This is a genomic window from Marinobacter oulmenensis, from assembly GCF_014201735.1.
Taxonomy (GTDB): domain Bacteria; phylum Pseudomonadota; class Gammaproteobacteria; order Pseudomonadales; family Oleiphilaceae; genus Marinobacter; species Marinobacter oulmenensis.
The window spans coordinates 55,413-286,098 of the sequence record NZ_JACHFE010000002.1 but is presented as its reverse complement, the minus strand read 5'-3'; the positions used below and the strand labels follow the sequence as shown (position 1 = coordinate 286,098).

Sequence of the window (230,686 nt, the reverse complement as noted above, 5' to 3'; positions counted from 1 at the left end):
GTGGACCCGGCGATGTATGGCTTCATCGGTAGAAACATCAAAGTATTACAGGCCGAACTTCACGCTTTCGAAGGGGTGAAGTTCAGGGACTTTAGTTCTGCCAGCTACTTTAACTCATGGTCTTGTGGCGAGCCGGGCATTTACTTCAATGATGAGCCTCTGGCTGACGAGACTCTGTGCCGGATCAGGATGAAAGGCTTTGTCAGTGGTAACTATGACAGCCCAAGATTTTTAGATCCTGGTGACAAGGCAATGACTACATAAGTGGAGTGACCCTAAGTAGCCCGTAAATCAGATTATGAAAATAGAGAGCAGCGTGAGCATGAAAAGAGCAAACAATATTGGATTCAAAATGACTTACCAGGAACGCGAAGAATTGAAACGCTTCGCGGCTTACGGACAGTGTTTGCATGAGACGGTCACTATGATTGCCCACTGGATGAGGCAGGATAAGCCCGTACCTTTCAGTGACTATGCCTCAAACTGGGCAGCTGCAGAACAGCGTAAAGACGTTAGTGCAATGCGTGAACAGTGGCCTCTCAAGGGGCCAAGGAGAATCGCCGACAACTGCTCTGACTGGGATAGTTTCAATGACCCAGGCTACATTCGGCGATAAGGGGGGCAGGCAATGTCCGATAATAAAGGCGGCCACCTGGCCAGATCCGCAGCCATGCTCTGCCAAAACCCAGAGTTCCGGCGCTACCTCGACAGGGCCCAAAGCCACAAGGGCGGCGTGCACATCCCCGATGGCACCCACTCCGAGGAAGACGCGCGGGATCTGATCGTAACGGCCTGCAACATAGCAAGCCGGGCGGAACTGGACCACAACGTGCAGGCCGCCACCAAGTTCCGGCAGATCAAAGCCCACTTCAACCGCTGGAAAGCCCGGCAAGACCGGCGGGAGGAAGCCACACAGTGAGACCGGTCTCCATCCAGACCTTCATCCAGGTGGTGTACTGCGACGACAACGAACCGCCCTCGCCTGCCACCATCCGCAGACGCTGCCCGGAAATCCCGGGCGCGTTCCGCGACGGCCGGCGCTGGCGTATTGACCTGGACACCTATTTCGAAACAATGGAACGCCGCATCCGAGGCTTGCCGGAAAACCCGCAGGAGCTAGGATTACTTCAGGACCTCGCAGAACAGTTGCAGTAGCCATGGCACCACCACGCAGAAAGCCCGGCCAGGAGTGGCTTAACCGCTACCCTGGCCTTTACATCAATTCCCGCGATGGCGTATTCCACGTGCGCCATCCTATTACCCGTAAGCAAGGCAGCCTGAAAACCCGGGACCGGCAAACGGCCATCCGCCGCTGGGCCATCCTGCAGCAAATGTGGGAACAGGAAACGCCAGACTTCGACGCCCAGCTGATGGCCGGCAACATGGCCGCAGCCCGCCCCGCTGGCGCAGGCAGCCGCACCACCTTGCGCGACTACCTCAAACACTGGCGAACCGATGTACTCGGCCACCGGCCCACCAAAAACGGCGTTACCTGGGCCGAATGCCACGTGCTGTCAGAACGCGGCCGGAACAGGGGCAAGCCCATTGCCATACCCACCCGGCGAGACTACGCGAACGACGCGCGCCAGCTGGAAGAAAGCAAGGATTCCGCATTCACACTCACAGACCCGCGGATTTTGCGAAAGGTCCGGCGGCTACTATCGCCCTGGATCACCAAGCCCGTACACTACAACGGCCTCCGGAACACCCTTTCCCGCGTGTTTGCCCACGCCGTCCAGGACGGCCTGATCGACGCCAACCCGATACCAGACATCAAGAAGGTAGCGGAGCCGAAGCGGGATGTGCTGATACCCGACGACGCCTACGCCGAAATCACCGCCCACCTGTGCCTGCACAAGCTCAACAAACGCGAGCACGACGGCACCTGGCGCGCCAAGATCTGCGACATGATCTACATGATGAGCCAGCAGCCCATCGATGTTTTCGGCCTACGGGAAGACCAGATCCATGACCAGGAAGGCGAACACGGGGAGATCCACTTCGCCAGGCACAAAACCGCCGTGGGCATCGTCCTGGAAATGAACCAGGAACTGCGCGACCTGGTGGACTGGTTCCGCAACTTCAAGCGCCAACAGGGCATCATCAGCCCGTACCTGATGGTCTACCCCAACTACTTCGACAAACGCAGCCGCACCAAACCGGTGAAGCACCGCTTCATGCAGCTGTCCTGGGCGCAGGCCTGTGAAGATGCCGGCTACAAAGGCCAGTACCACCTGTCCGACTTACGGAAGAAAGGCCTTACCGATGAATTCCTGTCCCAGGGCGAGAACGACAAGGGCGGCCACGAAACCGAAGCCATGCGCAAACACTACCGCCTGGTGCGGCCACCGAAACGCAGCAAATCAACGCTGAAGTACATCAAGAAAAAGCAGGCATGAACCGGGGAAAACAGCAAAAGGATGTCGACCTGTTGTCGACATGATGTCGACATTCAAACGGCCGAGCGTTGCTACCGCTGCAAAGTACTGGATTTAAAAGGGAAAAAATGGAGGCGCGGGTCGGAATCGAACCGGCGTACACGGAGTTGCAGTCCGCTGCATAACCACTCTGCCACCGCGCCGGGGAAGTCAGGAACTGACTTTTGCTCTCAGGGGGCTTGAGAGACTGGATTGTGATTTCCACCCGGCAAACCGGAGAGAAATTGGAGCGGGAAACGAGATTCGAACTCGCGACCCCAACCTTGGCAAGGTTGTGCTCTACCAACTGAGCTATTCCCGCTTGCTTGAGGCGGTGCCTCATCAACGGCTGCGTATTCTACGGATTCCGTCCCGGCCGTCAACACTTTTTTTCAAGTTTCTGTTTTAACGGCGAATCTGGCCGAAAACTGACCAGCTTCACGAGCGTCGATCAAGCTGTGTTAAACTCCTCCCACACTCAACGGGGTGCCCTTTGCGGGCTGAGACCATACCCGCGGAACCTGATACGGTTTGTACCGGCGCAGGGATTGAGTGGCCATCCCAGTGGTTGCCGCGGTCTGGTCCCCCATTCAGACTCAGGTATCAGAACCATGCGTTTCCCAGCTTTTGCCGGTTTTCTTCTGGCCGCCCTGCCCGCTGTCGGTGCCGCTCAGCCATCGGCTGTGCTGAACGTCTATACCCATCCGTCGTTTGCCGCAGAATGGGGCCCCGGGCCTGCGGTAAAGCAGGCCTTCGAAGACCAGTGCGACTGCATCGTCAACTACACCGTGCTGGAAAGCGGCGGCGATATTCTTCAGCGCCTGCGCCTTGAGGGCGAAGGCACCGGGGCCGACGTCGTTCTCGGACTGGACACCGGCACCATGGAGACCGCCCGGCAGACCGGCCTGCTAGGCCAACACGAACGGAATCTGGATAATCTCAATCTGCCGATTGAATGGACCGATGAGGTGTTCGTGCCCTATGACTGGGGCTACTTTGCCTTCGTCTACGACACCGAACAGCTGCCAGAACCCCCGACCAGTTTCGAAGCCCTGCTCAATGCCCCGGATGATCTGAAAATCATCATCCAGGACCCCAGGACCTCCACGCCGGGCCTGGGGCTGCTGCTCTGGATGCACTCGGTTTATGGCGATCAGGCGGGGGCAAAATGGCGCCAGCTTGAAGACCACATTCTGGCGACGACGCAAAGCTGGAGTGACGGCTACTATTCACTGTTCATGAACGGCGAAGCGCCGATGATACTGTCCTACAGCACCTCTCCGGCGTACCACATGGCCATCGATAAAACCGATCGGTACCAGGCCGTCGCTTTCGAGGAAGGCCACTATCTGCAGGTGGAAGTCGCGGCCCTGGTAAAAACCTCCGACAAACCGGAGCTGGCACGCCGGTTTCTGGACTTCATGCTGACGCCGGCGTTCCAGCAACACATTCCCCTGAAGAATGTCATGTACCCGGCCATTGATCTTGGAGACAACCTGCCGCCGGTGTTCGAACGGCTCATCACGCCGGAAAAGGTCCTGTACATGGACCCTGCAGAGGTCGCTGCCAAGCGCAGGAGCCTGGTGGATGAATGGCTGAATGCCCTCACCCGGTAAGCCAATGACGGAGACGGTTTCAGCCGCAGTCTTCAGCCACCCGCGCTGGCGCTTCTGGCCGGGAATGCTGATTGCCCTGTCGTTTCTTGTACTGGTCCTGGCGGGCCTTGTCAGTCTGTTGCAGGCCGCCGGCTCGCTGGACCCGTCCAACGTGCTGGGCAATCGTTACCTGCGTGGCGTCGTAACCTTCACGGTCTGGCAGGCGCTGCTGTCCGTGCTTATGAGCCTTGGGCTGGCCCTGCCGATCGCACTCGCCCTTGCGCGCCACTCTCGCTTCCCCGGTCGGTCAGCCCTGCTGCGGCTGATGGAATTGAGCCTGGTGCTGCCGACCATCGTGGCCGTCTCGGGCATCATTGTGGTCTACGGTCGTCAGGGCTGGTTCACCAGCGCCGTCTCCGCCTGGCTACCCGACCATGGCTGGAACCTCTACGGGCTCAATGGCATCCTGCTGGCCCACGTGTTCTTCAATGCGCCCCTGGCAGCCCGGATACTGCTCCAGGCGCTGGAGTCCGTTCCCGAGCCACGCCTGCGGATAGCAGCACAGCTTGGTCTACAGAGCGTCTGGCTTTGGCGCGCGGTACAGTGGCCAGCTCTGAAACCCGTCCTGCCCGGGGTGATCGCCCTGGTTTTCACCCTGTGTTTCACCAGTTTCGCCATTATCATGACACTCGGTGGCGGACCCTCGGCCACCACGCTGGAAGTGGCCATCTACCAGTCTCTCCGCTTCGAGATGGATTTCTCCCAGGCTGCCATTCTGGCACTTATCCAGTTGGCCATCTGCGCCAGCCTGTGGTGGCTGGCGTTCCGGTGCAGGGCCGATACCGGTCTGCTACCCACCTCAGCCCGCACGCCCCATCTTCAAGTGCCAGGCTGGCCGGGACAGACGCTGATCAACGGCGCCCTTGTGGGCCTGTTTTCGGCATTCCTCCTGGCCCCCCTGGTTGCGACCACTGCCCGCGGTCTCCCGGCCCTTTTTTCCCCAGAGGGGCTGGCGGCCATCCAGAACCAGTTACTACCCGCCACCGGGCGCAGCCTGCTTATTGCCGTGCCGGCGGGTCTGGGCTCAGTCGTGATTGCGCTGCTGACGCTGGCGGCAGCCCGGCAAAGCGAGGGCCGGTGGCATTCCGGACTGCCGGTCGTTACCGGTTATCTCCCGCTGATTATTCCGCCCCTGGTGCTTGGGACCGGGCTTTTTATCCTGCTGCGGCCGAGCCCGGGCACGCCCTCCGAAGGCTGGGTTCTGGTGTCACTGATCAATAGCCTGATGGCGGTGCCGTTTGTCCTGCAGGTCCTGCGGGGTCCGTTCCTGTCAGTTGACGCCCATACGCTGCGCCAGGCCGATCAACTGGGCATTCTGGGCTGGCACCGCTGGCGCTGGATTTTCTGGCCATTGCTTCGCCGCCCGATGGCCCTGGGGCTAGCTTACGGCATCACGCTGTCCATGGGGGATTTTGGTGTCATCGCGATTTTCGGCTCACCCGGCCAGCCAACCCTTCCGGTTCTGCTGTATCAGCAGTTGGGCAGCTATCGTGTTGAGTCTGCTGCCGGCACGGCGCTGTGGCTGCTGGCGCTGCTGCTGATCATCTTTGCAGGGCTGTCGGGGCTGACACGCCCGAAAGGCGTTTTCCGGACAATCCAAAGGAGGAGCCCGTATGCTTGAAATCCGCCAGCTCAGCTTTTGCTATCCCGGTCAGTCCTCTGGCTGGACGTTCGGATTCTCCGTCGCACCCGGGGAATGCCTGGCGATCCAGGGCCCGAGCGGTTCCGGTAAATCCACGCTGCTGGGACTGATCGCAGGCTTCCTGGCGCCGGATCGCGGCGAAATCCTCTGGCAGGGGCAGGCGATACACAATCTGTCACCCTGGCAGCGACCGGTCACCAGCGTGTTTCAGGATCATAATCTGTTTGAACACCTGGATGTATTCACCAACATTGGGCTTGGCCTGCATCCGGGCATGAAGCTGAACCCGGAACAGGCGTCCGCCATCAACCAGGGGCTGACCCGCGTCGGCCTTGAAGGTTTCGGTCAACGACGGCCCGGGGAATTGTCCGGCGGCCAACGCCAGCGTGTTGCCTTGCTGCGCTCGATCCTCAGGCGCCAGCTGGTGCTGCTTCTGGATGAGCCACTGACGGGCCTGGACACGCAAACACGATCCACCCTGTACCGGATGCTGACCGAAGAAAAAGCCCGGGGCGTTGCCCTTGTGCTCGCCAGTCACGATGAGGAAGATCGTCGTGTACTGGCAGACCGGCACTGGAATCTTTAAGCTGGCAGTTAACTTTCAGAAGGATCTGCTCGACCCCGTGGCAAAACACCCAGGCACTGCCCCAACCGCTGATTCGGCCCGGCCAGGCATCATCGAGGACCTTGGCGACGCACTCGCCCTCAAAGGTGACTGGACACTGCCGCATTATTCCGCGCTCAAGCGCCGGACCCTGGCTTCCCGGGATCTGGCCAGTGAAAAATCCCTGGATCTCGACCAGATCGGGCGACTGGACACCGCAGGTGCCTCGCTGATCGTCAGGCTCGCGGGTCCGGAAACCGTGCTCGAAGCCCTCGCCCGCACCAGCCTGCCGGAAGCTCAGAGAGCACTGCTACGCCTGGTGGCGGAGTCAGACGTCAAACCAGCCGGCGACAATGAGCCCCGCCAGGGGCTGATCCACATGCTGGCCCTGATCGGTGAGCGGATGTCCCGACTTGGCCGGCAACACTGGCTGCTCGCTGGGTTCATGGGTCAGACGCTGGCCACCCTGTTTGCGATATTCCCGCGCCCCGGGCGCTGGCGCGTGACGTCGTTTGTGGCCGCCGTACACGATACCGGCCTGAATGCCCTGCCCATTGTGGCTCTCCTGACCTTCCTGGTGGGGGCGGTCGTCGCCTTCCTGGGCGCCACGGTACTGGAAAACTTCGGGGCGACCATCTATACCGTCAACCTGGTGGCCTTCTCGTTCCTGCGCGAATTCGGTGTGCTTCTGGCAGCCATCCTGCTGGCCGGGCGCACCGCCAGCTCGTTTACCGCTCACATTGGTGCCATGAAGGTCAATGAAGAGCTGGACGCCATTCGCACCCTCGGGCTCAGCCCCGTCGAGCTGCTGGTGGTCCCCAGGGTTCTTGCCCTGATGGTCAGCCTGCCTATCCTGACGTTTGTCGGCATGATGTCAGGCATTGTCGGCGGAGGCCTGGTCTGCGTCCTGACCCTGGACATCCCGCTGACACAGTTCGTGGCCATTATTCACAGGGACATCGCGCTTCAGCATTTTGTCACCGGCATGTCGAAGGCGCCGGTTTTCGCCTTTCTGATTGCAGTGATCGGCTGTCTCGAAGGCTTCAAGGTCAGCGGCAGTGCCCGCTCGGTGGGCGAACACACAACATCGAGCGTGGTACAGTCCATTTTCATGGTGATTCTTCTGGACTCCATTGCGGCACTGTTCTTCATGGAAATGGGCTGGTAAACGATGCATTCGGAACCGGACAGACAGTCGGCTCAACCCGTTATCCAGGTGCGGGGGCTGATTAACCGTTTTGGTGATCTGGTGGTTCACGACCAACTGGATCTGGACCTGTACCAGGGAGAGATTCTCGGTGTGGTCGGCGGATCGGGCACCGGCAAGTCGGTCCTGCTGCGAAGCATTGTCGGTCTTCAGCACCCATCGGCTGGCACCATCCGGGTGCTCGGCGAAGACCTCATGGCATTGGCACCAGACGAGCGCTCCCGACTGGAGCAGCGTTTTGGGGTCCTGTACCAGGGCGGCGCCCTGTTCACATCACTGAACCTGGCCGAAAACATTGCCCTGCCCCTGATCGAGCACGCCGGCCTCAGCCGCCCGGAGGCGGAGGAACTGGCATTAATGAAGCTGGCACTGACCGGACTGCCGCCCGAGGCGGCGAAGAACCATCCGTCCGAGTTGTCGGGCGGCATGGTCAAAAGGGCTTCCCTGGCCCGCGCCCTGGCGTTGGATCCGGAAATCCTGTTTCTCGACGAGCCGACCGCCGGGCTTGATCCGATTGGCGCAGCGGCCTTCGACGAATTGATAGTCACCCTGAGAGACGCCCTGGGGCTGACCGTATTCCTGGTGACCCACGACCTGGACACCCTGTACAGCACCTGTGACCGGGTAGCGGTACTGTCCCGGCAAAAAGTGCTGGTGGCGGACACTCTGGATGCTGTGGCTGACACCCGGGATGAGTGGGTGCAGGCCTATTTCCACGGCCCGCGGGGGCGGGCCGCCATGACCGCCCATGAGCGGCAGAACAACACGGAGCCCGGTTAATGGAACCCAGAGCACATCACGTTGTCATCGGCTTTTTTACCCTGGCCGCCGTTGCTGCCGCGCTACTGTTTGCCCTCTGGCTGGGGAAATCTTCCGGCGACACGGAGTGGGCCTGGTACCGAGTAGGTTTTGACCATCCGGTTGGCGGGCTTGCCGAAGGCAATCCAGTGCTCTACAGCGGGGTCAACATCGGCACCGTTGAGGACCTGACCCTGGCGCCAGAGAATCCCGCCCATGTTCGCGCGTTGGTGCGCGTCGACAAAAGCGTGCCCATCCGAAAGAACACCAAAGCCGGACTGGTCATGGCCAACATTACCGGCAGCATGAGCATCCAGTTTACCGGCGGCTCACCGGATAGCCCGATTATACCCGGTGACCGGAGCAATCCGCCGTTGATTCAGGCCCAGCCGTCCACCATCAGCAACCTGCTCTCGAACAGCGAAACCCTGCTAACCAAGGCCGACCAGTTACTGGCCAGCGCCAATAACCTGCTCTCGGAGGACAACCTGGACAATGTCGCGGGCATTCTGGAGAACACCCGGATTGCCAGTGAAGCCCTGGTAGCCAGCCGGGATGATCTGCTGGCGCTGATGGCGCAATTCGATTCCGCCGGCGTGCGCACCGAAGAAGCCGCGATCAAAGTGTCGGCTGCCGCTGACCGGGCCAGCGCGGTACTCGATGACGGCGTCGAGCCGGTGCTGATCAGCCTGAATACCGCCATACAGACATTGCAGCCCACCCTGGACCGGCTGAATCAGCTTAGTGCTGACAATGGCCAGGCACTGGATCAGGGCCTGCAGGGCATTGGCGAGCTGGGTCCGACGCTACGCGAACTGCGTGGCACCCTGCGCAATCTTAATTCCTTCACCCGCAAGCTTGAGCAGGACACCTTTGGCACCCTGCTGGGCGAGGACAGCATCAAGGAGTACAGGGAATGATCAAGCCTGCAAGAAAGCTCGCTATGGCTCTGGCTATTGCCAGCCTGAGCGCCTGCACATTGCTGCCGAAATCCGATCCGCCCCGGGTGGTTGATCTGACCTCCGATGCTGCCTTCCCGGCGCCCGAGCCCCAGCGTGGTGACACCGTGCGCGTGGAAACACCGCTGGCGTCGTCGCCCCTCAGCGGAACGCTGGTTCTGATCAAACCGGAAAGCTACGAATATCAGGCCATTCCGGGGGTTCGCTGGAGGGACAGCCTGCCGACGGTGGTTGAAGACTTCCTGGTTCAACGGTTTCGCGCCAGCCGGGGATTTGCCAATGTCATCTCGGCAACCAGTCCCGCCACAGCAACAATCAGCCTGGTCAGTGAACTGGACAGCTTTCATGCACAAAGAATCGGCCCAGCGCCCACCGTCGTTGTCGCCATGCACAGCGAACTGATGGACAACCGTACGCGCGAGACCCTATGTGTTACCGATCAGACCATCGAAATTCCGGCAAGCTCAACCGCCGTGCAGAGTCTGATGCCGGCCTTCAGCGAAGGCGCCGAACGACTGGCGCGACACACCCTGGAATGGGCCCATGCCTGCCTGGCGGAGCGCTAGGGAGTCAGGCCTTGCTGTCGGGGAACAGATCCGCCCAGGCGGCCTTGAGATAGAGAAACATGGACCACAAGGTCAGCGCGGCAGCCAGATAAAGCAGGCCAATCGCGACATAGGCCCAGAACTGGCCGGGAGGGAACGCCAACAGGCCGACAATGGCCGCCATTTGGGCCGTTGTCTTGATCTTGCCAATGTAGGACACCGCCACGCTGGCGCGGCTGCCGATCTCCGCCATCCATTCCCGCAGCGCTGAAATGACGATTTCACGGCCAATGATGACGGTCGCCGGAATAGTCAGCAGAACCGTGGAATACTCTTCAATCAGCACAGCCAGTGCCACGGCGACCATCAGCTTGTCAGCCACCGGGTCAAGAAAGGCGCCGAAGGGCGTGCTCTGGTCCAGTTTGCGTGCGAGGTAACCATCCAGCCAGTCCGTCAGCCCCGCCAGGGCAAAAATGATCGCGCTACCCATGAAGCTCCACGGTACCGGCAGGTAGAACACCACCACGAAGACCGGAATCATCAGGATGCGGGACAGCGTCAGTATGTTAGGCAGATTCATGGCCTTCCTATTCGTTGTGCAGTGCTGCGTAGATGGTTTCTGCCAGCGCCTTACTGATGCCCTGTACCTTGGTCATCTCATCAACACTGGCCTTGCGGATTCCCTGCAGGCCACCGAAATAACGGATCAGTTCCCGACGGCGCTTGGGCCCCACGCCTTCAATACCTTCGAGCGTGGACTGCCGTCGTTTTTTGTCCCGACGGGCCCGGTGTCCGGTGATCGCAAACCGGTGCGATTCGTCCCGGATATGCTGGATCAGATGCAGCGCCGGCGAATCCGCCGGCACCCGGAAGACATCCCCGGTCATGGCATCGATCAACTGCTCCATGCCAGCCCGGCGCGTCACGCCCTTCGCCACACCAATCAGCGGGATATCAGAAACCTGAAGTTCGTCAAAGACTTCCCGGGCAATGTTCAACTGCCCTTTACCACCGTCAATGAACACCAGATCCGGACGCTTGCCTTCGCCATTGACCATGCGACGATAGCGCCGGGTCAACACCTGACGCATGGCGGCGTAATCATCCCCGGCCTTCACATCTTCAATGTTATACAATCGGTAATCGCTTTTCAGTGGGCCATTCTCGTCGAAAACCACACAGGATGCGACCGTATTCTCGCCCTGGCTGTGACTGATGTCGAAGCACTCCATGCGCCCGGGCGTTTCCGGGAGGTCCAGCAGATCCCGCAATGCCAGCAGCCGACGGTATACAGTCTCTTTGCTGGCCAGATGCGTGAGCAGTGTCTGACGGGCGTTGGTCATGGCCAGTTCCAGCCAGCGCCGGCGCTCCCCACGCACGTTACCGCGAATGCGGGTTTCCCGGTTGGCGGCATCGCTCAGCGCCTGGGACAATAGCGCCTGGCCCTCCACGTCTACCGGAACAAGAATATCCCTGGGTATTTCCCGGCGGGCATCGCCACCAAAATAATACTGGCCGAGAAACGCTGCCAGCAGTTCGCCCTCCGACTGTTCCAGGGAAAATTTCGGGAAGTAATCCTTGGTCCCCAGCACCCGGCCGCCGCGAACAATGATGACCACCACGCAGACGACTCCCGCCTCCTGGGCAATGGCAATAACATCGGCATCTCCGCCCTCACCTTCAACCGACTGCTGTTCCTGGACATGACGCAGGTGGCTGATCTGGTCGCGATAGGCAGCAGCCTTCTCGAACTGCAGTTCGCGGGAGGCCTCCTCCATGGCGTTCATCAGGTCATGGATGATCGCCGGGTTCTTGCCTTCCAGGAACATGGTGGCGTGCCGGATATCCTCCTGGTAGTCCTCGGGGCTGATAAAGCCCACACAGGGGGCGGTACACCGGTTGATCTGGTACTGGAGACAGGGGCGGGTCCGATTCCTGAAATAGCTTTCACTACAGGACCTTATACGGAAAATCTTTTGTAGAACATTAAGACTTTCCTTGACAGCTCCGGAGCTTGGGAAGGGGCCAAACCAGGTGCCGCCGCCTTTTTTCGTACGCCCCCGCCGGAAGGTCAACGACGGATAATCATCGTGGGATGACAGGTAGATGTAGGGGTAGGATTTGTCATCCCTGAGCAGGATGTTGTAAGGCGGCCGGAGCGATTTGATCAGGTTCTGCTCCAGCAGCAGAGCCTCGGTTTCGCTGCCGGTGATGGTCACTTCAATGGACTGGATGCGGGCGACCAGGGCTTCGGTCTTCGGAGCCAGGCCGCTCTTTCGGAAATAGCTGCTGACCCGGTTCTTCAGGTTCCGGGCCTTGCCCACGTATAGCACGTTCCCTCCGGCGTCATACATACGGTAGACGCCGGGGCGTTCGGTCAACTGTTTCAGGAAGTTTTTACTGTCGAACTCCCCGGAGGCTTGCTGCGGCGAATCAGACCTTGTCGGCATCAAGCAACCCGAGTCTTACAGCCATGAGGGCCAGTTCCACGTCGCTGGAGATTTCCAGCTTTTCGAATATCCGGTAGCGGTAGGTATTGACGGTTTTCGGGCTCAGGCACAGTTTGTCGGAAATGTCCTGCACTTTCTGGCAGTCCACCACCATCATGGCGATCTGCATTTCACGCTCTGAAAGCCGTTCAAACAGGGACAGCTCGCTTTCCTCACCGTCACCGGACAACTGTTTGAGCGCCATCTTCTGGGCAATTTCGGGGGATATGTAGCGCTGGCCTGTGTGTACTCTGCGGATGGCGCGCAGCATTTCCTGGATATCCGCACCCTTGGTGATATAGGCGCGGGCGCCACACTGCATAACGCGGGCGGGATAGGGGTCGTCCGCGCAGGCGGTTACCACGATAATCCGGATGGAATCATCGATCCTGAGAATACGGCGGGAGGCTTCCAGGCCACCGATACCGGGCATGCGGATATCCATCAACACAATATCCGGGCGGACACTGCGAACAGAGTCCACAGCCTCTTCACCGGACGCCGCCTGACCGACCACCTCAATATCGGGGTTGTCCGCCAGCATGCGGGTAATACCGGAGCGCACCAGTTCATGATCATCAACAACCAGCACCCTGATCAAAGCTCACCTCGCACTCGGGTTACAAAACAGTGTGATTGTATCGCTTAGCGCACTAACGGGATAGGAGGTCATTACTATACGTTTGGCGGGGTACCCAGACCGGCGGAGTTTTCCACCGGGTCAAACCAGACCACCAGTTCCCCCCGGCGCACGGCGGCCAGCACCCCTTCCCGTTCGGCCAGGGGCGATTCCGTATCGTTCAGTCCGTGGTAACGGGTGCAGTATTCCTCGGCCAGCCCTTCGAGCTGGTCGTCAGTCAGGAGACTGGCGTCCACTACAAACTTTTCCTGGCGGGGATCGGCTTCCGGTTGCTGCTGGGTCTCGTCGGTCATGGCGCCTCCTGATCAAAGGCGCCATGTTACGACTTTCTATCGGGTCTTGAAACCGGCGGTCAGACGGCGCATGGAAATGGACTCCTGGCGCAGGGCATCGCTGACGGCGCGGGCACTGCGTACCTGCTCTGCCAGGGTTTCAGCGCTGGCTGACAGAGCATCGGAGCGCCGGCCCACCCGGCCAATTTCGTCACGCTGAAGGCCCACCGACGAGCGAATGGTTTCGCTTTGCTGCTGCAGTTCATCAAACTGACTGGCCAGTTGCTCCAGGTGGCTCTTCAGAGCCAGCAGATTGGTGCGGTTCTGCTCACCGGCATCACTCATATCCGCCAGCAACCCATCCACCTCGCCAACCCCGGAAACGAGATCCTGTACCCATTGGCGAATGTTTCCGGTGGATTCGGAGGTCCTTCGGGACAGGGTCCTCACCTCATCGGCCACCACGGCAAACCCCCTGCCATGTTCACCGGCACGGGCGGCTTCAATGGCGGCGTTCAGTGCCAGCAGATTGGTCTGCTCAGCAATGTCCGCGATGACATCGATCACCTGTTCGATTTTGCCCGTGGATTCGTTCAGGCTGTGAATGGACGACGACACCCGCCCAATGACCTCAATGGCATGCTCGGCGCCCTGTTCACTCTGTTTCAGGCCCTCCCCCACTTCAGCGTTGGCTTCAACTGCCTGACGAACGGTGGTCGCGGATTGATCCGTTGCCGATTCAATGTGAGAAGCCTGATCCGCGATAGCAGCCATCGACGTGGTAACATCCCCCACCTGTTTTCGCGTGGCTTCGGAAGCAGTCTGCAATGCCTCGGCGCTTTCATCGAGCCGGCCCGAACGCTCATCAAGCCCGCCGGCTGCCAGCCGCACGTCCCGGATGAAATTTTCAAACCGGCTCACCAGTCCTTCCAGGGCGCCCGCCACGCCGGCCACTTCATCCCGGCCCCGGAGTTTGGGAGTCAGTGTCAGGTCCGCGTTTTCCTCCATGCGGATCAACTGGCGCTCAACCACCTGCAGGCGGAGGATGACCGACCGGCGCAACCACAGGGTCATTGCCACCACCACTACCAGAAACCCGAGCGACCCGGCCAACAGGTAGCGCTGCTGGTTATCAAGAAACCCCAGTAGTTCCCGGGACCCGGCCGTGACTTCTTCGCGGCTGATCTGCTGCCGTTGGCTGATCGCTTCCAGCATGGGGCCCAGCGCCGGGAACAGCTCGAAGTCCACTACCTGGCCGACACGGTAATAGCTCTTCTCATCGATCCCGGACTTCATTTTGGTCATTAGCCCCTGTACGGCCTCGAAAGTAGCTTCATGTTCGTCCGTCCAGGGCTTCAGACTCGGGGTCTGCTCAACGGCCAGCCAGTGATCGGCCAGGGCCTCATCAAGCCGGGCGTATTCCGCTTCGATCTCGTCCCACAGCATGAGTTGGGCCTTGATCTTGAAAGCCAGTTCCTGCAACTGCCTGTGGTCCTGCTCGAGATCCACCAGCATCCAGGATTCCTGCAGATTGTGGCGTATCAGGCTGTCCGACGTGCTTTCAGCTTTCACGATAATCAGCCAGGACATCGCCGCCAGACCCGCGACGGCAGCCAGAGAAAGAAAAGCGAAGAACAGGATTCGGGCACGTACGGTCTTGAGCATGCTATCTCCGAGAAGGGCATATTCTCCGGAGGGTATGCCAGTTTTATGACACTTTTGTGTAAGCTGTCGCGTCAATTAACGTGTCTGTAGATGGGCAATGGCTGTTACCGCCTTTCAAAAACGGAAGGGTTTCAATATCATTCCGGCCCCGGCCACCGTTTGAAAGCTAATGAATAACACCGCATTTCGTCTGACACTGCCTATTCTCTTTGGCTATCTGCCGCTTGGTACGGCTTTTGGCGTGCTGTTCACCACGCAACTGGACCACGCCTGGTGGATAGCTCCGTTCATGGGGCTGGTGATCTATGCCGGTGCCGGACAGATTCTGGCGGTCAGTCTGCTAGCAGCTAACGCCGGACTGCTGGAGGTGGCGGTCGCCATGTTTGTGCTGAATGCCCGGCACCTGTTCTATGGACTATCACTTCTCGGGCAATTCCGGGGAGCAGGCTGGCGCAAGGCTTACCTTATCTTTGGCCTGACCGATGAGACCTACTCTCTGCTCACCAGTCGGCCCAGGGGCAGAGACCGGGTTCATGAACAGCATGTGGACTTCAGGATCACGGCATTCAACCAGCTCTACTGGTTGATTGGCTGTACCGCCGGCGCCCTGCTGGGACGAATGGTCGCCTTCAACAGCGCGGGTATCGAGTTTGCCCTGGTGGCCCTGTTTATTGTCCTGACCATCGAGCAGTACAAGTCTCTGGGTGACAGTTTCCCCCTCTGGGCGGGAGCCGCAGCAGCCGGCCTGGCGATACTCGCTGTTCCCCAGCCCCATCAGTTGATCGCAGCCATTGCGGTCGTGACGGCTGTACTGCTGATCCACTACCTCTGGCATCGCTCCAGGACCAAACCGGAGGCCTCATCCAATGACGGATAGCCACTATCTGGCCGCATTCATCGCAGTATCCGCACTGGCAACCTTTGCCACACGGGTGGTGCCTTTTCTGTTCTTCCAGCGACACACCGATCACCCGTTGGTCATTCATTTGGGGCGTTTTCTGCCGGCCGCTGTCATGGCCTTGCTGGCCACCGTCTTCCTGCAACGGTCCGCAGACTGGCAGATGCCTCTGCCGGGAGCCGACGCGATGGTATCGGGCCTCCTTGTGGTGTGCATTCATCTGTGGCGACGAAACGCCCTTCTGTCCATTGCTGTCGGTACAGCAACCTACATGGCATTCCAGCAGATGTGACTCTAAGATTTGATTAATTGATCACGGTCAAGTGACAATACCCTTTCCCATTGCGCGGGAATAACGTTATTACAAAACACAAAAATGCGCTAAAGAGAGGAACAGACCGTGAAAAATTTCATACCCGCAGTGGCCCTGCTCGGGCTGTCCGCTGCTGTCGGTGACGTGCAAGCGGCATCAGGGAATCCTGAGAAAGGGGCCGAAACGGCCGCCATGTGTGTTGCCTGCCACCAGTCGGATGGGGGCGGCAAGCATGTCGAAGGCGGTGAATCCTGGCCCAGGCTTGCCGGACTGAACGCCACCTACATCGCCAAACAGCTTCACAGTTTCAAGGAAGGCTCCCGTCAGAACCCATCGATGATGCCATTCGCCAACACGCTGGGTGATCAACAGATTGCCGACGTGGCCGCCTACTATGCCCAACTGGAGCCCACCCAGGGACAAGGCGGCGAAGAAACCCCACAGGCCGTGCTGGACCGGGGTCAGCAGATTGCAGAACGAGGGGATTGGTCCCGGTACATCGTTTCCTGCAAAAGCTGCCATGGTCCGGGTAGCCGGGGCGCCGGTGACACCTTCCCGGGCATCGCCGGTCAGCATGCAGGCTATATAAAAGCCCAGCTCAAAGCCTGGCAGGCGGGCACCCGCTCCAATGACCCGCAGAATCTCATGGGTGCCATCGCCAAACGCATGACCGATGAGGATATCGAAGCCGTTGCCGCATGGCTGGCAACCCGGACACCTGAGGCTGAATAAGGGAGCTGACTGACATGATTCGCACACTTTTACAGACCGCACTGTCGGGCGCCCTTCTCACCTGGGCCTGTATTCCGGCCCACGCCCAGCCGAACGACGCCGCCGCTCAGGACTACATCAAGACATTGACCGACATGGGGTTTCCCGCACCGAAAGAGAATCAACTGGTTCATATCCCCCCCACCATGGAGGACCTCGAGGACGCCGATATTCACCCGGAGCTGAAACGGGTCATCCGGCGGGGCTACGACCTGTTTACCAATACCCAGCAACTGCGCGGCGAAAACGTGTTCAACAACATGAACTGCTCCAGCTGCCACCTGGGCGAAGGGCGCATGCCTTTCAGCGCGCCAATCTGGCCGGCGGCGGTCACCCTGCCCGATTACCGGGGCAAGAACGGTCACGTCAACAGTCTGGAGGAGCGTATTGCCGGTTGTTTTGCCTATTCGATGAACGGAAAGCCGCCAGCCTATGGCAGTGACAATATGATCGCACTGTCCGCCTATCACTCCTGGCTGGCCACGGGCGTCGAAATGTATCCCAAACAAGCCATTTACGGCCGGGGGTTCCCTGCGCCTGAGCGGCCGGAAGAGCTGAGTTACAGCCGGGGCAAGGAACTCTACGCCGAGAACTGTGCGGTATGCCACCAGGAGGACGGTTCCGGGATGCGGGTGGATGACCAGACCGCCTATCCGGCACTGTGGGGCGATGGCTCCAACAACTGGGGCGCCGGCATGGTCCGGATCTTCACCGCTGCGGGCTTTATCAAGAACAACATGCCTCTGGGCCAGCCGCGGTCCCTGTCTGACCAGGAGGCCTGGGACATTGCCTACTTCATGGTCAGCCAGGAGCGCCCTCAGGATCCACGCTACACCGGCGATGTGAAAGCCACTGCCGAGAAACACAGCAACTTTCACAAGCATTCCATGTACGGCAAGGTGCGGGACAGTGATGGCAGGTTGCTCGGGGACCACGATAATACCGGCAGCAAGCCTTTTCTGAAGCCGGACAACATCCAGCCCCGCAGCTTCAAATAGCTTTCCGCGTTATAATGCACCCGCAAGGCCTCCTTCACGGAGGCCTTTTTGATGATGCCGAATTCAACAGCTGTCAAGGAGACGTCCATGACCCACCAACGCTGGCACCTTCTGGTATCCGGCAAGGTACAGGGGGTGTACTACCGTGCTTCGACTGAACACAAAGCCCGCGAACTGGGCCTGACCGGTTATGTTCGCAACCTGCCCGACGGTCGTGTGGAAATCATTGCCGAAGGCACGACGGAGGCTCTGCAGGCCCTCAAAGACTGGTGTCATCAAGGCCCGGAGCGCGCCGACGTCACTGAGATTGATGCCCGGAACCATACCGCCACCGGAGAATTCACGGACTTCGGGGCGCGTCATTGATTTCACTTCTGGACACTTTCCTTAAAACCCTGGAAACCACCCTGCCCGTCTTCGCCATGGTCTTTCTCGGCATCGGTCTGAGGCGAGTTGGCTGGATTGACCAGGCATTCGTCAGCACAGCCTCAGCACTGGTGTTCAAGGCGACACTGCCAACCCTGGTGTTCCTCAGCATTACCCGCGCGGAGCTGGACACCACCTTTAATCCCCACATGCTCGGATATTATCTGGCTGCCACCCTCGCCAGCTTTGCCCTGGCCTGGCTCTGGGCCCTGCCAAGAGTGACCCCTGAAGACCGGGGCGTCTATGTCCAGGGGGCTTTCCGGGGCAACTGCGGCATCGTCGGCCTGGCCCTCGCTGCCAGCCTTTACGGCGATTACGGGCTATCCGCTGGCGGGCTACTGCTGGGACTTGTGATCATCAGCTACAACACTCTCTCAGTGGTGGTGCTGCTGGCCTACCATCCCGGCCGCTCCATGAACCTTCCAGGCACTGCTCGAGATATAGTACGTAACCCACTGATAATCTCTGTAATGATCGCCATTCCATTTGCCGCGTTTGAGATTTCGCTACCTGACTGGCTGACGACCACCGGCGATTACTTTGCCTCTCTGACCATGCCTCTGGCCCTGCTCTGCATAGGTGCGACCATCTCCCTGAAGAGCATTCGCAACGATAGCGCCACGGCGCTTGGCGCCTCTGCCTGGAAAATGGTGATTCTGCCGGTCATTTGCACACTCGGAGCATGGATCGCCGGTTTTGAGGGACGGGAACTGGGACTGATGTTCCTGTTTTTTGCCAGCCCGACAGCCGCCGCCAGCTTTGTCATGGTCAAAGCCCTCGGTGGTAACCACCGGCTGGCGGCCAACATTGTGGCCCTGACAACTCTGCTGGCGAGTATCACTGTGACCGCCGGTGTATTTGTGCTCCAGTCGACCGGTGCTGCCTAACCGTGACTTACTTCACCATCCATATGATGCCCTCTACCTTTCCGGATAACCGAATGTTATATTTGGTTACATTGTGTTAATGCCTTGCTGGCCTTATGGATGCCAACCATTCAGGCTGCCGGAGATCTGCGTGGATACAGCAAGTTCCGGGAAGTACGGGCTTAAAACCCCGAGGAATCGCGCACCGTGAAGACACTGAATATCACCCTGGTTGAGGATGAGCCGGGCGACGCCAGCCTGATTCAATACAGCCTCAGGTTCAGCGGTTATGACCACAACCTTGAGTGGGTTCAGAGCCTGGCGGAGCTCTCGGCGCATCAGCGACAGACCAACGCCGCCGCCGACATTGTTCTTCTCGACCTCAATCTCCCTGATTCCACCGGCATCGACACCGTTACCCGTTGCAAATCCCTCGTTCCTGACACCCCAATTGTGGTCCTGACCGGCCATGACAATATGGACTTTTCCCTGAAGGTTCTTGAAGCCGGAGCCCAGGACTATCTGGTTAAAAGTGGTCTGGAGGGAGATGCCCTGATCCGGGCCATGCGCTACGCCATTGAAAGGCACCAGATGGAGTGTCGGCTGCAGCGCTCGGAAGAACTGATGACGGCAGCGATTGAAGGCGGCAACCTGGGAGTGTGGGACTGGAACCTGAAATCCGGTGAGTGTGACAAGAGCGATCTGCTGTTGGCCACCCTTGGCTTCACCCGGGGAGATTCAGAACTGGAGCCGGATTCAGAACCATTGATCAAGCGCATTCACGAGGACGACGCCCCCGGCTTTCATGGGGCGCTGCAGGCTTATCTCGCGGGGGAAAGTCCACGCTTTCAGTGCGAGTTCCGTCTTCAGCATAAGGATGGACATTGGCCCTGGCATTTCATTTCAGGCCATGTGGTCAGTTGGGATGGCGACGAGCCGGAACGGCTGGTTGGCATTCAGCAGGATATTACCGCCCGCAAAGCCATGGAGACCCGGCTGCGGGACCTGGCCATGCACGATGAGCTGACCGGGCTTCTTAATCGCCGCAGTTTCATTCAGGAAATGGACCGGGAGTACGGTCGGGTCATGCGCAGGCCGGATTATCCGGTCGGCCTCCTGATGCTGGATATCGACCATTTCAAGCGGGTAAATGACAGCTATGGTCACGCCGTAGGGGATGTGGTCCTAAAGGCGTTTGCTGACTGCATCGACCGACAGCTCAGAGAGAACGACGTCTTCGGTCGTCTGAGCGGAGAGGAATTCGCCGTCCTGTTGCCGGAGACCGATAGAGACGGTGTCGCCCGGGTTGCTGAAAAACTGCGCTCGGCCATTGAAGGGCTGGAGACCCGAACCGGTAATGCCGGTATCCATATCACCACCAGCATTGGCGCAGCTGGCCTCCATCGGGATGACGAACGCCCGGATGAGGCCCTCGTGCTGGCTGATCAGGCCCTTTACCAGGCCAAGCATATGGGCCGAAACAGAGTCGTGATCTATTCGGACACACAAGTCCCCGGGCAACCCGATCCATCCTTTCCGGAATCGGAGAATGCCCTTTGATCAAAAGCTTGCCGGGTTTATTTGTTCGGTTGGCCCTGGCATTCGCGTTGCTGTCTGCTGTCGTCCCCTGCCAGGCCCAGACCACGACCCTGGGCGTTTATGCCTACCGCGACCAAGCCCAGGTACGCCAGCAGTTCGAGCCGGTCGCACAGGTTATACAGAACGCGCTGCCGGAGTCGGATGTCCGGCTGCTGGTCCTGGATACCCAGGAGCTTGACAGCGCCCTTGCTTCCTCGAAAATCGACTTCGTACTGACCAACCCTTTGCATTTTATGGTGATCCGCCGATCCTTCCAGGTCAGTGGCCCTTTGGCAACACTGCAGAAAACTCAGGGCCGCTACACGCTGAGCACCACAGCCGGCGTGATCCTGACCCGAGCCGATAGCAACCTGAAGACTCTGGACCAGTTAAAAGGAAGCCTGATCGGCATTCCGGGTAAACGGTGCCTGAACGGATACCTTGCCCAGGCTTATGAAATCCGGCAGCAGGGGTTCGACCCGAAGCAATTCGCGCGCTATGCAGCTCTCGGCTCTCATGATGCTGTCATGCGGGCGTTACTTGATGGCAGGGTTAAGGCAGGGTTTGTACGAACAGGCATGCTTGAGGATTGAATGGGGTCCGGCCTTACCTCGCCAGGAGAGCTCAGGGTGCTGCGGGCCCGAGCGAACATTTTCTATCCTCTCGCCCATTCCACAGACCGTTATCCGGAATGGGCCCTGGCTGCCATGTCCCACGTCCCTATGGAGCAAATTCGGCGCGTCAGCAATGCGCTCCTGAGTCAGGACAGCCCCCTGCACAGCCAGGAAAGCCCGGTGCGCTTTGCGCCACCGCAGAACTACCTGAGCGTTGAGGCAGCTGCCCGAGCGCTCAATCTGCCACCATTCGATGATGACTCCCTGTGGCAACAGATCCACGACCGTTTCGGGCCCTATCTATGGCTAATCGTGGTGCTTACCCTTGCGCTGTTTGCGACCATTGCCACACTGCTGATTCTTTATCTAAAGAAAAATCGTCTTTTTCACCATTTTAACGCCCTCTTCTGCTTCTCCCCCAGCGCAAAGCTCCTGCTCCAGGTCAGCGCCGGAGGGCTGCCGGTCATTTCAGAAGCCAACCATACCGCGACCTCACTGTTTGGATTCGGGGAGCCCAAGGATCTGGTTGGGACGGACCTGTTTGCGCTGTCGCCCTTACACCAGCCCGATGGTGAAACTTCGACGACCAAGGCCGCCCGGCTACTGGCTTCGACTGGCGAGACCCCGCGAAAGTTTTTCTGGGAGCATCGGAGCGTCACGGGCAGGACCCTGCTCACACAGGTCACCCTGCTCAGACTGAGCGGCGACCGATTTGTCGATACCCTGACCGAACAGCCGCTCTATCTGGCAGCCATTGAAGACGTCACCCAACAGACTCTGGACCACCAGGCCCTCGAAGATGAGCGCAATACGCTGCAAAACATACTGTGGGGCACGGCTGCCGGCACCTGGGAATGGAATGTACAGACCGGGGAAACACGTCTTAACGACCGCTGGGCAGACATGGTCGGTTACCTGCTCGAAGAGCTCCAGCCAACCACCATCGACACCTGGCGAACCCTGTGTCATCCGGAGGACCTGGAGCACTCAAAGTCGGTACTCGACAGCCATTTCCGAGGCGAACTTGAAAGCTACGACGTCGAGATACGCCTGCGGCACAAGAGTGGCCACTGGGTCTGGGTCCGTGACCGCGGCCGCGTGGTTTCCCGTAGCGAGTCGGGCGAACCTCTGCTTATGGCCGGCACCCATTCTGACATCACCCAACGCAAGGAGGCCGAAACCCGCGTCAACGAACTGGTCAGTCAGTTGCGCAAACACGCGGCGCTGCTTCCAGGCGCACTTTATCAGTATTGCCAGCAGCCGGATGGAAGAACGAGCTTCCCCTACGCGAGCCAGGGTATTTATTCCATTTACGGCGTGCACCCGGAACAGGTGAAAAATGACGCCAGCCCGGTATTCAAGGTTATTGATCAGCGGGACTTCGGAGCCGTGGTGAAGACTATCCAGGATTCCCTGGAAAACCTCACCACCTGGCGGGCAACCTACCGGATCAACCACCCGGATGGCCACCTGTTGTGGGTCTCTGGCATTGCCTCGCCCGAACGTCTTGCTGACGGTAGCACCATCTGGCACGGCTATCTGCACGATGTCACCGAAGAGCACGCCATTCAGGAGCAACTGGATCAGTATCGGGAGTCCCTGGAACAGTCGAACCGGGAGCTGGAGCATTTTGCCTACGCCACCTCCCACGACCTGCGCCAGCCCCTGCGCATGGTCACCAGTTACGCCCAGTTGCTCGAGCGCCACCTCGGCGGCACGCTGGATAAAGATGGGGCCACTATGCTGCACTACCTGATCGACGGTGCCCAGCGAATTGATGGCATGCTGCTGTCACTGCTGGCCTATTCCCGTGTAGGCCGAAAAGGCCAGCCGATGCAGTGGATGCCACTAAAGAACGCGCTGGATGAGGCCCTTCATTTCCTCAATCCGGACATTGAAGCTTCAGGGGCCGATATCCGGGTTTCCGGTGATTGGCCGGAAGTGATGGCAAGTCCTGATGAAATGACCCGACTGCTCCAGAACCTGATACACAACGCCAAAAAATACCGGCGCCCCAATTGTAAGCCGGTTATCGAAATATTGGCGCGAGCCACACCCGATGAAAAATACCGGGAAATCCGGGTCTGTGACAACGGCATCGGTATTGCGCCTGAGCAGGCAGACCGGCTGTTTCATATATTCCAGCGCCTGCACACCCGCTCCGACTATGAAGGCCATGGTGTGGGACTGGCTATTTGCAGAAAGATCGTGGAACGCCACGGAGGAAAGATACGGGTCGAGTCCCCAGGCGACGATCGCGGCTGCTGCTTCATTTTCACCCTTCCAGCCACCCCGCCCGCAGAGGATGACAGCTTATGAAACAGTCTGCTATCCACATTCTGGCTGTACTGTTCCTGACCCTGTCGGCAAATACCCACGCAGACCTGGCCTTTGAAACGTTTTTCAGCAAACACTCGATGCCGATGATGATCATCGCTGTCGAAGATGGCCAAATTCTTCGGGCCAATCCTGCCGCCCGCGCTTTCTATGGCTTTTCGGAAGTTGCGGGAATGAATATCAACCAGATCAATATGCTCACTCCGGATCAGGTCGAACAGGAAATGCACCGGGCGGCCACACTGGAACGTAATCACCTGTTCTTCAGGCACCGGCTCGCCGATGGCCAGGTCCGTGTTATGGGTGTCTACAGTGAGCCGTTCGAATACCGTGGACAGGACACGCTCATTTCTGCCGTTTACGATACCAGTGATTTTGATCCGGCTGCTGAGCGACACTATATCGCCCGGGTCGAAGAGCAGGTCGATCTGCAAACCGAGCAACTGCAGCAGGCTAAGACTCTCCAGTTCTGGCTGGCAGTGGCCGGCGCCCTCACCCAGACCGTCATCATCGCCGTTCTCATCGTTGTCATCCTGCGTCTGCGAAGAGCCTACCGCAAGAACGATGAGCTGCTGGGGGAGTTATCCTTCCGGAACGGTGAACTGGAACGGCTTGGCGACGTAATGGCCCATCATTTTCAGGAACCGAGCCGCCGCCTGGTCAGCCTTTCACAACAGCTTGTCCGATGGGACGCGGCGCCGGACCGGCTACAGGATCAGGCTGTGGTGGTTGGTTTCATCCAGGAGCAGGCCCGACGGCTAAGCGAGCTTGTCAGCGATGTCCAGCGTTATCTGGGGCTGGACCGGGCCAGGCCGGTGATGACAGTCCTGGACACCGGATCCGTGCTTGAGCAGGCCTATGAACAGACCAACACCCTCGCCGACATGCGTCAGCAGGCCCGACTGGAAACGCCGGCGCCCTTGCCAGCGGTCTACTTCGACCATCGCCGCCTGGTATTGATTTTCCGGATATTACTTCACAATGCCTGGGTCTACCGGCACGCAGATCGACCACTTGTGGTGAGGATAACTGCCGGTTCCCGGCATGACCGAATTGAACTCCGAATCGCGGATAATGGCTCCGGCATTGCGCCGGAGTACCGACTTCAGGCTCTGGAACTGTTCACCAGGCTGGTTCCGACTGCGTCTGAAGGCACTGGCATGGGCCTGGCCCTGGTGGCCAAGGCACTACGCCCCGTCGGCGGACACATACGCATAGAGGATGGCATGGACGGCGGTACGGCCATCATTTTTGACCTCCCAGCGGCCAGGTAGACAGCAACGATGACAAACAAACCATTTGTGGTGTTAGTGGTAGAAGATGAGCCCGCCGACGTCTACCTTACACGGATGGCACTAAATGCCTGCAGCGTTTCCCTCAGCATTTACGATGTCGGGGACGGCGTGGAGGCCCTCGCCTTTGTGCAACGCCAAGGTTGCTACTCCGACATGCCCACACCGGACCTGATCCTTCTGGACCTGAATATGCCGCGGATGGGCGGCAAGGCGTTTCTAGACCACTTCCGGAAGCTGTACACGCTCCGCCAGATCCCGGTGGTCATCCTGACCACCTCGGAGGCGGAAGCGGACATTGTCGAGTCCTACGACCTCGGAGCTTCCGGTTTTGTCGTCAAACCCATGGATATCGGTGAGTTCGCCCAGTCGATCCAGTCGCTCCTGGATTACTGGTCCGAATCCGGGGCCGGCCAGATTCCAGCCCCTTGACGCACATCCGGTCAAACCGTGAAACGGTTGATCTGTTTCTGCAGCTCCGCAGACAATGACTGCAATTGATCACCGCTGCTGGCAACCGTGTTGGCCGCTGCCACGGTATTTTCCGAACCCTGCGTAATCCGTACCAGATTGGCACTCATTTCCTCGGACACCTGACTCTGCTCTTCAGCAGCCGCAGCGACCTGAATGCCCATGTCCTTGATGCGGGCCATCTGGCCGACGATTCGTTCGAGTTCCTGCCCCGCATGGTGGGCGGAATCAACGCTTTCATCCGCCCGGTCCCGGGAGCGTTCCATAACCTGAACCGCCTTGCGTGCAGCACTCTGCAGCCGCTCATTCATGTTACGGATCTCTTCCGTTGAACCCTGGGTTCGTTGCGCCAGTTGCCGGACTTCGTCGGCAACAACGGCAAATCCCCGTCCAGACTCACCGGCCCTGGCGGCTTCAATGGCAGCGTTCAGTGCCAGCAGGTTGGTCTGCTCGGAAATCGCCTGGATTTCACTGAGAACCTGGCTGATCTGCTCGGTATCACCCTCCAGCGCCTCAATAACCTCTGAGGCCTCCTTGACTTCACGAGCCAGAGCCTGAATACGCTCGACAGTTTCCTCAACGTCATGATTACCTTCGTCAGCCTCGTGGTCCGCATTGTCGATCGCGGAGGACGTCTCCCCGGCACTCCGGGCCACCTCCTGGACGCTCGCAGCCATCTCGTTCATGGCCGTGGACAACTGTTCGGCTTCCTGAGCCTGCTCATCCAGCGTTTTGCTGGTTTCGTCCGCACTGCGAGCCAGATCGCGGGCACTGTCAGAGACTTCGGAAGCGGAACGGCCAATCTGCTGCACCAGATCATGGAAAACCGACAGGGTCTCATCAATCCGGCTGCCCACAGCAGCCAACTCATCTTTCCCCTCAAGCTGGGTCCGGACCTTGAGATTACCGTCAGCTACCTGAACCATAACGCCACGGATCGTATCCAGCGGCCGGATAATGCTGCGCCCTACAAACAGCGACAACGCCGTCAGGACCAACAGGGCCGCCAGCAAGACCATCGCCATGCCGATGACATCCTCCATGAATGCACTATTGAGGTCGTCCATGTAGACCCCGGTTCCCACAACCCAGCCCCAGGGCTCGAAGGGCTTGGCGACAGTGAGTTTTGGCTGGGGTTTGTCGCTGCCGGCTTTGGGCCACAGGTAGCTGAACTCACCGCGGGCGCGCTTGCTATCCAGCAGAGCCGCCATATCACGGAACAGGAACTGGCCGTCTTCGGTCTGGAAATCCCGAAGATTCCTGCCCACCTGCTCAGGGTCCCCGCCATGGGCCGCCAGAATTGAGGCTGAGTTGAGGACGAAAAAATAGTCGTCATTACCAAAGGTCATCGACTCCAGCAAGGTTTTCGCTTCCGCCCGGGCTTCATCCATCGTGAGCTCCCCCGCACGCACCCGGCCGTTCAGTGTTTCCAGCAGATCGATTTTGGTATCCAGCAGAGCGTCTAACTGGGCAGTGCGTTCGTCCGTCAGGGACTGGCGCATATCCAGAAGGGCATAAGAGGTAATGGCAACCATCATCAGAGCCGCCATGCCTACCAGGAGGCCAAGTTTTACCCTAACCTTGATGTTTTGCATCAGCATGAAAGTGTCCTATGATATGTAATTGTTATCGTTACATTTAGCTTTTGGGGCAAGCTTAGCACAGGAAAAAAGGATGGAAATGCGCCGGATCAAAACCGAGATGAGAACAGGTTAACAGACTTGATCTGAATGCAGTGTTAATGGCCCAAAATAGATTGAATCGATAGGCCTGTTGCCACCCTGACGATCACCCAATAAAAAACCCCGGCGTTGCCGGGGTTTCGTATTGGCGGAGAGGGAGGGATTATTCGGGCCTTCGGCCCTCACCCTTCGGGCCGCCGTCGCTCTGCTCCGGCGTTCCTCAGCCTGCGGCGCAGGCTTCGGTCGAACCCGCGAGGGTTCTTTCTACCCTGCCAATCAGCCAATAAAAAACCCCGGCGTTGCCGGGGTTTCGTATTGGCGGAGAGGGAGGGATTCGAACCCTCGATACGCTATTAACGTATACACACTTTCCAGGCGTGCGCCTTCAGCCACTCGGCCACCTCTCCAATAAACTGTTTCAAATCAGCGATGTTACCGCTCATTTGAGGTCGCATACTGTAATGTCTTTATCGGCATTTGGCAACTCCACAGCCAGAATTCTTTGAAAAAAATTCAGGGCTGGCCCGAATCGCGTATGCTGTCCGAAGAAACCGCCACCAGGGAGGCAAAACAATGCTAATAAAATCCGATCAGTCCCTTCTCGTTCTCATAGACGTTCAGGACCGCCTGATGCCCGCGATCAGCCACGGACAGGCGGTCACCCGGCGATGTATACAGCTCGCCCAAATTGCCCAGCTTCTTGACGTACCGGTTATTGCCACCGAACAACTACCGGAAAAACTTGGTCACAATTCCGAGCAGATAAGGGAACTGGCGGATGTAACCGTTTCAAAATACCACTTTGATGCCTGTCCTGACGGCCTGGTTGAAGAGATGCCGGAGGGGCGTCAGCATATCGTGATTGCCGGCTGCGAAACTCACGTATGCATGATGCAGACGGCACTCAGTCTGCTGGATGCCGGCTACAAGGTATGGGTGGTGGCTGATGCGACCGGTTCCCGGGACGATGGTGACCGGGATGCCGCCCTGGAGAGGCTGAAACAGAGCGGGGCCCGGGCGGTTACGGTTGAAATGGTGGCCTTTGAGTGGATGGTCCACTGCCGCCATCCCCGGTTCCGGGAGGTTCAGGCGCTAATCAAGTGAACAGGCAAAAAAAGGGGCCCCTAATGGGGCCCAGACACACAGTGAGACGTCTTCAAGAACACTCCAGGACAGGTCAACACTCTCCTCAGAATACAAACCGTGCAGCGCGCCAACCGGACTGATCCAGTATGGGGTTATCTGCCTGCCCGTGACCCTCGGTCATGGCGTGCAATTCAGCTTCAGGCACTTCAAACACGTGATAGGCCTCCGGACCAAATGGGTCAAGAGCAGTATCAACATAGCCGTAGCTATCAGGTACCGGCTCACCGGACATGGCGACGCGGAAGTGCCGCTCAACCGTCGGGGTTGTCACATTCAGGGGTTGCTGGACCCAGAGGAAAACGGATTTCTCGGGCACCAGATATTCACACCGAACCACCTGAAACCCTTCACGCAGGGTCAGACTGGTCGGCTCCTTACCTGCTTCAAGACGGAACTTGTGAATCGTTTTCATGGCTTCCCTCCTCCGGGTTCGCATCGAACACAGGGTCAGGATGAAGGAAAATAGAGTTCGACAAAATAAGCTTTCTTGATCTTTATGCATCGTATTTTTCGATGCTTATCCGCGCTTATCCACGTTTCCCGCCACGCAGATGGCACGAACACCCTCATGGGCGGGGCTGCGGTTACGAGTCACGGCAAACAACTGATCGGTCACCTCATCCAAAGAGGCCACCCGCTCCACCTCATACTGACGGCAGACTTCATCCTGGATCAGCGTCGGCGCCGCAAATACACCGAACCCCTCGCGTCCAAACACCTTGATCAATGCACTGTCGTCCACTCGGGCAACCAGGTTCATCCTGACATTGTTCAGGGTCAGCCAGTTCATCAGCTTGCTGAAATAGGGTGTGTCTGTGGCATTGGCAAGCAGAGGACGGCCATTGAGGGATTCCGGAAACCCTGCCCTCAAAGCTTCAGCGAGCGCCGGAGCGGCGAACAGACTGATCGTCGAACTGGACAAAGGGTGCACAGCAAACCGGTCCACACCTTCCAGTGTTGGCATTCGGTCAGTTAACACCACATCAAGTTCCCGGCGCTTGAGGCTATGAAGCAGATCTTCGGTCCGACCGGTTCGACAGTCCAGATGAATAGTACGATCCAAATGCATGGCGGGCTGCAGCAGATAATAGGCAATCAGCTTGTGAATGGTCGCCGACACACCGGCAGACAGATGGAGTGGGCGATCAGAAGGCGCGAGGCGCAAAGTTTCATGCAACTCGCCCGTCAGCGCAAAAATATCGTCGGCATAGCCCTGAACCATCTCCCCGAGATCGGTCAGCACCAGCCGACGACGTTCCCGGCGGAACAGGCGCCCGCCAACCTGAGCTTCAAACGTTGACAGCTGTCCGCTAAGCGTCTGGGGCGCCAGGTCGAGAACCTCGCTGGCTCGGGCAATGGAACCTTCCCGGCTAATCATCCAGAAATAATAGAGATGCCTGAGATTAAGCTGATCCATACACCTCCCCTGAACTTATCCGGTTCCGCGGTTTGTCCGCCCTGTTAGCCAGACCGCCATGAGAATGCTGTGGAACGCCAGCAGGGGAACCGTAAAAATAACCAGCAGCATCCACCCGAAATTCGCCAGAACCGCGCCAGCACTCAGGGCCGCCAAAGCCTGGGTGCCAAACACCAGCATGTCATTAACACCCTGAACCCGAAAGCGCTCCTGGTCGGTATAGCCCTGCGGTAGCAGCGTCGTTCCACCGACAAACAGAAAGTTCCAGCCAACACCGAGAAGCAGCAGAGCGGACAGATAATGGTGAAAACTGATGCCATTGGCCGCCAGAACCACACAGCCGGTATAGGCCGCCAACCCCACGACCATCATCAACGGGATACCCATTACCCGTGTCAACCAGCCGGATATCAGTGAAGGCAGGTACATGGCCATGATGTGTAACTGGATAACCCGTTTGGCATCATCCATTGGATGGCCCGCCATCTCAGTCATGCTCAGCGGCGTGGCCGTCATGATAAAACTCATCACCGCGTAGCCGATGGCGGCACCACTAATGGCAGTCCAGACCAGAGGATTGGCGAGAATCTCGCTCAGAGGGCGACCACCGGACGGGGCCCGGTGTGATGTATATTCCCCGGCAGCCCGGTATCCGAGAAAGAGAATCGCAAAGGCACAGGCCTGAACGGCAATCAGCCCTGCCCAACTGTAGAGAAATGGATAACTGTCACCCTCATGACCACCCAGGGCGGCGACTTCAGGCCCCAGCCAGGCAGCGCCCAGGCCGCCGAGAAGAACCCGGGAAGCCGCAGAACCCGCCAGGGTCGGCTTGACTGACTCCATGGCGGCAAAACGGTACTGGTGGACAACCGCCAACCCGCTGCCACCCATCAGTGCGGCAAGGCACATTAGAAGGAAACTCGACTGCCAGGATGCCAGCAGACCGACCATGCCGGCGGCCATTCCGGCCACGGTACCCAACAGCATGACAGGCTTGCGTCCGAGCCGCGCCATCAGCCAGGTTGCCGGCTTGATGGAGAGCACCGTGCCCACCACAACCAACCCGACCGGGAGCGTTGCGTACTCCGGGGCCGGCGCCAACAGCCGCCCCTGGATACTGCCAATAAAGACAATAAAGGGTGCCGTGCACATAGCCAGGGCCTGGGCGACCACCAGCACCCATACATTCAAGGGCACGGGCTATTTTTTCCTATAGATGATGCCTGGGTGACACTGCACCATTTCGTACAGATGAGACAGGCCATTAAGAGACTCAGAGGCTCCAAGAATCAGGTAACCATCGGGATTCAGCGAAGCATGCAGACGGGTCAGGATGTCTTTCTTGAGATCTGCGGAAAAATAAATCAGAACATTCCGGCAAAGAATGACATCGAACTTGCCCAACAGATAGCGCTCGAGCAGATTCAGTTCCTTGAACTCCACCATGGATTTGATCTGCGGCTTGATCTGCCAACCGCCATTGGCGGATGACGCGAAGAACTGCTTTTGCCGTTCCGGCGACAGACCGCGGCCGATGGCAAGCATCTCATACTCGCCCCGGCGGGCCACTTCCAGAACGCTTTTGGAGATGTCGGTTGCGACGATCTTCACATCCCGCAACCTTCCCGGCCGGTTTCGACGGAACTCTTCGGTCACCATCGCCACGGAATAGGGTTCCTGGCCGGTGGAACAGGCCGCCGACCATATCCGCAACGGCTGATTGTTCTTGCGCTCGGCAAACTCGGGAAGCAGTTTCTCCTGGAGGATCCGGAAAGGATGATTGTCACGGAACCAGAGCGTCTCATTGGTGGTCATTGCATCGATCACCACCTCCTTGAGGTTACTCCTGCCCGGGCGTTTGAGTCGCTCCAGCAACTCGCCCAGTGAATTCAGGCTGTTCTCCTCAAGAATCCGGCGCAGACGACTCTTCACCAGATACTGCTTATTGTCTCCAAGCAGGATGCCACATGCATCCTGCAGGAACGTTTTGAACGCTTCGTATTCCTGGGGCGTTATTTCCGCTTTCATTGAATCTCTGCTGTGGGAGTGAACACGTCCGGACGAGCTCATGTCCTGTCGAGGATCTCCATGACCCGCTCCGCCAGCTCATCGGCGCTGAATTTGGCCATGAAGTCGTCAGCGCCGACCTTTTGTACCATGGCTTTGTTGAACACACCACTCAGGGAGGTATGCAACATGACATAAATATCGTGCAATGCCGGACTTTCCTTGACCCGGGTAACCAGGGTGTAGCCATCCATCTCGGGCATCTCCACATCCGAGATCACCATCGCGAAATGATCGGTTGCCTTGGAGCCATCCTGGGTAACTTCCCTGAGGTGCTCCAGCGCCTGCTTGCCGTCATTGCGGGTCACCACCTCGAGACCTATCGCTGTCAGACAGCGCTGGATCTGGCGCCGGGCTACGGATGAATCATCCACCACCAGTACAGGCAGGTTCGCAGGCTCGCGAGTCGTGCTTCGAGCGACCAGCTCTTCGGTGACATCTTCACGCAGCGGAGAAACTTCTGCAAGAATCTTTTCTACATCGATGACTTCAATGAGTTTTTCATCAACCTTGGTAACCGCAGTCAGGTATACGTCCTTGCCCGCCCCTTTGGGTGGAGGAAGAATATTTTCCCAGTTCATGTTCATGATCCGCTCAACGCCGGCCACCAGGAAACCCTGAGTCTTGCGATTGTACTCGGTGATGATAACAAAACTGGTCGACAGCTTTTCCTGCGGAATGCCCGGCAGGCCAATGGCCATGCTCAGATCGATAATGGGGATGGTCTCGCCCCGTACGTGGGAAACGCCCCGAACCACACTTCGGCTATTGGGAATTGACGACAGCTTGGGGCAAGGCAGCACTTCCCTCACCTTGAACACGTTAATGCCGTATACCTGTTGGCCCACAAGCCGGAACAGCAGAAGCTCGAGCCGGTTCTGCCCGACCATTTGAGTGCGTTGGTTAACGCTGTCCAAAACACCTGCCATGATTTTTCACTCCTGGCGTGCCGAAGCCGGCATTGAATTTGCTTTATACCGTCCTATACGGACGTTTCCCGGATATGGGTCAAAACGTTGACGCGTTTCCCCGCAACCATACAGGTTTTATCGGCGGGGAGCGCTCGTTCATTAAGGTTAATTTTATTTATCCTTTTGGTGACAGCATAGGACAATCCGGTGCAGAAGCGAACCATCTTTTTGGCTACCCTCGGGCTATTGCTGAGCCTCCAGGGAACAAGGGCAGCAGCGGCAACTGAAGCCGATGACATCCGGGAGGCGACCCGCCTTTTCCTGCAGCAGTGGGCGGACGAGCAATCTTCCCGGAATATCCGGATTGAGTTCGAGGTCGGGCACATTGACAGCCGGGTTTCACTGGCGGACTGCCCCGGGGAGCTGGAAACCAGCTTCAGCACGGACCCCATGCGCTCAACCCGACCTTCGGTTCTGGTAGCCTGCAGCGGCAACCGCCCCTGGCGAATGTACGTCACCGCCGATCTGGATATCTTCGGCCCGGGACTGGTTGCAGCACGGCCGCTGGCAAGAGGGGAGCTTCTCCAGGACAGCCTGCTGAAAGTCTCGGAGGTTCAGCTCAACTCCAGCTATAAAGGCGTGCTGACCGACAGGGAACAGATTACCGGCATGATCCTGCGCCGTCCGGTCAAGGCCGGCACATTGATCACGCCAGACCTCCTGGAGGCACCGGATGCCATTGAGCGTGGCGACCATGTTATTATCGTGGCTCGAAGCGAGTCGTTTTCGGTTCAGTCCCGAGGCAAGGCCCTGGCAAACGCCAGTGTCGGCGATCAGGTACTGATTGAAAATCTGAGCTCGGCACGAACAGTCAGGGCCAGGGTAATCGCGCCAGGAAGGGTGGAAATCCCTATGTAAGAGGCCCGCCTTCCGGGGCGGCAATTTTTTTCCGGTTTTATTCTAAAGTATGGCGATCCGTTGCCGTTAAGTAGCTATAAACCAGAATTCGCCACAGCCATCGCTGTGGCCCAAGGCAAGCAGGTACTCTTATGTCAGTTGACTTGAATGGAATTGGCCCGGGCCAGGTCAACAACCCCAGAACCACGGCCGACAAATCTTCCGGTAGCCAGAACTCACAGGCACCGGCCGGCGAGCAGAGCAAGGCTCAGGGAGCAGCAGCGCGCGGTGATAACGTAAGCCTCAGCAGTCAGGCCAAAAACCTGAAGCAGCTGGAGCAGAAACTCGGAGAGGCTCCAGAAATGGATGATGACCGTATAGCCGAGATTCGCTCGGCCCTTGAAGACGGAACCTACAAGGTGGATGCGGAAAAACTGGCCCAGAAAATGCTTGAGATGGATAAAAGCATTTTCGGGTGAGTAAATCATGGCCGCAATTGATGATCTGAAACAACTCCTCCAGGAGGACATCCGTCAACTGGACAATCTGACGGATGTCCTGTCCCGGGAAAAAACGACACTCTCGTCCTCTGACATTTCAGAGCTCCAGGGCATCACTTCGGAAAAAAACGCGATTCTCGAAGCTATCCGGGAACGCGCCAAGCGCAAGATTCACCTGCTCGTCAGCATGGGCTACAAGCCCACTGCCGGCGCCCCTTCCCGCTTCATCCGCGCAGCCGGCATGGACGACCTCTACCAGCTCTGGCAACAGGCCGATGAAAAACTTCGCGCCTGCCAATCCCTGAACCAGAACAATGGCCGCGTTGTCGGCCATCTGCAGAAACGCCTGGGAAGACTGACAGACATTTTCCGCGGCGCTTCCAGCCAACAGAAACTCTACGGCGCCAAGGGCGAACAGACCAGGGTCTCCAGTAGCACCGTACTGGCCAGCGCCTGAGAGCGTTTTGCTTTTGATCATGATTCATCGGGCCGGAGTCTGCTAATATCCGGCCCGGTTCCCATTTGCCGGCATCCGGGCCGATGGTTAATGTTCAATAGCGTCGAGTGGTCCTGACATGAAACACGCTTCCCCTGCCCTCAATTTTGTCTCAGCTTTTCTGGTGGCGTTGCTGGCCCTGGGCGGCCCGGCCCATGCTGCTGAACCGCTGCCCAGTGTCCGCTTTGTCACATCTGAAGGCGCCTTCGTGGTCAGACTTCGGCCCGACGTGGCCCCGGAGACGGTCGAAAACTTTCTCTCGTACGTAGACGAAGGGTTCTACGCCGATACGCTGTTCCACCGGGTGATTTCCGGCTTCATGATCCAGGGGGGCGGCTTTGACAAGGCCATGTCGCGCAAGACTACCGACGCTCCCATCACCAATGAAGCCTCTGAGACCCTGCCCAATCTGAGGGGCACCATTGCCATGGCCCGGACCAGTAACCCGAACTCCGCTACCTCGCAGTTTTTCATCAATGTCGCCGACAATGGTTTCCTGAACGCCGGTGTGCGCGGGCCTGGCTATGCGGTCTTCGGCAAAGTGACCGAAGGCATGGGGGTGATCGACCGTATCGCCAGGGTCGAGACCGGCCGGGTTGGCGGCATGTCCGATGTGCCGAGAGAGCCCGTTGTCATCCAGAGCGTCAAACGACTGAACCCGGACGACTGAGCGGATGGCAGATCAGCCCGTATCCCCCGCCCTTGAACCGGCAGAGCTTCGGTGGTCAGACGGCGTCCCGGAATCCGTGCAGTTCGGGGATGTCTATTTTAGCCGCGATGACGGGCTGGCTGAAACCCGTCATGTTTTTCTGGACGGTAACAACCTGCCTCAACGTTTCCGTGCGCTGCCGGCCGGCAGCCATTTTGTGATCGCAGAGACGGGTTTTGGCACCGGCCTGAACTTTCTGAGTGCCTGGAAGGAATGGCTTGACCAGCGCCCCGGAGAGGACAAAGGCATCCTGCACTTCGTATCGGTAGAGCGTTACCCGCTCACCCGGGAAGATCTTGCCCGCGCTCTGGAACTCTGGCCTGCGCTTTCCGATCAGGCTGACGAACTGATCCGACACTATCCCCCCTTACTCAAAGGCACCCACCGTTTGGTCCTGGCTGGAGGCAGAGTCCGTCTAACGCTGTACTTCGGGGATGTCCTCGACGCCTGGCAGGCCCTTGATTTCCAGGCAGACGCCTGGTTCCTCGACGGGTTTGCACCGGCGAAAAACCCGGATATGTGGCTGGAACAGGCCATCAAACTGATACGCCAGCACAGCCGACCCGGCAGCACCCTGGCAACCTTCACGGCCGTCGGGCGGATAAGGCGCGCCCTGGCCGGGGCGGGCTTTGCGATGGCGAAAGTTCCGGGCTTCGGCCGCAAAAGGGACATGCTGACCGGTCACCTGGACGGTCCGGCTCCGGCTTCTGTAACCGGCGATGAGCCGATTGTTATCGTTGGCGCCGGTATCGCCGGGACCACCCTCGCCCGAAATCTCGCTGACCGAGGTCTTCAGGTCATTCTGCTTGACCGTGCCCGGGAGCCGGGCGAAGAAGCATCAGGCAATCCCCAGGGGGCGCTGTACGTCAAGCTGGGCATTGAGTACAACGCCCAGACCGAACTTTCTGCCACCGCCCTGGCGTTCAGTCAGCGATTCTATCAACCCTGGCAGGGGCAGTTCTGGCATCCGACGGGACTGCTGCAACTGGCAACCACGGAACAAGAGGCGGACCGGCAACGCCGTTTTCTGGCCCGTAACCGGTATCCGGAACAGCTGTTGAAGCCCGTTAACCCCGAGCAGGCCTCGGAACTGGCCGGCCTGCCCGTGGAATCCGACGGGCTGTGGTTTCCCGGTTCTGGCTGGCTGGAGCCAGCCAGAGCCTGTCGCACCCTGGCCCAGCACGACAACATTGAGCGCCGGTTTGGCCACCAGGTCAGCCACATTGAAAGACAGGGCGAACACTGGCTGGTCCATCATGATCAGGGCGAGCCCATCAGAACTCTCCGACTGGTGGTGGCTGGCGGCCATCAAAGTGCATCGTTGCTGCCCGAAGGCGACCGGCTCAGGCTCAAGAATATCCGGGGCCAGATATCCAGCCTGCCGGCCGCCCGCTTCAATCTTCCTGACATTGTCATTTCCGGGACCAAGTACCTGAACCCCGCCCATGGCGACCACGCAGTCACCGGAGCAACCTTTGATCTACACGACGACAACCCGTCGGAAACGCCGGAAAGCCACCGCCATAACCTGCAGGAACTCCGGCAAATGCTGCCTGCAGTCGTCGGCGATGACACAGTGCAGCCAGACACATTGACCGGTCGGGTCTCCTTCCGCTGCACAACCCACGACTACCAGCCTGCCGCCGGTCCCCTGAGCGGCGCAGGAGGGTCTGGCCCGCCGGGTCTTTATCTGCTCGGAGGGTTTGGCAGCAAAGGGCTTGCCTGGGCTCCCCTGCTGGCAGAGCACCTTGCTGACTGCCTGACCGGTCAGCCATCCTGCCTTCCCGCGCACCTGTGCAGGCGGGTGCAACCGAATCGACTCTACCCAAAGTAACTTGCCGCCTGCCACCAACTAGGGTATGAAGGAAATCGGAGCCTTGCCGTTAATAAGAAAGAGGCCCGGCAGGATTTCCAGGCCATGATCCATAGAGGTGTGCAATGTCGATCCATGTCAGTGAGCCGGGCCGACCGGTCGGCACGCGATTGCCGGAAGTATTTCGCAATCGCCGTGTGGGGGATGTAACCGAATTGACCGAGGCCGGCCCCATTTCCGCCAGCCACAGTGAAGCAACCGACGCGGAGTTCCAGCAGGCCGCTCATAGCGGCAGCCGTCAGAAAGCATTGCAGGAATATGGTGCCGCCGCCGGGGAACGACCCGAGGAGCGAGTCTATCTACCGGTATCGGAGATCAGTTCTCCGGCCATTTACACAGCCCCGGCCACCGCCACGGTCGGTGAAGCACTGGGATTGATGGAGGACAGTGGTGTCCATCACCTGGTGATTCTGGCGGAGAACAACGTCGCGGGGCTGCTGGACCTTCGCTGGCTGCTCAGTTGGCTGCATGAGAACACCTCCGCCAGCATGAACCAATCCCTCGTGCACATCGAGCTGCCCGCCTTTCTTACCGCGTCACCGGAAACCGATGCCCACCAACTGGCCCGGCTGATGCTGGCCCACCAGCTGAACGCCGCACTGGTGGTTGATACCACCGGCAAACCGACCGGCATTGTCACCAGCACGGATTATCTGAAACTCTACGCCAACGTCAGCCGGCAGGAAGGCGCGGTCTGACTCAGTCCAGGCCGTGATTCTTCAGAAATTCGCCCAGAGCTGACTCATCCATAACCTGCACACCCAGCTTTTCTGCCTTGGCGAGCTTGGAGCCTGCCGCTTCTCCGGCGACCACGCAGGCCGTCTTGCCGGACACACTGCCCGCCACCTTGGCACCCAGTGATTCCAGTTTTTCCCGGGCCTGATCCCGGGTCATTGAAGACAGCGTGCCTGTCAGAACCCAGGTTTCCCCGGCCAGGGGTTTCGCCTGGCCAGCGGTGACCGTTTCCTCCTGCCACTGAACACCCGCCTCTTTCAGCGCCTCCAGTATTTCCCGGTTGTGGGACTGCTCGAAAAAACTGCGGATATGGCCGGCCACGATGGGCCCGACATCCGCCACTTCCGTCAGCTGATCTTCATCCGCCTCGGCGATGGCTTCGAGTGTGCCAAAGTGGGAGGCGAGCGACTTTGCGGTGCTTTCCCCCACTTCCCGGATACCCAGGGCATAGAGGAAACGCCAGAGAAGCGGTTTGCGGGAGCCATCGATGGCAGCAATCAGGTTCTCCGCGGATTTCTCCCCCATGCGATCAAGAGACGCGACCTGCCCGGCCTCAAGGCGATACAGGTCCGCCACGGTGCTGACCAGGCCCTTTTCCACCAGAACATCAATCAGCTTGTCGCCAAGGCCCTCAATGTCCAGTGCCTTGCGGGACGCGTAATGGCGAATGGCCTCCTTGCGCTGGGCCGGGCAATACAACCCGCCGGAACAGCGGGCAACCACCTCACCCTCAATCTGGATAATATCGGAATCACAGACGGGACACTGGGTGGGCATCACCACCGGCCGGGCATCCGCCGGACGTTTTTCCCGGACCACCTTGACGACCTTGGGGATCACATCCCCGGCCCGGCGAATGAACACCGTGTCGCCGATATGGACGTCAAGCCGCTGGATTTCGTCCATGTTGTGGAGCGTCGCGTTGGAGACGGTGACCCCGCCCACAAAGACCGGCTTCAGCCTGGCGACCGGCGTTACCGCACCGGTCCGGCCAACCTGAAACTCGACGCCTTCAACGACCGTGAGTTCCTCCTGGGCCGGAAATTTCTGGGCAATGGCCCAACGCGGGGCACGGGAAACAAACCCCAGTTGCTGCTGCAGTGACAACCGGTCCACCTTGAACACGATCCCGTCAATTTCGTAAGGCAGGGTATCGCGCTTTTCCATCAGTTCGTTGTAGGCGTCCAGACAGGCATCGACACCTTCGGCCCGGCGCATCTCCGGGTTGATCCGGAAGCCCCAGCCTTTGACCATCTGGAGGCTGTCCCACTGGGTGTCCGGCAGACGACTTTCATCAGTGACCGCCAGGCTGTAAGCACAGAATTCCAGAGGCCGGCGGGCGGTCACGGTCGACTTCTTCTGCCTGAGGCTGCCTGCGGCGGCGTTGCGCGGATTGACGAAGGTCTTCTCGCCCTTGTCAGCCAGCCGTCGGTTAAGCTTCTCGAAACCCGCCTTGGGCATATAGACTTCACCGCGCACTTCCACCAGATCCGGGAAATCCTCACCTCTGAGTTTCAATGGCACCGAGGGGATGGTCCGAATATTGGCGGTGATGTCCTCACCGGCATAGCCATCGCCCCGAGTGGCGGCCAGCGTCAGGGCGCCCCGCTCGTAGTGCAGGCTGACGGCCAGACCATCAAGCTTCGGCTCACAAACGTAAACGATGTCATCAGCACTACCCAGGCGATCATGAACCCTTCGGTCAAAATCGCGCAGTTCCTCCTCGCTGAAGGCATTATCCAGTGACAGCATCGGCAGACGGTGGACGACCTCATCAAAACTCGTCTCCGCGGCACTGCCTACCCTGCGGGTCGGTGAATCCTCTGTTGCCAGTTCAGGATGGCTGCGCTCGAGTTCCTGCAGTTCGCGGAACAACCGGTCGTATTCGGAATCCGGAATTCTGGGGTCATCCAGAACATAATACTGGTAGTTGTGGTCTTCGATGGCGGCGCGCAGCTCCTGCACGCGCCGTTGAACAGATTCAGTGGCAGAGGTCATCCGGGTGCTTTTCCTGACGGGATGTTAGGGACGCTGTGAACGCTGCTTTCGTTCAAACTCGCGGATTTGCTGACGGCAGTGTTCGATGGTCTGGGGGGTCATGACACTGCGACGTTCATCCTTGAGTTCGCCCCCGAGGTTGCGAACCACGCACTGGGCCGTTTCTAGCATGAAGTCAAAAGCCTGCATAGCATTCGTGGGCCCCGGAAGACTCATGAAGAAACTGATCCCGGGGGTTTTCAGGCCAGGCATGTCGGAGGGCCGAAAGGTTCCCGGTTCGACCGCACTGGCAACACTGAACTGAACGGGGGTGTGGGTATCCGTTCCTTCGTGCCGGTGATAGATATCCATGTCGCCGTGTTCCAGCCCACAGGCTTCAAACAGTTTTTTCAGGGCACTGCCTTCAAACTGTTCATCCGGACGCGCCAGTACGTTGATCACCACCACTTCCCGGGCCTCCGGACGATTGGCACCGGCCAGTGGCTGATTGCCCGGCTTCTCAGCCCTGTCACGACGGGCGGTATCCTGCTCCACCTCCGTGGTAATGACAGGCGGTTCCTGCGCCTCCCTAATGGAGTTCGCTGCATGCTGGTCGCCGGATGGCTCAACCGGCTCCGGATGGGGCTCAGACTGTACCGGTCCGGATTCCGGCTCCTCAGGGTCGTCTGCCGCACCCCATCCGGTTTCCGGCGTAACGTCCTCATCGGCACTGGAAAACGCTTCAGGAGACGGCTCCGGTTGCACCGAGGTGCCGGCCTCCGGTGTCACGTAGCCCCGCTCTTCCAGGGTGCCCCGGGAAATGGTGCGGGCGCCGCCATTGGGCAATTCGGGATTGTAATCGTCATCCAGTGGCGATTCCGACAGATCATCCGCGCCCATACTCGAGGATATGGCCATGGACTCCTTCCGGGCCCGGCGCATACGCCGGATTCCATCAATCACAATACCAAGGATAACCAGGGCACCGATGGCGATTAACCATTCCCTAAGCGACATATAACGACGGTCCTGTTTACAGTGTTAAACGGTGATACTCTAAGAAATGCTCCGGGGGAATACAACGCGCCCGGGCGGAGATGGCTTTTTTGTCATGCGGCATCCTCCGGGTCATGCCTCAGCCAGCGCCGCAGCTTCATCGACATCCACGGAAACCAGCCGGGAGCAACCGGGCTCGTGCATGGTCACACCCATCAACTGATCCGCCATTTCCATGGCGATCTTGTTGTGGGTAATGTAGATGAACTGCACCTGTTTCGACATCTCGCGGACCATGTTGGCATACCGGCCCACATTGGCGTCGTCCAGAGGCGCATCCACCTCATCAAGCATACAGAAAGGCGCGGGATTGAGCTGGAAAATCGAGAACACGAGCGCGATTGCCGTCAACGCTTTCTCACCACCAGACAGCAAATGGATGGTGCTGTTCTTTTTGCCCGGTGGACGGGCCATGATCGCCACGCCGGTTTCAAGCAGATCTTCGCCTGTCAGTTCCAGGTTGGCATTGCCCCCGCCAAACACCTTGGGAAACAGTGCCTGCAACCCACCATTGACCTGATCAAACGTTTCCTTGAAACGCTGACGGGTTTCGCGATCAATCTTGCGGATGGCGTTCTCGAGGGTCTCCAGAGCCTCAACCAGGTCATCGTACTGCTCATCCAGATAGGTCTTGCGCTCTTTCTGGACCTGGAATTCGTCAATGGCAGCGAGGTTGATGGCTCCGAGACGCTGAATCCGATTGCCGATCTTTTCGACTTCCCTCGCCCAGGTTTCTTCATCCGCGTCTTCCGGCAGCGTTTCGAGCACCGCTTTCAGACTGGTTTCCAGGCCTTCAAGCTGCTCCAGATGGTTTGTTGACCGGATTTCAAGCGCCTGGGACTCCATCTTGAGCTTTTCGAGGCGGGAGCGAACCTCCTGCAGTGTGTGATCAACCCTGCTGCGGCCCTGTTCACGATCCCTGACGTCATGATCGATTTCCTCCAATGCATCCCGGGCCGATCCGAGTTTTTCTTCTTCGGCCAGGCGACGATCAAGAAGCCCCTCGAGCTGCATCTGCAGGTCCTCGATGGGCTCTTCCGCGCTTTCGCGAGCTTCACGGAGGATGTCCAGACGCTCATCCAGACGCTCCTTCTGAAGCCGGCTGCGTTCCAGGGTCTGGTTCAGGGCGTCCCTCTGGCTCTGCAGGGTCTGCATCTGCAGCTGGAGCTGATGCGCGTGATCACGCTCGTGGCGGGCTTCCTGGCGGACGTTATCAAGATCCTCGCGACGTCGGTCGCGTTCTTCGAGCAACCGCTCTCTTTCTTCCTCGTGGTCCTCACTGGATGCCAGGGCGATGTCCCACTCTTCCCGGACTTCCTGCAGTGTTTCCTTCTGCTCGACGAGTTCGCCGGCAACATCATCGATGTCCTCGCGGATCCGCCCGAGGCGGGCTTCGATCTGCTCGGCCCTTGCCTTCAGGCCACTGACCCTCGAAGCCAGAGAAGCCAGTTCCCTTTCGACACCGGCCTTCTGCCCCTGAACATCCTCCCGGGCAGCTTCAGCCCGCTCATAGGCCTCCTGACCCTGCTCCTGGTGTCTGGTCGCCGTCTCCAGTTCGGCTTCCGCCTGTTCAAGTTCCGACTCCAGCGCCCGAACTTTTTTCTGCCGTTCGATCACCCCGGTATGACTGGCATCAGCATCCGGCATCAGTATCCAGTCCCGCGATACCCAGATGCCTTCCGGAGTGATCAGACTGTCCTGGGGGGCCAGGGAAGCCCGGCGCTCCAGCGCCTCCGACAGACTGTTCGCGGTGTCGACCCCGTTGAGCAAAGACTGCAGCGCTGGAACACCGGCCACCTTGGCGGCCAGACCTTTAGCGCTGCTGTCCCCTCCGGACTGTCCCTGAACCAGCGCAAGCCCACGCGGCGCCTGCTCCAGAGCCTCCTCCAGCCCGTCCATTCCCGGCAATGAGAGACCCTGAGTGAAACGTCCGATCACCTGTTCGACGGCAAACTCCCAGCCATCCTCAATACTCAGGGACGCCGCGATTCTCGGCATATCCGCCAGTCCCTGCTGCTCCAGCCAGGACTGAAGTCCGGAATTCTGCGCACCCAGCTGCTCTTCGAGCATGGATTGCTGGGATTCAAGCGACGCTCTCAGGCTGTGGACCCGTTGCTGGGACTCTGACACGGCCTGTTCAGCTTCTTTCATCCGGTGGCGCTGATCCGCGACATCGTCCTGCAGTGAGGCAATCTGTTCATCCGCCTCATCACGCTGAAGCTCCAGGGTTGCCTGTTCCTCCAGCAGCTCATCGAGTTCTTCCCGGTCCAGCTGGCTCTCCAGTTGTTCCCGTTCTTCCCGGAGTTTGCGCTCACGGGTATTGAGTTGCTCAATGGCATCTTCCAGTGACCGGATACGCGACTGGGCCAGTTCCGCCTGCCGCCGTGCCTCTGATGACTGGGCGCTGAACTGGTCCCAGCGCTGTTGCCAGTCAGCCATGGCCTCTTCCGCCTGTTGCAGGCGTTCACCGGATTCCTCGGACCGGATAGCCAGGGCTTCCTGCTCCGGCCCGACCATGGCCAGCTCTTCCTCAAGCGCGGCAAGCTTGTCCTCGTCCTGCTCCAGTTCACGGCTCAGTTCACGCTGATTGGCCAGCCCCTGGTCCAACTCCGCGGCGGTCTGCCGGCTGCGCTCCCGCTGATGTTCGAGGCTCTGTTCGATCCGGGCAATATCCGCACCCGCTTCGTAATAGCGGGCCTGGGCACGATTGAAATGTTCGGTGCGCTCGTGGTGATCGTCCCGCAGACGCTCGAGGGCGGTTTCAAGGCTGACCCTTTCGGTCAGTAACCGCTCAAGTTCCAGCTCCGTTTCCCGAATGGTTTCACGCCGCTGCTGCAGGTCGCGGTCCAGCCCCTGCCAACGGAGCACGGTCAACTCGGCTTTCTTGAGCCTTTCTTCCTGTTTGTAGTTGCGATACTTCTCGGCAGCCGCCGCCTGACGTTCCAGATGCTCAAGTTGCCGGCCCAGTTCATCACGGAGATCGGTCAGGCGATCCAGGTTTTCCTGGGTGCGCCGTATGCGGTTTTCGGTTTCCCGGCGGCGCTCCTTGTACTTGGAGATCCCGGCCGCCTCCTCGATGTAGACCCGCAGCTCTTCGGGCTTCGCTTCGATCAGTCGGGAAATCATCCCCTGCTCGATAATGGCGTAACTGCGCGGGCCGAGCCCGGTGCCCAGAAAGAGATCGGTGATATCCCGGCGACGGCATTTCGCGCCATTCATGAAGTAGTCCGATTGCCCTTCCCGGGAAACGCGGCGTTTGACGGAAATTTCGTTGAAGCGGGCGAACTCACCGGGCGCTGAGCCATCGCTGTTGTCAAACACCAGTTCGATGGATGCCTGACCGACCGGTTTGCGGGCACTGGAGCCGTTGAAAATAACGTCAGTCATGGATTCACCGCGCAGATATTTGGCGGAGCTTTCGCCCATTACCCAGCGCACGGCATCGATGATATTGGATTTGCCACAGCCATTGGGACCGACTACGGCGGTCATGTTGGATGGAAAAGGCACGGTGGTGGGGTCAACAAAGGATTTGAATCCGGCCAGTTTGATCGACTTAAGCCGCATGTCAGGCGCTTCCCTCAAATTGCATTGTCTTTCGCATTCCCTTTATTGACCACTTCGGTAGGACCGCAGGAGTTTACCACAGCCACCATTCGGACCCACCCCTCTGACAGGAATTTGCCATGGAAGGGTGCCTGTCCGGCAACCGGCTGCCGGAAAAATGACGCACACCCGTTTTCAAGCGGTAAAACTTTAAGCATAACTGGAATTGCCACATATAACCCTTTGTAAATCAGGGTTAATTTAGTCCTGGCATTTTTGGTGCATATACAAACCATACACATACCCGAGCAACAGAGTGACCCCGTGGTAAAAAACCTGACTTCCATTCAGTCCGCAGCTTCCCGCCCGGCCCGCCTGGCCGCCCTGAAGCAATCCTTCCAGGATTGGAATAGCAGCCCCGACCTGCTGACGCGGCTGGCCAGGCGGTTATCCACCACCCTGTCACTGGAGACGCAACTGGGTATTCTGGTTGAGGAAATTCAAGGGGTCATTCCTTTTGACGCCATGAACTACCGGCATCGCATTGCCCGTCAGGATTTCGTCTTCTCCACCGGGATGGGCGGACCACACCGCTGTGAATACGCCCTGAACCTGGACGGACACTACTACGGCACCCTGACTTTTCACCGCCGCCAGAAGTTCAGTGACGAAGAGCTAAGCGGTTTTGAAATGGTCATTGCGGCAGCCATCTGCCCCATTCGCAATTCCTGCCAGTTCATTGCCATAGAACAGGCGGCCCTGACTGACTCCCTGACTGCCATTGGCAACAAGCGCGCCATGGATGAGGATCTGGTGCGGGCCGCTGCCCTGTCCGGCCGGCACGGCACCGAGTGGAGCCTGGTCCTGTGCGACCTTGATCACTTCAAGCAGATCAACGATAGCCACGGACACGTGGTCGGTGATCACATTCTTGCCCGTACAGCCGAGCAGCTTGAGCGATCCATCCGGACATCCGACACCGTCTACCGCTTTGGTGGGGAAGAGTTTGCCATACTGCTGCCGCACACCAGCCTTGAGGAAGCCAGGGAAGTGGCGGATCGTGCACGGGATGCCATTAGCCGCATCAGGGTGGACGGTGGAGACGAGCCCGTAGGGGTCACCGCCAGCTGCGGAGTTGCCGTCCACCTGTCGGATGAAAATCCGGAGCAGTGGCTGATCCGGGCTGACGAGGCCCTTTATAGGGCAAAGGCACAGGGCAGAAACTGCACCCGCACCTTTGCGATGATCTCTTGAAACAGGAGCGTGACGGGATCAGCCGCGCCGTTTCAAGGGGGAGCGCTTCGGCCCTTTCCCGGCCTGGCTTTTCGATGGCGCAGAATCACTGACCTGCCAACTCCGGCGTGAGGAGGGTTTAACGCCTTTTTTACGCCGCTTTCGCTCATGGGCCGCTTTCTCGTCAGGCGTCTTGCCAGGGATTGCCACCGGGGTAAGTCCCACTTCCCGGCTCAGCGCATCCACAGACTTCTGATCAAGCTCTTCCCATTTGCCCTGAGTCAGCCGGCTGGGCAGCAGGATTGGGCCATAACGGACTCGCTTCAGGCGGCTCACCCTCACCCCCTGGGATTCCCAGAGACGACGTACCTCACGATTCCGTCCCTCCATCAGGGTGACATGGAACCAGCGATTCATACCGCTGCCCCCGGCGGGGCTGAGATCCGAGAAGCGTGCGGTGCCGTCTTCCAGCAACACGCCTTCCTGCAGACGTTCGAGCATGGCGTCGTCCACTTCCCCGAAAATCCGGACCGCATATTCCCGGTCGATCTCGCCGGACGGGTGCATCAGGCGGTTGGCCAGTTCGCCATCGGTGGTAAAGAGCACCAGACCGGTGGTATTGATATCCAGACGCCCGATGGCAATCCAGCGTTGATCCTTCAGCCGAGGCAGCCGGTCGAACACCGTGGGCCGTCCTTCCGGATCCTTGCGACTGGTGACTTCGCCTTCCGGTTTGTTGTAGATCAGAACCCTGCGGACCACCTCAGCTGCGGGGCCGGCGTCCAGGACACGGCCATCGAGCTCAAACCGGTCCGAGGTGGTGGCTTTCTGGCCGGGCTGTGCTGGCTGACCATTGACCAGCAGGCGTCCAGCCTCCATCCAGCCCTCGATTTCCCTACGGGACCCAACGCCGGCCCGGGCCAGAAGCTTCTGAATGCGCTCCGGTCCGGATGAATCACCGGTTGTCCGGGTTTTGTCGGGTCTGGGTGACGCCATGGTTAAATCCTTGCTGAAGCCTGATGAATAAAATCAGTGAATGGTGTTGTCGTCGGATGACTCGAATTCGATATCACCCTGCATGTCTTTTTCGATCTCACGGCCAATTTCCTCGAGATCCCGGATCTCCTGCAGAGGCGGCAGCTCATCCAGCCCCTTGAGGTTGAAATAGTCCAGAAACTGGCGGGTGGTTGCGTACATCGCGGGCCGCCCCGGCACGTCCCGGTGGCCGACGACGCGCACCCACTCTCGCTCAACCAGCGTGCGAATGATATTGCTGCTTACCGTGACACCCCGGATTTCCTCAATTTCCCCACGGGTAATGGGTTGGCGATAAGCGATCAGCGCGAGCGTTTCCAACAGCGCGCGGGAGTACCGTTGTGGCCGGTCCTCAAAGAGCCGCCCAACCCAGGGTGCGAAGGCCTGCCGGACCTGGAGACGGTAACCACTGGCCACCTTACGCAGTTCAAAACCCCTGCCCTCGCAGGCCTCGTCCAGCATGACAAGAACATCCTCCATGATCTGGCGTGGCGGGCGCTCCTCCTCGCTAAACAGTTCCCGGAGCTGATCCACCGACAGCGGTCTGGCGGCAGCCAGAAGCGCCGCCTCCACGATGGCTCTCAGGTTTTTCAGTTGGTCGTCATTCATATCCAATTCCTAGCCTGTGGCCCTAGCCCGAACATGAATAGGGCCGAGAACCTCCGCCTGGACGATTTCAATCAGTTGTTCCTTGATCAGTTCCAGTGTGGCGATAAAGGTAACCACCACACCAAGACGTCCTTCTTCCGGTGTGAACAGACTTTCAAAGCCGACAAACTGATCTCCCTCCAGTGCAGCCAGAATCTGGGACATGCGTTCACGGGTAGACAACTTCTCCCGCTCCACATGATGACTGGTAAAGAGGTCCGCCCGCTGAAGCACGCCCTGAAGCGCCTGCAGCAGCTCTTTCATTTCAACATCAGGATGAGGCTGGGACGATGGCAGCTCCGGCAGGGCGGCCGAACCACCGAAGGTGTCCCTTTCCTGGCGCGGCAGTGCGTCGATATCCTCGGCCGCCTTCTTGAACCGTTCGTATTGCTGCAGACGACGGATCAACTCGGCCCGGGGGTCCACTTCCTCGTCATCGTCGGATTCCTGACGGGGCAGCAGCATGCGGGATTTGATTTCAGCCAGGGTTGCCGCCATCACCAGATACTCAGCGGCCAGCTCGAACCGCATCGCCTCGACCGCGGCAATGTAATCCATGTACTGGCGTGTGATCTCACTGACGTCGATATCCAGGATATCCATGTTCTGGCGACGGATCAGATACAGGAGCAGATCGAGCGGCCCTTCAAACGCCTCCAGAAAGACCGCCAGGGCGTCGGGCGGGATGTACAGATCCTTGGGCATGTCCACCAGCGGCTTGCCTTCGACCAGCGCCAGTGGCTGCTGCTCGCCAAAGCCTTCCACTGGCGTTTCCGGGGCTTCCGTGGTGTCTTCCGTCATGTCGATCCCGACCCTGCCCGTCATTGACTGGCGCGCTTACCAGTAGCCCAGCCCCATGGCGGCGCGAACTTCCTCCAGGGTATCACGCGCAGCATCACGGGCCTGCTCACGTCCTTCCTGCAATATCGAATGCACCAGGTCCGGATTGTTTTCATATTCCCGGGCCCGTTCGTGCAGAGGCCGCTGCTCCTCAATGATGGCGTCCATCAACGGCTTCTTGCAGTCCAGACAGCCGATGCCTGCGGTACGACAGCCACTCTGCACCCAGTCACAGGTCTGCTCATCGGAATACACCTGATGCATGCCCCAGACCGGGCATTTTTCCGGGTCACCGGCATCGGTACGCCGTACCCGCTGGGGATCGGTCTGCATGGTCCGGATTTTCTGGACAACACTGTCCGGTTCCTCACGCAGACCAATGTAGTTGTGATAGGACTTGGACATTTTCTGTCCGTCCAGGCCGGGCATCTTGGATTCCGGTGTCAGCAACGGCTGAGGTTCCGGCAGAATCACCTTGCCGCCGCCTTCGATATAGCCATACAGGCGTTCGCGATCCCCCAGGGAAATGTTCTGCTGCTCCTTGAGCAGAGCCCGGGCGGTTTCCAGCGCTTCGGCGTCACCCTCTTCCTGGTAACGCTTGCGCAGGTTGCGGTAAAGCTTGGCGTTCTTCTTGCCCATTTTGACAACCGCCGCTTCCGCCTGCTCTTCAAAGCCGGGCTCACGACCATAGATATGGTTAAAACGGCGCGCAATTTCCCGGGTGATCTCCACGTGGGATACCTGATCCGCCCCCACAGGCACCTTGCCGGCCCGGTACATCAGGATGTCCGCCGTCTGCAGCAACGGGTAGCCCAGGAAACCATAGGTCGCCAGATCTTTCTCCCGAAGCTTTTCCTGCTGATCCTTGTAGGTGGGAATACGCTCGAGCCAGCCCAGCGGCGTGATCATCGACAATAACAGGTGAAGCTCCGCGTGTTCCGGCACCTGAGACTGGATGAACAGCGTCGAGGAGCCCGGGTTCACACCGGCTGCCAGCCAGTCGATCACCATGTCCCAGACACTCTGTTCAATCCCCGAAGGATCGTCATACTGCGTGGTCAACGCATGCCAGTCCGCAACGAAGAAGAAGCACTCGTATTCGTGCTGGAGTTTCACCCAGTTCTTCAGCACACCGTGGTAGTGGCCGAGGTGAAGCTTGCCGGTCGGACGCATACCGGACAAAACCCGTTGCTGGGAATCGACAGAACTCAAAGCACAAACTCCTTCTTTCTGTGAACAGAATACCGGATCGCCCTGCCCTTGCTGGCATACGGGAAATCTGGCTGACCGGGCATTATAGTCTGAACACCGGCCCGCGTTAAGAAAAGGACCGAAAAAGCTGGCCCAGAAACACAAAACCCCCGGAGCCCTGAGGACTCCGGGGGTTTTGAGGCGTGCGAACGGCTTACCAGCCAGTCGCTTCCTTCAGTGCCTTGCCGATCTCGGCCAGGCTGCGAACGGTGGTGACGCCCGCGTCGTTCAGGGCCGCGAACTTCTCGTCTGCAGTCCCCTTACCACCGGAAATGATGGCGCCGGCATGGCCCATACGCTTGCCCGGAGGTGCGGTAACACCGGCGATGTAGGAAACCACCGGCTTGGTCACGTTTTCCTTGATGAAGGCCGCAGCCTCTTCCTCGGCGGTACCACCAATCTCACCGATCATGACGATCGCTTCGGTTTCGGGATCTTCCTGAAGCATCTTCAGGATGTCGATGAAGTTGGAGCCCGGGATCGGGTCACCGCCGATACCGACACAGGTGGACTGACCGTAACCGAAGTCTGTGGTCTGCTTGACCGCTTCGTAGGTCAGGGTGCCGGAGCGGGATACGATGCCAACCTTACCCTTCTTGTGGATATGGCCCGGCATGATACCGATCTTGCACTCGTCCGGAGTAATCAGGCCCGGGCAGTTGGGGCCGATCATGGTCACGCCCTTGCGATCGACATACTCTTTTGCGTACAGCATATCGATGGTCGGGATGCCTTCGGTGATGCAGACGATCAGTTGAATACCGGCATCCGCCGCTTCAATGATGGCATCCTTACAGAAAGGCGCAGGAACGTAGATAACGGTGGCTTCAGCACCGGTTTTTTCAACGGCGTCACGGACGGTGTTGAATACCGGCAGGCCCAGATGCTCGGTGCCGCCCTTACCGGGGCTCACGCCACCCACCATCTTGGTGCCGTAGGCAATAGCCTGCTCAGAGTGGAAGGTGCCCTGCGCGCCGGTAAAGCCCTGGCAGATTACCTTGGTGTCTTTGTTAATCAGGATGCTCATTATTTACCCCCCGCGGCTTTAACGACCTGTTCTGCAGCATTGGACAGGCTGGTTGCGGCGATGATATTCAGACCGCTTTCTTCCAGAACCTTGGTACCCAGTTCGGCATTGTTGCCTTCCAGGCGAACCACCACAGGAACCTTGACGCCCACTTCCTTGACCGCACCGATGATGCCTTCGGCAATCATGTCGCAACGAACGATACCGCCAAAGATGTTGACCAGTACGGCCTGAACGTTGTCGTCAGACAGGATGATCTTGAACGCCTCGGAAACACGTTCCTTGGTGGCACCGCCACCGACGTCCAGGAAGTTCGCCGGCTGGCCGCCGGAGAGCTTGATGATGTCCATGGTACCCATGGCCAGGCCGGCACCATTGACCATGCAGCCGATGTTGCCTTCCAGAGCCACGTAGTTCAGTTCCCACTTGGCCGCTTCGGCTTCCCGGGAATCTTCCTGGGAGGGATCGTGCATCTCGTGGATTTTCTTCTGGCGATACAGGGCGTTGCCGTCCACACCAACTTTGGCGTCCAGGCAGTGCAGGTCGCCAGCCGGCGTGATCACCAGCGGGTTGATCTCAACCAGCGCCAGGTCACATTCTTCAAACAGCTTGGCCAGACCCAGGAAGATCTTGGTGAACTGTCCGATCTGCTTGCCTTCCAGACCCAGTTTAAATGCCAGCTCGCGGCCCTGGTACGGCTGCGCGCCGACCAGCGGATCCACTTCCGCCTTCAGGATCTTTTCAGGTGTTTCTTCCGCTACCTTCTCGATCTCGACACCGCCTTCGGTGGAGGCCATGAAGACAATCCGACGGGTACCACGGTCTACAACCGCGCCCAGGTAGAGTTCTTCGGCGATGTCGGTCAGGGATTCAACCAGGATCTTGCTGACCGGCTGGCCATTCTCATCAGTCTGGTAGGTCACCAGGTTCTGACCCAGCCACTTCTCTGCGAAGTCACGGATATCGTCTTTGCTCTTGACCAGCTTGACACCGCCGGCCTTACCACGGCCACCGGCATGCACCTGGGCCTTGACCACCCAGCCGTCACCACCGATTTCATCTGCCGCCGCTACGGCTTCTTTGGGTGTATCGCAGGCAATGCCTTTGGATACGGGCAGGCCGTATTCAGCGAACAGCTGCTTGCCCTGATATTCGTGCAAATTCATAGTTAATTTCCCGTCAATTGATGGAGGATAACCACATACGGAACAGAACCCGCCTGACACCGCTGGCGGTGACAATTCGCGAATTCAGACAGTCAGGCCGTTAAACAATCGGCCTTTCTTGTGACGCATCCGGAAAACCGCTGCCCCAGATGGCAGAGGGGCGCCAAGCCTGGCGCCCCACTTCCTTCCGTGCGTTACTTCTTCTTGCGACGGTTGGCGATATGAATCGCGCCGCCGGCAACACCCAGAGCCGCCTCGTGCACGGACTCGGACAGAGTCGGGTGCGCGAAACAGGTCAGTGCGAGATCTTCCGCGCTGGAACCGAATTCCATCGCGATCACACCCTGGGCCACAATCTCCGACGCCTGGGGACCGGCCACATGGAACCCGAGGATCCGGTCGGTCTTGGCGTCAGCGATGATTTTCACCATGCCACCGGTGGAGTTGGCGGCCATGGCACGGCCGTTGGCCGCAAACGGGAAGGTGCCCACGTTATATTCAACACCATCCGCTTTCACTTCTTCCTCGGTCTTGCCTACCCAGGCCACTTCCGGCGTGGTGTAGATGACGTTCGGAATGCAGTCGTAGTTGACCTGAGGCTTATGACCGGCAATGCGCTCAGCGACCATGACACCTTCTTCGGAGGCTTTGTGGGCCAGCATCGGGCCGCGTACCACGTCACCGATGGCCCATACGCCCGGCGCTTCGGTCTTGCAGGTATCGTCAACAAAGATAAAGCCACGCTCGTCCATCTTGACGCCGGAATCCTCTGCCAGCGCACCGTCGGTGTAAGGACGGCGACCAACGGCCACGATCAGTTTGTCGAACTTGGCTTCCTGCTTGCCCTTGGAATCCTCATAGCTGACATTAACCAGCTTGCGCTTCACTTCGGCGCCGGTCATGCGGGCACCCAGAACAATGTTCAGGCCCTGCTTCTGGAACTGCTTGAGGGTGTCCTTGGCCAGTTGCTGGTCAACAGCCGGCAGGAAGCTTTCCTGTGCTTCCAGAACCGTCACCTCTGAACCCAGACGGGCCCAGACACTGCCCAGTTCCAGACCGATAACACCGGCACCGATGATGCCAAGGCGCTTGGGCACTTCGTCAAATTCCAGCGCACCCTCGGAGTCCACGATGTGGTCCCCGTCGAAGGGCGCCGGCGGAATTTCGATCGGCTTGGAGCCAGTAGCGATGATGACGTTATCGGCTTCGTAGGTCGCTGTTTTGCCGTCTTTGTCGGTCACTTCGACCTTGCGGCCAGCCAGCAGTTTGCCGTGGCCGTGGATGGAGGTAACGCCGTTGGCCTTGAACAGACCGCCAATACCACCGGTCAGTTGTTTAACGATGCCAGCCTTGCGCTCCATCATCTTGGCGACGTCAATCTTGACGTCCTTGGTCTGGATACCAAAGCCCTCGAAGTCGTGGCTGGCCTCTTCGAACTTGTGGGTCACCTCCAGCAGTGCCTTGGAGGGGATACAGCCCACGTTCAGGCAGGTGCCGCCCAGTACCTGGCTCTTGCCGTCCTCGGACGTCCAGGATTCAACACACGCGGTTTTCAGACCGAGCTGCGCAGCCTTGATGGCGGCCACGTATCCCCCGGGGCCGGCACCAATGACAATGACATCGTACTTGTCAGACATAATTTATCCCGTTCTGTGATTCGTTAAAGGTCGGTTCACACGTCCAGCAGGATACGTGCCGGGTCTTCCAGCATTTCCTTGATAGCCACCAGGAACTGAACCGCTTCCTTGCCATCGATCATACGATGATCATATGACAGCGCCAGGTACATCATCGGCAGGATCTCGACCTGTCCGTTCACCGCCATCGGGCGCTCCTGGATCTTGTGCATACCCAGGATGGCCGTCTGCGGCGGGTTCAGGATCGGCGTGGAGATCAGCGAACCAAAGATACCACCATTGGTAATGGTGAAGGTACCGCCGGTCATCTCTTCAATGCCCAGTTTGCCCTGTTTGGCTTTGGTTCCGTAGTCGATGATGCCCTTCTCGATGTCGGCCAGGCCCATGGAATCGGTGTCACGCAGAACCGGCACAACCAGACCACGGTCGGTGGAAACGGCCACGCCAATGTCCTGGTAACCATGGTAAACCATGTCATTGCCATCAATGGAGGCGTTCACGGCCGGGAAACGCTTGAGCGCTTCGGTTGCCGCTTTGGCGAAGAACGACATGAAGCCCAGCTTGACGCCGTGGCGCTTCTCGAAGCTCTCTTTGTACTGCTTGCGCAGCTCCATGATCGGCTTCATGTTGACTTCGTTGAAGGTGGTCAGCATGGCGGCGTCCTGCTGAGCGTTCACCAGACGCTTGGCAATGCTGGCACGCAGGCGGGTCATCGGTACCCGCTTCTCCGGGCGTTCACCCTGCTCTACATTGACTTCAGGCATGGGCGCGCTCGGCTTGGCAGCGCCGGAAGACTGGCTGCCATCGGCGTGTTTCTGCACGTCTTCCTTGGTGACGCGGCCATCTTTGCCGGTCCCCTTGACGGCATTCGGGTCGATGCCCTTTTCCTCAGCCAGCTTGCGAGCGGCCGGGCTCAGAATCGCTTCACCGGAGCCACCCTCAGACTTGGCTTCTTCCTTGGGTTCTTCGGACTTCTTTTCCGCCTCACCCTCGGACTTGGATTCCGCGGGCTTGGATTCGCCAGCCGCGCCTTCCTTGAAGGTACCAACCACTTCGCCGCTTTCGACGGTATCGCCTTCGTTCTTGACGATTTCCTCGATGACGCCGTCAGCGGGTGCAACCACTTCAAGAACGACTTTGTCGGTTTCAATGTCCACGATCAGTTCATCACGTGAACAGGCTTCCCCCGGCTGCTTGTGCCAGGTTGCGACGGTGCCTTCGGCAACCGACTCCGGAAATACTGGGGCTTTAATCTCTGTTGACATTATAAATCCTTAGTTCGGTAGCTCGTCAGATTTCGAACGCATCGTTAACCAGTTTCTTTTGTTCCTGCACGTGCACGGACATATGGCCGCAGGCGGGTGCAGCAGAAGCGTCGCGACCCGCGTACACAAGGTTAAGCCTGGAATTCAGGCGCTGCAGGGCATGACGCATGTGATGCTGACTGCAGTACCAGGCGCCCTGGTTCATCGGCTCTTCCTGACACCAGACAACGTCCTTGAGCTTGGTGTACTGAGCAAGCAGCTCGTCCAGGTCATCAGCCGGGAACGGGTACAGCTGCTCAATCCGGACAATCGCCACATCGTCCCTTTCATCCGCCTTCTTCTTCTCCAGCAGATCATAGTAGACCTTACCGCTGCAAAGGATCAGGCGGGTGACTTTCTTGGGATCTGACGGTTCTTTCTCAGGCAATACCGTTTTGAAGGTACCGGTGGTCAGGTCGTCCAGGCCGGAAATCGCCTCCTTGTGGCGAAGCAGACTCTTCGGCGTAATCGCAATCAGCGGCTTACGCAGCGGCCGTTTCACCTGACGACGCAGCATATGGAAGACCTGCGACGGCGTGGTCGGCACGCATACCTGTATGTTGTGCTGGGCGCTCAACTGCAAAAACCGTTCAAGACGGGCAGAGCTGTGTTCCGGCCCCTGGCCTTCGTAGCCATGAGGCAGCAGCAGCGTCAGGCCACACAGACGCCCCCATTTGTGCTCACCGCTGGTCAGGAACTGGTCAATCACCACCTGGGCGCCATTGGCGAAGTCACCAAACTGCGCCTCCCAGACAATCAGCGACTTGGGCTGCGTGGTCGCATAACCGTATTCGAACGCCATGACCGCTTCTTCGGAAAGGAAAGAGTCATAGATATCGAAGTTCGGCTGGTCATCCGACAACTCCTGCAGCGAGATGTGCGTGGCCCCGTCTTTCTGGTTGTGCAGCACCGCGTGACGGTGGGAGAAGGTACCACGTCCCACGTCCTGACCGGTGATCCGGACCGGATGGCCTTCGTTCAGCAGTGTGGCGTAAGCCATCATCTCGCCATAGCCCCAGTTCAGTGCCAGCGCCCCGGCCGTCATCTTCTCACGGTCGTTGACGATCTTGGAAACCTGACGCTGGATGCTGAAGCCTTCGGGTACGTGGGTCAGCTTCTTACCCAGCGCCTGAATGGTCTTTAGCGCCACACTGGTTTTGCACTTGGCAGTCCACTCGTGCCCCAGGTATGGGGTCCAGTCCACATAGAGGTCGGTGTTCGGTTCCTTGACCAACGACTTGACCACGTGCTCACCCTTGTCGAGCGCATCGCGGTACTCGTTCTCCATGTGTTTGGCTTCTTCGTCGGTCATGACGCCGGCAGAAACGAGCTGCTCCGCATACAGGCCACGGGTGGTCTTGAGCTTGCGGATTTTATCGTACATCTGCGGTTGGGTGGCTGCCGGCTCGTCGGCCTCGTTATGGCCACGACGACGGTAGCAGACCAGATCGATCACCACGTCCCGCTTGAACTCGTTGCGGTAATCCATGGCCATCTGGGTGACGAACATGACCGCTTCCGGGTCATCCGCATTAACGTGCAGGATCGGCGCCTGGACCATCTTCGCGATGTCGGTGCAGTACTCGGTGGAGCGCGCATCTTCCTGCTTGCTGGTGGTGAAACCGACCTGGTTGTTGATCACGATGTGAACGGTACCGCCGACACCGTAGCCACGGGTCTGGGAGGCCTGGAAGGTTTCCATGACCACGCCCTGACCGGCAAAGGCCGCATCGCCGTGCATCACGATCGGCAGCACCTGGGTACCGTCGCTGTCGCCACGGCGATCCTGGCGGGCTCGCACAGAGCCTTCCACAACCGGCGATACGATCTCCAGATGCGACGGGTTGAACGCCATGGCCAGGTGGACTTCGCCGCCCGGGGTCATGACGTTGGAAGAAAAGCCCTGGTGATATTTAACGTCACCGGAACCGGAATCGGCGAGCTTCTTGCCTTCAAACTCGTCGAACAGTTCCTTCGGGTTTTTACCCAGCGTATTCACCAGAACGTTCAGGCGGCCACGGTGGGCCATACCCAGAACAATCTCTTTGGCGCCATAGGATCCTGCTCGCTGGATCAGTTCGTCCAGACACGGGATCAGGGTTTCGCCGCCCTCAAGACCAAAACGCTTGACGCCGGGGTAGCGGGAACCCAGGTATTTCTCCAGCCCTTCCGCAGCGGTCAGGCGTTCAAGCAGATGTTTGCGGGTGGTGGGTTCGTATTCCGGGCGCGAGCGTACCGGCTCCATGCGACGCTGGAACCAGCGCTTGATGCGGGTATCCACCACGTGCATGTATTCGGCGCCAACGCTGGAGCAATACGTTTGACGAAGCCCGTCGACAATGTCGCGCAGCTTCATGGTCTCGGAGCCGAAGTTCAGGGAACCGGTCTGGAATTCCAGATCGAGATCGGAATCGGTCAGTTCATGGAAGGACGGATCCAGATCTTCGACTGGCTGACGCTGCCAGACGCCCAGCGGATCAAGCCCCGCTTCCTGATGACCACGGAAGCGAAAGGCGTTGATCAGGCTCATTACGCGAATCTGTTTCTTGTCAGCACCGGAGGTGGCTGCGGCCGGAACGCCGGATCCGTAATGACGCTGATTTCGGGAGATATGCTCGAACTGTTCGCGAATGGCCGAGTGATCAACGTCGGGGCCGGCACGGCCATCAACGCCGGGGAGCTTGTCGAAATAGCTCCGCCACTCTTCAGGAATTGCATTGGGGTCTGTTAGGTAGGTCTCAAAAAGCTGTTCAACGTAGGCAAGATTTCCACCCTGTAGGTGGGACGTCTGCCACAACTGCTCCATGATGCTTTCGTGCATTTTGAATAGCTCACCTTGGGCTGGTGCGGGGGAGCCGGTATGGTCGACTGCAGGGCCATTCATCGTCAATACGAACTATTACGATCTGAATTTGACCAATGCACCGACGAGGATGCCTTCCGTCCCCAGTGATTTTTTTATACTCGGCAGCACTGCCCCGGTAACTCAGAAAGCCCCGACACAGCGGCCTAGATTCTGCACTCCATTAAGACTTTTGCCTATAAGCCTTTGGTTGAAGGCCCCGCGCGTGGCGGGGCCTTCCAAGGCTAAGGGTGCCAGTGTCCGTTACCGGCACAGGCCAGTGACCACAGATTGATCAGGTTGCGCGCTGCAGCAGCAGGTTGCGGATATGACCGATCGCACGGGTCGGGTTCAGCCCTTTCGGGCAGACGCTGACGCAGTTCATGATGCCACGGCAGCGGAACACACTGAACGGGTCGTCCAAGCTGGCCAGACGCTCGGCCTGCGCGGTATCCCGGCTGTCCGCCAGGAACCGGTAGGCCTGAAGCAGGCCAGCGGGCCCGATAAACTTGTCCGGATTCCACCAGAAAGACGGGCAGGCCGTTGAACAGCAGGCACAGAGAATACACTCGTACAGGCCGTCCAGCTTTTCCCGGTCTTCCGGAGACTGCAGGCGTTCAATGGCCGGCTCCGGGTTGTTGTTGATCAGGTGTGGCGTGACCTTCTCGTACTGACGATAGAACATATTCATGTCCACCACCAGATCACGGATCACCGGCAGGCCCGGCAGCGGGCGCAGAACAATCTTGTTGTCCTTGGCCACGTCCGACACCGGTGTGATACAGGCCAGACCGTTCTTGCCGTTCATGTTCATGCCATCAGAGCCACAAACACCTTCACGACAGGAGCGACGATAGGCCACCGAGGGATCCTTTTCCTTGATGAGATTCAACACATCAAGAACCATCAAATCCTTGCCTTCCGGAATCTCGACCTCTACGTCCTGCATGTAAGGGGCTTTATCGGTTTCCGGGTTATAGCGGTACAGGCTTACCAACATCTTCTCTATCCCCCTTAGTAAGTCCGGACTTTAGGCTCGAACGTCGGAACCGTTTTCGGTGCGAAGTTCACGTCACGCTTACCAACACGTTTTTCCAGCGGGAAGTACATAGAGTGCTTCAGCCAGTTCTCGTCGTCACGCTCGGTAAAGTCGTTACGGGCGTGAGCACCACGGCTTTCCTTCCGCTCAGCGGCGGACACGGCAGTCGCCATCGCCACTTCGTAGAGATTCTCAAGCTCGAGCGCTTCGATACGGGCGGTGTTGAAGGCATTGCTGGTGTCAGCCAGTTTGGTGTTACGAACACGCTCGCCAATGGCTTCCAGCTTCTGCAGACCCTCTTCCATGCTCTTGCCGTCCCGGAATACACCGAAGTACAGCTGCATGCAGGCCTGCAGATCCTTGCGGACTTCTGCCACGCTTTCACCCTCGGTTGCACTGTTGAGGCGATCCAGACGGGCCATGGCGCGCTTGATATCTTCCTCGGACGCTTCGTCCACCTCAAAACCGCCACGCAGCTGCTCTTCAATGTGCAGACCAGCGGCACGACCGAAGACCACCAGATCCAGCAGGGAGTTGCCGCCCAGGCGGTTAGCACCATGCACAGATACGCAGGCCGCCTCACCGCAGGCGAACAGACCCGGAATCGGCTTGTCGTTTCCGTTCTCGTCCTGAGTCAGAGCCTGACCACCAACATTGGTCGGCAGACCGCCCATCATGTAGTGACAGGTCGGAACTACGGGGATCGGCTCTTTGACCGGATCCACGTGCGCGAAGGTGCGGGACAGTTCACAGATGCCTGGCAGACGCAGGTTCAGGGTTTCTTCACCCAGGTGGTCCAGCTTCAGCAGCACGTGATCCTTGTCGGGGCCACAGCCACGACCTTCCAGAATCTCGATAACCATGGAACGGGCAACAACGTCACGGCCGGCCAGATCTTTGGCGTTCGGCGCGTAACGCTCCATAAAGCGCTCGCCCTCGGCGTTGATCAGATAACCGCCCTCACCCCGACAGCCTTCGGTAACCAGGGTACCCGCACCGTGAATACCGGTCGGGTGGAACTGCCACATTTCCATATCCTGAACCGGGAAGCCGGCGCGCAGCGCCATGCCGATGCCGTCACCGGTGTTGATCAGGGCATTGGTGGTGGAGGCGTAGATACGACCGGCACCGCCAGTGGCCAGTACCGTGGCCTTGGCCTTGACGTAGCAGACATCGCCGGTTTCGATTTCGATAGCGACAACACCAACCACTTCGCCCTTGCCGTTCTTGACCAGATCGACTGCGTACCACTCGTTGAGGAACGAGGTGCCGCCCTTCAGGTTGGCCTGATACAGGGTGTGCAGCAGGGCATGACCGGTACGGTCAGCGGCGGCACAGGTACGAGCGGCCTGAGTGGGATTGTCCGGACCTTTGGACTGACCACCAAACGGACGCTGATAGATACGGCCCTGCTCGGTACGGGAAAAAGGCAGGCCCATGTGTTCCAGCTCGAAAACAGCCTGGGGGCCAACAGAACACATATACTCGATAGCGTCCTGGTCACCGATGTAATCAGAGCCCTTGACGGTATCGTACATGTGCCAGCGCCAGTCATCGTCAGGATCGGCGCTTGCGATCGCACAGGTGATACCGCCCTGGGCGGAAACGGTGTGCGACCGGGTCGGAAATACTTTGGTAATACACGCGGTATTGAGACCGGATTCGGTCAGCTGGAGCGCGGCCCGCATGCCGGCACCACCACCACCGATAACAATCGCGTCGTAAGACATGGTTTTGATGTTAGCCATCGATTAAAGCCCCCAAAAAATCTGAATGCCCCAGACCAGATAAACAAACATGGCCAGACCGCAGGCCGCCTGGACCAGGAAACGCGGCGCCATCGGCTTGATATAGTCGGTCGTAACCGTCCACAGCCCAACCCAGGCATGCGCCCCGAGCGAGATCAGCGCCAGCAGGCTGAAGATGCGGAACCAGGTCTGTTGAAAGAGGCCGCTCCAGGTCTCGTAGTTAACGTCAGTGGTCAACATGAACCCCAGAAGAAAGATTGTGTAGAGGGCCAGCACATAGGCGGTGACTCGCTGAATGAGCCAATCGAACACACCGCTGCGGCCGAGGTTTGTAACGCTGCTTACCATACCCAGACTCCTGCCAGAAGGATGAGAACAATGGAAACCGCAATGGTGATTTTCGCGGCGAGGCGGCCACTCTGGAGATCTTCACCAATGCCCATATCCATGAACAGGTGCTTGATACCTGCAACCAGGTGATAAAGCAGAGCAGACAGGATGCCCCAGATGATCAGCTTGGCAAGGAAGCTGTCCAGCAGTTCACTTACCCGATTGAAGCCATCTTCTCCGGAAAGGGAGAGATCCAGGCCGTACAACAGAAAAGCAACACCAACAAAAATGATGATGCCACTGATGCGATGCAGGATCGACGTAATGGCTGGCAGCGGGAAATGGAACTTGCCGAGATCGAGATTTACTGGTCGTTTGCTATTCACAGCGCTCTCACACTCTCTCTTGGTTCCGCGGGACCGTCAGGACGGTGGCGGATGGTTGGTATGTTTGCTTCGGAGAATCGGTACGATACCGACAACCGATTGGTTCAGGAGGGTGGATGACACCTCAGTTGGCGCGCTGAATCCAAGCCCGCACAGACGTGCATCCCCGATTCCGGGCTAAGGATTATAAGGAGTGGCCCTTATAATTACAAACGGGCAAGTTGCCCGCCAAGCGTTGCCGCACCAGCTCTCTCACCCTCTTTATGGCGTATTGACAAACGCGATTACGCTCTATAACGGCCAACATTCGGGATATCCCTGATTTACAGATAATGCTAGACTCGCTCTTTTCACCCCCTTTGCATTGACAAAAAAAGCTGACGCCCTATATTTTGCCGCCGGATTTGCAATAATACGCCCTTTCCGGCGCATTGATACATCATGTCGAAAAGCTGATACAGCTAATCAAACAGGAGAGCACCATGACCGACAGGAAAGCCACGCTCTCGGTGGGAGATAAGTCCATTGAGCTACCGGTTTATTCCGGCACCGTCGGCCCTGACGTTATTGACGTACGCGGCCTGGTACAGGAAGGCGTTTTCACTTATGACCCGGGATTCGTTTCCACAGCGGCGTGCGAGTCTGCCATCACCTACATCGATGGCGCAAAGGGCGTGCTGTTGCACCGGGGCTACCCGATTGACCAACTCGCCGAGAATTCCGATTTCCTCGAAGTCTGCTACCTGCTCCTGAAGGGCGAACTGCCGAGCAAAGAAGAGAACAAGCAGTTCCACGACACCATTAAAAACCACACCATGCTGCACGACCAGATGCGCAATTTCTTCAACGGTTTCCGCCGTGACGCGCATCCGATGGCCATCATGTGTGGCGTTGTTGGCGCCCTGTCCGCGTTCTATCACGACCAGATGAACGTCAACGACCCGACCCAGCGTGAAATCACCGGCCATCGGCTGATCGCCAAGATGCCAACGATTGCCGCCTGGTGCTATAAGTATTCCGTCGGTCAGCCGTTCGTTTACCCGCGCAACGATCTGTCCTACGCCGAAAACTTCCTGCAGATGATGTTTGGCGTGCCTTGCGAGGAGTACAAGCCGAACCCGATCCTGGCCAAGGCCATGGACAAGATCTTCATCCTGCACGCGGACCACGAGCAGAACGCCTCCACCTCCACGGTTCGCCTGGCTGGCTCCACCGGCGCTAACCCCTACGCCTGTATCGCTTCCGGCATCGCGGCGCTCTGGGGCCCCGCTCACGGCGGCGCCAACGAAGCGGTACTGGACATGCTGGCTGAGATCGGTGATGAGGCCAACATCGAGCAATTCATCGCCAAGGCCAAAGACAAGGACGATCCGTTCCGTCTGATGGGATTTGGCCACCGGGTCTACAAGAATTTCGACCCGCGCGCTAAAGTCATGAGCGAAACCGCCCATGAGGTTCTTCAGGAACTGGGCCTGGAAAACGATCCGCTGCTGAAGATCGCCCAGCGCCTCGAGAAAATCGCCCTGGAAGACGAGTACTTCGTGGAGCGCAAACTCTACCCGAACGTGGACTTCTACTCTGGCATTATTCTCAAGGCCATCGGCATTCCGACCTCCATGTTCACAGTGATTTTCGCCATGTCCCGGACCATTGGCTGGTTCTCTCACTGGAACGAAATGGTCAGTGGCAATTACCGGATCGGCCGCCCACGGCAGCTGTACACCGGTTCTCCGCAGCGGGATTACCCGGGCGACGAGTAATCGCCCTGCTCTTTCCCTGCACCCCGAAAAAAGCCGCTGAAATCAGCGGCTTTTTTCGTATCATGGAAAACGCAATACAATGACAACAACCAAGACACCGAATACAGGGAGCACACGATGGCAAACATTGCATTCATAGGACTAGGCGTCATGGGCTATCCCATGGCCGGTCATCTTGCTGGCGCCAGCCATAACGTCACGGTCTGGAACCGCACCACCCAAAAGGCGACAGACTGGGCCAAGAAGCACAACGGCGAGGCCTGCAACACCATTGCCGATGCAGTGAAAGACGCGGATTTCGTAATGACGTGCGTCGGCGCGGACCGCGACCTGGATGCCGTTTTCGCGGCCGAAGACGGCATCATCGCCAACGCCCCGCCCACAGCGATCCTGATCGACCATACCACCGCTTCAGCTGGTGTCGCGGAGCGACTGGCTGCCCTGGCCGGTGAACGCGGGCAGGGCTTTATTGACGCGCCCATTTCCGGTGGTCAGCAGGGGGCTGAAAACGGCGCCCTCACCATCATGTGCGGCGGCAATGACGCCGATTTCGACAAGGCACGGCCGGTCATGGACTGCTATGGCCGGGCCGTGACACTGATGGGGCCTGCCGGTAGCGGGCAGAAAACCAAGATGGTCAATCAGATTGCCATTGCGGGATTGGTCCAGGGACTGTCAGAAGCCCTGCATTTCGCCGAGCAGGCGGACCTTGATGTAAGCCGGGTGGTCGACGTGATTTCCAAGGGCGCCGCCCAGTCATGGCAGATGGAAAACCGCTCCGGCACCATGATTGCCGGCGAGTTTGACCACGGTTTTGCCGTCGACTGGATGCGCAAGGATCTGGGCATTTGCCTGGATGAGGCCCGGCGAAACGGCGCCAAGCTACCGGTGGCCGCTCTGGTGGACCAGTTCTATGGCGACGTCCAGGACATGGGCGGGCGCCGTTGGGACACCTCATCACTGATCCAGCGCCTTCGCAAGAAATAAGGCACCCATAAAAAAAGGGCGCGGCCTGCGCCGCACCCTTTTTCGCTCCTTACCGACAGACTACTTGCTGCCCTTCTCCTTCGGCACCCAGCGACCGTCCTGATACCAGGCCGACCAGCCCGTCGCCTTGCCGTTTTTCTCCGACATGACGTACTGTTCCTTGGTCTTTCGACTGTACCGGATGACCGTCGGATTCCCCTCCGGATCCCGCTCCGGCGCGTCCATCAGGTAGTCGTACTTGGGATCAATTTCCTTGCGGTGCGGTTTGATTTCCAGCACCAGCGGCGGACGGGTCTCCCGGTTCTTGGGAAACTTGCTCGCCGCGAGGAACAGCCCGGAAGCCCCATCCCGCAGAACGTAGGTGTCATCCACTTTCTGACACTGCAGTTCCGGCATGGGCACCGGGTCCATCTTGGGCGGCGCCGGTTCGCCATTGCGCAAAAGCTTACGGGTATTCTTGCACTCAGTGTTGGTACAACCGAAATACTTGCCGAAACGGCCGGTTTTCAGCTGCATTTCCGAGCCGCACTTGTCACACTCCAGTGTCGGGCCATCATAGCCCTTGATCCGGAAAGTGCCCTGCTCCACCTCATAGCCGGAGCAGTCCGGGTTGTTACCACACACGTGCAGCTTGCGCTTCTCGTCAATCAGGTAGCTGTCCATGGCGGTGCCACATTTGGGACAACGCCGCTTCTTGCGCAGCAGCCGGGTTTCGCCCTCGCCTTCAACGTCTTCTTCGGCGCTGACCACTTCGTCACCCGGAGTCAGGTTGATCGTGGTCTTGCAACGCTCCTTGGGCGGCAGCGAGTAGCCCGAGCACCCCAGAAAAACACCGGTACTGGCCACACGGATCTGCATGTTCCGCCCGCAGGACGGACAGGGTATATCGGTCTCCGTCGGCGTGTTCGCGCGCATGCCGTCTTCGGCCTTTTCAGCGCTATCCAACTGGTTGCGGAAGCGCTCGTAGAAATCGTTCAGGACCTTCTTCCAGTCGATATCCCCTTCGGCGATATCATCCAGTTCGTCCTCCAGCCGCGCGGTAAAGTCGTAATCCATCAGGTTCGGGAAGGACTCCGCGAGACGCTCGGTGACGATTTCCCCCATCTTTTCGGCATAGAACCGGCGGTTCTGGAGTTTGACGTAACCACGATCCTGGATGGTGGAGATGATGGACGCGTAGGTGGAGGGACGACCAATCCCCTGCTTCTCCAGCTCCTTGACCAGGCTTGCCTCAGTGTAGCGAGGCGCCGGCTTGGTGAAATGCTGGCTCGGGTCGAGCTTTTTGAGGTCGAGGGCATCACCGACCTGAATGTCGGGCAGCGCGACATCCTCGTCTTTCTTGGACGAGGAAGGAGCGGCCTTGAGGAAACCTTCGAACTTGATGATCCGTCCGCGGGTGCGCAGCTCATAGTCACCGTTGGCGACGGTAATGGACGTACTCAAAAACTCCGCATCCGCCATCTGGCAGGCGATAAACTGACGCCAGATCAGGTCGTAGAGCTTCTCAGCGTCTTTTTCGAGGCCACTGATGTCCGTTGGACGACGACCGACATCGGTCGGGCGAATGGCTTCGTGAGCTTCCTGGGCCCCTTCACGACTACCGTAAACCCTGGGTTTTTCCGGCAGGTAGCGCTCACCAAACTGCTTCTGGACAAAGTCACGGCAACTGGCGATGGCGTCCTGGCTCAGGTTCGTCGAGTCGGTACGCATGTAGGTGATAAAGCCAGCTTCGTACAGACGTTGGGCCAGCATCATGGTTTTCTTGACACTGAAGCCCATGCGGTTACTCGCCGCCTGCTGCAGTGTCGAGGTAATGAAAGGTGCCGAGGGCCGCGACCGGGTAGGCTTGTCTTCACGCTTGGCGACCTCAAAGGCACCTTCACGCAGACGCGCCAGATGCTCATTGCTCTGGGACTCGCTGGTGGGCCGGTAAGCCTGGCCATTATAGCGGGCAACCTCAAACCGGACCGCATCATCGGCCTTCGCAGGTGCCAGGTCTGCGTGCATCTGCCAGAACTCTTCGGGCACAAATGCCCGGATCTCCCGCTCACGCTCAACAATCAGGCGAACGGCAACCGACTGAACCCGACCGGCGGAAAGGCCCCGGGCGATCTTGGACCACAACAGCGGTGACACCATGTAACCCACAACACGGTCCAGAAAGCGTCGGGCCTGCTGGGCGTTGACGCGGTTGCCATCCAGTTGTCCCGGGTCCTTGAAGGCTTCCTGAATGGCCCGCTTGGTAATCTCGTTAAAGACAACCCGACGGTATTTGTCGGGCTCTCCGCCAATGGTTTCCTGCAGGTGCCAGGCGATTGCCTCCCCTTCGCGGTCCAAATCCGTCGCCAGATAGATATGGTCAGCCGACTTCGCCAGACGTTTGAGCTCACTGACCACCTTTTCCTTGCCGGGCAGCACCTCGTAGTTCGCCTGCCAGTCAAGCTCCGGGTCCACGCCCATCCGGGCCACCAGTTGCTCTTTTGCCTTGCGCTTTTTGTGCTCCGCCTTTTCTTCAGGGCTCATTTTGCGGGTGACAGCGGCCTGTCGTGCCCGTTCCTTGGGATCGGATTTGGAGCCACTGCCACTGACCGGAAGATCGCGAATATGGCCAACACTCGACTTCACGATGTAGTCGGAACCGAGATACTTGTTAATGGTTTTGGCTTTCGCTGGTGACTCGACGATAACGAGACTTTTACCCATAACGGAGTTCTATATCCTTGTTGACCAATCGTTCACTCGTTGGACAAAACGTAAACTGGCATAAAAATCAGGCAACTGGAAAACCGGAGGTTGCCATTACATACAGGCTCACTGTTTTACAGGGTCAGCTTTGGCAACACAACCCATTCTTTGGTTCCACCCGGCATTTTTCAACGTGCCCGACCCACAGCCACGCCCTTTCCCGATTCCCGAAACGACAGAGCCCGGCATGGTGCCGGGCTCTGTGATTCACTTCATCCGTTCAGGACGAAGGTGTCTCAGACACGCTCCCAGACTGTGGCGATCCCCTGCCCCAGACCGATACACATGGTGGAGACACCGAGATTGCCGCCACGGGACTGCATGACGTTCAGCAGTGTGGTGGAAATCCGTGCACCGGAACAACCCAGCGGGTGACCAAGTGCAATGGCGCCACCGTTCAGGTTCACTTTCTCGTCCATCACGCCCAGCAGCTTGAGGTCCTTCAGCACAGGCAGGGACTGCCCGGCAAAGGCTTCGTTCAGCTCCCAGAAGTCAATGTCCTCGACTTTCAGGCCAGCACGCTTGAGGGCTTTCTTAGTGGCCGGAACCGGGCCATAACCCATGATCGCGGGATCACAGCCGGCCACTGCCATGCTGCGGATCTTGGCAATCGGGGTCAGCCCCAGTGCCTGGGCACGTTCAGCCGACATAACCACCAGCGCGGAAGCGCCGTCGGTCAACTGCGACGAGGTGCCCGCGGTTACCGTACCGTTCTTCGGATCGAACGCCGGCTTGAGCTGACCAAGTGACTCGGCCGTGGTTTCCGGACGAATGGTTTCGTCCTGCTCAATCAGCTTCACAAAGCCATTCTCGTCATGACCCTGGATCGGGACGATTTCGTCCTTGAAGCGTCCTTCAACAGTCGCTTCATGGGCCAGGCGGTGAGACCGGGCGCCGAACTCGTCCTGCTGCTCACGGGTAATTCCGTGCATCTTGGACAGCATTTCAGCGGTCAGGCCCATCATGTTGGAGGCCTTGGCGGAATATTTGGAAGCCGCCGGGTTGTGATCAAACCCTTCGGTCATGGGCACGTGCCCCATGTGCTCAACACCACCGACCATGAACACATCACCGTTACCGGTCATGATGGCCTGAGCGGCAGTGTGGATGGCGGTCATCGCAGAACCACACAGACGGTTGACGGTCTGGGCGGCGGATTCGTGGGGAATCCGGGTCAGCAGGGAGATCTGACGGGCTACGTTAAAGCCCTGCTCCTTGGTCTGGTTGACACAGCCCCAGATCACATCTTCCACTTCTTTCGGGTCAAGCTTCGGGTTGCGCTCGAAGAGCGCTTCAATCAGCGCAGCGGACAGGTTCTCTGCGCGAACGTTGCGGAAGCAGCCGTTCTTGGCACGACCCATCGGAGTCCGTACGCAATCGACGACGACAACGTCTCTCGGATTAAGGCTCATAGATCTTTCTCCGTTCGGAAATCTCGTTCAGGGTTAGCCGAAGAATTTTTCGCCATTCTTGGCCATTTCACGCAGCTTCTCGGTCGGGTGATAAAGCGGACCCAGATCTGCATACTTGTCTGCAAGTTCGACGAACTTGTCGACGCCCATATCGTCGATGTAGCGCAGGGCACCACCACGGAACGGCGGGAAACCGATGCCGTAGATCAGGCCCATGTCCGCATCGGCCGGAGCCTCAACGATGTTGTCTTCCAGACACCGGACGGTTTCCAGACACAGAGGGATCATCATGCGGGCGATGATGTCTTCCTCTTCGAAGTCTTTCTGGTCTGCCACAACCGGTTTGATCAGCTCGTAGGTCTGCTCATCAACGACCTTCTTCGGCTTGCCCTTACGGTCTTCCTCGTAACGGTAGAAGCCCTTGTCGTTCTTCTGGCCGTAACGCTCGTTCTCGAACATCACATCGATGGCGGATTTGAAATCAGCCTTCATGCGCTCAGGGAAACCTTCAGCCATTACTTCATTGGCGTGCTTGGCGGTATCCATGCCGACCACATCCAGCAGGTAGGCCGGGCCCATGGGCCAACCGAATTTCTCCATGACCTTGTCGATCTTCTGGAAATCGGCGCCGTCACGCAGCAGGGCCGCAAAGCCGCCAAAGTACGGGAACAGGACCCGGTTCACCAGGAAGCCCGGACAGTCGTTGACCACAATCGGGGTCTTGCCCATCGCCTTGGCGTAGGCGACCGTCGTAGCAATTGCACGATCAGAGGTCTTTTCACCCCGGATCACCTCGACCAGCGGCATCATGTGTACCGGGTTGAAGAAGTGCATGCCACAGAAGTTTTCCGGACGCTTGAGGTTCTCGGCCAGCTTGTTGATAGAGATGGTCGAGGTGTTGGACGTCAGGATGGTGTCTTCACGTACCGTATCCTCAGTTTCGCGAAGCACCGCATCTTTGACTTTCGGGTTTTCAACAACTGCTTCAACAACCAGGTCTACGTTCTTGAAATCACCGTAGTTAAGGGTCGGGGTAATGTTGTTGAGGACATCGCCCATCTTGTCGGCGTCCATCTTGCCCTTGGAGATGCGCTTGGACAGCAGCTTCTTGGCTTCGTTCAGGCCCAGCTTGATACCATCCTGGTTAATGTCTTTCATCAGGATGGGTGTGCCTTTGAGGGCCGACTGGAAAGCAACACCGCCGCCCATGATACCTGCGCCCAGAACCGCGGCCAGATTGACATCAGCCGCCTCTTTCTCCCAGGCACTGGCTTTCTTCTTGAGCGCCTGGTCGTTCAGGAACAGGCCAACGAGACAGGCAGCCACGTTGGTCTTGGCCATCTTGGCAAAACCTTTGGCTTCCACTTCCACCGCCTTGTCACGGGTCAGGCCAGCGTGTTTCTGCATGACCTTGATGGCCTCAACGGGCGCCGGATAGTTCTTGCCCGCTTTGCCGGCGACAAAGGCCTTGGAAATCTCGAATGCCATCATGCTTTCCATGGCATTGAGCTTGATCTTGCCTTTCTTCTCTTCGCGCCGGGCCTTGTAATCCAGCTTGCCGGCGTTGCATTCATTGATCAGCGCAACCGCAGCTTCAACCAGTTTGTCGGCTTCGATAATGGAATCAACAGCACCGACTTTCAGGGCCGCGTCCGCACGGTTTTCTGTACCGCCACAGATCCACTCAACGGCGTAGTCAACACCGACCAGTCGGGACAGACGAACGGTCCCGCCGAAGCCCGGGAAGATCCCCAGTTTGACTTCCGGCAGCCCAATCTTGGCCTTGGGAGCCATCAGGCGGTAGTCGGTAGCCAGACACATTTCCAGCCCCCCACCGAGCGCGATGCCATTAATGGCACTGACGGTCGGGAACGGCAGATCTTCAATAGCATTGAAAATGGCGTTGGCATTCAGGCTATTGGCAATCAGCTCATCCTCGGGACCCGCGAACAGTTTGGTAAACTCGGTGATGTCCGCACCGACAATGAAGCTGTCCTTGGAACTGGTAAACACCAGCCCTTTGAGGTCCTCGCGGGCTCCCAGCTTTTCCGTTGCCGCGCCCAGCTCTTCGAGGGTGAGACGGTTGAACTTGTTTACCGACTCGCCCTGCAAGTCAAAGTTCAACTGAGCGATCCCGCCTTCGATCTCTTTAACCGTGATGGCTTTACCTTCGTAAATCATCAACTGATCTCCAGTCTGTGTTTGGAACTGCTGACAGTGGCCGGCCGGATACAAGGCCGGCGAAGTCGCTGCAGCGAGATTTCGGTCACTGCCCGATCATCCGATCCAAAAAATTCATACAGTCGTTTGAATCGAGAGGTGACACGATGAAAAAAAATCGGTCGTTTGTCAATTTATTTCTGAGTCACAGCATAGTGGTGCAGCAAAGACGAGTAAAAGGATTTCCCCCGTGCATCTTCCCTTTGGGGTTGACCCCCGTCAGAATGTGACGGGACTTTTCCCGATACCGTGTCAGTACTATCCTAGGAATATTCCGAAAGCACAAAGGAGCTAACCCCATGCCCACCTATGACAAAATGCTGGTCGCCATCGACCTGACCGAGGAAGCCCCCCAGGTTCTTGAAAAGGCTAAATCCCTTGCCGAGGCATTCAAATCCGAATTGCTGCTGGTACACGTGGTGGAGCCGGTCGGTTACGCGTATGGCGGTGATATTCCGATGGATCTGACCGAACTGCAGGACCAGTTGGACAAAGCTGCGCGTGAGCAACTGGCCAAGTATGGTGAGAAGTACAACGTCTCCAGCGCCAATCAGGTGGTCACCGTTGGCCGGCCGGAATCCGAGATACATCGCCTGGTGAAAGAGCACAAGGTGGATCTGGTCATCGTCGGCAGCCACGGCCGCAAAGGCTTCCAGCTGCTGTTGGGATCCACCGCCAACGGCGTGCTTCATGGTACCGAGTGTGACGTGATGGCGGTGCGCATCCACTGACCGCCAACTCAAACTGATCGGGGGAGCCCTCCTCCCCCGATCTCCCTATTCCGACAGCACGCTACTCTGCAGCTTTCGCAACTGGCTCTCCAGCGAGATCGACACACTCGATGCCATCGAGAAAAAGCTCAGCAGAACCTTGAGGTTACTGTCTCCCCGGCACTCTGCGTGTATGCGCTGCCAAAGCGCCTGATTAACCAGCTGCAACTGCTGATTGCGCTCCACCAGTCCCTTCAGGTCCCAGTCGGGCGTTCTGCCCTCCCGCCGGGCAAACAGCTGCTCCAGCAGATAGGATTCCACACTGCGCATAATGAATTCGTCCGTGCTGGCGAACGGCAGGTGGTGTTTTGCCATGGGTTTGAGCTGCGACAGCAGAGGGCAGCCACTGGTTGCCAGCTTCAGGCCAAGCAGCGAACGCAGCGACTCTTCCAGCGTGGTGTTCTTGTGGTAGGACCGGCGCTCATCGGTAACGGTCACGTCCACCTTCTGGTAGGCATCTTCCGCCTGAAACGCCTGAATCACCGGCACGATGGCAACAGCAGCCGGGCAGTGCACATGCTCCGAGGTGTTCAGGGGACAGTTCGAGCACTGGCAGTAGTCCAGATTCACCCATGTCGGAATAGCCTGTCCCTGGGGCAGTTTTGCTGGGGCATCTGTAACCCGGAAATCAACCTCCCGGCCATCCTCGTAACGGAAATTGTACTGGACGCTCATTGCCCTGCCTGCTCCTCCAATTCCATCCATCGCTCAATTGTTTCTTCAAGCCGGGCTTCTGCGGCCTGGAGCTGCTCCAGAGTCCGGGCAACCTCATCCTGAGGACCGGCATAAAAGTCCGGTGCCGAAATCCGCTCCTGCAACTGCTCGACTTCCTGCTCAAGCGCCTCGATCTGACCCGGCAACTGCTCAAGCTCTCTTTTGAGCTTGTAGCTGAGCTTCACCGGCTTGCCGGCTCCTTTTGCGGCTTTCCGGTCCGAGGTCTCCGTGCCAGGTTTCTGTTCTTTCTGCTCTTTGCGGCTTGCAGACTCGCGATCCTGGCGATCCGGGCGGGCGCCGGTCACTTCGGATGGGAACCGCCCACCCTGCCGGCGCCAGTCGGAATAGCCACCGACGAACTCCCTGACTTTGCCTGAACCGTCAAGGAAAATGGTGTCGGTTACCACATTATCGAGAAATTCCCGGTCGTGACTGATCAGGATCACCGTTCCCCGAAATTCCGAAAGCTGCTCTTCGAGCAGTTCCAGCGTTTCGACATCCAGATCGTTGGTTGGCTCATCCAGCACCAGGATGTTGGCCGGCTTGCTGAACAGTTTTGCCAGCAGGAGCCGGGCGCGCTCACCGCCTGAAAAGACCGTCACCGGAGAGCGTGCACGCTCCGGCGTGAACAGAAATTCCTGCAGATACCCCAGGACATGGCGACTCTGACCGTTGATATCGATAAATTCACGGCCCTCGGCGAGGTTGTCCACGGCGTTCCGGTCCAGATCCAGCTCCCCCCGAAGCTGATCAAAATAGGCAACCTGGAGGTTGGTGCCAAGCCGGATATTGCCATCTGTGGGTGCCAGGTCCCCCAACAGAAGGCGCACAAGGGTGGTTTTGCCGGTGCCGTTCTCACCCACCAGCCCAATCTTGTCACCGCGCAGGACTGTCAGGTTCATGTCCTTGATGATGGGCTGACCATCCGGATAACGGAAACCAGCGTCGGTGGCCTCTGCCACCAGCTTGCCGGACCTGTCAGCTTCTTCCACCGCAAAACTGGCGGTGCCACCGCGCACCCGCCGCTGACGATGCTCCTCACGCATGGCCTTCAGGGCACGGACACGCCCCATATTCCGGGTTCGACGGGCTTTGATCCCCTGCCGGATCCAGGCCTCTTCCTGTTTGAGCTTTTTGTCGAACAGGGCATTCTGGCGCTCTTCTTCCTCCAGGGCCTTCTCTTTCAGCTCCAGGTATTTATCGTAACTGGCGGCAAAGCTGACCAGTTGGCCACGATCCAGCTCAACCACGCGGGTGGCCATCCGGCGAATGAACGCCCGATCGTGACTGACAAACAGCATGGCACCACGAAACTGGCCCAGCGCTTCCTCCAGCCAGGCGATGGCCGGCACATCCAGGTGGTTCGTCGGCTCGTCGAGAAGAAGAATGTCCGGATCCACAACCAGAGCACGGGCCAGCAGGACCCGGCGCTGCCAACCGCCGGAAAGCCTGTTCAATGGTGTATCAGGGTCAATGCCGTATTGCTCAAGAACGGTATTGACGCGCTGATCCAGTAACCAGCCATCCAGTGCCTCGAGCCGCTCCTGAACCTTCATCATGCGATCCAGGCTGGCTTCGTCCGCCTGCTGCGACAGCCGGTGAAATTCCGCCAGCAGTTCGCCGGTCTCCGGGAAGGCAGAGGAAACCACATCGTAGGCCGTGCGTGTATCGTCGGAGGGAAGGGTCTGGGGCAAAACCGAGAGCGTCGCGCCCTCGTCCAGGCGGACCAGGCCACCGTCGGGCGTGACATCGCCGCTGACAATTTTCAGAAGCGTGGATTTGCCCTCCCCGTTCCGACCGAGCAGACACACGCGCTCGCCGGGCTCCAGGTTAAGGGACGCCTCATCCAGAAGTGGATGCATACCGAAGGCCAGGGACAACCTGTCCAGAGTTAACAATGGCACCTTGATCAGGACTCCTCTTGCAGAACGGAAACCATATCCCCTACCGAGACCTGACCAGGCCCATCATGCACGGCATTCTGTCCAAAAATGACGCCGTCCTTGGTCTTGCGGTAGGAAGCCAGCATTTTCAGGGGCTGAGTACCCGAATCCTTGACGCCCGTCTCCGGATCTACGGTGGTCATCACGCACCGGGAACAGGGCTTTGCCAGATCGAACCGTCTGTCGCCGATCCTGAGCGACCGCCACTCATCCTCATCCCACGGGGCAGCCCCTTTAACCACGATGTTGGGACGAAACCGGCGTATATCGACCGGCGATTCCAGTCGTGTGTTCAGCTCATCCAGGGAGGCTTCATTGACCACCAGAAAAGGAAAGCCATCAGCAAAGCCAACCCGACGCTTCTCAGGGACCCTCTCAGGGTCGACGCGCCGGAAACTGTCGTCGGGCATGTACACCAGGCGCAGGGGCATGTCACAGAAACGGGACAGCGCTGAGGCGGCGTCTTCGCCCCCTGCCAGCGCCGTCACCTGATCCCGCCATACCTGCACTTCCAGGCGCTTGGTGCCCGGCTGCAGGGAGAACTCGCCTTCGCCTGGGATGTTGATGGCCACCTGTCCGTCTGAATACGCCGTCGAAACCCGCGCCAATGCTGGCAGGCGGCGTTGGGTCACAAACCGGTTCTGGTCGTCGATGATCATCCACCGACGATCTCCGGTGGGGCCGAACTCATCAAGCTCAAGCGTGTCCACACGGATCCCGCCCAGGGATTTAACCGGATAGAAAAAAAGAGAGAGCACCTGCATGCAGCACCTGTCCTTTGAAAAGTATCGACGGATCGGATGCCGAGTATAACTGACCGACCGAGCTGCGTCGGCGGCTTACCGGAGACAGACATAAAAAAACCCGGCACATGGCCGGGTTTTCGAAATCTGGAGCGGGAAACGAGATTCGAACTCGCGACCCCAACCTTGGCAAGGTTGTGCTCTACCAACTGAGCTATTCCCGCTTGTCGTTTAAGAGGGCGTTCCCTCTCAACGGCTGCGTATTCTACTGATAACTTTGCGGTCGTCAATAACCCGGTGGAAATTTTTCTGAAACCCTTACTGACCGAAACGCGCCCCATTCTCCAGATAACTTTTTTCTTCTACGGTTGATGGCCGGCCCAGCGCCCTGTTGCGATGGGGAAACCGCCCGAAACGGACAATGATGTCCCGGTGATCCTTCGCTGACTGCAAAAAGCTCCCCAGAAAGTCGCCCAGCAACCCGTCGTGGCTGGCTGCCAGTTGCTCGTAGCACTCAACTGCCAGGTCCTGGTCTTCCAGCCTTTCCGAGTGTTGCAGAGGCATGTAAAGAAACGCCCGCTGCACTGCCGGCAGCGCCAGATCCTGTCCCTGGGCCATGGCTGACCTCACCCGTTGCCGCGCCAGGGTGTCGCTGGCAAACGCCAGTGCCCCGCCCCGGTATATATTGCGGGTAAACTGATCCAGAAGAAGGATCTCTGCCAGGGCACCGCCCGGCTCTTTACGCCAGTGATCCAGCCCCTCTTCTGAGGCAAACATGACCAGCGACAGGAACCGACGCCGGATCTCCTGATCAAACCGGCGATCCGACCGGAACCATCGGTCGCGATGTTCTTTATCCGGCAGCCCCCGTTCATCCAGCGGGCCAAACCAGAAATCCAGAAGCTCTTTCCAATCGAACATCTATAGGCTCCCTGATACATTGGTGAGTGCATTATCGTACATAGTTCAGTGACAACAACCAGGCTAACCCAGAGACAGGATTTACCATGAACCAACCTCACCGGATCATTCTGCTGGCCCACGGTAGCAGCGACCAACGCTGGTGCGACACCTTTGAACAACTTGCCGCGCCAACCCTCGAATCCGTTGAAGGCTCCGCCATTGCCTATATGGAGCTGGCATCCCCAACACTTGAGGACGTTGTAGGCACCGGCAAGCAGAACGGCATTGAACAGTTCACCGTGGTTCCGCTGTTCCTGGCCGCCGGGCGGCACCTGCGCAAGGACGTGCCCGGCATGATTGCCGATCTTGAGGCCAGGTTCGGCGTTGTCATCCGCCTGGCGGACCCGATCGGCAAGAACCCGAGGCTCGGGTACGCGATACGGGATGTTGTCACGGAAGAGCTGGAAACCGGCACCGAAAACGCGAGCGGTTAGAGAAAGGAGCAAGCGATGGCACAGCAAATCCTGATCACCGGCGGCACTGGCTTCATCGGCAGGGATCTGTGCCGGGCACTCCTGTCCCGGGACAGCACCCTGACGATTCTAAGCCGCCAGTCTCCCGATGCCGTCCGCGCGGTCTGCGGACGGGTAGCGGTCGTTAATGACCTTAACGAACTCAAGAACCATGGAGGTTTTGACGCGGTCATCAACCTGGCAGGGGAAGGCATTGCGGAAAAGCGCTGGACTGAAGCCCGTAAACGGGCACTGACTGAAAGCCGGACCGGAACAACCGGGCAACTGGTCAACGTCATGAAAACCTGGGGCAGAGCCCCTTCGGTGCTGGTCTCCGGCTCAGCGGTTGGTTATTACGGGGATCAGGGGGACCAGACGGTCACTGAATCAACCTCACCGGTTCCGGAATTCACCCACCAGCTGTGCCGGGACTGGGAGAACGCAGCACTGGATGCGGAACCACTGGGTGTCCGCGTGTGTATCAGCCGGACCGGTCTGGTTGTTGGCCGTAATGGCGGCTTTTTACAGCAAATGATACCGCCCTTCCGGTTTGGTCTGGGCGGCCGCCTCGGCTCCGGGCGCCAATACATGCCCTGGGTCCATCGTAGCGACGTGGTCGCCGCCCTGCTCTGGATGATCAACACGGAATCCGCTAAAGGCGCCTACAATATGGTCAGCCCGGCGCCGGTCACCAATCAGGAGTTCACACAGACCCTGGCCAAAGTTCTTCATCGGCCGGCATTCTTGCCTGCACCGTCAATGGCTCTGAAGTTGGCACTTGGGGAGATGGCCAGGCTTCTGCTGACCGGGCAGAGGGCCGTGCCTGCACGCCTGGAAGAGGAAGGATTCAGGTTCCAGTACCGGACTCTGGAGCCCGCACTGAGAGAAGCACTGAATTATTGAATTTTTTTGAATGGAACCGTTGACAGGGGCGGAGCCCGTACTTAATATACGCGCCACCTCGACGAGGCAAGCGATGCGTCCCCTTCGTCTAGTGGCCTAGGACTCCGCCCTTTCACGGCGGCAACAGGGGTTCGAACCCCCTAGGGGACGCCATTTTTGCCTTGAGAAACGACCACGCTAGTGGCCGTTACCTCCGTGGTTGTTTTTGGTGTTTTTACCACCATGGGTTTTCTGGTCTTTCATCACAAAGATGCCCACGCCCACAAAGAAAGCAACCATCAGCAGCACTGTTAGAATCCCGGCTATCACAACCGCGTCCATATACATGGCGTATTCTCCTGTCTCTCATCAAATTTGACTGAACTCAGATTACGCCGTCACCTGAAGCCCGTTATTGATCTACATCAAGCACATTACTGGCTTGCAATAATTGAAAATTTCAACGTAAAGTCCTGTCTTGACGGTTAGTTATATGGAGCGGGACACTCCCCCTCATCTACTGCTATAGTTCAAAAAAAGACGCCCGAGCCAAACTCGCTGCCTTCAACCTTTTCCGTTTCGGTCCACGCATGACATGCCAGACTTTACCTCCCGCCTGAAACAGTTTCGCAAGGCCTCCCCCCTGTCTTTCAGGCTCCTGGCGTGGATTCTGCTCTTCAGCTCGGCATTCACCCTGTTGGCATCCGGCATCCAGATTTATTCGGACTATCGCACCGATCTTGATCAGATTGAGGAACGCATGCAGGTTATCGAGTCCGGGTACGGCTCCAGCCTGACCCGCAGCCTCTGGGCCCTGGACCAGCAGTCGCTGCAGACCCAGATGGAGGGCATCCTCAGCATGCCGGATATCGACCATTTGCGCTTAAAGATCGAACCGGACTCGGAACTGGTGATGGGGGAGCGGCCCCGGCACTCTGACACGCTGGTACATAGTTTCAAGCTAACCCACAACGGAGATCGCCCTATTCCCCTCGGCGAGTTAACCATCACCGCTGATCTGGAGCGGGTCTACAGCGATTTGCACCGGCGTCTGGGGTTTATCGTGGGCACTCAATTCTTCACCGTTTTTATTGTCGCTGTCCTGATTCTCTGGATCTTCCGGCATCTGATCACCCGCCACCTGACAGCGATGGCTGATTACACCCGGGATCTGACCCTGACCAACCTGTCCCGGCCACTGCGTCTCGACCGGCCGGACACGCCATCCAACCGCCACGATGAACTGGGCATGGTCACGGAAGCCATCAACGGCATGCGCGAGCGCCTGAACGAGGACATGGAACGACGGGAAAAGGATGCGGATGAAATCCTGAAGTTCTCCAAGGCCATTGACCAGAGCCCATCCTCGGTCCTGATCTGTGACCGCCACTGGAAAGTGGAATATGCCAACCGCAAGTTCAGCCAGTTAACAGGGTATGCACCGAAAGACATCATCGGGCGTCACACATCCAGCATCATTGAACAGGGACTGGAGAATCGCCAGGCCCAGCAACTCTGGCAGTCAGTCAGACTCCAGGTTCAGCGGGTTGGAGTCTGGCAGGGTGAAGTCAATAATGTCCGGCGCAACGGTGAGCGCTACTGGGAACAACTGGTGGTCACGCCAATCAAGGACGTAAACGGAGACATTACCGGTTACCTCATTCTCGGTGAAGATATCAGCATCCGGAAACGCTACGAGCAGCAACTCCTGCGTCAGGCCAACTATGACATCCTGACCGGTCTGCCCAACCGCATGCTGGCCATGGACCGGCTCAAGCTGGCACTGGCCCAGGCCCGCCGCGAGGAGAATCAGGTCGGCGTCATGTTCCTGGACCTGGACAACTTCAAACACATAAATGACACCCTGGGACACGATGCCGGCGACACCCTGCTGGTGGAAGCGGCCCGCCGGGTATCCAGTTGCTTACGGGGCACCAGTACTGTTGCCCGCCTGGGTGGCGATGAGTTTCTGGTCATCCTGCCCGGAATGACCGGCCCAGAGGCCCCTGGCCAGGTTGCAGACCGCATTCTCGAGACCTTCGCCAGCCCCTTCCTGCTCAGCGGCCAGGAAGTCTTCGTCACCACCAGCATTGGCATCGCCACCTTCCCTACCGACTCGGACGACAGCGGCACACTGCTGCAGCATGCCGACGCTGCCATGTACGAAGCCAAACGCAATGGCAAAAGCGCCTACGCCAGATTCACCCCCGAAATGGGAGAAATCTCCCATGAACGGCTCCAGATGGAATCGCTGATGCGCAAAGCGCTTGAACTCGGTGAGTTTGAGCTTTATTTCCAGCCTATTGTGGATACGGCCTCTGGTCAGGCGGTTACAGCCGAAGCCCTGATTCGCTGGAACAACCCGACCCTTGGCCTGGTCATGCCCGATCGATTCATTCCCCTGGCAGAGGAAACCGGGATGATTACCAGCATCGGTGAGTGGGTCATCGGCGAAGCCTGTCGGGCGGCCAGCCGGTGGCGGGAGCTGGGCGGGTTCGACGTGGGAGTCGCTGTCAACGTATCGCCCCGGCAGTTCCGGGACCCCGGGTTCACCAATACCGTCAAGCGGGCACTTGAGATCACCGGGCTCAATGCAAGCCTGCTGGAGCTGGAAATTACCGAAAGGCTGATTCTGGACAACACCATTGAAACCGCCGAGATCCTCCGTCAACTGGACCACTATGGCGTGCGACTGTCGGTGGATGATTTCGGTACCGGGTATTCCGCTTTGAGTTACCTCAAGAGCTATCCCTTTGACACCCTTAAAATCGACAAATCGTTTATTCAGGACGTTCTCACCGAAACCGATGACAGCTCCCTGGTGCGAGCCATTATCAATATGGCCCACAGCCTTGGACTGAATGTGGTGGCGGAAGGCGTCGAGGAAGAGGCCCAGACCTACTTCCTCCAGACCGAACAATGTGACTTTTCCCAGGGTTACTACTACAGCCGCCCCTTGCCGGAGAGCGCATTCATGGACTGGCTGAGAACCGGCAAACGCTGAGCCCGATCACCCAAAAGGCAGAACCTCATATCCATGACAGATACCATACTGGTCGTAAACTGTGGCAGTTCCTCACTCAAACTGGCCCTGTTTGACCAACAGTTCAAAAAAATCGCCTCCGCACTGGCTGAGCGACTGAATAACCCCGACGCCTTTGCCCATATTGCCGGCCAGGAAGCCCCGGTGCCGTTGCCCACGGGCGCCGATCACGGCCAGGCTCTGGCCTCACTGGTCAAGGCGTTCAATGAATCCGGTTACATGTCGCAGCCCCCGAAGGCCATCGGTCATCGGGTGGTCCATGGTGGAGAAACCTTCCGGGAATCCACCCTGGTTTCCGACGACACCATGACGGCCATTGAAGCCTGTGCCGAGCTGGCTCCGCTGCATAATCCCGTTAACCTGGAAGGCATCCGGGCCATGCGGGAGCTATTCCCGGATATTCCCCACGTGGTGGTTTTTGACACGGCATTTCATCTGACCCTGCCGCCCAGAGCCTATCGCTATGCGCTTCCGGAACAGTGCTACACCGACTGGAGCATTCGCCGTTATGGGTTCCACGGCACCAGCCACAGTTTCATGGTTCAGGAAGCTGCAAACCGGCTCAATCAAACGCCGGCAACAACCTCCATCATATCCGCCCACCTGGGTAACGGCTGCAGCATCACAGCCATCCGCGATGGTCTGAGTGTCGATACCAGCATGGGGCTCACCCCGCTCGAAGGCCTGGTTATGGGCACCCGAAGCGGCGACGTAGACCCGGGACTGTTCGATTTCCTGGCTGCCCGAGGCATCAGCGCCGCTGACGCCCACCACATGCTGAATTACGATAGTGGCCTTCTCGGCCTTTCGGGGCAGACCAATGACATGAGAACACTCTGCGAACTTGCCGATCACGGGCATGAGCCCTCCCGCCTGGCAATCGATGTTTTCTGTTTCCGCCTGGCCCGCTACATTGGCGCCATGACCTCCTCCCTCGACCGCCTGGACGCGCTGGTATTCACCGGCGGTATCGGCGAAAACAGCGCCCGCGTGCGCAGCCAGACTGCGTCCCACCTGAAGCTTCTGGGAGTGCGGCTGGATGAAGAGCTTAACCATCATCATGGCCGGATCAGTGACGGGCGAATCGAAAGCCCCGAGTCAAACTATCCCGTGCTGGTCATCCCGACCAACGAAGAGCTGGTCATCGCCCGCGAGGCGAACCTTCGCGCCCACAACTGACGACTGCCACCCAGAGGAATAACCGGACCCTATGGCCAAAAGTCTTTTTATCGCCCCTACTTCCCTCGACTCAGGACTGACCTCGGTCTGCTTGGGCTTGCTTCGTGCACTGGAACGCGAGGGCGTCAGTGTCGGATTCTACAAACCGTTCAGTCAGGCGGTCCATCAGGGAGAGGCCCTGCACAATCATGGGCAGGACGCCTCTGTGGCCTTTGTCCGCGCCCGCAGCCACCTGGAACCTCCAGAGCCCATCCCCCTCAAGAAGGCCCAGCAACTGCTCAATCGGGGTAAAGCCGATCTGCTCATGGAGAACGTCGTTGGCGAATACCAGAAGGTGGCCCGGGATGTTGATGTCGTTATCATTGAAGGACTGGTGCTCGACCAGAGCGAAGCCTATATCGCCCGCCTCAACATTGAAGTGGCACGTAACCTGGGTTCGGAGGTGATTCTGGTGAGCACCCCCCGGGCCTGCGCTGCCAGTGAGCTGGATGACGAACTGGATTTCTCCGCCCGCCTGTTTGCCGCGCCCTCTGATCCGGACGTCATTGGCGTCATCCTGAACAAGGTCGGCGAGCCCGAACGCACCGGCCTGGCGCTGGACCACTGGCATGATAACAACGACTGTACGGTCGAGTACCACCGGGACTGCCGGGTGTTCACTTCCGGCCGCTTCCATCTGCTGGCCCAGATTCCCTGGCAGCCGGGACTGCTCGCCCCCAGGGTGTCGGATGTGGCCCGGGAGCTGGACGTGCCGGTACTGCACGAGGGGGATATGCAGACCCGCAGAGTACAGCGGGTATCGGTGTGCGCCCGCAGCATCCGCAACATGACCGATACCCTGCGCCCCGGCACTCTGATGGTGACACCGGGTGACCGCGAAGACATCGTCGTTACCACCGCGCTGGCCGCTCTCAATGGCGTGCCTCTGGCCGGACTGATGCTGACCGGAAACCTGATGCCCGATCCGCGCGTCGTGAAACTCTGTCGCCGGGCCCTGGATACCGGGCTGCCGGTGTTGACCTCCGATACCAACACCTATGAGACGGCCCATCTGCTCGCCAACCTGTCAGCCGGCATTCCCATCGACGATCCGGAACGGATCGAACAGACCATGGAGTGGATCGCCCGGCGCATTGATACCGGCTGGCTCCAGGAACATCTTAAGGTCCAGCGCCAGAGCCGCCTGTCCCCACCGGCCTTCCGCTATCAACTGTCCCAGCGGGCAAGGGCTGCGAACAAACGCATTGTTCTGCCTGAAGGCAATGAACCGCGCACCATCCAGGCGGCGCTTATCTGCCATGAGCGCAAACTCGCCCGTTGTGTGCTGATCGGCGATCCGCACGAAATCCGGTCTGTGGCGACATCAATTGGTTCGTCGGTCCCGGAGGATATGGAAATCATTATCCCGTCCGACGTTCGTCAGCGTTATGTTGAAGCCATGGTTTCACTGCGTAGCCACAAGGGGCTGACACCCCAGATGGCGGAGGCCCAGCTAGAAGACAATGTGGTACTGGGCACGATGATGGTCGCCATGGATGAAGCCGACGGGCTGGTGTCCGGCGCCATTCACACCACCGCCAATACCGTCCGCCCTGCCCTCCAGTTGATCAAGACCCGCGATGGCGCAAAAGTGGTGTCATCGGTGTTCTTTATGCTGATGCCCCAGCAGGTGCTGGTCTATGGCGACTGCGCCATTAATCCAGACCCCAATGCCCAGGAACTGGCGGACATTGCCATCCAGAGCGCGGAGTCGGCGGAGGCCTTTGGCATCGAACCCATCGTGGCGATGATCAGTTACAGTACCGGAGAATCCGGCAGCGGAAGGGAAGTTGAGAAAGTCCGGGAAGCCACCCGGATCGCCCGGGAGCGCCGTCCGGACCTGCTGATTGATGGCCCCCTGCAATACGATGCGGCGGCGATTGAGAGTGTCGGCAAATCCAAGGCCCCCGGCAGCAAGGTTGCAGGCCGGGCCACCGTCTTCGTTTTTCCGGACCTGAACACCGGCAACACCACCTACAAGGCGGTGCAGCGCAGCGCCAATGTGGTCAGCGTCGGGCCAATGCTTCAGGGTCTGAGAAAACCCGTTAACGACCTGTCCCGCGGCGCGCTGGTCGAAGACATAGTCTTCACCATCGCCCTCACCGCAGTTCAGGCCAGTAACGTTAGCGCTTGACGCTTTTCTGGCGGGTCTTGCGGATACGACGGCCTTTCTTCAGGTCGTTGTCCCGCTTGACCTTTTGTCGGGGGGTAAGCCGCTCAGTCTTGCCCGCGTAGGGGTTTTCACTGGCACGGAATTCAAACCGGATCGGTGAGCCCACCACCTGCAGCACTTTCCTGAAGGTGTTTTCCAGGTACCGTTTGTAGGCGCCAGGCAAAGAGTCCACCTGGTTGCCATGCACTACGATCACCGGCGGTTTGGAACCACCCTGGTGGGCATAACGCAGCTTGATCCGACGGCCCTGCACCATGGGCGGCTGATGCTGGGCAACGGCATCCTGCAGGATAGCCGTCAGCCGGTTGGTCGGCCACTTGGCCATGGCGGACTGGTAACAGGCCTGAACCGATTCGTACATGGAGCCTACGCCGGTGCCATGCAGTGCCGAGATGAAGTATTTGTCGGCGTAATCAAGAAAGTCCAGCCGCCGCGCCACCTGCTCCTTCACGCGGGCGCGATCCTCTGGATCCATGCCGTCCCACTTGTTGATCGCAATCACCAGCGAACGACCGGCGTCCAGAACAAAGCCAATCAGGTGCAGATCCTGATCCACCAGCCCGTCCCGGGCATCGATCACCAGAATCACCACGTGGGCATCGTCAATGGCCTGCAGGGTCTTGATGATCGAGAACTTCTCAACGGCTTCGTGGACATTTTTCCGTCGACGAACCCCGGCGGTATCAATCAGAGTGTATTCGTGGCCGTGGCGCTCGTAGGGAATGTAGACGCTGTCACGGGTGGTGCCAGGCATGTCGTACACCACCACCCGGTCCTCACCGAGCATGCGGTTAACCAGCGTAGACTTGCCAACGTTGGGACGACCGACGATGCCGATCCGGATTCCCGGATAGCGCTCTGCCCGGTCTTCCTCATCCGGATTCTCCGGTTCCGGCAGCAAGGCCTCAAGCAGTGACCGGATACCACGATTGTGGGCTGCAGCCACCAGGAAGGTGGATTCAAACCCCAGACTATAGAAGTCCGCCGCGGCCACGTCGGGATCCTGGCCATCGGTCTTGTTGACCACCAGGTGTGCACGCTTACCGGAACGGCGAAGGTGATCCGCGATCATTTCGTCCCCGGGGGTCAGCCCTGCCCGGCCATCCACCAGGAAAAGAACAATATCGGCCTCTTCCACCGCCTGCATGGACTGATGGGCCATCTCTGCATCAATACCGGCCTCGTCACCGGTCAGGCCGCCAGTATCAATGACGATGAACTTCTGCCCTTCGTAGTGACCTTCGCCGTATTTCCGGTCCCTGGTGAGGCCCGGAAAATCGGCCACCAGGGCATCGCGGCTCCGGGTCATCTGGTTGAACAGGGTGGATTTACCCACATTGGGTCGTCCGACGAGGGCAATAACTGGGGTCATAGTGGTCTGCTACGCAAATAAACGGAAACCCGGCCTTTCAGGGCCGGGTCATCATCAGAATTTAAGGAGGCTGGCGCTTAGTCGTCCGGTTGCAATTCCAGAACCGCCAGATCACCGCTGTTGCCATAAACCAGCAGTTTATCACCTTCGATCACTCGTATCGGTGCGCGAATACCGTCACTGTCAAACTGCCACTGCCCGACCAGAGTACCGTCCTCAGCAGACAGGACATGCAAGTAGCCCTCATAATCACCGACCACCAGGTAATCACCAACCACTGCGGGTCCGGTCAACCGGCGCCAGGAGAGGCTGTCCTGAACCCACAGCTCACGACGGTCACTGCCCCGGAGCGCCAGAACGTCACCATTGGCGGCGGAAAGGAAGATGCGGCCGTCGCCCACTGCCGGAGAATACAGACTGGAGGCGGGACGGCTCCAGATTTCCTGGCCGGAACGGATTTCAATCAGCGCAAGCTTGCCCTGATAGCCTACCACCATTAGCGCCCGGTCCAGGACCAGAGGCTGGCCGCCGATGTCGACCAGGCGTTCCAGTTCGGTACGACCGCTGGGCTGACCAACCTGATACTGCCACAGGGGCTGGCCGTCGGAGGCCGACAGCGCCATGACCCGCCCATTGGCAAAAGATCCAATGACTACATCGCCACCCACCAGAGGCGTGGCACTGGACCGCATGGTCAGAACCGGCACCTGCGCCTCGTATTGCCACAGTTGATCACCATTGCTGGCGTCAAACGCCAGCATGCGGCCATCAATCGTCTGCACGGCAACGAGATTGCCGTTGGACTGGGGTGAAGCCAGGGCCTCAGTGGGCAGCTCAATGCGCCACAGTTCGGTACCGTCGGTGTTCGACAGAGCGATCAACTCGGCTTCGCGGGTGACCACATAAAGATGCTCACCATCGACACCGGGGCCGGCGAACAGACGAGTATCGAGGTCCTTTTCCCAGACCATGTCGCCATCCTCGGAGCGCACCGAGGCCACCACGCCATCGGCAGACACCGCATAAATGGTATCGCCAGCGTATACCGGAGAAAGTTGCAGAAGCTCGCCATCGAGACCATCCCCGATCGACGTCGTCCAGACATCATCGATATCTACATTACCACGGATATCCGGAACCGGAGCCGGCTGTTCGAAGGGCTCGGTCGAGCTACAACCGGCCAGGGCCAGCATGCCCGCCGCCAACAACGCTCCACGGGCAATACAACCTGTACGTTTTGCCAGCCTCATGCGTCACCCCCAACGCCCAGGTCTGCCAGCTTGATTTCCAGAACGCCGTTGCGTCCCTGCCGGGTCTGATCACGGGCGGCGAGATAAGCCTCCCGGGCACCGTCACGATTTCCCATTGCCAGCAGGATATCACCGCGCAGTTCCGAGTAGATGGCATCGAACGCGTCTGAATCGCCAGCACCGTCCAGGGTCGCCAGAGCCGCCTCGTTATCCCCCGCTGCAAACTGGGCACGAGCCAGACGGTTACGGATAACACGGGTCAGCGCCGGATAGTCTGCGGCTTTTTCCAGCGCCCAGGACAGAGAGTCAGCAGCCGCCTGCGGGTCATCACCTGTCATCATCTGCTGACGGGCCAGTACGACATTGCCATAGATGGCATAGGCGCTGTCTGCATGTTGGTTCCGCAGTTCCTCGGCGACAAACGCAACCGTTTCCTGATCGTCTCCGGCCGAGTAGGCATTCATGAGGTTGGCGAACTGGTTGGCGGCTTCTGCCCGTTCCTGGGCCTGATAGTTCTGCCAGGCCTGCCAACCGAAAACGATTGCCAGGGCGGCACCGATACCAATGAGCAGCGAGCTGCCATTCTTCTTCCACCAATCCTTGATCGCCTGGACCTGTTCTTCTTCGGTGCGCAACTCAGCCATGAACACTCCTGTTAATAATGAATGGTAACAACGACTTGAGGTCGTATATTACAGCTTGTTCGCAAGTACCGATGCCAGTTCATCCTGGCCGACTTCCTGCTGCGGCTCATCGTCCCGCAGCGGCTTCAAACCAACGGTACCGTCTGCTATTTCCTGTTCGCCAACGATGAGAGCATAACGGGCCCCACTTCGGTCGGCTTTTTTCATCTGACTCTTGAAACTGCCGCCACCACAATGGCTGACAACCACCGCCTTCGGCAACGCAGCCCGCAGTTTTTCGGCGATCGCCAGCGCTGGCGCAACCGCCTGGTCACCCATCGCCGTTACGTATACGTCTGCGGCATTATTCACATCCGCCGGGATCAGCTCAAGCGTCTCCAGCAGGAGAATCAGTCGCTCCAGGCCCATAGCGAAACCAACGGCATCGGTTGGCTTGCCACCCAGTTGTTCAACCAGACCATCGTAACGACCACCCGCGCAGATGGTGCCCTGGGCACCAAGACTGTCCGTGATCCACTCGAACACGGTCTTGCCGTAGTAATCGAGCCCGCGCACCAGGGCCGGGTTGATGGTGTAGTCAATCCCGGCCGCATCCAGCAGTGCTTTGAGCTGTTCGAAGTGAGTCCGGGATTCCTCATCCAGATAGTCATCCAGCACCGGCGCGTCGCTGAGGACCTGGCGGGTTTCCGGATCCTTGCTGTCGAGAATCCGCAGCGGATTGGTGCTCAGGCGCCGCTTGCTGTCTTCGTCGAGACGATCACGGTACTGCTCCAGGTAGACAACCAGGGCCTCACGGTAGACCCTACGTGATTCACTGGTACCAATGGAGTTGATTTCCAGTCGGGCATGGCCTTCCAGGCCAAGGGCTTTCCAGAGCCTGGCGGTCAGGATCAGCAGTTCGGCATCGATGTCGGGTCCGGACATGCCGAAACACTCAACGCCCACCTGGTGGAACTGGCGGTAACGGCCTTTCTGGGGGCGCTCATGCCGGAACATGGGGCCGGTGTACCAGAGGCGGCGGGTCTGATTGAATAGCAGACCATGCTCTTCCGCAGCGCGCACGCAGCAGGCAGTGCCCTCCGGGCGGAGAGTCAGGCTGTCACCATTACGGTCGTCAAAGGTGTACATTTCCTTTTCGACGATGTCGGTCACTTCGCCAATCGAGCGTTTGAACAGCTCGGTATGCTCGACAATCGGCATACGGATTTCCTGGTAACCATACTGGCCCAGTACATTTCTTACCCTGGATTCCACATACTGCCAGACGGCTGTCTGGTCCGGGAGGATATCGTTCATCCCCCGGATTGCCTTGATCTTAGCCAAATTAGGCCCCTGATTTACTGTCTGAAAGGTTCTTGAAAACTCAATCGGCAGAGCGGGCGATGACAGCCTCTTCCTGCTTTTTGCGTTTTTCGATTTCTTCCCGGATAAGCCGCTCCAGATCGTCCGTTAGCGACGCATTGTCCAGCTTCTGATTCGGTTTGCCATCCATGTACAGCAGGTTTTTCGGGCTGCCGCCAGTGAGCCCGAGGTCCGCTTCTTTGGCTTCACCGGGACCGTTGACAATGCACCCGATGATGGCCACATCCATGGACGTGTTGACATCGTCCAGACGGGCTTCCAGATCATTCATGGTCTGGATGACATCAAAGTTCTGCCGGGAACAACTCGGACAGGCAATGAAGTTGATACCCCGACTGCGCAACCGCAGGCTCTTGAGGATATCGAACCCCACCTTGATTTCCTGCACCGGGTCCGCCGCCAGGGAAACCCGGATGGTGTCACCGATGCCCTCCATCAGCAGCATGCCCAGCCCGACGGACGATTTGACGGTGCCGGACCGGAAGCCGCCGGCCTCGGTTATCCCAAGGTGCAGCGGCTGCTCAATCTGGGAGGCGATCTGGCGATACGCCGCCACGGTCATAAAAACATCGGAGGCTTTGAGGCTCACCTTGAAATCCTGGAAATCGTGGCGATCCAGGATATCGATATGGCGCATGGCCGACTCGACCAGTGCTTCCGGTGTTGGCTCACCGTACTTACGCTGGAGACTCTTCTCCAAAGAACCGGCATTCACGCCGATCCGAATCGGAATATCGCGATCACGGGCCGCACTGATCACCGCACTGACGCGGTCGTCCCGGCCGATGTTGCCCGGATTGATTCGCAGGCAGTCCACGCCCAGTTCAGCCACACGCAGGGCAATCTTGTAATCAAAATGGATATCGGAAACCAGCGGCACGGAGACCCGTTCCCGGATTCGGCCGAAGGCTTCCGCCGCATCCATGCTGGGTACCGAGACACGTACGATATCAGCGCCGGCAGCCTGCAGGGCCTGAATCTGCCCCACAGTGGCCTCGACATCGCAGGTATCGGTATTGGTCATGCTCTGGACGGCTATCGGCGCGCCGCCACCAACGGGAACATTACCCACCATGATCCGGCGGGATTCACGTCTCTTTATCGGAGATTCATGCTTCATGGAAAGGAACCAACAATTCTATCCGGCACTCATTATCAGGGCTCGAGGGTGAACTCGGCCCTGTCATTTACAACACGGAAACCACCAAGATCGACCGGCTGCCCCCGGAACTCCAGGGTATCCACAGCGCTCATTGCACCGACCACAAGACTGAAGGGCGCAGGCCCGGATACATTCAGCTCATCGCCAGGCCCCCGCAGGGCGCTCACCAGCCGGTTGCCCTCAGCATCGCTTATCTGGACCCAACAGTTGGCACTGAAGGTCATGGTAAGACTGGCCTCGCCAGCGGCACTGGCAGCTTCGGTTGTTTCCGCAATGTCGTTGTCCACAACGGCTGAAAACGACTCACTCTCCGGCTGCGCCGGCACTTCAGGGTCAGTCTGCGCAACGGCTGAAGAGTCACCCAGCAGCGCATCGGGCTCAGGGCTAGGAGCTGGCTCTTCTGGAGGTACCGGGCCCGACGCATCCGCCTGTGTCTGCGCGCCATCGGCAGCGGTGGTTTCGTCGTCCACGGTGGCGAATGATGCGCCGTCATCCGGCGTTCCGGCCGGTGTCGCAGTCAAAGATTCCGGCTGCACATCTTGACTCCGGGTAGCCGACTCTCCAGCGTCCCCGTCTTCCGGTCCCGGACTTCCATCGCCGTCGTTCGTAGGCGCTTCACTGTTTTCCAGTGTCGGAGCCGATGCGCCCCGCCCCTCTGTTTCCAGATAGTTGAACGCCAGCGCACCGGCGACGCCAAGCAGAATCGCCACAATGACCGCTTTGGCAATCTGGCGCTTGCGCCGCTTGCGTCGTTCGATATCGATCAGCGGATCGGCCTGATGCTCCCGTTCACGCTCCTCACGGATCGGTTCCAGTTCAGCATCAAGATCCCGGATAACCGCATCCGCATCCAGGCCGACCTGAACCGCATAGGAGCGGACATACCCTTTGAGAAACAGTTCCGTATCAACCTTGGTGTAATCCCCGGCCTCAATGGCCTGGATAATCGAGGAGCGAAGGTGCTGATGGTCGGCAATCGCCTCCACACTCAGACCGAGTTGCTCCCTGGCCTGTCTTAGCTGACGCCCAACGGGTTTCGCCGGGGCTGATCTGGACTGTTCCTCATCGGTCATTGTCAATCAACACCTTGTATTGTTGATACTCAACGGATTCCGGAAACTGGTTTTTAAGCATCAGTGCCATACTGGCAGCCTGATCCCGGTCGCCGAAATGCCGGGCAATCCGCAAACCGGTGTAAAGGCTTTCGGAAGAATGACTGAAATTCGGACTGCGCTGTATCAGGTTCTGCAGTCGGCTGTAATAGCGGGAGGCGCGGGAATACTTCTCCTGCTCGACAAGCACCGTGGAAAGTGCCAACAGGGCCCGGGCATCGCCCCGGGTGATCTCGACTGCGCGCTGATAGGCCTGCTCAGCCGCTTCCGGGTTACCAAGTCGCTCCTCGGTCATGCCCAGATTGAAGAAGACACCCCCACGGTCGTCATAATCAGTATCGCGGGCCGCCGCCCGGAACTGGTCCCGGGCTTCCTCGAAGCGCCGTTTCGAGTACAGAAATGCGCCGTAGTACACGTGGGCTCTGGTGTAACCGCTGTCCACCGAAACCGCCCGGCGATAGCTGCGCTCAGCCAGCTCGTCCTCACCTTCGACATTAAAAATGAGCCCCTGAACAGCCAGAGCCGGAGCACTGTCATCGTTAATTTCCAAAGCACGGTCGAGATGATGGCGGGCCCGTTCGAGGTTCCCCTGACCCACGTAGGCTGTCGCCAGTTTGACGTATTTCTGCTGCGCCTTCTCAGGATCCACATCCCGGGTAAACCGGCCATCCGTTGTTGTCACGCAACCGGACAACACCATGCCAATCAGGAGCATGGCAACCGCAGCCAGTTTCATGGATTGTTCCTTTACCATCAAAACACCTTGTTTAGTAACGAGGCCGGAGCTCAGGGTGCGACCTGCTGTACCGAGATGTAGCGCTGACTCCTGCGGGTCCGGTCCTCGACCCGACCCACCAGTTGACCGCAGGCGGCATCGATGTCGTCGCCGCGGGTGGTCCGGATCGTTGTAACATAGCCTGCTTCGTTGAGCACGTTCTGGAACCGGCGGGTGGCATTCATACTCGGTCGACGGAAATCACTTTCCGGGAACGGATTGAACGGAATCAGGTTGATCTTGCAGGGCAGATTCCTGAGCAGAACGGCCAGTTCCCTTGCGTGTTCCGGCTGGTCGTTGACGCCCTCAATGACGGTGTACTCAATCGTCGCCTTACGCTTGTCAGGCAGGCGCCCCATGTAGCGCTGGGTTGCTGCAAGCAATTCGGCAATCGGGTATTTCCGGTTCAACGGTACCAGATCATTACGCAACTCATCATTCGGGGCGTGCAGGGAAATGGCCAGTGAAACATCGGTAACTTCTGCCAAACGGTCCAGCGCCGGAACCACACCGGACGTACTTACCGTCACCCGACGCTTGGAAATGCCATAGGCAAGATCCTCCATCATCAGGTTCATGGCATCCACGACATTATCAAAATTCAGTAGCGGTTCGCCCATCCCCATCATCACCACGTTGGTAATCGGGCGGTCAGCATTGGGCTCATAGGGCATGAACGCCTTGCGAGCGACCCAGACCTGACCAATGATTTCCGCGGCGGTCAGGTTACGGTTGAAGCCCCGCTTGCCGGTTGAGCAGAACGTACAGTCGAGACTGCAGCCGATCTGGGAGGAAACGCACAGGGTGCCACGCTCGCCATCCGGGATCAGCACCGTCTCCACGCTGTTCCCGTTGTCCATTCGCATGACCCATTTGCGGGTGCCGTCCTTCGAGGTTTCATCGAAGATAACCTCCGGCCCGCGAATCTCCGCAACACGCTTGAGTTTCTCACGCAGCGCCTTGCTCATATTGGTCATTTGATCGAAGTCGTCAACGCCCCACTGATGCACCCACTGGAGCACCTGCTGTGCGCGGAAACGCTTCTCTCCCATCGCCTCAAAGAACGCCTCCAGCTTGGACTTGGGCATTCCCAGGAGATTGGTTTTTGTATCAGCGTCTGTCATGTAACAACCTCGATCAGATAACCAATGCGGAGGCGTTTAACCGCCCCCGCGCCAGCGCTATCAGTTGCGCGGGCAGATTTCGTCGTCATTAAAGAAGTAGGCCACTTCCCGCTCAGCGGAAGCCGCTGAATCGGAACCGTGAACGGCGTTGGCATCAATGGTGGAAGCAAAGTCTGCACGGATGGTGCCGGCTTCCGCCTCTTTCGGGTTGGTCGCACCCATCAGGTCACGGTTCTTGCCAATGGCGCCTTCGCCCTCGAGCACCTGAACGACAACCGGACCGGAAGTCATGAAGGCGACCAGATCGTTGAAGAACGGACGTTCCTTGTGCTCGGCATAGAAACCTTCCGCCTGCTCCTGGGTCAGATGCATCATCTTGGCGGCAACGATTTTCAGGTCGGCCTTTTCGAAGCGGCTGTAGATTTCGCCGATAACATTCTTGGCCACAGCGTCGGGCTTGATAATGGAGAGCGTGCGCTCAGTTGCCATGTTGTTTTCTCCAATTGTTTGGTGTTGGTAAACTCAGGGCTGACAATTATACGCAGTCAGGCGATCACTGCCTACCGCAGGGCACGAAGTCGCGTCACGGCCTCGCTAATCTGCTGGCAGGCGAAATCGATTTCCTCTTCCGTGGTATAGCGGCCAAACGAGAACCGGAGGGACCGATGAGCCAACTCATCATCCAGGCCTATGCCCTTGAGCACATAGGACGGATCCATGGTTGCCGAGGCACAGGCTGACCCCGACGACACGGCAAGATTGCGCAACCCCAGCATCAACGACTCGGCCTCAACACCCTCAAACGCGAGGTTGAGAATGCCCGGAACCCGCTGATCCCGGCTCCCGTTGAAATGGACCCCGGATAACGCATCCAGGCCTGCCAGAAAGCGCTTGCGAAGGGATTCGAGACGTTCGACTTCGGCATCGAGCTGTTCTCCGGCCAGGGCAAACGCCTGGCCCATGCCGACGATCTGGTGCGTCGGCAAGGTACCGGAGCGCATGCCTCGCTCATGCCCGCCGCCATGCATCTGGGCTTCGAGCCGCACTTCCGGGGACCGCCGAACATACAGCGCGCCGACACCCTTGGGACCGTAGACCTTGTGGCCCGACAACGACAGCAGGTCCACGTTCATGGCTGCAACGTCCATCGGCAGCTTACCGGCCCCCTGGGCGGCATCCACATGCAGCAACACCCCACGCTCGCGCAACAGGGCACCGATGGCAGCAATATCGTTGATACAGCCCAGTTCATTGTTCACCAGCATCAGGCTGACCAGCACGGTGTTTTCGCGCAGCGCATCCGCCACCGACACCAGGGAGACCCGGCCTTCGGCATCCGGCTTGAGCCAGGTCACCTCAACGCCCTGGCGCTCAAGCCAGACACAGGTGTCGATCACCGCCTTGTGCTCGACCTCCGACGTGATGATGTGAGGCTGCCTGTGCATGGCCGCCACACCCTTGATCGCCAGATTGTCGGATTCCGTGGCTCCTGACGTCCAGACGATCTCCCTGGGGTCAGCGCCAATAAGATCCGCGACCTGCCGCCGGGCACCTTCAACAGCCGCTTCGGCCTGCCAGCCAAAACCATGGGAGCGGGATGCGGGATTACCAAACACCCCGTCACCGGTCAGATATCGGCTCATTTCCTGAGCGACAACCGGGTCCACGGGCGTGGTGGCCGCATAATCCAGATATACGGGCTTGTTCATCATTACCTGATCTAGGAGCTGTGGGTTATCAGGCCGTAGCCTGGTCTTCTGTCAGACGGCGGGTGTTGATCGCCTCGGAATCCACGTCTGACTGCTTGCTGTTCTGACGGTCAGCCACCTGACGGATCTCATGCTTGCGCATCAGGTCGCCGAGACTGATTTCGCTGAGGAACTGATGGATCCGGTCACTGAGATCGGACCACAGGTGATGGGTCAGGCATTTTTCGCCATTCTGACAGTCACCTTTATTGCCACACCGGGTGGTGTCCAGCGATTCACTGACTGCATCCACCACCTCGGCCACAAACAGTTCATCGGCGCCACGACTCAGACGGTAACCACCACCTGGCCCGCGCACGCTGACCACCAGCTTGTGGCGCCTTAACCGGGAGAACAGCTGTTCCAGATAGGAAAGGGAGATTTCCTGCCGGGCTGAAATGTCAGCAAGACTGACCGGACCCTCGGTCGCATGCAGCGCCAGGTCCAGCATTGCTGTGACGGCATATCGGCCTTTGGTCGTCAGTTTCATGGCTTCAGCCCCGACGGAGGGATTGGATTGAAAATAGCAGGGCCAGTATGAATTGACCCACTAAAACAGTCAAGTATTCACCCCTTCTGGCGATCTTCGCCCTCTTCTTCCTCCCTGACGCACTCAAAATCCTCATCATGCAGTGGCGGAAGCTCGCCGTTCTGATAGTCGCTGTTCACCTTCTTCAGCGCCTTGCACATGTTTTCGATGCGATCGTCGACCGCGTGCATGTGATCCAGCAGGGAACGCATGGCCCGGGCCACCGGATCCGGCATTTCCTCGGTGACGCCGTAGGCATCGAAGCCCATGCGTTCTTCCATTTCCTTGCGACGAACCTCGTCTTCCTGGCGGCGTTTGACAATGACCCGCCCCGGAATGCCGACAACCGTTGCACCGGCCGGCACCGCTTTGGTAACCACCGAGTTGGACCCGATCTTGGCGCCCTCACCAACCTCGAAAGGCCCGAGAATCTTGGCGCCAGCTCCCACGACCACACCGTCACCAATGGTTGGATGACGCTTGCCTTTGTTCCAGCTGGTACCACCCAGGGTCACGCCCTGGTAGAGCGTCACGTCGTCTCCGATAATGGTGGTTTCGCCGATAACAACGCCCATGCCGTGATCAATAAAAAAGCGACGGCCAATGGTCGCCCCCGGGTGAATCTCGATGCCGGTAAACCAGCGGGCCAGTGTTGAGAGCGTGCGGGCAAGCCACTTCAAGCCCATATTCCAGATGCGATGCGACAGGCGATGAAACAGGAGCGCGTGCAGCCCCGGGTAATTGGTCAGCACCTCAAAGGTATTTCGTGCCGCCGGATCACGGTGGAATACGCTGCTAATGTCTTCCTTCAAACGTTCAAACATGATCTTTGTCCTGCCCCTCATCCGCGGCATCGGCCGCAGTGGCTTTATCCGGCCCGACCCCGTCACGGGCCTCGACCGCTTTCTCTACAGATGTCAGAACCCCGCGCAGGATATTGATTTCCATCTGATCCATGTGCGCACGCTGAAACAGGCGGCGCAACCGGGGCATCAGCTGTCGCGGGTTACTGCGCCGATGGAACTCCACCGCCTCGAGCACTGACTCCAGATGCCCGAAGAAGCCCTCCACATCACCCACACTCGCCGGAGGGACATCCCAGCCCGGGTCGCCGGGTCTGACCATGGAGCCAAGGTGAGGACGGGACTCCCCTTCTTCAAGGCTGCGCAGGTAATGCATCCGCAATTCATAACAGATGACCTGCACCGCCATCGCCAGGTTCAGGGAGCTGTATTCCGGGTTCGACGGCACGTGAATGTGATAATGGCAACGCTGCAGTTCGTCATTGGACAGCCCGTTGCTTTCCCGGCCGAACACCATGGCCACCCGCCCCTGATGGGCATACTGAGCCGCCCTGGCCGCCGCTTCCGGTGGCGCGGTGACCGGCCAGGGGACTTTTCGACCACGGGCGCTGGTTCCCATAACCAGCACACAATCCGCCAGGGCCTCGTCCAGTGACGACACCACCTGTGCCCGATCCAGAACATCGGAAGCCCCTGCTGAACGGGCGTAGGATGCCTCATCAGGAAACGAGGCCGGATTGACCAGCCACAGGTTGCCCAGCCCCATGTTCTTCATGGCCCGGGCAACCGCGCCGATATTACCGGAATGCGAAGTCTCCACCAGCACAATACGGATCTGGTCCTGGTAGGTATCGGTTTCCTCCACCGGGAGAGCGGGCTTATGCATGACAATTGGGCCTGTGGGTCAACGATTGGGGAATAAGGACGCAATGATAGCAGAAACAACCGCTTCGGGGCTCTGCGGAAATCCCCTAAAACCGGGCCTGTCCGTGCTTTTCCTGAGCCGAAAAACGTACAAGGGCGATCATCTTTTGTTATGATGGCCGGCCTTAACACACCCGGATAATGAACACTCAGATGCAACCAGCAATCAAGATGGCCCTGCGCGTTGCCCGCCAGGGAGCAGACTACCTAAAGGCACATTTTGAGCGTCAGGACGCCAACACCAGGGATGACGCGGAGCGCCACCAGCAACTCGAGCGCGTGGAAAAGTCGATCTACGACAATTTCACCGAGCAGCTTGAAAAGGCCTACAAGGACCACACCATCGTGCCGATGGGCCAGGCGAATGCCGACAGCATCGAGAAAACCTGGCATATCTTTCCCGTTCTGGGGCGCGAAAACTTTGTCCGTGGTATCCCGGAATTCGCCCTGGCACTGATGCAAAAGCGACAGAACCGGGCAGAAAACCTGCTGGTCATCAACCCGGTGACCGGCGAGGAATACTCTGCCAGCCGGGGGCACGGCGCGGCACTGAACAGCCGCCGGGTGCGCGTTTCCGAGGTCAAACTGCTCGGCAAGTCGGCACTCGCCAGCAATATTCTTGATCAGGCACGCGGCAGCGACAACCCCATGCTCTGGGGCGAAATGGCCGCCACCCTGGCCAGCGAAACGGCCATGTTCCGCAGCTCTGGCTGCCCCGTTCTGGATATCGCCCGGGCATCCTCCGGACTGCTGGACGCCGCGGTGATCTTCCGCCCGGAACCGGTCGACCTGGACCTGGGCGCTACCCTGGCCATGGAATCCGGCGCCCTGACCGGCGATATCGTTGGCAACCCATCCGCCGCCAACGCGAAGCAACTGGTGGTCGCCAACCCGAAGCTGTTCCGGGAAGTGCTCAAGGTACTGCACCCCTTCCGGGGCCGCCTGACTCACTGATTTACGCTTTATACAGATACAAAAAAACCGCCGTTTCCGGCGGTTTTTTTATGCCTGATGCAAAGATCAGAGAGGCCGTTACATCCGGTTCAGCCACTCGGGTGGCTGCTCTTCCTCACCCTCTTCACCCTGGGCGCCCTCTTTCGCCGGCACCATCAGGTCCTCACGGCTGACGCCGAGCGCCATCAACATGTTGGCGGCCACATAGATGGATGAGTAGGTCCCCACAACCACACCAATGATCAGGGCAATGGCAAAGTTGTTGATGGCTTCACCACCAAACAGATACAACGCCATCAGCACCACCAGGGTGGTACCGGAGGTATTGATGGTCCGGGTGATCGTCTCGTGGATGGATTCATTGATGATATCCCAGGGCTCGCCCACACGGATTTTCCGGAAGTTCTCCCGGATCCGGTCGGCAACCACGATGGTATCGTTCAGGGAATAACCGATCACCGCGAGCAGAGCCGCCAACACGGTCAGATCGAAGGTCCACTGGAACAGGGCAAACACCCCGAGCACAATGATGACGTCATGAGCCAGCGGCACCACCGAGGCAATACCAAACTTGAACTGGAAGCGCATGCCAACGTAGATCAGCACCACAGCCAGCGCAAGCAGCAGCCCGAGACCACTGTCCTCCTTCAGTTGCTCACCCACCTGGGAACCGACGAATTCGGAACTGACCAGTTCCAGTTCCTGGCCCGACTCCGACAGCGCTGCCGTCACTTCCCGGGCCAGCTTGTCATTGTCGGCCTCGGCCAGACGGATCAGTACCGTAGTGTCTGAGCCGAAATTCTGAACGGCGAAGTTCTCATACCCGGACTCATCCAGCTTACCGCGGATCTCATCCAGGTTCGGGGCCTGAACATACTCAAGCTCTACCGACGTACCCCCGGTAAAATCCATACCGAAGTTGAGCCCCCGAACGGCCAGTAACGCGATGGAGACAACCACCAGGGCAATGGAAATGACCGATGCGATTTTCCGCAGGCCCATGAAGTCAAACGGTTTCTTTTCCATATCAGCCATTAGACAGCTTCCCCCCGATTGACAGTTTCTCGATCCGGCGACCACCGTAAACAAGGTTCACGATGCTACGGCTGACCATCAGGCCGGAGAACATGGAGGTCAGGATGCCGATACACAGAGTGACGGCGAACCCCTTGACTGGCCCGCTACCCATGGCGAACAGGATCACGGCCACCAGCAGGGTGGTAATGTTGGCGTCGAAAATGGACACAAAGGCCCGACCGTAACCCGAGTTGATGGCCAGTTGCGGCGGCACGCCGGCGCGCAGCTCCTCTTTTATCCGCTCAAATATCAGGACGTTCGCATCCACGGCCATACCGACGGTCAGCACAATACCCGCAATACCTGGTAGCGTCAGGGTTGCCGACAGGATCGACATACAGGCAATCAGCAGCATCAGGTTCAGCACAAGGCCGACATTGGCGATAAGACCAAAGCCACGGTAGAACACCAGCATATACAACAGCACCAGCGCAAAACCGAAGATCACGGACATCAGACCGGCGTCGATGTTTTTCTGACCCAGGCTGGGCCCGATGGTGCGCTCCTGCACAAAGTACATGGGAGCGGCCAGGGCACCGGCACGCAGCAGCAGGGCCAGCTCGGACGCTTCGGGAATGGAATCCAGACCGGTGATCCGGAAGCTGCTTCCCAGAGCGGACTGCACGGTTGCCAGGCTGATAATGCCTTTATCCACTGTACGGCGTTCAACTTCCTGCATCTGCCCGTCCACTTCACGGGTCTCGGTTTCCGTGCCGTATTCGATGAACAGAACCGCCATGCGCCGGCCGATGCTGTTGCGGGTGGCCCGGTTCATCAGATCACCACCGACCGAGTCCATGGTGATATTCACCTGCGGCTGACCGGCTTCGTCAAAGGCCTGCTGGGCATTGGCCACGTTATTCCCCGTGGCAATCACGTCCCGCTCCAGCCGCGCGCTGCGCTGGGGATTATCCCGGAACTGATATTCCTCGGTTTCCGAGGATGACGCATCCTGGCGGGCCTCCATCCGGAACTCCAGATTGGCGGTAGAACCCAGAACCCGCTTGGCCTGTGCGGTGTCCTGCACGCCCGGCAATTCGACAATGATGCGATCAGTGCCCTGGCGCTGTACCAGCGGTTCGGCGACGCCCAGCTCATTCACCCGGTTACGGATGGTGGTCAGGTTCTGCTCAAGGGCATATTCCTGAATACTCTTGACCTCCGCCTCGGACAGCGACAGGGTCAGGAAAAACTGTCCTTCTTCGCTGGTCTCGTCCAGCAGGAACTGGTTGTACTGGTCACGAATCAGGCTGAAAGCCTCAGCCCGCGCTTCCTCGTCGCGGAAACTGAGCACGATGTTGCGACCGTCCTCAATATCACCACCGCGATAGCGCACCCTCTCTTCCCGCAGATCCCGCTTGATCTGGCCCGAAAGGGCCTCAAGGCGCTGGTTCAGAGCCGTTTCCATATCCACTTCCAGCAGAAAGTGAACGCCGCCGCGCAGGTCAAGGCCCAGCTTCATGGGCCCGGCGCCCAGGCTCTGAAGCCAGTCCGGGGTCGACGGTGCCATGTTGAGCGCCACCAGATAGCGATCTCCGAGCGCGTCCTGTACCGCAGGACGGGCACGCAACTGGTCTTCGGAACTGGTCAGACGAATCAGCGCATCCCGCTGCTCGACTTCGCTCGATTTCACTTCAATATTGAGCTCATCCAGCTTGCCAAGGGCCCGATCCAGCACCCGCTGGTCCACTTCTGTGCCGCCGCGGGCACCGGTAATCTGAATGGCGTAATCGTCCGGGAAAAAATTCGGTAAGGCATAGATAAACCCGATGACCAGTGCGCACACGATGATCAGGTTTTTCCAGAGAGGATACTTGTTCAGCATGGGATTCCTTTGAGCCGGTAGAGCAGCCGGCCATAATTTTCAGCCAGTAAAAAAACCAACGGGCGCATGGCGCGCCCGTACAGAACCAGCTCAGATATCCTTCAGCGTGCCTTTTGGCAGGGCGGCGGCAACCGCGACTTTCTGAACCTTCATTTCAACGTTGTCAGCGACTTCCAGAACGATGAAATCGTCGGTCACTTTGGTGATGCGGCCGACAACGCCACCAGAGGTCACGATTTCATCGCCCTTGTTCAGGCCGGACATCAGCGCTTTGTGCTCTTTTGCCCGCTTGGACTGGGGGCGCCAGATCAGGAAGTAGAAAATCAGGATAAAGCCGGCGAAGAAAATCACCTGCCCCATGACACCCATACCGCCGGCAGCACCAGCGTCCTGCGCCATGGCCAGAGCGGGCATCGCAGACAACAGGCCGGCAATGAGCAGTTTGATTGTATTCATTCAGGTTCTCCGTTGAGTTTGGATTTGCTTCGGTTGACACGTGAGCAGAATCAGCCCATGGGCGGAACGGTTTCGCCCCGTAAGGCATAGAATTCCCGTATAAAGTCCGACAATGTACCTGCTTCAATGGCCCCACGCAATCCAGCCATCAGGTTCTGGTAATAGCGCAGATTATGAATGGTATTGAGCTGTGAACCCAGCATTTCACCGCACTTGTCCAGGTGATGCAGATAGCTCCGGGAAAAGTGCCGACAGGTATAGCAGTCACACCGCTCGTCCAGCGGACCGGTATCATGCCGGTGACGGGCATTGCGGATCTTGATGATTCCCGTGGACGTGAACAGATAGCCGTTACGGGCGTTCCGCGTGGGCATCACGCAGTCGAACATGTCGATACCCCGGCGCACCGACTCCACGATGTCCTCCGGGCGCCCCACGCCCATCAGGTACCGGGGACGATCCTCCGGCATTTTCGGCGGCAGGTGATCCAGAATCCGGATCATGTCCTCTTTCGGCTCGCCGACGGACAACCCACCGATAGCGTAACCGTCAAAGCCAATATCGGTCAGGCCGGCCAGCGAACGGTCACGCAGGGATTCGTACATGCCGCCCTGAACGATTCCGAACAGAGCCGCCGGGTTGCCTTCATGGGCCTGCTTGCTGCGTTCCGCCCAGCGCAGGGACAACTCCATGGATTCCCGGGCCTGTTTTTCGGTGGCCGGATAGGGCGTGCATTCATCAAAGATCATCACGATGTCGGAACCCAGATCCCGCTGCACCTGAATGGCAATCTCCGGCGACAGCTCCACCCTCGAGCCATCTATGGGTGACCGGAACGTCACCCCCTGTTCGGTGATCTTGCGCATCTCACCCAGGCTGAACACCTGAAAGCCACCGGAATCTGTGAGGATCGGCCCCTGCCACTGGGTAAAGTCATGCAGGTCACCGTGCGCCTTCACCACTTCCGTGCCCGGGCGAAGCATCAGATGAAAGGTATTGCCGAGAATAATCTGGGCGCCAATGCCTTCGATGTCCCTCGGCAACATGCCTTTCACGGTACCGTAAGTGCCCACCGGCATAAACGCTGGCGTTTCGACAACGCCCCGCGGGAAAGTCAGCCGGCCGCGCCGGGCCCGGCCCTCTTCGCCGAGTTTTTCAAAGGACATGAAACAGGACTGGCTCACAAAGGGTCTCCTGCAGATACATCGGATTGACTGGCGCCGGCGCCGGCCAGCATGCCCTGACTCGGTTCCTGCGCCGTCAGGAACATGGCATCGCCGTAACTGAAAAAGCGGTAACGCTGTTCGACCGCCTCACGATACGCCGCCATGATATTGCCGTGGCCCGCAAAGGCGCTGACCAGCATGATCAGCGTGGACTCCGGCAAATGGAAATTGGTGATCATCGCGTCCACCGTCTGGAAACGATAACCGGGGTAGATGAAGATATCCGTTTCGCCGCGAAACTCATGCAACTGCCCTGCCCGGCTGGCCGACTCCAGGGAGCGGACTGATGTGGTCCCCACCGCCACCACGCGATGGCCACCCCGACGGGCCCGCTGTACCGCAGCGACGGTCTCTTCGGGCACATGGGCTACCTCGCTGTGCATCACGTGCTCTTCAACCCGATCAACGCGCACCGGCTGGAACGTGCCCGCGCCCACATGCAGGGTCACATAGGCAAACTCCACACCCCGCTCACCCAGCGTCTGAAGGAGCCCGTCATCGAAATGCAGCCCCGCCGTCGGTGCTGCAACGGCACCGGCTTCACGGGCGTAGACCGTCTGGTAGCGCTCCCGGTCGGTGAGTTCGTCTTCCCGCTCCATATAAGGAGGCAAAGGCATGTGACCGATGCGCTCAAGCATGTCGAGTACCGCTTCGGAACCCTCAAGCACAAACCGGAACAGAGCATCTTCACGGCCGACCATCCGCAACTGGGTGCCATCTTCAAGCAGGACAAGCTGCCCGTCTTTAGGGGACTTCGAGGCGCGGGTATGGGCGAGGAATTCCTGCTCCCCCTGCAGACGTTCCACCAGAATCTCCACCTGGCCGCCGGTTTCCTTGCGACCAAACAGGCGGGCGGGAATAACGCGGGTATTGTTGAACACCAGCAGATCGCCAGGCTCCAGCAGATCCGGGAGGTCGGTAAACGAAAGGTGCCGTATCTGACCGGAAATGCCATCCAGATTCAGGAGTCGGGACGCGCTGCGCTGCTCCAGGGGGTAACGGGCGATCAGCTCGTCCGGGAGGTCAAAATCGAAATCGGAGACGTTCATGGCCCGGGTTAATCAAGGCGCCGCGGGAAGCGGCCGAATAAGTGGTAGCGGCGGGCGGACTCGAACCGCCACGGGTTTTACCCCAACGGATTTTGAATCCGTCGTGTCTACCAATTTCACCACGCCGCCATCGGAGAGTGCGAGGGATTATACTGAGCCTGCCACTGAAAGCAACCCGGCCGGAGGGCGAAATCACCCGCCCTCTCAGCCAATTAGAGGCGGTCGAACAGTGACAGCCTGGATACCTGGGCGAACGACTGCTGAGCTGCCTGCAGCACAAAGCTCTGGAAGCTCAGGTTACTGATCGCCTCGGCGTAATCCACATCCTGCAACTGGGAGCGGATCTCCTGGGTGTACAGGCCGGAATCCTCAAGAAACGCCGTGGTGGATTCCACCGCATTCAACCGGCCGCCCAGCTCGGTCTGCTTGAGGGTCAGGGATTCCTGGGCGTTGTCCAGATTGATCAGGGACTCGGCAATCAACGCATCATATTCCGCATCGCCTTTCGGCGTTCCCTTGGCAATCCCCTGAAGACCATCAATGAGGTTTTCAATGGTACCGAACACCGATTGCCGGTCGCTGATCCCCAGAGTAAAGGAATCGCCGGTACCCGATACCGTATCGAACGCCCCGTCGTTGACCGTCATCTTGATGCCGGCCACCTGGAATTCCTCGCCGACCGTTGGCGGTGGCGTCGGGGTCAGATCCGGAGTGCCTCCCGGCCCGGTGATCGACAGTTCCCCCGTGTCGTTGACCACAGAAATGGTGATGTCGTCCGGCACGGCCGGGGTGGCACCACTGAAGGCATCGGTCAGATCCTTGGGCGCCACCAGCTCCAGACCGGATATATAGCCCTGGGCCGGCGTGCCGGACCCGGTGCCGTCATCCGTGTCCTTGACGGATATCGCCTTGGGTATATTGACGAAAATCCCCTTGCCGTGATCACTGATCGGCACGGTGACGCCATCGTCGATTTCCAGAACCCGCTGACCCTCGTCACCCTGGTACTTCCAGTCACCGGCCCCATCCCGCGCAAACGCCGGCGTCTGGCCCTGGAAACCGCTGAAAATATATTCGCCGGAGGCATCCCGGGTGTTGACGATGTTGGCCAGTTGCCCCAAACGCTCTTCAAGCTCGGCGGCTATCGACTCGCGATCATTGGGCGAGAGCGTGCCACTACCGGCCTGCACCGCAAGTTCCCGCACCCGCTGGATGATATCCACCGAGCTGGCAAGGGCACTCTCTTCCTGCTTCAGCCGGTTATCTGCGAGGTTGGCGTTGCGCTCGTAGGTTTCAACGCGGCGGAGTTCCTGGTCCAGTTTCAGAATACGGGCGGCCGCCACCGGGTCATCGGAGGGCTTGTTTACCTTCTTGCCGGTGGAAATCTGCTGCTGGGTCTCCAGCAACTCGGTGTTGATGCCCTGCAACCGGTTAATACCGCCGGAAAAAATTTGCTGTGATGAAATCCGGATCATGATCGGTTACCTCCCCTTACCGGAAGCTCTGCAACAAGGTGTTGAACAGGTCCTGAGCGACGGACATCACCTGGGACGATGCGTTATAGGCGGCCTGATACTGGATCAGCTTGCCGGCTTCCTCGTCCAGGTTGACCCCGGACACGGACTCGCGCTGATTCTCGGACTGCTCCAGCAGTGTCGAGCCGGCCTCCTTATCCAACTGGCTCTGACGGGTTTTCACCCCAATATCCTCAACCAGCCCGGCATAACCTTCGGTAAAGTTCTGGCTGCCGCCGTTCATGGTATTGGCGGTCCCGAGGGCCGCCAGCAACTCGGCGTTCCGGTTGTCCGATACCCCGTTGTCGTTGTACTGGATGGTGAACATGTCACCTTCTGCGGGCTTACCGGTCAGTTCGAACTGATAGCCCTGATATTCCGGATCCGACGGGTCACCACTGAAGAAGGTGTTGATCTTCTGGGGATCGTAGTCGTTACCGGAGATGATCGGCGTTGGGTTGCCATCCTCGTAGATATCGTACTGGATGCCGCTGGCTGTCTCGGCCCCGAACACAATACTCAGTGGACCATTGGCCAACTCGCCAGCGTTCCGGAAACCTTCCAGCAGACTGTTGGTATTCGGGTTCCGGACATTGAGCATTTTGCCCTGATTGATCTGGGCGGTGCCCAGGTTTTCATCCCGGGTGGTACCTGTAGACGGATCGGTACCGCCCTCTGCGGCACGGATCGGGCTGGCAAAGGCCAGGTCCTCCTCCCGGAGGATATTCATGCCAATGTTTTCCGCCGCATTCCGGCTGGGCTGGATCAGGTACTTGTCGCCGGCGTTAAAATCGCCACCTTCCACCCGGATATTGAAACCGGGCATGGAAATCTCGGACTGGACCGGATCCGGCAGGCGCCCCTGCCGGACCGTTTCGCCGGTCTGGGTATCAATCAGCTCGAAGTTGCGACCATCACCACCGAACTGCAGGGACCAGGTACCCGCCGGCAACTCGGTGCTGTCGGTAATTTCCACGGCCAACTGGGCATTCTGGGGGTCGGCATTATTCGCATTGGGAACCACCCGGCTGCGTTCCGCCGCCTGGGTGTTGATGTCGGTAAAGAAGTTGCCACCCAGGTCACCTTCCAGGTCCATCCCGATTTCATGCTGGTGGTTGATCGAGGCAGACAGCGCAATGGCCAGGCGGCCCAACTCATCAAACGCCGGGCGCAACGCTTCTTCATCGAAACGGCGCAGGCCACCAAGTTTGCCGCCCTGGATCTGATCATCGATCAGCAGGGTGCGCCCAGAGCTCTGAAGCGTGAACTCCAGCCGTGTCGGATCTTCGGCGCTGGTACGTGTGCCGAATTCGGCAGAGTTACCGCCCGTCACCAGAGCCAACCCGTTGGACAGGGAGACATTCACCTGACTGCCATCGGTTTCCGACACACGAATGCTGACCAGCTCAGACAGTTCCTTGAGCTTCTGATCGCGCTGGTCCATCAACTCCAGTGGCATTTTGCCCTGGGCAATGCCCGGCGATTCAGAAATCGAGCGGTTAAGGTCGGCAATGCTGTTCAGAAGGGAGTTGGCGTCCTTTACCCCCTGCTGCATCTGGGTCTTCACCGATTCACGCTGCTGGATCAGTTCCTCGTTCAGGCTCTGGAACCGGTTGACCACCTGCTGGCCTTCACTGAGCACCACCTGACGTTGCGGTAGCGACGTGGGATCTTCGGCGGCATTCTGCATGGCCGCGAAAAAGTTGTTCAGGGCATTATTCAGACCGGTATCGTCGCCACCCAGGAGGTTATCCAGGCGGCTGAGTTCGGAGTTCAGAGCCTCCTGCTCGCCAAACAGGGTGGAATCCTCGCGCAGTTGCTGGGTCAGATATTCATTCGCCAGCCGACGGATATTCGAGATGGACACACCACTGCCGATCGTACCTGCCCCGGTGCGCTGGCCCGGCAGGGTTTCAAACTGCACTTCCTGGCGGCTGTAGCCCGGCGTATTGGCATTGGTAATGTTGTTGGCCGTTGTATTCAGGGCTGCCTGGTTGCCCAGCACCCCGGTCAGACCTATTCCAATCAATCCAGCCATAACCTGTTACTCCTCAACACCCGCGTCACGCATGGACAGGTTCATCAGCGTGTCGCGGTTCATGATGCTGCGGATCTTGGAACCATACTCAGGGTCCGTAGCGTATCCTGCTTCCTGAAGTTTCTCGGCAAATTCCTCGGGCTTGTCCGCAGAGGACAACACATCCCGATACCTCGGGTTGTCATTCAGGAAGTTCACATAGTCCCGGAAACTGGACTCGTAATCGGGATAGGCGCGGAAATCCGCCTGCTCCTTCATCGGAACACCGTCCCGGAATTCGGTGGTGGTGATGCGAACCGCCTCACCGCTCCAGCGGCTGTCCGCCTTGATGCCAAACAGGTTGAAGCTCGGTTCATTGGCATCCCCTTCGATCATATGCTGGCCCCAGCCGGTTTCCAGAGCGGCCTGGGCCACCATCAGACGGGGATCAACACCGCTTTCCCGGGCAACCTGTTGGGCAACCGGCATCAGCTCAGAGACAAAATGCTCCGGAGACTCGAACCGGGCCGGCATGGATTCACCTGCCCCACCGCTGTCACCCGGCACCACGGCCGATGCCAGGTCTTTCACCTCCGCCAGCTGTTGCGGCAGATCCCGCGACAGGGCCGGCAGACTGCGGTCGTAGTCGGCAATATCGGACTTGTGGCCGGCCAGCTTCTCACCGCTGCTGTCCATGCCCGATATCTGGCGGCTCAATTGGCGGACCAACGCTTCAGCCAGGCCGGTACCAGTGCCACTGGTCATGCTCAGACTGATCTGACTGTCAAACATATCCCGATAGGTTTTGCTCTCATTGCCACCGCTCAGGTAGTTGCCTTCCTCGAATACCTCGCCGGCCTTGCGCATTGATTTCAGCATTTCCTGCAGGAAAAGACTCTCGAACTGTTTGGCCACCTGCTCGAGGGCTGCCCGCTTATCGGTGCGAGCCTCGGTTTTGATGGCGTTCAGCCCGTTAAGATCGGTATAGACCTGGGCCTGTTGGAGACGATAGTCCTGCATGGTCACACCTAGATCACAATCAGTTCGGCGCGAAGGGCGCCAGCCTGTTTCAGGGCTTCCAGAACCGCCATCACATCCCCTGGTGCCGCGCCCACCTGATTCACCGCCTGAACGATCTCGTTCAGGGTGGTGGCGGGGCCAAACTGGAACATGCGCGCCGGGTCTTCGGTGACGGCAATCTGGGTATTCGGCTCGACGGCGGTTTCACCGTCAGTGAACGGGTTCGGCTGCTCAACCTCCGGGTTTTCCTGAATGGTCACGGTCAGGTTGCCATGGGTAATAGCGGCCGGGCTGACCTTCACATTCTGGCCGACCACAATGGTGCCGGTACGGCTGTTGATCACCACCCGCGCGGAAGATTCCGCCGGATTCACCTCGATGTTTTCAAGAATCGACAGGAAGCTCACCCGCTGGGAAGGATCCCTTGGGGCGCGCACGGAAACCGAGGTGGCATCGTGGGCATAGGCCATATCCGGACCCAGGCGCTCATTGATGGCCTCAACCACGCGACGGGCAGTGGTGAAATCCGGGCTCATCAGGTTAAACGTGATGGTATCGCCACGAGTGAACGGGGATTCCACCTCGCGCTCAATGGTCGCGCCATTGGGAATACGGCCGACACTGGGCACGTTGACCGTGATCCGGGAGCCATCCTGTCCGCCGGCACCAAACCCGCCAACCACCAGGCTGCCCTGGGCCATGGCGTATATCTGGCCATCCGCGCCTTTCAGTGGTGTCATCAGCAGGGTGCCGCCGCGCAGGCTGTCGGCGTTGCCCATGGAAGAGACCGTAATGTCGATTTCCTGTCCGGACTTGGCAAATGCCGGCAGGGTCGCACTGACGGTCACGGCGGCAACATTGGCCAGGTTCGGGTTTACGCCCTCCGGCAGGGTAATGCCGAACTGGTTCATCATGTTGCGGAAGGTCTGGTTGGTAAAAGGCGCGCTGTCGCCGGTGCCATCCAGGCCCACCACCAGGCCGTACCCGACCAGTTGGTTGTTACGCACACCCTTGACCTTGGCCATGTCTTTCAGACGATCAGCCATAACCGGTGCGGCGCACACCGCCAGCATTACGCAAAGGGCAAGGAATCTGCGGATCATAGCGGCCACCACTCACTGTTGAAGAAGCGCCCCAGCCAACCCATCTGGTTGGCCTGGTCAAAGTCACCGGTGCCGCCATAGGCAAAGCGTGCATCGGCGATCCGGTTGGAAGCCACCACGTTGTTGGGCTGGATATCCTGGGGCCGGACCAGTCCGGTCATGCGGATATACTCGTCGCCGTTCGTCAGCGACAGCCATTTCTCGCCGCGTACGCGTAGTACGCCGTTGGGCAGCACTTCTACCACGGTCACGGTGATGCTGCCGGCCAGACTATTACTCTGGTCCGCTTCCGCCGTGCCTTCGAAATCCCGCTCGAAGTTGGCGGAGGCATTCAGGCCGATGTTGGCCTTGCCAAAGATACTCGGCTCGGGAATCCCGATTTCATTGTCTTTGGTGATGCTGGTCTCGGCGTTTTTGCTGGCGCTGGTGGATTCCTGCAGCTCGATGGTCAGGATGTCACCGACGTTCAGCGCCTTGGTGTCACCGTAGAGGTTGTAGTTCCGGGACACCTGGAAGATAGCGCCGGAATCCGGGTCACGCTGCATCATGGACTGTGCCCGCACCGGCGCATAGGCCGGATCGCCCGGCTCCGGACGCTCCCGGTTCAGCGCCGTGCAGCCCTGCAACAGGGCCATCACCCCAACCAGTGCCAGGGTGGCGCGTCGTTCAGCGATGATGGTTTGAAGAAGGCGTTTCATGGCTTATCCGATGTTGTTGGTAATGAACTGCAGCATCTGGTCGGTCGTGGACACGACCTTTGAGTTCATTTCATAGGCCCGCTGGGTGGTGATCATATTCACCAGCTCTTCCACCACTTCCACGTTGGATGATTCAATGGTGCCCTGTTCAATGCTGCCCAGGCCGGCCAGTCCCGGTTCCCCTTCGGCCGGATCACCGCTGGAGTTGGTGGCCTTGAACAGGTTGTTGCCAATGGCCTGCAGCCCCTGTGGATTGATGAAATCCACCAGGGTCACCTGCCCAAGGTTGACCGGTGCCGACTGATCATCCACGACCGCGGTCACGGTGCCATCACCGCCGATGGTGATATTGGTGGCGTTCTCCGGCACGTTGATGTTGGGCTCGAGCGGATATCCATCCGGGGTCACCACATCGCCATCCGCATTTAGCTGGAACTGACCATCGCGGGTGTAGGCAATCTGGCCATCCGGCATTTCGATCTGGAAGAACCCCCGACCATCCACGGCCATATCCAGGGGCTGTTCGGTGATCTGCAGATTGCCCTGGGTGAACTGCTTGGCGGTTCCGACGACACGGACACCGGTACCCAGCTGAAGCCCCGAAGGCACTTCAGTGTTCTCGGTACTCATGCCGCCAGGCTGACGGTTGATCTGATACAGCAGATCCTGGAACACCGCCCGATCCCGCTTGAAGCCGGTGGTGTTCACGTTTGCCAGGTTGTTTGAGATGGTGGACATCTTGGTGTCCTGGGCACTCAACCCGGTTTTACTGACCCAAAGTGCTGGATGCATTGTCTTACTCCTTGCCTTCTGCCCCTGCTGCGGCGAATCTTTGCCGCTTGTCAGGCAGCCGGCCTGTCTGGACCTGTGTTATCAGAGGTTCTGCAACAGTCGTGCCGCCGCCTCGGAATTCTGATTCGCGGTGGACATCACCTTCACCTGCATCTCGTACTGACGGGACAGTTGAAGGTTTGAAATCATTTCTTCCACCGCATTGACGTTGGAGCTTTCCAGAAACCCGGTCGCCACACGCATGTTGGCATCCGGCGGCTCACCGCCATCAATCGCCTGATCGGGTTTGCGGCGCATAAAGCCGTCCAGCCCTTTCTCCAGCGCATCCGCCGGCGGGTTCACCAGTTTCAGGCGATCCACTTCCACCAACTGATCCGGAGGGCCACCCACCGGCACGATGGAGATGGTGCCGTCGGCGCCGATCTGGACGTTGTCATAGGGCGGCAGCGCCACCGGGCCACCGTTACCCATCACCATCTCGCCACTGGCGAGGCGAAGCATGCCGTTGACATCCATCTGCAGGCTGCCGCTGCGGGTAAAGACTTCCTCGCCCTGGTTGTTCTGTACGGCCAGCCAGCCATCACCTTCCATCGCTACATCCAGCTTGCGGCCGGTTTCCATAAGCGCACCGGCGGACAGATCGGTGCCGGGGCGCTCGGTCATGGCGTAGGCGCGTGTGGGATGGTGCTCGCCGAACACCGGCATACTGCGGGCCTGGGCAAAATCCTTCTTGAAGCCGGTGGTGCTGACGTTCGCCAGGTTATTGGCATGGGCACGCTGGGCCATCATGTTCTGCTTGGCGCCAGACATCCCAATGTAGAGAGCTTTGTCCATGGGCAAACTCCTGCCGGAATTTTGACTGTTTCCAGTCTTCTTGCAGGAGTCGTGCCATGTTCACATGGAGGGGTTATTAGCGGAGGTTGATGATGGTCTGGGTGACTGCATCGGAGGTTTCAATGGTCTTGGCATTGGCCTGGTAGTTGCGCTGGGCAATGATCAGGTTGACCAGCTCTTCGGAGAGGTCCACATTCGACTCTTCCACGGAACTGGCCGCAATAGAGCCCAGGGTTCCGGTGCCTGGCTTGCCGATAACCGGCTGGCCAGACTCAAAGGTTTCCACCCAGGCGGTATCGCCTACCGGCGACAGACCGTCGGTGTTCTGGAAAGTCGCCAGGGCCACCTGGCCCAGCTCGTTGGACTGACCATTGGTGTAGCGGGCAAAGATGACGCCCTCATCGGACACATCCAGACCAGACAATCGGCCGGTCGTGTAGCCGTTTTGTTGCTGATCGTTCACACCAAAGGCGGCGCCATATTGGGTCGAATCACTTAGATCAACAACGAAAGCGGAGCCATATTCTCCATCCTCCGGAATAGGTGAAGGCACTTCTTCACCCGGACCCAGAGCAGGAGGACCTTCTGCACCATTGGGGTCGCCATTAGGGTCTTTGGGCACCCAGTCATCAATGACAATTTCGCCCAACGAGGAAACATCTCCGTTCTGATCCCGGATTGATTTAAGCTCACCACTCTCACTGAAGGTTGCGGTGTACGGATCCTCATCGGTCCCACCCACCAACTCACCATCAATTTCCATATACACTGACCACTGACTTTCACCTACACCGTTACCAGGGGAAGGCTCTTTCACGAAAAACTGCGTCAGTTCGTGGGAATTACCCAGGCTGTCGTAAATGGTTGTGGAGGTGGCATGGTTATAGGTGCGCTGATCCTCAGGGTTGAACGCGTTGACCGGTTCAACATCACCACCAACATAGGCATCTTCAATGGCCGTTACCGAAGACTCCATGTCGGTAACGCTCCGGTCCGTAGTTATTGACACCACACCCTGTTCAGTTTCATCAAAAACCGGAGTGCCCCCTGTATCGTCATACTGTACGTTCAGGCTCTCACCAGAATTGTGAGTAATAACCAGTTCACCACCGTCGGTAACATCTGCGGAGATGGAGTTATCGCTTTGTTGGCGGATTTTAGCCGCCAACTCGTCAACGTCACTAACACCGTCCAGATCAATAGCTCTCGGGCTGGTCTCATCACCAACGTAGAGCTCGAAAGACCCAAAATCGGCGCCTGCCATATCTCCAACAGCAAAGGAGGTGGATGCAGACGCGTTCACACCAGAAACCGATTGGAGCTTATTGACAATGTCATCGACCGAATCCGTCGAATCAAAGGTCACTTCATTAAGCTGGCCGTTAACATCAAAGGTAATGCTTTCCCCATCAGCAAACTGGTCGACTGTCAAGTCATCCCAACTACGGATCCTTTGTTCGAGGACCGACTCTCTAGAATCCAGATTCACATCCGTAAGCAAATTGGTAGTCCGACGGGGCGCCAGATTATCGGTCTGGATCTGCATGTCCCCACGCACGCCGGAGATATTGCCGTCGGCATCGGCCTGGTACCCCTGAACCTTCATGTTCTGGTTGTTCACCACGAAACCGTCTTTATCGATACCGAACTCACCGGCCCTTGAATAACGGGTCTCACCACCATCACTCAATACAAAGAACCCGTCACCATCAATGGCCATATCCAGGCCGTTGTCGGTGAAACTGATGTTGCCCTGGCCGAACTGCTGCTGGATATCCTGAACGGTGACGCCGTCACCAACCGGGTTGCTACCGGAGCTCAGGAAACCGTTGGCGTAGAGATCACCAAACTGGGCGCGGCTGCTTTTGAAGCCCACGGTACTGGCGTTGGCGATGTTGTTACCGGTGACGTCCAGATCCACCTGGGCGGCCCGAAGACCACTTAACCCTGTATTAAATGCCATGACGTGTTACCTCCTGGTCTGACACCGGTTCAATTAATCTGTTTAACTTCGGAAAGCGGCAGGGACCCCAGGCCAGCCAGGTTCAGGGTGATGGATCCACCCTGCCCCAGCGACACACTGTCCACGTTCGCACTGACCATGGTTGAAAGCTGCTCCGTGCCGGAGGGATAGGAGCCCTCCGCTTTGATCACATACGCCCCCGGCGGCAAGGAATTGCCGTTGCCGTCCTTGCCATCCCATTCGAATGAAGCAATGCCGGCTTCACTGCTGCCCATATCGATCTGGCGCACCAGTTCCCCGGACTGATTCATTACCGATACCCGGAGGCCACCGGTGGAGGCCGGCACTTCGACCGTGCCGGACAGTTGGCCGTCACTGCCAAGGATGCCGACGTTGGAGGGGGCCAGCACACTCTTGCCAACCATGGCAGAGGCCTGCAGCGCCTGGCTGGACCGGAACTGACTGGCAACATCGTCGACCGTGCCGGACAGGTTCTCCATTTGTTCAAGCGAGCTGAACTGCGCCAGCTGGGCCACAAAGTCCCCGTTCTCCTGGGGCTTGAGCGGGTCCTGGTTTTTCATCTGGGCCAGCATCAACTCCATGAAGGCATCTCTGCCCAGCTCATTACTGCCGCCAGACTGTTTTTCCTGCTGGATCTGATACTGGCTCAGTACGTCCGAGGCTGCTGAGGAATTCACTGCGCTCATGTCTGTCTCCTAACCTGTTACTGCTGACCCAGTGTCAGAATTCGCTGCATCATGGACTTGGTGGTGTTCATCACGTCCACATTCATCTGGAAGCTTCTGGATGACGACATCATGTCGGCCATCTCTTCCACCACGTTCACATTCGGGTAATACACGTAGCCATCTTCATTGGCAGCCGGATGCTCCGGCTGGTAACGCATCTGAAGCTCGGCGTCGCTCTCCACGATGCCTTCAACACGCACGCCGGTACCCTGCTCCTGGCTTCCGGTGGTCGGGAAGCCCTGCTGACCCGGATTCAGCATCGACTGCTGAATGGCGGCAAACACCGGCTTGCGCGCCCGGTAAGTACCTTCAACGCTGGAACTGGCGGTTTCCGCGTTGGCAATGTTTGAGGCGGTGGTATTCAGGCGCAGAGACTGCGCAGTCATGCCGGAACCCGCGATGTCGAAAATATTACCCAGTGACATGACACTCTCCTCTGGAAATCAGTGGTCCGTGACTTACTCGCCTTTCAGCGCCTTGGTCAGCCCGGAAAACTTGCTGCTCAGAAACTGGAAACTGGCCTGATAATCCATCGCGTTGCGCATGAACCGGCTCTGTTCAGCCTGGGTCTCCACGGTGTTGCCATCAATAGAGGGCTGGTTCGGAGTGCGATACAGCAACTCGCCATCAGCACCCGGGCTTGATGCATCCATATGACCACTGTTGGTCCGGCTCATCTCGAAACCGGACTGCTCCTGCTGGGCCTTCTGCATCATTGCCTGGAAATCGATATCACGGGCCTTGAAGCCCGGGGTATCTGCGTTGGCCAGGTTGTTGGCCAGCACTTCGGCGCGTTTAACACGGGCCTGCAGCGCCTGCTCATGTACGCCCAGTGCGTTGTCGAATGAAATTGCCATCACTGCCTCCGGAAATCTGCAAGGGCACCGGGGGTTGGCCCGGTTTTGCCGCTTTTGCGTTCTGCCAGAGAAAATGCAAGGACAGTGCCAGAATAGAAAAAGCCCGCAGTGATGCGGGCTCAGGGAGGGTTTGTTCAATAAACAGGCGGCACAGAAATGACGGGGCCGCGCGGGAGCGGCAAGAGCTTTCCCCGCCTATTCGTCCCCCGGCCACCAGGCTACGAATTCGCCTGGCTCAGGCCGTGGTACGGCCGGCTTTTCCATGGCGACCGACCCCGTGTAGAGAAAACCGACAATGCTTTCTGTTTCAGCCAGTCCTAGACCGGTTTTGACAGCTTCAGAGTAGGCTACTGCGCCCGTGCGCCACATAGTTCCATAACCCGCGTCATTCAGCGCCAGCGAAAGCAGCATCAGGCCACTGCCTGCTGACAGAACCTGCTCCACCTCCGGTACTTTCGGGTGTACCGAGGGGCTGGCGATGCCGACAATGACCATCGGCGCCCTGAAGGGCGCGTTGCGGGCTTTTTCCCTTTCCTTATCCGAGGCGTCGGGGCCGCAGGCCTGGGCGAACAACTCGCCCAGAGCCGCCCGTTTTTCACCTTCCACCACGAGGTATCGCCAGGGCCGCAGTAAGGCGTGGTCCGGCGCCCTGGCGGCACAGCGGAACGCCTGCTCAAGCTCATTCCAGCCGGGAGCCGGGCCTTCCAGCCGGGTCTCGGATGACCGGTCCAGCAGAAAACGGGTAATGGAACTCATAGGCTCTCCCCTTTGCACGATAAACCGCGCGGCAGTTACTGCCGCGTAAGACGTGGCCCCGGCCCATCATCGGCACTGGTGCTTCGCCAGGGATTGATGTCCAACCCGCCCCTTCGAGTGTAACGGGCACAGACCATCAGACTCTGTGGCTGGCATCGGCTCATCAGGTCGGTGAACAGGGTTTCCACGCAGTGCTCATGGAAATCCTGCTTCTGACGAAAGCCAACGATGTACCGCAGCAGTCCGGCACGGTCGATTTTCGGTCCGGAATACCGGATCAGGACGGTTCCCCAGTCAGGCTGGCCAGTCACCGGGCAATTGCTTTTAAGCAGGTGGGAGCACAACTGCTCCGTCACCACTTCATCGCCCGTGGTCAGTGACTCGGGGGCATACTCGTAGACCACATCACTGACGGTCTCGTTATCGATCAGCTCATAACCCTCTGGCCGGCCCACCGCGGGTGACGGCTCATCCACGCTTCGCATTGTGACATGGACAGCAGCGCCACAGGCGGTGGAGAGATCCGACTCGATCGTTTCCCGCAGCAGTTCCGGCGATGAGAACACCGACTGATTCAGCGAGTTCAGGTACAGCTTGAGCGACTTGCTCTCAATGATCGCCGGGGACGCCGCCGGGAACCGGATTTCCGCCCAGGCCACAGCCGGAACGCCGCCATGCCTGAGCCAGGAGACCTCCCAGGCCTGCCACAGATCCTCACCAAACCAGGGCCAGCGGCCATCCGTCAACCCGATGCGCCGACGGTTCTCCTCCCGCGGCACGGGAAACAGCAGTGACGGATCGTACTCATCCGGGTAGTCACTGGCCTTACCCAGTGGTGCTTTTTCCAAAGCCATAAACGATTCCTGCAAATCCGAAGTCAGTGACGAATACCCTTACCCCGGGCCAGCATCCGAAGGGAGATGGCCGTGAGGATGGTAATGAAAACCAGAATCATACCAAGAGATACGAAAGGATTAACGTCAGAGACTCCCAGGATCCCGTAGCGGAACCCGTTCACCATATACAGAATCGGGTTGGCCATAGAGACACCCTGCCAGAAATCCGGCAGCAACTGGATGCTGTAAAACACGCCGCCCAGGTAGGTGAGCGGTGTCAGCACAAATGTGGGCACGATGGAGATGTCATCGAACTTGGTGGCCAGCATGGCATTGATAAAGCCACCCAGGGAGAACAGCGCCGAGGTCAGGAATACCGTGATCACCACCATCGGCAGGTTGTGGATCGACAGGTGCGTGAACGCCAGCGACACAACGGTCACAATCAAGCCGATGCTCAGGCCACGGGCCATCCCTCCAGCCACATACCCGGCCAGAATGATCCAGTTGGGCACCGGCGACACCAGCAACTCCTCAATACTGCGCTGGAACTTCATTGAGAAGAACGAAGAGACCACATTGGAATAGGAGTTGGTGATCACCGACATCATGATCAGTCCCGGCACGATAAACTGCATGTAGTCGTACCCGCCCATTTCACCAATCCGGGAGCCAATCAGGTTACCGAAAATGATGAAATACAGGGTCATTGTCACAGCTGGCGGCAGCAGCGTCTGTGGCCAGATCCGAGTGAACCGGCGGACCTCCCGGACGATGATAGTGGTGAACGCAACCCAGAGTCCCTGCAGGTTCATGCCATCACCTCCCCGACCTTGCCGGCATCCTGGGCATTGTCTTCAACCATGCGGACAAACAGTTCTTCAAGCCGGTTGGCCTTGGTTCGCATGCTGACAACCTTGATCCCCTGCTTCTCCAGTTCCATAAACAGGGAATTGAGACCGGTGCCCTTGGACACCTCCACCTCCAGGCTCCCTTCGCTGTCCAGTTTGCAGTTGAATCCATCCAGGCTCGGTGCTGACTCCAGTGGCTCTTCGGTGTCCAGCAGAAAGGTCTCCACGCTCAGTTGCTTGAGCAGATCGCGCTTGCTGGTGTGCCGGATGATTTCGCCATGATCGATAATGGCGATGTTACGGCACATGGCCTCGGCTTCCTCAAGGTAATGGGTGGTCAGGATAATGGTGGTTCCCTGGCGGTTCATTTCTTCGAGGAAATCCCACATGGAGCGCCGGAGTTCAATATCCACCCCGGCCGTCGGCTCATCCAGAATCAGCAGACGGGGCTCATGCACCAGCGCCCGGGCGATCATCAGGCGGCGCTTCATGCCCCCGGATAGCATCCGGGCGGGGGAATCCCGCTTCTCCCACAACCCAAGCTTTTTCAGATATTTTTCAGCAGACTGGCGCGCTTTCTTCAGAGAGATTCCATAGTAACCGGCCTGGGTGGTCACGATATCCAGCACTTTCTCGAACTGGTTAAAATTGAATTCCTGGGGCACAACACCCAGGTTCAGCTTGGCACCGGCCAGATCCGTATCGATGTCATGACCGAAAACCGATACCCGGCCATCACTCTTGTTAACCAGAGAACAGACGATCCCCAGTGTTGTGGACTTGCCGGCACCATTGGGGCCCAGCAGGGCAAAAAAATCCCCTTCCCTGACGTTCAGATTGATCCCTCTGAGGGCCCGAAAACCATCGGAATAGGTCTTCGTCAGCCCCTCGATTTCGAGTGCGTGGGTCATAAAACGTACCGTATTGAAAAGACGAGGCGCCCGCCCTGATGACGGACGATATACGTAGAGCGCTAAGTAATTGCGGCGCAGGTGGGGAATTTCAAGGGGTGCAGAGAAAACACGGGGTCCGTCAGCGACCGATAAGCCGTCCCAGGGACCAGCGGGATTCGCCGCCTGTCACATCGAAATGTTCAGGGTCCAGCCCGTCAGTTCCGTAGGGAAGGCAATCACGCACGGTCAGCGCGTCACCGCTGCCCCGGGATTGATTGAAACGGACCAGATCAATCACCCGGGCGGCCTTAAGAGGCTGGCGATCTGCTCCCTGCATGACCATCACACGGGGCATCAACCGGCGCTCGGGCGAATGTGAAACCACGACGCCGCGCTGGCCATCCGAGAGCTCGACCAGCGATCCGGTGGGATAGACGCCGATGGACTGGATAAAGCTCTCCACCAGGTCCTCCTGAAACTCGATATTGCGCATCTCATAAAGCATGGAAACAGCGCGCGCAGGGGTCAGCGGCTTATGCTCCCCTCTCGGTGTGATAACGGATTCGAAAAACTCGGCAATGCCGGCGACTTTCGCCAGCAGAGGAATTCGGTCACCCCGAACGCCCTTGGGAAAGCCCGATCCGTTATGCCGCTCACGGTGGTACTGGACAACCGTCATCACCGCCCTCGGCAATCCCGATTGGGCAAGCATATCGACACCCCGCCCAACGTACCCGCGATAGGTCGCAAAGTCCTCCGGTGACAACTGATGCTCACGGGCCAGCAACTCTCTGGGCAGCGCCGTCTTACCGACCTGTGACAACAGGCATCCCATCCCCAGATGATTGAGCAGCTCTTCATTAAGCCCCAGTTGGCGCCCGCAGACCATCGCCCACACGGCGGTGTTCAGGGCATGTCGGTAGACAAAATCGTCGTATTGGCGGGTACGGCTCAGCCAGAGCAATGCGTTGGGCTGGCGAATCACACTGGCTGCCATTCTGCGCGTGATCGCAGCCGCAGGGCGGAAATCCGGCCCCTGTTCCGAATCAAGGGACCTGAAGGTCTGGCCCAGTGCCTGCTCCGCGTCAGCCAGCAGCCGTTTCGACGCTTTGAGCTCTTTCTGCAGCGGGACCCGGGACTCCGAATAGGCAACCGGCTCGCGGATACTAAGCGGCGGAAGCTCCAGCGCCTCCCTTCCCCGGCCGCGCCGCCCGGAACGCTGGGAAAAAACACCATTGCGGCCAGCGACCGGGTCCTGGGACAGAGAACCACGACTCTCCGCCACATCAATCATGACCCAGCGGCAGTGGGACACCAGAGCCTGGACGTCATCCTGGGAGCGAATGTGAAAACCCTGGACCGGGAACGGCGTTTCATGCCACGGCCGATCAAGATCGGACACAAACATGCCGATCTCGAGATCATGTACCGCAATTTTCTGCTGTCGAACACCCACGACGCACCTCGGATTCCAGGATTATCTGACCTGAACCAGTCTGCCAGAGGGACCACAAGAAGCCATTACAGTTCTGTATGAAAAATATACCACACAGCAACATAGCGTAACGCAATCTATCAAAGAACAACGAAATGTAGCATTGTGACACCTATCACACGGGCAGTGTGACCGGGTGGGCATTCAGGGTCAGCTTGCGCCCTCTTGCGCCGGGTCCAGCTCAAACCGCAGGCCCAGACCGTCATCGGTGCGGCGAACGACCTTCATATCCAGTATCGGAGCCGGTACCGGCATTCCCTGAACCTGCACCGTCACCAGATCCCCGATCGCAGGTTCGAACGCCTGGTCACCGACGATAATGAACAGACCACCATCCGACACATCGGCGGTTGAAAAGGTGAACTCCCCCAGTTCGTCGTGCACCAGACGTATGGTCGCACTCATGGCGGTCCGCAGATGCTGCCTCCGGTCTGCTCCACTCATATTCTGATATCCCGATGGTTTCCGTGATGATTATCTGTCGGCCAGCATATCAATATTTTTAGCAGGGGACTCCGGTGAGTATTGACCGCAAGGCAATTACTAATGAGAATAGTTGCTGTTTTTAACTTCCTGCAATACCGATCTGCAGGGAAAAGCCAACAGTGAGGACACGCACCATGCGCATGAAAATTGCCGCTGCTGCCGCCATGGCACTGACCGCCATGCCCCTTAGCGCTTCCGCCGATGGCGAAGTCAACATCTACTCCTATCGCCAGGCCTACCTGCTGGAGCCACTGCTCAACGCCTTTGAAAAAGAAACCGGCATTGAAACCAATGTGGTCTTTGCCAAACAGGGGCTGGCAGAACGACTGGAGCGGGAGGGTCGAAACAGCCCGGCGGACGTGGTGATGACCGTGGATATTTCCCGGGTCAATGAACTGGTCGAACGGGACCTGGTTGCCGGCGTCAAAACCGATACCCTGACCGGCAATATCCCTGAAAACCTCCACCATCCGGAAGGCAAATGGTACGCGCTGACCACCCGTGGCCGCCTTATCTACGTCTCCAAGGAGCGGGTTGAGGAAGGCGAGATCACCACTTATGAGCAACTCGCCGACGATAAGTGGAATGACCGCATCTGCACCCGCAGCGGCAAGCACCCGTACAATATTGCCCTGATCTCCTCGATGATTGCCCACCACGGCGAAGCCGAAACCGAAGAGTGGCTGCGCGGCCTGAAGGACAACCTCGCGCGCAAACCCCAGGGCGGTGACCGGGACCAGATCAAGGCCATTGCCGAAGGCGTCTGCGACGTAGCCATCGGTAACAGCTACTACTACGGCAATATGCTGATGGACGAAAATCAGCGTCCGGCCGCCGAGAAGGTCAACCTGATCTTCCCGAACGCTGACGGCCGCGGGACCCACGTGAACATCAGCAGCATTTCCCTGACCAAGAGCGCGCCCAACCGTGATGAGGCGATCGCACTGATGGAGTTTCTGACCTCACCGGAAGCCCAGCGTATCTACGCCGAGGCCAACACCGAGTACCCGGCCAACCCGGGCGTCAAACCGACCGGCCTGGTAGCGGAATGGGGTGAGATCCATCCTGACGACCTGTCTCTGCAGGAAATCGCCAATCACCGTGAGGCCGCCGTCAAACTGGTTGATCGGGTGGATTACGACGGCTGATCCGTCGCTTCCACTGCGGGGGCCGGACGCCGGCCCCCTGCTTTAGCTCTTTTCCTCCGGAAAGTTCCTGATCCGGATCATTGCAGGGAGCCTTGCCAGAATCTAGAATCGCAACCCTTCTCATCTTCAAATTCAGAACAGGAACACCATGACCGAGGTCGTTAGCAGCGCCAACCCGGGGCTATCTCAACCACTGTTGGCGAAACGCACCTCCAAACGCTGGCTGATCAGCGCCATCATTACCACCGCCATCGTTGCCCTTCCTGTTCTCTCGGTGCTGTTTCTCGCCCTGTTCCCTGAAGAGAATGTCTGGCCGCACCTGATCGACACCACCCTGCCCCGCTACCTGACCACCACACTGAAGTTGATGCTGGGCGTGGGCATTCTCACCCTGGTTATTGGTCTGGCCACTGCCTGGACTGTCACCATGTGTGACTTTCCCGGGCGCAAATTTTTCGAGTGGGCACTGCTGCTGCCTTTTGCGGTACCGGCGTATGTCATCGCCTATGTCTACACCAGCCTGCTCGACTATGCCGGCCCGGTTCAGGTTGCCCTGCGGGACTGGTTTGGCTGGGCCAATGCCAGCGAGTACTGGTTTCCGGAGATCCGGAGCCTGGAAGGCGCCATCCTGATGATCGGCCTGGTGCTGTACCCCTATGTCTATCTGCTGGCCCGGGCGGCATTCCTGGAGCAGTCGCCCTCGCTGTTTGCCGTCAGCCGCAGCCTGGGCCATTCGGCCCTCAGTACGTTTTTCCGGGTGGTCCTGCCAATCGCCCGCCCCGCCATTGCCGTGGGGCTCTCGCTGGTCCTGATGGAAACCCTGAATGACTTTGGCACCGTTGACTTCTTTGCCGTCCAGACGCTGACCCGCGGGCTGTTCGACACCTGGATGAACCTTGGCAACCTCGGGGGCGCGGCCCAGATCGCAACCACCATGCTGATGTTCGTGGTGATTCTGGTCACTCTGGAACGCTACTCCAGACGCCGGCAAGAGCAGTACGCCGCCCGGGACAGCCGGGACCCGATCCAGCGTTTCACGATGTCTTTTCCCAGACAGATGGTCTGCCTGGCCGTGTGCGCGGTGCCGCTGATCTTTGGCTTCCTCATTCCCGGTGCCACCCTGGGCTACTACGCCTGGGAGTATTTTGAACAGAGCTGGAACCCGGAGTTCGTGCAGAACACCCTGAACAGCCTGTTCCTGTCCGGAACGGCAGCACTGACCACGCTGGCCATTGGCGTCACCCTGGCCTACAGTCGCCGGCTCCATAATACCCGGGGCATGCAGGTACTGCTGCGCCTGTCGAGCCTCGGGTATGCCATGCCCGGCGCGGTGCTGGCGGTCGGTGTGATCGTGCCCCTGGCCGGGTTTGACAACTGGCTGGATTCACTGATGCGCGATACGCTCGGTATCAGCACCGGCCTCCTGCTGAGCGGGACCGCCTTTGCCCTGGTCTTCGCTTACACGGTCCGTTTTCTTGCCGTGTCGGCCGGCAGTGTCGAAAGCGCGCTGCAGAAAATCACCCCGAGCATGGATATGGCGTCACGTTCGCTGGGACACTCGCCGGGCAAAACCCTGGTCCGGGTGCACCTGCCCATGCTGCGCGGCACCTTGCTGACCGCAGCCCTGGTAGTGTTCGTGGACTGCATGAAGGAATTGCCAGCCACCCTGATCCTCAGGCCTTTCAACTTCGAAACCCTGGCAACTTACGTGTACCAGTTCGCCTCGGACGAACGCCTTTATCACAGCGCTCTGCCAGCCCTGATTATTGTGGTCGCCGGCATTGTTCCGATCCTGTTGATGAGCCGCTCCATCTCCAACTCCAGAGCGGTAGCGTAACGAACATCAGCGAATTGACCTCAGCCCTACCCCGTAAGGCCCGAGGCTGTGGTAAACTTGCCGCCCGTTTTACCATGCCCGGCTCAACGGGCGCTAAAACCAGTAATCGACTCGGAGACCGGCATATGGCCAAGAAAACTCTGCGCACTCTCCTCGGCGCCTCGCTGCTGGCCGCAGCAAGCCTGGTGCAGGCGAACGAACCGAAAGTCGTCGCCATTACCCAGATTGTCGAACACCCGGCACTGGACGCCGTTTACGAAGGCGTGAAAGATGAACTTGCTGAACGCGGTTACATCGAAGGCGACAACCTGACCGTAATGCACGAAACGGCTCAGGGTAATTCAGCCATCGCATCCCAGATTGCCCGGAAATTCGTCGGCGATAACCCGGATGTGATCGTCGCCATTGCCACCCCGTCCGCGCAGACCGTCGCCGCCGCCGCCCGCAATATCCCGGTGGTGTTCTCCGCAGTCACCGATCCTCTGGCGGCCAAACTGGTCAAGAGCTGGGAAAAGCCGGGCGCCAATATCACTGGCGTCAGTGACATGCTACCGATCGACAAGCACCTGGACATGCTCCAACAGGCAATGCCGGAGGCCAAGCGCATCGGCACGGTTTACAACCCGGGCGAAGCCAACGCCGTTGCCCTGATCGAACTCCTTGAAGAGCGACTGGCCGAGCGCAATATGGAACTGGTCAAGGGCGCAGCCACCAAGACCTCCGAAGTTCTGGGCGCGGCCCGTTCACTGGTCGGCAAGGCAGATGCCATTTACCTGACTACCGACAACACCGTGATCAGCGCGGCCGAAGCCGTCATTTCCGTCGGTGAGCGCGCCGACATCCCGGTCTTCGCGGCTGACACCGCCACCGTTGAGCGCGGCGCCGTCGCCGCCATGGGCTTCAACTACTACAAGCATGGCCGTCAGACCGGCGCCATGGTTGCACGCGTGCTTGAAGGCGCAGCAACAGCCGATATGCCGGTGGAAACCATGGACGAACTGGACCTGTACGTGAACCCGAAAGCAGCGGAACGTATGGGCATCACCCTGCCGGATGCCATCATCAAGGACGCCGACGAAGTCATTAACAGTGACAAGTAACGCCTGATCAACACGGGCGGTCCCCACAAGGGCCCGCCCGTTTTTCTTTTTTGGTGAACCAATACCCATGCTCAGTGAAATTGCATTTTACGGCGCACTCGAAACCGGCCTGATCTACGGCCTGGTTGCCTTTGGCATCTACATCTCGTTTCGCGTACTCGATTTCCCCGACCTGACGGTGGATGGCAGCTTCCCGCTCGGGGCTGCCGTCGCCGCCATGCTCATCATCGCCGGCTGGAATCCCTGGATTGCCACCGGCTGCGCGGTACTGGCCGGCATGGTGGCCGGTGCGGTCACCGCGCTGCTCAACGTCAAGCTGAACATCCTGAATCTGCTGGCGTCGATCCTGACCATGATTGCCCTTTACTCGGTGAATCTCCGGATCATGGGTCGGCCCAACGTCGCGCTGCTGACCGAAGACACGGTTCTCACCCCCTGGTATGACCTGGGGCTGGCCTTCCACCAGGTTCCGGTACTGCTGTTCATTATCGTGGTCTTTGCCGTGCTCATTCTGCTTTGGCGCTTCATGAAGTCCGAAACCGGCCTGGCCATGCGGGCCACCGGCGCCAACCCCCGTATGGCCCGGGCCCAGGGCATTGCCACCGGCGGCATGATCGTGCTCGGTGTCGCCCTGTCCAACGGTCTGGTCGGCCTGGCGGGTGCGCTGTTTGCCCAGAGCCAGGGCGCGGCAGACGTCACCATGGGCGTCGGCGTCATCGTGATTGGCCTGGCGTCGCTGATCGGCGGGGAGGCCGTTATCACGCCATCCACCGTTGTCCGGGCCCTGCTCGCCTGTGTGGTCGGCGCCATTATCTATCGGCTGGCCATCGCTCTCGCCCTCAACGCCGACATTCTTGGTCTGCGGGCACAGGATCTGAACCTGATCACCGCCGTACTGGTCACCCTGGCGATTGTCCTGCCGGGCGTGCGCACCAAGATCGCCAACCGTTTCACCCGCAAGAGCGCCTGAGGAGAAAGCATGATCAGCGCAACCGATCTGAGACTGACCTTCGGCAAGGGAACACCGCTGGAAAACCCGGCCTTGCGGGGCATGAGCCTGACCGTCAATCAGGGGGAATTTGTCACGGTTATCGGCAGTAATGGCGCCGGCAAATCCACCTTCCTGAACGCCCTGTCGGGCGAGGTCATTGTGGACTCGGGCAATATCATCGTGGATAACCAGGATGTCACCCGGCTGCCAACCCACAAGCGGGCCGCCAGAGTCGCCCGGGTATTCCAGGATCCACTGGCCGGGACCTGTGAGAACCTGTCCATCGAGGAAAACCTGGCTCTGGCCATCAAGCGCGGACAGCGCCGGGGCCTGACCAGCGCCGTTAAAAAGCAGTACATCGGCCAGTTTCAGGAAAGCCTATCGTCCCTGAAGCTGGGCCTCGAAGACCGCCTGGGTGACAAGATGGGCCTGCTGTCCGGCGGCCAACGCCAGGCGGTAAGCCTGCTGATGGCCAGCCTGACGCCCTCCAGCATCCTCCTGCTGGACGAGCACACAGCGGCACTCGATCCGAAAACCGCCAACTTCGTACTGGAACTCACCGAAAAGATCATTGCGGAGCAGAAACTAACCGCCCTGATGGTGACCCACAGTATGAAACAGGCTCTGGAAGTCGGCGACCGCACGGTCATGCTGCACCAGGGCCAGGTGGTCTTCGACATCGCTGGCAAGGACCGCGAGGGCCTGGAAGTCAAAGACCTGCTCGGCCTGTTCGAAAAGCAGCGCGGCCTGAGTGTCGACGACGACAGCCTGCTGCTCGACTGAATCATTCCTTCCAGAATCTTCCTTCCGGGGCCGGAACATTCCGGCACCCGGCAAGGGTCTGATTTCTCTGGCGTAGAGATAATTCAAGCCATTTTCTATTGATTTTCCTTGCCGGGAAATCCGGAACAATAGTTCCTCTCTTATTCACAGAACACAATATCCTGTTATACTCCTTTCAAAATCGACCTACATCTAGGGATTAAGCCGTTTCACGTCCCTGGACTTGCCAGACAAGCGCCGGCCCTGACTATCAGGCCGGCAAATTGAGACTTACCGGAAACCGAGGGTGGCAATGAACGCGAAAGCACAGGCAGTGATCACAACGATTCCCATGCAGGAAGCATCGCTTGATATCTGGAACAGCAAATATCAGTTGAAGACCAAGAATGGCGAGCCTGTCGACACAGATATCAACGCAACCTACGAACGGGTTGCCCGCGCGCTGGCGGAAGTGGAAAACAAGTCCGGGCGCAACAAACACATGAAGGACTTCATCTGGGCTCTGCAGAACGGCGCCATTCCGGCTGGCCGGATTACCTCCAATGCCGGAGCCGAAGCCCACAAGCCGGCGACGTCCACCATCAACTGTACCGTTTCCGGCACCGTCTACGACTCCATGGACGATATCCTGGAGAAAAACCACGAAGCCGGGCTCACCCTCAAGGCCGGCTGTGGTATCGGTTATGAGTTCTCCACCCTGCGCCCCCGGGGTGCCTATGTTGCCGGCGCCGGTGCAACCACGTCCGGCCCGCTGTCCTTCATGGATATCTTCGACCGCATGTGTTTCACCGTGTCTTCCGCCGGTGGCCGTCGTGGTGCGCAGATGGCAACGTTCGACGTTCATCACCCGGACGTCATCGAATTCATCCAGGCCAAGCGCGAAGATGGTCGGCTGCGCCAGTTCAACCTGTCGCTGCTGATCACCGAAGACTTCATCGAAGCCGTCAAAAACGGTGATGACTGGCACCTGTCTTTCCCGGTCACCCAGAAAGAAGCCGATGACGAAGGGCTTGAGCTGACCGACGAGAGCCAGTTCGTGTACCGCGACTTCCCGGTCCAGGAAGGCTATGTCGTCAATGATGAAGGCAAGGTTGCGTGCCGTATCTATCAGACGGTGAAGGCCCAGTTCATCTGGGACACCATCATGACCAGCACCTACGACTACGCAGAGCCGGGCTTCATCCTGATCGACAAGGTCAACCAGATGAACAACAACTGGTTCTGTGAAGACATCCGGGCCACCAACCCCTGTGGCGAGCAGCCCCTGCCCCCTTATGGCAGTTGCCTGCTGGGCTCGGTCAATCTGACCAAGTTCGTGGAATATCCGTTTACCGAGAAGGCAAGCTTCAATTACGAGAAATACCGTAAAGTTGTCGGCATCTTCACCCGCATGCTGGACAACGTGGTGGAAGTAAACGGCCTTCCGCTGCCGGAACAGCAGCACGAGATCACCTACAAACGCCGTCACGGCATGGGCATTCTGGGCCTCGGATCCACTCTGGCCATGCTGCGCATGCCCTACGGTTCTGATGACTCGGTGAAATTCACCGAAGAAGTGGTCCGGGAAATGGCCGTGGAAGGCTGGCGTCAGTCCCTGGCCCTGGCCGACGAGAAGGGCGTGGCCCCGATCATGGAGGACGATTTCGAGATCACTCCAAAGATGATCACCAAGTGCCCACAACTGGCCGAGGATGGCTACAAGATCGGCGACAAACTCAAGGGCAAGATCCTGCACGCCAAGTACAGCCGCTACATGCAGCAGATCGCCAATGTCGAGCCGGAGCTGGTGGCCCAACTGGCTGAAAAGGGTGGCCGTTTCACGCACCACACCTCCATTGCGCCAACCGGCACCATCAGCCTGTCACTGGCCAACAACGCCAGTAACGGCATTGAGCCGAGCTTCTCTCACCACTATGCCCGGAACATTATCCGCGAAGGGCGTAAGACGAAAGAGAAAGTGGACGTCTTCAGCTTTGAGCTGCTGGCCTATCGTCACCTGGTCAATCCGGGTGCCATGCCGTTCTCCGAGGATGAAGACAAGAAACTGCCGGAGTACTTCACCACCACCGATGACGTAAGCCCGACCCAGCACGTCGACATCCAGGCGGCGGCCCAGAAGTGGGTGGATTCCTCCATCTCCAAGACCGCCAACGTACCCACAGAGTTCGCGTACCAGGACTTCAAGGACATCTATCTGTACGCCTACGACCAGGGCCTGAAGGGTTGCACCACCTTCCGCTTCAACCCCGAGGCCTTCCAGGGCGTACTGGTCAAGGAGAAGGACCTGGAGAATACCCTGTATGAATTCACGCTGGATGACGGCAGTAAGGTAACCCTCAAGGGCAACGAAGAAGTGGAATACGACGGTGAAATCCATAACGCCGCCAACCTCTTCGACGCGCTCAAAGAAGGCACCTACGGCAAGTACTGATCCGGGAACCGACAGACAGGAACAACAGACATGACAGTAAAAATCAGCAACAAGATTGTCGGCTACCGCGTAAAGAAAGCCGACGACACCACCGAACAGCAGGCAGCGGCCCAGAGCCAGGCGGACAAGCCGATTCAGATGAATGAAAACATCGAACGGCCGGACTTCCTGCTGGGCACGACCTACAAGATCAAGCCGCCGGTGGCCGAGCACGCGATGTACATCACCATTAATGACATCATCCTCAACGAGGACACGGACCACGAGAGCCGCCAGCCCTACGAAGTGTTCATCAACTCCAAGTCGATGGAGCACTTCCAGTGGGTTATCGCCCTCACCCGTGTCGTCTCTGCAGTGTTCCGTAAAGGCGGCGACGTGACCTTCCTGGTGGAAGAGCTGCGCTCGGTGTACGACCCGAACGGCGGTTATTTCAAGAAAGGCGGGGTATTCATGCCCTCCCTGGTCGCCGAGATTGGCGCCGTGATCGAGAAGCACCTGAAGGCCATTGGCCTGCTCGAAAGCGAAGAGATGAGTGAAACCACCAAGCGCATCCTCGCCGAAAAGCGCGCCGAATTCGAAGCCAGCCAGAAAACGGCGACCAACGACGACACCAGCAACGATTATCCGGCCAACGCCACCATGTGCGGCAAGTGCAGCACCAAGGCGGTGATTGTCATGGACGGCTGCGCCACCTGCCTGGCCTGTGGCGACAGCAAGTGCGGCTAAGCACGTAAATAAACGCAGAGCCCATAAAGGCCCGGCAGCCACTGTGCTTCCGGGCTTTTTTATTAGTGGCAGAGTGGTTCGGTCTCTGCCGCTCTACCGAAAACCATCGACCAGGAAATACCAGCATCATGAAAATCGCAGTTTTTTGCGGCTCCAGCACCGGTAACGATCCCCAGTTTCTGACAGCAACCCAGGCACTGGGTAAACACTTCGCGCAGAATGGCATCGATATCGTCTACGGCGGCGGTAATGTGGGCCTGATGGGCGCAGTTGCCGATGCGGCACTGGCCGAGGGCGGCCGCGTTTATGGCGTTATCCCGGAGCATCTCAAGCAGAAAGAAATTGCCCATGAGGAACTGACAGAACTGCGGGTCGTAGCCGACATGCATGAACGCAAGGCGGCTATGGCGGCCATGGCCGATGCTTTCGTTGCCCTTCCCGGTGGGGCCGGCACGCTTGAGGAAATCTTCGAAGCCTGGACCTGGGCCCAGCTCGGACACCACGCAAAGCCCTGCGCCTTTTACAATGTCCTGAATTTTTACGAGCCGCTTCTGGACATGGTGAAACACATGACCCGTTGCGGATTCCTGAAGCCTGAACATGCCGAAATGCTGGTCAAAGCCAGTACACCGGCGGCTCTGCTCTCGGGAATCACCGCCTACCAGGCGCCTGCTGGCAAATGGAACTAATGCTGGCGGGCCCTCCACCTGCATCCTGAAGCATCTCTGGGCAGCCCGCACTTGTAATGATAATGCGAACTGTTATCATTTTTCGCCGCACTTCGTGACGAAAGGTTCATATTGCCCATGAAAACTTCCTACTCCTGGCACTGGAGCTCAGTTGCCTTTGCCTCACTGCTCAGCACTACCCCGATGGCCCTTGCCCAATCCCAGACGGGGGACGCAACCACACTCGATACGCTGGACATCGTATCGGATGCCATTACTGAGCCCGATTACATGCCTCTGGAAAGGGAGCCAGAGGTGGGAAAACTCGACGTTCCGGTCGAGGAGCAGCCCTTTTCAGTGTCCGTCATTGATCGGACCTTCATAGAAGACTCCGGCGCCAAGAACATCCAGGATGCCCTGCTCTACACGCCCGGGGTTTACGCCGGCGCCTTCGGCTTCGACACCCGCATCGACTCCGCCAAGGTGCGGGGCGTGGATGCCGGACACTACCTGGATGGCTTGCGGCAGATTTATGGGTCCTACAATACGGTACGCACTAACGTTTACGCGCTCGAGAGCGTCGAGGTTCTCAAGGGTCCATCGTCGATGCTGTATGGACAGGGCGACCTCGGAGGCATCATCAACGCCGTCTCCAAACTGCCCAAGGAAGAGCAGGAAGGCGAAATCTGGGCCCAGTACGGTACCTTCAACCGCAAGCAACTGGCACTGGACGTTACCGGCCCGGCCACCCGCGACGGAGAACTCCTGTACCGGGTTGTCGCCCTGGGCCGGGACAGCGACACCCAGGTGGACCACGTCGAAAATGACGGTTACCTGATCGCTCCGTCCCTGACCTGGCAACCCACCGATGACACTCGCATCAGCCTGCTGCTGAACCGCCAGGAAAACAAAGGCCAGGTATCTGCCCAGTTCCTGCCGCAGACCGGCACCCTGGACTCCGGTTCCCAGGGGTACATCGGTTCCGAACGTTTTGTCGGTGAACCCGGCTGGGATCGCTATGATCGCGAAAAGACCGAGACCACGCTGTTTGTGGACCACCAGCTGAGCAGTAACTGGTCGGTGGGCGCCACCGCGCGTTATACCCGCTCAAGTACCGAGACCCGTGAGCACTGGGTTTCCATCCCAAGCGTCCCGGATGCCAATGGCGAGGTGCCCCGCACCATTTACATGGCCGATGCCGAAACCCGCATCTTCAACCTGGATGCACGACTTCAAGGACAGTTTGAAGTGGCCGGCACCCGTCATCAGCTACTGATCGGCGCCGACCGGCAGGATGCCCGCTGGGAGCAGTCGAATTATTCATCCGTCGCCGCCAGCCCTATTGATGTCTACAATCCGGAATACGGCAACCTCGACACCAGCAACCTGAATCCCGTAGACAGGCCGGACAACGATATCGAGCAGGTCGGCCTGTATATTGCCGACCACATCGAGATCGGTCCCGTGGTGGTGTCTGCCGGGCTGCGCCATGACTGGGCGGAAAACCGCCAACTGGCGGTCAGCGGCGACGACACAGTCAGCGACGAGGAAGCCACCACCGGTCGCGCAGGCCTGATGTACCGCTTCGACAACGGCATCTCCCCCTACATCAGCTATGCCGAAGCCTTCAGCATGAATCTGGGTACCGATGGCACTGCAGCTGCAAACACCCTGGACCCCACCACTGGCAATCAAAAAGAAGCGGGTATCAAGTATGTCTCTCCCGACAAATCCCTCGGTCTGACAGTAGCCTACTTTGACATCACCCAGAAAAACCGGGTCAGCGATGGCGCAACCCCCGGCGGCGTGGAGCAGGACGGCGCACTGATTGATGGCTGGGAACTGCAACTGAACAAACGCTGGGACCGTTTCGAGACCCAGGTGGCCCTGACCGACATGAATGCTGAAGACGATTCCACCGGTGAGCGCCTGCCCTACGTAGCGGAACGCCAGGCCTCCTGGTGGAACCAGCTGTACGTCGGCAGCAACTGGCGTTTCGGGGCCGGTGTGCGCTATGTCGGCGACAATGTCGGCTCCGGCGGTAGCCCCCGTGTGCCATCCGTCACCCTGTACGACGCCATGATCGGCTATACCATGGGGGATTGGGACTTCAGCATTGACGCCAAGAACCTGGCGGATGAAGAGTACATCACCTGGTGTCGTTCAGACGGCGCTGACTGCGGCTACGGCGAGCGCCGTACCGTCAACGCCAACGCCCGCTTCCATTTCTAAACCTCCCTCCGGCGCCATTCGCAACGCGGATGGCGCCCTCTCCCCGGTTTGAAATAACCGGCGACTCCGGTACATTGAAGTGCTTAACCCGCCTGATAATCCGAGAGGTAGCCGTGTCCCGTTCCGAACAGTTCGCCAGCGACAATTACAGTGGTATCTGCCCCCAGGCCTGGGGTGCCATGGCAGAGGCGAACCGGATGGACGAGCCGGCCTACGGCGAAGACCAGTGGACAACCCGGGCTGCCGACGGGCTGCGAGAGCTGTTTGATACCGACTGTGAGGTCTTCTTTGTCTTCAACGGCACGGCCGCCAACTCACTGGCACTCGCGTCCATGGGGCAATCCTTCCACAGCGTGATCTGTCACGAACTGGCCCATATCGAAACCGATGAATGCGGTGGCCCCGAGTACGCATCCAATGGCGCCAAACTTCTGCTGGGAACCGGTGCCGACGGCAAGCTGACGCCCCAGAGCATCGAACACCTGGTCACCAAACGCACTGACATCCACTACCCCAAGCCCCGGGCCGTCAGCCTGACCCAGGCGACGGAAGTGGGCACGGTATACACACCGGAGGAACTGCGGGCCATCCGGTCCGTGGCCGATCAGTACCGGCTGAACGTTCACATGGACGGCGCCCGGTTTGCCAACGCCGTCGCCGCGCTGGACGTACACCCGTCAGAAATCACCTGGAAGGCCGGAGTGGATGTGCTCTGCTTTTCCGGCACCAAGAATGGCCTGGCCATGGGCGAGGCGGTGATTTTCTTCAACCGGGACCTGGCCGAGGACTTCGAGTGGCGCTGCAAGCAGGCTGGCCAACTGGCCTCGAAAATGCGTTACATCTCGGCGCCCTGGTGCGGCCTGCTCAAGGACAACGTCTGGCTGGACAATGCCCGCCACGCCAATGCCTGCGCAGAACAGCTTGAGCAGGGCCTCGCCCGCAGCCCCGGCGTGTCTCTGCGCTATCCGCGCCAGGTTAACGGCGTATTCGCGGATCTCCCGGAACCGCTCCAGGCTTTTCTGCGCAATAAAGGCTGGCGCTTCTATAATTTCATTGGCGGCTGCTCACGACTCATGTGTTCCTGGTCCACGAGCACCGAACAGGTTGACCGCTTCCTGGCCGATATCGATCACTGGAACCGCAATCACAGGGGCTGACACCGTCGGCCGCCTCAACAGGGAATGACTGTGAGCGTATTTTTCTCCTACATCCGTCTGTCCGTCTTTCTGGCCTGCACTCTTGTCGGCATCCAGGTACCCGCCTTTGTGGACCAGTACGGCAAGGGGCTCCAGTCACACCTGGCGGAATCCCGGCTGGCCCTGAACGAATTCCAGGACGACGCCGACCGGTTTTTTGGCGGCAGCCTGGAACGTCTGATCGCCCATTACCGGGAAACCAACGACCAGGTGTTCACTGCTGGCGGCCAGAGCATTGACTCCCTGTACCAGCGCAACCAGCGGCTATCAGCAAAATTCCGGGATTTCCGGCACAGCGCCTGGGCCGCCTACACCCAGGTGATGTTCGATCCGGTGCCCGAGATACGCCAGCAAGCATGGAACAACCACACCTATGTGGTCCGCCTGGCGCCGGAAGCCCTGGCCTTCGGGCTGGCCAGTGGCCTGGTCATCACCCTGTTCCTGGAGGGGCTGCTACGACTGCTACTGCGGCCTTTCCGGCGCAGACGGACAAACCTGGGGAGAATCTAGCCCGTGAGCCTCACAAGCGAGCCACGGTTCTGGCGGGATCCACGGATGCCCTGGGCAGAGCTGCGCCAGGTCCAGGATGGCCGCCGCGTGTGCTACGCGCCGCACAGCCATACCCAGTGGTCCATGGGGGCTATTACCGGCGGGTGCAGCACCTTCCTGTACCGCAACCAGACCCACAGCATCCAAAAGGGTGACCTTGTTCTGATCAACCCGGACCAGGTCCATGCCTGCAACCCCGTTCAGGACCAGCCCTGGTCCTACTTCATGCTGTACGTGGATACCGGCTGGCTCACACGCCTGCGTTACGAGGCAGGCCTGTTATCGTCAGAGCACTGGCAGGACCTGACGCCCGGCGTGCTGTCCGACCCTATCTGGCACCGGCGGTACTGCCTTATGGCCCACTGCCTGATGGATGCTGATAGGGATCTGCTGGAAAAACAGGAAGCCCTGGTCAGCTTCCTGTCGGACCTGATGGTTCACCTCGCCGAAACAGCACCTGAGCCGGAAACTGGGGTGCCAGAGACCCTGAAGGCGGTGGCCGATTACCTGGATCAACATGCCACCAGCGACATTTCCCTGGACGAACTCTGTGACCGGTTTGGCTACAGCCCAGGCTACCTGATCCGGGCCTTCCGTCAGCATTTTCATCTGACGCCTCACGCCTATATGGTGAACCGTCGCATCCAGCTCGGACAGGTGCAATTGAAGCAGGGCCAGAGCATCGCCAATGCGGCCCTGGAAGCCGGGTTTGCCGATCAACCGCACTTCCAGCGCACGTTCAAACGCCTGACCGCCAGTACGCCGAATCAATACCGCAAGGCATAACAACAAGGCACTGCCCGCTACAAACACCTGAACGTGGACAATTCCCATAATCTCCCTCATGAAAGCACCGCGATATACACACCCAACTATTGGAGGTGCAGCGGGAAAAGGAGATTAAAAACGAGCCGCCATCATTGCCTGCGTCAGGAAGATGGTTGTGGTGCTCAACACCAGGGCCAAAAACCAGGAACGATGGCGGGTTGAAATATCTTGATTTAGGGAATTGACACCACAGTCACCTGTTAGGCCAGCTCTATTTCCACTTTTTTCTATTGGCACGACGTTTATTGAGAGCTGAATTTATACTGTAACCAAAATTACGTTTTTTTAAAGATATTAGGCTCTCGCCTGGAAACGCGCCTGTTTCAGACATTCGTCTTATATCTTTTAAGGACGGCAGTGAGCATCCATTTTCTGTGCAACGCCAATTCAACCATTTCTCTGTTTTCTCGTAGAACTGTCTAAGTTCTTCTGATTTATAGTGTTCTTCAACATCACGCCACCACAGAACCACAAATGCAGATATTCTCCTTGATATATCATCTAGATATTCTGGCGAGGTAGGAGCAATTGCACCAATTATGTGCTCTACAACTCTATGCATATAGAACAACAGATAAGGAAGTCGACTATATAAATAATCCCACTGCGTCCATTTTTGTTCCCACCCTGAAAATATGAAGTTAATATTTAAATTATCTGTTTTTATGGCAGGATGTTCTGTAAATAGATGCATTGCATGGTTACATATTCCATCAAAGCTATCCTCAGATTTTTTGTCGTATCGCAGCTGGGCAATATATCCGGCATCAAGGCGTTCGGTCTCTCCGATCACTTCTAGTACTTTACTTATTCTATTTTTGTGGCCTTCAACTCCCCCGGCATTTTTAGGCCTTAGCCTAAGAGAATCACTAGCTAATGTATTGGCAAAATTTAAGTTATCTAACACCATTGATTCCAATACATATAAATTCTCTTGAATTGGCTTTCTCACCAACATATATGTTATCGATAGTTTTGCTTTTCGGGAGCATTCCAGTGATTCATAGATGCAATGCAATGAATCTGATAATATGGCAGGTAAAATTGTCGTCGCTAAAATTTTAGCACGATCCTCATATCTACTTTTAGCCTCGAGCCACTCGAATATATCGCCTATTTCCTCTAGCTCTTGGGCTTCACCATCGCCCAAATCAATTTTTGTTCTAAAGAAGCCCCCTTCTTCCCCGGACTTAATAACTTGTAGCATCACATCGTGAATAGTGAAACAAAGGTCATGCGCAATATCAAAATCTTCTGGTAGAAAACGTCCGTGTTTGTTTTTAGATGTTGAATTCATATTTATCGCAACTTTGTGTCAATGGCCTAGACATTATGACTCCCCACAAAGGGGCTGCCCCCAACCTCGTGGGTTGGCCTCAGCCAGAGCCATACTTTACGTGTTCACATATGTAAAATCGGGGGGCAGCACCATGAAAAACATAGCACACTGTTTATTGGCCTGGATACGCACAAAGACTCCATCGCCGTCGCCTACGCCACAGATTCCCAAACAGAACCGGTCACTTACGTCGGGACCATCAGCACCCTGGCTGCCAGCTTCAATTTGTCTACGAAGCCGGCGACTATGGTTAGTGGCTTTACCACCTGCTTTCAATCCTTGCTTTGTGGTGGCCGCCATCGCCAGAGAACTGGTCGGCCACATCTGGGCCGTTGCCCGGGAAGTGGTGATCGCCAAACCCGATCCAAGGTTGATGCTATGACAATGATTATGGGGCAGAACAGGCGCTTCAGGCCGCGGAGTGTGAAGCAACCCTCGACGCGCGTTAGGAAGCCTGGCTGACGACTCAGACCAGACGCTCGTTCCTAGACGGAGGACCGGCTTCACGACGGAAAAGTAAGATGGTGAGAACCCACGGATATCAGCATGAGAACCGTCGACGATTACTGGCCTCAGCGTCTGTCCTGACCCGCCCTAGATCAGCGGGAGCCTAGCTCTGGAAAACGGGCCTGGACTGGTGCGTGCCTCTTGACGTGGGGAGTCATATCAACGCCTTGGGTAAGCTGCCAGGACGGAGCGCAGCGTAGTACCGGCCAGCTTCACCCACTTGTTAAAATTTGGGTTGGCAGGGGCCCGGATATTTGGCAATATCACTCATGGCGACCCTATGGCCCTTGAAGAGTGATGGCGTATCAGACTTCTTCACTGATTTTTCGCTCAAGTCTTTTCCAGCTGTAGACGGTCGCCATATTTATCCCGCCTGCATCCCCCTACGTGGCTCATAAACGGAGTAGAACCAGATTTTTTGCTTCTCCCGCTCACCATAATCTGTATCAAGAATTCTCTGACGCTTCAGGACAACTTGAACTACTGATTGATGTCGATGGGGGAAAATTACATTCGCTCTGAGGCCCAAGTAGTCCACTATACGTGTCGCACCACTCGGTAATTGATCTACTTTAGCGTGCCCCAAATAGGCTTTATTCGCATTCTGCAAGATCATCTGACGCGCCGCACCCAGCAACAACCATGACTGAACAATTCGTTCCGGCGATCGACCTATTCTAGTGATATGTTTCCACCCAACTCGGTTTACAGCTATGAAACCGAACTCATCATGAACACAGGCTTCATGGTCTTCACGCCAACGTTTATAGAACTCCCATGCATCGCTTCTTAATGACTCCTTTCGTCCAAGCTGAATAGGTACCTGATCTTCCCTTCTTAACTTGATGGTCATTAATTGTCGGTCAGATGGGCCTGGCCCACACAAAGAGTGAAAATCGCCTTTCGCGTGGTGGCCAAACCTTTGGCTCTTCGGAATTAACACTAGTCCCTGATTAGAGGGAGATAAGCAATCACTCCTCAAATCCACCCACCATGCAGGAGGATTTTTTTTAGATATAGTGTCGTCAACGAAAATCAAGACTACGGGTCCAGGAACTTTTTTCCAACGGGGTAGATGCTTTTGCAGATATTCCTTACCTAAATTGATACATAGGTGATCCGGGTATTGCTTTTGATCCTGACGGTAACCGTTACCACCGCATTTCACCTGAACAAATACCACGCCTCCAGTATCAGCCTGGTGCTTGCTTCCCTTCCGCATAAGGATGATTCCATCAACCGCATCATCATTTTGCGCAGCATACTCTTGCCATCCACTTTCCCAGTCAGTCTCGACTATCGTTTGGACAAGATTTACACCAATTCGCTCTTTAGTTCTGTTGTTTGTCATAAGATTTTTAACGCCCTAGCTTTGCGGCGCGACGGAACGCAAGCGTAGGCGCGTCCGAAAACAGCCACTTGTTAGCCCATACCTCTAAGATATCTGAATCAGTCGGTCTGCGCCCAAGATCACAAATGCAACCCCAGCGACAACGAGAGCCAACGCCGTAACCTTCACCACTCGAAACGTTAGCTCCCCCCTTTTTACCCGCTCCCACTCATTTTTAAAAGCGGGGCCGCCTCCTCTCTGATCTTATCGCAATCAACAACGGTAGCGGCCAGATCGCCTTTCGCGAAATCGGTTCTAGACTTCGATATGGCATTCCACAACTTGGCTTCCATGGACTCAGGCTTACGCTTTACATGCTCCGGATTTAGCCTTAGTTGGATATTCGTCAGACTCTCACGAGCATCCTTGTAGGTTTCCTTGGCAACCTCAATGTATACTTTCTCTGAGAGAGTCTTGCTATGTTCTTCAATTCTCACTAATTCATGGATCGCGGCGGTAAGTCGAGATATCTCTGCCCGAAATTCATTTCTCCATTTCTGGCGACTATCTGATACAGCGTTTTCTTTATTGCTAATCAAATTCAAGAACGAAAAGAAACCTGCGATCACTGCTGCAGAGATGGCGCCATAGGCGATGATGGAATTTGCTACTTCGTTCATAATTTCCTTTTGGCCAATGCGAAATAAACCGGCGCACTGAGCGAATTCAATTTTCGTGATTTTTAGTTATTTTGAGTAATAAAATCTATCCCTAGGATCAATGCCCTTATAGATCCACGGCTTTTTGCTTTTGACAATCTCACGCATTTTTCGACTACATTTTGGTTTCAACGGAAAAACTGGTCGACCTAACCTGATTTGATGAAAGGAATAAATTGCACGATGAAATTTAATTGGAGCATGATCGTCAAAGGTAATATAAATTCCATCCCCTATAACTGACCACAAAACAGCCACGCTTTTTGTTTGGGAGTATTTCGCATGATGGATACCTCGACCATTTCCGGTCATCTCCGTTCCTGAACTCGGAACAATTCTAAACTTCCTTCTCTCGAGGTATTCCTTTATTTCTTCATCATAATTAAGAATTTCTTTTTGAGTAATCGCTCCGCCTGAATTTTTTTTCACCAGATCAATGATAGCCAGTATGATCTTATACTGAATCCCATTTGACCTTTTTTTGTCCTTTAGCCAGTCTTGATTGTAGGTTTTGTTGCAATGAAAAATTTCGACGTCTAACAATTTATCCTCCCAATCAAAATCTGCTAATCGGGATAGGGAGGCACCTCACGATGCCCCTCCTCCCACATCACCGGGCATACGGATCACGTACCACGGCGATTCAGTGACTTGATTCAACCCTTTACCGTACTGCCAGTTCGGGCAGTCCATGGCTCCAGAATAATCGGGCCGGGAGTGCCTGCGCCAGCGCCGGTGATCGACTCAGACGCCACGGGCCATGGGCCGATTTCGCGGTGTTCCAGGCCAACCTGACCGAGACACCCCGCTTTCTCAGCTCACGATACCCCTTCTACCCCATTGCTTCCAGACGTAACATCGCATTCTCCGCCGTATCCACTTGTCCAGGTCCCGCAGCGGGCTCAGTACTTCGGCTGCGTCGAAGTATGCTTTCCAACCAAGCAGGGTCTCTTTCAGGTCTGCGATCACCCGGGCCAGTGAGTGGCCCCGTGTTCGGCGGCTCAGTTTCCGGATCTGGGTTTTCAGCTTGTCGAGGGCCTTGTCGGCCACTTTCAGTCGCTGCCCCTTCCGGCTGAGGGTGAAGCCCAGGAAGCTGCGCTTCTAGGGCCGGTCCACCGCGCTCTTTCGTGTATTCACTGTGAGCCTCAGCGAGTCCTCGATAAAGCGCGTCAGACTCACCATCACCCGCTCACCAGCACGGCGACTGCCAACATAGATCTGGCAGTCATCCGCGTAGCGGGCGAAGCGCAGGTTGCGCCGTTCCAGCTCCCAATCCAGTTCATCCAGCACCACGTTGGCCAACACCGGGGACAGTGGGCCGCCTTGCGGCACGCCCTCGGGTGTCGGAGCTTTGCGGTCGTCGATCTGGACACCCGCCTTCAGGTACCGGTTGATCAGCCTGAGCAGCGGGTTGTCCGGCGTGTGCCGTTTCAGCCGTGCCATCAGGCGGTCGTGATTTACCCGGTCAAAGAAAGCTTCCAGGTCCAGATCTACCACCCAGTTACGGCCTTCCCGGGCGCAGTGTTGTCCGTATCGGACCGCTTGATGCGCAGAGCGTCCCGGGCGGAAGCCATAGCTGTGGGGGTGGAAGCGGGGTTCCCAGTCCTGCTGGATAACCTGCGCAACCGCCTGCTGGATAAAGCGATCCAGCACTGTCGGGATGCCCAGAGGGCGGGAACCGCCATTGGCTTTGGGGATGGTGACCCGCCGAACCGGTTTCGGTCGGTAGGTCTGCTGGAGCAGTTGCTGCCGAATCTCCGGCCAGTGTTGGCGTAGGTAATCCGGCAGTTCATCCACGGTCATGCCGTCGATGCCCGGCGCTCCCTTGTTACGTCGAACCTGTTTCAGGGCGCGATTGAGGTTGTCCCTGCTCAATACGCGCGCCATCCACGGTGTGGGTTGAACGGAGTGCGAGTTTTCCCGCTTTCCGGAATCGGGTTCATCCCCTGGTCTGGCCAGGGGCAGCGCTAGCTGCTTTGCGGATGCCATCCCGTTTCCCTGCACGGATGCTCGACTCCTGTCTCTGTTCGGGCCTTTGGTTCACGGGCGAACCTACTATGCCCTCGGCTGATTTCTACCACGCGATCAGAGGCGATTGCTCGTCTCTCAGTGGCTCCGTCCACACGCGGCAGACCTCCCGGGGTAAGACACAGAGCTTTCACGGCGTAGGCGCCCGATTTATAAAGCACATCCCGGTCGCAGAAGGAGGGCTTCGCGGTCACGTGCCCGCTCGCCCCGGATGTACCACACCTCGTATCGGGTTCCTGTTCGTCGCCCCGCCGCTTTGGATTGGGCTTCCTCCGGACCCCACCTCGCAATGACGCCCTTGCCCTTCTCCTAGCCTTCGGCTCTGCGAACACCTGGCAGGAGGACTTGCACCTCCCTAGTTCTGTGCCATGCCCGGCACACACGCAGAGTGCAGCGGCAGTTTGTGCAGTGGCGTTTTGTGCTAGCGTAGCGACAAGCACAAAAAGAGCCACGGAACAAACTGTCCGACTGGCACGTATTGTTAGGCATGAACGCAATCAATCTTCTTGGTCTTCAGGATATGGTATAGGAGTTACAGCCCCCCATCCTTCACGTTCAGGCGCATTGTGGCCAGTTCGTTTGTCACTTCCCTCAGTTGATATTACCTTCGCCCCCCTATGAATAAAGGCTCGGACAACTGACTTTCGTGGGTGGTCTTTATCTTCCTTTGCGGCGCTCACTATCGCAGTAAAGCTCTCCGATTCAGGCTGTTCGCCATGTTTAGTTCCGAGCCACCTATCCAACACTTCTGTCGAAACATTATGTCTTGAACCATGGTGAGGAACCTGCATTCGATCAATGCCAGGAAGTACCAACCCGACATTTGGAGCAAAATCAGCGGCTTCTTCTAATGCTGCTCTTCCAGCATCACCAGTAAGGAGTACTTTTTTATCACATAAGCAGGCATATTGTATTACGCTCATGTTGTTTTCAGGGCTTGTATCGTCCTCTGGAAAATACTCGTCACCCCACGCTGACTTAATGAAATTGATAGCTTTTTTAATGAGCTGTCCGGCAGCTTCAGCCAAGGTTTCTTCCTCTGCCTTTGTTGCTTCAGGAGTTTTCTCCGACTCAACAACAAGATCTAAGTATCTAGATTTAGATGGAGCCAAAATACTAAAATCTCCTACTTTCGCCCCCTGAAACGGCTCTGATATTTTTACCCCATGCTCCTTTGCGAGCTCTTCTAAAGCAGCCAAGTTTGGATATATCTCTTTTAACCTTTTCGAAAGATTATCTGTTGACGTGAAGCGGCTAAATCTATCAATTAGCTCATCAGCATATAACCAAGGACGCAACATCCATAATTCACCGATCTCGTATTCATCAAACAGTTTTCTAAGTCCACCAGCGTGATCTCCGTCTGGGTGCGTTACGATTACAGCATCTATATACTTGGGAGCTCCGTAATATTTGTTTATATGCGTCACCACCAAATCTCCAGTGGCTTGAAAACCTCCATCAGTCACATGAATTCTCGTAACTCCGTCAATTGAATATCTAAGAGGTATTGCATCTCCGCTCTTTTTGGACTCAACATCTAAAAAATCTATTTCGAAATAATCAGACATAACTTATTCCTTGTTTTTTAATCGATCAACGCGTTTATAGATGTAAGCTGTTTGCTTTCTATATGAGAAAGCAAACAGCATCAACAGACCTAAAATAGCGATTTCTGAAGAAATAAAGTTCAAGCACTGATAACGCTCAGACAGAATCTCAAAAACTTTTAAAAAAGAAAGAGATAAAAATAAAGAAAAGAAAGTTCTATACATATTATTGGCTTCTGAAAGAACTTCTATAAGTTTGTCTTTGCTTGATGCTTCGATATAATCTCTATATTCAGAAAATCTAACAAATTTAATCCATTTGAGGATCGGCTCAATTACTATAGAGCCTATTCTGCTAATCGCTAGCCCAATGAAATAATAAAGAAAAACACCTATGATAATATCTTCTTGGACAAAGTTGTATTTTGTTAATGATTTGGATATTGCAACAAAAACCACCCCTGGCAAGAGATAGTTGAAAATGTTGTATGAAGAAAGCTTTTCTAGCAGATCTTTCATCTTATTATCTCTTTCGATTCGCGGCTCACCTGAATGCCTAACGCATAGCGCACCCGCGCACTTTAGTGCGTCCGCGTGGCGCGTATTGTTAGGGTGAATGTAATATAAAGCTTAGCAGCCCGATGAGAGCCAATAATATCTTCAGAGTAACAGCTATAGACTCTTTCGCCGCCTTTCTTTGAGATATCTCGATGTTATTAATCGGCTTTACGCCTAACCTCATGAAGTCCTTTAAAAAATGCAATGTGCTTTTTGCCAGGAACCTAGAGAACCATTGATCAAATTTTGCCATCGGATAAGGCAATAAAAATGCAAAAGTAAACCCAACTAATGCCGCAATCAATTTACTTTCCATGAATTCATATCCTGGCATGACTAGCTGTTGAGCAACTTCGGGTCTCTGAATTTCCAACATAGTCATTGCTTGGTAGGCAATTGCGGGGAATATGACAGGTAAATATGGTTTCATTTTATTATAAGTTTCAAAGCTTTTCGGGCCGCTCGATATAGAGGCAAGAACAAAAAAAGCCATTAGAACAAACTCAGCATAATCCAGAAGGAAATTCTTGAACAACCCTACAGAGAGTAAAAGTGCACAAGCTGCGACAAGAGCCACATTTGAAAATATATTGACCCATTTAGTGGCATCAACAGCTTTCACAAAAGGCCAAATCGACTCCATTTTTTCTGAAATGATATAGAGCCACTTATATCGATCATATGTTTCTTCGTCTTTTTCTATATTATCCCTTTCATCAACAAGAACGCTGATCGTTCTGACATAATAGATTAGCAACCCAATAAAAGTACCGAGTATCGCTAGCAATACTGAAGCCACTAGTTATCATCCTCTGAAAAAAACTTTTCTAATTCTTCGGCCTCTTTATGCCTACCTTCTTCAATTTTTCGAGCTTCTCTTAGGCTCCAAATCGCCAACAAAGAATATAATACGATATAATTAAACCGTAATTCATTTCCAAGAAAATCAGTAAGGTATGGAACTAGAAAATAAATCAAAATGGCGGCAATAACCGTGCCTGTTATATGTGCTACTAGCGCTACTACTGATCCCATAATGTTTCGAATTCTCCCTAACGCCCGCCAACATGCGCGGCCACGAAATGAAGGCGAAGCCGCAATGCAGTAGGCGTCGCCGTGATTGGCCTGGTTATGGCTTTCGGGCACTAACATACCCCACAGCGTAACCGATTGGCCAAAGCAAAGACCCGATAAATACAGCGTAAACCGGAAAAACCGCAAAAATAAGAGCGGATGTAGATCCGCCAGTTTTGGTGCCGCCCCAGTCAAAAAACCACGCGAGATGATAAGCCAAACTAAAGCCCGAGCTGCCTAAGAGATAGGCATATGCACCATAGCAGTTAGGCTTACTGCCTTTAGATAACCCATGATTCAGCAACGGATATGAAAGGAATACAGGCCCGGCAGTCCAGATAATCATAGGGTTGAAAACAACGCCGGACAATATATACAGAGCTAGCGTAATAGTTAATAAAATCAAAAATATACGCTTCTTTTGCACCGTAGCTCCTTTACCCATAACGCTGAAATTTGCGGCAGTTTTGGAGCGGCGAAGCTGCGGAAAAACTGTCCGGCAACATTGACTGGTTAAAAAGGGCAGACTTCATCCCGGATGCGGATTTCCACCTCTGATACAGCTATCGGCTTCATAGTCATACCTGCCCAGAGTCCAGGCACCGATCTATTTCCACTTGCTGATTGATCCACGGACCAGCAACCGCCACTAAGACACCGATAACGACTAGGAGCGCTGGAAAGAACAGCAATAACTTGGCTTCCCGGCTGAAATGGTCACTCATTTTTAGCATGTAGTACCCAAAGCTCTGGCCCGTTCAATCTGCCCCGCTAAAGAAACCTACAGGCGGAAGGATTCCTTTTACCAGGAACCACCTGTGTTGCTCATGATTTTTAACGCCGCCAGCATGCGCGGCTACGAAATGGAGGCGAAGCCGCAATGTAGTAGGCGTCGCCGTGCCTGGCCTGGTTAGGCTTTAGTGGCTTCATCTTAACGCCCGCCTTTCAAGAATTCACCTGTTCTTGTGAGGCGCTCAATCTGTAATTTTGCCCTTTTGAACTCTTTCGTGTACGTTTCCGGCCAATTTGATAGTAACTCCTTCCAAGGGCCTTTTCTCAACTTCTTATCGTCGTGAAAGTAGTACTCATGGGCAATGATATTTCTTAGCCTTTGAATTGTCCTTATCGTCTTAAAGCAACCTTGAGACTTATACTTTTTCTCATATGGAATTTTTTCAAGGACAGTGATTTTTTCGTTGAATGACATACGCTCCACGACTAGCTCATGAAACGTATAGAATCTGTCATTCCGGGAAAAATACAGACCGATAGCGACGCCCATAAAGGCATCGAAGAAGGCGGCATCCTTGATGATACGACTCTTTACATCATCTCTATTCAGAACTTCCGACAACATATGACTCATCTTTAAGCCTAACGAGGCTGTAGAAAAACTCTGGCCCCTATTTCTGATCCCGCTCCTACGTAAAATCTGGAAGTGTTTTCAATGATGAGTATTCCAGATTTTAAGAATCGGCCCTATTTTTAGCTCATTTTTGGATCAATTTCGACTCGAAACAGGTCTTCAACCTTTTTCTACAGCCTCAACGCTTGCAGCATGCGCGCCCTTGAAATGCAGCCGAAGGCGCAATGTAAAGGGCGTCGCCGTGCCTGCACTTGTATGGATAATTTCTTCCGTGTTTGGGTAAATTGAGGCCCACCCCCAGTGGCCGCTGGGGGCCTTCATGCAGCAGCTCGATGCATGGCCGGCTCCTCTTCCGAGAGACCGATAACAAGTGTGCAGCGCTGCATGACTCTCAAGCGATAACTCGAACAGTCATCGGGGCCTCGAGCCCGTATAGCAAGGCAGAGTCAGCTTATTATGAACAACACGGAAATCCAAACCCCAGTCAATGTCGGTGTCGATGTCGGTAAAGCCAATCTGGACATCGCCCTTCATCCCTCCGGGCAGTTCTACACCATCCCAAATACCGAAGCCCACATTCGTCGCTTCGTCCGAATCCTCAAAAACTACGAGATCGAACGCATTGTTGTCGAAGCGTCCGGACGACATGAACATGCCCTCGTTCAAGCCTGTGACAAAGCCGGTTTGCCAATCATTATCGTCAATCCCATCAGTGTAAGGCGCTACGCCCAGGCCATCGGCGTGCTCGCCAAAACCGACCGCATTGATGCCCAGGTCATCGCGCAATACGCCGCCACACTGAAACCTGAGTTCAAACCTATTCCAGACAAAACCTCTCAGAAGATTAAGGACTTACTGGTCCGTCGATCTCAGCTTCTGGAAATGTCCACCATGGAGAAAAACCGTCTCCAGATCCTGCCGAAATCCCTTCACCGGTCCATCAAAAGCCTGCTTCGAATGCTCCAGAACCAGATTGAAACGGTCACCCGGCAGATTGAGCAGGAGGTGGCCAAGGTGGATCAGTGGCGTACCAAAATGGAGATCATGACCAGTGTGCCCGGTGTTGGGAAAGTGCTCGCCTACACCTTCCTGAGTGAACTACCGGAACTCGGTTCGCTGAACCGCAAGGAGATCGCGGCGCTTGTCGGCGTAGCTCCCATCAACCGAGACAGCGGCAAGCTCAATGGCAAACGAAGGATACGAGGTGGGCGCCACAGAGTCCGAACCGTCATGTTTATGGCCATGCTCTCATCGATCCAGTGCAATCCGGTGTTCAAACGCTTTTACGAACGCCTGAAAGCCCAGGGGAAGATCCCGAAAGTCGCCCTCATCGCCTGCATGAGGAAGATGATTGTGGTGCTCAATACCATGATCAAAAACCAGGAACCATGGCGGGGTGAAATGGCTTAATTTATGGAATTGACACCACAGTCACTTGTTATCTTTCACTGGAAAGCCTACGACTGCTGCCATTTTTTGTTAATTTTCTTAATGTTGTTATATGGTGAGGCTTCTCCAAAATCTTCCTCATATTCAGATATAATATCGCGAACAAGGTTTCTATACTCGGTTCGCCAATCTTTATCACTTATATAATCTTTTTCTATGCAATAGCATAGTCGGTCGAGCGCATTAAAATAACTTTCTTTAGTAGAATTAAAAAAGTCGCTCAGTATTTCTAAAGCCCCATCATCTAATGCTCCACTATGACTTGCTTCCCTAACCGATTTTGCCGCTTTATCAAACTCGAGCTTCCTCGAATTCATTTGAGTTTCTATCTCGAGAACAATTTTCAATGAATCCATTCGCTGATTCTCAACTCCTATCGCAATCTGCGAATTTATCTTTCTCAATTGGCTATATGCTATCCAGGCGCCGGCTGCAGCTATTATAAAAGTACCCACATCCATATTGAATGTCATTCGCTACTTCCTTTTTGCCTTGATCAGGATTGCTCTTGCTTTACTTGTGTTAATGATGGTCTTCTTTGCCGACTGGTCTTCCATTATGGCGGCCAGAGGAGCTGCATACTCATATTCTTCAGAGCTTAATTCATAATTACGCAAAATAGCGTCTTGCTTTTTCAAGACTTCATCAGCTGACAGATTTCTCCATTCAGTCTCATACTTGTCGGCCAAGTGCTCCCGCAACTCTTCTAGCGTAGTAATTTCAGTTTCTTTCATGACTTATTCCTTTTTTTAAAGATAACAGCTAATTCAACGACAAATGACGTCTATCCAGAACGCGCCTATCCCCGCGCCGATGTCAAAGCCAGTTGCCATTTTTCCCTCTATATCAGAAATGTATTGAACGTCTACACTAGCTCTCCCGCAGATAGACGTCAATTGTCGGGTTTGTCTCAGATCAGGCGTTCGCTTATTTACAGGCCAGAATCAAGAAAACGAATACTTTTCAATAACTTGGAAATTTCGGAAGGAGTTTTGCGACAGTTGTCGTCTATCTCCGGCTTTCAGGGTGGAATTCTTCCGCGCTAGGGCCTGGGACCTTGTGGTGGGGGCAATCAAATGGGGCGGCGTCAGTGGATTTTTATCTCGTCAATGCCGACTTAACAATCGTAAAGCCCACTATTCCAAGAATGGCACCGGTTAGCTTGTCGATGTAGTAAGCGGCTTTCGCAAACCTGCTCCGGGCTTTATTGGCAGACAGCATAAATATGATGGCGGCATCCCAGAGGAAGACCACAAGCGTCATCCATACGCCCAGTGCAATCTTGAATAGCAGGCCCACGTCGTTCGTCAGTACCACGGTGAACAGGCTCAGGTAGAACAGGAGGTTCTTGGGGTTAAGAATTCCTGACATAAAGCCGGTCATGAATTCTTTTATGAAGCTGGCGTTTCCGTATTGGGTTTGATCGTTTTCTACGGACAATTCCGCGTAAGCACTTCTCTTTGCTCGCAGAGCCTGAATGGCCAGAAACATGAGAAACAGGCCGCCGATAATCTTCAGGAAGATCATCAGAGGCACAGAACTGGCCAGTAAGGTTCCAACGCCAATCAGACACAAGGCAATGTACAAGGCGTTTGCGGTCGATATGCCAGCGGCCACGCCTATGGCCTTGCTTCGATCGTTCCTGATCGCACTTTTTACAACCAGAACAAAATCAGGGCCAGGGCTCAGCAAGGCTAAAAAGTGAGCCACTGCGACCGTTGAGAACAGGATCAGCGCGGTACTCATGGGGGACTCCGTAGCATCGAATGCCAGAGAGTCTGCCCCATGTCATTCCCCGGGTATTGAACAGAATTGACCTGGCCTTATCGGGCCCGCGCGAGTCTGCTTCTGCCCGGGCCGAACAACGCCTTGGCGTCTTCCAGCACCAGATACAGGCACGGTACCAGGAACAGAATCAGGGCCGTGGCGAAGACGATGCCAAAGCCCAGGGAGACTGCCATCGGGATCAGGTAGATCGCCTGCAGGGAGGTCTCGGAGATAATCGGTGCCAGCCCGCCAAAGGTGGTCAGGGTGGTCAGCACAATGGGGCGAAACCGGCGCAGCCCCGCTTCATAAATGGCCTGAGCGGGCTCGAGGCGGTGCCGCTGCCGGTTGGCGTAGGTCACCATGATCAGCGAGTCATTCACCACCACGCCGGAGAGCGCCACAATGCCCATGATGCTCACAAGGGACAGTTCCATGCCCAGAATCATGTGGCCGATAATCGCACCCACGGCGCCGAAGGGGATTGCGAGCATCACCACCAGTGGCTGCAGGTAACTGCCGAAAGCAATCGCCAGCAGGGCGTAGATCACGCCCATGGCCAGGCCAAAGCCGCCCCAGAGCGCACCGGTGGACTCGCGCATGTCGGCCTGGCTGCCCTGGAAGCTCCAGGTCAGGCCCGGGAAGTCGGCGCGGAGCTGGGGCAGTATCTCCGCCTGGATCACCTCCAGTACCTGCCGGGTCGCGGCTTTGGGTTCCACATCGGTGCCCACGGTGATAATCCGCCGGCCGTCCCGGCGACTGATGGAGCGGAAGGATTCGCCGATCGACAGGTCGGCGATGTCCATCAGCGGCACTTCCTGGCCATCGGGGGTCCGAATGATGAAGTTATCCAGAGAGTACAGGTCCTGCCGCTCTGATTCGGGCAGCCTCACCCGTATCTCGTTTTCATTGATGCCTCTCAACTGGCGCAGGGCAATGGCACCATAGTAGGCATCTCTCAACTGGCGGCCCACCTCGGCACCAGTCAACCCCAGGGCCCGGCCGTGGGCATTCAGGGAAATATCAAACTGGGGCTTGCCGGCGGTGTAGCTGTCATTGACGTTTCGGGTCTGGCTGATGCTCTGGAGCTCGTCGAAGAATCGCTGGCTGGCCCGGGCCAGTACGTCGATATCGGTATGACTGAGGTCCACGCTGATGTCATCACGCCAGCTTCCCGGCCCCTGCTCCGCCGAAAAGGTAATCTCATCCACGCCCTTGAAGTCGCCCAGTTCGTTGCGCCAGAGCTCAACGATCTCCGAGACCGCCAGGGAGCGCTCCTCCTCGGGCCTGAGCACCAGTTCCACATCAATCGACTGTTCACCCCGGACATTGGTTTTGATGCCCTCGACGTTGTCAGCCAGCTCGCTCTGATCAAGCAATCGCCGGGTATCCCGGGTTATCGCCATGGCTACTTCTCCGGCACGACGCGAGGTGGTGCCAACCGGTAGCTGGACATTGGCCTCTATTTCATCGGCGGGCGCCGAGGGCATCATGATCATGCCCATGTGATCGCTCATGGCATAGGCGCCACAGACCACCATGATGGTCATTGCCGCCGTCAGGGTGACGTAGCGGAAACGCAGGGACAAATCCAGCAGCGGCCGGTAGCCGTGGTCCACCACGGCCTGGAAACCGCGGGCAAAGATCCGTTGCAGTCCGTGCATCCACCGACCATAGATCGTCACGCTGCCACGCCCGCTATGGGCAAGGTGGGCCGGCAGGATGAACAACGCCTCAATCAGCGAGATCGCCAGCACCAGGATCACCACCACGCCCAGCGGCCACCAGAATTTACCCGTGGTACCGGGTACGAACAGCAGCGGCAGGAACGCAACAATATTGGTCAGAATGCTGAAAATGACCGGGCCGGCAATGTCCTGTGCCCCCTTGATGGCAGCCTGCATGAAGGTCATGCCCTGTTCCCGGTATTCGTAGATGTTCTCGCCCACCACTATGGCGTCATCCACCACGATGCCCAGCACCATCAGGAAGCCGAACATGGAAATCATGTTGATGCTTACATCCATGGCCGGAAGGAAAAACACACTGCCGACAAAGGAGATGGTCATCCCCATCATGATCCAGAAGGCCAGCCGGTACTCCAGGAACAGGCTGAGGATCACCAGTACAATGACCATCGCCATCACGCCGTTTTCCAGCAGCATATCCATGCGATCTTCAAAATGCTCCGCACGATTGCTGTCAATGCGGATACTGACGGCGTCGGGTAGCGTCACCTGCAATTCGTCCATGACCGCCTCGACGGATGCCGCGATCTCCAGCGGTGACTGGTCCCCGGTCCGGAAAATCTCGATTTCTACCGAAGGCTGACCATTGAAACGGGAATGGAAACCGCCTTCCTCGAAGCCATCCCGTACCGTGGCGATGTCGCCCAGGGTAATGACTCCGCCGGTCTCGGCGGTCAGGATGGCAATGCCCTCAAACGCGTCCGCCCACTGTTTGCGCTCTTTGAGCCGCAGCAGTATGTCGCCGTTGTCCGTGGCCATGGAGCCTGCCGGGATATCCTGGCTCGACTGCTCGATGCGGCTGGCCACCTCGGACAGTGTCAGGTTGTATTTGCGCAAGGTATCCCGGGGAATCTCGATACTGGTCATGTAGGCCGGAACATCGCTGATTTCCGCCTGGGTGATGGCGTTTTCTGTCAGCAGCCGGTTACGGACCTGCTCGCCAAGCTGGCGCAGGGTCCAGGTGTCCACGTCACCGTATAGCACCAGTTCCAGCACATCGCGGGTCGGAGTCACCAGGCGGACTTCCGGCTCCTCCGCCTGCTCGGGAAACGTACGTACCCGGTCCACCGCCTGTTCGATATCCTGCAGGGCCTGCATGCGGTTAGTGCCGGCTACCAGTTCCAGCTGGATGGTGCCGCTGCCTTCCCGGGCCGTTGACGACATTTCCTCGATACTCTGGATGCCCTGAACGGCTTCTTCCACCGGCAGCAGAATGCCTTTCTCCACCTCAGAGGGAGAGGCCCCCGGATAACTGACACTAACCTGGACGATATCCAGCTCAAATTCCGGGAACACCTCTTTCTGCACGTGCAGCGCCATCCAGAGGCCGCCGGTGAGCAGCAGGATCATCATCAGGTTCGCCGCAATGGAGTTGCGGGCCATCCACTCGATCGGCCCGACCCAACCCTGGCGTTTGGGCGTATCGCTCATTGCGGGTCTCCCTCCAGCCGCAGCCTGGCGCCGCTGACCACGGAGGCCAGATCGCTGGTAATCACCTGTTCGCCGCTTTCAAGGCCGGAGCCGATGTAGGCATAGGTCTCATCCCGGAAAACAATCTCCGGCTGACGGATTGCGAGCTTGCCGTCCGCCATCACCCAGACGGTGTCATCGCGGCGAATCCGGTCGCGCCTGACCCGGATCACCTCGTCCAGTTCGCGGCCCTGAATCTTCGCTTCGACAATGGTCCCGAGGATCAGCGGTGGCTGGCCCTGGGCCTGATCCAGCGCCAGGGGATCGGTCACCGTTATCAGCACCCGGGCCATGCGGGCATTGCCATCCAGCTCGCCCACCAGTTGCGTCAGGTTCCCCTGCCGGGTTTCATCGTCACGCCAAACGCCCTGCTGATGCAGTGACACAGGCGCACCACGCTCTCCCTGGCTGTCACTGAAGTTCAGCCAGCGCAGCCTGGCCAGCGGCACGGTGGCATCCACCCAGTACTCATCGGTGGCCACCAACCGGCCCAGTTCGGAGCCTGCACTCACTTCCGAGCCGGTCGCTACCTGCCGGTCCAGCACCTGAGCCGGGAAGGGAGCGCGCACACGGGTGCGCTCAAGGTCGAGCTCCGCCTGCCTGAGGGAGGCACGGGCGGCCGCGACACTGGCCCGGGCCTGTTCCAGCTGGGGCTTTCTCAGTACCAGCGCCTCATTGACCGAACTCACCTCTTCGCCCAGCAACTCGAATTCCTGCCGGGCGACAGACTGCTGCCCCTTTTCCAGTTCCAGTTCCGCCAGCGCCTGCTGAAAATCCGCCTGGCGCTGTGCCAGCACCGCCTCATAATCTGCGGGATCGATCCGCAGCAGCGGTTCGCCCTGCCCGACCCGGCGGCCCGGGTTGAATGACGGGTTCAGGCTGATTACCTGTCCACTGACTCTGGCGCTCAGGGTGACCTCGCGGGCCGGCACAACCTGTCCCATCACCGTAATTGTGGGGTGGTAGCTGCCCCGTTTGACGGTCTCCACATCCACCAGCATGGCCATTTCCCGCGCGCCGTCCTTGCGGGTGGCCTGGGGTTCGGTGCTGAAAATCAGCCAGATGATGCCGATGCCGGCCAGCACGATCAGTACCGTGACAAACGCCGTTTTCAGAAGGCCGGCCCTGCCGCGTTCCGGCCGGGCAGCGTTGTCATCAATGGAATGGCTCATGCCTCGTCGTTCTCCGTGGTAGGGGTCGGTCTTTCACTCTCCGTGCCGGGGACCTCAAGACCTCCGGCCAGGGCACGATACAGGGACACCCGGTAACCCAGCAGTTGCTGTCGGGTGCTGAGCTGCTCCCGGCGAAGGTCCTGCTGATCCTGCAATGCGTTAAGGACTTCGATGTAACTGACGGCGCCATTGAGATACTGGGTTCTCAACTGCCGGTAGCTGGCTTCGGCCAGGCGGATCTGCTGCGCCAGGCTTGCCAGTGTCCGCTTCTGTTGTTGCTCCCGGGCCAGCGCATCCTCGACCTCCTGGAGTGCCGTGAGCACGGTCTGACCGTACGACTGAACCCGCTGTTCCAGGACCGCCCGGGAACGGCGGACCTCGGCCCGGCGCTGGCCACCGTCAACCAGGGGCACGGTGAGATTGGCAGCGAGGGTCGCCAGCCAGTTATCGAACAGGTTGCTGACGTCCTCCGCGCTGTCGCGCAGGGAGGCATCCAGTGTCAGCCTCGGGAAACGGTTGGAAATCGCGGCAGCCAGGTCTTCATCGGCGGCCTGGACCTGGCGCCAGCCCTGCTCCACATCCGGGCGCCGGCGTACCAGTTCACCGGGAACACCGGTATCAGGCAGCGCTGGCAGTTCCGGAAGGGTGTCACTTACCGGCAGGCCGGCCTGCCCCGGAGAGCGTCCGAGCAGCACCGATAGCTGGTTTTCCAGAATGCGGATCTCCGCCCCGATGCTGTTGAGCCGATCACGGGACGATGCCACCAGCTGTCGCTGTCGCAGGACATCGGCGCTGCCACCCTGCCCGGCGGCGAAGCGGGCCTCAATCAGCGACAACAGGTTTTCATTGGTCTCCAGTTGTCGGCGGGCGAGCGCCTGCTGACCCTGCTGTTCCACAAGCTGGAACCAGGCATTGGCGATCTCTCCGGTGAGTGAGACAGCCGCAGCCTGATACTCCGCCCGGGTCGCCTGCACGCGGTACTCCTCCGCCTGCACCTGTGACTGGATTCTGCCCCACAGATCAACTTCATAACTCGCGCTCAGGCCCGCGCTGAAGGTATCACTGCCTGAGCTGTCCGTTTCCTGCCGCTCGGCCCCGGCGTTGCCATCGACTGACGGGAACAGCCCGGATGCCTGACTGTCGGCCGCTGCCCTGGCCTGGCGAAGCCGCTGGAAACTGGCCCGTAAATCCAGATTGTCGGTCAGGGCCCGGTCCATCAGTTGGTCCAGCCGGGGGTCTTCGAACGCTCGCCACCACCGGTTCTCCATCTGCACCTCCCCGCTTACGGAAAACTGACCGGGGAGCTCCACGGGTGGTTCGGGCACGGGTTTCTGGCCGGCACAGCCGGTCAGCCCCAGAGCCACGGCCAGTACAAGCAGCAGCGGGCGGGTTGTTTCAATGCGGTTGGACATGAAGTTCCTGTTCCGGACGAGGGGGCGGTATATTGCTCGGGACGGCCCTCATTCTGCACCAGCGCGAATGCTTTTCAAGCGCAAAAAGAGATCTTTACAGGATATTGACGCTCCGGGCCGATTCGCCCCTTCCCGAGTTTTCCCTGTGCAGAACAGCGGATTGCGTGGCCACACCGGCCCTGTACAATCAATGCTCCCGAGGCGGCCTGCTCGCGTTGCACCCCTCCCGACCCAATGACAACGGATTCCGATACGGAGCACCCTGTTAGCGATGAGCTGGATGTATCTGATGGTGGCGATCGTCGCCGAAGTCGTAGGCACTACCGCGCTCAAGGCCAGTGATGGGTTCACCCGACTGGGGCCAACCCTTATGGTCATTGTCGGTTACGCCGTGGCATTCTACTTTCTGTCGCTGGCCATCCGGGTCATTCCGGTTGGCCTGGCCTACGCCGCTTGGGCCGGCCTTGGGATTGTTCTGATATCCCTGATAGGCTGGCTGGCCATGGGTCAAAGGCTGGATTTTCCCGCGATTGCCGGTATGCTGCTCATTGTAGCCGGTGTATTGGTTATCAATCTGTTTTCCAACACGAGTGCACACTGATTGCCCATGAACCCGGAAAGCTCTATCCACATTCGCAGGTATCGGATACAGGATCTCAGCCCACTGGTCCGACTGTTCACGGAATCCGTCCATCAGCTCGCAGCCACGGCTTACGATGAAACCCAGCGCTTTGCCTGGGCTTCACGAACGCCGCACCTGGATACCTGGCGCCAGCGTCTGGATTCCCTGGAAACCCTGGTGGCCGAAGAAGGCTCTCACCTTGCCGGCTTTATTTCGTACGAGCCCGACGGCAATATTGACCTGGTGTTCACCGCTCCCAACTACGCCCGCCGGGGTGTGGCCTCGGCCCTTTACCGGGAGGCCGAGCAGGACCTGGCCGCCCGTGGGGTCTCGGAATTGCGTACCGAAGCCAGCGTGGTCGCGCGTCCTTTCTTTGAACGCCACGGTTTTGAAGTTGTCGACGAGCAACAGGTCACCCTCCGGGGGGCCATGTTCCTTCGCTATGCCATGCGCAAACAACTCGATACCGCCTCCCAGTAAAAGCTGATGGCCCGCCTTGCCGGGCCTTTGCTACCGCTCCTAGCCCCTTCCCTGGCCTGATATTGCAAAACTTTCCGTTGTTACCGGACAGCCCCGGTTGTCTTGACGTCCGTCAAGACCGTTGCGCGGCCCTGTTCATAGGATGGCTTGCAACAACACGCAAGGATTTCAGGAGAGGGACAGATGGCGTTCTGGCCGTGGAGCAAAGAACTGGAAGTAGGCATAGAAGAGATTGACCAGCAACACCGCTGGCTGGTCGAGCAAACCAACCAACTGCACGACGTCATGCAGGTGGGCGCGGATGAAGAAACCATCGGCGAGGTTCTGGATGCTCTGGTGGACTACACCATGAACCATTTTATTCTCGAGGAAGACCTGTTTAACCGCCTGGGGTATCCCGAGACAGAAGCACACAAAGCCGAGCACGATGCGTTCACGGCCAAGGTGATGAGCCTGCTGGAACGGCACGAAAGCGGCGAGCCGGCCGGTGCCCAGGCGCTCGATCTGCTCAAGGACTGGTTAAGCCATCACATCCTGAAAGTCGACAAGGCCTACGTGGAGCACTTCAAGGCCCACGGCATCAACTGACCACGTGCATCGGGGATGGCTCCGGACGCAACCGGGCCATCTCCTCCTTCCCTGCTATCTGCTCAAGACAGGCCATCATGGGAGCCACCTCCCGGATTTTCCGAGCTCTGGGCCACAGGGTTTCGGCCTCATGGTAGCCCTGGCGAAGATAGTTCAGCCACTGCTTGATCCGCCCCGTGACATAACGGTCTTCCAGACGATCCTGGAGCGCTCTCGCGTAGTCACCGACCAGAGCGACCACATCGTGCCAGGGCATTTCCGGGAGCGGCTCGCCCCTCTGTGACGCCTTGATACGAGCAGCCAGATCCGGGCGGGCAATGAGGCCGCGGCCGATCATGACATCGTCACAGCCAGACACCTCACGGCATCGCCAGTAATCCTCCACCGTCCAGATTTCACCGTTGGCCACCACCGGCGTCGATACCGCCTCGCGGACCCGGGCAATCTCCTCCCAGTAGGCGGGCGGACGGTAGCCGTCCACCTTGCTGCGGGCGTGAATAACAATCTCGGCCACACCGGCCTCCGCCAGCGCAACGCCGCAGTCGACGCCCATGGAACGATCGTCATAGCCCAGACGCATCTTGGCCGTCACCGGCACCTGTGCCGGCACCGCTTCACGCACCGCGCTGGCAATGGCATGCATCAATTCCGGTTCCCGCATCAGGACACAGCCGCCCTTGTGCTTGTTGACGGTCTTCGCCGGACAACCGAAATTGATGTCCACCTGCTCTGCCCCCAGTTCGACCGCCCGGGCGCCATGGCGACCCATCATCTCGGGATCGGAGCCCAGCAACTGAACGGATACAGGCGTGCCGGCACGGGTCAGGGCCCGGTTATGGAGCTCCGGGGCATAATTGTAGAAAACCCGCGGTGGCAACATGCCATGGGTTACCCGGACAAACTCGGTGACGCACCGGTCAATGCCACCGACATGGGTCAGCGTTTCCCTGATGGGCGCATCCACCAGCCCTTCCATCGGGGCAAGAATGATTCGCATGAAAACTCCGGGTGCACAGCAAGATAGGAATAAAGTCTGTCAGAAACAGAACGGCCCGGATTGTAGGAGATATGGCGGGAAGTTGATAGCCGGGACACCCGAAAGGGGTGCCCCGGCTGGCCGATCAGCTCTGCACGTCAAAGCGGTCGGCGTTCATCACCTTGGTCCAGGCTTTGACGAAGTCGTTGACGAACTTGGCTTCGTTGTCATCCTGGGCATAGACCTCCGCATAGGAACGGAGAATGGAGTTGGAGCCAAACACCAGGTCAATCCGGCTGGCGGTCCACTTCACTTCGTCCGTCTTGCGGTCCCGGATTTCGTAGACATTGTTGCCCGCGGGTTTCCAGCTGTAGGCCATGTCGGTCAGGTTCACGAAAAAGTCATTCGTCAGCTGCCCTTCCCGGTCAGTGAAAACGCCATGGCGCGTGCCTCCGTGGTTGGTGCCAAGCACCCGCATGCCACCGATCAGCACGGTCATTTCCGGTGCTGTCAGCCCCATCAACTGGGCGCGATCCAGCAGCATTTCCTCGGGCTTGACCACGTAATCCTTCTTCAGCCAGTTCCGGAAGCCGTCAGCCAGGGGTTCCAGAGGTTCGAAGGAATCCGCGTCCGTCATCTCGGCAGAGGCATCACCACGGCCTTTGAGGAACGGCACCCGGATTTCATGGCCAGCGGCCAGGGCGGCCTTTTCAATGCCAACGCTGCCGCCAAGCACAATGAGGTCCGCAATGCTGGCACCGGTCTCAGCAGAGATCTGCTCGTAGACTTTCAGTACCTTCGCCAGACGCTCGGGCTCATTGCCTTCCCAGTCTTTCTGCGGCGCCAGGCGGATATGCGCGCCGTTGGCACCACCGCGCATGTCGGAACCTCGGTAGGTACGGGCGCTATCCCAGGCGGTGCTGACCATGTCACTGATCGTCAAACCACTGGCCGCAATTTTTTCCCGGACCACTTCCTCACAGTAGTCAGTGCTGCCAGCCGGTACCGGATCCTGCCAGATCAGGTCCTCGTTCGGCACTTCCGGACCAATGTAGCGGGTCTTTGGCCCAAGATCCCGGTGGGTCAGTTTGAACCACGCCCGGGCAAAGGCATCTTCAAAGCGGGCCGGATCCTTGCGGAAATCCTCCAGGATGGCGCGGTAGGTCGGGTCCATTTTCATCGCCATATCCGCGTCGGTCATGATCGGGTTATAGCGGGTGGTCATGTCCTCGACATCGACCGGTTTGTCTTCTTCCTTGATGTCCACCGGCTCCCATTGCCAGGCACCAGCCGGGCTCTTCTTCAGTTCCCACTCGTGATCGAGGAGCATATCGAAGTAGCCCATGTCGAATTTGGTCGGGTTGGTGGTCCACGCACCTTCAATGCCGGAGGTCACGGTGTAGCGGCCCTTGCCGGTCTGGTTCGGGTTTTTCCAGCCAAAGCCCTGCTCTTCCACGTCTGCCGCTTCCGGCTCGGGTCCGAGCGCTTCGGCATCGCCGTTGCCGTGACATTTACCCACAGTGTGGCCACCGACAGTCAGTGCCGCGGTTTCTTCATCGTTCATGGCCATCCGGGCAAAGGTCTCCCGGACCTGATCCGCCGTCTTGAGCGGATCCGGCTGGCCATTGACCCCTTCCGGGTTCACATAGATCAGCCCCATCTGGACTGCTGCCAGCGGGTTTTCCATGGTGTCCGGCTTGTCGACATCGCCGTAGCGTTCGTCAGAAGGCGCCAGCCATTCCTTCTCCGCTCCCCAGTAGATGTCTTTCTCCGGGTGCCAGATATCTTCCCGGCCGAACGAGAAACCAAAGGTTTTCAGGCCCATGGATTCATAGGCGACGGTGCCGGCCAGGATGATCAGGTCGGCCCAGGACAGCTTGTTGCCGTATTTTTTCTTGATCGGCCAGAGCAGACGGCGGGCCTTGTCCAGGCTGACGTTGTCCGGCCAGCTGTTCAGCGGCGCAAAGCGCTGGTTACCGGTACCGCCACCGCCGCGACCGTCAGCAATCCGGTAACTGCCGGCGGCGTGCCAGGACATACGGATCATCAGGCCACCGTAATGTCCCCAGTCGGCCGGCCACCAGTCCTGGCTGTCGGTCATCAGTGCGTGAACGTCTTTTTTCACGGCGTCGAAATCCAGTTTGCGCACCTCTTCCCGATAGTCGAATGCTTCGCCCATCGGGTCGGTTTTCCGGTCGTGCTGATGGAGGATGTCCAGGTTCAATGCCTCTGGCCACCAGTCCATGTTGTCGTGGCCGGTTGCGGTGTTACCACCGTGCATCACCGGGCATTTGCCTGTGCTGTTGTTCTGGGTCATCACTCTTCTCCTGTTTTTGCCGCGTCTGCAAAAGCATCTGTGTGAGTAAATCAATCATAAGTATAGATCGTTCACTTAGGCTCTGGCGCAAACCTCCCTACCGAGGGCATAGCAAACGTCTATCGACTTTCCCGCTCATTCCGGGCCGCGACGCCACTATTGGGCGATGGCGTAATCACGCCAGTAATCGGCCAGAATGCCGAGAGAGTCACTCCATGCTACCGACGTTTTTTTGAACAAGGCTGACATAGGGCAACTCCTGCGTTAACGAGAACAGGGTCACTATAGGTCAGGGCAAAAACAAAGGATAATTAATTAAAAAAACAATTCTGAAAGTATTTTTTTATGGAAGAACAGGAAATGATCAGAGGCGCTGGATGGTGACAAATTTGCCCGCATCATCAAACAGGATAAGGAAGGTGCCTTCAATGCCGTCTTTGAGGAAAAAACGGGAAAGGATACGGGCCGGGAAACGGACAGAGCGTCCGTCCCGGGCCGTGGTGCGAACATCGGTGGCAACCCCCTGATAGAGCTTGATCCACTCTTCAGGGGTGATGCTCACGTCCACAATGATCTGCTGCATCGATCACTCAGTTGGAAAGTTCGAGCAGCAGGCGGTTCAGGCGGGTCACGTAGGAACCGGGGTCGGCCAGCTGCTCGCCGCTGGCCAGGGTCGCCTGGTCAAAGAGCACGGCAGACAGTTCCTTGAAGCGATCTTCACTCTGTTCGCTTTCAAGGCGCTGCACCAGCGGGTGCTCCGCGTTGATCTCGAAGATCGGTTTGCTCTCGGGGACCTTCTGGCCGGCCGCTTCCATGATTTTCTTCATCTGGGCGCCCATGTCGAACTGGCCGACCACCAGGCACGCCGGGGAATCCGTCAGACGGTTGGTCACGCGCACTTCCTGAACCCGGTCTTCCAGCGCACTCTGGATGCGCTCAACCAGCCCCTTGTGCTCTTCGGCCACCTCTTCCTGATGTTTCTTGTCTTCCTCGGTCTCCACTTCGCCGAGGTCCAGATCCCCGCGGGCGACGTCCTGGAACTGCTTGCCGTCATACTCGCTGAGGTAGCCCATCATCCATTCATCGATACGGTCAGACAGGATCAGTACTTCAACACCCTTCTTGCGGAACACTTCCAGGTGCGGGCTGCTCTTGGCGGCCGTGAAGTTGTCACCGGTGATGTAGTAGATCTTGTTCTGACCGTCTTTCATCCGGCCGATGTAGTCATCCAGCGATACGTTCTGGGCGGACTCGCCGGTGTGGGTGGTGGCGAAACGCAGCAGGCCGGCGATTTTTTCACGGTTGCTGAAGTCTTCAGCCGGGCCTTCCTTGAGCACCGTACCGAATTCGTCCCAGAAGGTCTGGTAGTCTTCGGGCTGTTTCTTGGCCAGCTTGGACAGGGTATCCAGAACCCGCTTGGTCATGGCGGTACGAATGCTGTCCACCGTGCTGTCGTTCTGCAGGATTTCCCGGGACACGTTCAGGGACAGATCGTTGGAATCGATCACACCCTTGGTGAAACGCAGGTACAGCGGCAGGAACTGCTCGGCGTCATCCATGATGAACACCCGCTGCACGTACAGCTTCAGGCCGCGCGGCGCCTCGCGGTTGTACAGGTCAAACGGCGCACGTTTGGGGATGTACAGCAGGCTGGTGTAGTCGAGCTTGCCCTCGACCTTGTTGTGGGACCAGGTCAGCGGGTCTTCGAAGTCGTGGGCAATGTGCTTGTAGAACTCCTTGTATTCGTCGTCCTTGATTTCGGTGCGAGGCAGGGTCCAAAGGGCGGTAGCATCGTTGACGGTTTCGTCCTCGCCCTTCTTGTCTTCTTCCTCGGATTCGGACTTCATGATCACCGGGAAGGAGATGTGGTCGGAGTACTTCTTGACCAGCGTGCGCAGTTTCCAGCCGTCCGCGAATTCCTGTGCGTCGGATTTCAGGTGCAGGGTGATTTCAGTGCCCCGCTGCTCGCGCTCGGTCTGCTCAATGGTGAATTCACCGTCGCCTTTGGACTCCCAGTGCACACCTTCACTGGCGGGCGCGCCGGCACGACGGGTTTTGACTTCCACCCGGTCAGCCACGATGAAGGCGGAGTAGAAACCGACACCAAACTGACCGATCAGCTTGCTGTCTTTTTTCTCATCACCGGAGAGCTGCTTGAGAAATTCCGCAGTGCCGGATTTGGCGATGGTACCCAGGTTGGCAATGACATCGTCCCGGGTCATGCCGATACCGTTATCGGTGAGGGTAACCGTGCCGGCCTCCTTGTCGTAATCAAGACGGATATGGAGTTCGGTGTCCCCCTCAAACAGGCTGTCGTCCTTCAGGGCGGCGAAGCGGAGCTTGTCCTCGGCATCCGAGGCGTTGGAAATCAGCTCACGGAGAAAAATCTCTTTATTCGAATACAGAGAGTGAATCATCAGGTTCAGCAGTTGCTTCACCTCTGTCTGGAATCCAAGGGTCTCTTTATTGGCTTCTACCGTCATGGGGTGTTGCTCTCCTGTTTCTGGATTAGGTGAAAGACCTGGGTATTGTTTACTCCTCCAGAAAGTGGGGACAGGCGTGACCTTTTCAAGCCCTGTTATCCGCCCGGTCTAACCATCCAGAAGAAAATGCGCTCTGGCCGTGGCAATGGGTTCTTCCCGGGACTTCTGCCAGGCCAGAACCATGACGTTGGACACCCGGTTCCCCTGCCGGGTCAGCCGGCATTCGGCGTAGGTTTCCCGGTTAAGCCCGGCACGCAGGTAGTCCAGCGAGAAATCCACAATCCGCGGCAGCCGCAGGGTATCCTGGGCCATGACCAGGTAGATGGCCGCCGACAGCTCCATGAATCCGCCAATCACGCCCCCGTGGATAGCCGGAAGAATCGGATTGCCAAGGTTGCTGTCCTTTTTCGGCAACCGGAAGATGAGGTCGTCACCAAAGCGGTCACACTGCAGCCCGATCCATCCCGCATAGGGAATGCTTTCGAGCATGGGGCCGAAATCACCGGTCTGCTGGGTGTAACGAAGGGTTTCCGGGTTAATCATTCCGCCTCTCCGGTGATCAGTTTGCGGTAGGATTTGGGCGTTGCCTCCTTGCCAACCCTCATGAAGGTGCCGACGCAGTTGGCTATGGTCTTTCCGCCTTCATGGTAGGCCTCGCAGCGAGTGAAGATGATGTTGCGCGTCACCCGGTAGGTTTCCGCCCTTGCCAGTACCGCCTTGCCCGCCTCCGCCGGCCGCATATAGTCCACCCGCAGGTCCAGGGTGGGACACAGCTCCAGGTCCTCCAGGGCGCACATCATCACCGAACCGGATGCGGTATCCATCAGAGTGGTAATGGCACCGCTGTGCATGGCACCGGTTTCGGGGTTACCGATCAGCTGCTCGTTGTAGGGCAACTCCATGACCAGGTAATCCTCGCCCGCCTCTCTGGCGATCAGCCCCAGCCCCCGGGCCTGGTTCAGGGTTTCAATGAATCGGTTAATCCGGCGGATTCGGGTCTCGTTGTTCATCAGCTTATTCCGGACGGTCAGTTTTTGGGTGTGGTTTCCGTGGCAACGCGCTGGGGCGGTTCCTGATCGAACACCTTGCCCGCACGCAGGGCCTCCAGCGCATCGGAGTGAAATTCCCGCCGGTAGAGCACGAACACCACCAGCGCAGAGACGGCCATGAATACCACCGGATGGATAAACCAGGCAACCACGGCCAGCGCGTAATAGAAAGAGCGCAACCCGAGGTTGAACGCATCGCCAGCCAGATTACAGATATGGCCTGCGTGGCGGGCAAAGGCCTCACGGGCGGCGGGGCTGGTCTTGGTATCGCCGGGCAACGGGGCGCTGCCGATCATGACCGCGACAAAATTGTACATGCGCATGGACCAGGTGAACTTGAAAAAGGCATAGATAAAAATCGACAACAGCACCACCAGACGCAGTTCCCAGATTTCCCGGGTGGGCACCAGGCTGAACGGCAACGTTGAGAAGATTTCCATCGCCTCGGAAGTGTAGCCGAGTGCAGTGATGATACCCGCCAGAATCAGCAGGCAACTGGAGGCAAAGAAGGCGCCGTTGCGTTCCAGATTACCCACCACCGAGGCATCGGAGATGCGGTTCTCGCGCCGGAGCATCACCCGCATCCAGTCCTCACGGTACATGTCCAGGCTGTTGGACAGACAGGCCCGGCTGTCGGCACGGTTGCGCGAATACCAGGTATAGCCGATGGAGCAGACGAGAAACCAGGCCAGCGCGGCAAACTCCAGATAATAGTTCATGGGGCGAACAGCCTTGTCAGGGATGGACCGGGGATATAAAGCAGTGAATCACATGATACGACAAGGGTTACAGAGGAGCCACCACACAGCCATAAGGGCACAAATGAAACATGTGTGTTATATAGTATCGGCATTATGCCCGATGACAGGAGACTGATAGTGAATGCCGGGACTTTCTCCAGATGGTTCGCGATTATGGCAGTGTTCGCCCTGCTCACCGGTTGTACGGTTAACCCGGTAACCGGTCAGAAACAGCTTTCTCTCATTTCCGAGAGCCAGGAACTGGAAATGGGCGCCGAACAGTATGTGCCCACCCAGCAGACCCAGGGGGGGCGGTTCTATATTGACCCGGAGCTAACCCTCTATGTGCAGGAAGTCGGCGAGAAGCTGGCCCGGGTCAGTGACCGCCCGGACCTGCCCTACGAATTTGTGGTTCTCAACAACAGCACCCCGAATGCCTGGGCTCTGCCCGGGGGCAAGATCGCCATCAACCGGGGCCTGCTGGTTAAGCTGGAAACCGAAGCCCAACTGGCGTCGGTACTCGGCCACGAGATTGTTCACGCCGCCGCCCGGCACAGCGTCCAGCGCATGCAGCAGGGCATGATCATCAGTGCCGGCGTCGCCGGGCTCGGGCTGGCGCTGTCTGATAACGAATGGGCCGGCCTGGTGATGGGCGGTGCTGCCGTTGGTGCCCAGCTGGCCCTGGCCCAGTACAGTCAGGGCGACGAACTGGAATCGGATGCCTATGGCATCCGGTACATGAAAGCCGCTGGCTATGACCCCACCGCCGCTGTGGAACTGCAGCAACTGTTCCTGGAGCTGTCTCAGGGCAGCGACAGCAACTGGCTTAACGGGCTGTTTGCCACGCACCCGCCCTCGGCAAAGCGGGTTGAGAAAAACCGGGAACTGGTCCGGCAGCTGGGCGCCGGTGGTTACGTCGGTCGCGACGTCTATCAGCAGAAGACCGCCATCCTGAAAGAGCTGGAGCCAGCCTACGAGGCCCATGACAAGGCCCTGAAGCTGGCATCCGATGGCGACTGGGCCCCGGCCCTTAAAGCCATCAATTCCGCCATCAGCCAGGTACCCCGCGAAGCAATGTTCTATGCCCTGCGCGGCAGGATCCACCAGGCACAGGGGGACCGGGAACAAGCCCAGCAGGACTTTGACAAGGCGGTCTCCCTGTACCCGGAAATGTTCAAGTACCAGCTTTATGACGGCCTCAATGCCCTGGACATGGACAATCTCGAACAGGCCAGAAATCACCTGAACCGGGCCAACGAGGTGGTGCCCACATCGATTGCCTATCTGCGCCTGGGTGATATCGCGGTCCGGCAGGGCCGGCGGGAAGACGCCAGAGCTTACTATTCAACGGCGGCACAGGCCGGCGGTGATGTCGGCGCCGAGGCGCAGAAGAAACTGGCAGCGCTGTCCGGCAATTAAGGTCATTGGAGCGGAGCTCACGCCTATGCCCCATCAGCGACTGCCATTGCGGTTCCGGCTCCGACGGCTGTACGTCACCGTCATGTTTGCGGTTATGGGCCGGGCGCTTCAGGCACTGTCCGAGGTGGATCGGCAGTCCCGCCGGGAAATCACCGCCCTGCCCCACGGGTTTGTGTTCGAATTGACCGTGATGCCGGATGGCCCCGGCCTGGCCGTCGAGCATACCGGTAACGGGCACCTGGTCTACCACCGCCAGCCGGCCGGGCCGGTCGATCTGTCCATCCGGTTCAAGCACATCAGCCATGCCTTCCGGGTCGTGGCGTTTCAGGAAAAGACCGCCGTCTCCTTCGCCAGTGAACGCATGGTGGTCGACGGCAACATCGCCTTCGCCGTCCGGCTGACACGGGTAATCAACCGAATGGAAACGTTCATTCTTCCCAGAGCACTGGCAAAACGAGCGGTCAAGGAGTACCCCTCCGATCTTCCGATCACGGAAAAAGCCACCACCGCAGCCCGCATCTACCTGCGGATCCTCACCCATCCCGCTGGAACGCCGAGGACACAATGAACAGTCAGTACTATGAGTTCTTCTGTCCGGTCAAAGTGATTGCCGGCCACGCGGCCCTGGAGCACATCCCTTACGAACTGACAGGGCTCGGTGGCTCCCGGCCCATGATCATCACTGACTCCCGGGTCCGGCAGGCGGGGCTGCTCTCCCCTCTGTTAACAGCCTGCCAGGAAGGGGGGCTGGAAGTGGTGACCATCTATGATGAGGTGCCACCCGACTCCTCCACAGCGGTGGTCCGGGACATTGCCCGGGTATACCGCGAGCAGGACTGCAACGCCATTCTGGCCGTCGGCGGCGGCTCCTCGATCGATACCGGCAAGGCGGTGAACATCCTGGTCTCCGAAGGCGGAGAGGACCTGACCCAATACAGTGGTGCCGGCATACTGCAAAAGCCATTACGCCCGTTTGTGGTGATTCCGACCACCGCCGGAACCGGCTCGGAAGTCACATCTGTAGCCGTGATCACCGACGAACATAAAGAGGTCAAACTGCCGTTCACGTCCTCTTTTCTGCTGCCCGACGCCGCCGTTATTGACCCGCGCATGACCCTGACTCTGCCACCAATGATAACCGCCGCAACCGGCATGGACGCCCTGACCCACGCCATTGAAGCGATCACCGGGCTGGGCAGCAATCCTCTGAGCAACGCCTATGCCACGGCAGCCATCCGGATGATCAGTCAGCACCTGATTGCGGTAATGGATCATCCCCGGAATACCGAGGGCCGGCTGGCCCTCGCCCAGGCAGCGACCATGGCCGGCATTGCTTTCTCGAACTCCATGGTTGGGCTGGTACATTCACTCGGACACGCCACCGGAGCCATCTGCCATCTGCCCCACGGGTTGTGTATGAGCCTCTATCTCCCGTATGTTCTGGAATACAATCTGGACCGTATACGTGGCCCTCTTGGCGAGCTTCTTCTGCCTCTGGAGGGCGCTGAAGTCTATGCAACCACGAGGGCCAACGAGCGTGCCGAAGCATCTATCCGGGCCATCCGCAAACTCAGGGATCAGCTTCATGAACGCTGCGATCTGCCGCGCACCCTTCATGAAACAGGTCGTGTGCGCAGGGATCAACTGGACGACATTGCCCGGCTCGCTCTGGATGACGGCTCCATCCTGTTTAACCCCCGGGAAGTCACCCTGAACGATACCCAGGCCATACTCCAGAGAGCCTGGACCTGATGCCAGCAATGGATAGAGCCATGTCCCGAGCTACCAGAGTCATTGGCCGTTGCGCCGGTTTTCTGCTGATGATCAGCCTGTGGGCACCGGCCCATGCCCATAATGACGGGGATGACGTTTTCCATTTCAATGTGTCACCCAATGGCTATCCACCGTACCTGATCGTCGATGGTGACCGGGTGTCGGGCATCATGTGGGATGTCATGTCGCTCATCCTGCCCAAACTGGGCTATGAACTGAACGCCAGGAAGATCCCCCGCAAACGGGTCGATCAGATGCTTCGGAAAGGCTATATCGATGGCACACCGAGAGCCCGGGAATGGACCACCGACCCCGAAAATTTCCGATTCACCGATGCTATCGTGTATGTGGAGGAAGTGTTTTTCTTTCGTGAGGACTCCGAGCTGGAATACCATCGGCCCGAAGACCTTTTTGGAAAAACTGTGGTGACCCCGCTCGGCTACATCTACCCGGAGCTGACCACCTATTTTCAGGACGAACGGATAAAGCGCTTCGATGTCTCACGGGACCGGAACATGTTCCGCTACCTGCTGCACAGTGACAGGTTCGACGCTGCCCTGGCGGATCGACTGGTTGGCAAATGGATCATGCGCCAGGAAGGTATTGGCGGGCAACTGCGCAGCTCCAGCAAATCGATCAGCCGCTACGGGCTCCGCCTGATGCTGCGCAGGGATAACCATGCCTTCGCCGAGGCGTTCAACAGGGAACTGGAGAACGCCCGGGAAAGCGGCGAGCTCGACCGGATACTCGCCGACTACCGCTGAACCTTACTCCAGGCGGCGCAGAAGCAGCATTGGCGACACCTTGAGCACCGGGCCAAGCTGCCAGCGCCCGAACAGTGCAAGCAACACCGCGCTGATGAACGGGATCGGCAGAATGACCTCCCAGTGCCACCGGAAGGTGCCCTCGAACATCCGGGACTGCAGCACGTAGACAGCTCCCTCCGCCGCCAGCACACCCAGCACACCGGCAAAGAAACCAAGCAACGCAAACTCCAGCATGGTGCTACGTACCAGCAGGGACTGCTGCCCGCCCAGGGTCCGCAGCAAGGCGCCCTCACGCTGACGGTCCCGGAGTGTGGCGCTGACCACGGCGGCCATAACCACCAGCGCCGCAGCCAGTATCAGGCCGAGAATGGCCTCGATGGCCTGGGTCACCTGCTGAACAATCTGCTGGATACGGGCAATGATGTGGTCCACCTCCAGTACCGAGACCGTCGGGAACTGGCGGGAAAACGCATTGAGCGCCGTTTTGCGGTCTTCCGGCAGATAGAAACTGGTGATCCAGGTCGCCGGCAGATCCGACAATGCCCCGCCCGGAGGAAACGCCATATAGAAGTTTGGCTTCATGCTGTCCCACTGCACGGTACGGATACTGGTGACCGGTTCGGTGACACGCTCGGAGCCGACGGTAAAGGTCAGACGATCCCCCAGCTCCAGGCCCAGTCGTCCGGCCAGCTCGGCCTCCACCGACACGCCTTCGGTCTCGCCCCGGGCGAACCACCGGCCCTCGACAATCTCGTTATTCTCCGGCGGCTGGGCCATCCAGGTCAGGTTCAGCTCCCGGTTAAGGGCATTGATCCGCTCATCCTTGCTCACCGCCTCCTTGACGGGCTGGCCGTTGAGCTCCACCAGCCGGCCACGCACCATCGGGTAGACGTTTTCCAGCGGTGCGTCCCGTTCGGCCCAGAAGCTCTCAACCTGATCCACCGACTCCGGCCCGATATTGATCAGGAAGTGGTTGGGCGCATCCGCCGGCAACTGGGCCTGCCAGTCATTGAGCAGCGACGTTCGAACCAGTACAAGCGTGGCTGCCAGCATAAGCGTCATGGCAAACACCGCCATCTGGGCGAGGCTCGCCTGCCGGTGCCGGTAGAGCCCCACCAGTGCCAGGCGCCAGGCGTTACCCCCGCCGCTGACACCTTTCAGTGCGGTCATCAGGGCCCAGCCCAGCAGAGCCAGCACGCCAAGAAGCAGCACCAGACCACCCAGCAGGGCCGCCACCAGAGTCAGTTCACCAGCGTACATCCATACCAGTCCGAAAATGGCCACCAGCGCAATGACAAGGTCCGGGATGGCTTCACGCCCGGTCTCGCCCGGCTGGGCGCGCAGTACCCGCATGGCCGGCACCCGGCGCAAGCGGCGAATCGGCGGATAGGCAAAGGCAAACAGTGACACCAGCGCCGTCAGCAGGGCCGGCGCCAGGGCGTTCGGATCAAGATAGACATCAATCGGGCGTTCCAGCACGTCAGCCAGCATCTGCACCAGCAGCCAGAACAGGGGCAGCGCCAGCGCAAGCCCGCCGGCAACGCCAACCAGCCCCCAGAGCGCAAGCCGCCGCAGATACAGGCGCCCAATGCCCGGGCCCGGCAGCCCCAGGGTTTTCAGCAGGGCCACGGTGTCCCGCTGGGACAACGCATACTGCCGGCTGGCCACCGCAACCGCCACGGCTGCCAGCAGCACCGCCAGACTGCCACCCAGCAGCAGGAAACGTTCCGCCCGCTCCAGTGACCGGGAGAATGTCTCGCCGTCCCGGACGCCTTCCCATTCATGGCTGGGCTCCATCTTCGGCTCCAGCCATTGATAGTAGGCCTCAAGGGACGCCTCATCGCCGGCGAACAGGTAGATGAATTCAACCCGGCTGCCTTCCTGAACCACGCCGGTCGAATCCACGTCATCGACGTGCATCATGATCCGGGGCGCCAGTGATGACAGCCGGAAACCGCCATCCGGCTCGCGGATCAGCAGTCCGCTGACGGTCAGCTCCCGGTTGCCAACTTCCAGGGTATCGCCGATATCCAGTTGCAGCAGGTTCAGCAAACGGGGGTTGATCCAGACCTCGCCGGGTGCCGGCCCGTTAGCCACCATCTGTCGGTTACCATCCCGATCCTGCTGAACTTCCACTTCACCGCGAAGCGGATATTCATCACTGACCGCCTTTACGGAGACCAGTTGAAAGGCGTCATTGCCAAAGACCATGGTGGAGAACTCCACCATGCGACCGGTTTCCAGCCCCCTGTCCTGTGCCTCCAGAATCCATTCGGATGGCACCGGCCGGCCATTTTCCGCCTCAAGCTGGCGGTCGGCCGCAAGAAAGCTGCTGGCCGAGGACACCAGGGTCCGCTGCAACTGGCTGGCAAACAGGGCAATGGTCGCAACCGTGGCCACCGCGATAACCAGTGCAGCCAGGACCACCCGCACGTCCCGCTCGCGCCAGTCGCGACGTACCGACATCAGTTTCTTCGCAGCCGCCATCAGTCTGCCAGCTCCCGGGCCGCTTCCGGCTCTGTCAGGATGCCCGCTTCAATATGCAGTTGCCGGCCACAACGGGCCGCCAGGTGTTCGTCGTGGGTGACCATGATCAGGGTGGTGCCCTGCTCGCGGTTCAGGTCCATCAGCAGGTCCGACACCGCCTGCCCGGTACGGTTGTCGAGGTTGCCGGTGGGCTCATCCGCAAACAGCACCGCCGGATCAGAGGCAAAGGCCCGGGCAATGGCGACACGCTGCTGCTCACCACCAGACAGCTGGCGCGGGGTATGGCTCAGGCGTTCCCCGAGGCCGACCCGCTCAAGCAGTTCCCGGGCGCGACTCTCCGCCGATTCGATTCCGGCCAGTTCCAGTGGCAGCATCACGTTTTCCAGTGCACTCAGGGCCGGCAGCAGTTGAAAGGACTGGAAAATAAAACCGACCCGGCTGGCCCTGAGACGGGCCCGTTCGTCTTCACTCAGGCGACTGATCACGGCACCATCCAGTTCCACTGTGCCGTCGCTTGGCGTATCAAGGCCGGCAAGCAGTCCCAGCAATGTGGTCTTGCCGGAGCCTGAGCGACCGACAATGGCTACGGATTCCCCGCGATTGATTTCCAGATTGACCCCCTGCAATATCGTCAGGGGATCGGTTTCCAGGTTAACTTGATGAGTGAGGTCACTGGCCCGCAGCATGGGGCTGTCTTCGGTCTGGCTGAATTCCGTTGTCTGGTCCACGGTGACTCCGTCGTCTGGTTTACGCTCTCACGAATGGTCTAAAGGTAGATAATCTCATTATGCATACGGTATTGAAGCGCCTGGGATCAATCCCGCTTCTGTGGTTCCTGCTACTCGTCACACCGGTTCTGGCCCAGGCCAACACCCTGCTCGTTGTCGGCGACAGCCTCAGCGCTGCCTATGGGGTGCCGTCCGAAACCGCCTGGGTCCAATTGCTGCGCGAACGCCTCGGCCAGCGTGACAACGACTGGCAGGTAGTCAATGCCAGCATCAGTGGCGAAACCACCGACGGTGGCCTTCGCCGGCTGCCGGACCTGCTGGAAAAACACCAACCCGATATCGTCATCATCGAACTGGGCGGTAACGATGGCCTCCGCGGCTTTCCGCCTGATGTCATCGAATCAAACCTGGCCGCCATGATCGAGAAGGCCCAGGCCGCCGATGCCCGGCCGTTGCTGGTCGGCATGCAGATTCCACCGAATTACGGTCCCAGATACACGCGCATGTTCGCAGATATCTACCCGAACCTGTCCGACCGCTATAACGTGCCTTTGGTTCCCTTCTTTCTGGATGGCATCTACAACCAGGACGGCCTGATGCAGGGCGACGGTATTCATCCCACCGAAGCAGCACAACCGAAACTGCTCGAGAATGTCTGGCCAGAACTGCGCGAGGTACTGCCAGACAACGGGTGATAGCTACCGGAGCGGTCTTTACGCCCAACGCTGCAGGAAGGACAGAGCCCGGGCTTCGGACCAGTAAATGCCGTCCCGGCCATGCCGGACAAAGCCGACATGGCCACCCCATTCGGGCATTTCCAGGGTAACCCAGGCTCCCAACTGGTCCCGCCGCCTTGGGTAGCAGGCCGCGGAGAGAAACGGATCGTCACCAGCATTGACCACCAGCGCCGGCACCCGGATGTCCTTCAGGCGCGGCAGTGCCGAACATTGTGCCCAGTAATCCCCGGCGTTCCGGAAACCGTGCAGAGGGGCGGTGTAGCGGTCATCAAACTGCTGGAAGTTGCTGATCTCTCCGTAGCCGGCCGTGCTGATCAGGTCCGGAAACATGACTTCCTTCTGGCGCATCTTGCCGTACAGATCCTTCAGGAACCGCTGCATGTATATCCGCCGGCTAGGCAGCGCCAGCATGTCGGCACTGCCCGCCAGATCCATCGGCACCGAATAGGTGACGGCGCCGATCACCCGACTGTCGACCTGCTCGCCCTGCTGGGCGAGATAGAGCAGCGTCAGATTACCGCCCATACTGAAACCTGACAGGAACAACTGCCGGTAGGCTCGGCGACCGGCATGCCGGAGCACGGTAGCCAGGTCCATGGTGGCACCGCTGTGATAAAAACGTGGCTGGCGGTTCATCACGCCCCCGCAGGACCGGAAGTTCCAGGCCAGCACGTCCCAGCCCTGTTCGAGCAGAGCCCTGGCCAGCCCCAGGATGTAGGGTCTGCGACTGTGGCCCTCCAGACCATGGGACAGGATCGCCAGACGCTCGCTGCCCTGGCGATACCAGTCCAGATACAACTCATCATCATCCGGTGTCGGGATGACTTCGGTTTCCGGCTCGTCCAGAGCGACACGGCGAAACAGGCTGGGCCACACCGACTGAACGTGGCCATTGCGCAGCCATACCGGCGGCCGGTACTCCGGAATCACACTTGTGGTCAATTTTTAACCTTCCATTTCAGGGGCTTGACGGGGCAAATCAAAGTACTTAATATGCGCGCCACATTGATGCTGTTCCCCGATAGCTCAGTTGGTAGAGCAACGGACTGTTAATCCGTTTGTCGCTGGTTCGAGCCCAGCTCGGGGAGCCACTTATTCCGAAAAGCCGCTGCCAATCAGCGGCTTTTTTCGTTTCAGGCGCCAGCCATAACGGTGAACACACCGGCCGCCAGTAACCGATCCGCGCTCCAGGCCTGAAAACGGCACTGCACAGCGCCTGGCTGGGCGACCTCCTCCTCGACCTGCACCGACAGATCGGCGGGCGCCACCAGATACCCCGGGCCATAACAGGCCAGCGACCGAACCATGACCACCATGGCCCGCCCAAACGAGAGGCCACCACCGGCTACACTCCGGCACGCCATCAACTGGGCTGCATACTCGAGGCTCATCCAGGCCGACAACCGGCCTTCAGTATCCACCAGCGGGTTGTCGGGCGCCACTGACAGATCGCAGACTGCGACCTTTTCTGACAGGTAAAACCGTTCGATAAGACGCATCGCCCCGTCGTGGGGCAAATCACGGTAGACCGCATCGGTATTCTGCGGTCTGCCTGATACTGGCGACCGGGGACCGATTTCATCCGGGTCCGGCGGCACGGAGCTGAATCGGCCCTTAACAACCACCCTGTCACCGGTACGGCCAACCAGGGCCCAGCCATCCCCGCCTTTGTCCTGCACCGTGATATCCAGGGCCAGCCCCGGCGACAGGGGCTCCAGCAGACGCAACTGCCTGACGCTGGTAATGGGCTGGCCCGTCAACCGCCCCAGCCCTTTGGCCATTTCATCCAGCATCACCACAGCGGGCACAAGAGGCTGGCCCGGGAAATGCCCCGGTAACGCCGGGTGATCCCGGGCAATCAGGATTTGAAAATGCATGTCTCAGCTTGCTTCCGAGAGGATTCAGATGGCACTGGACCTGTGCTATAGTCCCGCGCTATTCGTGGTGATGACCGTTTGTTAAGGAACCGCTGGACGGCTCCCTGGCGCGAAAGATTCTGGCACAGAGTTCTGGAAGCTGACAATGAAGAAGGTACTGGTCGTACACTATTCCCAGAGTGGACAACTGGATAGTGTGGTAAGGGAGTTTACACGACCACTGGTCGAAGCAGACAACATTTCAGTGACATTCGAGAACATCCGGCCAGTAAACGACTATCCGTTCCCCTGGCCGTTTCTGACGTTCCTGGATACCTTCCCCGAAGCAGTGTACCAGGACCCGGCGCCAATACAGGACCCGGCCCTGAGCGGCGATGAGGATTTCGATCTGGTCGTTCTGGCCTATCAGGTCTGGTTTCTGTCACCGTCTCTGCCGATGACGGCTTTTCTCAACCACCCGGTTGCCGGGAAGCTGCTCGCCGGCAAGCCCGTGGTCACCCTGATCGCCTGCCGCAACATGTGGCTGATGGCCCAGGAGGACATGAAGCAGAAACTCCAGGCCCTGAACGCGGAACTGGTTGGCAACGTCGCCCTGGTGGATGAAGCCGGCTCGGTCATGAGTTTCTTTGCCACCCCGCTGTGGGTGCTCACCGGCCGTAAAGGCCCTTTCTTCAAAGGGCTGATCCCCAGAGCCGGGGTATCGAAACAGGATACCCAGGGCAGCGAACGTTTTGGCCGGCGGATACGGGATCGCCTGACCTACAGCGGCCAGGTATCCGCCGACATGTTCCACGGCCTGTCCGCCGTTACCATTAACGAGGGGCTGATCTCCAGCGAGAAAACCGGTAAGCGGGCCTTCCGGCTGTGGGGGCGGCTGTTGCGCTCACTGGGTCCCCGAGGCGCCTGGCAGCGCAAACCGGTGCTGGTTTTCTATGCGGTTTTCCTGCTGGCGATGATCCTGACCGTGGTTCCGGCCGGGCTGCTGGCGAAGCGCCTCGCCGCGCCCCTGATGCGCACACGGGTTGCCCGCCAGAAGGCCTATTTCAGTGCCCCTTCGGGGGAATAATGGAACGTCCGGCCCGGCGCCGGCGAGTGAGCTTTTGAATCAATGAGCAACGTTTACATTACCGCCATTGCCGCCGCGTTACCGAACGAGCCCGTCGGCAATGACGAGATGGAATCCGTCCTGGGCCAGGCGGGCGCCCAGCCCTCCCGCGCCCGCCGGATCATCCTGAAAAGCAACCGGATCAAACACCGCTATTACGCGGTCGACCCGAAGACGGGCCAGCCGACCCATACCAATGCCGAGCTGACCGCCGAGGCCATCCGGGCCCTGGGTGACCGGTTCAGCCAGGAAATGGACTGCCTGGTCTGTGGTACCAGCCTGCCCGACCAGTTGATGCCCAACCATGCGGTCATGGTCCACGGTGAGCTGGCATCCCCGCCGTGTGAAGTCATCGCCACCGCCGGCGTCTGTCTTGCCGGCATGTCCGCCCTGAAGTATGGCTGGATGGCGGTCGCTACCGGCCAGCATAAACGGGTTGTGACCACCGGCTCGGAAGTGGCCTCAGCGGTTATGCGCGGCCGCCTGTTTGAACCGGAAGCCAGGTCTTCCGCCGATACCCTCGAACGCAAACCGGAGGTGGCTTTCGACAAGGACTTCCTGCGCTGGATGCTCTCGGATGGCGCCGGCGCTGTCGCCATGGAGCCGCAACCGGCCCCCCAGGGGCTGTCGCTGCGCGTGGACTGGATTGATATCCGGTCCTTCGCCAACCAGCTCGATGCCTGCATGTATGCCGGCGCCCGCAAACGGGAGGACGGCAGCCTCGAAAGCTGGAAAGACCTGCCCCACGACACCTGGCTGAAAGAATCCATTTTTGCGGTGAAGCAGGACGTCAAACTGCTCAATGACAACATCATTGCCGCCACGATTGAGCAGTACCTGCCTGATATCATCGGGAAATACGGGCTCCGGGCGGAAGACATCGACTGGTTCCTGCCGCACTATTCCTCCGGTTATTTCCGGGAAAGGCTCTATGAGGCATTGAAAGCGTCCGGCCTGGACATCCCCTTCGAACGCTGGGCGACCAATCTGCCGGACAAAGGCAACACCGGCTCCGCCTCCATCTACATCATGCTTGAGGAACTCTTTGCCTCCGGCCGGCTCAGGGTTGGACAGAAGCTGCTTTGCTGGGTGCCCGAAAGCGGCCGGTTCTCGTCCTCATTCATGCTGCTGACCGTGTGTGACCGGGAGCAGCCATGAAGGTTGATGACGTACCCCAGGATGACGCCCGGTCTTTTGAGGGCCAGCGCAAAGCGCTCTATGCCCGCAACGAAAACGGCGAGTACACCACCGCGCTGTCCAGCGGCTGGGAGGCCGAGGAAGTGGTTCTGGAGCAGGCCCTGGAAGAGTACAGCCGCTTTGCCCGGCAGGCCCGCCAGCGGGTGAACGAGGGACTGACCTCTCCGCTTGAATACCACATGTACGCCCATCGCATGGACATCACACTGCTGGCCCAGGCTACCGGCCTGTTCCGCTGGCAAGTGCGCCGACACCTGCGGCCGGCGGTATTTAACCGCCTGACCGACCGCAAACTGCGCCGGTATCAGGAAGCGTTCCAGATGACCGTCGATCAGTTGCGTACCCTACCCGCCGAACAAAACGGACAAGATGACTGACTTTCACCACCAGCAGACGGCCCATTGCGAAAGCGGTGCCGTGGCGGCACTGCTTCGCCACAACGGCCTCGAGCTTTCCGAACCCATGGTTTTCGGGCTGTCTTCGGCTCTGACCTACGCCTACATTCCTCTGGTGAAAATGGGGGGCATGCCCCTGCTGGCCTATCGCATGCCGCCGGGCCGCATTATCCGTGGCCTGGGTAAGCGCCTGGACATACGCTTCCGGTTTGAGCGTTTCCGCAAACCCGAGGCCGGAACCCGGGCCCTGGACAGGCATCTGGACGCCGGCCACCCGGTCGGGCTTCAGGCCTCGGTCTACTGGCTGCCTTACTTCCCCGAAAACATGCGGTTCCACTTCAACGCCCACAACCTGGTGGCCTATGACCGCGAGGGCAGCGACTACCTAATCAGCGATCCAACCTTTGAACACCCGGTGCGGGCCGACCGCAACGCGTTGCAACGGGCCCGGTTCGTCAAAGGGATGCTGGCACCCAAAGGCGTCATCTACTACCCGGAGCAACTGCCACAAACCGCCGATATCGCGGGTGCCGTGCCCGAAGCCATACGGGCGACCGCCAACATGATGCTGCGTACGCCCCTGCCTTTCATTGGCGTGCGGGGCATCCGCTATGTCGCCAGGCACCTGGAGCGGCTTTCCCCCGGCAATGAGCACCACAATCGGCTGCTGATCGGCCATATGGTCAGGATGCAGGAAGAAATCGGAACGGGGGGCGCGGGCTTCCGTTTCCTGTTTGCCTCTTTCCTGCAGGAGTCGGCCGGGCTGCTCAGCCGCGACGAGCTGTCAGCGGCGGCCGATCAGTTCACGGACGCGGGCGACGAATGGCGGCGTTTTGCCCTCTATGCCGCCAAGATGCTGAAGGGGCGTTCGGAGATGGACTATGGAAAACTCGCGGAGCAGCTCCGGACAGTCGCAGACATGGAACAACAGGGATACCAGCAACTGCTGGACCTGAACCTGCGCTGATCAGGACTCCCGGGGCCGAACCACCAGGGCATGAAAACGGCCGTCGTTGTCGGCAGCCACGACAATCAGCGGACGCACGTTACCGGACTGGAGGTAACGCAGGAGTGCCCCCGCCGCATGCCCCGGATAGGCAGCCAGGTCCGAATGGTAGATTTCCAGGCCAGCCCCGCCCTCCAGGCACGCCAGGTTTGTGTGTTGTCGGGTCCAGGGGGAGCGCGACAGGCAATAGCCTGTGCCGGAATCCAGCCCCTCAAGCCAATCGGCCAGCCTGTCGGCATCCGTCAGCGTGACCATGTCGGTAATCGTGGCCAGACTCCCGGGATGGCCAGCAGGCGCCGTCAATAACCAGTGACTGCCCTCACCAAGGGGCGTATCGGCAGTCAGACCCAGCCGGAAACGATGGTCCTCCAGCGGAAGCACCGCCTCATCCACCGCACCAACCAGCGCCGAACTCACAGTGCCGGTCGCCATATCCATGGCCGCCAGCTGCAGCGCGGCCACCAGGGAAGCATCGCCCCGGGAAACAAACAGGTTCCGGTGCCCCAGCCCGAGATTACGGGCGACAAAGTAGCCTGCCGAGTTGCTCAGGGTATTGATGAAGTTGGCAGGCTTGGGCACCACCCCGCCACCCACCATCTGTTCGTGAACCTTGGTGGTGTTACCCAGCGACGCAAAACGGGAGCCGATGTAGAGCCCGGTATCCGGCGGTAAGGTCCGACCGGCCACACAGCGTCCGGAACCGATCAGCGCCAGTTGCGTGAAACGGTCGATACGCCGGAAGCGCTCCCGGCAGTAGTCCGCCACAACGGGCTTGAGATTATCGAGCCCGGTGTCGCCGGCCACCGGCTGGTAATGATCTCCCACTGCGATAATTTCCAGCATGCCCTCTCCTGCCCGCGTTGGTTCAGCCCTGGTGACGAATCACCAGGCTCGCGTTGTTACCACCGAACCCGAAAAAGTTCAGCAGATAGAAGCCTTCGCCGGCCACAACCGGTCCGGTCAGCGGCGCCACGCCCAGAGCCGGGTCGGCTTCGGCAAATCCGGCACTGCCAGGCAGGCGCCCCTGGTTGAGGGCCTCACACACCAGCAGGCTTTCCATGACCCCGCAACTGCCCAGGGTATGACCCAAGGCCGCTTTCAGCGAAAAGAACGGGGGCACCGGATCAAACACCCGGCGCATGCCAGCGGCTTCGCCGTCATCATTCAGGGGGGTCGCGGTTCCGTGGGCCTTGATCACCCGGATATCCGATGGCTCAAGACCGCCTTTACCAAGGGCATCCTCCATAACCGAGGCAATGGTGGTGCCGTCGGGGTTCGATGCTGAAATACTGTAGGTGTCACAATTGCTGGCACCGGACCAGAGCAGGCAACCCGGCTCATCAGGCCGACACCGGCTCAACAGCATGGCGCCGCAACCTTCGCCCAGCACCAGGCCGTCCCGGCACCTGTCGAACGGTCGCATACCCTCGTCCGCCAGCAGCTGCATGCCATGGAATCCCGCCAGGCTGGTATCGTTCCGGCTTTCCAGACCGATCACCAGCGCGTGCTCACTGAGACCGGTGGCAATGGCGGCGCTGGCACTCAGCAGGGCGTTGGCCGTGGCCGTGCAGGCCGTATTGAGCGCGAAATCGGCGCCATGGAAACCGTGCACCTGCTGCAGATGTCGACTGATCTGGCTGAATCCGTCCAGCGGCAGTGGAATCGCATTACCGGGATCATCCCGGTACTGCGACCGATACCACTCCTCGGCGATACCGATGCCATAGCAGGACGATCCGATGAACACCGGAATCGCGGAGCGCTCCTGAGAACTGAGCGGGTAGTCGGCCAGCAGTTCGGACACCGCCTGATCAAGCAGCCAGTGCAGCCGCGCTTCGGCCGTTTCCGGCGCCTGTCCGACCCCCTGATACGGCACCTCGATCGGCTCCTCGAAACCGCTCAGGGAAAGCCGGCCAGGCAGTGACGAACGATCACTGAACAGGGCCTGGAGGTTGGCCGCCTTGCCATTACCCAGGGCGCTGACAATACCGGTGGCCGCGATCCGCACAGGGACCGACCGTGTCTGCTGGGTTGAAGTCATCGGTTCGTCGGTGCCCTGCTCATTCAGCCTGGATGAAATCCGCCAGGGTACTGACTGACGTCAGTGCCATCCGGGTCTCATTACCACTGTCAATGTGCTTGCCATACCGGCGCTTGACCTCCAGGGATATGCTCAGGGCGTCCAGGGAATCCAGGTTGAGTCGGCTTTCCGGGCCGATCAGGAATTCGTCATCAGCAATGTCCTGCGCCTCGATGTCGACATCGCATTCTTCCACAATCAGCTCTTTGAGCTCTGCCTTGAGTTCTGAGTTTGTCATAGGTTCACGCTTGTTATTAACTGAAACACTTATCCCTGTTCCGGCCCCACCCGGCGGTAACGCCAGACCGCCAGGGCCAGCATGAGAGCGGCGAAAGCCAGCAGTGCCCCGACTTCCGGAAGTACGTCGACCACAGTGCCATTACGCAACAGAATGTCGAAGTAACCCTCGAGTCCCCAGGCCATGGGCGAATAACCGCCCACCTGCTGCATCAGGTCCGGCATCAGAAATCGCGGCACCATCACCCCGCCCAGCGCCGCCATGATAATGTTGAACACGGCCGACACAATAGTCGCCTGCTCAATGGTCCGGGTAATCTGGGCCACCAACAGGGCATAACTGACCGCCGCCAGACTGGCGGCAACCGAAACCAGAACCAGACCGGCCGGATGCGCACCCAGGGTCAGGCGATCCCCGCCCAGCAGCGGGATCAGATAGAGCCCGATCAGGAACATCAGTACCACCTGCAGCAGGTTGACCAGGAAAAACGGAATCACCTTGCCGAACAGCACCCGGCCCGCGCCCACCCCCATACTGCGCAGACGCAGGAGCGTGCCCTGCTGGCGCTCACTGATCAGCGTTGTCGACAGCGGCACGGCGATAAAGAACATGGCGAATAACAGCCAGGCTGGTACATTCTGCTGCACCGATGACGGCAGCGCACCGCTGTCGTCGTAAAGGGAGCGGGTTTCCATCAGGTCCGATGCCCGGGCCTCAAAGCTGCTCTGGACCCCGGGCAGTGTGGCCAGGCGCAAGCGCAGGTAGAAGCGATTGAGCAGTTCCGTCAGACGGGCCTCGACCACGCTGACAAACACCGGCGACAGCCCGGGTGCCAGCACGACTTCCACCGCCGGTTGTCGCTGGCCCAGGCGATCCTGAAAACCGGGCCGGATACGCACCAGAAATTTCACCTCGCCTTGGCGGGCCAGCGCCTGCATGTCCTGCCAGCCCAGATCCCGCTCCTGGCGGTTAAGGGGAGACATATTGCCCAACTGCCGGGCAAACGCCCGGCTCAGGCCGCCGTCGTCCTCGTTGACCAACAGAAAATCAATGGTGACGTCCCGGCTCATGGAATACTGGTTCTGCAGGGCAAAGGTCATGATCAGAACGAAAATCGCCGGCATAACGAACAGCAGCAACAAGCCGTGGGGATCACGCAGCAACAGCAGAAGTTCTTTGCGAATCAGGGCGCCCATACCGGTCATTTCAGTCCCTCAGCCCGCGAGCTGTCAGATCCAGGAACAGCGACTCAAGACTGCCGGATTGCCCTGCAAGCAGCTCCGCCAAAGTGCCCTGCCGCAATATCCGACCGTGGTCCATGATAGCCACCCGATCACAGAGCTCTTCCACTTCCTCCATGTAATGGGAGGTATAGATCACCGTCGTACCCTGTTCCCCCAGGCGGCGGATGGTTTCCAGAATGAAATGGCGGGAATGGGGATCAATGCCCACCGTGGGCTCATCCAGTAACAGCAGACGTGGCCGGTTCAGCAGACCAATCGCCAGGTTGAGCCGGCGCTTGAGCCCACCTGAAAGCTTGCCCGCCCGGTGATCAAGGCGCTCCTCCAGGCTCGTAAGTGACACAGCCTCTGAGACCCGCTGGTCAACTTCGCTCCCGGGCACGCCCTGAACTCCTGCAAAAAACTGAAGGTTCTCACGCACGGTCAACGGCAGATAGAACGCATACTCCTGGGGCACCAGAGACAATCGCGCCTGTTGCCGAGCCCGGGGTGTGACCAGGTCCAGGCCGTCGACAAAAACCCGGCCGGCCGGGCAGTCAATCAGCCCGGCCAGGATCGACAGCAGCGTGGTTTTTCCTGCGCCGTTCGGCCCCAGCAGGCCAAACAGGGCCCGGTCTGCGATATCCAGTTCAATCCCCCGGAGCACCGGACTGGCCGAGGGCGAGTAACTGAATTCAAGGTGGTTAATGGCTATCACAGACGCTTCCGGTTGTTGTCACAGACTGCCTTGTACCGCTGGCATCATAGCAGGAACGGCAGAAAAAGCTTGCTGGTGCGAATGTACTGGCGGTAGGCCTCACCGAAGAACGCCAGGTTCTCACGCTCTTCCGTTCGAGCGGTCAGATACAGGGCCAGGGTAACGCCAGCCACGACCAGCAGCCCCGACCAGTTCGGCTGTTTCAGGAATATGCCCCACGCCAGCAACAGCAGGGACGCGTACATGGGATGCCGGATGTACTGATAGATGCCGGTGGTCACCAGACGACCGGTATTCTCAAACCCGAAATTTTCAGGCACGGTCTCCCCTTCCCGGCGACCGCCTTTGTGGCGGAACTCCCAGACACTGGCCGCGACCATCCAGAGAGCCCCGACCATCAGCAGGCTGGAGACCAACTGGCGGATGGAGATCAGATCGTCATGCCAGTGTCCCAGCCGGAACACCAGCAGCCAGGCGATTCCGGCGAAGGCGAAGAACCGGTAGAAACCGTGACACCCGGGATTGAGCAACTGACGACGGCACAGCCAGGCCAGAGCCAGCACCAGAACGGCAAACGCCATCAGCTCCATGGCCGCCCCCCGGTGGCCGCCGACTGCCGTGTCATCAGGACCACCGACGGAAAATCAGCGAGGTGTTGATACCACCAAAGGCAAAATTATTACTCATGACATACTCGCACTCGATGTTCCGGGGTGCGCCGGTGATGTAATCCAGATCCGCACACTGCTCATCCACCGACGTCAGATTCACCGTGTGGTGGAAACGGTTGCGGTTCATCATTTCCAGCGCCACCCAGGCCTCCAGGGCGCCACAGGCTCCAAGTGTATGGCCGGTATAGCTCTTGAAAGCGCTGACCGGTACCCGGTTACCGAAAATCTCATAGGTTGCCTGGCTTTCGGCAATGTCACCCCGGTCTGTGGCGGTGCCATGGGCACTGACATAGCCAATCACGCCCGGATCCAGAGCAGCATCGTCGAGGGATCGTTCCATCGCCTGACGCATGGTTTCCTGGGTGGGCTGGGTAATGTGGGATCCGTCGGAATTGGTGCCAAATCCGACGATTTCACCGTAGATCCGGGCACCGCGAGCCTGTGCGGATTCCAGCTCTTCAAGCACAAGGGTGCACGCCCCTTCGCCGATCACCAGGCCATCCCGGTCACGATCAAACGGCCGGGGTGTCAGTTCCGGCGTATCGTTGGCGGTACTGGTGGCATAGAGGGTATCGAACACGGCAGCTTCGGTGGCGCAGAGTTCCTCGGCGCCACCGGCCAGCATCATGGTCTGGCGGCCATACTTGATCGCCTCATAGGCATAGCCGATGCCCTGGCTACCGGAGGTACAGGCGCTGGAAGTGGTGATCACCCGCCCCTTGAGATTGAAAAACACGCCGATATTGACCGGTGCCGTGTGCGACATCATGCGGATGTAAGAGGTGGCGTTCAGGCCATCCACGGCCTCATTGGCCAGCATATTGCCAAATTCGGCAATGGCCTGGGGTGACCCCGCAGAAGAGCCATAGGCAACGCCCATACGGCCATCACGGATGCTGTCGTCATCAAGCAGCCCGGCATCTTCCAGCGCGCGCTCGGAGGCCCGGGTCGCCATGAGGGCGATCCGCCCCATGCCTCGCACCGCCCGACGGGAGTAATGGGCCGGTTTTTCGAAATCGGTAACCGGGGCACCAAGACGGGTGTTCAGTCCGTCATAACGGGCCCAGTCCTCCATGATCCGGATGCCGGTCCGGCCGGCTTCCAGGTTGGCGGAGACCGTTTCCCAGTCGCTGCCAATGGGAGAGATACCGGCCATACCGGTAATCACCACACGCCTCATCAACACATTCCCCCGTTCACCGAAATAACCTGCCGGGTGATGTAGCCGGCATCACCGGACATCAGGAAGCTGATCGCCGCAGCCACCTCTTCCGGCTTACCCAGACGCTGGCTGGGTATGATTTTCATGGCTTCCTCCACCGGTACATCGTCGAGCATGTCGGTCTCGATCAGCCCCGGCGCAACGCAGTTGACCGTAATACGGCGCTTGGCCAGCTCCACGGCCAGAGCCTTGGTCGCACCAATAATGCCGGCCTTGGCTGCACTGTAATTCACCTGTCCCCGGTTGCCATTGATGCCGGACACCGACGACAGGGTGACAATCCGGCCCGGCTTGCGCCGGCGGACCATCGGCATGATCAGCGGGTTGAGCACATTGTAGAAGCCGTCCAGGTTGGTCCGCAGTACCAGATCCCAGTCCTCGCCGGGAATGGCCGGGAAGGCGTTGTCCCGGGCCACGCCGGCATTACAGACCACGCCATAGTAGGCGCCATGGGCTTCCACATCCGCCAGCAGGACCTCAGAGGCCTGCTCCCGATCCGAAATATCGAATTGCAGGATGCGTGCCTGCCGGCCCAGTGCCTCGATTTCCTGCTGTACCGCTTCAGCCTGACCACTCTCCTTCCGGCAATGCAGGACAAGGTCATACCCATCCTGCGCCAGACGCAGCGCCGCCGCGCGGCCAATACCACGGCTGGAGCCGGTGACCAGTACGGTTTCCGTCATGCTTCCTCTCCCAAAATTTCTGTAAAATCGTCCGGTTGGAACACATTTAACCGGGCATTGGCTGTGAATGCCGGCCCCTCAGGCGGCTCGCACTGAAGTTGGCAGTCAAACACGCCCAGACCATTATCTCCCATCATTATCTGGGTCACCCGGATGGTGAGCAGGCTGCCCACGGGGAACGCAGCCCCCTGTGACTGATATTTTCGGGTGCCCACCAGGAAGCCGACCTTCACCGGTTCGCCCCGGGACTGTGCTCGGGCGCCAGCCCAGGCTGCCACCGTCTGAGCCATGTATTCAATGCCGACCCAGGAAGGCACAGCACCCTCCACCAGAAACAGGTTATCGCCAGTCAGGGTCGCCTGTGCCTCCAGCCAGCTGTCTCCATAGTCCAGTATGGTATCCAGCAGACTCATGTCACCCCGGTGGCGAACCAGTTCATCGACGGCGTAGGACGGCCGTTCACTCATCGCTGGCTACTCCATCCACACCACTGAGCACCAGGGCAACATTATTGCCACCGAAGGCAAACGAATTGCTCAGCACATGGCGCGGCGCAGACGCCAGCCGGGTATCGTCGTTGACCAGCGACAGGAGCGGCAGCGCCGGGTCCGGTTGCCCGTCCCACCAGTGTCTCGGCAGTCGGCCATCCCCGGTCAGTGTCAGCCAGCAGAAGGCAGCCTCAAGCGCGCCCGCCGCCCCCAGGGTATGCCCGGTCAGGGGCTTGGTTGCACTGCACGGAGTGGCCAGACCGAGCAGTTGCTCGACAGCCCGGCTCTCCATGGAATCGTTCTGGGGCGTCGCGGTGCCATGCAGATTGACGTAGCCGATCTCTTCACCGGGCAGGCCGGCGTCATCCAGGGCCGCGCGCATGGCGGCCAGGGCACCCAGCCCTTCCGGGTGAGGCGCCGATATGTGATGCGCGTCGGAACTCTCACCAACACCTGAGAGCACAACCGGGGCCGGTTCCCGGCTCATGAGGAACAGACTCGCGGCTTCTCCGATATTGATACCATCCCGGTTGGCACTCATGGGGTTACAGGTACGTTCACTGACCGAATCGAGTGCGCCAAACCCATTCACCGTCAGTCGGCACAGGGTATCCACACCGCCGCAGATCACCAGATCACAAACGCCGGTCTGAAGCAGCCTGCGGGCACTGGCCAGCGCCTTGCCACTGGAGGAACAGGCGGTGGAGATGGTGGTCGCGGGACCGGACAGCCCAAGATGTCGGGCCAGGAACTGGGCGGGAGCGCCGATTTCCTGCATGGCATAGTCATACCAGTCAGGCAGCTGTTCACAGGCCTCTTCACGGAACGCCTGTTCAGCGTCACCTATGCCGGACGTGCTGGTACCCAGTACCACCCCGACCCGATGGGGCTCGAGACCATCGAGTTGGCGATCAAGTAACGACTGGATCTGGGACAGGGCCTGCAGCAGCAGGCGATTGTTGCGACTGGCATCACGCCCCTCAAGAGGGGGCAGATCACCATCGACAACCCCCAGCGGGAGTTCGCGGCCAGGGGTGTAAGCATCCGTGGTGGTCAGAGGCCTGGGTTCGGAGGCAAAAAGCGCCCGGGAGACGGCGTCCGTGGTTGTTCCCAGCGCACAGACAACGCCGGGCTTGTGCAGGTAAACCGGGGTCTTCATTGCCCTGCCCCGCCATCTCTGGCCGATGCATCGGGAGTCGCCAGGTCCTTTGCCTTGAGGGTTTCCATGGTCATTGTCAGGCCCATCCGATGATGTTCTATGGTCAGCTCCGACCCGGCCCGCAGGGCGTCAAAATCGGCCGCGTAGCTTACCATTACCAACAATTCATCCTCAAGATAGAGCGCCCGCTCACCCGGCGCTGCCGACAGCCGCCAGGGATCTGAGTAACCCGCTTTCAGGGCAGCCTCCGGCCAGTAAGCGAGCTGAAGCTGGGTGAGCATCCAGCGCGCCGGTATTTGCCGCTCCACCTGGGGTGCCTGCCAGCGACTCACGCCATTGTCATCGCTGGCAAAATCGAACAGGCGCTGTCCGGTCAGGGTAAACCCGGTCATCCGGATCTCGTTCGGCGCCAGGCGGGAAACCGCCACCAGGTGGTGCTTTTTGCCATCCATATCCAGCGTCATTCGCTGATTGAGCTGCACCGACAGCCCGCCGGATGCCGGGGCCAGCAGGGGTGGGGCCAAAGGCCCGGTACGGACACCCAGCAGTTGGCAGCCGCCCAGTGCAGACAGGGCGAACAGCACCACCGCCAGCGACAGGTACCGGCCTGCCCGCAATTCAGGCACGACAGATCTCCGCCAGGGTTCCCAGCCGCCGCTCACTTTCGCTGACGTAAGGGTTGTCGGTATCCCAGGCATAACCGGCAAGGATCGACGACACCATGGCCTTGATCTGCTCTGACGGGTTTTCAGCAAAAACCACGTCCTGGAAACTGCCCTCATACCAGGCGTTCACGTAGGTCCGGAAGGTATCCACGCCAACCATCAATGGCTCGGCATAGTCGGCCTGCCAGTCCACGGTCTCCCCCCTGAGCTGACGGTCCAGGACATCAACCGCAAGACTCGCCGACTTCATCGCAATGGTGACACCGGAGGAAAACACCGGGTCCAGGAACTCGGCGGCATTGCCCAGCAGCGCGTAGTTTTTCCCGCACAACTGACGGACATTGCGCGAATAGCCGCGAATTTCACGGACCGGCGTATCCCATTGGGCGTTGGCAAGCACCTCGGACAGATTGGGGTCCTCCGACACCATTTGCTGCAGCACCGCCATGGGCTCGCCGCTGCGGGCGTCCAGCATGTCCGGACGAACCACCACGCCCAGGGAGGAGCGACCATTGGAAAACGGAATCAGCCAATACCAGACGTCACGGTGTTCCGGATGCACGGTGATCAGGATCTTGTTGCGATCATGGCCCGGGTGATCAATGCGGTCTTCAATGTGGGTGAACAGGGACACCCGCACCGGAAACTCGGACGGCGTTTCAAGGTCCAGCAAACGGGGCAGTACCCGGCCAAAGCCGCTGGCATCCAGAACATAACGGGCCCGGGCCTGGTATTGCCGGCCGTCATCCGTGCGCACACTCAGAACCGGCTGTTCTCCGGAGAAATCGGCGGCCGTGATCTCATGGCCATAGTGGATCGGTGTGCCCTGCTTCTCGGCTTCCTGCGCCAGGATCTGATCGAACCGGTCCCGCTGGACCTGCCAGGTGGTGCCCCAGCCCGGGGTGAATTTTTCCCGGAAATCAAAGGCGCCATTTCGGCCATCGTAGTGGAAGGCCGCGCCATTCTTGTACTGAAACCCCGCCGCTTCCACAGCGGGCATCATGCCCGCCTCTTCAATGAACGCCATGCACTGGGGCAGCAGGCTTTCGCCGATCGAGAAACGGGGAAAATGCTGTTTCTCCAGGATGGTGACCTGGTGCCCTTTCTGACGCAGCAGCGCAGCCGCGATAGCGCCGGAAGGGCCAGCCCCGATGATAATGACATCACTGTCCAGTTCCGCTGTATTCAACTGAATGTTCTCCTATTCAACTACCCTTCGACACCCGGGAACCGGCCAGAGCCCCGCTCCCCAGAACAAACGCAATCAGCCACGCCAGCCCGATTCCGGGCAGCACGGTCATTCCGAAATGATGCAGCACCGGCGTCTCGCTCAGGGCCAGAAGCCCGAATGCCAGCAGTGACGTCAGCGCGGACAGCGTAACCGCTTCCCAGGCATGGAGTTGCCCGCCGCTCTCACGCACGAAAATACCGATATCCAGCCCGATGCCGAGAATCAACAGTGCGGCCAACAGGTTGAACAGATTCAGTGGCAGCCCCATGACAGACAGTAGACCGAGAGTCATCAGGGTTGCCAGCGCCGGCGGCAGTATGACCCGCCAGCATCCGCGGCCATACCGGAAAAACAGCACCAGCAGCACCAGAGCATAGGCCAGCGCCGTCCATTGACTGACCGTGGCCCGATAACCCGCCAGCAGGTCCGAGGTCCGCTCCACCCGATCAACAAAACGCACACCGTCGATACCATCGGCCAGCTCGGCCAATTGCAGGTACACCTGGCGATCCGCGGCGCCGCCAAGGGTGATCAGTGACGCCACCTCTTCTGAGCCGGGTAGCGGTTCCAGCCACTGTGCTGACAGCAGCTCGCCCACCGGAGCATCCGCCAGTTCCGAAGGCCTGAGCCAGCGCGGTTCTGCCGCTCGAAAGCGGGCTTCGCTTCGGCCCGCAAGCTCCCCGGACATACCAACAGACTGAAACAGCCGCTCCGGCAGCCCCGCCTGATAGACCTGTTCCGCCACCCGCTGCCTATCCTTCTGCTGACGGTCGATGGATGGAGCGAAACCGGACACGGCCCGGTAAGCATCCAGGCGCCCTTGCCGCACCAGTTGATCCAGCCCCAGCCTGGCCCGTTCCTCCCGTTCAAGGACCTGCTGGGCGGAATTGCCCCGGATCAGCAGAAACCGGGCACTGCCGGGATTCTCGCTCAATGACTGGATCCTCTGTTCCTGCCTCAGAAGCGACTCGGGAGAGGACTGCAGCGCACCCAGGCTGTCGTCAAAAACAACGCCGGGCAAGCCATATAATGCCAATGCCAGCAGCCCTGCGAGAACGACCACCAGCGGTTTTTTCAGCCGGGCAACCGAGACCAGTCCCCGCCCCAGCCAGCCCTCTGTGCGCCGTGCCGGCAGCCAGCGACCAAAGACCGGAAACCAGAGCACCACAGTCAGCCAGGCCCCGATCAGGCCCGCCGCCGAAAACAGCGCAATCTGCTGCAGCCCGGGGAAAGGCGTCAGCGCCTGTGCGCCGTAGGCCAGGCAGCTGGACAGCAATCCGAGGGTAATGCCCGGCAGAATGCGACGGACACCGGCGCCACCCTGATAGCGCACGTGGCAGAGATAATGGAAGGCATAGTCGACAGAGACACCGACCAGGCTTGCGCCAAAGGCAAGGGTCACCAGATGAACCCGCTCGAACACGACAAGCGAGACCGACAGCGCCACCAGCAGACCACAGCCAATACTCAGAACCGGCAATAACAGGTAGGACACCGAGCGGAACTGCCACCACAACAACAACAGAATCGCGATCAGTGAGCCCACTCCGATGGTCGACAGCTCGGCCCTCGCCTGGCTGGCTCCGGCGGCTGCATGAAACACCAGGCCCGAACGCAGCAACTCGGAGGCAACGGCACTGTCCGAGACGCGGGCATCGGCTTCCGCCACCGCTGCCAATACCCGCTTCTGGGTGGCCTGATCGAAAGGGTCCTGCTTGATGACTGCGGTTATCACCCGGTAATGACGGTCGCTGTCCGTTACAAAGAGGCCCTGCTGATCCAGCTGGAAACCGCCGCCGGGGTCCAGCGAACGGAGCCAGTGGCCCAGCAGGTTCAGCGGATCATCGAGCAACGGGGCCGGGTGCGGGCCGCTGGCAGGGCTGACCAGGCCCCGGGCTGCTTCCGCTACCAGGGCATTCCCCTGTCCGCCAGCCAGCCGTTGCCGGACATCATCGGTCAGTAACTGGTAATGGTAGGGCTGATACAACCGGCCCATTGAGAGCCACCAGTCTGCCTCGGCCCGGGCCTGGATCCGCGAGAAGACACCTGTTTCTGAAAGCTGCCGGGCGATGTCCTCGGCCAGCCCCGACAGTTCCGGGCGATCCGCCCGGCTGCCACCCACAAGCAACAGGACGCGGTTGGCCACAAATTCGTCCATCCGGTCCGAGGCTCGGGCCACCAGGGGCGCCTGCTGGTCTTCCGGCAACAGCGCCAGAATGCTGGAATCAAAAACGCTGCCGGACAGCCGCAGCATCAGTGCAGCGGTCAGCAGGGCCAGTGCCAGCGCCCAGACAAGGGCCAGGGATCGGCGGGATGGAAGGGATAATGGCACGGGCTAACGGGTCACCACGTTGCTGAGCTGAATGCGGGTGCGGTCACCGTTACTCTCACTGAGTATCAGTGTTTCAAGATAGTCGGTGCCCTGTAATTCAATGGTGTCCAGATAGGATTTCAGCAGTTCCCCCCGGGGATCCAGCCGGAAATGCCAGCCACTGTCCGCCGTCAGTGATTCCACGCGAAAACGTTCGGTCAGCTTGTCCCAGTCGCCGCCGAAAATCGCAAAGAACACCTCACTGATGGCCCGGGTCATGGGTTGTTCATCCACATCCATGCGCATCACTTCCTCACCATCCTGTTCTTCGATGATCTCGGTTGGCGTAATGCGCAGCTGCGTCGGCACCGGCTCCAGAATCTGCCACTGCAATCCCTGTTTGGCATCGAACCGGAAACGACCGCTGGAATCCAGCGTGGTCTCAAGATCGGCAATGTACTTGCTCTGCTCAAAGCGGCCTTCCAGATGGTCGACCTGGCCCTGATCCCCGAGCAATGCCTCAAGGGAGTCTGCGGAGGTTCCCTGCCCTGTGCTCTCTGCTCCCCAGGCGGGGGCCACACCGGCAATGCCCAGGGCGACGATCAGAAAAAAAGCCCTCATGCCGGGTCCTCCTGATGGTTTTCAATCTTGTCGAGCAGCACCTGCGGCGAGGCAAAACACATCTCGCCGCTAGCCATTTCAACCGCCACCTGCACCGTGTGGCCACGGGTCAGGCGCTCGCCGGTTTCGGCATCGGTGACCGTATAGTCGATCTTCAGACGGTGTTCCCACTCCGTGAGCCGGGCCCGAACATTCAGCACCTGGTTGTACCGGGCCGGCCGGGCATAACGCAGGTGCATGTCAATCACCGGCCAGGCATAGCCTGAGTCCCGCATGCGTTCGTGGTCGTAGTCCAGCTTGTCGAGCAGCTCACAGCGGGCGATCTCGAAATATTTGACGTAGTGACCGTGCCAGGCGATCTCCATGATATCGATGTCATGAAACGGAATCTTGACCTGAGCATCTGCGTATATCATCGGGGAAGTTCCTTTCAGTGTTCCGGGTACAGGGACCAGTCCCGGGACTGGATACGTGTGACCAGCTCACGCAGCTCCTGTTCCAGAGCCCGGTCCTCGTCCAGTTTCGGGCTGCTGCGGCGTACCGCCGTCAGGGTATCGAGCAGTTCGGAACCCAGCGCTGTCGACTCCAGGTCGCCCTGCTCGAAACGGAGCTCCAGACCCTGGCAGACGGCGAACAGGGCGGAAGCCGTGACCTGTTCGGTCAATTGCAGAACCCGCAGACAGTCACGGGCAGCAATGGTGCCCATACTGACCTTGTCCTGGTTGTGGCATTCCGTGGACCGGGAAAACACACTGGCCGGCATGGTCAGTTTGAGGGCTTCGGCGGTCCACGCGGAGGCCCCGATCTGCACCGCTTTCAGACCATGATTGATGGCCGCCCGCTCGCCCCGGGCGCCGGACAGGTTGGCCGGCAGACCATGATTGAATTTCACATCCATCATCTGGGCCATCTGGCGGTCCAGCAGGTCCGCGATATTGGCCACCGCGGTTTTCAGTGAATCCATGGCAAAGGCAATGTGACCACCATAGAAATGCCCGCCGTGCAGCACATGCTTGCCATCAGCATCGATGATCGGATTGTCATTGGCACTGTTCAGCTCATTCTCGATGAACTGGCGCAGCCATGGCAACGAATCCTCCAGCACACCAATCACGTGGGGCGCGCACCGCAGGGAATAACGATCCTGCAGCCGGTCCGGGTTACGCGGCGGCTCACCGGCATGCAGGTCCGCCCGCAGTCGCGCGGCCACAGACTGCTGCCCGGCATGGGGTTTGACGGAGAACAGCACCTCGTCATAGTGATGGGCGTTGCCATCCAGCACCAGCGTGGCCATGGCCGTGATCCGGGTGGCCAGCCGCGACAGGTATTCGGCCCGCTCGAATGCCAGGCACGCCAGGGCCGTCATCACGGCGGTCCCGTTCATGATGGCCAGGCCTTCCTTGGGTTTCAGGCGCAGCGGTTCGATGCCTTCCCGGGCAAACACCTCGGCCGTGGGCTTGCGCTCGCCCCGGTCATAGACTTCCCGCTCGCCACAGAGCACAGCGGCGACATAGGACAGCGGGGTCAGATCCCCACTGGCCCCCACGGAGCCCTCGGAGGGTATCACCGGTACGATGTTCTTCTGCAGCAGGCGCGTCAGTTGCTGCAGCAGCTCAAAGGTCACGCCGGAATAGCCGAAGGTCAGGGAATTCAGCCGGGTGGCCACCACGGCCCGGGACTCCACAGGCGACAGCACCTGGCCCATACCGCAGCCATGAAAGGTAAACAGATGGTGTGGCAGCTCCGCCACCAGCTCATCGGGAATCATGGTGGTGCAGGAGTCACCGTAACCGGTGGTGACACCGTAGATGGCCCCATCCTCTTCCAGTAGCTGCTCAAGAAAGGCACTGCCACGACGGATGCTATCGGCAAACTCGGGCGCCGGGCTGAGCGTGACATCCTGCTCACCACGGGCAATGGCAGTGACGTCTTCGATGGTCATGGGCTTGTCGTCAAAGGTGATCATTGGTCAGTGCTTTTTTCCGTGTTGGACTCAGAACCTGGGCGATGCCAGAACGAATAGAAATTGAACCATTGCAGCGGCGCCCGCTGGCAATACTCGGCCAGCAGATCCGCCCAGCGCTGGACATAGTGCCGGAGTGCGCGTTGCCGGTCACGCCGGGGAAGCTCGATCCGGTCGGCAAAGTGGTTGATGTACAGATCGAAAAACGGCTGGCCGCGCCGGCCCCGGCGCAGGCAGAAGAGGGTCAGCACCGGGCATCTCAGGATGGACGCCAGAACAAAGGGCCCCTGAGGCAGCTCGCAGGTTTCACCGAGGAACTCCGCCTCGGCTGTGTTGGCGGGCCCGGACACAGGGGTGCGATCACCGGCAATCACCAGAAACTCACCGGCATCGATTTTCTGTTGCAGCACAATCGCTGTGGCCGGGCTCACTTCCGACACCTGGATCACATTGACATGGGCGGCACTGTTGGCACGGGTCAGCATGGCGTTGAACCGGGTGGCATGGGCGGTATGCATCAGCACGTTGAAGGTCACCCCGGTGTGCCGGCGGGACAGGGCCCGGCAGATCTCCAGGTTGCCCAGATGGGAGCCCATCATCACCGCGCCCCGGCCCTCGCGGACCAACTCGTCAAAGACCTCGTGGTTATGAAACTCAAGCGAGTCGATGGCAATGTCTCCCTGCCAGACCGCCAGCTTATCCAGCATACTCTCGCCGAAATTGAGAAAATGCTGATAACTGTGCCAGAGCAAGGGCGCCGATGGCGTAAAACGGCCACTGTCGCGCAGGTGCACCAGATAGTTCAGCGATGCCTCACGGGCGGAGCGCCGGAACAGGAAAAAGTAGAGAATGACCGGGAACAGACAGATCCGGAAGGGCAGGCGGCCAAACCATCGGTAGACCCAGAACATGAAGCGAATACCACTGACCGCTCCGGCTTCCGCCATGTTGGACCAGTGATTGTCGGTCACGATGACACCTCACGTCGGCGCAGACGCCGGGCAAGCAGGCGGGGCAGACGCCGGAGCATACCAAAAAACAGCCGGGTATGCATTCGGGTAATCAACCAGTTATCTTCGAAACCTCGAAAATGGGAAATACCATCCCGTGGGTAACGGACCCGTGTTGAAAACTGGAAAACACGGCCACCCTGCCATACCCAGCGGACCAGGACCTCGGTATCAAAATCCATCCGGTCGCCCAGATATTCGCGGCCAATCAACTCACAGACCGGCTGCAGGGGATAGGCCCGGAAGCCGCACATGGAATCCCGCACTTCCAGCGACAGGGTGTTGATCCACACCCAGACATGGGTCAGATAACGGCTGTAGTAGCGCACACGGGGCACGCTGTCATCATAGGCCGGCATACCGGAAATGATCGCGTCGGGATGCTGCCGGGACAGACGGACCAGGCGGGGGATATCCTGGGGGTCATGCTGGCCGTCGGCGTCGATCTGAAGGGCATGGGCAAAGCCAAGTTCCCGGGCCATCAGCAGGCCGGATTTAACCGCCCTGCCCTTGCCCCCATTCACCTGGAGACGGCGCAGGTGAACAGCCTCATCGCCTTCGGTCAACCGATCCAGAACACCGGCACAGACCGGCTCACTGCCGTCATCCACCAGGATGACCGGAAAACCGGCACTGCGCACCTCAGCCACCGTATCCGCGATGGTGTCCGGATGGTTGTATACCGGAATCACGACACAGAAGCCGGTCTTCATGAGGCCTCCGCGTCAAACACCATGCGACCGGACGAGAACGGCGTCTGCCCGTCGTGGAACCGGAACTGAATCCGGTTCTTTTCCGCCTGCCAGCTCAGTTCGATGGACACCTCCCGACCCGGCTGGATGAGTTCCTGGAATTTCACCGCCTCCAGGCGTGCAAAGGCGTTGCGCCCAGGCAGATCATCGCCGAAAAACAGCCGGGCGTAGTGCTCCGCCCAATGCAGTTGCACTACCCCTGGCAACACGGGTAATTCTTCGAAATGCCCGCGAAAGTAAACCAGATCCGCGGGCAGCCGGATTCTCAGGCGGGCTTGCCCCGGTTCGGGCTTTTCCTGCTCAAGCACATCCGGCCAGCGCGGTGGTGCAGTTACCTTTGCCGGCACTGAATCCGATGGTTCGAACAACGCCAGCAGAGACTGCTGGGGTACCTTGCCCTGAGCGTTGCGGGGCAGATCGTCCACCAGCCGCCAGCGACGCGGCAACACCGGCGCCTCGAAATGACCCGACAGCCATTGCCGAAGTTCCCGGACCACCGAACGCTTTCCGGCCTTCGCCAGCCATTGCCGGCCGGCCTCATCCGGAACCGCGACCACGGCGGTTTCGGTCCGCCGGCCCTGCAGGACCACCACCCTGGCACTGTCCAGGCAAGGATGGGCTTCCAGCCGCGTTTCCATGGCCGTCAGCGACACCCGCTTGCCCTCGATTTTGGCGATGCGATCCAGACGGCCAAGCAGCCGGAACCGGCGTGGCGACTGGACTTCCGCCCGGTCACCGGTGGTAAACAGGTCATCCCCGGCCACCAGCGGCGAATCCAGCAGCAGCGCTCCGGTTTGCTCATCCGAGCTCACGCTGATGCCCTCGAGGGTCGTCCACACCTCATCCAGCATCTGCTGACGCCAGGCAATACCACCGGTTTCCGAACTGCCGAAAATCTCCACCACCGGTGTTCCGAAATAGTCGCTGGCAAAGGCACTGTGATCACGGGACAAAGGGGCGGTGGAAGACACCACCTGCGCCCAGTGGCCCGGGGCTCTCTCCCCGGGTTGGTGGGGCCAGCGGCCAAGGTGGCTCGGCGTTGTGATCAGGGTGACCGAGTCCAGCTGTTGCGCCCAGCCAAGTGCGTCTTCGGCATAATGGCAGATCTCGCGAACAAACGGACGCTGACCGACCAGTGGCCAGAGCACCCGCCAGAGCAGCCCGTAAATATGCTGGTGGCTGACGGTTCCAACCACCACGGAGTCGCCGGCCTGATGGCCCCACTGCCATTCGTGCATGGCAACCTCACCGCCCAGTTGGGCCAGGGTCGCGGGCACGGTTTTCGGATCGCCGGTACTGCCGGAGGTCAAAACAATAACGCCGCAATGATGGGGATCCAGCGGGTCGAATGAGCCCGCCGGCTGTGGTGATGACTCAGGCCTGGACAGCCGCGGCAGGCCGGTATCGTCAGGAAAATCACCGGCCAGCGCAGCCACGCGGTCGCGCATGCCCTCGACGGTCGCTGGCAGGCGGTCACCGGCCAGCAGCGCGATCTTGCCGGCATACCAGAGGCCGAACAGGGCTGCCGAAAATTCCAGCGCATCCTCAAAATAGACACCCAGGGTTGTGCCCTGGACCTGGTCAGCGAGGGCCCGCCAGGCAGATACCCGCTGCTCAAAGTCGCGTCGGGATACCGCGCCGTCGCGACCGATGGCCACCACCTGATCGGCGCTCACCGGCTCGCTCAGAACGCGCTCCAGGGGAATTGCTTCAGTCATTCCGCTGACTCCGGTAGTACTGACGGAACAGCCATTCGCCGGCGAACAGCAGCCCCATCAACAGGTAACTGATAAAACCGTTGTAGAGGGTCCAGACCCAGTCCTCGGCAAACACCGTGGCCGTGGCAATCACGCCATTGACGATGAAATAGCCGCACCAGATCCGCGTGACGTTGCGGGTGTAGGCTACGCCGGAAGGCGGCAGGTCCGGCTCTTTCAGCCTGGCCAGGCGCTCCACCACCGTCGGCGGAAACCACAGGCTCCAGCCAAAAACCAGCAGCAAACCGGCACTGATCACCACAGGATAGAACTTGACGCCGATGGCCGATTGCTGGACCCAGGACCAGCCGGTCAGTACCACACATGCCAGCAGCCACCACCAGCCGCTACGCTGCCCCCGCAGTGCCCGGACACCGTGAAGCAGCGCAATCGGCAACAGCAGCCAGGCCACGGAGGCAGCGCCTCCATACTGGAGCATGAAGTAAACCGCCAGCGGGTACCCCAGCGACAACAGGCCAATGGCAATCCTTGGCAGCCAGTCCCTCAAGATCAACCAGCCTTACTGCTTGAGCAGTGGCTCAACCGCCTCAACCACGTCCTGGACGGTCCGTACGGATTTGAACGCCTCCGGTTCGATCTTCTTGCCGGTCCACTGCTTGAGTTCCACCACCAGATCAACGGCGTCAATACTGTCGATGTCCAGGTCTTCGTAGAGATTGGACTCCGGCTTGATCTCGTCCCGCTCCAGTTCGAACAGGTCGGTCAGCAGGCCGGCAATGTGCTCAAAGATATCGGCCTGGCTTTTTACTGTGTCTGTCATGGTCTGATATCCCCTCAGGCGTTTTGGTGGCTGGCCACCAGCTCCGCCAGACTGTTGATGCTGGCGAAATGTTTGCGGGTTTCCTCGGAGTCCGCCGCCAGCTTGATGCCGTAGCGTTTTTGCAGGGCGAGCCCCAGCTCCAGTGCGTCAATGGAATCCAGGCCCAGGCCATCAATGAACAGTGGTTCGGATGAATCAATATCCTCAACCGTCACGTCTTCAAGCTCCAGTGCGTCGATCACGAGCTGTTTCAGCTCGGTTTGAAGCTCAGTCATGTTGAGCAGTCTCCCTGATAAAATAGTCTTTTATGGTCGCGGTCAGTTGCCGAGACATGGTGGAGGGCTTGCCCTCCAGAAAGGGGGATACGTCGATCTGGTCATCCACCCGGAATTTCATGTAAAAACGCCGTTCCGGCACCCGGTACCAGGGCGTATTCTTGGTCAACGTGGGCGGCGAACAGTCAATAATCACCGGCCGCAGGTCCTGTCCCGTCCGGATGGCAATATTGGCAGCCCCTCTCTGCAACGTGAAGTCCTCGCCCGGCGTGGTCCGAGTCCCTTCCGGAAACACGATCAGACTGTTTCCCCTGGCAAACGAGTCACCCGCCGCCTTGATCACCTCATCGGGATCGTCATTGGCAATGTAGCGGGCGGCCCGGACCGGCCCCCGGGTAAACGGATTCTTCAGCAGACTGCTTTTCACCACACAATCGGCCCGGGGCATGAACGAAATCAGAAACACCACATCGATCAGCGTTGGATGATTGGCGATCACGAACTGGCCAGGCTGGCTCAGGCGTTCGAGATTCCGGGTATCCACGGTCAGAATGCCAAGCATCGCCATCATACGTGTGAAGAAGCGGAAACACCGGTGAATCACATACTTGACCCAACGCTCACGACGAAGCGGATCCGCAATCAGCCAGGAAGCCGGTACGAAAAACAGAGGCAGAATCAGGCCACCCAGCCCGAACACGGCAAATGAGAAACCGGTGGCGAGCTGACGCCAGAGCCTGTTAACTGCCTTCATGCACCGCCCTGTGACTGTTTGTACCACCGCCAGCGCCGGTTGTCCCCGGCCACGGTCAGCTCTGACTGATCATCCCTAAGCAGAAACCGGAGGAAACAGTCAGCTTCCGGCCCCGGCCCGGCAGACAGCGTATCCCCGGCACCAGTGAGCGAGAACGACAGGGGCATCCCGTCAGCGCTGATACTCACCCGCATCGCCAGGGCCTGCACCTGGGGCGAAGAGCCATCGAAGCCATCCAGGGGCGCTGGCAGCGGGTCGTCATAATAGACAACGAGCACTTCCCCCCCGGTACCGGTAACGGACAACTGGGTATACGCCTCAAGCAGTGCGGCCGACAGCGTATCGGGACCAGCGGAAATGGCGGTAATGGGCGTGACAACGTCGCTGGCAATCGAATGGATACCGCCAATCGCGTTGTGGACCGACAGACTGAAAGAGGCCGGGGACAGGGGGGCGTCGTCGGCCAGATCGCGAAGCAGTTTCACCGTACGCGCAACTTCGCCGTGCCGGGACGCAAACACCGTAGCCAGCGGCTGGGGCCGGTCTTGCGACAGTAACTGGCCGGCGGCCCATAGCGCAGCCTTTCCCATCGGGCTGAGCCTTCGACGCAACATCGCGCTCACCCACGGCAGTTCAGCCCTGGCCGGCGCATCAGCCGCAACGGCTGATTCACCATCGGCCCACCGACGCCAATCCGCACGGGATACGCGGTCAGGCGAAAACGCCGACCAGTCGCTGATTGTTAAGCGGTAACTCTCCATACCGAGGGAACTTCCGTGGACGAACCAGTCCGCCGGCATCGTATTACGCTGGCAACAGGCACTGATATTTCATGAATTTTTGGCAATCAAAGCCGCCGGGCGGGATTTTAGCCCGCCACCCCGGTAGCCGCAACACAGTGTTTTGATATTGGACAATATGGTATCTTTTTCCGCCTGTGTGGAGGCAGAAAGCCATGATGGCAGCCTCCAAAAAGGATTCAACTCACCTGGATGCATTAAGGACAATTACGTGAAACTGCCAATCATTGCCGCCGCCCTGTTTGCCCTTACGTTTTCCACCAGCGCCCTGAGCCGCGACACCAAGCACCTGCTGCCGATTGATGAAGCCATGAACCTGCCGGAGGCCCAGGAAAAACTGGACGGTTCCGTCAAGTTCTACTTTGCGGACGAAGGTCACCCCCAGGTCGCCCAGCGTATTCCCGGGGTGGTCGCCAACCGCAAGACCAATGCCTTCATGAAGTCGGACGAAGAAGCCTGTAGCTGGGTCTTCCTGTCTGCCATGATTGCCCTGCAGGACCGCGCCATTCGTGAGGGGGCCGATGCTGTGGTCAACATCACCTCCTATTACGACAAGAACATCATGTCCAGCCGCAGCGAATACGAGTGCCATGCCGGTGCCGTCATGGCGGGCGTTGCATTGAAGGGTGATGTCGTCAAATTTGCCGACTGATCGCCTGCCCCCGGAAAATCGGCCAGCCGGCAGCCATAGCGCCGGCGGCCGGTTGATCACCCGCCTGTTCCTCTGCTCCACGCCACCCGCCGGACAGACCGCCTTAACACCCGCTCTCCTTGGCGAAAGCGAGAGAGCGCGACTGGCCGGATACCGCGACCGTCGCTATCGGGAATACCTGACCTCCCGCTTACTGCTGCGGACCGCCCTCAGCCTGACCCTGTCCGGCACACGCCAACCGGCAGACTGGACCGTCGAAGAGCACCCGGAGCAAGCGCCCCGGGTGCAGGAACTGGCCAATACCCCCTGGCATTTTTCCCTCTCCCATAGCCGCGGCGTCATTGCCCTCCTGCTCACCAACACCGGCCCCTGCGGCGTAGACGTTGAATTCCGACGCCCGCGCCGGAACCTGCTTGAACTGGCCCGCCAGTGGTTTCACCCACAGGAAGCACGCATGCTCGCGGCGCTGCCCGAGCCGGAACGCACCGACCGCTTCTACCGTTTGTGGACCCTGAAGGAAGCCTGGATAAAAGCACACGGCCAAACCCTGATGTCCGGGGCGCTGGCCAGGGTGCAATTTGAGGCAATCGATACGGCGAATGAACCGGACGGGAAGATGCTCGCGACGCATGCCACACCAGAGACATCCCTGTCCCTGGCCACCATGAGCTATCAGGCACCGACCGACCACTTCCAGGGCTTACCCCCTGATCGCGTGGCACAGCCCCTGACAGAGCTGTTCAGCCCCATGAGCGACTGATCAGAACAGGGCCGGACGGTCCTGATAGGCCACCAGCGCCCGGAACAGGGTATAGCCGTCGGTCGCGCCGATCAGCTCGCGGATGGAATGCATGCCGAACTGGGGCACACCGATGTCCAGAGTGGTCACTCCCAGGGTTCCGGCGGTCAGCGGGCCAATGGTGCTGCCACAACCCATGTCGCTGCGCACCACAAAGCTCTGGTGCGGCAGATCCAGCTCATCGCTGATGTGGCGATACAGGGCCGCGGACCGGCTGTTGGTGGCATAACGCTGATTGTGGTTGATCTTGATGACGGGCCCCTGATTGAGAATCGGCCCGTGGTTCTCGTCGTGCCGGTCCATGTAATTGGGATGGATGCCATGGGCGTTATCGGCAGAGATCATCATGGAGTGGGCAATGGCTTTCGCCTTGTCCGCACCACACCACCGATCCAGAACGGACTCCAGAAACGGCCCCTGAGCACCCTCCGCCGACATGCTGCCCACTTCCTCATGATCATTGCAGACCAGCAGCGCCGGCTCCTCACCGGAACTGTGCAGCAGGGACTGCAGGCCGATGAAGCAGCTCAGCAGGTTATCCATCCGCGCCGATGCGATGAAATCCTGACGCAGGCCAACGACAGCGGCAGGCTGGGCATCGTAGAAACTGAGTTCATACCCAAGGACCTTGCGGACCTTCAGCCCCTGCTCGGCGGTAACCTGCTGCGCCAGCAGGTCGGCAAAGCGGGTGGTATCGTCTTCCGGCACCTGCATCAGAACCGGCGGCAGGTCGGTCTGGGCATTCACCGTCCGGTTGCTGTTGGCTTCCCGGTCCAGATGGATTGCCAGACTCGGGATGAAAGCCACCGGATCACGGAAGTCCACCAGCGCATCACGGACACTGCCCTCTTCGTCCAGCACGGTTACCCGCCCGGCCAGGGACAGATCCCGGTCGAACCAGGGGTTGAGCAACACGCCGCCGTATACCTCGACACCCAACTGGAAGTAGCCCTTGCGCCGCAACTCCGGGTTGGGCTTAACCTTCAGGCAGGGGCTGTCGGTGTGGGCGCCCACCATCCGGATACCCGACCTTGCCACATTGCCGGTACCGGTGCGGAAGGCCACCAGGGAGGAGCCGTTGCGGACCACGTAATACCCCTGCCCTGATTCCAGGTTCCAGTCTTCGCGCTCATCCAGCGCCTGGAAACCGGCGGCGTCGAGCCGGTCTGTCATCTGTTTTACCGCATGCCACGGAGTTGTGGAGGCATTCAGAAAGTTGACCAGTTCTTTATTGAATTCGGTGTGTTCCATGATGTTCCTGATTGCATGATAATGGCGCCCACAGTATGGCATGAAGCTGGCGAGGCTCCTACCGTGCCCCAGCCCTGCCCTTATTCATAAACGCCGGAGTTGCCTGTGTCGTTCCCACGTTTCCTTGATATCGAATACTGCCAGACAGACGACGCCATTTTCCCGACCGCCATGGCCTGGTCCCTGGCTGACGGCCGGATGAAAACCGTGGTCATCACCCCGGAGGACGCCTGGATTCCCGAGGATGGCGACACCGGGGATGTCGACCTGCTGTATCTGGAGGAACAGGGCGTACCGCTACTGGAACTGGCCCGGGAACTCCATGAGGACCTGCCCGACCAAACGGTGTATGTGGACGGCATGGACCCGGACGAACTGCTGGTGGATCTGATCTTCAGCGCCATACGCCAGGAGGCCCCTTTCGAGATCGCGCCCGTATCCGAACTGATTGACGGGCTGGACAGCGGCGATCTGGAAGATCGCCGTCATCAGATCATGATCGAAGAAGGCCTTGAGCCCCACATTCCGGAGAATGGCGTTTACGCCCTGCTGCTGCTCGCCCGGGAGGAAGGCTATCTCGAAGACTGAGATCTGCCCGGGGTAACACCCCGGATCAGGCCCGGTGGCGGATATGCCAGCAGCGGTGAATCCGGGGATTGCGCTGGAAATCCCGGTCGATGGTGGAGCCGGTCACCTCCTCCACCTCAAACTCCTCGGCCAGATCCTCATCCAGCCGGAACCGGCGGAAGTTGTTCGAGAAGATCAGCAGACCATCACTGGCCAGACGCTCCATGGCGTGGCGAATCATGGTCCCGTGATCCTTCTGGATATCGAGCACCCCTTTCATCCGGGCGGAATTCGAGAAGGTGGGCGGGTCCATGAAAATAAGATCAAACACCTGCCGGCGGGTCTTCGGGTCCGCCAGCCAGCTCAGGCAGTCCGCCTGCTCGACAACGTGTTTGCGGGCATCCAGGCCATTAAGCGCCAGGTTTTCCCGGGCCCAGTCGACATAGGTATTGGACATATCCAGGCTCAGTGAGCGGCTGGCGCCACCGACCGCCGCGTGAACCGTTGCCGCACCCGTGTAGCAGAACAGATTCAGGAAACGCTTGCCTGCGGCATGCGTCTGAAGCCAGTAACGCACCGGGCGATGATCGAGAAACAAACCGGTATCCAGATAGTCCCGGAGGTTCACCCGCAACACACATCCGTGTTCATGCACCGGAAAGTAGTCTCCGGAGGCTTCGCGCTTTTCGTACTGACTGGTGCCGGCCTGCCGCTGGCGCTGTTTACAGACCAGGTCCGCCGGATCCACTTCCAGCACCTCCGGAATGACCGCCAGCGCCTCGGCCAGCCGTTCACGGGCCGCCCTGGCATCGACCGATTTGGGCGCCGCGTATTCCTGGACGTGCACTCGCCCCTCGTAAAGATCGATGGCGAGTGAGTATTCCGGCATGTCCGCATCGTACAGGCGGAAGCAACCGATGTTCTGCTTTCGGGCCCACTGGCCCAGGGTCTTCAGGTTTTTCCGGAGGCGGTTGCGCAGCATCCCCGCCCGTTCCTCGTTGACGATCCCCGGCTGGACCCGGCCCGAGGCCTCCGGGTCGCGCGGGGTCATCGCGTTCTCCTCACGGACCTCGAACAGCAGCAACTGCGCCGGCAATTTGCCGTTGAAGAGCTTGTACTGCTTGAAGCTGCGGATACCGAGGGATTTGCCAAATTCCGGCGCACCGGTAAAAACGCCCAGGCGCCAGCCCGGGAACTGGGCCATCACCGCCTGGCCCAGTTCGCCGTAGAGGCCAGCCAGTTCACGGCGTTCATTCAGGCGCTCGCCGTAAGGTGGGTTGGTCAGCACCAGGCCGTTTTCAGCCATGGACGCAAGTTTCTCAAGATCGGCTACGGGCCTGGCCTCCGCATGCACAAGACCTTCCAGTCCCGCCCGCTGGATGTTTTTCCAGGCGGTGGCGATCACCCGGGGATCCTGATCGTATCCGGCGATGACCGGCAGACGGCGCTGTTTTCCCTCATAGGCGCGGCGTTCCGCTTCCTGCTTGAGTTCAAGCCAGAGTTCCGGCTGGTGGCCGGGCCAGTGTTCAAACCCGAAGTTTTCCCGCCGCCGGCCAGGAGCCATGTCCAGTGCCATCATGGCCGCTTCAATCAGAAGGGTTCCCGAGCCGCACATGGGGTCCACCAGGTCGCCGCCGTCCGCGTAAATGGTCGGCCAGCCGGCGCGCATGAGCAATGCGGCAGCGAGGTTTTCCTTGAGCGGCGCTATGCCTTTATCCGTTCGGTAGCCACGCATATGCAGGCTCGGCCCACTGAGATCGATCCCCAGCGACAGACGGCCCCGGTTCAGGCGCGCCGACACCGTGACATCCGCCTGTTTGGGTTCGACCCGCGGCCGTGGATGTCCCGCGCCCCGGATGCTGTCGACTATGCCATCCTTCACTTTCTGGGCACCGAACTGGGTATTGCGGATGGCTTCGTTCTGACCGAGGAATGTCACCCGGAAGCTGCCTTTGGCCGGTATGTGCTCGCGCCAGTCCAGGGCAACCACGCCGTCATAGAGTTCATCCGCATTGCGGGCGCCGGTATCGGCAACCTGGAGAATCACCCGATTGGCCAGCCGTGACCACAGACAGGCACGATACCCGGCGGCCAGTTCGCCCTCCACCCAGGCACCGGCGGGAGCATTGCGCAGGTGCACCAGCCCGAATCCGGCCAGCTCATCCACCAGAAGATACTCCACACCCTTGGGGCAGGTTACGAAAAAGACATGCTTGGACAACTTAGACTCCTGAGGTTTTTGTCGCTACCGGTTAAGTCTCCGGAATGAGGGACATTATTTTTTTGGCCGTGGCGTTTTTATGTCATGCAACGATAAGAGAAGCGTCACATAGATGAAATAAATAGTGTACATCGGCCAGAATATCGTCTTACCTTGTAACTGACGCGTCGTTCCGGACGCCCCAGAAAGGGCGTTCGTTAACAGGATCCTGACGGCTCTGGCCCGAGTAGGCAATAGGGTTGTACCGGAATGAGTAAGCCCTTGCCAAGGCCTTTGCAAGTGTATGCGCATGTTCTGTTAATCCATTAGTGAGGAACGGCATGAAAAGACAGAAAAGAGATGTATACGCTCGTGCGTTCAAGCGGGGTTACCTCGCTGGCGTGTCCGGAAAATCCAAAGACAGCTGCCCGATTGATCAGCCCGAAGTTCGCCAGGAATGGCTAAGCGGCTGGCGGGAAGGACGTCAAGATAACTGGGAGGGCATGACCGGCGTTTCCGGCATCCACAAGCTTGCCAACGTCACTGCCACCTGAGCAGCACGTTGGTCTCCGTTTGAACCTTACTCTGTTTTTTCCAGATTGATGACAATTTGACGCAGTAACCAATAAACCAGAACGGGGCCTCCCGCCCCGTACCATGCGTGAAAGCGCCACGGGGTTCGTTCCCCGCAAGGGCCCGCTCAGCGGGCCCATTTTTATTCAGCCGTTTCGGCGCCACTCCTGCCTGATAGCCTCGACCGCTTCTGTGATCAGACCCGGACCGCGGTATATAAAACCGGTATAGATCTGCACGAGCTTTGCCCCTGCCCTGACCTTTTCAGCGGCGCTCTCACCATCGGTAATGCCACCCACGCCAATGATCGGAAGACGCTCACCCAGTTCCGCGTACAGGCCTTCGATCACCCGCACCGAAGCCTCCCGGACCGGTGCACCACTCAGGCCTCCCGTCTCATGCTCATGCTGGTGGCCCCGCACCCGCTCCCGACTGATGGTGGTGTTGGTCGCAATCACCCCGTCCAGCCCGCTCTCAAGCAGGGCCCGGGCGACAAAGCGGATACCCTCGTCGTCCATATCCGGCGCAATCTTCACGGCAACGGGCACATAACGCCCCAGCCTCTGATGGCATTGTTGCTGTTCATCCTTGATGGACGCCAGAAGCGCCTTCAGGGAGTCACCGAACTGCAGATCCCTGAGCCCCGGGGTGTTGGGAGAGGAGACGTTGACCGTGATGTAATCGGCGTGCGGGTAAACAGCCGCAATCCCGCACCGATAATCCCGTTCGGACTCATCGTTGGGGGTGTCCTTGTTCTTGCCGACGTTAATGCCCAGGATGCCACGAAAGCGTCGCTGCTGAACGTTGGCAATCAGATGATCCAGCCCCTCGTTATTGAAGCCCATACGATTGATAATCGCCTGATGTTCCGGCAGTCGGAACATCCGGGGCTGAGGGTTACCCGGCTGGGCCCTGGGTGTGACGGTTCCCACCTCGACGAAGCCAAATCCCAGACCACCCAGGGCATCCAGATGATCCGCGTTTTTATCGAGGCCGGCAGCCAGCCCGACCGGATTCGGAAAATCCAGTCCCATGACGCGGACAGGGCACGGCTCCGGCTGCCCGGCCAGCAGTTTCAGGGCACCCAGCCGGTAAGCCATATCGAGACTGTTCAGGGCCAGATCGTGAGCCCTTTCCGGGGGCAACCGGAAAAGCAGGCTGCGAAGAAAACCGTACATCAGAATACTCCTTGTCGAGGGTGGCGGAAGTATACCGGAAGTTGTTCACACCATCTTCCTCTTCCGGACATTCCACTTGAACCCCCTTGTTTACAAGGCTCCCGGCGCTTTTCCACGAAATCTGTGGATAACCCTGTTGAAAATTCATGGGCAAATGCCCTGACCCCTTGATAAACGCGCCAGCCTACAAATTGATCATTTTTTGATCAGTTATTTTCTTTATATTTTTCAGCAAGTTATAGAGTCAATAGACGGGTTTGACGCAGATCAGGGAAAAGTGATAACGGGTAACCAATCCGTCATCATGTGCATAAATAAACCAGCGCAATGCGATTAAATTGCCTGCGAAAACGGATCCGGAAGCTATAATGCTCCGGTCATCCCCCAGGAGAACGCAAAGCCATGGCGCAACCGGAAAACGATCATCAACAACCTGACCGGGATCATAAAGCGGAGCGAAAAGCAGCCTCCAAGGTGACGGTTATCGGCATGATCCTCGATGCCGTACTGGGTCTGATCAAGGTTGTTGGTGGCGCGTTGTTCAACTCCCAGGCGCTTCTGGTTGACGGTATCCACTCATTCACCGATGTGGCGTCGGATTGGGTGGTCCTGGCTGTCATGCACCTGTCCCGGAAAGAACCGGATGCTGACCACCCCTATGGCCACCAGCGCATTGAAACCCTGGGCACTCTGCTCCTGGGCAGCATCCTGATTGCCGTCGGCGCCGCACTGGCCTGGGAGAACATTCTCCGGTTGTGGGCCGGCGGCGCCCTTGCCGTACCCGGCTGGCCCGTCCTGGTAGCAGCAGGCGTGTCCGTTGCCAGCAAGGAATGGATATACCGCTACACCCGCCGTGTCGGACTGCGCATCCGTTCGGACCTGATCATCGCCAACGCCTGGCACAGCAGAACGGATGCCTTCTCTTCTGTTGTGGTGCTGGTTTCAACCATTGGCGCCATGCTCGGGTATGTCTGGCTGGATGTTGTGGCCGCCGTGGTCATCGCAGCCATCATCATCCACATTGGCTGGAAATTTACCTGGGACAGCGTCAAGGAACTGGTCGACACCGGCCTGTCAGAGGAAGATACCGAAACCCTCCGGGCCATTGCCCTTGATACCGACGGCGTGCGCAATGTCCATGAACTCCGCAGCCGGCGAATGGGCCATGACATCCTCCTGGATGTCCACCTCGTGGTGAGGCCGGAAATCAGCGTATCCGAGGGCCATCAGATCGGCATGAAAGTGGTCACCGGTATGCGGGGGGCTCTGGACAACATTCGGGATATCAACTTTCACATCGACGCCGAAAACGACGAACAGTCACCCCATGTCACCCAACCCCACCTGCCATCAAGAGAGGAAATCCGCAGCATCCTGGCAACACAGCTGGGCAGTTTTCCCGCCCACAACCGTCTGCGCCTGCATTACCTGAAAAACCGCATCCACATTGAGATCTTCCTGGACGACCCGGAGCAGAGCCCGCTCACCACAACCCAGGTGCGCACTGCCCTGTCGGATTATCCCTGGTTCGGTAGCGTACGGGTCTGGCAGGCAACCGGGTAACACCGCCGACGGCGGTCAGCGCCGGCGAACGGCCTCCATCCGTGACAGAAACTCCTGCATCACCAGTGTGTAGAGTTCACCACCGAGGAAGCGGTCCTCAACACCGGAATCAATGCTCGGGTTGTCGTTGACCTCGATGACCGCCACCCGGTTACCGGACTGTTTGATGTCCACACCATACAGGCCATTGCCGATCAGACGGGTGGCATTCAGTGCTGCCTGGATCACCGCCCGCGGGACCTCGTATGTCGGCAGGGTCTCAAAGTCACCGCTTTGGACCGATGCGCCGCCATGCTGGTAGATCTGCCAGTGCCCTTTGACCATCATGTACTTGCAGGCATAGATGGCGCGCCCGCCGAGCACTCCGATGCGCCAGTCGTAATCCGTGTAGAAATACTCTTGGGCCAGAATCAGGGCGGATTGCCGGAACAGGTCTTTCAGGCCATCCTTGAGCTCTTTTTCATCCCGGGCCTTGATGACGCCCCGGGAAAACGCCCCGTCCGGGATCTTGATCACCACCGGCAGCCCCAGTTCCCGGATGACCCGAAGGTGCGCGTCCTTTTCGTCCCTGGAGAGAATCAGGGTACCGGGCGTGGGTACCTTGTTGGTTTTCAGCAGGTCGGCCAGAAACACCTTGTTGGTGCAGCGCAGAATGGACACGGGATCGTCGATAACCACCATACCCTCCGCTTCGGCTTTTCGGGCAAACCGGTAGGTGTGGTGATCAATGGCCGTGGTTTCCCGGATAAACAGCGCATCGTATTCCGGCAGGCGCATGTAATCCCGGCGCTGAACCCGCTCCACGTTAATGCCAAGCTTGCGCCCGGCCCGCTCAAACCGTTTCAGGGCTGCCTCATCACTTGGTGGCAGGGTTTCCTCCGGGTTCACCAGCATCGCCAGATCGTAACGGTAACGCCGGCGGGTCCGGGGCTTGCGCCAGATCATGCTGCTGAAATGGTCCAGCGCCGAGGCAAACAGATCCTGCTCGCTTTCCTCCAGATCGGACGGTGCCGCCGGCTTCATGGAGTCAATCTGCCACTTGCGCCTGTACCGGAACACCACTTCCAGAACCGGACATGGAAATCGTTCAAACAGGATCCGGGCAACCGGCTTGAGTGCCTGCTGTGCCGCCTGGCCAAAACAGGTCCGCACGCGGATTTCACGGGAACCCTCCGCCGCTGACGCCTGATCCAGCCATTCGGTCACGCTTTGATCCAGTTCCTCCAGTTCCAGCGAGAACAGCCCCTTGCGGCTGAGATCGTTCAGGGTCATAACGGAAGGCACGACGTGGTGGCCGCGCGCTTCAGCCAGCAGGGAACAGTAGTAGCCCCGGCTCAGATAGCGGGCACTCTGGCACAGATTGATCACCCGGACCCGCCGACCCGGGGGCGGCGAGAAATTCAGGTACTGATCAAAGGTCAGAACATCTTCACTGGGATAATAGGGTGCCCAGTCCCGGGCCCGGTCAACAACAAGCAGTAAGCGTGACATGATCGGCGTCCTCCCTGCCGAAAAAGCGGGGCTGAGTGGCCCGCCTGATTGGCGCAACAATACGACAGCCCGGGGAACCGCACAATCACCGGCCAATGCGTGCTTTTACGCACGCCCGGCAGCTAGCCGACATCCGCCGACCTCAACCATAATACCCCCACGGCAACATCCGCCGACTGGCCACCCACAGGTCTCCCCTAACATGACTGAAATCACCATCCGCCACGCCAGGACTGAAGACCTGGACGCACTACTGAAACTGGAAAACCGGTGCTTCCGGGATGACCGGATCTCCCGCCGGAGCTTCCGGCGTTTCCTGGAAATGCCCAGGGACCGGCTGATGGTGGCTGACCAGGCCGGACAACTGGTGGGGTATTGCCTGATCCTGATGAATGCCGCGACCCGCCTGGCCAGAATCTACTCGCTCGCGGTTGATCCGCAGGTGCGGGGGCAGGGCCTGGGAGAACGGCTGGTGCAGGAGGCGGAGCAGGAAGCCGTGGCGGCAGATCGCATCGTTATGCGACTGGAGGTCCGGGAGGACAACGCTCCCGCCATTGCCCTGTATCAGCGCCTGGGATACCGGCAGTTCGGCACCTACCGGGACTATTATGAGGATCACGGCAACGCCCTGCGCTTCGAGCGCCGGATCCTGTTTTACGAGCCACGCCGTGAATTCCTGCCGGTCCCCTATTATCCCCAGACAACCGAGTTCACCTGTGGCCCGGCCGCTCTGATCATGGCCATGGCGGCCCTGAACGAGCAACAGCCGCTGACCACACTCGAAGAACTGCAGATCTGGCGCGAGGCCACCACCATTTTCATGCTGGCTGGCCACGGCGGCTGCGGCCCACACGGTCTGGCCCTGGCCGCCTGGCGGCGGGGATTCGAGGCCAGTCTGTGGGTGAGCCACGAGGGTCCGCTGTTTCTGGAGACGGTACGCAGCCAGGACAAGAAGCGGGTCCTGTCACTGGTTCATCAGGGCTTCCTTCAGGACATCGGGCAGACAGGCATCGGCATTCACCACGAGCCGTTGTCCCTGCAGGATATGGAGGACGCCCTGCTCCAGGGCCGGATTCCGGTCATCCTGATCAGCACCTGGCAACTGAACCGCAGCCGGGTGCCCCACTGGGTGACCGTGTGCGCGATGGATCAGCATTTTGTCTATCTGCACGATCCGGACATCGACACCGACGACGGGGAAACCGTCGCCGACAAACAATACCTGCCTATTGACCGGCGGATCTTCGAGAAAATGTCGCGCTATGGCCGCAACCAGCCTCTGCAGGCCACGGTGATTGTCGGCCCCCGGCGAAGCTGATCAGCCGGTACGGATAGCGGCTTCCTTGAGCTCGGCCACCTGATCCCGCAGGCGGGCAGCGGTCTCGAAGTCCAGGTCTGCAGCAGCCTTGTACATCTCGTCTTCCAGCTTCGCCACGTCCTTGAGGACTTCTTCCGGGGAGCGGTTCCCGGCCTTGGCCATGTAGGTTTCCGCTTCTTCCGCCGCTTTCTCGCCCGGCCGTTCGGACCGGCGCCGGCCCCGGGTGCCTCCACCGCCCGGCGCACCTTCCATGATATCCGACACTTTCTTGTTCAGGGCCTGGGGCGTAATGCCATGGGCTTCGTTATGGGCAATCTGCTTGGCCCGGCGGCGCTCCGTCTCATCAATGGCTCGCTGCATGGAACCGGTGATCTTGTCGCCGTACAGGATGGCTTTACCGCGTACGTTCCGGGCAGCGCGGCCAATGGTCTGAATAAATGAGCGCTCACTGCGCAGGAAACCTTCCTTGTCGGAATCGAGGATGGCCACCAAGGATACTTCCGGCATGTCCAGACCTTCCCGCAGCAGGTTGATCCCGACCAGCACGTCAAACTCACCCCGGCGAAGATCCCGGATGATTTCGACCCGTTCCACCGTGTCGATGTCCGAGTGCAGATACCTCACGCGGATATCGTGCTCCATGAGAAAGTCGGTCAGGTCCTCGGCCATGCGCTTGGTCAGGGTGGTTACCAGCACCCGTTCCTGCACTGCCACCCGCTCCCGGATCTCGGACAGCAGGTCGTCCACCTGGGTGGAGGCCGGCCGTACCTCTATCTCGGGGTCCACCAGGCCCGTGGGCCGGACCACCTGCTCCACCACCTGACCGGCGTGTTCCGCCTCGTAGGGGCCTGGCGTGGCGGAGACAAAGATCATCTGGGGCGCTATGCGCTCCCATTCTTCGAACCGCATGGGCCGGTTATCCAGTGCCGAGGGCAGCCGGAAGCCGTATTCCACCAGGGTTTCCTTGCGTGAGCGGTCGCCCTTGTACATGGCCCCGATCTGGGGAATGGTCACGTGGGATTCATCAACAATCAGCAGGGCATTCGGTGGCAGGTAGTCAAACAGGGTGGGCGGCGCCTCCCCTGGCTGCCGGCCGGACAGGTAGCGGGAGTAGTTCTCAACCCCGTTGCAGTAACCCAGTTCCAGCATCATTTCGATGTCATACCGGGTCCGTTCTTCCAGCCGCTGGGCTTCCACCAACCGGTTGTTGTCCCGTAGCTGTTTGAGACGCTCGTCCAGCTCTACCTTGATATGCTCCACCGCATTCAGCACCGTTTCACGGGGCGTGACATAGTGGGATTTCGGATAGATGGTCACCCGGGGCACCCGGCGCAGCACCTCCCCGGTCAGCGGGTCGAAATAGCTGAGGTTCTCCACTTCATCATCAAACAGTTCGATGCGAATGGCCTCTTTTTCGGATTCCGCAGGGAAGACATCGATCACATCGCCGCGAACCCGGTAGTTGGCCCGGTGAAATTCCAGGTCATTACGGGTGTACTGGAGCTCCGCCAGGCGCCGCAGTATCGAGCGCTGGTCCACCTCATCGCCGCGATCCAGATGCAGCATCATTTTCAGGTAGGACTGCGGATCCCCCAGGCCGTAGATCGAGGAAACGGTCGCAACGATGATGGCATCCGGCCGCTCCAGCAGGGCCTTGGTGGCGGACAGGCGCATCTGTTCAATGTGTTCGTTGATCGAGGCATCCTTCTCAATGAAGGTGTCGGACGACGGCACATAGGCTTCGGGCTGATAGTAATCGTAGTAGGACACGAAATACTCGACGGCGTTGTCCGGGAAGAACTCCTTGAACTCACCGTAAAGCTGCGCTGCCAGGGTCTTGTTGTGCGCCATGATGATGGTCGGGCGCTGAACCTCCTGGACCACATTGGCCATGGTGAAGGTCTTGCCGGAACCGGTCACCCCCAGCAGCGCCTGGTGCGCCAGCCCGGAATGGATACCGTCCACCAGTTGATCAATGGCTTTGGGCTGGTCACCCGCTGGCTCATATGGGGAGTTGACCTGAAAATACCCTTTCTCCCCGCTGGATACACTAGTGGCCATGGTGGGCAATCTACCTCCGGTACAGCAGTCACGGGCACGGTTTGTGTCCGGACCTGAAGAAATTTAGTGTTCAGGCCGCTTCATGATAACATCGAACGCATCGACGACTGGGTAAAAAAGCAGCCAGAATCGCGGCCCCTGGCGTCGTACCTAACAGGAAGCAGCTTTAAGGAGCTCTAGTTTGGATCTTCAACTTTCCAGCCGAGTACAGGCGATCAAGCCCTCCCCCACTCTCGCTGTCACCAACAAGGCAGCTGAACTCCGCGCCGCCGGTCAGGACATTATCGGCCTGGGCGCAGGGGAGCCAGACTTCGACACCCCGGAACACATCAAGAAGGCGGCTATCGAAGCCATCCAGAATGGCCAGACCAAGTACACCGCCGTTGATGGTACGCCCGCGCTCAAGAAAGCGATTATCTCGAAGTTCAAACGGGACAACGGCCTGGAATACGAAGCTAACCAGATACTGGTATCCAGTGGTGGCAAACAGAGCTTTTTCAACCTCGCCCTGGCGACACTGAATGCCGGTGACGAGGCCATCATTCCGGCGCCCTACTGGGTTTCCTATCCGGACATGGTGCTGGTGGCGGAAGGCAAGCCGGTGATCATCGAAACCACCGTCGACACCCGCTTCAAGATCACCCCGGAACAGCTGGAAGAGGCGATCACCGACCGCACCCGGCTGTTTGTGATCAACAGCCCGTCCAACCCCAGTGGCATGGCCTATTCCCTGGAGGAGCTGCAGGCACTGGGTGAGGTACTGAAAAAGTACCCGGACATCATGATCGCTACCGACGACATGTACGAGCCGATCCTGTGGACCGGCAAGCCGTTCTGCAACATCGTCAACGCCTGCCCGGAGCTGTACGAGCGCACCTTCGTGCTGAACGGTGTATCAAAGGCCTACAGCATGACCGGCTGGCGTATCGGCTATGCCGCAGGGCCGGCGAAGATTATCGGGGCGATGAAGAAAATCCAGTCCCAGAGCACCTCCAACCCCTGCTCTATCTCCCAGGCAGCCGCCACAGCCGCCCTGGAGGGTGATCAGGCCTGCGTGGGCGAGATGGTTACGGCCTTCAAGGAGCGCCATGACTGGCTCGTGGACGCCCTGAACAAGCTGCCGGGCGTGGAGTGTCCGAACGGTGACGGCACCTTCTACGTATTCCCCAGCTTCCAGGGGGCTATCGATGCGGACAGCAGTGTCAGCACCGATGTGGAGTTTGCCGAGAAGCTGCTGACAGACGCCGGCGTGGCCCTGGTTCCGGGCTCTGCCTTTGGCTGTCCGGGCCACATGCGCCTGAGTTTTGCCACCAGCATGGAGAACCTGGAAAAGGCCATTGAGCGTCTGCAGAAGGTGCTCGGATAAAATTGCCACCAGGGGTTGACGGGGCCGTAACGCCAACTTAATATACGCGCCTCGTCACACGACGCTGTTCCCCGATAGCTCAGTTGGTAGAGCAACGGACTGTTAATCCGTTTGTCGCTGGTTCGAGCCCAGCTCGGGGAGCCACTATTCCGAAAGCCCGCTAATTCCCAGAATTAGCGGGCTTTTTTGTTTGGTCCCTCTCACCCCCAGCCTGAGACTTAAGCGGATTGGCGCGATGGGCAAGCGTTGCCAAAAACCGCTACGAGCACATCCATGTGCGCTTCTCTCAGGCCATCCATGGCCTTCGAAATTTTTGGCAACGCTTCCCCATCACGCCTTTCGTACTATGCAGGAAACGCTACTCAAGGCGGATCTCCCCGTAAGCCGGGCAGCCTAGTCGCCTGGCCCCTCACAAAAATCTGCGGAGCCAGGGATGGAGGAGCCGAAGCGTCACAGGGACGTGCCGAAAGGAGCGTTTTTTGGGAGGGGCCAGGCGACTAGGCTTACCCCAATTCAAACAGGCTGGGACCGGGCATCCTCAGACCGAAACCACCTCGGCGTGAATCGACGCCAGGGCGGCCAGCGGGTCGTCCGCCTGGGTAATCGGACGCCCGATAACGAGATAGTCTGATCCCGCTTTCAGGGCGTCGGTCGGCGTCATGATCCGATGCTGGTCCCCACGGTCGGCGGAGACAGGGCGAATGCCGGGAGTGACAAGCTGGAAGTCGCTGCCCTGCTCGGCCTTCAGTCGCGGCGCTTCCTGGGCCGAGCAGACCACGCCATCCAGGCCACTGTTGCGGGTCAGCGTGGCCAGACGGGCAACCTGAACCTCCGGAGCATCGGTAATACCGATACCGGCGAGGTCGTCCGCTGACATACTGGTGAGGACAGTAACAGCGATCAGCAGCGGCCGGTCCTTACCGAACGCTTCCAGGCGGTCACGGCAGGCCTGCATCATCTTCTCTCCACCCGAAGCATGGACATTGACCATCCATACGCCCAGATCGGCTGCCGCCTCCACCGCCGCAGAGGCCGTGTTGGGAATGTCGTGGAATTTCAGATCCAGGAAAACATCGAAGCCCCTGTCCTGAAGCGCCCTGACCAACGCCGGCCCGGAGCGGGTAAACAGCTCCTTGCCCACCTTGAGTCGGCATTTAGCCGGATCAAGCTGATCGGCCAGTGCCAGTGCGGGATCCTGGGCAGGGAAATCCAGGGCGACAATAATTTTGGGGTCTGCAGGATTGTGCACGTTCGTCTTCCGGATGGTTGGATGTAGGGGGTTATTCAGCTTCAACGCCCTGTATGGGGCGGATGGTCTCCCACTGCTTGCAGCTCGGGCAGAGCCAGTGCAACTGCTGACCGGCAAAACCACAACTGACACAGCGATAAATCGGCCGGTTGGCCAGTATCAGATGCCCGATACGACTGACCAGCCGCCCTTCATCCGTGGTCATGCCCTTTTCGTAGCCGGCCATTTCCACCAGGCGCAACAGCCCACGTACTGACGGCCGGATCTCAAGCTCCTGGCGAAGAAGATCAATCGCCGCCGGGCGGCCACTGGCACGCTCGACGGATTCTACCAGCGCCAGCAACAGGCTGGTACTGGGGTATTGCTGATACAGTTTGCGCAGCTTGCGCACCAAACGGCCAACGTCGCCGTGTTCCCTTTCGATCCGCATCAACCGGTCGACCGCCTCCGGGCCGAATTCCGGGTTCTGGGTAAACACCTTGAGGCTCTGGTTGCCAGCCTCACGATAGTTACCGGCGCGAAACTGCAGTTTCATCAGAAGGAAGGTCGCCCGGACACAGGAACGATCGTATTCCAGCGCCTCTTTCGCCAGCTTCTGTGCAGCCCAGCGATCATCCCGGTTCAGGGCTGCCTCCGACAACTCGCAGGTAATGTAGGACAGCGTCTTGAACATCGCCGGATCTGCTTCACCCCGGGTCAGGGTTCGGGCCACCTGAGCCGCTTTGTCCCATTCCCGTTCCTGCTGGTAAAGCTCTATCAGTATCCCTGAGGCATTACGCCCGTATTCACGGTCCCCCATCAGTTGGTGCAACAGGGACTCCGCACGATCGAGCAGCCCGGCATTGAGGTAATCGGTGGCCAGCTCCAGAGTGACCTGCGGCGTATAGCGTGCCGGCAGCTCAGGGCGCGCGAGCAGATTCTGATGAATCAGGATAGCCCGATCGGTTTCACCCTTATTGCGGAAATGGGTGCCAATGGAAAGGTGCAGACTGACCGTATCCTTGTTCACCGCCAGGGACTGAACAAAGTTTTCAACGGCTTCGTCGGAATAATTGGTGAAGAGAAACTGAAGACGATCGCGAACCGAGTCCTCATCCGCGATATTGCCGGACGAACGCCGGGAGCGGGAACCGTACCGACCAACTGCCCAGCCGATGGCGACCGCCACTGTCAGCAGCAGCCACTGCAAAACCATATCCATTAGAGTGCCTGGTCGTTCTGCGCCCTGGATTTCTCCAACGCCTGTTCAGCCCGATCGAGTCTCTTTTTCAGCTGTCGACGGGAAACCGAGGTACGGAAAGTGGCCAGCAGTGTCATCAGCACACCGATCAGTGCGCCCAGCACAAAAGCCATGATCACCCAGACAGCGACACCGTGAGGCGGCGTCTCAAACAACAGGAAGTTAAGCGATACGGCCATCTGGTTATTCATTGAAAAAACCAGTGCCAGGAGCACCAGAACCAGTACCAGTACCGTGATGAGAATCTTCCGCAACCCTGCCATGTCTTACCTGCTCCAGATGGGGCTGACACACCCGATGATACGGCGTTCTGAAAAAGCGGCGATCAGAAGCCCTTCTTCATGCTGTCGTTGACCTGCTCCCGCAACTCCTTGCCGGGCTTGAAATGGGGAACGAATTTGGCGGGTAGCTGCACAGCATCTCCGGTCTTGGGGTTTCTCCCAACCCGGGCCTCGCGGTGGTGCAGGGAAAAGCTTCCGAATCCCCGGATCTCAATACGCTGCCCATCAGAGAGAGCATGGGACATATGCTCAATGATGGTTTTCACCGCCAGCTCCACGTCCTTGACGGAAAGCTGCGTCTGTTTTGAGGCAATCAATTCAACCAGTTCGGACTTCGTCATGAGGCGCTTCCCTCTGTCGTTGTTTTTTCGCAGACAACTGCTGGTCCCTAACGCCTACAGTTTAGCCAAACCAGAAAAAAACACAAAAAAAACGGGCTCTTAGAGCCCGTTTTTTTGACACCAAGCCGGATTTCAGTCCTTACTGGCGTTCTGCTGCTGCATCTGTTCCTTGATCAGGTCACCAATGGTGGTGGCGCCTGAGGACTCTGCAGCCTTGGTGCGGACGCTTTCCAGCGCCTGCTTGTCGTCTTCAACGTCCTTGGACTTGACGGACAGGTTGATAACGCGGTTCTTGCGGTCGATGCTGATGATCTTCGCTTCGACTTCTTCGCCTTCTTTCAGCACGTTGCGAGCGTCTTCAACGCGATCACGGCTGATTTCAGAGGCTTTCAGTACCGCTTCAACCTCATCGTTCAGGGAAACAGTGGCGCCTTTGGCGTCTACTGCAGACACAGTGCCCTTAACGATAGAGCCCTTGTCGTTCAGCTGTACAAACTCGGCGAACGGATCGCTTTCCAGCTGTTTGATGCCCAGGGAGATACGCTCACGCTCGGGATCAACAGACAGGATAACGGTTTCAACTTCGTCGCCCTTCTTGTATTCACGAACGGCTTCTTCGCCAGTCTCGTTCCAGCTGATGTCAGACAGGTGAACCAGACCATCGATGCCGCCATCCAGACCGATGAAGATACCGAAGTCAGTGATGGACTTGATCTTGCCGGCGATGCGGTCGCCCTTGTTGAAGTTCGTGGAGAACTCTTCCCAGGGGTTGGCAACACACTGCTTGATACCCAGGGAGATACGACGACGTTCTTCGTCGATGTCCAGGATCATCACTTCGACTTCGTCACCGACCTGAACAACCTTGGACGGATGGATGTTCTTGTTGGTCCAGTCCATTTCGGACACGTGTACCAGACCTTCAACACCCTCTTCCAGTTCAGCGAAGCAGCCGTAGTCGGTCAGGTTGGTCACCCGTGCGGTAACGCGGGAACCTTCCGGATAACGACCCTTGATATCTACCCAGGGATCTTCGCCCAGCTGCTTCAGACCCAGGGATACGCGGTTACGCTCACGATCGAACTTCAGGACCTTGACGTTGATTTCGTCACCAACGTTCACGATTTCGCTCGGATGCTTGATGCGCTTCCAGGCCATATCGGTGATGTGCAGCAGGCCGTCAACGCCACCCAGATCCACGAACGCGCCGTAGTCGGTCAGGTTCTTGACGATACCCTTGATTTCCAGACCTTCGGTCAGGGTTTCGAGCAGAGCTTCACGCTGCTCGCTGTTCTCGGCCTCGAGAACCGCACGACGGGAAACGACAACGTTGTTGCGCTTCTGGTCGAGCTTGATAACCTTGAATTCGAGTTCCTTGTTTTCCAGGTGGGTGGTGTCGCGCACAGGACGAACGTCCACGAGGGAACCCGGCAGGAAGGCGCGGATGCCAGACAGGTCGACAGTGAAACCGCCTTTGACCTTGCCATTGATCACGCCCTTGACAACTTCTTCTGCCTCGAAGGACTTTTCCAGTACTTTCCACGCTTCGGCACGCTTGGCCTTCTCGCGGGACAGACGGGTTGCACCGAAGCCGTCCTCGACAGCATCGAGAGCCACATCGACAACATCGCCGACAGCTACTTCCAACTCGCCTTTTTCGTTAAGAAACTGGGAGGCGGGGATAACGCCCTCGGACTTCAGTCCGGCGTTAACGGTGACCCAGTCGTTGTCGACGTCAACTACGGTTCCCTGGACGATGGAACCCGGTTGCATGTCAATTTCTTTCAGGCTTTCTTCAAAAAGATCAGCAAAGCTCTCGCTCATTATGTGTCCTATGTGATCAACGCAAGTATTCTCCGTGCCGCCAGCAACACGGTCTGTTAACGAATTCCGGCGACAGCCAGGGGCTGGCAATTAACGCTCTCGCCGGCATTACAACGACCAAAAAGGTGCAGTCAGGCCTGGCCTGCGGCGGCCATACACCTGTCAAACACCTCTTGGATACTCAAACCTGTGGAATCAATGACTTGTGCATCGTCCGCCGGCTTGAGAGGGGCCGCAGAACGGTTCATGTCCCGCTCGTCACGTGCCCGAATCTCATCTAAAAGATCCTGCATATTAACATCGACACCAGAACCCTTCAACTGGTCAAATCTTCGCCGGGCACGCTCTTCAGCACTGGCGGTCAGGAAGATCTTGCAGGGTGCCTCCGGAAACACGACGGTGCCCATGTCGCGGCCATCCGCCACCAGGCCCGGGGCTTTGCAGAAATCCCTTTGCCGCTGGAGCAGCGCGTCCCGTACCGGCTGCTTGACGGCAACCAGCGACGCGTTATTTCCGCAGGTTTCGGTGCGGATTTCGCCGGTTACATCCTCGCCTTCCAGCAACACCCGGACGGGTTCGCCCTCCTCGCCTGGCTCAAAGGCCACATCCAGAAAGGCCGCAACGGTGACCAGGCCATGATCATCGTCAAGCGATACCCCCTGGCGGGTTGCTGCCAGCGCCGTCAGGCGGTACAACGCGCCGCTGTCCAGCAGATGCCAGCCCAGGGTCCGGGCCAGCATCTGGGTAATGGTACCCTTGCCGGCGCCACCCGGGCCGTCAACGGTGATGACCGGAGCTTTGCTGTCTGTCATTCGCCTGCACCCTCTGCCTGAATTCGGATGCCCACGCTCTGGGCCAGCTCCACAAATCCCGGGAATGAGGTGGCCACGTTGGCGCAGTCATTGACCCGGATGGCACCGGTGGCGCGCAGCGACGCCACCGCAAAGGCCATGGAAATGCGATGGTCTTCGTGACTCTCAACGGTACCACCCGCCATTTCCTGGCCACCGTCAATGATGATCCCGTCCGGTGTCACTGTGGTTTCAACCCCCAGTGCTGCCAGACCATCGGCCATCACCTGGATACGGTCACTTTCCTTGACCCGCAGCTCCTCGGCGCCGCGAAGTACGGTACGGCCGCTGGCGCAGGCCGCCGCGATGAACAGTACCGGGAATTCATCAATGGCCAGCGGCACCTGGTCTTCCGGGATATCGATGCCCCGGAGTTCTGCCGAACGCACGCGCAGGTCCGCCACCGGCTCACCGCCGATCACGCGCTCTTCGAGCACCTCGATGTCCGCGCCCATGCGCTCCAGGATATTGATGACACCAACGCGGGTCGGGTTCATGCCGACGTGGCGCAGCGTCAGGTCGGAGTCCCGGGCAATACTGGCTGCCACCAGGAAGAACGCCGCCGAGGAAATATCCGCCGGCACATCAATGGCGCAGGCGGTCATACGGCCACCACCGGTCACACTGGCGGTAGCGCCGTCACGATGCACGTGATAACCAAAGCCTTCCAGCATGCGTTCAGTGTGGTCACGGGTGGGTGCCGGCTCGGTGACCGAGGTCATGCCCTCGGCATAGAGCCCGGCCAGCAGAAGACAGGACTTCACTTGGGCGCTCGCCACCGGCATCTGGTAGTGGATGCCTGTCAGCTTCTGCCCGCCTCGGATCTTCAGCGGGGGCCGCCCACCTTCGGCGGTGTCAATCACGGCCCCCATGGCCCGCAACGGGTCGGCCACCCGCCCCATCGGCCGGCGGGACAGGCTGGCATCGCCGGTCAGCTCGGAATCAAAAGGCTGGGCCGCCAGAAGCCCGGAAAACAGCCGCATGGCGGTACCGGAGTTGCCCAGGTAGAGAGGACCTCTCGGCGCCTGGAGACCATTCATGCCCACGCCATGAATGCGCACCAGCCCGTTCTCCGGACCTTCGATGGCCACACCCATGTCCCGGAAGGCCTGCAGGGTGGCCAGACTGTCCTCGCCCTCCAGAAAGCCTTTCACTTCGGTCACCCCCTCGGCGAGCGCACCGAGCATAATGGACCGATGGGACATGGATTTATCACCCGGCACCCGGATATCGCCCTGCACGGTACCACCGGGCTGAAGCGTGAAAGTCACCTGCTTGTTGCTGTTGTTAGTCACGTAAGCCTGTCCTGAAAGCATTTTCGAAAAATGTTCCCGCGCCGCTTTGGCACGACTGAACACCGTCAGCAGCGTGGCCCCATCACCCCGGGCAATGGCCTCACGCAACTGATCAAGATCATGGGTGAAGTGGTCAATCACCCGCAATACCGCATCGCGATTGGATAGAAAGATGTCGTGCCACATGACCGGATCACTGGCCGCGATGCGGGTAAAATCCCGGAACCCACCGGCGGCATACCGGAAGATGTCCATGTTCTCGTCTTCGCCAGCCAGGGTGTCGACCAGCGAAAATGCGATCAGGTGTGGCAGATGGCTGGTCGCTGCCAGCACCTCATCGTGGTAGGCCACAGACATGGTAAGCACCGTTGCCCCACAACCTTCCCAGAGAGTGGTCAGGCGCTGCACACTTTCGGCATCGGCTCCCTCAGGGGGCGTGAGAATCACCTTGTGGTTGGCAAACAGAAAAGGGTCGGCGGCGCTAACGCCGCTCTTTTCGGAGCCGGCGATGGGGTGGCCGGGAATGACGCGCTCCGGAACAGATCCGAAGACCGCCTTCACATCGTTGAGGAAACTGGATTTGGTGCTGCCGACGTCGGTCAGAATCGAGCCTTCGTCCAGAAAGGGATGCAGTGCCTCGAGCACCGTCCGGGTGGCCCGCACAGGAACCGCGACAACCACCAGATCACTGCCGGACACCGCCTGCGCCATGGAGTCCGCGGCCTGATCGATGACACCCAGGTCTACGCCCAGGGCCAGTTCTTCCGGTCGCTGATCGTAACCGACAACCTGCGCCGCCAGTCCGCCCCGACGGACAGCACTGGCCAGAGAGCCGCCAATCAGCCCGAGCCCGATAATGGCAACCCGTTCAAACAGCGGCTGGCCACCACTCACGTCAGCCTTCCTCGCCGGCCGTAATCATCGCTTCAGAGAGGGCTTCCAGAAAACGCTCGTTCTCGGACGCCAGACCAACCGACACCCGCAGATGCTGCGGCATGCCGTAACCGGCAACCGGGCGTACGATCACACCGCGATTCAACAGGGAGCGGTAGATGCCGGCAGCGTCCTCGCCGACTTCCACGGTGACAAAATTGCCCGCGGAGGGAATGTACAGCAGACCCATCCGGTCCAGACCCTCTTCAAGCTGACGCAGGCCCGCTTCGTTCACGTCCCGGGACCGCTTCAGGTAGTCCTCATCGTCCAGCACCGCAGTCGCGGCGGCCAGCGCCACCGTATCGACATTAAACGGCTGCCGGACCCGGTTGAGGATATCGGCGATGGCCGGGGAACTGATGGCGTAGCCCACCCGTAACGCTGCCAGGCCCCAGGCCTTGGAAAAGGTGCGGCAAACGATCAGGTTCGGGTAGCGCTCCAGCAGGTCCAGCCCGTCCGGATACTCGTCCCCGGTGAGGTACTCGCAGTAGGCTTCATCCAGAACCACCAGCACCTCTTCCGGAATGCGCTTCATGAAGGCTTCAATCGCGTCCGACTTATGAACCGTGCCGGTCGGATTATTGGGGTTGGCCACAAAAATCAGCCGGGTGCGATCGGTGACGGCATCCGCCATGGCATCGAGGTCATGCCCCCAGTCCCGAGCCGGCACACTGATGCCCCGGGCACCAATAGCCTGTGCCACCAGCGGGTAGACCGCGAAGGCATACTGGGAATAGATCACCTCGGAATCGGCATCGGCAAAGCAGCGGGTAATCACTTCCAGAACGTCATTGGAACCATTACCCAGCGTGATCTGGTCCATCTCGATACCGTAACGCCGGCACAGGGCCTGCTTCAGATTGAAGCCGTTACCGTCCGGATACAGACACATCTCGTCCAGCGCCTTACGGGCCGCTGCCATGGCCTTGTCGCTGGGGCCCAGCGGGTTTTCGTTGCTGGCCAGCTTGATGATTTCCGATGGATTCAGGCCCAGTTCACGGGCAAGCTCTTCAATGGGCTTGCCCGGCTGGTACGGAGACAGAGCACGGACGCCCGGGACCGCAAGACTCTGATAATCCACTGCCATAAAAACTTCCTCCGTATCCGCCGGAATAAAAAATTAAAGTACGCCGATGGGATAGGATCCCAATCGCTTGAGTTCCACCGCTTCGTCGTCCACATCCGCAAGCACGCGGGCAACCTGCTCATCCGCCATGTGCCCTTCAAAATCGATATAGAACACATAGGCCCAGGTGCCGCTGGGCGATGGCCGGGTTTCAATCCGGGTCAGGCTGATGCCATGCCGGTGGAATGGCTCCAGAAGCTGATACAGGGCCCCTGGCTTGTTACGCATGGACACCAGAATGGACGATTTGTCGTGCCCGCTGGCCGGCACTTCTTCCCGACCGATGATCAGGAACCGGGTGGTATTGTCCGGCCGGTCCTCGATACTGCTGGCGAGCTTTTCCAGACCATAGAGTTCTGCCGCCATATCACCCGCGATGGCCGCAGTACCCGGCTCTTCGGCCGCCCGGCGGGCAGCCTCGGCATTACTGGACACCGTCACCCGCTCAACACCGTAACGGTGGGTATCGAGCCACTGCCGGCACTGGGCAAAGGACTGCTGGTGGGAGTAGATGCGGGTGATTTCCTGATCGTTGTGGGCCGGATTCACCAGCAGGTGGTGGTGGATCCGAAGCTGCACCTCGCCGCAGATTTTCAGTGGCGACGACATGAACATGTCCAGGGTATGGTTGATCATCCCCTCGGTCGAGTTCTCAACCGGGACCACGCCGTAATGAGCCGCTCCGGATTCCACCTCGCGGAACACCGCATCAATCGCGGGCATGGGCACACTGACCACGGAATGACCGAAATGCTTGAGCGCAGCAGCCTGGGTAAAGGTACCGATCGGCCCCAGAAAGGCGATGTGCATCGGCTTTTCCAGAGCCAGGCAGGCAGACATGATTTCCCGGAACAACCGGGCCATTTCCTCGCCCGCCAGCGGCCCGGGATTGGCCTCCTTGATCCGGCGCAACACCTGGGCTTCCCGTTCCGGGCGGTAGAAGAAAACGTCCTGGTCAGGAGTGGCGGTCGTTTTGACATGGGCCACTTCCTGGGCACAGGCGGCCCGGTCACTGATCAGCTTCATGATCTGCTGATCAATCCGGTCAATCTCGTCCCGAAGCTCGGCCAGGCGTTTCTGCTCGTCGGTCATGGTCAGGCCTGCTCCTCCGCAAATTCCGCCATGTAATCAATCAATGCATCCACACCCGCTTCCGGCATGGCGTTGTAGATACTGGCGCGCATGCCGCCCACGGACCGGTGTCCCTTCAGGTTCAGCAGGCCCCGGGCGTCGGCGCCCTTCAGGAATTCACTGTTCAGGGCATCCTCAGCCAGGGTGAACGGCACGTTCATCCAGGAGCGGAAGCGCGGCTCGATCGGATTGGCATAGAAGTCATTGCCATCAATGAAGTCGTACAGTTTGCGGGCCTTGCGATCATTGATTTTCGCCATGGCCTCAACACCGCCCTGGGCCTTCAGCCACTTGAAGACCAGCCCCGCCAGGTACCAGGAATAGGTGGCCGGTGTGTTGTACATCGAACCGTTATCCGCAATCACCTGGTAATTCATCATCGTCGGCGTTTCCCGGCGGGCCTTGCCCAGCAGGTCCTTACGGATGATCACCACAACCAGCCCGGAGGGGCCGATGTTCTTCTGGGCTCCGGCGTAGATCAGACCAAACTTCGAGACATCCAGTGGCCGGGACAGCATGGTGGACGACATGTCGGCCACCAGCGGCACATCGCCGCTGTCCGGAACGAAGTCGAATTCCAGGCCACCGATGGTTTCGTTGGGGGTGTAATGCAGATAGGCGGCGTCGGCGCCGGTCTGCCACACCGCCTGATCGGGAATGCTGGTAAAGCCATTGGCTTCGGCGCTGGCTACCACATTCACGTCGGCGTAACGGCTGGCCTCAGCAATGGCCTTTTTCGACCAGATGCCGGTATTGACGTAATCGGCAGAGCCTTTATCGCCCAGCAGATTCAACGGGATGGTGGAAAACTGGCTGGACGCCCCACCCTGCATGAACAGAACGGCATAATCATCGGAAATGCCCGCCAGTTGCCGCAGGTCCTGTTCGGCGGCTTCGGCAATCGCGACAAAATCGTCACTGCGGTGACTCATTTCCATCACCGACATGCCCGTGCCGCGCCAGTCCAGCATCTCCTCCTGGGCCTGTCTCAGCACGGCTTCCGGCAAGGTGGCCGGACCCGCGCAAAAGTTGTACGCCCTGCTCATTCTTCGCTTTCCTCGCCTTCCACATCGTCTTCGTCGTCGGACTCAGCAATCCGCTCAACGCCCACCAGTCGTTCGTCCTCCTGGGACAGACGAATCAGGCGCACGCCCTGGGTGTTTCGGCTGAGCACGGAGACCTCGTCCGTGCGGGTACGCACCAGCGTGCCCTTGTCGGAGATCAGCATCATCTCATCGCCATCGAACAGTTGCAGCGCACGAACCAGGTCGCCATTCCGCTCGGAGCACTGCATGGCAATAACACCCTGGCTGCCACGGCTGTACGCCGGGAATTCCTCAATGGCCGTACGCTTGCCGTAGCCGTGCTCACTGGCGGTCAGCAGCACGCCGCCCTCCTGCGGGATGATCAGAGAAACCACGTGGTAACCTTCCGGCATCTTGATGCCGCGCACACCACGAGCCGTCCGGCTCATTGGCCGCACCTGATCCTCCGCGAACCGCACCGCCTTGCCGGCAGATGAGAACAGCATGATTTCGGCATTGCCATCGGTGATGGCGGCGCCAATCAGAGTGTCACCCTCATCCAGATTGAGGGCAATGAGACCGCTGCTGCGTGGCCGTGAGAAGTTCGGCAGCGGGGTTTTCTTGACCACGCCATTGGAGGTGGCCATCAGCACGAACTGGTCTTCCGGATAATCCCGGACCGGCAGGAAGGTGGTGATGCGCTCGCCCTCATCCAGCGGCAGGATATTCACCATCGGACGACCACGGGAACCACGGCTGCCCCGGGGAATTTCGAATACCCGCAGCCAGTAGACCTTGCCACGATCCGAGAAGCACAGAATGGTGTCGTGGGAGTTCGCCACCAGCAGCTTCTCGATAAAGTCCTCATCCTTCATGGAGGTGGCGGACTTGCCCCGGCCACCGCGGCGCTGGGCCTGATAGTCTTCAACGGCCTGGGTCTTGGCGTAACCACCGTGGGAAATGGTCACCACCAGGTCTTCTTCATCAATCAGATCGGCAATGGTCAGGTCACGACGGGAACTGGTGATCTCGGTGCGGCGCTCATCGCCGTACTGGTTGACCACTTCGGCCAGCTCATCACGGATAACCTGGAGCAGGCGGTCCGGATCACCCAGGATCTCCAGCAGATCCGCGATCTTGTCGAGGATTTCCTTGTATTCGTTCTGCAGCTTCTCGGTTTCGAGACCGGTCAGACGGTGCAGACGCAGATCCAGGATGGCCTGGGCCTGTTCCGGTGACAGGTGGTACAGGCCGTCGCGCAGCCCGTAATACTCCGGCAGGTCATCCGGACGGCAGGCGTCTTCGCCGGCCCGTTCCAGCATCGCCAGGACATCACCCGGCGCCCAGCCTTTGTCCATCAGCTTTTCTTTGGCTTCGGCCGCCGACGGTGAGCGACGGATCAGCTCGATCACCTCGTCGATATTGGCCAGAGCCACCGTGAGACCTTCCAGAATGTGGCCCCGTTCACGGGCCTTGCGCAGCTCATAGATGGTGCGGCGAGTGACCACTTCCCGGCGGTGGCGCAGGAAAGCCTCAAGCATATCCTTCAGGTTGAGCGTCTTGGGCTCGCCATTGACCAGCGCCACCATGTTGATACCGAACACGGTTTCAAGCTGGGTATGGGCGAACAGGTTGTTCACCACAACATCGGCGTTCTCGCCCCGGCGCAGGTCGATCACCACCCGGATGCCTTCCTTGTTGGATTCATCCCGCAGTTCGGTGATGCCCTCGATCCGCTTGTCCTTGACCAGCTCCGCGATCTTCTCGATCAGACGAGCCTTGTTCAACTGGTACGGCAGTTCGGTGATGATGATGGATTCACGACCGGACTTCTTGTCGACTTCGATCTCGTGGCGGGCACGGATGTAGATCCGGCCGCGACCGGTGCGATAGGCCTCGACAATGCCCGCACGGCCATTGATGATGCCGTTGGTCGGGAAATCCGGCCCGGGAATGTGCTCCATCAGCTCATCCACGGTCAGGTCCGGGTTATCAATCAGGCCCAGACAGCCATTGATGACTTCGGTCAGGTTGTGGGGCGGGATATTGGTGGCCATGCCCACGGCAATGCCCGAAGAACCATTCACCAGCAGGTTGGGAACCCGGGTTGGCAGCACATCCGGGATCTTCTCGGTGCCGTCATAGTTGTCGACGTAATCCACCGTTTCCTTGTCCAGATCCGCCAGCAGCGACTGGGCCATCTTTTCCATGCGCACTTCGGTGTAACGCATGGCGGCGGCGTTGTCACCGTCAATGGAACCGAAGTTACCCTGGCCATCAACCAGCGGATAACGCAAAGAGAACGGCTGCGCCATACGAACGATGGTGTCGTACACCGCCGAATCGCCATGGGGGTGGTATTTACCAATAACATCACCCACCACACGGGCGGATTTCTTGTAGGGCTTGTTCCAGTCATTGCCCAACTCGGACATGGCGAACAATACCCGCCGATGGACCGGCTTCAGGCCATCCCTCACATCCGGCAATGCCCTGCCGATGATGACGCTCATGGCGTAATCGAGATACGACTGCTTCAACTCTTCTTCAATATTGACCGGCAGGATCTCTTTGGCTAACTCACCCATCGAGAAAGGTTCCTTTGCGTTATCTGGACGTCGAATCGGGGTCGAATCCCGACCCCGTCTTTATTCATCAACAAGCCGCCGACTATACCACAGTCCACCCCGGTCCGGGGCAAACCGCTAACGGCTCAGTTGAACACTACCGTCTTGTTTTCATAGGTGATGACACGGTCTTCGATGTGTGCACGAAGCCCCCGGGCCAGCACGTTCTTCTCCACATCCTTGCCCAGCCTCACCATGTCTTCAATGGTGTCGCTGTGGTTGATGCGAATCACATCCTGCTCAATGATCGGGCCCTCATCCAGATCCTGGGTCACGTAGTGACAGGTGGCGCCAATCAGCTTCACACCGCGTTCATAGGCCTGGTGATAAGGCCGCGCCCCGGCAAAGGATGGCAGGAAGCTGTGATGAATATTGATCACCTTGCCGGCATACTGATCGCAGAGTTCGCCGGGCAGGATCTGCATGTAGCGGGCCAGGACCACCACGTCGGTCTCATAATGCGCAAACAGCTCTTCAATGTGCGCAAACGCCTCGGACTTGTTGTCGCGGCTGACCGGGATGTGGTGATAGGGAATATCGTGCCACTCGACCATGCGGCGAAGATCGTCATGATTGGAAATCACCGCCACGATCTCGCAGTTCAGTTCCTTGCTGTGCCAGCGATGCAGCAGGTCCGCCAGACAGTGGGATTCCTTGCTGCACATCAGGATGACACGCTTGGGCCGGGCCGAATCCTCAATGCGCCAGGTCATGTTGAACTCGCGGGCAATAGGCTCGAAAGCGGCGCGGAACTGATCCAGACCAAACGGGATCGACTCGGCCTTGATTTCGTGACGCATGAAGAACCAGCCATTGCGGGTGTCGGAGTGGTGGCTCGCCTCGGTAATCCAGCCATTGTAGGTGGACAGGAAATTACTCACCTTGGCAACAATCCCGACCCGATCGGGGCAGGAAATAACAAGACGATAGGTATGCTCCATGAAAGCCTTTCCTTAACTTGAATCCGGGAAAGCAGGCGCGACGGGGAACCCAAGGCGGAACCTTGCACAAGGATCAGGCGCACCTGTAAAAATGACCCGCTATGATAGCGTATCTGGCGGCCAGAAACGAGGAACCCGACGATGGACACAGCGAACAGGAACACCGGCAGGGACAGCAGATCACGGGCCGACTGGCGCGCGCCTCTGGCACTAATGGCCATGCTCGCCATGCTGCCGGCCTGGGCCGGCGCCCAGGCCATTCTCGAAGGTGAACGGTTTCACCCGGTACAGGCAACCCGGGGAATGGTCGCCACCAGCCATACCCTGGCCTCCGAAATGGCTCTGGAAGTGCTCCGCGACGGCGGCAACGCCATGGACGCCGCCGTCACCGCCGGCTTCGCCCTGGCCGTCACCCAGCCCCGCTCCGGTAATATCGGCGGCGGTGGTTTCATGCTGTATGCACCGGGCGACGGTGCAGCGCCAGAGGCCATTGACTACCGGGAAACCGCACCGGCGGCAGCCACCGAAGCCATGTTCCGGGATGAAAACGGCGATGTGGTGAAAGAACGCAGCCGGTTCAGCCACCTGGCGGCCGGGGTGCCCGGCACCGTGGCAGGCCTGGCCCTGGCACTGGAACGCCACGGCACCCTGTCGCTGAAGGAAGCTCTTGCCCCCGCCATCCGCCTGGCGCGCGAGGGCTTTGTGGTTCCCCAGCGCTTCACCGAAGGCCTGGAGCAGGCCAGCGAGAGACTCAAGCGCTGGCCAGCCTCCAAGGCCACTTTTTACCGTGAGGATGGCTCGGCACCCCAGCCCGGCGAAACCTTCCGGCAGCCGGACCTGGCCGCCACGCTCCAACGCATTGCCGACCAGGGCGTCGACGGATTCTATGAAGGCCGTACCGCTGAGCTGATCGTAAAGCAGATGGAAAAGAATGACGGGCTGATTACCCGGGAGGATCTCCGCAACTACCAACCGGTTATCCGCCAGCCCATCCACGGCAACTACCGTGGCTTCGACGTGTTCTCCATGTCCCCGCCCTCGTCCGGGGGCACCCACATTGTCCAGATCCTCAACATTCTGGAGGGCTATCCCATCGGACAGATGGGCCACAATTCGGCGGATACCATTCACACCATGGCCGAAGCCATGAAACTGGCCTATGCCGACCGCGCCCGTTATCTGGGTGACACCGACTTCGTCGAGGTGCCCCTGAAAGGGCTGACCAGCAAGGATTACGCCGACGAACTCCGCCAGGGCATTGATCCGGACAGGGCCCGACCAGCCAGTGACATCAGCCACGGCAAACCAGCGGGCTGGGAAAGCAACGAAACCACCCATTTTTCTGTAGTGGACCGCTGGGGCAACGCGGTTTCCAATACTTACACCATCAACTTCAGCTACGGCTCCGGCATCACCGTTGAGGGCGCCGGTTTCCTGCTGAACAATGAAATGGACGATTTCAGCGCCAAGCCGGGTGTGCCCAACGCCTATGGTCTGATTGGCGGCAAGGCCAACCGGATCGAACCGGGCAAGCGCATGCTCAGCTCCATGTCGCCAACCATCGTCCGGAAAGACGGCCGCAACTTCCTGGTCACCGGCAGCCCCGGCGGCTCCCGGATCATCACCACCACCCTGCAGGTGCTGATGAACGTGATCGACCACGATATGAACATCCAGACCGCCGTCAGCGTGCCCCGCATCCACCACCAGTGGCTACCGGATGAAATCCGGATCGAACAGGGCATCAGCCCCGACACCATCCGCCTGCTCGAAGAACGTGGCCACACTGTGACCACCAACCGGGCAATGGGGGCCATCCAGAGTATCCTGGTGGGTGAAGATGGTACGCTTTATGGAGGGGCAGACCCCAGGCGAAGCACCTCTTCGGCCATGGGCTACTGACACAACCTCTGCAACCGACGCCAACCGGGAGGCAAACCATGTATGTATCGGTACAACTGAGCTGTTACCCATTGCGGGAAGATTACAAGGACCCGATTCGCGAGCTCATCAGCCGACTGGAGAAAACCGGTCTGGAGGTCGTCCCCGGGCGCATGAGCACGGAAATCTTCGGCGACTATGACGACGTCATGGCCGCACTGTCGGACACCATGAAGTGGTCCTTCGAAACCTACGGCAAGGCGGTGTTTGTGGCCAAGATCATGGAGGGGGACCGGAGACCACGATGACAGCCCCCAACGACCCGAAAAAACCGGATAACGGCAGCCAGGCGCCGCAGCCGGCCATCCCGAACCAGTATTCCTTCCTGTGGCTCAGCGCGGCCATCTTCCTGATGTTCCTGTGGCTTCAGGACGCAGGCCAGCCCCGGCAAACGGAGCTGGCCTACTCTCAGTTCAAGGAGGCGGTCACCGCCGGACAGGTGGAATCGGTCACCCTGCGCAACGAGGAAATCCGGGGACAACTGACCGAATCCGGCGCGGCACGTTTCGGCCCGGACACCGGCACCCCCGTACGAGACTTCCTGTCGTTGCGCCCGCCGGTTGAAGACCCGGAACTTCTGCCATTGCTCGAACAGCAACAGGTGGTGATTCGCGGGGCACCCTCGGGCCGCCCCTGGTGGCAGGAACTGATCCTCGGCTTCCTGCCGTGGATTCTGTTGCTGGCGCTGATGTTCTGGTTCTGGGGCGCCGCCCAGCGCCGCATGACCCAGGGCGGCGGAGCGCTGGACTACGCCAAGTCCCGGGCAAGGAGGGCTCGCAAGGAAACCTCCACCACAACCCTGGACGATGTGGCTGGCATCGAGTCGGCCAAGCGGGAGATCACCGAGATCATCGACTTCCTGAAATCGCCGGAAAAATACCGGCGACTGGGCGCCGTCATGCCCAAGGGCATCCTGCTGGTAGGCCCGCCAGGCACCGGCAAGACGCTGCTGGCCCGGGCCATTGCCGGCGAAGCCGATGTGCCCTTCTTCAGCATCAGCGCCTCGGAATTCATCGAGATGTTTGTCGGGGTCGGGGCCGCGCGGGTGCGGGACATGTTCCAGAACGCCCGCAAGGAAGCGCCGGCGCTGATCTTTATCGATGAGCTGGACGCCGTCGGCCGTTCAAGGGGCGCCGGGCTGGGTGGCGGCCACGACGAGCGCGAGCAGACCCTGAACCAGATCCTGACCGAGATGGACGGCTTTGAAGCCCATGAAAACATTCTGGTGCTGGCCGCCACCAACCGCCCGGATGTTCTCGATACCGCCCTGCTCCGCCCGGGCCGGTTCGACCGCAAGATCACCCTGGACCGCCCCCACAAGGAAGCCCGTCAGGCCATACTGGAGGTGCATGCCCGCAAGGTTCCACTTGCTCCGGATGTGGATCTTGCCCAGGTGGCCGCGCGCACCACGGGTTTCTCCGGCGCAGACCTGAAAAACCTGGTGAACGAAGCTGCCCTGACCGCCGCCCGGGAAAACCTTGATCAGGTGAACGAACACTGCTTTGA

General features: G+C 58.8%; 216 protein-coding genes, 8 tRNA genes, 1 other RNA gene and 1 riboswitch (2 of these 226 only partly in view). Of the genes, 79 read left to right on the top strand and 146 right to left on the bottom strand.

The features are described from left to right. The 5 genes in view from HNR38_RS04575 to HNR38_RS04555 are tightly spaced (at most 58 nt apart) and all read left to right on the top strand, a layout consistent with a single transcriptional unit that may run on beyond the window. Nucleotides 1-264: the final stretch of a hypothetical protein gene (locus tag HNR38_RS04575; RefSeq protein ID WP_183700240.1), read on the top strand. It extends 483 nt beyond the left edge of the window; 264 of the gene's 747 nt are visible here — the last part of the coding sequence; its start codon lies beyond the left edge, outside the window; the stop codon is at nt 262-264. 58 nt (nt 265-322) lie between these two features. Then, the gene (locus tag HNR38_RS04570) at nt 323-616 is read left to right on the top strand and encodes a hypothetical protein (RefSeq protein ID WP_183700238.1); all 294 of its coding nucleotides are present in this window, start codon (nt 323-325) and stop codon (nt 614-616) included. 12 nt (nt 617-628) lie between these two features. Continuing rightward, entirely contained in the window at nt 629-919 is a 291-nt protein-coding gene (locus HNR38_RS04565; protein ID WP_183700236.1) for a hypothetical protein, read from the top strand. Next, on the top strand, nt 916-1,155 hold the full coding sequence (locus tag HNR38_RS04560) for a hypothetical protein (RefSeq protein WP_183700234.1): 240 nt from the start codon (nt 916-918) through the stop codon (nt 1,153-1,155). Before HNR38_RS04565 ends, HNR38_RS04560 begins: the two co-directional genes overlap by 4 nt. Nucleotides 1,156-1,157: 2 nt before the next feature. After that, the gene (locus tag HNR38_RS04555; RefSeq protein WP_183700232.1) at nt 1,158-2,399 is read left to right on the top strand and encodes a site-specific integrase; all 1,242 of its coding nucleotides are present in this window, start codon (nt 1,158-1,160) and stop codon (nt 2,397-2,399) included. A gap of 108 nt (nt 2,400-2,507) precedes the next feature. Here the strand turns inward: HNR38_RS04555 and HNR38_RS04550 are convergent. After that, nucleotides 2,508-2,581, bottom strand: a tRNA-Cys gene (locus tag HNR38_RS04550). 82 nt (nt 2,582-2,663) lie between these two features. Next, a tRNA-Gly gene (locus HNR38_RS04545) sits at nt 2,664-2,739 on the bottom strand. Between the two features lie 150 nt (nt 2,740-2,889). After that, nucleotides 2,890-2,982: riboswitch (TPP riboswitch) on the top strand. A 46-nt stretch (nt 2,983-3,028) separates the two neighbouring features. On the opposite strand from HNR38_RS04545, the gene thiB reads away from it, so the two are divergent. The 7 genes from thiB to HNR38_RS04510 all read left to right on the top strand — a co-directional run bounded on the left by thiB (nt 3,029) and on the right by HNR38_RS04510 (nt 9,848). Beyond that, a complete protein-coding gene (gene thiB, locus HNR38_RS04540; protein WP_183700230.1) occupies nt 3,029-4,033 on the top strand; it encodes a thiamine ABC transporter substrate binding subunit in 1,005 nt (334 codons plus the stop codon). A 4-nt stretch (nt 4,034-4,037) separates the two neighbouring features. Continuing rightward, nucleotides 4,038-5,693, top strand: coding sequence for an ABC transporter permease subunit (locus HNR38_RS04535; RefSeq protein ID WP_183700228.1), 1,656 nt, complete (start codon nt 4,038-4,040; stop codon nt 5,691-5,693). Then, nucleotides 5,686-6,300 carry a thiamine ABC transporter ATP-binding protein gene (locus tag HNR38_RS04530; RefSeq protein ID WP_183700226.1) on the top strand — a complete coding sequence of 205 codons (615 nt, stop codon included), beginning with the start codon at nt 5,686-5,688 and terminating at the stop codon, nt 6,298-6,300. The genes HNR38_RS04535 and HNR38_RS04530 overlap by 8 nt, the downstream gene beginning before the upstream one ends. A gap of 88 nt (nt 6,301-6,388) precedes the next feature. Beyond that, nucleotides 6,389-7,486, top strand: coding sequence for an MlaE family ABC transporter permease (locus HNR38_RS04525; RefSeq protein ID WP_343068249.1), 1,098 nt, complete (start codon nt 6,389-6,391; stop codon nt 7,484-7,486). Nucleotides 7,487-7,489: 3 nt separating this feature from the next. Then, entirely contained in the window at nt 7,490-8,305 is an 816-nt protein-coding gene (locus HNR38_RS04520) for an ABC transporter ATP-binding protein (RefSeq protein WP_183700221.1), read from the top strand. After that, on the top strand, nt 8,305-9,243 hold the full coding sequence (locus tag HNR38_RS04515) for an MlaD family protein (protein ID WP_183700219.1): 939 nt from the start codon (nt 8,305-8,307) through the stop codon (nt 9,241-9,243). The genes HNR38_RS04520 and HNR38_RS04515 overlap by 1 nt, the downstream gene beginning before the upstream one ends. Continuing rightward, a complete protein-coding gene (locus tag HNR38_RS04510; protein ID WP_183700217.1) occupies nt 9,240-9,848 on the top strand; it encodes an ABC-type transport auxiliary lipoprotein family protein in 609 nt (202 codons plus the stop codon). Before HNR38_RS04515 ends, HNR38_RS04510 begins: the two co-directional genes overlap by 4 nt. A 4-nt stretch (nt 9,849-9,852) precedes the next feature. On the opposite strand, the gene pgsA is transcribed toward HNR38_RS04510, so the two are convergent. The 5 genes from pgsA to HNR38_RS04485 form a co-directional block, all read right to left on the bottom strand. Continuing rightward, the gene (pgsA, locus tag HNR38_RS04505; protein ID WP_183700215.1) at nt 9,853-10,407 is read right to left on the bottom strand and encodes a CDP-diacylglycerol--glycerol-3-phosphate 3-phosphatidyltransferase; all 555 of its coding nucleotides are present in this window, start codon (nt 10,405-10,407) and stop codon (nt 9,853-9,855) included. A gap of 7 nt (nt 10,408-10,414) precedes the next feature. Beyond that, on the bottom strand, nt 10,415-12,277 hold the full coding sequence (uvrC, locus tag HNR38_RS04500; protein ID WP_183700213.1) for an excinuclease ABC subunit UvrC: 1,863 nt from the start codon (nt 12,275-12,277) through the stop codon (nt 10,415-10,417). Then, on the bottom strand, nt 12,261-12,917 hold the full coding sequence (gene uvrY, locus HNR38_RS04495; RefSeq protein ID WP_183700211.1) for a UvrY/SirA/GacA family response regulator transcription factor: 657 nt from the start codon (nt 12,915-12,917) through the stop codon (nt 12,261-12,263). The genes uvrC and uvrY overlap by 17 nt, the downstream gene beginning before the upstream one ends. A gap of 74 nt (nt 12,918-12,991) precedes the next feature. Then, a complete protein-coding gene (locus HNR38_RS04490) occupies nt 12,992-13,249 on the bottom strand; it encodes a YheU family protein (protein WP_183700209.1) in 258 nt (85 codons plus the stop codon). Nucleotides 13,250-13,285: 36 nt separating this feature from the next. After that, nucleotides 13,286-14,893 (bottom strand): methyl-accepting chemotaxis protein, encoded by a 1,608-nt coding sequence (locus HNR38_RS04485; RefSeq protein ID WP_183700207.1) that lies wholly within the window; start codon nt 14,891-14,893, stop codon nt 13,286-13,288. A 169-nt stretch (nt 14,894-15,062) separates the two neighbouring features. Between HNR38_RS04485 and HNR38_RS04480 the strand changes: the two genes are divergently transcribed. The 11 genes from HNR38_RS04480 (at nt 15,063) to HNR38_RS04430 (ending at nt 25,418) form a co-directional block, all read left to right on the top strand. Next, on the top strand, nt 15,063-15,770 hold the full coding sequence (locus tag HNR38_RS04480; protein WP_183700205.1) for an AzlC family ABC transporter permease: 708 nt from the start codon (nt 15,063-15,065) through the stop codon (nt 15,768-15,770). Then, nucleotides 15,760-16,083 (top strand): branched-chain amino acid transporter permease, encoded by a 324-nt coding sequence (locus HNR38_RS04475; protein ID WP_183700203.1) that lies wholly within the window; start codon nt 15,760-15,762, stop codon nt 16,081-16,083. Before HNR38_RS04480 ends, HNR38_RS04475 begins: the two co-directional genes overlap by 11 nt. 108 nt (nt 16,084-16,191) lie before the next feature. Then, nucleotides 16,192-16,836: a c-type cytochrome gene (locus tag HNR38_RS04470; RefSeq protein WP_183700200.1), complete on the top strand. Its 645-nt coding sequence runs from the start codon at nt 16,192-16,194 to the stop codon at nt 16,834-16,836. A gap of 14 nt (nt 16,837-16,850) precedes the next feature. Beyond that, nucleotides 16,851-17,873 carry a c-type cytochrome gene (locus HNR38_RS04465; RefSeq protein ID WP_183700198.1) on the top strand — a complete coding sequence of 341 codons (1,023 nt, stop codon included), beginning with the start codon at nt 16,851-16,853 and terminating at the stop codon, nt 17,871-17,873. Between the two features lie 87 nt (nt 17,874-17,960). After that, nucleotides 17,961-18,239, top strand: a complete 279-nt coding sequence (locus tag HNR38_RS04460) for an acylphosphatase (RefSeq protein WP_183700196.1) — start codon at nt 17,961-17,963, stop codon at nt 18,237-18,239. Then, nucleotides 18,239-19,186 (top strand): AEC family transporter, encoded by a 948-nt coding sequence (locus HNR38_RS04455; protein ID WP_183700873.1) that lies wholly within the window; start codon nt 18,239-18,241, stop codon nt 19,184-19,186. The genes HNR38_RS04460 and HNR38_RS04455 overlap by 1 nt, the downstream gene beginning before the upstream one ends. A gap of 186 nt (nt 19,187-19,372) precedes the next feature. After that, nucleotides 19,373-20,725 carry a GGDEF domain-containing response regulator gene (locus HNR38_RS04450; RefSeq protein ID WP_183700194.1) on the top strand — a complete coding sequence of 451 codons (1,353 nt, stop codon included), beginning with the start codon at nt 19,373-19,375 and terminating at the stop codon, nt 20,723-20,725. Then, nucleotides 20,722-21,336: a phosphate/phosphite/phosphonate ABC transporter substrate-binding protein gene (locus tag HNR38_RS04445; protein WP_183700192.1), complete on the top strand. Its 615-nt coding sequence runs from the start codon at nt 20,722-20,724 to the stop codon at nt 21,334-21,336. The genes HNR38_RS04450 and HNR38_RS04445 overlap by 4 nt, the downstream gene beginning before the upstream one ends. A gap of 36 nt (nt 21,337-21,372) precedes the next feature. Beyond that, a complete protein-coding gene (locus HNR38_RS04440; RefSeq protein WP_183700190.1) occupies nt 21,373-23,676 on the top strand; it encodes a PAS domain-containing protein in 2,304 nt (767 codons plus the stop codon). After that, nucleotides 23,673-24,968, top strand: coding sequence for a sensor histidine kinase (locus HNR38_RS04435; protein ID WP_183700188.1), 1,296 nt, complete (start codon nt 23,673-23,675; stop codon nt 24,966-24,968). The genes HNR38_RS04440 and HNR38_RS04435 overlap by 4 nt, the downstream gene beginning before the upstream one ends. Nucleotides 24,969-24,977: 9 nt before the next feature. Then, nucleotides 24,978-25,418, top strand: coding sequence for a response regulator (locus tag HNR38_RS04430; RefSeq protein ID WP_183700186.1), 441 nt, complete (start codon nt 24,978-24,980; stop codon nt 25,416-25,418). A gap of 11 nt (nt 25,419-25,429) precedes the next feature. Here the strand turns inward: HNR38_RS04430 and HNR38_RS04425 are convergent, their stop codons facing one another. From HNR38_RS04425 to HNR38_RS04415, 3 genes are all read right to left on the bottom strand, one after another. After that, nucleotides 25,430-27,058: a methyl-accepting chemotaxis protein gene (locus HNR38_RS04425; RefSeq protein WP_183700184.1), complete on the bottom strand. Its 1,629-nt coding sequence runs from the start codon at nt 27,056-27,058 to the stop codon at nt 25,430-25,432. 227 nt (nt 27,059-27,285) lie between these two features. Next, a non-coding RNA gene (locus HNR38_RS04420) (RtT sRNA) lies at nt 27,286-27,427 on the bottom strand. A gap of 28 nt (nt 27,428-27,455) precedes the next feature. Further along, nucleotides 27,456-27,546 (bottom strand) — tRNA-Ser (locus HNR38_RS04415). 166 nt (nt 27,547-27,712) lie between these two features. Between HNR38_RS04415 and HNR38_RS04410 the strand changes: the two genes are divergently transcribed. Beyond that, the gene (locus tag HNR38_RS04410) at nt 27,713-28,243 is read left to right on the top strand and encodes an isochorismatase family protein (protein ID WP_183700182.1); all 531 of its coding nucleotides are present in this window, start codon (nt 27,713-27,715) and stop codon (nt 28,241-28,243) included. Between the two features lie 85 nt (nt 28,244-28,328). On the opposite strand, the gene HNR38_RS04405 is transcribed toward HNR38_RS04410, so the two are convergent. The 5 genes from HNR38_RS04405 to HNR38_RS04385 all read right to left on the bottom strand — a co-directional run bounded on the left by HNR38_RS04405 (nt 28,329) and on the right by HNR38_RS04385 (nt 32,698). Next, the gene (locus tag HNR38_RS04405; RefSeq protein WP_183700180.1) at nt 28,329-28,697 is read right to left on the bottom strand and encodes a DUF7352 domain-containing protein; all 369 of its coding nucleotides are present in this window, start codon (nt 28,695-28,697) and stop codon (nt 28,329-28,331) included. A gap of 105 nt (nt 28,698-28,802) precedes the next feature. Beyond that, the gene (locus HNR38_RS04400; protein WP_183700178.1) at nt 28,803-29,702 is read right to left on the bottom strand and encodes a LysR family transcriptional regulator; all 900 of its coding nucleotides are present in this window, start codon (nt 29,700-29,702) and stop codon (nt 28,803-28,805) included. 15 nt (nt 29,703-29,717) lie between these two features. After that, entirely contained in the window at nt 29,718-30,899 is a 1,182-nt protein-coding gene (locus HNR38_RS04395) for an MFS transporter (RefSeq protein WP_183700176.1), read from the bottom strand. A gap of 3 nt (nt 30,900-30,902) precedes the next feature. Then, the gene (locus HNR38_RS04390) at nt 30,903-31,730 is read right to left on the bottom strand and encodes a CheR family methyltransferase (RefSeq protein ID WP_183700174.1); all 828 of its coding nucleotides are present in this window, start codon (nt 31,728-31,730) and stop codon (nt 30,903-30,905) included. 38 nt (nt 31,731-31,768) lie between these two features. After that, the gene (locus HNR38_RS04385; protein WP_183700172.1) at nt 31,769-32,698 is read right to left on the bottom strand and encodes a chemotaxis protein CheV; all 930 of its coding nucleotides are present in this window, start codon (nt 32,696-32,698) and stop codon (nt 31,769-31,771) included. A gap of 189 nt (nt 32,699-32,887) precedes the next feature. On the opposite strand from HNR38_RS04385, the gene flgA reads away from it, so the two are divergent. From flgA to HNR38_RS04355, 6 genes are all read left to right on the top strand, one after another. Then, nucleotides 32,888-33,598: a flagellar basal body P-ring formation chaperone FlgA gene (gene flgA / locus HNR38_RS04380; protein WP_183700170.1), complete on the top strand. Its 711-nt coding sequence runs from the start codon at nt 32,888-32,890 to the stop codon at nt 33,596-33,598. Between the two features lie 131 nt (nt 33,599-33,729). Further along, nucleotides 33,730-34,056, top strand: a complete 327-nt coding sequence (flgM, locus tag HNR38_RS04375; protein WP_183700168.1) for a flagellar biosynthesis anti-sigma factor FlgM — start codon at nt 33,730-33,732, stop codon at nt 34,054-34,056. Nucleotides 34,057-34,063: 7 nt separating this feature from the next. Then, complete coding sequence (locus HNR38_RS04370) at nt 34,064-34,534, top strand: flagella synthesis protein FlgN (RefSeq protein ID WP_183700166.1); 471 nt, start codon at nt 34,064-34,066, stop codon at nt 34,532-34,534. 118 nt (nt 34,535-34,652) lie between these two features. Then, nucleotides 34,653-35,243 carry a peptidylprolyl isomerase gene (locus HNR38_RS04365; protein WP_183700164.1) on the top strand — a complete coding sequence of 197 codons (591 nt, stop codon included), beginning with the start codon at nt 34,653-34,655 and terminating at the stop codon, nt 35,241-35,243. A gap of 4 nt (nt 35,244-35,247) precedes the next feature. Beyond that, complete coding sequence (mnmC, locus tag HNR38_RS04360) at nt 35,248-37,116, top strand: bifunctional tRNA (5-methylaminomethyl-2-thiouridine)(34)-methyltransferase MnmC2/FAD-dependent 5-carboxymethylaminomethyl-2-thiouridine(34) oxidoreductase MnmC1 (RefSeq protein WP_183700161.1); 1,869 nt, start codon at nt 35,248-35,250, stop codon at nt 37,114-37,116. Nucleotides 37,117-37,220: 104 nt separating this feature from the next. Next, a complete protein-coding gene (locus tag HNR38_RS04355) occupies nt 37,221-37,853 on the top strand; it encodes a CBS domain-containing protein (protein ID WP_183700159.1) in 633 nt (210 codons plus the stop codon). Nucleotide 37,854: 1 nt separating this feature from the next. On the opposite strand, the gene ligA is transcribed toward HNR38_RS04355, so the two are convergent. From ligA to smc, 3 genes are all read right to left on the bottom strand, one after another. Beyond that, nucleotides 37,855-39,888, bottom strand: coding sequence for an NAD-dependent DNA ligase LigA (gene ligA / locus HNR38_RS04350; RefSeq protein ID WP_183700157.1), 2,034 nt, complete (start codon nt 39,886-39,888; stop codon nt 37,855-37,857). Nucleotides 39,889-39,912: 24 nt separating this feature from the next. Continuing rightward, nucleotides 39,913-40,884 (bottom strand): cell division protein ZipA, encoded by a 972-nt coding sequence (gene zipA, locus HNR38_RS04345; protein WP_183700155.1) that lies wholly within the window; start codon nt 40,882-40,884, stop codon nt 39,913-39,915. 111 nt (nt 40,885-40,995) lie between these two features. After that, on the bottom strand, nt 40,996-44,490 hold the full coding sequence (smc, locus tag HNR38_RS04340) for a chromosome segregation protein SMC (protein WP_183700153.1): 3,495 nt from the start codon (nt 44,488-44,490) through the stop codon (nt 40,996-40,998). Between the two features lie 303 nt (nt 44,491-44,793). On the opposite strand from smc, the gene HNR38_RS04335 reads away from it, so the two are divergent. After that, on the top strand, nt 44,794-45,723 hold the full coding sequence (locus tag HNR38_RS04335; protein ID WP_343068231.1) for a GGDEF domain-containing protein: 930 nt from the start codon (nt 44,794-44,796) through the stop codon (nt 45,721-45,723). Nucleotides 45,724-45,741: 18 nt separating this feature from the next. On the opposite strand, the gene rluB is transcribed toward HNR38_RS04335, so the two are convergent. The 13 genes from rluB to sdhC all read right to left on the bottom strand — a co-directional run bounded on the left by rluB (nt 45,742) and on the right by sdhC (nt 60,955). Beyond that, a complete protein-coding gene (gene rluB / locus HNR38_RS04330) occupies nt 45,742-46,698 on the bottom strand; it encodes a 23S rRNA pseudouridine(2605) synthase RluB (RefSeq protein ID WP_183700152.1) in 957 nt (318 codons plus the stop codon). A gap of 33 nt (nt 46,699-46,731) precedes the next feature. Next, nucleotides 46,732-47,346, bottom strand: a complete 615-nt coding sequence (gene scpB, locus HNR38_RS04325; RefSeq protein ID WP_183700150.1) for an SMC-Scp complex subunit ScpB — start codon at nt 47,344-47,346, stop codon at nt 46,732-46,734. A 9-nt stretch (nt 47,347-47,355) separates the two neighbouring features. Then, on the bottom strand, nt 47,356-48,186 hold the full coding sequence (locus HNR38_RS04320; RefSeq protein WP_183700148.1) for a segregation and condensation protein A: 831 nt from the start codon (nt 48,184-48,186) through the stop codon (nt 47,356-47,358). 36 nt (nt 48,187-48,222) lie between these two features. Continuing rightward, the gene (locus HNR38_RS04315) at nt 48,223-49,437 is read right to left on the bottom strand and encodes a tryptophan--tRNA ligase (RefSeq protein ID WP_183700146.1); all 1,215 of its coding nucleotides are present in this window, start codon (nt 49,435-49,437) and stop codon (nt 48,223-48,225) included. A gap of 193 nt (nt 49,438-49,630) precedes the next feature. Beyond that, entirely contained in the window at nt 49,631-50,503 is an 873-nt protein-coding gene (sucD, locus tag HNR38_RS04310; protein WP_183700144.1) for a succinate--CoA ligase subunit alpha, read from the bottom strand. Next, entirely contained in the window at nt 50,503-51,669 is a 1,167-nt protein-coding gene (gene sucC, locus HNR38_RS04305) for an ADP-forming succinate--CoA ligase subunit beta (protein WP_183700142.1), read from the bottom strand. The genes sucD and sucC overlap by 1 nt, the downstream gene beginning before the upstream one ends. 194 nt (nt 51,670-51,863) lie before the next feature. Beyond that, nucleotides 51,864-53,306 (bottom strand): dihydrolipoyl dehydrogenase, encoded by a 1,443-nt coding sequence (gene lpdA / locus HNR38_RS04300; protein WP_183700140.1) that lies wholly within the window; start codon nt 53,304-53,306, stop codon nt 51,864-51,866. Between the two features lie 35 nt (nt 53,307-53,341). Next, nucleotides 53,342-54,571, bottom strand: a complete 1,230-nt coding sequence (odhB, locus tag HNR38_RS04295) for a 2-oxoglutarate dehydrogenase complex dihydrolipoyllysine-residue succinyltransferase (RefSeq protein ID WP_183700138.1) — start codon at nt 54,569-54,571, stop codon at nt 53,342-53,344. A 25-nt stretch (nt 54,572-54,596) separates the two neighbouring features. Continuing rightward, complete coding sequence (locus HNR38_RS04290) at nt 54,597-57,431, bottom strand: 2-oxoglutarate dehydrogenase E1 component (RefSeq protein ID WP_183700136.1); 2,835 nt, start codon at nt 57,429-57,431, stop codon at nt 54,597-54,599. A 316-nt stretch (nt 57,432-57,747) separates the two neighbouring features. Continuing rightward, a complete protein-coding gene (locus tag HNR38_RS04285; RefSeq protein ID WP_183700134.1) occupies nt 57,748-58,452 on the bottom strand; it encodes a succinate dehydrogenase iron-sulfur subunit in 705 nt (234 codons plus the stop codon). Between the two features lie 14 nt (nt 58,453-58,466). After that, complete coding sequence (gene sdhA / locus HNR38_RS04280; RefSeq protein ID WP_183700132.1) at nt 58,467-60,239, bottom strand: succinate dehydrogenase flavoprotein subunit; 1,773 nt, start codon at nt 60,237-60,239, stop codon at nt 58,467-58,469. 3 nt (nt 60,240-60,242) lie between these two features. After that, nucleotides 60,243-60,587, bottom strand: coding sequence for a succinate dehydrogenase, hydrophobic membrane anchor protein (gene sdhD, locus HNR38_RS04275; RefSeq protein WP_183700131.1), 345 nt, complete (start codon nt 60,585-60,587; stop codon nt 60,243-60,245). After that, nucleotides 60,581-60,955 carry a succinate dehydrogenase, cytochrome b556 subunit gene (sdhC, locus tag HNR38_RS04270; RefSeq protein WP_183700130.1) on the bottom strand — a complete coding sequence of 125 codons (375 nt, stop codon included), beginning with the start codon at nt 60,953-60,955 and terminating at the stop codon, nt 60,581-60,583. The genes sdhD and sdhC overlap by 7 nt, the downstream gene beginning before the upstream one ends. Nucleotides 60,956-61,437: 482 nt before the next feature. On the opposite strand from sdhC, the gene gltA reads away from it, so the two are divergent. Next, nucleotides 61,438-62,715 (top strand): citrate synthase, encoded by a 1,278-nt coding sequence (gltA, locus tag HNR38_RS04265; RefSeq protein WP_183700129.1) that lies wholly within the window; start codon nt 61,438-61,440, stop codon nt 62,713-62,715. Nucleotides 62,716-62,751: 36 nt separating this feature from the next. Next, nucleotides 62,752-63,702 (top strand): NAD(P)-dependent oxidoreductase, encoded by a 951-nt coding sequence (locus tag HNR38_RS04260; protein WP_281380371.1) that lies wholly within the window; start codon nt 62,752-62,754, stop codon nt 63,700-63,702. Between the two features lie 60 nt (nt 63,703-63,762). Here the strand turns inward: HNR38_RS04260 and topA are convergent, their stop codons facing one another. The 3 genes from topA to fadB all read right to left on the bottom strand — a co-directional run bounded on the left by topA (nt 63,763) and on the right by fadB (nt 70,040). Then, the gene (topA, locus tag HNR38_RS04255) at nt 63,763-66,405 is read right to left on the bottom strand and encodes a type I DNA topoisomerase (RefSeq protein ID WP_183700127.1); all 2,643 of its coding nucleotides are present in this window, start codon (nt 66,403-66,405) and stop codon (nt 63,763-63,765) included. A gap of 278 nt (nt 66,406-66,683) precedes the next feature. Further along, nucleotides 66,684-67,859: an acetyl-CoA C-acyltransferase FadA gene (gene fadA / locus HNR38_RS04250; RefSeq protein WP_183700125.1), complete on the bottom strand. Its 1,176-nt coding sequence runs from the start codon at nt 67,857-67,859 to the stop codon at nt 66,684-66,686. Between the two features lie 33 nt (nt 67,860-67,892). Further along, the gene (gene fadB, locus HNR38_RS04245; RefSeq protein ID WP_183700123.1) at nt 67,893-70,040 is read right to left on the bottom strand and encodes a fatty acid oxidation complex subunit alpha FadB; all 2,148 of its coding nucleotides are present in this window, start codon (nt 70,038-70,040) and stop codon (nt 67,893-67,895) included. A gap of 338 nt (nt 70,041-70,378) precedes the next feature. Between fadB and HNR38_RS04240 the strand changes: the two genes are divergently transcribed. Next, a complete protein-coding gene (locus HNR38_RS04240) occupies nt 70,379-70,810 on the top strand; it encodes a universal stress protein (protein ID WP_183700121.1) in 432 nt (143 codons plus the stop codon). A gap of 45 nt (nt 70,811-70,855) precedes the next feature. On the opposite strand, the gene HNR38_RS04235 is transcribed toward HNR38_RS04240, so the two are convergent. The 5 genes from HNR38_RS04235 to HNR38_RS04215 all read right to left on the bottom strand — a co-directional run bounded on the left by HNR38_RS04235 (nt 70,856) and on the right by HNR38_RS04215 (nt 75,170). Next, nucleotides 70,856-71,524, bottom strand: coding sequence for a DUF6901 family protein (locus HNR38_RS04235; RefSeq protein WP_183700119.1), 669 nt, complete (start codon nt 71,522-71,524; stop codon nt 70,856-70,858). Then, a complete protein-coding gene (locus HNR38_RS04230) occupies nt 71,521-73,467 on the bottom strand; it encodes an ATP-binding cassette domain-containing protein (RefSeq protein WP_343068230.1) in 1,947 nt (648 codons plus the stop codon). Before HNR38_RS04230 ends, HNR38_RS04235 begins: the two co-directional genes overlap by 4 nt. Before the next feature lie 5 nt (nt 73,468-73,472). Next, on the bottom strand, nt 73,473-74,270 hold the full coding sequence (locus HNR38_RS04225) for an MOSC domain-containing protein (protein ID WP_183700117.1): 798 nt from the start codon (nt 74,268-74,270) through the stop codon (nt 73,473-73,475). Nucleotides 74,271-74,397: 127 nt separating this feature from the next. Continuing rightward, nucleotides 74,398-74,473 (bottom strand) — tRNA-Gly (locus HNR38_RS04220). A gap of 94 nt (nt 74,474-74,567) precedes the next feature. Beyond that, nucleotides 74,568-75,170, bottom strand: coding sequence for a DUF924 family protein (locus HNR38_RS04215; protein WP_183700115.1), 603 nt, complete (start codon nt 75,168-75,170; stop codon nt 74,568-74,570). Nucleotides 75,171-75,256: 86 nt separating this feature from the next. On the opposite strand from HNR38_RS04215, the gene HNR38_RS04210 reads away from it, so the two are divergent. The 3 genes from HNR38_RS04210 (at nt 75,257) to HNR38_RS04200 (ending at nt 76,720) form a co-directional block, all read left to right on the top strand. Further along, nucleotides 75,257-75,646, top strand: coding sequence for a sirohydrochlorin chelatase (locus HNR38_RS04210; RefSeq protein WP_183700113.1), 390 nt, complete (start codon nt 75,257-75,259; stop codon nt 75,644-75,646). 15 nt (nt 75,647-75,661) lie between these two features. Next, on the top strand, nt 75,662-76,567 hold the full coding sequence (locus HNR38_RS04205) for a TIGR01777 family oxidoreductase (protein WP_183700111.1): 906 nt from the start codon (nt 75,662-75,664) through the stop codon (nt 76,565-76,567). A gap of 77 nt (nt 76,568-76,644) precedes the next feature. Further along, a tRNA-Glu gene (locus HNR38_RS04200) sits at nt 76,645-76,720 on the top strand. A gap of 24 nt (nt 76,721-76,744) precedes the next feature. Here HNR38_RS04200 and ccoM read toward each other — a convergent pair. Further along, the gene (ccoM, locus tag HNR38_RS17595) at nt 76,745-76,894 is read right to left on the bottom strand and encodes a cytochrome c oxidase subunit CcoM (RefSeq protein ID WP_183700109.1); all 150 of its coding nucleotides are present in this window, start codon (nt 76,892-76,894) and stop codon (nt 76,745-76,747) included. A gap of 247 nt (nt 76,895-77,141) precedes the next feature. Here ccoM and HNR38_RS04190 point away from each other — a divergent pair, with 247 nt between their 5' ends. The 3 genes from HNR38_RS04190 to pta are packed head-to-tail and all read left to right on the top strand — an operon-like array spanning nt 77,142 to nt 82,941. Then, nucleotides 77,142-79,550, top strand: a complete 2,409-nt coding sequence (locus HNR38_RS04190; RefSeq protein WP_183700107.1) for a bifunctional diguanylate cyclase/phosphodiesterase — start codon at nt 77,142-77,144, stop codon at nt 79,548-79,550. A gap of 33 nt (nt 79,551-79,583) precedes the next feature. Beyond that, entirely contained in the window at nt 79,584-80,768 is a 1,185-nt protein-coding gene (locus tag HNR38_RS04185) for an acetate/propionate family kinase (protein WP_183700105.1), read from the top strand. A gap of 31 nt (nt 80,769-80,799) precedes the next feature. After that, nucleotides 80,800-82,941: a phosphate acetyltransferase gene (gene pta, locus HNR38_RS04180; RefSeq protein ID WP_183700103.1), complete on the top strand. Its 2,142-nt coding sequence runs from the start codon at nt 80,800-80,802 to the stop codon at nt 82,939-82,941. Here the strand turns inward: pta and der are convergent. The 13 genes from der to trmJ form a co-directional block, all read right to left on the bottom strand. After that, nucleotides 82,931-84,352 carry a ribosome biogenesis GTPase Der gene (der, locus tag HNR38_RS04175; RefSeq protein ID WP_183700101.1) on the bottom strand — a complete coding sequence of 474 codons (1,422 nt, stop codon included), beginning with the start codon at nt 84,350-84,352 and terminating at the stop codon, nt 82,931-82,933. The two genes, pta and der, sit on opposite strands and share 11 nt — an antisense overlap. 77 nt (nt 84,353-84,429) lie before the next feature. Beyond that, nucleotides 84,430-85,602 (bottom strand): outer membrane protein assembly factor BamB, encoded by a 1,173-nt coding sequence (gene bamB, locus HNR38_RS04170; protein ID WP_183700099.1) that lies wholly within the window; start codon nt 85,600-85,602, stop codon nt 84,430-84,432. Beyond that, nucleotides 85,599-86,246, bottom strand: a complete 648-nt coding sequence (locus HNR38_RS04165; protein WP_183700097.1) for a YfgM family protein — start codon at nt 86,244-86,246, stop codon at nt 85,599-85,601. The genes bamB and HNR38_RS04165 overlap by 4 nt, the downstream gene beginning before the upstream one ends. 48 nt (nt 86,247-86,294) lie before the next feature. Next, nucleotides 86,295-87,542, bottom strand: coding sequence for a histidine--tRNA ligase (gene hisS / locus HNR38_RS04160; protein ID WP_379919090.1), 1,248 nt, complete (start codon nt 87,540-87,542; stop codon nt 86,295-86,297). Between the two features lie 67 nt (nt 87,543-87,609). Then, nucleotides 87,610-88,728 (bottom strand): flavodoxin-dependent (E)-4-hydroxy-3-methylbut-2-enyl-diphosphate synthase, encoded by a 1,119-nt coding sequence (gene ispG, locus HNR38_RS04155; protein WP_183700093.1) that lies wholly within the window; start codon nt 88,726-88,728, stop codon nt 87,610-87,612. Nucleotides 88,729-88,763: 35 nt separating this feature from the next. Further along, nucleotides 88,764-89,843: a RodZ domain-containing protein gene (locus HNR38_RS04150; RefSeq protein ID WP_183700091.1), complete on the bottom strand. Its 1,080-nt coding sequence runs from the start codon at nt 89,841-89,843 to the stop codon at nt 88,764-88,766. Further along, nucleotides 89,833-90,618, bottom strand: a complete 786-nt coding sequence (gene pilW / locus HNR38_RS04145) for a type IV pilus biogenesis/stability protein PilW (protein ID WP_246362376.1) — start codon at nt 90,616-90,618, stop codon at nt 89,833-89,835. Before pilW ends, HNR38_RS04150 begins: the two co-directional genes overlap by 11 nt. 50 nt (nt 90,619-90,668) lie before the next feature. After that, a complete protein-coding gene (gene rlmN, locus HNR38_RS04140; RefSeq protein WP_183700087.1) occupies nt 90,669-91,781 on the bottom strand; it encodes a dual-specificity RNA methyltransferase RlmN in 1,113 nt (370 codons plus the stop codon). 60 nt (nt 91,782-91,841) lie between these two features. Next, nucleotides 91,842-92,270, bottom strand: coding sequence for a nucleoside-diphosphate kinase (gene ndk / locus HNR38_RS04135; protein WP_183700085.1), 429 nt, complete (start codon nt 92,268-92,270; stop codon nt 91,842-91,844). A gap of 71 nt (nt 92,271-92,341) precedes the next feature. Further along, a complete protein-coding gene (locus HNR38_RS04130; protein WP_183700867.1) occupies nt 92,342-93,490 on the bottom strand; it encodes an IscS subfamily cysteine desulfurase in 1,149 nt (382 codons plus the stop codon). Nucleotides 93,491-93,518: 28 nt separating this feature from the next. Then, a complete protein-coding gene (iscR, locus tag HNR38_RS04125; RefSeq protein ID WP_183700083.1) occupies nt 93,519-94,019 on the bottom strand; it encodes a Fe-S cluster assembly transcriptional regulator IscR in 501 nt (166 codons plus the stop codon). 77 nt (nt 94,020-94,096) lie between these two features. Next, nucleotides 94,097-94,882: a serine O-acetyltransferase gene (cysE, locus tag HNR38_RS04120; protein ID WP_183700081.1), complete on the bottom strand. Its 786-nt coding sequence runs from the start codon at nt 94,880-94,882 to the stop codon at nt 94,097-94,099. After that, nucleotides 94,875-95,747: a tRNA (cytosine(32)/uridine(32)-2'-O)-methyltransferase TrmJ gene (gene trmJ / locus HNR38_RS04115; protein ID WP_183700079.1), complete on the bottom strand. Its 873-nt coding sequence runs from the start codon at nt 95,745-95,747 to the stop codon at nt 94,875-94,877. Before trmJ ends, cysE begins: the two co-directional genes overlap by 8 nt. Nucleotides 95,748-95,938: 191 nt before the next feature. On the opposite strand from trmJ, the gene HNR38_RS04110 reads away from it, so the two are divergent. Continuing rightward, the gene (locus HNR38_RS04110; protein ID WP_183700077.1) at nt 95,939-96,739 is read left to right on the top strand and encodes an inositol monophosphatase family protein; all 801 of its coding nucleotides are present in this window, start codon (nt 95,939-95,941) and stop codon (nt 96,737-96,739) included. 78 nt (nt 96,740-96,817) lie between these two features. Here HNR38_RS04110 and secF read toward each other — a convergent pair whose 3' ends face one another. From secF to HNR38_RS03995, 23 genes are all read right to left on the bottom strand, one after another. Beyond that, nucleotides 96,818-97,774, bottom strand: coding sequence for a protein translocase subunit SecF (secF, locus tag HNR38_RS04105; protein WP_183700075.1), 957 nt, complete (start codon nt 97,772-97,774; stop codon nt 96,818-96,820). After that, nucleotides 97,767-99,641: a protein translocase subunit SecD gene (secD, locus tag HNR38_RS04100; RefSeq protein ID WP_183700073.1), complete on the bottom strand. Its 1,875-nt coding sequence runs from the start codon at nt 99,639-99,641 to the stop codon at nt 97,767-97,769. Before secD ends, secF begins: the two co-directional genes overlap by 8 nt. Before the next feature lie 90 nt (nt 99,642-99,731). Next, nucleotides 99,732-100,097, bottom strand: a complete 366-nt coding sequence (gene yajC / locus HNR38_RS04095; RefSeq protein WP_183700071.1) for a preprotein translocase subunit YajC — start codon at nt 100,095-100,097, stop codon at nt 99,732-99,734. Between the two features lie 50 nt (nt 100,098-100,147). After that, nucleotides 100,148-101,263 carry a tRNA guanosine(34) transglycosylase Tgt gene (gene tgt, locus HNR38_RS04090; protein WP_183700865.1) on the bottom strand — a complete coding sequence of 372 codons (1,116 nt, stop codon included), beginning with the start codon at nt 101,261-101,263 and terminating at the stop codon, nt 100,148-100,150. Nucleotides 101,264-101,277: 14 nt separating this feature from the next. Next, nucleotides 101,278-102,372, bottom strand: a complete 1,095-nt coding sequence (gene queA / locus HNR38_RS04085; protein ID WP_183700068.1) for a tRNA preQ1(34) S-adenosylmethionine ribosyltransferase-isomerase QueA — start codon at nt 102,370-102,372, stop codon at nt 101,278-101,280. Nucleotides 102,373-102,414: 42 nt separating this feature from the next. Further along, a tRNA-Leu gene (locus tag HNR38_RS04080) sits at nt 102,415-102,501 on the bottom strand. Between the two features lie 83 nt (nt 102,502-102,584). Beyond that, nucleotides 102,585-103,847, bottom strand: coding sequence for a flagellar hook-associated protein FlgL (gene flgL / locus HNR38_RS04075; protein WP_183700066.1), 1,263 nt, complete (start codon nt 103,845-103,847; stop codon nt 102,585-102,587). Between the two features lie 16 nt (nt 103,848-103,863). Then, nucleotides 103,864-105,924 carry a flagellar hook-associated protein FlgK gene (gene flgK, locus HNR38_RS04070; protein WP_183700064.1) on the bottom strand — a complete coding sequence of 687 codons (2,061 nt, stop codon included), beginning with the start codon at nt 105,922-105,924 and terminating at the stop codon, nt 103,864-103,866. 6 nt (nt 105,925-105,930) lie between these two features. Beyond that, entirely contained in the window at nt 105,931-106,923 is a 993-nt protein-coding gene (gene flgJ, locus HNR38_RS04065; protein WP_183700062.1) for a flagellar assembly peptidoglycan hydrolase FlgJ, read from the bottom strand. An 8-nt stretch (nt 106,924-106,931) separates the two neighbouring features. Continuing rightward, nucleotides 106,932-108,026, bottom strand: a complete 1,095-nt coding sequence (locus HNR38_RS04060) for a flagellar basal body P-ring protein FlgI (RefSeq protein ID WP_183700061.1) — start codon at nt 108,024-108,026, stop codon at nt 106,932-106,934. Beyond that, the gene (flgH, locus tag HNR38_RS04055) at nt 108,023-108,724 is read right to left on the bottom strand and encodes a flagellar basal body L-ring protein FlgH (RefSeq protein ID WP_183700059.1); all 702 of its coding nucleotides are present in this window, start codon (nt 108,722-108,724) and stop codon (nt 108,023-108,025) included. Before flgH ends, HNR38_RS04060 begins: the two co-directional genes overlap by 4 nt. Nucleotides 108,725-108,727: 3 nt before the next feature. After that, entirely contained in the window at nt 108,728-109,516 is a 789-nt protein-coding gene (flgG, locus tag HNR38_RS04050) for a flagellar basal-body rod protein FlgG (RefSeq protein WP_183700057.1), read from the bottom strand. An 81-nt stretch (nt 109,517-109,597) separates the two neighbouring features. Further along, nucleotides 109,598-110,350, bottom strand: coding sequence for a flagellar basal body rod protein FlgF (locus HNR38_RS04045; protein ID WP_183700055.1), 753 nt, complete (start codon nt 110,348-110,350; stop codon nt 109,598-109,600). 76 nt (nt 110,351-110,426) lie between these two features. Then, nucleotides 110,427-112,313, bottom strand: a complete 1,887-nt coding sequence (locus HNR38_RS04040; RefSeq protein WP_091705857.1) for a flagellar hook protein FlgE — start codon at nt 112,311-112,313, stop codon at nt 110,427-110,429. 29 nt (nt 112,314-112,342) lie between these two features. Beyond that, entirely contained in the window at nt 112,343-113,020 is a 678-nt protein-coding gene (locus tag HNR38_RS04035; RefSeq protein ID WP_183700053.1) for a flagellar hook assembly protein FlgD, read from the bottom strand. 17 nt (nt 113,021-113,037) lie between these two features. Continuing rightward, on the bottom strand, nt 113,038-113,487 hold the full coding sequence (gene flgC, locus HNR38_RS04030) for a flagellar basal body rod protein FlgC (RefSeq protein ID WP_183700051.1): 450 nt from the start codon (nt 113,485-113,487) through the stop codon (nt 113,038-113,040). 33 nt (nt 113,488-113,520) lie between these two features. Further along, entirely contained in the window at nt 113,521-113,919 is a 399-nt protein-coding gene (gene flgB / locus HNR38_RS04025) for a flagellar basal body rod protein FlgB (RefSeq protein WP_183700049.1), read from the bottom strand. A 195-nt stretch (nt 113,920-114,114) separates the two neighbouring features. Continuing rightward, nucleotides 114,115-114,675: a nitroreductase family protein gene (locus tag HNR38_RS04020; protein ID WP_183700047.1), complete on the bottom strand. Its 561-nt coding sequence runs from the start codon at nt 114,673-114,675 to the stop codon at nt 114,115-114,117. 35 nt (nt 114,676-114,710) lie between these two features. After that, nucleotides 114,711-115,529 carry an NADPH-dependent 7-cyano-7-deazaguanine reductase QueF gene (queF, locus tag HNR38_RS04015; protein WP_183700045.1) on the bottom strand — a complete coding sequence of 273 codons (819 nt, stop codon included), beginning with the start codon at nt 115,527-115,529 and terminating at the stop codon, nt 114,711-114,713. A gap of 23 nt (nt 115,530-115,552) precedes the next feature. Next, nucleotides 115,553-116,326, bottom strand: a complete 774-nt coding sequence (locus HNR38_RS04010; RefSeq protein WP_183700043.1) for an ABC transporter permease — start codon at nt 116,324-116,326, stop codon at nt 115,553-115,555. Next, nucleotides 116,323-117,273, bottom strand: a complete 951-nt coding sequence (locus HNR38_RS04005) for an ABC transporter ATP-binding protein (protein ID WP_183700041.1) — start codon at nt 117,271-117,273, stop codon at nt 116,323-116,325. Before HNR38_RS04005 ends, HNR38_RS04010 begins: the two co-directional genes overlap by 4 nt. A 121-nt stretch (nt 117,274-117,394) precedes the next feature. Continuing rightward, complete coding sequence (locus tag HNR38_RS17550; RefSeq protein WP_183700039.1) at nt 117,395-118,711, bottom strand: HD domain-containing phosphohydrolase; 1,317 nt, start codon at nt 118,709-118,711, stop codon at nt 117,395-117,397. Nucleotides 118,712-118,900: 189 nt separating this feature from the next. Next, nucleotides 118,901-119,194, bottom strand: a complete 294-nt coding sequence (locus HNR38_RS03995) for a PilZ domain-containing protein (RefSeq protein WP_183700037.1) — start codon at nt 119,192-119,194, stop codon at nt 118,901-118,903. A gap of 176 nt (nt 119,195-119,370) precedes the next feature. On the opposite strand from HNR38_RS03995, the gene HNR38_RS03990 reads away from it, so the two are divergent. The 12 genes from HNR38_RS03990 to HNR38_RS03935 all read left to right on the top strand — a co-directional run bounded on the left by HNR38_RS03990 (nt 119,371) and on the right by HNR38_RS03935 (nt 133,683). Continuing rightward, nucleotides 119,371-120,384, top strand: a complete 1,014-nt coding sequence (locus HNR38_RS03990) for a Fe(3+) ABC transporter substrate-binding protein (RefSeq protein WP_183700035.1) — start codon at nt 119,371-119,373, stop codon at nt 120,382-120,384. A gap of 148 nt (nt 120,385-120,532) precedes the next feature. Then, nucleotides 120,533-122,221, top strand: coding sequence for an ABC transporter permease (locus HNR38_RS03985; protein ID WP_183700033.1), 1,689 nt, complete (start codon nt 120,533-120,535; stop codon nt 122,219-122,221). A 125-nt stretch (nt 122,222-122,346) separates the two neighbouring features. Continuing rightward, nucleotides 122,347-123,321, top strand: a complete 975-nt coding sequence (locus tag HNR38_RS03980) for an ABC transporter substrate-binding protein (RefSeq protein ID WP_183700031.1) — start codon at nt 122,347-122,349, stop codon at nt 123,319-123,321. Nucleotides 123,322-123,388: 67 nt separating this feature from the next. Beyond that, the gene (locus HNR38_RS03975) at nt 123,389-124,291 is read left to right on the top strand and encodes an ABC transporter permease (RefSeq protein WP_183700029.1); all 903 of its coding nucleotides are present in this window, start codon (nt 123,389-123,391) and stop codon (nt 124,289-124,291) included. A 9-nt stretch (nt 124,292-124,300) separates the two neighbouring features. Then, a complete protein-coding gene (locus HNR38_RS03970; RefSeq protein ID WP_183700027.1) occupies nt 124,301-125,095 on the top strand; it encodes an ABC transporter ATP-binding protein in 795 nt (264 codons plus the stop codon). Nucleotides 125,096-125,387: 292 nt separating this feature from the next. After that, a complete protein-coding gene (locus HNR38_RS03965) occupies nt 125,388-127,526 on the top strand; it encodes an adenosylcobalamin-dependent ribonucleoside-diphosphate reductase (RefSeq protein ID WP_183700025.1) in 2,139 nt (712 codons plus the stop codon). 30 nt (nt 127,527-127,556) lie between these two features. Beyond that, nucleotides 127,557-128,252 (top strand): TSCPD domain-containing protein, encoded by a 696-nt coding sequence (locus tag HNR38_RS03960; protein ID WP_183700023.1) that lies wholly within the window; start codon nt 127,557-127,559, stop codon nt 128,250-128,252. Between the two features lie 128 nt (nt 128,253-128,380). After that, nucleotides 128,381-128,941 carry an LOG family protein gene (locus HNR38_RS03955; protein ID WP_183700021.1) on the top strand — a complete coding sequence of 187 codons (561 nt, stop codon included), beginning with the start codon at nt 128,381-128,383 and terminating at the stop codon, nt 128,939-128,941. Nucleotides 128,942-129,058: 117 nt separating this feature from the next. Beyond that, nucleotides 129,059-131,152 carry a TonB-dependent siderophore receptor gene (locus HNR38_RS03950; RefSeq protein WP_183700019.1) on the top strand — a complete coding sequence of 698 codons (2,094 nt, stop codon included), beginning with the start codon at nt 129,059-129,061 and terminating at the stop codon, nt 131,150-131,152. 113 nt (nt 131,153-131,265) lie between these two features. Beyond that, nucleotides 131,266-132,309: a beta-eliminating lyase-related protein gene (locus HNR38_RS03945; protein WP_183700017.1), complete on the top strand. Its 1,044-nt coding sequence runs from the start codon at nt 131,266-131,268 to the stop codon at nt 132,307-132,309. 30 nt (nt 132,310-132,339) lie between these two features. Beyond that, nucleotides 132,340-132,858 (top strand): DUF2937 family protein, encoded by a 519-nt coding sequence (locus HNR38_RS03940; RefSeq protein WP_183700015.1) that lies wholly within the window; start codon nt 132,340-132,342, stop codon nt 132,856-132,858. Nucleotides 132,859-132,861: 3 nt separating this feature from the next. Beyond that, nucleotides 132,862-133,683 (top strand): helix-turn-helix domain-containing protein, encoded by an 822-nt coding sequence (locus HNR38_RS03935; RefSeq protein WP_343068227.1) that lies wholly within the window; start codon nt 132,862-132,864, stop codon nt 133,681-133,683. Nucleotides 133,684-133,936: 253 nt separating this feature from the next. On the opposite strand, the gene HNR38_RS03930 is transcribed toward HNR38_RS03935, so the two are convergent. Beyond that, nucleotides 133,937-135,022: a hypothetical protein gene (locus HNR38_RS03930; protein ID WP_183700013.1), complete on the bottom strand. Its 1,086-nt coding sequence runs from the start codon at nt 135,020-135,022 to the stop codon at nt 133,937-133,939. 295 nt (nt 135,023-135,317) lie between these two features. Between HNR38_RS03930 and HNR38_RS17470 the strand changes: the two genes are divergently transcribed. Continuing rightward, complete coding sequence (locus HNR38_RS17470; RefSeq protein WP_281380347.1) at nt 135,318-135,446, top strand: hypothetical protein; 129 nt, start codon at nt 135,318-135,320, stop codon at nt 135,444-135,446. A gap of 489 nt (nt 135,447-135,935) precedes the next feature. Here HNR38_RS17470 and HNR38_RS03925 read toward each other — a convergent pair whose 3' ends face one another. The 11 genes from HNR38_RS03925 to HNR38_RS03880 all read right to left on the bottom strand — a co-directional run bounded on the left by HNR38_RS03925 (nt 135,936) and on the right by HNR38_RS03880 (nt 144,196). After that, nucleotides 135,936-136,922 (bottom strand): DUF4365 domain-containing protein, encoded by a 987-nt coding sequence (locus tag HNR38_RS03925; protein WP_183700011.1) that lies wholly within the window; start codon nt 136,920-136,922, stop codon nt 135,936-135,938. Between the two features lie 194 nt (nt 136,923-137,116). Further along, nucleotides 137,117-137,581, bottom strand: coding sequence for a hypothetical protein (locus tag HNR38_RS03920; RefSeq protein WP_183700009.1), 465 nt, complete (start codon nt 137,579-137,581; stop codon nt 137,117-137,119). 66 nt (nt 137,582-137,647) lie between these two features. Beyond that, nucleotides 137,648-138,163, bottom strand: a complete 516-nt coding sequence (locus HNR38_RS03915; protein ID WP_183700007.1) for a hypothetical protein — start codon at nt 138,161-138,163, stop codon at nt 137,648-137,650. Nucleotides 138,164-138,433: 270 nt separating this feature from the next. Continuing rightward, nucleotides 138,434-138,670, bottom strand: coding sequence for a group II intron maturase-specific domain-containing protein (locus HNR38_RS17335; protein ID WP_343068226.1), 237 nt, complete (start codon nt 138,668-138,670; stop codon nt 138,434-138,436). Nucleotides 138,671-138,721: 51 nt separating this feature from the next. Then, the gene (ltrA, locus tag HNR38_RS03910) at nt 138,722-139,609 is read right to left on the bottom strand and encodes a group II intron reverse transcriptase/maturase (RefSeq protein ID WP_246362372.1); all 888 of its coding nucleotides are present in this window, start codon (nt 139,607-139,609) and stop codon (nt 138,722-138,724) included. Between the two features lie 536 nt (nt 139,610-140,145). Next, a complete protein-coding gene (locus HNR38_RS03905; protein WP_183700005.1) occupies nt 140,146-141,219 on the bottom strand; it encodes a ComEC/Rec2 family competence protein in 1,074 nt (357 codons plus the stop codon). A gap of 3 nt (nt 141,220-141,222) precedes the next feature. After that, nucleotides 141,223-141,717 carry a hypothetical protein gene (locus tag HNR38_RS03900; RefSeq protein WP_183700003.1) on the bottom strand — a complete coding sequence of 165 codons (495 nt, stop codon included), beginning with the start codon at nt 141,715-141,717 and terminating at the stop codon, nt 141,223-141,225. A gap of 88 nt (nt 141,718-141,805) precedes the next feature. Further along, nucleotides 141,806-142,555 (bottom strand): hypothetical protein, encoded by a 750-nt coding sequence (locus tag HNR38_RS03895; RefSeq protein ID WP_183700001.1) that lies wholly within the window; start codon nt 142,553-142,555, stop codon nt 141,806-141,808. Further along, nucleotides 142,555-142,791: a hypothetical protein gene (locus HNR38_RS03890; protein WP_183699999.1), complete on the bottom strand. Its 237-nt coding sequence runs from the start codon at nt 142,789-142,791 to the stop codon at nt 142,555-142,557. The genes HNR38_RS03895 and HNR38_RS03890 overlap by 1 nt, the downstream gene beginning before the upstream one ends. Nucleotides 142,792-142,885: 94 nt before the next feature. Then, complete coding sequence (locus HNR38_RS03885) at nt 142,886-143,257, bottom strand: hypothetical protein (RefSeq protein ID WP_183699997.1); 372 nt, start codon at nt 143,255-143,257, stop codon at nt 142,886-142,888. A 504-nt stretch (nt 143,258-143,761) separates the two neighbouring features. Then, entirely contained in the window at nt 143,762-144,196 is a 435-nt protein-coding gene (locus tag HNR38_RS03880) for a hypothetical protein (RefSeq protein ID WP_183699995.1), read from the bottom strand. 456 nt (nt 144,197-144,652) lie between these two features. Between HNR38_RS03880 and HNR38_RS03875 the strand changes: the two genes are divergently transcribed. Further along, entirely contained in the window at nt 144,653-145,606 is a 954-nt protein-coding gene (locus tag HNR38_RS03875) for an IS110 family RNA-guided transposase (protein WP_221275665.1), read from the top strand. A 47-nt stretch (nt 145,607-145,653) separates the two neighbouring features. Here the strand turns inward: HNR38_RS03875 and HNR38_RS03870 are convergent, their stop codons facing one another. From HNR38_RS03870 to HNR38_RS03845, 6 genes are all read right to left on the bottom strand, one after another. Continuing rightward, a complete protein-coding gene (locus HNR38_RS03870; protein ID WP_183699993.1) occupies nt 145,654-146,118 on the bottom strand; it encodes a hypothetical protein in 465 nt (154 codons plus the stop codon). 3 nt (nt 146,119-146,121) lie between these two features. Further along, the gene (locus tag HNR38_RS03865) at nt 146,122-146,379 is read right to left on the bottom strand and encodes a hypothetical protein (RefSeq protein WP_183699991.1); all 258 of its coding nucleotides are present in this window, start codon (nt 146,377-146,379) and stop codon (nt 146,122-146,124) included. Between the two features lie 364 nt (nt 146,380-146,743). Further along, nucleotides 146,744-147,391 (bottom strand): LysE family translocator, encoded by a 648-nt coding sequence (locus HNR38_RS03860; protein ID WP_183699989.1) that lies wholly within the window; start codon nt 147,389-147,391, stop codon nt 146,744-146,746. Nucleotides 147,392-147,468: 77 nt separating this feature from the next. Continuing rightward, nucleotides 147,469-150,588: an efflux RND transporter permease subunit gene (locus HNR38_RS03855; RefSeq protein ID WP_183699987.1), complete on the bottom strand. Its 3,120-nt coding sequence runs from the start codon at nt 150,586-150,588 to the stop codon at nt 147,469-147,471. Further along, a complete protein-coding gene (locus tag HNR38_RS03850; RefSeq protein WP_183699985.1) occupies nt 150,585-151,799 on the bottom strand; it encodes an efflux RND transporter periplasmic adaptor subunit in 1,215 nt (404 codons plus the stop codon). The genes HNR38_RS03855 and HNR38_RS03850 overlap by 4 nt, the downstream gene beginning before the upstream one ends. Then, nucleotides 151,796-153,211, bottom strand: a complete 1,416-nt coding sequence (locus tag HNR38_RS03845; protein ID WP_183699983.1) for an efflux transporter outer membrane subunit — start codon at nt 153,209-153,211, stop codon at nt 151,796-151,798. Before HNR38_RS03845 ends, HNR38_RS03850 begins: the two co-directional genes overlap by 4 nt. Before the next feature lie 271 nt (nt 153,212-153,482). On the opposite strand from HNR38_RS03845, the gene HNR38_RS03840 reads away from it, so the two are divergent. From HNR38_RS03840 to HNR38_RS03830, 3 genes are all read left to right on the top strand, one after another. Continuing rightward, nucleotides 153,483-153,812, top strand: coding sequence for a DMT family transporter (locus HNR38_RS03840; protein ID WP_183699981.1), 330 nt, complete (start codon nt 153,483-153,485; stop codon nt 153,810-153,812). Between the two features lie 6 nt (nt 153,813-153,818). Further along, nucleotides 153,819-154,313: a GNAT family N-acetyltransferase gene (locus tag HNR38_RS03835; RefSeq protein ID WP_183699979.1), complete on the top strand. Its 495-nt coding sequence runs from the start codon at nt 153,819-153,821 to the stop codon at nt 154,311-154,313. Nucleotides 154,314-154,496: 183 nt separating this feature from the next. Beyond that, nucleotides 154,497-154,901 carry a bacteriohemerythrin gene (locus tag HNR38_RS03830; protein ID WP_183699977.1) on the top strand — a complete coding sequence of 135 codons (405 nt, stop codon included), beginning with the start codon at nt 154,497-154,499 and terminating at the stop codon, nt 154,899-154,901. On the opposite strand, the gene HNR38_RS03825 is transcribed toward HNR38_RS03830, so the two are convergent. The 7 genes from HNR38_RS03825 to HNR38_RS03795 all read right to left on the bottom strand — a co-directional run bounded on the left by HNR38_RS03825 (nt 154,894) and on the right by HNR38_RS03795 (nt 162,445). Continuing rightward, nucleotides 154,894-155,898: a tRNA dihydrouridine synthase gene (locus HNR38_RS03825; RefSeq protein WP_183699975.1), complete on the bottom strand. Its 1,005-nt coding sequence runs from the start codon at nt 155,896-155,898 to the stop codon at nt 154,894-154,896. The two genes, HNR38_RS03830 and HNR38_RS03825, sit on opposite strands and share 8 nt — an antisense overlap. A 124-nt stretch (nt 155,899-156,022) precedes the next feature. After that, on the bottom strand, nt 156,023-158,194 hold the full coding sequence (katG, locus tag HNR38_RS03820; protein WP_183699973.1) for a catalase/peroxidase HPI: 2,172 nt from the start codon (nt 158,192-158,194) through the stop codon (nt 156,023-156,025). A gap of 364 nt (nt 158,195-158,558) precedes the next feature. Then, nucleotides 158,559-158,777 (bottom strand): DUF2835 domain-containing protein, encoded by a 219-nt coding sequence (locus HNR38_RS03815; protein ID WP_183699971.1) that lies wholly within the window; start codon nt 158,775-158,777, stop codon nt 158,559-158,561. Between the two features lie 7 nt (nt 158,778-158,784). After that, nucleotides 158,785-160,677, bottom strand: coding sequence for a molecular chaperone HtpG (htpG, locus tag HNR38_RS03810; RefSeq protein WP_183699969.1), 1,893 nt, complete (start codon nt 160,675-160,677; stop codon nt 158,785-158,787). Between the two features lie 108 nt (nt 160,678-160,785). Then, entirely contained in the window at nt 160,786-161,220 is a 435-nt protein-coding gene (locus HNR38_RS03805) for a PaaI family thioesterase (protein ID WP_183699967.1), read from the bottom strand. Further along, nucleotides 161,217-161,687 carry a PaaI family thioesterase gene (locus HNR38_RS03800; RefSeq protein WP_183699965.1) on the bottom strand — a complete coding sequence of 157 codons (471 nt, stop codon included), beginning with the start codon at nt 161,685-161,687 and terminating at the stop codon, nt 161,217-161,219. The genes HNR38_RS03805 and HNR38_RS03800 overlap by 4 nt, the downstream gene beginning before the upstream one ends. 17 nt (nt 161,688-161,704) lie before the next feature. Next, complete coding sequence (locus tag HNR38_RS03795) at nt 161,705-162,445, bottom strand: DUF599 domain-containing protein (RefSeq protein WP_183699963.1); 741 nt, start codon at nt 162,443-162,445, stop codon at nt 161,705-161,707. Between the two features lie 195 nt (nt 162,446-162,640). Here HNR38_RS03795 and HNR38_RS03790 point away from each other — a divergent pair, with 195 nt between their 5' ends. The 4 genes from HNR38_RS03790 to HNR38_RS03775 are packed head-to-tail and all read left to right on the top strand — an operon-like array spanning nt 162,641 to nt 166,422. Further along, nucleotides 162,641-163,885: a M48 family metalloprotease gene (locus tag HNR38_RS03790; protein WP_183699961.1), complete on the top strand. Its 1,245-nt coding sequence runs from the start codon at nt 162,641-162,643 to the stop codon at nt 163,883-163,885. A 25-nt stretch (nt 163,886-163,910) separates the two neighbouring features. Beyond that, nucleotides 163,911-164,453, top strand: coding sequence for a hypothetical protein (locus HNR38_RS03785; RefSeq protein WP_183699959.1), 543 nt, complete (start codon nt 163,911-163,913; stop codon nt 164,451-164,453). Then, complete coding sequence (locus HNR38_RS03780) at nt 164,450-165,637, top strand: iron-containing alcohol dehydrogenase (RefSeq protein ID WP_183699957.1); 1,188 nt, start codon at nt 164,450-164,452, stop codon at nt 165,635-165,637. The genes HNR38_RS03785 and HNR38_RS03780 overlap by 4 nt, the downstream gene beginning before the upstream one ends. Nucleotides 165,638-165,657: 20 nt before the next feature. Beyond that, nucleotides 165,658-166,422, top strand: coding sequence for a substrate-binding periplasmic protein (locus HNR38_RS03775; RefSeq protein WP_183699956.1), 765 nt, complete (start codon nt 165,658-165,660; stop codon nt 166,420-166,422). Between the two features lie 3 nt (nt 166,423-166,425). Here the strand turns inward: HNR38_RS03775 and HNR38_RS03770 are convergent, their stop codons facing one another. Next, entirely contained in the window at nt 166,426-168,912 is a 2,487-nt protein-coding gene (locus tag HNR38_RS03770) for an ABC transporter permease (protein WP_183699954.1), read from the bottom strand. Then, nucleotides 168,912-169,598 carry an ABC transporter ATP-binding protein gene (locus tag HNR38_RS03765; RefSeq protein WP_183700857.1) on the bottom strand — a complete coding sequence of 229 codons (687 nt, stop codon included), beginning with the start codon at nt 169,596-169,598 and terminating at the stop codon, nt 168,912-168,914. Before HNR38_RS03765 ends, HNR38_RS03770 begins: the two co-directional genes overlap by 1 nt. A 101-nt stretch (nt 169,599-169,699) precedes the next feature. Between HNR38_RS03765 and HNR38_RS03760 the strand changes: the two genes are divergently transcribed. Next, entirely contained in the window at nt 169,700-170,335 is a 636-nt protein-coding gene (locus tag HNR38_RS03760) for an arylesterase (RefSeq protein ID WP_183699952.1), read from the top strand. A gap of 18 nt (nt 170,336-170,353) precedes the next feature. Here HNR38_RS03760 and HNR38_RS03755 read toward each other — a convergent pair whose 3' ends face one another. After that, complete coding sequence (locus HNR38_RS03755; protein WP_246362369.1) at nt 170,354-171,319, bottom strand: YheT family hydrolase; 966 nt, start codon at nt 171,317-171,319, stop codon at nt 170,354-170,356. Nucleotides 171,320-171,392: 73 nt separating this feature from the next. Between HNR38_RS03755 and HNR38_RS03750 the strand changes: the two genes are divergently transcribed. After that, nucleotides 171,393-171,468: transfer RNA gene (locus tag HNR38_RS03750), tRNA-Asn, on the top strand. Between the two features lie 42 nt (nt 171,469-171,510). Here the strand turns inward: HNR38_RS03750 and HNR38_RS03745 are convergent. Next, entirely contained in the window at nt 171,511-172,254 is a 744-nt protein-coding gene (locus tag HNR38_RS03745) for an ApeP family dehydratase (protein WP_183699950.1), read from the bottom strand. 145 nt (nt 172,255-172,399) lie between these two features. Between HNR38_RS03745 and HNR38_RS03740 the strand changes: the two genes are divergently transcribed. The 4 genes from HNR38_RS03740 to darH are packed head-to-tail and all read left to right on the top strand — an operon-like array spanning nt 172,400 to nt 175,918. Then, nucleotides 172,400-173,320 (top strand): dialkylrecorsinol condensing enzyme, encoded by a 921-nt coding sequence (locus HNR38_RS03740; RefSeq protein WP_183699948.1) that lies wholly within the window; start codon nt 172,400-172,402, stop codon nt 173,318-173,320. 42 nt (nt 173,321-173,362) lie between these two features. Beyond that, nucleotides 173,363-174,517 (top strand): beta-ketoacyl-ACP synthase III, encoded by a 1,155-nt coding sequence (locus HNR38_RS03735; protein WP_183699946.1) that lies wholly within the window; start codon nt 173,363-173,365, stop codon nt 174,515-174,517. Further along, nucleotides 174,514-174,933, top strand: a complete 420-nt coding sequence (locus HNR38_RS03730; protein WP_183699944.1) for a DarG family dialkylresorcinol biosynthesis protein — start codon at nt 174,514-174,516, stop codon at nt 174,931-174,933. Before HNR38_RS03735 ends, HNR38_RS03730 begins: the two co-directional genes overlap by 4 nt. Continuing rightward, complete coding sequence (gene darH / locus HNR38_RS03725) at nt 174,926-175,918, top strand: BtrH-related acyltransferase DarH (RefSeq protein ID WP_183699942.1); 993 nt, start codon at nt 174,926-174,928, stop codon at nt 175,916-175,918. Before HNR38_RS03730 ends, darH begins: the two co-directional genes overlap by 8 nt. Here the strand turns inward: darH and HNR38_RS03720 are convergent, their stop codons facing one another. The 24 genes from HNR38_RS03720 to HNR38_RS03605 are packed head-to-tail and all read right to left on the bottom strand — an operon-like array spanning nt 175,919 to nt 197,317. Further along, nucleotides 175,919-176,800, bottom strand: a complete 882-nt coding sequence (locus HNR38_RS03720; RefSeq protein WP_183699940.1) for a beta-ketoacyl synthase N-terminal-like domain-containing protein — start codon at nt 176,798-176,800, stop codon at nt 175,919-175,921. A gap of 22 nt (nt 176,801-176,822) precedes the next feature. Then, complete coding sequence (locus HNR38_RS03715; protein WP_183699938.1) at nt 176,823-177,998, bottom strand: beta-ketoacyl synthase N-terminal-like domain-containing protein; 1,176 nt, start codon at nt 177,996-177,998, stop codon at nt 176,823-176,825. A 19-nt stretch (nt 177,999-178,017) separates the two neighbouring features. Further along, nucleotides 178,018-178,275, bottom strand: coding sequence for an acyl carrier protein (locus HNR38_RS03710; protein ID WP_183699936.1), 258 nt, complete (start codon nt 178,273-178,275; stop codon nt 178,018-178,020). Between the two features lie 29 nt (nt 178,276-178,304). Further along, nucleotides 178,305-179,480 carry an ABC transporter permease gene (locus tag HNR38_RS03705; RefSeq protein ID WP_183699934.1) on the bottom strand — a complete coding sequence of 392 codons (1,176 nt, stop codon included), beginning with the start codon at nt 179,478-179,480 and terminating at the stop codon, nt 178,305-178,307. Nucleotide 179,481: 1 nt separating this feature from the next. Then, entirely contained in the window at nt 179,482-180,213 is a 732-nt protein-coding gene (locus HNR38_RS03700) for an ATP-binding cassette domain-containing protein (protein WP_183699932.1), read from the bottom strand. A gap of 44 nt (nt 180,214-180,257) precedes the next feature. After that, nucleotides 180,258-180,803 carry a methyltransferase family protein gene (locus HNR38_RS03695; RefSeq protein WP_183699930.1) on the bottom strand — a complete coding sequence of 182 codons (546 nt, stop codon included), beginning with the start codon at nt 180,801-180,803 and terminating at the stop codon, nt 180,258-180,260. 34 nt (nt 180,804-180,837) lie between these two features. Beyond that, the gene (locus tag HNR38_RS03690) at nt 180,838-182,064 is read right to left on the bottom strand and encodes a beta-ketoacyl-ACP synthase (RefSeq protein WP_183699929.1); all 1,227 of its coding nucleotides are present in this window, start codon (nt 182,062-182,064) and stop codon (nt 180,838-180,840) included. Then, nucleotides 182,064-182,789: a 3-ketoacyl-ACP reductase FabG2 gene (locus HNR38_RS03685; RefSeq protein WP_183699927.1), complete on the bottom strand. Its 726-nt coding sequence runs from the start codon at nt 182,787-182,789 to the stop codon at nt 182,064-182,066. Before HNR38_RS03685 ends, HNR38_RS03690 begins: the two co-directional genes overlap by 1 nt. Continuing rightward, a complete protein-coding gene (locus HNR38_RS03680) occupies nt 182,786-183,256 on the bottom strand; it encodes a hotdog family protein (RefSeq protein WP_183699925.1) in 471 nt (156 codons plus the stop codon). Before HNR38_RS03680 ends, HNR38_RS03685 begins: the two co-directional genes overlap by 4 nt. After that, the gene (locus HNR38_RS03675; RefSeq protein WP_183699923.1) at nt 183,249-184,436 is read right to left on the bottom strand and encodes a beta-ketoacyl-[acyl-carrier-protein] synthase family protein; all 1,188 of its coding nucleotides are present in this window, start codon (nt 184,434-184,436) and stop codon (nt 183,249-183,251) included. The genes HNR38_RS03680 and HNR38_RS03675 overlap by 8 nt, the downstream gene beginning before the upstream one ends. Next, a complete protein-coding gene (locus tag HNR38_RS03670; RefSeq protein WP_183699921.1) occupies nt 184,433-185,062 on the bottom strand; it encodes a DUF3261 domain-containing protein in 630 nt (209 codons plus the stop codon). The genes HNR38_RS03675 and HNR38_RS03670 overlap by 4 nt, the downstream gene beginning before the upstream one ends. Further along, complete coding sequence (locus tag HNR38_RS03665) at nt 185,055-186,290, bottom strand: NAD(P)/FAD-dependent oxidoreductase (protein ID WP_183699919.1); 1,236 nt, start codon at nt 186,288-186,290, stop codon at nt 185,055-185,057. The genes HNR38_RS03670 and HNR38_RS03665 overlap by 8 nt, the downstream gene beginning before the upstream one ends. A gap of 16 nt (nt 186,291-186,306) precedes the next feature. Then, nucleotides 186,307-188,664 (bottom strand): MMPL family transporter, encoded by a 2,358-nt coding sequence (locus tag HNR38_RS03660; protein WP_183699917.1) that lies wholly within the window; start codon nt 188,662-188,664, stop codon nt 186,307-186,309. A 3-nt stretch (nt 188,665-188,667) separates the two neighbouring features. Beyond that, a complete protein-coding gene (locus tag HNR38_RS03655; protein ID WP_183699915.1) occupies nt 188,668-189,264 on the bottom strand; it encodes a LolA family protein in 597 nt (198 codons plus the stop codon). Further along, nucleotides 189,261-189,680: an acyl-CoA thioesterase gene (locus HNR38_RS03650; RefSeq protein ID WP_183699913.1), complete on the bottom strand. Its 420-nt coding sequence runs from the start codon at nt 189,678-189,680 to the stop codon at nt 189,261-189,263. The genes HNR38_RS03655 and HNR38_RS03650 overlap by 4 nt, the downstream gene beginning before the upstream one ends. A gap of 14 nt (nt 189,681-189,694) precedes the next feature. Next, entirely contained in the window at nt 189,695-191,230 is a 1,536-nt protein-coding gene (locus HNR38_RS03645; protein ID WP_183699911.1) for an HAL/PAL/TAL family ammonia-lyase, read from the bottom strand. Then, nucleotides 191,227-192,198, bottom strand: coding sequence for a lysophospholipid acyltransferase family protein (locus tag HNR38_RS03640; protein ID WP_183699909.1), 972 nt, complete (start codon nt 192,196-192,198; stop codon nt 191,227-191,229). The genes HNR38_RS03645 and HNR38_RS03640 overlap by 4 nt, the downstream gene beginning before the upstream one ends. Continuing rightward, nucleotides 192,195-192,950: a glycosyltransferase family 2 protein gene (locus HNR38_RS03635; protein ID WP_183699907.1), complete on the bottom strand. Its 756-nt coding sequence runs from the start codon at nt 192,948-192,950 to the stop codon at nt 192,195-192,197. The genes HNR38_RS03640 and HNR38_RS03635 overlap by 4 nt, the downstream gene beginning before the upstream one ends. Then, complete coding sequence (locus tag HNR38_RS03630; RefSeq protein WP_183699905.1) at nt 192,947-194,707, bottom strand: ApeI family dehydratase; 1,761 nt, start codon at nt 194,705-194,707, stop codon at nt 192,947-192,949. The genes HNR38_RS03635 and HNR38_RS03630 overlap by 4 nt, the downstream gene beginning before the upstream one ends. Continuing rightward, entirely contained in the window at nt 194,700-195,254 is a 555-nt protein-coding gene (locus HNR38_RS03625; protein ID WP_221275664.1) for a COG4648 family protein, read from the bottom strand. Before HNR38_RS03625 ends, HNR38_RS03630 begins: the two co-directional genes overlap by 8 nt. 12 nt (nt 195,255-195,266) lie before the next feature. Beyond that, the gene (locus HNR38_RS03620) at nt 195,267-195,527 is read right to left on the bottom strand and encodes an acyl carrier protein (protein ID WP_183699903.1); all 261 of its coding nucleotides are present in this window, start codon (nt 195,525-195,527) and stop codon (nt 195,267-195,269) included. Between the two features lie 14 nt (nt 195,528-195,541). Next, on the bottom strand, nt 195,542-195,802 hold the full coding sequence (locus tag HNR38_RS03615) for a phosphopantetheine-binding protein (RefSeq protein WP_183699901.1): 261 nt from the start codon (nt 195,800-195,802) through the stop codon (nt 195,542-195,544). Next, complete coding sequence (locus HNR38_RS03610; RefSeq protein ID WP_183699899.1) at nt 195,795-196,556, bottom strand: lysophospholipid acyltransferase family protein; 762 nt, start codon at nt 196,554-196,556, stop codon at nt 195,795-195,797. The genes HNR38_RS03615 and HNR38_RS03610 overlap by 8 nt, the downstream gene beginning before the upstream one ends. Continuing rightward, nucleotides 196,553-197,317 carry a beta-ketoacyl synthase chain length factor gene (locus HNR38_RS03605; RefSeq protein WP_183699897.1) on the bottom strand — a complete coding sequence of 255 codons (765 nt, stop codon included), beginning with the start codon at nt 197,315-197,317 and terminating at the stop codon, nt 196,553-196,555. The genes HNR38_RS03610 and HNR38_RS03605 overlap by 4 nt, the downstream gene beginning before the upstream one ends. A gap of 250 nt (nt 197,318-197,567) precedes the next feature. On the opposite strand from HNR38_RS03605, the gene HNR38_RS03600 reads away from it, so the two are divergent. Both HNR38_RS03600 and HNR38_RS03595 read left to right on the top strand, forming a co-directional pair. Further along, on the top strand, nt 197,568-198,008 hold the full coding sequence (locus HNR38_RS03600) for an excinuclease ATPase subunit (RefSeq protein WP_183699895.1): 441 nt from the start codon (nt 197,568-197,570) through the stop codon (nt 198,006-198,008). Next, nucleotides 197,986-198,768 carry a 4'-phosphopantetheinyl transferase family protein gene (locus HNR38_RS03595; RefSeq protein ID WP_183699893.1) on the top strand — a complete coding sequence of 261 codons (783 nt, stop codon included), beginning with the start codon at nt 197,986-197,988 and terminating at the stop codon, nt 198,766-198,768. Before HNR38_RS03600 ends, HNR38_RS03595 begins: the two co-directional genes overlap by 23 nt. Here the strand turns inward: HNR38_RS03595 and HNR38_RS03590 are convergent, their stop codons facing one another. Beyond that, nucleotides 198,769-200,058: a M18 family aminopeptidase gene (locus HNR38_RS03590; protein ID WP_183699891.1), complete on the bottom strand. Its 1,290-nt coding sequence runs from the start codon at nt 200,056-200,058 to the stop codon at nt 198,769-198,771. 105 nt (nt 200,059-200,163) lie between these two features. Between HNR38_RS03590 and HNR38_RS03585 the strand changes: the two genes are divergently transcribed. Continuing rightward, nucleotides 200,164-200,646: a hypothetical protein gene (locus HNR38_RS03585; RefSeq protein ID WP_183699889.1), complete on the top strand. Its 483-nt coding sequence runs from the start codon at nt 200,164-200,166 to the stop codon at nt 200,644-200,646. Nucleotides 200,647-200,671: 25 nt separating this feature from the next. Here HNR38_RS03585 and rlmKL read toward each other — a convergent pair whose 3' ends face one another. Further along, nucleotides 200,672-202,846, bottom strand: a complete 2,175-nt coding sequence (gene rlmKL, locus HNR38_RS03580; RefSeq protein ID WP_183699887.1) for a bifunctional 23S rRNA (guanine(2069)-N(7))-methyltransferase RlmK/23S rRNA (guanine(2445)-N(2))-methyltransferase RlmL — start codon at nt 202,844-202,846, stop codon at nt 200,672-200,674. Between the two features lie 320 nt (nt 202,847-203,166). Here rlmKL and rmf point away from each other — a divergent pair, with 320 nt between their 5' ends. Continuing rightward, a complete protein-coding gene (gene rmf / locus HNR38_RS03575) occupies nt 203,167-203,379 on the top strand; it encodes a ribosome modulation factor (RefSeq protein ID WP_183699885.1) in 213 nt (70 codons plus the stop codon). A gap of 165 nt (nt 203,380-203,544) precedes the next feature. Here the strand turns inward: rmf and HNR38_RS03570 are convergent, their stop codons facing one another. Continuing rightward, nucleotides 203,545-204,576: a quinone-dependent dihydroorotate dehydrogenase gene (locus tag HNR38_RS03570; RefSeq protein ID WP_183699883.1), complete on the bottom strand. Its 1,032-nt coding sequence runs from the start codon at nt 204,574-204,576 to the stop codon at nt 203,545-203,547. 402 nt (nt 204,577-204,978) lie between these two features. On the opposite strand from HNR38_RS03570, the gene HNR38_RS03565 reads away from it, so the two are divergent. Next, the gene (locus tag HNR38_RS03565) at nt 204,979-206,139 is read left to right on the top strand and encodes a cation diffusion facilitator family transporter (protein ID WP_183699881.1); all 1,161 of its coding nucleotides are present in this window, start codon (nt 204,979-204,981) and stop codon (nt 206,137-206,139) included. A gap of 15 nt (nt 206,140-206,154) precedes the next feature. Here the strand turns inward: HNR38_RS03565 and HNR38_RS03560 are convergent, their stop codons facing one another. Continuing rightward, complete coding sequence (locus HNR38_RS03560) at nt 206,155-207,630, bottom strand: RimK family protein (protein ID WP_183699879.1); 1,476 nt, start codon at nt 207,628-207,630, stop codon at nt 206,155-206,157. 202 nt (nt 207,631-207,832) lie between these two features. Between HNR38_RS03560 and rimI the strand changes: the two genes are divergently transcribed. Next, nucleotides 207,833-208,948 (top strand): ribosomal protein S18-alanine N-acetyltransferase, encoded by a 1,116-nt coding sequence (gene rimI, locus HNR38_RS03555; protein WP_183699877.1) that lies wholly within the window; start codon nt 207,833-207,835, stop codon nt 208,946-208,948. On the opposite strand, the gene uvrB is transcribed toward rimI, so the two are convergent. Further along, the gene (uvrB, locus tag HNR38_RS03550; RefSeq protein WP_183699875.1) at nt 208,949-211,009 is read right to left on the bottom strand and encodes an excinuclease ABC subunit UvrB; all 2,061 of its coding nucleotides are present in this window, start codon (nt 211,007-211,009) and stop codon (nt 208,949-208,951) included. Between the two features lie 181 nt (nt 211,010-211,190). On the opposite strand from uvrB, the gene HNR38_RS03545 reads away from it, so the two are divergent. Both HNR38_RS03545 and HNR38_RS03540 read left to right on the top strand, forming a co-directional pair. Next, nucleotides 211,191-212,375 (top strand): pyridoxal phosphate-dependent aminotransferase, encoded by a 1,185-nt coding sequence (locus HNR38_RS03545; RefSeq protein WP_183699873.1) that lies wholly within the window; start codon nt 211,191-211,193, stop codon nt 212,373-212,375. Nucleotides 212,376-212,443: 68 nt separating this feature from the next. Then, a tRNA-Asn gene (locus HNR38_RS03540) sits at nt 212,444-212,519 on the top strand. 394 nt (nt 212,520-212,913) lie between these two features. Here the strand turns inward: HNR38_RS03540 and pyrF are convergent. The 12 genes from pyrF to purU all read right to left on the bottom strand — a co-directional run bounded on the left by pyrF (nt 212,914) and on the right by purU (nt 227,239). After that, nucleotides 212,914-213,624 carry an orotidine-5'-phosphate decarboxylase gene (gene pyrF / locus HNR38_RS03535; RefSeq protein WP_183699871.1) on the bottom strand — a complete coding sequence of 237 codons (711 nt, stop codon included), beginning with the start codon at nt 213,622-213,624 and terminating at the stop codon, nt 212,914-212,916. A gap of 31 nt (nt 213,625-213,655) precedes the next feature. Next, the gene (lapB, locus tag HNR38_RS03530) at nt 213,656-214,825 is read right to left on the bottom strand and encodes a lipopolysaccharide assembly protein LapB (protein ID WP_183699869.1); all 1,170 of its coding nucleotides are present in this window, start codon (nt 214,823-214,825) and stop codon (nt 213,656-213,658) included. After that, nucleotides 214,825-215,127 (bottom strand): LapA family protein, encoded by a 303-nt coding sequence (locus tag HNR38_RS03525; RefSeq protein WP_183699867.1) that lies wholly within the window; start codon nt 215,125-215,127, stop codon nt 214,825-214,827. The genes lapB and HNR38_RS03525 overlap by 1 nt, the downstream gene beginning before the upstream one ends. 62 nt (nt 215,128-215,189) lie before the next feature. Continuing rightward, on the bottom strand, nt 215,190-215,486 hold the full coding sequence (locus tag HNR38_RS03520) for an integration host factor subunit beta (RefSeq protein ID WP_183699865.1): 297 nt from the start codon (nt 215,484-215,486) through the stop codon (nt 215,190-215,192). Nucleotides 215,487-215,618: 132 nt separating this feature from the next. Then, nucleotides 215,619-217,310: a 30S ribosomal protein S1 gene (gene rpsA, locus HNR38_RS03515; RefSeq protein ID WP_183699863.1), complete on the bottom strand. Its 1,692-nt coding sequence runs from the start codon at nt 217,308-217,310 to the stop codon at nt 215,619-215,621. A 131-nt stretch (nt 217,311-217,441) separates the two neighbouring features. Then, on the bottom strand, nt 217,442-218,122 hold the full coding sequence (cmk, locus tag HNR38_RS03510) for a (d)CMP kinase (protein WP_183699861.1): 681 nt from the start codon (nt 218,120-218,122) through the stop codon (nt 217,442-217,444). Beyond that, a complete protein-coding gene (locus tag HNR38_RS03505; protein WP_183699859.1) occupies nt 218,119-220,350 on the bottom strand; it encodes a bifunctional prephenate dehydrogenase/3-phosphoshikimate 1-carboxyvinyltransferase in 2,232 nt (743 codons plus the stop codon). The genes cmk and HNR38_RS03505 overlap by 4 nt, the downstream gene beginning before the upstream one ends. 1 nt (nt 220,351) lies before the next feature. After that, complete coding sequence (gene hisC, locus HNR38_RS03500; protein ID WP_183699857.1) at nt 220,352-221,476, bottom strand: histidinol-phosphate transaminase; 1,125 nt, start codon at nt 221,474-221,476, stop codon at nt 220,352-220,354. 33 nt (nt 221,477-221,509) lie between these two features. Beyond that, nucleotides 221,510-222,607, bottom strand: a complete 1,098-nt coding sequence (pheA, locus tag HNR38_RS03495; protein WP_183699855.1) for a prephenate dehydratase — start codon at nt 222,605-222,607, stop codon at nt 221,510-221,512. Between the two features lie 2 nt (nt 222,608-222,609). Continuing rightward, nucleotides 222,610-223,692 (bottom strand): 3-phosphoserine/phosphohydroxythreonine transaminase, encoded by a 1,083-nt coding sequence (gene serC / locus HNR38_RS03490; RefSeq protein WP_183699853.1) that lies wholly within the window; start codon nt 223,690-223,692, stop codon nt 222,610-222,612. Continuing rightward, nucleotides 223,689-226,259, bottom strand: coding sequence for a DNA gyrase subunit A (gene gyrA / locus HNR38_RS03485; protein ID WP_183699851.1), 2,571 nt, complete (start codon nt 226,257-226,259; stop codon nt 223,689-223,691). Before gyrA ends, serC begins: the two co-directional genes overlap by 4 nt. Before the next feature lie 125 nt (nt 226,260-226,384). After that, complete coding sequence (gene purU / locus HNR38_RS03480) at nt 226,385-227,239, bottom strand: formyltetrahydrofolate deformylase (protein WP_183699849.1); 855 nt, start codon at nt 227,237-227,239, stop codon at nt 226,385-226,387. Nucleotides 227,240-227,452: 213 nt separating this feature from the next. On the opposite strand from purU, the gene ggt reads away from it, so the two are divergent. The 3 genes in view from ggt to ftsH are tightly spaced (at most 38 nt apart) and all read left to right on the top strand, a layout consistent with a single transcriptional unit that may run on beyond the window. Next, nucleotides 227,453-229,141 carry a gamma-glutamyltransferase gene (gene ggt, locus HNR38_RS03475; protein WP_246362432.1) on the top strand — a complete coding sequence of 563 codons (1,689 nt, stop codon included), beginning with the start codon at nt 227,453-227,455 and terminating at the stop codon, nt 229,139-229,141. 38 nt (nt 229,142-229,179) lie between these two features. Then, nucleotides 229,180-229,428 carry a YkoF family thiamine/hydroxymethylpyrimidine-binding protein gene (locus tag HNR38_RS03470; protein WP_183699845.1) on the top strand — a complete coding sequence of 83 codons (249 nt, stop codon included), beginning with the start codon at nt 229,180-229,182 and terminating at the stop codon, nt 229,426-229,428. After that, a protein-coding gene (gene ftsH, locus HNR38_RS03465) for an ATP-dependent zinc metalloprotease FtsH (RefSeq protein ID WP_183699843.1) crosses the window boundary here: on the top strand, nt 229,425-230,686 show its 5' portion. It continues 643 nt past the right edge of the window; only the first 1,262 of its 1,905 coding nucleotides appear in the window; the start codon lies at nt 229,425-229,427; its stop codon lies beyond the right edge, outside the window. The genes HNR38_RS03470 and ftsH overlap by 4 nt, the downstream gene beginning before the upstream one ends.

Coding starts and splice junctions, on each gene's coding strand:
- HNR38_RS04010 (WP_183700043.1), bottom strand. CDS start 116,326: ATGAACCTGCAGGGACTCTGGGTTGCGTTCACCACTATCATCGTCCGG.
- ligA (WP_183700157.1), bottom strand. CDS start 39,888: ATGACCTCTGCCACTGAATCTGTTCAACGGCGCGTGCAGGAGCTGCGC.
- pgsA (WP_183700215.1), bottom strand. CDS start 10,407: ATGAATCTGCCTAACATACTGACGCTGTCCCGCATCCTGATGATTCCG.
- HNR38_RS03835 (WP_183699979.1), top strand. CDS start 153,819: ATGAACCCGGAAAGCTCTATCCACATTCGCAGGTATCGGATACAGGAT.
- flgB (WP_183700049.1), bottom strand. CDS start 113,919: ATGGCAATTTCATTCGACAACGCACTGGGCGTACATGAGCAGGCGCTG.
- secF (WP_183700075.1), bottom strand. CDS start 97,774: ATGGCTGATATGGAAAAGAAACCGTTTGACTTCATGGGCCTGCGGAAA.
- HNR38_RS03570 (WP_183699883.1), bottom strand. CDS start 204,576: ATGTACGGTTTTCTTCGCAGCCTGCTTTTCCGGTTGCCCCCGGAAAGG.
- HNR38_RS03805 (WP_183699967.1), bottom strand. CDS start 161,220: ATGATTAACCCGGAAACCCTTCGTTACACCCAGCAGACCGGTGATTTC.
- HNR38_RS03850 (WP_183699985.1), bottom strand. CDS start 151,799: ATGAGCCATTCCATTGATGACAACGCTGCCCGGCCGGAACGCGGCAGG.
- HNR38_RS03840 (WP_183699981.1), top strand. CDS start 153,483: ATGAGCTGGATGTATCTGATGGTGGCGATCGTCGCCGAAGTCGTAGGC.
- HNR38_RS03925 (WP_183700011.1), bottom strand. CDS start 136,922: ATGACAAACAACAGAACTAAAGAGCGAATTGGTGTAAATCTTGTCCAA.
- trmJ (WP_183700079.1), bottom strand. CDS start 95,747: ATGCATAAGCCCGCTCTCCCGGTGGAGGAAACCGATACCTACCAGGAC.
- HNR38_RS03650 (WP_183699913.1), bottom strand. CDS start 189,680: ATGATATACGCAGATGCTCAGGTCAAGATTCCGTTTCATGACATCGAT.
- topA (WP_183700127.1), bottom strand. CDS start 66,405: ATGGGTAAAAGTCTCGTTATCGTCGAGTCACCAGCGAAAGCCAAAACC.
- rmf (WP_183699885.1), top strand. CDS start 203,167: ATGAAAAGACAGAAAAGAGATGTATACGCTCGTGCGTTCAAGCGGGGT.
- HNR38_RS03990 (WP_183700035.1), top strand. CDS start 119,371: ATGCGCATGAAAATTGCCGCTGCTGCCGCCATGGCACTGACCGCCATG.
- HNR38_RS04405 (WP_183700180.1), bottom strand. CDS start 28,697: ATGAAAACGATTCACAAGTTCCGTCTTGAAGCAGGTAAGGAGCCGACC.
- ispG (WP_183700093.1), bottom strand. CDS start 88,728: ATGAAGCATGAATCTCCGATAAAGAGACGTGAATCCCGCCGGATCATG.
- HNR38_RS03645 (WP_183699911.1), bottom strand. CDS start 191,230: ATGATCACCTTTGACGACAAGCCCATGACCATCGAAGACGTCACTGCC.
- HNR38_RS03630 (WP_183699905.1), bottom strand. CDS start 194,707: ATGACTGAAGCAATTCCCCTGGAGCGCGTTCTGAGCGAGCCGGTGAGC.
- HNR38_RS03865 (WP_183699991.1), bottom strand. CDS start 146,379: ATGAAAGAAACTGAAATTACTACGCTAGAAGAGTTGCGGGAGCACTTG.
- HNR38_RS04425 (WP_183700184.1), bottom strand. CDS start 27,058: ATGCTGATGCAAAACATCAAGGTTAGGGTAAAACTTGGCCTCCTGGTA.
- HNR38_RS03930 (WP_183700013.1), bottom strand. CDS start 135,022: ATGAATTCAACATCTAAAAACAAACACGGACGTTTTCTACCAGAAGAT.
- HNR38_RS04020 (WP_183700047.1), bottom strand. CDS start 114,675: ATGAGTTCCATTACCCGTTTTCTGCTGGACCGGTCATCCGAGACCCGG.
- HNR38_RS03765 (WP_183700857.1), bottom strand. CDS start 169,598: ATGCTGCGGGCCAGTGACCTCACTCATCAAGTTAACCTGGAAACCGAT.
- rlmN (WP_183700087.1), bottom strand. CDS start 91,781: ATGACAGACGCTGATACAAAAACCAATCTCCTGGGAATGCCCAAGTCC.
- HNR38_RS03595 (WP_183699893.1), top strand. CDS start 197,986: ATGTCGTCAAATTTGCCGACTGATCGCCTGCCCCCGGAAAATCGGCCA.
- HNR38_RS04485 (WP_183700207.1), bottom strand. CDS start 14,893: ATGCTCAAGACCGTACGTGCCCGAATCCTGTTCTTCGCTTTTCTTTCT.
- sucD (WP_183700144.1), bottom strand. CDS start 50,503: ATGAGCATCCTGATTAACAAAGACACCAAGGTAATCTGCCAGGGCTTT.
- HNR38_RS03860 (WP_183699989.1), bottom strand. CDS start 147,391: ATGAGTACCGCGCTGATCCTGTTCTCAACGGTCGCAGTGGCTCACTTT.
- HNR38_RS03970 (WP_183700027.1), top strand. CDS start 124,301: ATGATCAGCGCAACCGATCTGAGACTGACCTTCGGCAAGGGAACACCG.
- secD (WP_183700073.1), bottom strand. CDS start 99,641: ATGCTGAACAAGTATCCTCTCTGGAAAAACCTGATCATCGTGTGCGCA.
- HNR38_RS03875 (WP_221275665.1), top strand. CDS start 144,653: ATGAACAACACGGAAATCCAAACCCCAGTCAATGTCGGTGTCGATGTC.
- iscR (WP_183700083.1), bottom strand. CDS start 94,019: ATGAAACTGACGACCAAAGGCCGATATGCCGTCACAGCAATGCTGGAC.
- HNR38_RS03720 (WP_183699940.1), bottom strand. CDS start 176,800: ATGCTGGAAATTATCGCAGTGGGAGATCATTACCAGCCGGTGGCCGGC.
- HNR38_RS04430 (WP_183700186.1), top strand. CDS start 24,978: ATGACAAACAAACCATTTGTGGTGTTAGTGGTAGAAGATGAGCCCGCC.
- HNR38_RS04465 (WP_183700198.1), top strand. CDS start 16,851: ATGATTCGCACACTTTTACAGACCGCACTGTCGGGCGCCCTTCTCACC.
- HNR38_RS03655 (WP_183699915.1), bottom strand. CDS start 189,264: ATGAGGGCTTTTTTTCTGATCGTCGCCCTGGGCATTGCCGGTGTGGCC.
- HNR38_RS04225 (WP_183700117.1), bottom strand. CDS start 74,270: ATGCAGGTGCTCTCTCTTTTTTTCTATCCGGTTAAATCCCTGGGCGGG.
- HNR38_RS04515 (WP_183700219.1), top strand. CDS start 8,305: ATGGAACCCAGAGCACATCACGTTGTCATCGGCTTTTTTACCCTGGCC.
- cmk (WP_183699861.1), bottom strand. CDS start 218,122: ATGACAGACAGCAAAGCTCCGGTCATCACCGTTGACGGCCCGGGTGGC.
- pheA (WP_183699855.1), bottom strand. CDS start 222,607: ATGACCGACGAGCAGAAACGCCTGGCCGAGCTTCGGGACGAGATTGAC.
- sdhD (WP_183700131.1), bottom strand. CDS start 60,587: ATGGTAAGCAGCGTTACAAACCTCGGCCGCAGCGGTGTGTTCGATTGG.
- HNR38_RS04535 (WP_183700228.1), top strand. CDS start 4,038: ATGACGGAGACGGTTTCAGCCGCAGTCTTCAGCCACCCGCGCTGGCGC.
- HNR38_RS03900 (WP_183700003.1), bottom strand. CDS start 141,717: ATGAAAGATCTGCTAGAAAAGCTTTCTTCATACAACATTTTCAACTAT.
- HNR38_RS03690 (WP_183699929.1), bottom strand. CDS start 182,064: ATGAGGCGTGTGGTGATTACCGGTATGGCCGGTATCTCTCCCATTGGC.
- HNR38_RS03695 (WP_183699930.1), bottom strand. CDS start 180,803: ATGGAGCTGATGGCGTTTGCCGTTCTGGTGCTGGCTCTGGCCTGGCTG.
- uvrC (WP_183700213.1), bottom strand. CDS start 12,277: ATGCCGACAAGGTCTGATTCGCCGCAGCAAGCCTCCGGGGAGTTCGAC.
- HNR38_RS04190 (WP_183700107.1), top strand. CDS start 77,142: ATGCCAGACTTTACCTCCCGCCTGAAACAGTTTCGCAAGGCCTCCCCC.
- HNR38_RS04555 (WP_183700232.1), top strand. CDS start 1,158: ATGGCACCACCACGCAGAAAGCCCGGCCAGGAGTGGCTTAACCGCTAC.
- HNR38_RS04480 (WP_183700205.1), top strand. CDS start 15,063: ATGAATAACACCGCATTTCGTCTGACACTGCCTATTCTCTTTGGCTAT.
- HNR38_RS04565 (WP_183700236.1), top strand. CDS start 629: ATGTCCGATAATAAAGGCGGCCACCTGGCCAGATCCGCAGCCATGCTC.
- HNR38_RS04475 (WP_183700203.1), top strand. CDS start 15,760: ATGACGGATAGCCACTATCTGGCCGCATTCATCGCAGTATCCGCACTG.
- HNR38_RS03470 (WP_183699845.1), top strand. CDS start 229,180: ATGTATGTATCGGTACAACTGAGCTGTTACCCATTGCGGGAAGATTAC.
- HNR38_RS04150 (WP_183700091.1), bottom strand. CDS start 89,843: ATGACCGATGAGGAACAGTCCAGATCAGCCCCGGCGAAACCCGTTGGG.
- sucC (WP_183700142.1), bottom strand. CDS start 51,669: ATGAATTTGCACGAATATCAGGGCAAGCAGCTGTTCGCTGAATACGGC.
- HNR38_RS03565 (WP_183699881.1), top strand. CDS start 204,979: ATGGCGCAACCGGAAAACGATCATCAACAACCTGACCGGGATCATAAA.
- HNR38_RS04355 (WP_183700159.1), top strand. CDS start 37,221: ATGTCGATCCATGTCAGTGAGCCGGGCCGACCGGTCGGCACGCGATTG.
- HNR38_RS04215 (WP_183700115.1), bottom strand. CDS start 75,170: ATGTTCGATTGGAAAGAGCTTCTGGATTTCTGGTTTGGCCCGCTGGAT.
- HNR38_RS04530 (WP_183700226.1), top strand. CDS start 5,686: ATGCTTGAAATCCGCCAGCTCAGCTTTTGCTATCCCGGTCAGTCCTCT.
- queF (WP_183700045.1), bottom strand. CDS start 115,529: ATGGCTTTGGAAAAAGCACCACTGGGTAAGGCCAGTGACTACCCGGAT.
- HNR38_RS03880 (WP_183699995.1), bottom strand. CDS start 144,196: ATGAGTCATATGTTGTCGGAAGTTCTGAATAGAGATGATGTAAAGAGT.
- HNR38_RS03770 (WP_183699954.1), bottom strand. CDS start 168,912: ATGGCGGCTGCGAAGAAACTGATGTCGGTACGTCGCGACTGGCGCGAG.
- HNR38_RS04385 (WP_183700172.1), bottom strand. CDS start 32,698: ATGGCAGGTGTTTTGGACAGCGTTAACCAACGCACTCAAATGGTCGGG.
- yajC (WP_183700071.1), bottom strand. CDS start 100,097: ATGAATACAATCAAACTGCTCATTGCCGGCCTGTTGTCTGCGATGCCC.
- HNR38_RS04185 (WP_183700105.1), top strand. CDS start 79,584: ATGACAGATACCATACTGGTCGTAAACTGTGGCAGTTCCTCACTCAAA.
- HNR38_RS04130 (WP_183700867.1), bottom strand. CDS start 93,490: ATGAACAAGCCCGTATATCTGGATTATGCGGCCACCACGCCCGTGGAC.
- cysE (WP_183700081.1), bottom strand. CDS start 94,882: ATGTTTGAACGTTTGAAGGAAGACATTAGCAGCGTATTCCACCGTGAT.
- HNR38_RS04570 (WP_183700238.1), top strand. CDS start 323: ATGAAAAGAGCAAACAATATTGGATTCAAAATGACTTACCAGGAACGC.
- rpsA (WP_183699863.1), bottom strand. CDS start 217,310: ATGAGCGAGAGCTTTGCTGATCTTTTTGAAGAAAGCCTGAAAGAAATT.
- rimI (WP_183699877.1), top strand. CDS start 207,833: ATGACTGAAATCACCATCCGCCACGCCAGGACTGAAGACCTGGACGCA.
- HNR38_RS03815 (WP_183699971.1), bottom strand. CDS start 158,777: ATGCAGCAGATCATTGTGGACGTGAGCATCACCCCTGAAGAGTGGATC.
- smc (WP_183700153.1), bottom strand. CDS start 44,490: ATGCGGCTTAAGTCGATCAAACTGGCCGGATTCAAATCCTTTGTTGAC.
- HNR38_RS04390 (WP_183700174.1), bottom strand. CDS start 31,730: ATGAAAGCGGAAATAACGCCCCAGGAATACGAAGCGTTCAAAACGTTC.
- katG (WP_183699973.1), bottom strand. CDS start 158,194: ATGACCCAGAACAACAGCACAGGCAAATGCCCGGTGATGCACGGTGGT.
- HNR38_RS03635 (WP_183699907.1), bottom strand. CDS start 192,950: ATGAAGACCGGCTTCTGTGTCGTGATTCCGGTATACAACCATCCGGAC.
- HNR38_RS03995 (WP_183700037.1), bottom strand. CDS start 119,194: ATGAGTGGAGCAGACCGGAGGCAGCATCTGCGGACCGCCATGAGTGCG.
- serC (WP_183699853.1), bottom strand. CDS start 223,692: ATGAGCAGGGCGTACAACTTTTGCGCGGGTCCGGCCACCTTGCCGGAA.
- HNR38_RS03920 (WP_183700009.1), bottom strand. CDS start 137,581: ATGAACGAAGTAGCAAATTCCATCATCGCCTATGGCGCCATCTCTGCA.
- HNR38_RS03830 (WP_183699977.1), top strand. CDS start 154,497: ATGGCGTTCTGGCCGTGGAGCAAAGAACTGGAAGTAGGCATAGAAGAG.
- pilW (WP_246362376.1), bottom strand. CDS start 90,618: ATGAAACTGGCTGCGGTTGCCATGCTCCTGATTGGCATGGTGTTGTCC.
- HNR38_RS03955 (WP_183700021.1), top strand. CDS start 128,381: ATGAAAATCGCAGTTTTTTGCGGCTCCAGCACCGGTAACGATCCCCAG.
- der (WP_183700101.1), bottom strand. CDS start 84,352: ATGACCCCAGTTATTGCCCTCGTCGGACGACCCAATGTGGGTAAATCC.
- HNR38_RS04035 (WP_183700053.1), bottom strand. CDS start 113,020: ATGAGCGCAGTGAATTCCTCAGCAGCCTCGGACGTACTGAGCCAGTAT.
- HNR38_RS03605 (WP_183699897.1), bottom strand. CDS start 197,317: ATGGAGAGTTACCGCTTAACAATCAGCGACTGGTCGGCGTTTTCGCCT.
- darH (WP_183699942.1), top strand. CDS start 174,926: ATGACTGACTTTCACCACCAGCAGACGGCCCATTGCGAAAGCGGTGCC.
- HNR38_RS04520 (WP_183700221.1), top strand. CDS start 7,490: ATGCATTCGGAACCGGACAGACAGTCGGCTCAACCCGTTATCCAGGTG.
- HNR38_RS04510 (WP_183700217.1), top strand. CDS start 9,240: ATGATCAAGCCTGCAAGAAAGCTCGCTATGGCTCTGGCTATTGCCAGC.
- ggt (WP_246362432.1), top strand. CDS start 227,453: ATGGCCATGCTCGCCATGCTGCCGGCCTGGGCCGGCGCCCAGGCCATT.
- HNR38_RS03780 (WP_183699957.1), top strand. CDS start 164,450: ATGAACAGTCAGTACTATGAGTTCTTCTGTCCGGTCAAAGTGATTGCC.
- HNR38_RS03795 (WP_183699963.1), bottom strand. CDS start 162,445: ATGAACTATTATCTGGAGTTTGCCGCGCTGGCCTGGTTTCTCGTCTGC.
- HNR38_RS03775 (WP_183699956.1), top strand. CDS start 165,658: ATGTCCCGAGCTACCAGAGTCATTGGCCGTTGCGCCGGTTTTCTGCTG.
- flgL (WP_183700066.1), bottom strand. CDS start 103,847: ATGATCCGGATTTCATCACAGCAAATTTTTTCCGGCGGTATTAACCGG.
- HNR38_RS03825 (WP_183699975.1), bottom strand. CDS start 155,898: ATGCGAATCATTCTTGCCCCGATGGAAGGGCTGGTGGATGCGCCCATC.
- HNR38_RS03685 (WP_183699927.1), bottom strand. CDS start 182,789: ATGACGGAAACCGTACTGGTCACCGGCTCCAGCCGTGGTATTGGCCGC.
- HNR38_RS04060 (WP_183700061.1), bottom strand. CDS start 108,026: ATGATCCGCAGATTCCTTGCCCTTTGCGTAATGCTGGCGGTGTGCGCC.
- rluB (WP_183700152.1), bottom strand. CDS start 46,698: ATGGCGTCACCCAGACCCGACAAAACCCGGACAACCGGTGATTCATCC.
- HNR38_RS04045 (WP_183700055.1), bottom strand. CDS start 110,350: ATGGACAAAGCTCTCTACATTGGGATGTCTGGCGCCAAGCAGAACATG.
- mnmC (WP_183700161.1), top strand. CDS start 35,248: ATGGCAGATCAGCCCGTATCCCCCGCCCTTGAACCGGCAGAGCTTCGG.
- HNR38_RS03845 (WP_183699983.1), bottom strand. CDS start 153,211: ATGTCCAACCGCATTGAAACAACCCGCCCGCTGCTGCTTGTACTGGCC.
- scpB (WP_183700150.1), bottom strand. CDS start 47,346: ATGAATGACGACCAACTGAAAAACCTGAGAGCCATCGTGGAGGCGGCG.
- lapB (WP_183699869.1), bottom strand. CDS start 214,825: ATGGATATGGTTTTGCAGTGGCTGCTGCTGACAGTGGCGGTCGCCATC.
- HNR38_RS03975 (WP_183700029.1), top strand. CDS start 123,389: ATGCTCAGTGAAATTGCATTTTACGGCGCACTCGAAACCGGCCTGATC.
- htpG (WP_183699969.1), bottom strand. CDS start 160,677: ATGACGGTAGAAGCCAATAAAGAGACCCTTGGATTCCAGACAGAGGTG.
- HNR38_RS03735 (WP_183699946.1), top strand. CDS start 173,363: ATGAGCAACGTTTACATTACCGCCATTGCCGCCGCGTTACCGAACGAG.
- HNR38_RS03855 (WP_183699987.1), bottom strand. CDS start 150,588: ATGAGCGATACGCCCAAACGCCAGGGTTGGGTCGGGCCGATCGAGTGG.
- tgt (WP_183700865.1), bottom strand. CDS start 101,263: ATGTCCTTTGAAAAACTCGGCGAAGAGGGCCGGGCCCGGCGCGGCCGG.
- ndk (WP_183700085.1), bottom strand. CDS start 92,270: ATGGCAACTGAGCGCACGCTCTCCATTATCAAGCCCGACGCTGTGGCC.
- HNR38_RS03760 (WP_183699952.1), top strand. CDS start 169,700: ATGCATACGGTATTGAAGCGCCTGGGATCAATCCCGCTTCTGTGGTTC.
- odhB (WP_183700138.1), bottom strand. CDS start 54,571: ATGTCAACAGAGATTAAAGCCCCAGTATTTCCGGAGTCGGTTGCCGAA.
- lpdA (WP_183700140.1), bottom strand. CDS start 53,306: ATGTCTGACAAGTACGATGTCATTGTCATTGGTGCCGGCCCCGGGGGA.
- HNR38_RS04210 (WP_183700113.1), top strand. CDS start 75,257: ATGAACCAACCTCACCGGATCATTCTGCTGGCCCACGGTAGCAGCGAC.
- HNR38_RS03790 (WP_183699961.1), top strand. CDS start 162,641: ATGGCAGTGTTCGCCCTGCTCACCGGTTGTACGGTTAACCCGGTAACC.
- HNR38_RS03705 (WP_183699934.1), bottom strand. CDS start 179,480: ATGACCGGTATGGGCGCCCTGATTCGCAAAGAACTTCTGCTGTTGCTG.
- HNR38_RS03675 (WP_183699923.1), bottom strand. CDS start 184,436: ATGAAGACCCCGGTTTACCTGCACAAGCCCGGCGTTGTCTGTGCGCTG.
- gyrA (WP_183699851.1), bottom strand. CDS start 226,259: ATGGGTGAGTTAGCCAAAGAGATCCTGCCGGTCAATATTGAAGAAGAG.
- thiB (WP_183700230.1), top strand. CDS start 3,029: ATGCGTTTCCCAGCTTTTGCCGGTTTTCTTCTGGCCGCCCTGCCCGCT.
- HNR38_RS03960 (WP_183700023.1), top strand. CDS start 127,557: ATGACAGTAAAAATCAGCAACAAGATTGTCGGCTACCGCGTAAAGAAA.
- HNR38_RS03985 (WP_183700033.1), top strand. CDS start 120,533: ATGACCGAGGTCGTTAGCAGCGCCAACCCGGGGCTATCTCAACCACTG.
- ltrA (WP_246362372.1), bottom strand. CDS start 139,609: ATGGCATCCGCAAAGCAGCTAGCGCTGCCCCTGGCCAGACCAGGGGAT.
- HNR38_RS03740 (WP_183699948.1), top strand. CDS start 172,400: ATGAAGAAGGTACTGGTCGTACACTATTCCCAGAGTGGACAACTGGAT.
- HNR38_RS04490 (WP_183700209.1), bottom strand. CDS start 13,249: ATGACCGACGAGACCCAGCAGCAACCGGAAGCCGATCCCCGCCAGGAA.
- flgG (WP_183700057.1), bottom strand. CDS start 109,516: ATGCATCCAGCACTTTGGGTCAGTAAAACCGGGTTGAGTGCCCAGGAC.
- HNR38_RS03745 (WP_183699950.1), bottom strand. CDS start 172,254: ATGCATTTTCAAATCCTGATTGCCCGGGATCACCCGGCGTTACCGGGG.
- HNR38_RS03890 (WP_183699999.1), bottom strand. CDS start 142,791: ATGGGATCAGTAGTAGCGCTAGTAGCACATATAACAGGCACGGTTATT.
- HNR38_RS03980 (WP_183700031.1), top strand. CDS start 122,347: ATGGCCAAGAAAACTCTGCGCACTCTCCTCGGCGCCTCGCTGCTGGCC.
- flgH (WP_183700059.1), bottom strand. CDS start 108,724: ATGAAACGCCTTCTTCAAACCATCATCGCTGAACGACGCGCCACCCTG.
- HNR38_RS04400 (WP_183700178.1), bottom strand. CDS start 29,702: ATGGATCAGCTTAATCTCAGGCATCTCTATTATTTCTGGATGATTAGC.
- sdhA (WP_183700132.1), bottom strand. CDS start 60,239: ATGGCTAACATCAAAACCATGTCTTACGACGCGATTGTTATCGGTGGT.
- HNR38_RS04320 (WP_183700148.1), bottom strand. CDS start 48,186: ATGACGGAAGACACCACGGAAGCCCCGGAAACGCCAGTGGAAGGCTTT.
- HNR38_RS03610 (WP_183699899.1), bottom strand. CDS start 196,556: ATGAAGGCAGTTAACAGGCTCTGGCGTCAGCTCGCCACCGGTTTCTCA.
- flgK (WP_183700064.1), bottom strand. CDS start 105,924: ATGGCTGGATTGATTGGAATAGGTCTGACCGGGGTGCTGGGCAACCAG.
- ccoM (WP_183700109.1), bottom strand. CDS start 76,894: ATGTATATGGACGCGGTTGTGATAGCCGGGATTCTAACAGTGCTGCTG.
- queA (WP_183700068.1), bottom strand. CDS start 102,372: ATGAACGTCTCCGATTTCGATTTTGACCTCCCGGACGAGCTGATCGCC.
- hisS (WP_379919090.1), bottom strand. CDS start 87,542: ATGAACGATATCCTCCCGGACCAGACAGCCGTCTGGCAGTATGTGGAA.
- flgM (WP_183700168.1), top strand. CDS start 33,730: ATGTCAGTTGACTTGAATGGAATTGGCCCGGGCCAGGTCAACAACCCC.
- HNR38_RS03680 (WP_183699925.1), bottom strand. CDS start 183,256: ATGAGTGAACGGCCGTCCTACGCCGTCGATGAACTGGTTCGCCACCGG.
- HNR38_RS04165 (WP_183700097.1), bottom strand. CDS start 86,246: ATGGCTGAGTTGCGCACCGAAGAAGAACAGGTCCAGGCGATCAAGGAT.
- HNR38_RS03715 (WP_183699938.1), bottom strand. CDS start 177,998: ATGACTTCAACCCAGCAGACACGGTCGGTCCCTGTGCGGATCGCGGCC.
- HNR38_RS04460 (WP_183700196.1), top strand. CDS start 17,961: ATGACCCACCAACGCTGGCACCTTCTGGTATCCGGCAAGGTACAGGGG.
- flgC (WP_183700051.1), bottom strand. CDS start 113,487: ATGTCACTGGGTAATATTTTCGACATCGCGGGTTCCGGCATGACTGCG.
- fadB (WP_183700123.1), bottom strand. CDS start 70,040: ATGATTTACGAAGGTAAAGCCATCACGGTTAAAGAGATCGAAGGCGGG.
- flgJ (WP_183700062.1), bottom strand. CDS start 106,923: ATGCAGGACTATCGTCTCCAACAGGCCCAGGTCTATACCGATCTTAAC.
- HNR38_RS03615 (WP_183699901.1), bottom strand. CDS start 195,802: ATGACTGAGCTTCAAACCGAGCTGAAACAGCTCGTGATCGACGCACTG.
- HNR38_RS04040 (WP_091705857.1), bottom strand. CDS start 112,313: ATGGCATTTAATACAGGGTTAAGTGGTCTTCGGGCCGCCCAGGTGGAT.
- HNR38_RS04410 (WP_183700182.1), top strand. CDS start 27,713: ATGCTAATAAAATCCGATCAGTCCCTTCTCGTTCTCATAGACGTTCAG.
- HNR38_RS03950 (WP_183700019.1), top strand. CDS start 129,059: ATGAAAACTTCCTACTCCTGGCACTGGAGCTCAGTTGCCTTTGCCTCA.
- HNR38_RS04110 (WP_183700077.1), top strand. CDS start 95,939: ATGCAACCAGCAATCAAGATGGCCCTGCGCGTTGCCCGCCAGGGAGCA.
- bamB (WP_183700099.1), bottom strand. CDS start 85,602: ATGAGGCTGGCAAAACGTACAGGTTGTATTGCCCGTGGAGCGTTGTTG.
- HNR38_RS04370 (WP_183700166.1), top strand. CDS start 34,064: ATGGCCGCAATTGATGATCTGAAACAACTCCTCCAGGAGGACATCCGT.
- HNR38_RS04205 (WP_183700111.1), top strand. CDS start 75,662: ATGGCACAGCAAATCCTGATCACCGGCGGCACTGGCTTCATCGGCAGG.
- HNR38_RS03560 (WP_183699879.1), bottom strand. CDS start 207,630: ATGTCACGCTTACTGCTTGTTGTTGACCGGGCCCGGGACTGGGCACCC.
- hisC (WP_183699857.1), bottom strand. CDS start 221,476: ATGGCAGTGGATTATCAGAGTCTTGCGGTCCCGGGCGTCCGTGCTCTG.
- HNR38_RS04285 (WP_183700134.1), bottom strand. CDS start 58,452: ATGTTGGTAAGCCTGTACCGCTATAACCCGGAAACCGATAAAGCCCCT.
- HNR38_RS03710 (WP_183699936.1), bottom strand. CDS start 178,275: ATGACAAACTCAGAACTCAAGGCAGAGCTCAAAGAGCTGATTGTGGAA.
- HNR38_RS04290 (WP_183700136.1), bottom strand. CDS start 57,431: ATGCACGAAAGCATCATGGAGCAGTTGTGGCAGACGTCCCACCTACAG.
- HNR38_RS04005 (WP_183700041.1), bottom strand. CDS start 117,273: ATGACCCACGCACTCGAAATCGAGGGGCTGACGAAGACCTATTCCGAT.
- HNR38_RS03520 (WP_183699865.1), bottom strand. CDS start 215,486: ATGACGAAGTCCGAACTGGTTGAATTGATTGCCTCAAAACAGACGCAG.
- pta (WP_183700103.1), top strand. CDS start 80,800: ATGGCCAAAAGTCTTTTTATCGCCCCTACTTCCCTCGACTCAGGACTG.
- gltA (WP_183700129.1), top strand. CDS start 61,438: ATGACCGACAGGAAAGCCACGCTCTCGGTGGGAGATAAGTCCATTGAG.
- HNR38_RS03905 (WP_183700005.1), bottom strand. CDS start 141,219: ATGTCTGATTATTTCGAAATAGATTTTTTAGATGTTGAGTCCAAAAAG.
- HNR38_RS03965 (WP_183700025.1), top strand. CDS start 125,388: ATGAACGCGAAAGCACAGGCAGTGATCACAACGATTCCCATGCAGGAA.
- HNR38_RS03590 (WP_183699891.1), bottom strand. CDS start 200,058: ATGGAACACACCGAATTCAATAAAGAACTGGTCAACTTTCTGAATGCC.
- HNR38_RS03730 (WP_183699944.1), top strand. CDS start 174,514: ATGAAGGTTGATGACGTACCCCAGGATGACGCCCGGTCTTTTGAGGGC.
- zipA (WP_183700155.1), bottom strand. CDS start 40,884: ATGTCGCTTAGGGAATGGTTAATCGCCATCGGTGCCCTGGTTATCCTT.
- fadA (WP_183700125.1), bottom strand. CDS start 67,859: ATGAGCCTTAATCCGAGAGACGTTGTCGTCGTCGATTGCGTACGGACT.
- HNR38_RS03620 (WP_183699903.1), bottom strand. CDS start 195,527: ATGACAGACACAGTAAAAAGCCAGGCCGATATCTTTGAGCACATTGCC.
- uvrB (WP_183699875.1), bottom strand. CDS start 211,009: ATGGCCACTAGTGTATCCAGCGGGGAGAAAGGGTATTTTCAGGTCAAC.
- HNR38_RS03800 (WP_183699965.1), bottom strand. CDS start 161,687: ATGAACAACGAGACCCGAATCCGCCGGATTAACCGATTCATTGAAACC.
- HNR38_RS03525 (WP_183699867.1), bottom strand. CDS start 215,127: ATGGCAGGGTTGCGGAAGATTCTCATCACGGTACTGGTACTGGTTCTG.
- purU (WP_183699849.1), bottom strand. CDS start 227,239: ATGGAGCATACCTATCGTCTTGTTATTTCCTGCCCCGATCGGGTCGGG.
- HNR38_RS04435 (WP_183700188.1), top strand. CDS start 23,673: ATGAAACAGTCTGCTATCCACATTCTGGCTGTACTGTTCCTGACCCTG.
- HNR38_RS04240 (WP_183700121.1), top strand. CDS start 70,379: ATGCCCACCTATGACAAAATGCTGGTCGCCATCGACCTGACCGAGGAA.
- HNR38_RS03785 (WP_183699959.1), top strand. CDS start 163,911: ATGCCCCATCAGCGACTGCCATTGCGGTTCCGGCTCCGACGGCTGTAC.
- HNR38_RS03870 (WP_183699993.1), bottom strand. CDS start 146,118: ATGACATTCAATATGGATGTGGGTACTTTTATAATAGCTGCAGCCGGC.
- HNR38_RS04235 (WP_183700119.1), bottom strand. CDS start 71,524: ATGAGCGTCCAGTACAATTTCCGTTACGAGGATGGCCGGGAGGTTGAT.
- HNR38_RS04365 (WP_183700164.1), top strand. CDS start 34,653: ATGAAACACGCTTCCCCTGCCCTCAATTTTGTCTCAGCTTTTCTGGTG.